Genomic DNA, 227,847 nt, shown 5'->3' with positions numbered 1-227,847 from the left:
ACGAAGCTGCAAGGCCTTGAGCCGGATCACCTCTTCCCTCTCGGGAGGGCAGTCCGGCAGGTCCAGCCGTGTTGCCATCTGGCGCAACACGCCTGCGTCCACCCGGTCGGTCTTGGCCAGACGACCCAGGCTGGTGGCAAAGGCCCGCGCCCGCCGTGGATTGATGCGGATCGCACGGACACCTGCCCGGGCCAGCGCGGCGCGCAACGGCGTTTCATATCCCCCCGAGGCCTCAAATGCCACGCGCCCGCCCTGGGCGGCAACGCGCCGCGCGAAGGCCTCCAGATCCCTGTTGCCAACCCGTTCATGGCCACCAGGCCCCGCAACATCAATCCAGTTCTTTGCCACATCGACACCAAATACATTTTCCATCATGATACCCCTGTTCCAGTCGAACGGAGTCAGCGCCAACTGCTCCAATCAAGTGTGCAGGACAAACCATTGCGGGCGGGGCTCAGACCCGGAGACGATGCCTCTGATCCCTCAGAGAATCTGGATATTTGGGAAGCAGAGAAGCGGGGGCGCGATGGAAGATCGCTGTTCTGTCGTACTTTGGTCAAATTGCGATGGAAGCCTGCCGTGCAATGCAGATTTGTCATGATGAGGATTCGGATGGTCCGGCATGTCGCCGTTTTTGTGGATGGAGAGAATATTTCAGCCAGCCATGCAGCATTCATTCGCAACCACGCGCAAAGCGTAGGCGGGCTGGATGTGTTGCGGGTTTACGGCAATGCATGCAAGTATCCTAAATGGCAGGATCAGCCGGGCTATCGCTTTGTCCATTCCGGTACGGGCAAGAATGCAACCGATCTGCTGCTGGCCATTGAGGCCATGGAACACGCCCTGACCCGCCCCTGCGATTGCGTGGTCATTGCCAGTTCCGACCGTGATTTCACCCATCTGGCCCAGCGCCTGCGCGAACGCGGTCTGACGGTGATCGGGATCGGGGAGGCAAAAGCGCCGGAAGTGTTTCGTGCTGCCTGTACGGCTTTCGAGGAATTGGCGCAGAGCGCAAGGCATACCACAGCACTTGACCATAAAATCCGTGAGGTCATCGAAGCAAACAACAGCAATGGGCAGGGCATACCGATCGGGTATCTTGGCGGGATCATGCATTCCAAACAGGGTATTCGGATAAGCACATATCCCGAGCGCAACTGGCGCAACTATCTGAGCAACCGCACCGAATTATATGATCTGGATGCCCGTGGCCCGGACGCGAAAGTGCGTTTCAAGCCGGAAGGCTTTGCCTGACGCTCAAAGCGCCGGTTTCTTCTGCAGAAGCGGCATCACATCCGCCATTTCAGGGCCCCGTTCCAGACCGGTCACCGCCTTGCGAAGTGGCATGAACAGGGGTTTGCCCTTGCGGCCTGTGGCCTGTTTCACCGCCCCGGTCCAGTCGGCCCATGTGTCTGCCGTATAGGGCAGGTCCGGCAGCATCGCGAAGGCCTCGGCCACGAAGGCGCGGTCTTCATCGGCCACCAGAGGTGTGGCCCCGTCACGAAACAACGCCCACCAGCCCGCCAGATCGGCGCGGGTGGTGATATTGGCGCGTGCGACGGTCCAGAACGGGTCTGCCAGATCATCGGGCACGCCAAGGGCCGCCACATCCGCCGCCACAGCACTCAGCGGCAGCGTATGCAGATAGCGCCCGGTCAGGGGGTACAGGTCTTCCACATCGAATTTCGTCGGGGCCGAACCGAAATGACCCGGATCGAAGCCTTCGGCCAGTTCCTCCAGCGAGCCTGCCAGTTCGACCGGCTGCGACGATCCGATCCGCGCCATATGGGACAGAAGCGCCATCGGCTCCACACCGTTTTCGCGCAGATCGCGCAACGCCAGCGTGCCGAGGCGTTTCGACAGCGCTTCGCCCTGCGGCCCGGTCAGGAGAGAATGATGGGCAAAGGCGGGCAGCCTGCCGCCCAGTGCCGCGATGATCTGAATCTGCGTCGCGGTATTGGTCACATGGTCCGAGCCGCGCACCACATGGGTGATGCCCATTTCGGTGTCATCCACGACCGAGGCCAGCGTATACAGCACCTGCCCGTCGCCCCGGATCAGCACCGGGTCACTGACGCTGGCTGCATCAATGCTGAGATCGCCCAGAATACCATCGGCCCATTCGATCCGACCCCGGTCCAGCAGAAAGCGCCAGACGCCCTGCCCCCGCTCGGCCCGGAGCGCGGCTTTCTCTTCCTCCGACAGGCCCAGCGCGGCGCGGTCATAGACCGGCGGCTGCCCCATATTCAGTTGCTTCTTGCGCTTCAGGTCCAGTTCCACCGGCGTCTCGAACGCCTCGTAAAACCGGCCCTTGGCGCGCAGATCATCTGCCGCTGCCGCATACCGATCCAACCGGTCCGACTGCCGCTCAACCCGGTCCCATGTCAGGCCCAGCCATTCCAGATCTTCCTGAATCGCATCGGCATATTCGGGCTTTGACCGCTCCGGATCCGTATCATCAAGACGCAGAATGAACTGCCCGCTCGCCTTCCGCGCAATCAGGTAGTTGAACAGGGCAGTGCGCAGATTGCCCACATGCAGATAGCCGGTGGGCGAGGGCGCAAAACGGGTGACGGTCATTGAAGCCTCCAGAACTGGGCCGATGCTGTTTCACAGGCTGTGCATTTTGTCCATATGGGCGCCGGGCAGCGGGCAGATCACCCACAGAACGGGATCAGAATTCCAACCCGCCCGCGACAGATATATGCGCCGCCAATCCGTGCAGGCCGGTGACCAGACAGGTCAGGCGCGTTCGGAATATTCCATGGTTTCGGTGTTCACGATGATATCTTCATCCTGACCGACAAAGGGCGGCACCATGATTTTCACCCCATTGTCGAGGATCGCGGGTTTGAAACTGTTGGCGGCGGTCTGGCCTTTCACCACCGGCTCGGTCTCGACAATCCTGCAGGTGACTTTCTGGGGAACGGTCGCGTTCAGCGCCTCTTCCTCGTAAAACTCCACAACAATGGTCATGCCATCCTGCAGGAACGGGCGGCGGTCGCCCAGCAGATCCGCAGGCAGTTCAATCTGCTCGTAGGATTGCGTATCCATGAACACCAGCATGCCATCGGATTCATACAGGAATTGCTGGTCTTTTTGTTCCAGCCGCACCCGTTCAACCTTGTCCGCTGACCGGAAGCGTTCATTCAGCTTGGAGCCATTGCGCAGGTTTTTCAGCTCCACCTGGGCAAATGCACCGCCCTTGCCCGGTTTCACATGATCGACCTTCACAGCCGCCCACAGACCGTCATTATGCTCCAGCACATTACCGGGGCGAATCTCGTTTCCGTTGATCTTTGGCATTGTTCGAAACCTTGTCAAAACCGAGGCAAAAGCTTGAGAATTTCTGGATTCGTCCTATATCTGGCGGGTTAAGGGGTGGCAATACACCGGGTTCAGTACGGCCCTTTATCAAGCCATGCGCCTACCGAATAACACATATGCGCAATTTGCAACACAGAATCGCCCAACAAACGGGCATAAGAGACGTCACGCCGAAAATGCAAGAGCAATAAAGGACGACGAAATGCGAGATTTCGTTGATGGCACTGCCTTCAACTTTGAACAGGGCCAACGGTCGCGAAAGCTGTTTGCCGCTGTTGTGCTGGCCGCGTTGGATGACGCGATTGCCGATGACAAGAAATATGGAAACGGCCCGGAGCAGATTGCCCGTTGGGCCCGCTCACGCGATGGGCGCGAAGTACTGTCCTGTGCGGGCATTGACCCCAATGAACGGGTTGTGTCGGGCCTGATGGCCTTTGTCGGAAACGGTGTGCGGACCTCTGTTGCGCTCAGCCGTGAAGAAAGTGAACGCCGGAACCAGGCGGAAGCCGCCTGAGACCAGACTGACGAAGCTGAGTGAAAAGCGTGTCCTTGGGGGCACGCTTTTCGCGTTTCAGGGGGGCGTTTGTAAAATACGCGCCAAGGGCCGGGCCGGGTTCGGGAGCTGGCGGGGCCAGTGTGATGGCCCGGAATATCTCTCTCAACTCGTCCGGTTGCGCGGCCTCGACAAGCAGGCCCGAACCGACCTGACAAACCGCTATACGGCTGGGATATGGCAGAAAATACCGGAAATCTTCGCCATCCTCTCGTTTTTTTGCCCCATTTGCTGTTTAACTGGGGGCGAACCCGGGGGTGATGTTCAGAAAAAGCGGCCAAAGCCGCGCAATTTGCCCCGGCCCGAGCAGAGATAACCGCCAAGGGGCGATATGGCCAAGCACCGCTATACGATTCTGTCGATGATGAAAAATGAAGGCCACTGCCTTCTGGAATGGGTTGCCTATCATCACCTGATGGGCTTCGACAATATCTGTGTCTATACCAATAACTGCACCGACGGCACCGATAAGATGCTGATCCGATTGCAGGAAATGGGGATCACCCAGCATTTCCCCAATGAGGTGCCGGAGGGCAAGAAACCCCAGCCCAATGCGCTTAATCTGGCGCAATCAAACCCTGAGATTTGCGACAGTGACTGGATCCTGACCATGGATGCAGACGAGTTTGTGAATATCAAAACCGGCGATGGCAGTGTGGATGCGCTGATGGCGGCGATGCCCGATGATATTGACGCGATCAACATCACCTGGCGGTTCTTCGGGTCAAATGATCTGACACCCTGGAACCCGGGGCTGGTCACCGAAAGCCTGACCCGCGCCGCGCCCGATGCGTTCAAGAAAGGCTGGGGCGTGAAGACCATGTTCCGCCCTTATGATGAGATGAAAATGGGCATCCACCGCCCGCATATCAAAAAGGCCAAACTTTACCCTGATCGCCCCCGCGCGATGATGGCACAGAGATGGGTCAACGGGTCGGGCAAGGAAATGGCCAATGATTTCAAGCTGTCCGGCTGGCGCTCTACCAAGCCGACCCTGGGCTATAATCTGGTCGAAATGAACCATTATGCGGTCAAAAGCTATGAGGCCTATCTGTTGCGCCGGATGCGCGGCAATGTGAACAACAAGGAAGACAAATATAACGCCAATTACTTCGCCATTTTCGACCGTAACGAGATTGAGGTCAGAGGCGCCGCCGATCGCGCGCCTGCGGTGCGCGCGAAAATGGATGAATGGCTGAAAGACAAAACACTCGCCAAGCTGCAAAAAGACGCCATGGCCTTCCATGAGGCACAGGTAACCAAACTGCGCAAGACCGGCGAATACGACACATGGCTGGCCTCGTTGAAAGAGGCCGGCAAGCTGACGATCGAAGGTCTGGACGAGGTGCTGTTCACCCTCCACCTGCCGTTGAAATACCAACAGGTCGTGGCGCAGCTGCGCGAACGCGGCGTGCCTGACAAAGCCATCGCCAAGATGATCAATGCCGCCCAGACCGGCCGCAAATCCGCAGCCCGGCGTGAAATGCAGGATGTTGCTGCGGATGGTGAAAACACGGTCGGGGATATGGCGGATGACACGCCTGTCCGCGAAGACCCGGACAAAAGCGGCAAGACCGCCGAGGAAATCACCGACGAGATCATGGCCAAGCTGACGGCGCCGAACCCCCGCCGCGAGGCCCGCATGGCCCAGAAAAAGGCCGATGCCGAGGCCAAAGCAGCCGCCAAGACGGTGAAACCGGGCGCACCCATTATGACGCTGAAAGCCCCTGACCAGCCAGTGGTGACCCGGGCCCAACACGCGCAGGCCGCCGCAGGCAATGCCCTGTCAATCCGCCCCCGCCCCGCCACTGCACCGGGGTTCAAACGCCTTGTCGTCTCGACGATGAAAAACGAAGGGCCTTATATCGTTGAATGGATCGCCCATTACCTCAATCTTGGGTTTGACGGGTTTGTGCTTTACTCCAACGATTGTTCAGACGGCACCAATCTGATCCTGAATCGTCTGGATGCGATAGGGGTCGTCAAACATTTCGACAACCCGCTTGGGCCGCGCATGGACCCGCAACGCCGCGCCTATTCCCGCGCCAACAAGCTGGAGATTGTGCGGCAGGCCGATTGGGTTCTGATTGCTGATGCAGATGAATTTCTGAACATCCATACCGGCGATGGCAGTCTTGATGCGCTGCTGGAGGCCCTGCCCGACAATACCGATGCGGTATCCCTCAACTGGCGGCTTTTTGGCTCAGCCGGGGCCAAACATATGGATCCGGCCCCTGTCACCCAACGGTTCACACGCGCCTGCAATGTGGAAGAGCCCGAAACCGGGCTGGTCTGGGGCTTCAAGACATTGTTCCGACCCGCCAGCTTTGACTATTTTGGTGTCCACCGCCCGAGGTTTCACAAAACCCGCGAGGTCAAACCGGATGAGGTCACATGGGTCACCGCCAGCGGCACGCCGATTGGCGATAAATATCTCAGATCCGGCTGGCGGTCGAATGCGCGTGTGGTCAGCTATGAGTTTGGTCAGGTCAACCATTACGCCGTGAAATCGCGTGAGGAATTCATGCTGAAAAAGCTGCGCGGTACGGCAAATTCCAAAGACAAGGGCCGGATCGACCTGAGCTATTGGGACAAGTTCGACCTGAACACTTTCGAGGATACAAGCATCCGATCAGGTGACTTGCAGGGCCGGATCGACAATCTGCTGTCCGATACAGAATTGCGCGTGCTGCACGAGGCCAGCCTGGATGTATCGCTAAGAAGGATTGACGATCAGATGCAGGAAGAAGAGCAGCGGGCATTTGTTGACGGAAAAATGCACATGACCAAGGACGCCGCAGAGTAGAATCTGCATCACAAAATCCCTGCCAGGAAACTACTTTCTACAGCACCCCGCCTTTACCTTGAGACATGATGTATCGCCAATATCCTCAGAACGCCGAAGGCGTGACAGGGTATGGGTGATGCAGGTTTAAGGCGTCAGCCCAAAATTCCCCAACACATATGCATTGCGCGGAGGGCAGAGCCCGAACCGAGGGGCAGGAAGCGAAGCGCCCGCCCCGTGGGGGCGGTTCGGGCGCTGCCCGGCGGTGCCGCCGGGCGGGAAGGTTGATGCGGGATGGTGCAGAATAAACGATTTCTCTTCAAAAGCACCTAAAACGCGTGGGCCTGTCCATCCCAGGTTTCAAAGACACCTGTGGTTGCAACGCTCAGCGTATCAAATCTTTCAATCAGTCCGCTCGCGGACTGATCCGCGGTGATATCCGCCCCGCCGCCGCCCATATCTGTCTGCACCCAACCGGGGTGATAAATGCCCACGGACATCCCCTCCGGCGCCAGATCATGGGCCAGATTACGGCCAATATTCAGCGCTGCCGCCTTGGAGGCACGATAGGCGTATGTCCCGCCCGTGCTCCGGGTGGAACTGCCCATCTGGGATGAAATGATCGCGATTTTTCCGGCCTCACCGGCCCGCAGATGCGGCAGAAACGCCTGAATTGTCAGGAATACGCCGGTGACATTCACCGCCAGCGTATCGGCCCAGATCTTGGGCGCATAGCCGGTTTCCAGACCCTCGCGCCGGTCATGCAGGACACCGGCATTGCAGACCAGCAAATCCAGAGCCCCTTGAACCCGCCCTGCCAGCGCAATGATCGAAGCCGGGTCAGAGATATCAGCCTGTTCCCACTGCACATTGTCCAGCGGTGTGTCGCTGCGGGTCGTGGCAATCACCTGATCCCCGCGCGCTGCCATCTGCGCGACCAGCGCCAGACCCACACCCCGATTGGCCCCGGTGACCAGCACCCGCATCTCAGTTGCTTTTCGCTTTGGGCACGCCCGGAACCGGGGCGATGGGCACACCATCCTCGATCAATGCGCGGGCGTCTTCGGGCTTGGCTTCCCCGTGGATCATCCGCGCAGGTGCATCACCCAGATGGATCGCACGGGCCTCATCGGCGAATGTGCCGCCGACATAGGTGGAGTGTTTCTCAAGATGGGTACGTATGGATTTCATCGCATGTTCCATCGGTGTCTCGGGCGTGCTGAGCGAGACCGGTGCAGGCGTGGCGGGCAGGTCAGGTTCCGGCGCGACCATCCCGCCGCCCTTTTTTGTCACCCGTGGCGCCATCACCGCCTTTTTCACATCTTCACTGCCACAGATCACACAGGCCACAAGGCCCCGCCCCGCCAAGGCATCAAATGCCTCAGCCGACTGGAACCAGCTGTCAAACGCATGCCCATCGGCACATTTCAGCGAATATCGGATCATGATCGCGTCAACCTATGCAAATTCCATCTGCAATCAAACCCCTGACATCAGCGCAGCAAGGTTGGGTCGAACTCTCGCAAAATTTGCTTGAGTTCCAGCTCTTTCACACGCGCCGCTGCCTTTTTGGGCGAGAACCATTTGCGGTTGCGCAGCCCCGCCTCGGGGTAATCCGAATCTAGGCGTTTCACCTCAACCGGAAACACGGCAACGATGCAGGACAGGTCAGGCTGATCTGCCATATGTTTGGTGTAGGAATAGATGCCGATACAATGGTCATGGACATTGCCTTTGACCCCCCCCTCTTCCCAGGCCTCAAGGGCGGCGGCATCCGCAGGGGTCAGCCCGTCCATCGGCCAGCCTTTGGGGATGATCCAGCGTTTGGTATCGCGCGAAGTCAGCAAAAGAAGCTCGACACCTTTTTTGCGTTTGCGATAGCAAAGCGCCGCGAATTGGGTACGTGTATCGCGTTTGCGAACCCCCACCATCTGCAAGGGGGCCTGTAATGTTCTTTGACTGCCCATATATCGGTTTACCATTCCTTCTGACACACAGCATATGTGATTTTCCTCAAAAGGCCAGTTTATCAAGCTATTGTGACATCCACACTTACGCAGGCTTCCTTTCGAACCATGATCAATGCCCCCGTTGCAGCCGAGCTTGAGAAGAGACCGCCACACTCTGCGCCGTTGTTCCTCGGGTCCGAGATTTATCGCAGTTCCAGCTATGGGCAGTGGCATCCGCTGCGGGTGCCGCGTGTGTCAACTGTCATGGATCTGAGCCGTGCCATGGGGTGGCTGCCGGATGCGCAGTACCGCACCTCCCCCCGTGCCAAACCGAAAGCCCTGCATGTCTGGCACACGCCCGAATACATCGCCGCCCTGGAACAGGCCGAGCGGGACCAGAATGTCACCGAGGTGATGCGCACCCGTCACGGGCTTGGGACGGTCTCGAACCCGGTCTATGCCGAGATGTTTCGCCGCCCCTGCACCGGGGCGGGCGCATCCCTTCTGGCAGGCGAATTGCTGGCCAAGGGTGGTGTGATCTACCACCCGGGCGGCGGCACCCATCACGGGATGCCCGACCGGGCAAACGGGTTTTGTTACCTGAATGATCCGGTTCTGGCGATGCTGTCCGTGCGGCGGGCCGGGGCAAGACGCATCGCCTATGTGGATATCGACGCCCATCACGCCGACGGGGTGGAGGCGGGCTTTGCGGGTGATCCCGACACGTTGCTGATTTCGGTTCACGAGGAACGCAGGTGGCCCTTCACCGGGACGCTGGATCAGGATGGCGGCGGCAATTGCCTGAACCTGCCTGTCCCAAAAGGCTTCAACGATACCGAGATGGCGTTTATCCGCGATGCGCTGATCCTGCCGGCACTGGCCGCGTTCCGCCCCGATGCGCTGGTCCTGCAATGCGGGGCAGATGCGGTGACCGAAGACCCGCTGTCGCGTCTGACCCTGTCAAACAACGCCCATTGGCAAATGCTGTCCGGGCTTATGGCCCTGAATGCCCCGCGCCTTCTGGTGCTTGGTGGTGGCGGCTACAACCCATGGTCGGTGGGGCGGCTTTGGACCGGGGTCTGGGCGACACTGAACGGGGTTGAGATCCCCGAACGGGTGACACCAGAGGCCGAGACGGTGCTGCGCGCGCTGACATGGGACAAGGCAAGAGCCGGGAAAACACCCCCCGCCCACTGGTTCACCACGCTGCGCGACCACTCACGGCCCGGCGCGCTTCGCCCCGAGATCAAAACCCGGGTGGAGCATCTTCTGCATCGACCGGCGGCGCGCGGGCAAATTCCGAGGTAAAAACTCAGGATTGACATGTCCTAGTCTTTTGCTCAGGATTGCGCCATGAGCCAACGGGAGATACCCATGACCTTTCATTCCTCGGTCAATACCGACGAGCCTGCTACGCGCCTCCCCAATCCTGACATGCCTGTGCATGACGCGCGCAAGCTGACCGGCGACGATGGAACCACAGCACTGATCGTGCTGGATGACAAAACCTACACTTTGCGTATCACACGGGCAGGCAAGCTGATCCTGACCAAGTGACCCGCGATTGATACCTGCATACCCAGATCGAAAGTCCAGGCATGTCCAAAACCCCCAGCCCCTGCATTGATGTCTGCAAATTCCGCCGTGGCGGGCATTGCATCGGGTGTTCCATGACCAAAGACCAGAAGGCGATGTATAAATCTCTGGACAAGGACGGCCACCGGACAGCCTTTATAGAGATGTTGATCGCCCAGCAGGAGGTGATGGGAAAGTTTTCTGCCTGGCGCCCTGCCTATATAGGTAAGTGCATGAAAAAGGGCGTGAAACCGCCCCTTGGCCTTGGCAAAGCCGTCAAGAAGGTGGCCTGAACCGGCCTGAACGCAAAACCCCCGAACCATATATGTCCGGGGCTTTTTCGGTGCTGGGCGGGCGAGGCGCTTTTTCGATACAGCGCGCACGCAAACCGGTGTCGGCGGGCGCCCGGCCTGCAATCACTTCAGATGGGCGCGCAGAATCCAGGCAAATTTCTCATGCACCTGCCCGCGTGCAATGCACAGATCTTCGGTCAGCGTATCGCCATGATCAGCGGCCAACTGGCCCGCTTCGGCCAATGTCGCCGCCAAGGTTTCCTGCGCCGCCTGCAACGCGCCGACCATTGCGGCAGCATCTGCATGGCCATCATGTTCATCCACTTTCGAGCGGCCGATCATCGCCGAAAGCTGCCCCAGGGCATGCCCGTCCAGCGCCTTGATTCGCTCGGCCAGATCATCCTGCGCAACGAAATGGTCTTCATAGATTTCCTGAAACAGCGCATGCAGCGGGCCAAACCCCATGCCGGTCACGTTCCAATGAAAATTCTGTGCCAGCATCGTGGTCACCGCTGTCTCAGACAGGCCCTGGGTAAGCGCCTCGACAATGGCCTCTTGTGCGGTGGGGCTCATCTGGGCTGCGGGTTGGGTCATCTTTTCTATCCTCTCATCAGATCAGGGCGGGCTGGCGCATGGCTGGCTGGCGATGCACCCTATTTAGAGCCATTCTAAAAACTGTCGAGAGGAAATGTCAAAAAAACTGCTTTCAGACGCAGTTTTTTTCGCCATCCCCCGTCCCGTCTTCACGGGCTGTTGCCAAACCATGGGCCAAAAACGCCACCTGTCGCCTTGCATATCGGGGAATGCGGCGACCAATCAGAAACGTCAGACTGTCATGGTCCCCCGCGCGCGCCCGGGTCAGAAGCTGCAGCAGCCAGGCTTCATCAAACGAAATCTGCGAATCGCCGGGGGCATAAAGCGTAAGCCCCCTTGGCAGCAGATCCGGCAAGGCGCGAAACAGGGCCTGCGCATAGGCCAAAGCGGCCTGTTCACCGGACAGGCTGAGAACGGCACAGGCCTGGAACAGATCGCTTCGCCGCATCACCCGGCAACGGGCACCGGCAACGCGCAGCCAGGCAAGCTCCGCACGATCCACCTCGGCATTGCGGGTCTTCGGACAGGGGGCCGTCAGGTCGGCGGCAGGGGTCAAATGAGCAAGCATCACGATCTTCCGGACTATATCTGACTATTATTATCAGATAATATATCTCCGGCAAGACGCAAGCCTGTCGCAGTGGCGTCTCACGTTCAAACCATGGTGAACCGGCTTGATGCCCCGCAGCTTTGCCCCGGCAGCGCTGCGCCTCCCGGCTTGGGTCAGAAAAACACCAGCCATTGCCGGATCACAAACCCCTCCAGCCCGAGGATTGCGATAAAGCCAAACCGTGCCCCCCACTGGACATACCGTCGCCACAGCACCGCAGCGCATATCGCCGAGAGCAGACCTTCCAGCGGCGCCACATATCGCGCGCCGTGATGACTGTCCCAATAACTGATCGGGCTTTCAAAAACCCAGGAGGTCAGCGGCCAGAAATGCGACCGCCCATCATCATGATGGAGCGCAAAATCAGTCACCAGATGCAGCAACGCGGCCCCTGCCAGCGCCACAACCCAGGCCCGTTTCAGCCAAAGACCAAGCCCGAAGACGAGGCCCCAGACCAGCATTGAATTGTCGATGGCAAAGACATGCTGCCACGCCTCGGAGTAATACAGCTCCCCGAACACCACCTGTGGCGGGATTTCCAGCAGGATCAGCGAAACCCCGGCCATCAGATACAGCGACAGATCGGGCAACAGCCCCCCGATCAGCGCGGCGGTGGTGGTATGGCGCCGCTCAGGGTCACCAAAGACAGCCGCGCCAAGCAGAAGATGCGCAGGCGTGTTCATCTTCAGGCCCTGTCCGGGTCATCTGCCGGGCGCATGGCCCTAGCCGATTTTCGGCAGCAGACTGTCAAGCGAGGCCTTCGCATCGCCATAGAACATCCGCGTATTCTCCTTGAAGAACAGCGGATTTTCGATCCCGGAATAGCCGGTGCCCTGACCGCGTTTCGACACAAACACCTGTTTTGCCTTCCAGCATTCCAGAACCGGCATGCCCGCGATGGGGCTGTTCGGGTCATCCTGTGCCGCCGGGTTCACAATGTCATTGGACCCGATGACAATCGCCACATCCGTATCCGGGAAATCCTCGTTGATCTCATCCATTTCCATCACGATGTCATAGGGCACCTTGGCCTCGGCCAGCAGCACATTCATATGCCCCGGCAACCGGCCCGCAACCGGATGGATCGCAAAGCGCACGGTCTTGCCCGATGCGCGCAGCTTGCGGGTCAACTCGCTGACCGATTGCTGCGCCTGCGCCACCGCCATGCCATAGCCCGGAATGATGATGATGCTGTCCGCCTCGTTCAGGGCGGTGGCCACACCATCGGCGTCAATGGCAACCTGCTCCCCCTCGATCTCCTGCGCGGGGCCGGTTGTGCCACCAAACCCCCCAAGGATGACCGAGACAAAATTCCGGTTCATCGCCTTGCACATGATATAGCTGAGAATGGCCCCCGATGACCCGACCAGCGCACCGGTGACGATCAGCAGGTCATTGCCAAGCGTAAAGCCGATCGCCGCCGCCGCCCAGCCCGAATAGCTGTTCAGCATCGACACAACCACCGGCATATCCGCGCCCCCGATCCCCATGATCAGATGCCAGCCGATGAACCCCGCAATCGCGGTGACCAGAACCATCGTCCACACGCCGGAACCGCCCAGATACATAAGCCCAAGCACCAGACAAAGCGCCAGCGCGGCGGCATTCAGCATGTGACCACCCGGCAGTTTTGTCGGCTTGCCATCGACACGGCCCGCCAGTTTGCCAAAGGCCACCACCGACCCGGTGAAGGTCACAGCGCCGATAAAGATGCCCAGAAAAACCTCAACCCTCAGAATGGAGATCTCGACAGCATCCTTATACCAAAGCTTGGTTCCGAACCCGGTCAGATCCGCATCGCTCAGACTGACCCCGCTTTCACGCAGCGCGGTCACAGCGCCCAGCATCACATCCGCATTCAGACCGATGAAAACCGCTGCCAGCCCCACAAAACTGTGCAGGGCTGCCACCAGTTGCGGCATCTCGGTCATCTGGACCTTGCCTGCCACGTAATACCCCGCCACGGATCCGCCCGCGACCGCGATCAGGATCAGAAAGATATTCGACACCCCGGGCCCGAAAATCGTGGCGATCACCGCCAGCGCCATGCCGACGATCCCGTACCAGATGGCGCGCTTGGCGCTTTCCTGGTTCGACAACCCGCCAAGCGCCAGAATGAAGAGAACAGATGCCGCGATATAAGCGGCCGAGACGATACCAATGCTCATGACCCCGTCCCCCTCAGGATTTCTGGAACATGGCGAGCATCCGGCGTGTCACCAGAAAGCCCCCCACAATATTGATGGATGCAATCAGCACCGAGACAAAAGACAACAGGCCCACCAGCCAGCTGACCGATCCGATCTGCAACAGCGCGCCCACAATCACGATGCCGGAAATGGCATTGGTGATCGCCATCAGCGGCGTGTGCAGCGCGTGGCTGACATTCCAGATCACCTGGAAACCGATGAAACAGGCCAGGGCGAAAACGATGAAATGCTGCATGAAACTGGCCGGCGCATAGGCCCCGATCACCAGCATCAAAAGCGCACCGCCTGCCAACAGCCCGACCTGAAACCTTGTCTGGGACTGGAAGGCCTCCATCTCGGCGGCGCGTCTTTCCTCGGCCGTCAATTCGCGCGCGGCCTCTGCTTTCGGCTGTGCCGCGATGGCGGCCACTTTCGGCGGCGGCGGCGGGAAGGTGACCTCGCTGTCATACACGACGGTCGCGCCACGGATCACATCATCTTCCATATCATGATGGACCACACCGTCTTTCTCCGGCGTCAGATCGGTCATCATATGACGGATATTGGTGGCATAAAGCGTCGAGGATTGCGCCGCCATCCGGCTTGGGAAATCCGTATAGCCCACAATCGTGACGCCATTATCGCTGGTGATCTTCTCATCGGTCACCGTCAATTCGCAATTGCCGCCACGCTCTGCCGCCAGATCGACAATCACCGATCCGGGTTTCATCATCTCGACCATATCGCGGGTCCAGAGCACGGGCGCATCCCGGCCCGGGATCAGGGCGGTGGTGATCACAATATCCATATCCGGGGCCAGTTCGCGGAACCTGGCCAGTTGCGCCTCACGGAATTCCGGGCTTGACGGCGCGGCATAGCCGCCGGTGGCGGCCCCGTCCTGCTGCTCGTCAAAATCGAGGAACACAAACTCCGCCCCCATTGATTCAATCTGTTCCGCTGTCTCGGGGCGCACATCAAACGCATAGGTGATCGCCCCCAGAGAGGTGGAGGTGCCCACCGCGGCCAGCCCCGCCACGCCCGCGCCAATGACCAGCACCTTGGCCGGCGGCACCTTGCCCGCAGCGGTGATCTGCCCGGTGAAGAAACGACCGAAATGATTGCCCGCCTCGATCACCGCGCGATAGCCCGTGATATTCGCCATCGAGCTCAGCGCATCCATCTTCTGCGCCCGGCTGATCCGCGGCACCATATCCATCGCGATGACATGGGCGCCTTTGGATCTGGTCAGGTCCATCAGCGCGTCATTCTGCCCGGGATAGAAGAACGAGATCAGCAATTTTCCCTTGGTCAGCCGTTTGGCTTCGGTCTCGGTCGGGGGGCGCACCTTGGCAATGATATCAACGGCTTTCCAAAGACCTGCCGGCGTTTTGATGATCTCGACCCCGGCGGCCTTATATGCCGCATCGGAAAAGCCGGCCGCCAGACCGGCACCGCTTTCAATCGCGCACTCATAGCCCAGCTTTTGCAGCTGAACGGCAGAGTCCGGTGTCATCGCAACCCGCGATTCCCCCGCTTCAACCTCTTTCGGAGCGCCTATTTTCACGTCCATCCCCTCTTCTCGCCGCAGATTGCCGAACCCCGGTTTACCAACTTGTCAAATCTTGCACAACGGGCTGCCCACGCGACAGATAATGTCTCAAAACCGCACCCGCCCCGCAGGTCAGGTTTTCCCTTGCGCATAAACAGGGCAAGCCCCCGGAAAAGTCCAGCGCCATGACAGTCATTGCGTCAAAAGGCGAAGGCAATATCAGGGGGTCTTGCACGCCGGACCCGGTCGGGTAGCATCACCAGATGGCCATGAAGGACGGCAACATGACGGAACATCAGGGACGCCACGCGCTGGTCACCGGCGGCGGCACCGGCATCGGGCTGGGCATCGCCCGGGCCCTGGCCGAGGCAGGGGCCGAGGTCACCATCACCGGTCGCAATATTTCCAGATTGGAAGAGGTCGCAGAGGCCCACCCGCGCCTGCATCCGCTGCAGATGGACGTGAGTGATGAACCCTCTGTCCGGCAGGGCATCGCCAGCGCGGCCAGGGCCCATGGCCCGGTCGCCATCTGCGTGGCCAATGCAGGTATTGCCGAGCCCATGCCCTTCGCCCGGATCACACTGGATCACTGGCGGAAAACCATGACAACCAATCTTGACGGGGCCTTCCTGACCCTTCAGGCAGCGCTGGCCACGCTTGGACCCGAAGATTGGGGCCGGATGATCGGCGTCAGCTCAATCGCAGGGGTGCGCGGGCTTGAAAACGCCATCGCCTATACCGCGTCGAAACACGCCCTGATCGGTATCATGCGCGGCCTGTCCGAGGAATACAGACCCTCCAACATCACCTTCAACGCGCTCTGCCCCGGTTATGTGGATACGCCGATTGTCGCCCGGAACGCCCATGACATCGCCACCCGCCTCGGCATGACCGAGGCCGAAGCCCGCGCCTATCTGGCCGGGGGCAACCGCCACAAAACCCTCCTGGACACCGATGAGATCACCGGCGCGGCAATCTGGCTCTGCTCGGACTCCGCGCGCAGCGTCAATGGCCAGACCATCCAGATCGCAGGTGGTCAGGTCGCCTGACCCGCATGGCTTCTTCTTGTCGCAAATACGCCCGCCGGAGGCACCTACCCCCACCACGACCCTGACCGCCGCCCCAAATACCGCACGCCCGCCACGCTCCCATGGCAATGCGGGATGCGGAGGGCTCCCGCAGGGGGCATGACGCGGCCCGCCACCCCTCAAACACATCATTGGCTGCTCTCCACACGCCATAAACGGATGGATCTGCGCATCTGCGTCACCCGGGCGTCACGGTCAGCGTCACCAGATCGGTCAATGGCACATTCAATGCCTGCATCGCCGCCAGCGATATCTGGCTGCCTGCGCCGGGATCTCCCGCAATCGGGATCAGAGTCAGTTGCACCGAAGCCCCGTTTTGCGCGGTCACCAGGCCCTGCTGTTCACTGCTCACCAACGGCGTGCGCAGCCAGAGGCCCGGGTCGCCCGGGTCGCCCAGACTGGCAATCGTCTCACCTGCACGGTCACGGCCCGGGTCTGGCACTGCGGATGTCTCTGCCACAGGGATATCCGGCACAGGGTCTGCACCGGATTCGATTGAAGGCCCCGAAACGCCCCCCTGAAACAGCCCGTCAGCACATGCCGACAGGCCCAAAACAAGCATGGCGGACAGGATGATATGGGCGGCATGGGTCATGAAGTTCAGATTACGACATTGCACCCGCGCTTCAATACCCCGATCACGACTTGCGGCGGTCCTTTGCCGAGCATAGCTTCTGACCCATGGACAAACCCGCCCCCCTGATCGACCCTTTCGCCCGCGCCATTGACTATCTGCGTGTCTCGGTCACCGATCGCTGCGATTTCCGCTGCGTCTATTGCATGTCGGAAAACATGACCTTCCTGCCGAAGAAAGAACTGCTGACGCTTGAGGAACTTGACCGGATCTGCACCAGCTTCATCCATCTTGGCGTAAAGAAACTGCGCATCACCGGGGGGGAGCCGCTGGTCCGCCGGGATATCATGACCTTCTTCCGCGCCATGACCCGGCATCTGGACAGCGGCGCCCTGTCGGAACTGACCCTGACCACCAATGGCAGCCAACTGGCGCGCTTTGCCGGTGACCTCTATGCCGCCGGGATGCGGCGGATCAACGTCTCGCTTGATACGCTGGACGAAACCAAATTCGCCGCGATCACCCGCTGGGGCCGCCTGCAACAGGTTCTGGGCGGCATCGACGCGGCACAAAAAGCCGGCCTGCGGGTAAAGATCAACGCGGTGGCCCTGCAAGGCTTCAACGAGGATGAGTTGTTCACCCTGCAGGACTGGTGCGCCACCCGCGATATGGACCTCACCTTTATCGAGGTGATGCCGATGGGGGATCTGGGCAATGAGGATCGCCTTGGCCAATACTGGTCGCTCAGCGATCTGCGTGCCCGGCTTGCGGAACGCTTCACCCTGATCGACCTGACCGAGCGTACAGGCGGCCCCGCACGCTATGTGCAATTGCAGGAAACCGGGCAGAAAATCGGCTTCATCACACCGCTGACCCATAATTTCTGCGAAAGCTGCAACCGGGTGCGGCTGACCTGCACGGGGGATCTCTATATGTGCCTCGGGCAGGAGGATATGGCCGATCTGCGCAGCCCCTTGCGCGCCTCAAAAGACGACATCCTCCTGCAAACCGCGATCCGCACCGCGATTGCCCGCAAACCCAAAGGTCATGATTTCGACTATTCCCGCCAGAAAGTGGATGGCCAGGTCTCCCGCCATATGAGCCATACGGGCGGGTAACGCGTTTTCTGAAAGATTTTATAGCTGAGCGACAGCGCCCTGCCCTTGTTGTTCTCAGTTGTCTTCTGACGCCCTGCCCAGATCGCGAAGGGGCACCACAAGCGGCAGGTCGGTGCCCGGTCGGTCCAGGACCTGGCAGTCTATGTCGAACACCGCGCGGATCATTGATTCGGTCAACACCTCGGCCACTGTCCCTTCGGCCTTGATCACGCCGTCGCGGAACAGAACGATCCGGTCAGCCACGCTTGCAGCCATGTTGAGATCATGAAGTACGATGACCACCGTCTTGCCCGCCTCTTGCGTCAGGCGCCGGACCAGGGCCAGCACGCTGAGGGCATGGGCGATATCAAGATGGTTCGTCGGCTCATCCAGAAAGATCGCCGGGGCCTCCTGCGCGACCACCATGGCCAGCCAGGCGCGTTGCAACTGACCACCGGAAAGCGACCCGATGGGCCGGTCGGCCAGATCTGTCAGATCGGTCGCATGGATCGCCCCGGCAATGGCGGCCTGATCCGCAGGCGACAGCGGCGAAAAGGCCCTGCGATGGCTGTACCGGCCAAGCGCCACCAGATCAGATACCCGCATCTCCTCAGGGGCCGAGGGGGCCTGACCGAGAATGGCAATCTCCCGCGCCAGCGCCTTTGCATCCCATCCGGGCAGCGGCGCCTGATCCAGCAGAACCTGCCCCCTACTCAGGGGCAGCATCCCGCGCATCGCCTTCAAAACCGTGGATTTGCCACAACCATTCGGGCCGCAAAGCGCCGTCACCCGGCCTTTCGGAATGCTCAGCGACAAATCGCGGAACACCAGCGCATCGCCATAACCGATTGCGGCCCCGGCAACGGTGATCAAAGGCGCGGGTATCGGTTCAGACGGGTCTTCAAACATGGATACGGCCTTGTCGGATCAGGAGAAACAGGAAATAGGGCGCGCCGATCAGTGCGGTCACCGCCCCGGCAGGAACTTCGACAGGCTGAAAGGCCGCACGTACAATCAGATCGGCCGCAATCAGCATGCCCGCCCCGATCAGCGCCGCACCCGCCATCTGCGGCAGGGCATTGGTGCCGAAAAGCAGCCGCGCGGCATGGGGCGCGATCAGGCCCACAAACCCGATACCGCCCACCACACTGACCGCGGCGGCGGTCATCAGAACCGACAGGATCAGGGCCGTGACCCGGGTTCCGGTCACCCGCAGACCGGTTGATTGCGCGCTTTGATCGTCAAGGCGCAACTGATCAAGCGGGCGTATCAGCCAAAGCAGCACGGGCAATACAGCAGCCCAGGCCAGGCTCAGCAGGGTCACATCCCACCAATCGGCCGTATGAACCGACCCGGCAAGCCAGATCAGCGCCTGCGAGGCGCGATACACAGGCCCGGCGATGATCATCAGCACGACGATGGCATTGGCCAATGCGGCCAGCGCGACGCCATAAAGCAGCAATCGCATGGGCGAGACGGCATCCCGATACGCCAATATCCCGACCATCAGCGCAAAAACCGTGGCACCCGTCACGGCCGCCAAAGGTTGCCAATGTACGGATACGACAAGCGCGTTTGCCTCATCCGAGAAGGCAAGAAAGAACACCAGCACACCAACCGCCGCACCATCCACGACCCCCAGAACCGAAGGTGCGGCCAACGGGTTGCGGGTGGCCCGTTGCAAAAGCAGCCCGGCGATTGCGAAGGCCCCCCCCGCCAGGGCCGCCAGCAGAACACGCGGCAAGCGGATATTCCAAAGGATGATCCCGTCTGCCCGGCTGCCCGCGCCAAAAAGCGCGGCAAAAACCCGATCCGGCGGCATGAAGGAACTGCCGATGGCCACGGCCAGAATGGCGATGGCCCCCACGGCCAGCGGCAGCGATATAGATGCGGCGCGGATCATGATACCCGAATACGGTTTCGCCGCAGCAAGACCAGCAAAAGCGGCACCCCGACCAGCGCCGTCACCGCGCTGACCGGGGCCTCGGTCGGGTAGAGGATGAACCGGGCCATCAGATCGGCGGACAGGCCCAGCATCACCCCGAAGATCAGGCTGAGCGGGATGAGATGCCGATGGGTTTCGGCCCCTGCAAGCCGCGCCAGATGTGGCGCCACCAGCCCCACAAAGGCAACCGGCCCGGCCAGAGCCACCGACAGCCCCGACAGAAGCGCGGCAATCGCCAGAACCCCGAACCGCAGCCTGAACACAGGCACGCCAAGGCTTTGCGCGGTGGCATCATCGGTCCGCAACACATCCAGCGCCGCCGAAAGGGCCAGGGCAATCAGGGTGCCCGCAGCAAGCCCGGCCAGCACCACCCAAAGCCCGGTCAGTGGGCGATCCGCAAAAGACCCGGAAAGCCAGAACAGCAATTCCTCCAGCACGGATTCATTCATCAGGATCAACACCTGCATTGCAGAGATCAGCAGCGCCGCCACCGTGACACCCGCCAGAAGCAACTGGATCGGGGACAGCCCGCCACCGGCGGAAAAGGCCAGCCCAAAAACCAGCGCCGCGGCCAGCAGCGCGCCCAGACCGGCACAGAGCGCGATACTGCCAAAACCGGCCCCGGGGGACAGGGTGATCAGCATGACCACCGCAAAGGCGGCACCGGCATTCACACCCAGAAGCCCGGGCTCGGCAATCGGATTGCGTGTGACACTTTGCATAAGAAGCCCGGCCAGTCCAAGGGCCGCGCCCACAATGATCGCCAGCGCCATACGCGGCACCCGCAGGTCGCGGATGATCACATCGGTTGCGCTGTCCCCGCCTGCGGTCAATGCGGTCCAGACCTGCACAGGCGCATAGGCCCGAACGCCCAGATGCAACCCAAGAACGGCAAGACCAAAACAGGTGACAAGAACGGCAGGAAACGCGACACGCATGGGTCCACCTTGCAAATCCGGCGAAATTAGTAAATCTGTTTTCTGACAAAAACTGTCAGATTCTTTCGACTTCCACGACCAATAAGGACAACCGATATGCGTGCGATTTTGACAAGTTTAACCCTGTTGATCGGTCTGGTCCCGATGGCCTGGGCCGACACGGTCACCCATGCGATGGGAGAAACCGAGGTTCCTGACACTCCACAACGGGTTGTGGTACTGACCAATGAGGGAACCGAGGCCGTCCTGGCAATGGGTGTCACGCCGGTGGGCGCCGCCAATTCCTGGCTTGGCGATCCCTGGTATCCGCATATCACCGGGACCATGGACGGCGTGGAACCGCTGGGCCGTGAAAGCGCAATCAATCTTGAGCTTCTGGCTGCGCTTGAGCCGGATCTGATCCTGGGCAACAAGCAGCGCCATGAAGAGATTTACGAACAGCTGACCGCCATTGCCCCTACGGTTCTTTCAGAACGGCTGCGCGGCGACTGGCGGGTCAATCTTGAGATTTATGCCGCTGCGCTTGACCGGCAGGACGAGGGTGCTGCGCTGCTGGCAGAGTATGATGCAGAGGTCGCGGCACTCTCGGATGCGCTTGGCGGGTCCCTTCAGGAGGAAGTGTCGGTCATCCGGTTTCTTGCCGGCAATATCCGCATCTATCAGCTAGACAGTTTCTCAGGCGTGATCCTCAGCGATCTTGGTTTTGCCCGCCCGGCAAATCAGAATGTACCTGAATTCGCCCTGCGCGTGGGCCGCGAAAGCATCCCCGACATGGATGGCGACCGGATTGTCCATTTCACCTATGACAATGGAAACGGCGAAGGCGATGCCGCCGCTGCCGAGGCGCTGTCCGATCCGCTCTGGCAGGGCCTGTCGGCGGTACAGGCAGGCCGGGTTCATGGTGTTGATGATGCGATCTGGAACACCGCCGGCGGGGTTATTGCGGCCCGCCTGATGCTTGAGGATATTGCCGAAATCTACGGCATTGAGTGATTTTCGCGGGCCGTGCCTGCGTCACCTGCGAAAATTGACCACCAGCGCTGCGCGGGACTATCCCGGGCGGCGCTGCTGCGTTTGTGCAAGGGGCCATGAAACGGGCCGCACCATCGCTGCCGCAGGTCAGAACTTTGGATGTTTTCTGTCGCGTTCCTGCGTCTTCGGCAGTTTTCTGACCGTCAAATCACCTGCACCCCTGGCGTCTCATCCCGCATCATCCCGCAATACCCCTTGGCAAGTAGCGCAATCCACCAGCCACCATGACCCTTACCTGAAGGAGGCCCCCTTGCGCATGACCGGGCCCCATGTCACCACCCATCCATGGTGTACGATTTCCTGATTGTCGGCGGCGGCATCGCGGGCATTTCCACCGCCGCAGAGCTTGGCAAACTTGGCTCGGTCCTGTTGCTGGAGGCCGAAGATGCGCTAGCCTATCACGCCTCGGGCCGGTCTGCCGCGCTGTTCGAGGCCCAATATGGCCATCCGGTCACGGTTGCGCTGAACATCGCCTCGCAGGACCATCACATGCATGCCAATGGCGGCGTGCTGTCCCCCCGTGGCCTGATGTTTGTGGCCAGCGCCACCGAGGCGGAGATATTTGCCCGGGATGTGGCCCGGCTGCACCTGACTGAGATCACCCCGGAGGAAGCCCGCCGCCTGATCCCGATCCTCGACCCCTATCATCTGGCCATGGCCGCCCATCACGATGGCGCCTGGGATATCGACACGGATCGTCTGATACAGAATTACCTGCGCGAGCTGCGCGGGAATGGCGGACAGGTCCAGACCGGTGAGAAAGTGACCGGGATCACCCATAATCCGGGCCTCTGGCATGTGTCTACAGGCACCGGAGCATATGAGGCCCGTCTGCTGGTCAATGCCGCCGGGGCCTGGGCTGACCATGTCGCCGTGCTGGCCGGGGTCCATCCCTTGGGGCTGAAACCGCTGCGCCGGTCCATGGCGCGGATGCCGGCCCCGGGCGGGCATGATGTGTCGGCCTGGCCGATGCTGATCGGCGCTGGCGAAACCTGGTATGCCAAACCCGATGCGGGCGGATGGATCGTCTCCCCGGCCGAGGAAGACCCGGCAGAGCCCCATGATGCCTGGGCCGATGACATGGTGCTGGCCGAGGGCATTGCCCGCTACCAGCCTTTCGTGACCGAAGAGGTGACACGCATCACCGCGACCTGGGCAGGGTTGCGCACCTTCGCGCCTGATCGGTGTCTGGCTCTGGGTCCTGCGCCCGACAAGCCCGATTTCTTCTGGGTCGCGGGTCAGGGCGGGTACGGGTTTCAGACCGCGCCCGCGGCCTCCCGTCTGGTGGCCGATCTGGTTGCGGGGCGGGCACCGGAACTGCCCGCAGACACGGTGGCCGGTCTTGTCCCCGCGCGCTTTTCATGACCGATGACGCCCCAGCCCTGCCCGAAGGCGCGATATCGGCCCCCGCCGCCCTGCGCAACCGCGCGGCCATCCTGTCGGTCCTGACCCGGATCGCCCCGGCGCAAGGCCGGGCGCTGGAAATCGCCTCGGGCAGCGGCGAACATGTCATTGCCTTCGCCCCGGCCATGTCCGGGCTGGTCTGGCAACCCACCGACCCGGACCCGGACCGGCGCGCCTCGATCGCGGCCTGGTCGGCTGAGGCCCCTGCACCCAATCTTCTGCCGCCTCTGGCGCTTGATGCCTGCACGCCGGGCTGGTCGAAAACCCATGGCCCGGTGGAGCTGATCGTTCTGGTCAATCTGATCCATCTGATCCCGGACGCGGATACAGGCGTTCTTATGTCAGAAATAGCTGGTGCCCTTGCGCCCGGCGGCATCGCCGCGCTTTACGGCCCGTTTCTGCGCGATGGCGTGGCCACCTCGCAAGGGGATGCGGATTTCCATGACAGCCTGCGCGCCGAAAACCCGGCCATCGGCTATAAGGATGTGATCGACATTGCCGCCAAGCTGACCCGTCACGGGCTGCATCTTTTCGAAACGGTCGAACTGCCCGCCAACAACCTGATGCTCTGCGCCGAACGTCCCGCTTGACCCGGGTCAGGGCGACCGCATCCGATGTCCTGCAAGCTTCGGCCCGAAGCTATCCACAGGAAAGAAGATAGCGCGGATCTGGGCGGATAAATGTGAGGCTTGTATCGGCATATATGTGGAAACCCTGATCCCGGCGGGAAGAAACTGCCGATGTCCTCTGTGTCGCCATGCAGATGGGGGGCAGCCCGTCCAGACCCGTAGAATATCCTGAAAACTTGCCAGGAACCGCCCAGCCCTGCTATCAACGCGGCAACAGGAGCGCCCCGCCAATGATCCAGACAGCCTGATCCCCGCTACCCGGTCCCGACCCGGACAACAGGTTTTCCCGATCAGACGGAGCATAAAGATGCATCCCATTATCTATGACGTGGCGGTCTCCGCCGATGGTTTCATTGCAGGACCGGGGGCCGAGATTTCGGCTTTCCCGCATGAGGGCGATATCGTTGCCGATTACCTTACCCGCCTGCAAAACTACAAAACGGTCCTGATGGGCCGCGCAACCTATGAATTCGGCTATCGCTTTGGCCTCGACCCCGGGGCAAACCCCTATCCATGGGCCCGCAGCATTGTGGTCTCCTCCGGTCTGTCCCTGCCCGGAGACAGGGCAGATGTAGAGCTTTGGCCCGATCTGCCCCTCGACCGGCTGACCGCTCTGCGCCGCGACAGTGCCGGGCCGATCTATCTGTGCGGTGGCGGTATTCTGGCCGGATATCTGCTGGACTTGGGCCAGATCGACATCCTGCGCCTGAAACGCGCACCGATCCTGCTTGGCGGCGGCACCCCCTTGTTTGCCCCTCACAGCTGTGCAGCAAATCTACGCCTGCTGGATCAGCGGGATTACTCCGCTGGCCTGCTATATCAGGAGTTCGCCCTGTCGTAGAATTTGAGACGTTGCATTGGCTCCCTGTGGAGTTCTTGAGAATTCCACAGGGAAAACCCGGGTTTTCCAGCCCCGCTCTCAGCCATCCTTGCGAATAGCCGCATTGGTCGGGTCATAGGGGCTGTCTTCCGCCACCTCCGCCGGCCATAACCGGTTCAGCATTTTCACCTGCAACTTCTGCCCGGGTGTGGCCAGATCGGGCTGCACATAGCCCATGCCGATGGATCTCCCGAAGGCAACGGAATAACCGCCAGAGGTCAGCCGCCCAACCCGCCTGTCCCCGTCATAAAGCGCCTCGCGCCCCCAGGGGTCCGCATCCGCAGGCCCGTCGATCAACAGCGTCACGCAGGTTGAGCGGATGCCAAGCGCTTCCATCTCCGCCTTGCCGTGAAAATTCTTGGACAGGTCCACAAACCGGTCCAGCCCGGCCTCCAGCGGCGTCGCGTCCCGGCCCAGTTCGGTGCCAAAGGCGCGATAGGATTTCTCCTGCCGCAGCCAGTTCTGCGCCCGCGCACCGACCAGTTTCATCCCATGCGGCTCTCCTGCCGCCATCAATTGATCGAACAGGTAATTCTGCATCTCCATCGGATGATGCAGCTCCCAGCCCAGCTCACCGGTATAGGCCACGCGGATCGCCCGCACCGGGCACATGCCCAGCTCGATATTGCGCATCGACAGCCAGGGAAACCGCCTGTTGCCCAGCACGCTCGCCGGGTCCGCATCTTTCACGATCGCCCCCAGAACCTCGCGGGATTTCGGCCCCGCGATGGCAAAGACACCCCATTGCGTCGTCACATCATGAATATCCACATAGCCACCACCCGCGCTCATGAAATCCTCCGCCGATTTCATCAGGAAATCCGCGTCATAGGCGGTCCAGGCCCCGGCGGAGACCAGATAATATGCATCCTCGCCCAGCCGCAGAATGGTATATTCCGTGCGCGTTGTGCCATGACTTGTCAGCGCATAGGTCAGGTTGATCCGGCCGACCTTCGGCAGCCTGTTGCAGGTGAAATGGTCCAGAAACGCCGTCGCGCCGGGGCCGCGCAACAGATGTTTGGTGAAGGCCGTTGCGTCGATCAGGCCGACACCCTGCCGGATCGCCTGTGCCTCGGCCTTCGCATAGTCCCACCAGGCGCCACGGCGGAACGAGCGGCTGTCTTGGTCAAATATGTCCGGCGCATCAAGCGGCCCGTAGTAATTCGGCCGCTCAAACCCGTTCACACAGCCGAATTGCGCCCCCAATGCCTTCTGCCGGTCATAGGCCGGGGCCGTGCGCAGCGGGCGACAGGCCGGGCGTTCCTCATCAGGATGGTGGAGGATATAGACATGGTCATAACATTCCTCGTTCTTCCGCGCGGCATATTCCGTCGTCATCCAGTTGCCGAACCGCTTCGGGTCCAGCGAGGCCATGTCGATCCCGGCTTCGCCCTCAACCATCATCTGGGCAAGGTAATACCCCGCGCCGCCAGCGGCAGTGATGCCAAAGCTGAACCCTTCGGCCAGCCACATATTGCGCAACCCGTAAGCTGGGCCAAGTAATGGGTTGCCATCGGGCGTATAACAGATCGGACCGTTGAAATCGTCTTTCAGACCGCTGTCCTCACAAGACGGAATCCGGTGGATCATCGCCATATACTGATCCTCGATCCGCTCCAGATCGAGGGGGAAAAGATCGGCGCGGAAACTGTCGGGCACGCTATATTCAAACCGCGCGGGGGCGTTTTTTTCATAGACGCCCAGTATCCAGCCGCCCCGTTCCTCACGCACATAGCTTTGCGCATCCGCATCGCGGATCACCGGATGTTCGGGATTGTCCCTGCGCCATTCCATCAACGCCGGGTCCTGGTCCATCACGATGAACTGATGCTCCACCGGGATCGCGGGGATCTTGATGCCCAGCATGCCTGCCGTGCGCTGCGCATGATTGCCCGAGGCGGTCACCACATGCTCTGCCGTGATCACAATCTGCTCGTCCGAGGCAACCAGATTGCCGCCCTGCTCCACCATCTTTGTGGCGGTCACCTCCCAGACCTCCCCGGTCCAGTGGAACCCGTCCGCCTGCCATTTCCGTTCGATCATCACCCCGCGCTGGCGCGCGCCCTTGGCCATCGCCTGGGTCACATCGGCGGGGTTAATATAGCCGTCCGTGCTGTGGTAAAGCGCGCCTTTCAGGTCCGAGGTCTCGATCAGCGGCCAGCGCGCCTTGATCTCATCGGGTGTCAGCCATTCATAAGGGATGCCCACGGTCTCCGCGGTGGCGGCATAAAGCATGTATTCATCCATCCGCGCATCACTCTGCGCCATCCGCAGATTGCCGACCACGGCGAACCCGGCATTCAGCCCGGTTTCCTCCTCCAGCGTCTTGTAGAATTTGACCGAGTAGTCATGGATATGGGTGGTCGCATAGCTCATGTTGAACAGCGGCAGCAGCCCCGCCGCATGCCAGGTCGATCCGCTGGTCAGTTCGTCACGTTCCAGCAGCATCACATCATCCCACCCCGCGCGGGCCAGGTGATAGGCAATCGAGGTGCCAACGGCACCGCCGCCGATCACAAGGGCTTTGACCTGGGTTTTCATCGGCATCGGCTCCACCGGGGAAATATCTTTCTATCCTCCATGCCAGAGCCCCGCCCGGCCCGCTTCGCCCGCCCGACCCTCTGCCGCGAAAAAACGACATTGCGCGCCCGGATCACGGGCCGGGACCGGCAAGCCGTGACTCAAACGGCCTTCTTCTTGTCAAAAATACGCAAAATCCGCCCTCACCACAGGGCATCACGGCAGGGTTTACAGAAAACCGCTGGCCAATTCCGGTCTTTGGATGTTCATTGCGGCCCATGACACAGCGCATCCTTTCCATCGGCGAATGCATGGTCGAACTTGCCGCAACCGGCCCCGGCACCTACAGTCAGGGCTATGCGGGCGATACGTTCAACACCGCCTGGCATATGCGCCGGCAACTCCCCCCTGACTGGAAGGTCGCCTATCTGACCACCCTTGGCACCGACCCGATGTCAGACCGGATGCAACGCTTCATGGCCGAAAGCGGCATTGCCACCGACGCAATCCTGCGCCTGCCGGAGGCAACGCCCGGTCTCTATATGATCGACACCGATGCAGAGGGGGAACGCAGCTTTTCCTACTGGCGCGAAAGCTCTGCCGCGCGGCATCTGGCCGATGATGCAGATCATCTGGCCCGCGCCATGGCCGGGGCTGATCTGATCTATGTCTCCGGCATCACATTCGCGATTCTGCAAAAGACCGCCCGCAAAACCCTGCTGGCAGCTCTGGCGCAGGCGAAAGCGGCGGGGCAGCGCGTCGCCTTTGACAGCAATATCCGCCCCGGGCTTTGGGAAACCCCAGATATCATGCGCGACACATTGATGGAGGCCGCAAAGACCGCCACCATCGCGCTGCCCACCTGGCCGGATGAGGCTGTGCTTTGCGATGATCCCGATCCGCAGGCCGTAACGGATCGCTACCGCGCCGCAGGCGTGTCAGAAGTGGTGGTCAAGACCGGCCCCGGCCCGGCCCTTATCGCCAGTGATGCGGGCCAGTGGCAAGTGGCCCCCGAAGCCCCGGTCAGCCCGGTCGACACCACCGGCGCCGGGGACAGTTTCAATGCCGCCTATCTTGCCGCCCGGCTGACAGGGACCGGTGAAGCAGAGGCCGCCCGCGCCGCCCATGATTTGGCAGGCAAGGTGATCGGCCGACGCGGCGCGCTTTGCGAGGTTTGATCGCCTCGCCTATACCCTGCCACACCTTTGGCAGTCTCGGGATATTGGCGATACTCCATGGCCCAAATGAAACGCGGGGGACTGCAAAGGCGCAAGGGCAGGATTTCTCGAGAAATCCTTGTGGAAAACGCGCGTTTTCCACCCCCTACAACAGAAATCGAATGCGAATTCCAATACAGGCGGTGTCAATGAAACCGCAGACCGCATAGCTTTTCAGTGGCGCAGATGCGCCACCTCGGCCAGAACCGCCTCCCGAAACCAGCTGGCATCTGACAGATCACCGAACACGGCGCGCAGGTCCAGCACCGCCTCCACCCCCTGTGCTGCGGCACCGGACAGAACCTGACCCATCGGGTCTTCCACAGGGCAATCCGCGGCCAGAAGATAGGCCACCCAGCCCGCCACCCCTGTTGCAAGCGCCCCCCAGGGGCGACCGGTCTCATGGGCCTCGGTCAGGGGCGCCAGCAGGCGCTGCGGCAGTTTCTGGCTGCCATCCATGGCGATCTGTGCGGTTTTGTGATGCAGCGCGGGGTTCCGAAACCGGGTTTGCAGAGAGCTTGCATAAAGCTCCAGCTCTGCGCGCGGCAGGGGCAATGTGCCCGCCGCCTCCGCCATAACCGCCGCGACCAGATCGGCCAAAAGCGCATCCTGCATCACATCGGCCACAGTCTCATACCCTTTGATCTGGCCCAGATAGGCCAGCGTCGAATGGGCGCCGTTCAGCATTCTCAGCTTCATATGCTCGTAAGGCGCCACGTCGCCCACAAACTGTACGCCTGCGGCGGCCAGATCCGGGCGGCCTGCGGGAAAGTGATCTTCCACAACCCATTGGCAGAAAGGTTCCGTGACCACGGGCCAGGCATCTTCCAGCCCGCTCAACGCGGCGATCCCGGCGCGGTCCTCTGCGGTTGTGGCGGGCACGATCCGGTCCACCATGGAAGACGGGAAGGCAACCTCCGCCCCGATCCAACCGGCCAGCGCCGGATCGCGCAGCCGGGCGAACTGGCCCACGACCCGGGCCAGTGTCGCCCCATTGGCGGGCAGGTTGTCACAACTCAGAACAGTGAACGGCTGAAGCCCCGCCTCGCGGCGCAGGCGCAGCGCCTCCACCAGCAGGCCGGGCACGGAAACCGGTGCCTCCGGTCGGGCCAGATCGGCGGCGATACCCGGGTGGCTTGTATCCAGATCCCCGGCCCCGTCGCGGCAATAGCCCTTTTCGGTCACCGTCAGACTGACAATCCGCGTCGCCGGGTCGCACAGCGCCGCCAGAACCGGGGCCACGCCCTCGCGCGCCACCAGCACCTCCAGCACAGAGCCGATGATCCGCGCCCGCGTGCCCGCCCCGTCGCGCACCGCCAGCGTGTAAAGCCCGCCCTGGGGCGCCAGCGCATCGCGCATATCCGGGCGCCGCAGCGAAACCCCCCGAATGCCCCAATCGGGCGTCATGGCCAGGCAGTCCTCCACATAGACCGCCTGATGCGCCCGGTGGAAATTGCCAAGCCCCAGATGGACGATGCCCGGCGTGACATCAGCGCGCTCATAGGTCGGGCGCTGCACATTGCGAACCGAAGACAGGGTATCGGGTGACAATCTCATAGCCGATAGGCCTGTTTCGGCAGGTCGATGGTCAGCACCCGGGCCAGATCAAACGCCTCCGCCTCCCGCAACCGCCCATCCCCCACCAGCCGCGCCAGAAAGGCGCAATCGACCCGCCGGGCCATATCATGGCGTGCGGGGATCGAGGGGAAGGCCCTTGTGTCATCATTGAAACCCACCGTGTTGTAGAACCCGGCTGTTTCCGTCGTCATCTCACGGAACCGGCGCATGCCTTCGGGGCTGTCATGGAACCACCAGGCCGGGCCAAGGCGCAGGCAGGGATAGGCCCCGGCAAGCGGTGCCAGTTCGCGGCTATAGGCGGTTTCATCCAGGGTGAAGAGTATCAGCCTGAAACCGGGGGCCATTCCCACCGCATTCAGCAGCGGGCGCAGGGCATGGACATAATCCGTGCGGGTGGGAATATCGAACCCCTTGTCGCGGCCGAACATCTCGAACACCGCGCGATTGTGGTTGCGATAGGACCCGGCATGGATCTGCATCACCATGCCGTCATCCGCGCTCATCCGGGCCATTTCGGTCAGCATCTGCGCCCGGAACAGCGCCGCATCCCCGGGTTCGGCCCGGGCCTTTCGGATACGGTCATAAAGCGCGACCGCCTGATCCCGGGCCAGATCCGCCGTTTCAGCCGTCGGATGGCCGTGATCGGTGGCGGTCGCCCCGTGGTCGCGGAAAACCGCGCGGCGGGCACGATGCGCCTCAAGATATCCCGCCCATGTATCGGTTTCGCCCCCCGTGAGGTCAGCCAGCCGGTCCAACCCGGCGGCAAAACCTTCATGGTCCGGGTCGGTCACCTGATCGGGCCGGTAGGTGGTGATCACCCGCCCCTGCCAGCCGCTTTCGGCAATCGCCCGGTGATGGGTCAGCGGGTCCAGCGCGCCCTCTGTTGTGGCCAGAACCTCGATCTGAAACCGCTCGAACAGGGCGCGGGGGCGAAACGCCTCCTGCGACAGGCAATCCGAGATTCGGTCGTAATAGGCGGTGGCCGTCGCCGGGCAAAGCGGATCATGCAGCCCGAACAGCGTTTCAAACGTATAATCCAGCCAGACCCGTGTCGGCGTACCGGCAAACAGATAATACTGCGCCGCGAACCGGTCCCAGATCACGCGCGGATCGGTCTCGACCTCTGTGCCATCCTGCCGTGCCACGCCCATATCCTCCAGCCGCACCCCCTGGCTGACCAGCATGCGCAACACGTAATGGTCGGGGACGATCAGCAGATTGGCGGGGTCGGAAAAGGGCGCATCACCGGCAAACCATTCCGGGTCGCAATGGCCATGGGGGCTGAGGATCGGGAGGGCCTTGAGTGTATCGTAAAGCGCCCGCGCCAAGCCGTCCTGCCCGATGATCAGATCATCCGCGCTCAATGTGCCCATAAGACCCCCTCCGTTTCGCGCACCCTACCCGGGCGGCGGCGGGTGGCAAGAGGTCAGGGCACCAGATCGTCCAGCGGGACCTGCAACGCATCGGCAAGCTTTCTCAGCGTTTTGACCGAGCCGGTCTTGCCGCGCTGTTCGATATCGCTGATCTGCACCCGGTTCACACCCGAAACCCTGGCCAGCGCCGCCTGGCTGAGCCCGCGCCATTCCCGAAACACCAGAACCGGCGGCACCCCTTCAATCAGCCGGAGCATGAAGGCATGCGGCAGGCTTTCCTCGGGCGCGGCCATGGCGGCATCATAGGCACGGATATCTGTCAAATCCTCCCGTGCGGAAAGCAGCGCATCATATTCGATACGCGGGATTGTTACGGTTTGCGCCATAAGACCTCCTTAGTCATAAACCCCGCCACGCGGGCCAATCTTCAAAACCTCCAGCACCTCACCATCCTGCATGATCACACGCCAGTCACCGACCCTGAGGCGTATCCCGTCCCGCCCGCGCAGCGCGGTCACATTATTGGCCTGGGAACCCGGCGCATGCGCATATTCCTCTATCTTGGCAAGAATGCGCCGCGCGGTATTCCGGGGCATACGCCGGAGTGTTTTCCGCGCCGATGGGCGGTAGGTGATCTGCTTCATGAGGATATGTAGCAGATAACTACATTGCAGTCAACGGCTACAGTCTCACAACATCGACGGCACAACCAGATCCGGCGGTCGGTGTCCGTCATCGAAAGTCTTGATATTGATCAACACTTTCTCTCCCATTTCGATGCGGCCTTCCAGCGTGGCCGATCCCATATGCGGCAGCAGCACCACATTCTCCAGCTCACGCAGGCGCGGGTTCACCTCGTGACCGCGTTCAAACACATCAAGGCCAGCGCCGCCGATCTCCCCTGCGCGCAGCATCCGGGTCAGGGCGTTTTCGTCAATCACCTCCCCGCGTGAGGTGTTCACGATCACCGCCTCGGGCTTCATCAGTTTCAGCCGCCGCGCATTCAGCAGATGAAAGGTGGATGGGGTATGCGGGCAATTGATCGACAACACATCAATCCGGCTCAGCATCTGATCAAGACTTTCCCAATAGGTCACCTCAAGCTCGGTCTCTATGTCCTTATGCAACCTGCGGCGATTGTGATAATGCACCTGCATCCCAAAGGCCGCCGCCCGTCTGGCCACGGCCTGGCCGATCCGCCCCATGCCCAGAATGCCCAGCCGTTTGCCGCCGATCCGGCTGCCCATATAGGCGGTGGGTGCCCAGCCATCCCATTCGCCCGCCTGCATGACCGACAGGCCCTCGGGGATCCGCCGGGTCACCGCGAGCATCAGCGCAAATGTCATATCCGCCGTGTCATCGGTCATCACACCGGGTGTGTTTGACACCAGAATGCCGCGCTGCCGCGCTGTGGAGACATCAATATGGTCCACACCCGCACCGTAATTTGCAATCAGTTTCAGGCGATTACCCGCCTGGGCCAGCATACCCGCGTCAATCTGGTCGGTCACGCAGGGCACCAGAATATCGGCCCGGCCCATGGCCGCAACCAGTTCGGCCTTGTCCATTTTGGTGTCATCCTCGCGCAATTCCGCGTCGAACAACTCCCGCATGCGTGTCTCAACCACCTCGGGCAACCGTCGCGTAACAACAACACTCGGCTTCTGACCTGGCATCCCGGCAATCCCTTCGCTGGCATTTCTGCGCCTGACATGACACTCTCTGATCCAAAGCGGGGGCGCAAGATGTCGCCTGAAAACCGCGACAAAACAGCAGAAAAGGCCGCGGCGACAGCGGTCGGGACAACATGACAGGCACCCAACCGATGCGGATCATCGCCCGTATTGCCCTTTTCGCGCTGGCCTTCGGGCTGGCGGTGCCCGGCAGCGCGCAAGAGATCGCACCCACACCACGCCCCGAGGCGCAGATTACCCCGGTGATCGCCACTGCGACCCTGCGGACCGGCCCGGTGACCGGCTTTCCGATCCCGCGCTTTGTCTCGCTGAAGGCAAGTGAGGCCAATGCCCGCCGTGGGCCCTCCCGCAGCCACCGGATCGACTGGGTGTTCCAGCGCCGCAACATGCCGATGATGGTGGTGGCCGAACATGGCCATTGGCGCCGGGTGGTGGACCGCGACGGCGCCGGCGGCTGGATGCATTATTCGCTGCTGTCGGGCGTGCGCACCACCATTGTCGAACAGGATATGCTGGAAATGCACCAGCGCCCGGACCTTGCATCACCGGTGCGCGCGCAGGCTGAACTGGGCGTTATCGGGCGGCTTGAGGAATGTGACGGCGCATGGTGCAAGATCACCACCGGCGGTCATTGGGGCTGGGTTCCGGTGACAGCACTTTGGGGTGTGGAGCCGGGCGAAGTATTCGAGTGAGGCCCTAGGGTCAGGCCCCCTTAAATCCATACCGTCAGCGCCGATTTCACATCATATCAGTGGTTTGCGGCGCGCCGGCCATAGGTGTTCTACGGTCAAGCGGCGCACGCCGCTGAGATGATGTGAAATCGGCGCCCTTCGGGTTTGGCGGATGTCCCGCGTGAGCATCGTTGCAGGCCTGTGCCTCGTCACGCGAAAAAATCTGCCAAACTGACGGCATGGATTTAAGGGGGCCTGATCCTAGCTTTTCACGAACGGCGAGTTGCCGCCTATTTGTCACGCATATCGACAAATGAATTGCCCGCAGAATCCTACACTGCAATTTAGATCAGACACAGTTTTTTGATTTTGGGCGTCGATTTGAACATCCGCAGCGACTTTTACGACCATCGCAACGGTGCTTGATGTATCTGAAAGACTGGATAATCGCTGCATTTCTGTGCGCAGTCAGCTCGCAAAAGGCAGAGGCAGAAGAGCCATTTGTCGGCTATTACGGCGGCATCGGCATCGAACACGGCTCCCATTCAGAAGGTGGGCTGAACATGTTCTCTGCCAGCGTGGATGGTTTGGGTAATGTTCTTGTCCCCCATGATGACAACGCGCTCTCGATCCTATTTGGCTATACGGCGTCTCGCGGTGATTGGATCGTCGGGATCGAAGCGCAGTATGCCGCCACGGATGTCAATTTCGGCGAAACGGCCTGTACCGCGGCGCTTCCCTACCCCTGTGCCGATGCGTTTCTTCTGGCCAAACGGGAAAACACCCTGCGCATTCGCGGCATCGCGGGCCAGCCTGTCGGGGATAATTTCCTGCTATTTGCAACTTTTGGTGCCTCCGTCTCGCAACTGTCACTGCAGGGGCTTGGCGTCATCGGAACAAATGGCTCCGGCGCGTCCACCGAACGGCAGAGGTTCCTTGCCAACCCGATTTACAGCTACGCATTGGGCGTGTCGCTCGGTGTGGGGGTGGAGCACCGGATTACGGATGCGTTTTCGCTCCGCGGGGAAGTGATGGCGGAACGCATTTACCTTGATACATCCAGCACCGCGCGCCTGCGTGCACTGCAAAGACGATCGACCACAGACTCCGTGATCCAACTGAACGACGACCATATCCATTTCGACAATGTGAGCGTCGCCCTGACCGCAATCTACCGATTCTGAACACGCGTCCGCGACGCAGCGTCAAGCTACCCTTTGGGCACCGATCTTGCCGACCCGGTTGAATATCGGATCGCCAACGCAAATGAACAGGTTTGCTGCCGGTATGCGCCCGCAGCTTCCCGCACCAACTGGGCTTTGCCAAAGCGTCAGGCCACCTTATCCAGCCCACGCCCTTTCAACAGCGCCTCAACCCCGGGCATCCGGCCCCGGAACGCGGTGTAAAGCGCATCCGCTTCCTGGCTGCCACCCGCTGACAGGATATGTTTCTCCAACAACCGGGCGGTGGCTGCATCAAACGCGCCGCCCGCCTCTTCAAACGCCTCGAACGCGTCCGCATCCATCACCTCGGACCACATATAGCTGTAATAGCCGCTCGAATATCCGTCGCCTGCGAAGACATGGGCGAATTGCGGTGTCGCATGGCGCATGCCAATGGCGGCCGGCATGCCGATCCGCGCCAGTGTTTCGGCCTGTGCCACCATCGGGTCCGCCGGGGCGGGGCCATCGTGGAAATCCAGATCGACCAGGGCCGAGGCGATATATTCCACGGTCTGAAACCCCATATCATAGGTCTGCGCCGCCAGCAGCCGATCCAGCAGATCCTGCGGCATCGGTTCCCCGGTTTCCGCATGGCGGGCATGGGTCTGCAACACTTCCGGCACTTCCAGCCAGTGTTCATAAAGCTGGCTGGGCAGTTCCACGAAATCCCGCGCCACCGAGGTGCCCGAGATCGAGCCATAGGTCACATCGCTCAACATCTGGTGCAGCGCGTGGCCGAATTCATGGAACAGCGTCCGCGCATCATCATAGGACAACAGCGCCGGGTCGCCCTTGGCGAAATTGCACACATTCACCACGATCGGCCGCACATCGCCGCCCAGTTTCTTCTGGCTGCGCATGGCCGAACACCAGGCCCCTGAGCGTTTCGAGCTGCGGGCGAAATAATCGCCGATGAACACGGCCATATGCCGCCCGTCGCGCGTCACCTCCCAGGCCCGCGCATCGGGGTGATAAAGCGGGACATCCAGAGAGGAAAACTCCAGCCCGAAAAGCCGCGTCGCACAATCAAACGCGGCGGCAATCATCGCGTCGAGTTGCAGATACGGCTTCAACACCGCCTCATCCAGATCATGTTCAGCCTTGCGCCGTTTTTCCGCGTAGTACCGCCAGTCCCAGGGTTCCAGATCACCGTTCACCCCGTCCGCGCGCATCATCGCGATCAGTTTCCCGGCATCCGCATCGGCCTGCGCCTTTGCCGGGGCCCAGACCTGCATCAGAAGATCGCGCACCGCATCCGGCGTTTTCGCCATCTCGGTTTCCAGTTTGAACGCCGCGAAACTGTCATAGCCCAGCAGCGCGGCGCGGTCTTCCCGCAAACTCAGCGTTTCCGCCGCGATCCCCAGATTATCGGTCTCACCGCCATTGGCCCCGCGCGCGGCCCAGGCTTTATAGGCCATCTCACGCAGATCCCGGCGCGGCGAGAATTGCAGGAACGGCACGATGATCGAACGGGCCAGCGTCAAAACCGGCCCGTCGGCGCCTTGTTCCTCTCCTGCGGCCCGCATCGCGTCCACGGCAAAGGCGGGCAGACCTTCAAGATCCGCCTCTTCCAGCGGCATCGACCAGTCCCGTTCATCCGCCAGCAGATTCTGCATGAACTCCGTGCCCAGAACCGCCAGGCGGCTTTTCACCTCGGTCAGGCGCGCGGCCTCGGCCCCGTCCAGTGCGGCACCCGCGCGGGTGAAACTGCGATGGGTCAGCATCAGAACCCGGGCTTGTTCCGGTGACAGATCCAGCGTCTCGCGGGCGTCCCACAACGTGCTGATCCGCTGCCAGAGCGCCCGGTTATTGGTGATCTCGGAGGCATAGGCCGAAAATTTCGGGGCATATGTCCGCTGCAATGCCTCGCGGGCGGGCGTGGCATCGGACCCGGCGAGATTGAAAAACACACCTGCCACCTGATCCAGCAGCGTGTCGGCCTGTTCCATCGCCTCGATTGTATTGGCAAATGTGGGTGGCTCGGGGTTATCCGCAATCGCCTGATGGGCCGCGCGCCCCGCTTCCAGTGCCGCATCCAGCGCCGGGGCGAAATCCTCATCCGTAATCTCGGCAAATGGTGGCAGGGCAAACGCACCGGTCCAGCTTTGCAGCAGCGGGTTGGTCATGGCGATATCTCCTTTGGCATCAAGTTAGGCATCCTTGGCGGCAGCGCCAGAGGCCAGAGGTCCGAGACATGGATATTTTTGGTTTTTCAGGGGATGAGTGGTGCTCCCGCCATTCAGGCGCGATCCATCTCACGTCCAGATAGGGCACCCCGGGCAAATCATTGCTGCGGAATGAATAGCCCCGTCTTCCGATAAGGAAAGATTGTACCACCGCCGGTTTCCTGACAGGTTCACCGATGATGATGTCCACCATAGAACTGCCCGTCTGGGCGCTGATCCTGATCCTGGCTTTTGCAGCGGTCGCGGCCCTGAACAATGTTCTGGTGCCCTCTGTACGCTGGTTCCTGCGTCGCCGGCTGGAACGTGCGGTGGAACGGTTGAACACGCGGCTCAGCCGCCCGATTCAACCCTTCAAGCTGGCCCGGCGCAATGACACCGTTCTACGGCTGATCTATGACCCCGAGATTGCGGGCGCCATTGTCGAACATGCCAGATCCAGGAACATCCGCGAGGACGTCGCCGCGCAGATCGCCGAACGCTACGCACGCGAGATCGTTCCGGGGTTTTCGGCCATCGCCTATTTCGGCTTTGCCATCCGCCTTGCAAAACTCCTCAGCCAGTCACTCTACCGCGTCCGTCTGGCCCAGACCAATAACGCTGCACTTGAGGCGATCGACCCCGAGGCGACGGTGATCTTCGTGATGAACCATCGGTCCAACATGGATTACGTGCTGGTCACCTGGCTTGCGGCGGAACGTTCGGCGCTTGCCTATGCCGTGGGCGAATGGGCGCGGGTCTGGCCCCTGCGGCCACTGGTGCGCGCCATGGGCGGCTATTTCATCCGGCGGCGCAATAACAACCCGCTCTACCGCAAGGTTCTGGCGCGCTATGTGCAGATGGCGACCGAGGCCGGCGTGACCCAAGCCATCTTTCCCGAAGGCGGCCTGTCGCAAACCGGCGCGTTGATGCCCGCCAAGCTTGGCCTGATCTCCTATATCGTCGACGGGTTTGTGCCCGGCACGTCGCGCGATGTGGTTTTTGTGCCTGTGGCGTTGAATTATGACCGGGTGATGGAGGACCGCACCCTGATCGAGGCCCATGCCAGAGGCGCCCGCCGCTTCCGGTTCAGCCTGCGCCCGATCTGGCGTTATGTCTGGCGGCAGACCTGGCACCGGCTCACCCGGCGGTTCCATCGCTATGGCTATGCCGCTGTCAGCTTTGGCGCACCGCTGAGCCTGACCGGTTTCATGGCCCGGGCCGATAGCGACCCGTCCGCCGCGCTTGGCACAGAACTGATGGACCGGATCGGGGCCGTGATGCCCGTGGTGCCGGTGCCGCTGGTCGCCCATGGCCTGCGGGACGGGGCCCGCAACCGCGCGGAACTCAGGGCCCTGATCGAACACCGGGTTACCCGGGCACAGGGCCGGGGTGCGGCGGTGCATATCCCCCGTGACGATCTGGATTACACGGTTGAGGCAGGCCTGCACGCGCTGGTGGAACGGGGCATGCTGGAGGATGGGCCGGAGGGTTTTATACTCAACCCTGAAGGCACCTCCCTGGTGGCGTTCTATGCGGCCTCTGTTGCCCATCTGCTGGATGAGCCGCCCGACAGCACTGACATGTAACCTCAACCGCGAAATGCCTTCGCGACAGATTATTTCACAAATATACATTTATATGTTTGCATTATTGCGCGGCGGATTCTATGTCTCGCTGCACTGGCACGGAATCATTCCGCGCCGCAGCAATCACCGGCATGAGGAGGCCCAATGGCTTTGGACAATACCCCCGCAATCGCCGCCTATGATGCGCCGAAGAAAGACCTCTATGAAATGGGCGAGATGCCCCCGATGGGGCATGTACCCACGCACATGTATGCCTGGGCGATCCGCCGTGAACGCCACGGCGAGCCGGACAAGGCCTTTCAGGTCGAAGTGATCGACACCCCCGCCATCGACAGCAATGAAGTGCTGGTTCTGGTTATGGCCGCAGGCGTGAATTACAACGGGGTCTGGGCCGGTCTTGGTGTTCCGATCAGCCCGTTTGACGGTCATGGGCAGCCCTATCACATCGCCGGGTCCGATGCCTCGGGCATTGTCTGGGCCGTGGGTGAAAAGGTCACCCGCTGGAAGGTTGGCGACGAGGTTGTGATCCATTGCAATCAGGATGATGGCGATGACGAGGAATGCAATGGCGGCGACCCGATGTATTCCCCAAGCCAGCGGATCTGGGGCTATGAAACCCCCGATGGCAGTTTCAGCCAGTTCACCCGGGTGCAGGCGCAGCAATTGATGCCGCGCCCCAAACATCTGACATGGGAAGAAGCTGCCTGCTATACGCTGACACTGGCCACCGCCTACAGGATGCTGTTCGGCCATGAACCCCATGATCTGAAACCGGGCCAGAATGTGCTGGTCTGGGGCGCATCCGGGGGGCTTGGTTCTTATGCGATCCAGTTGATCAACACTGCGGGCGCCAATGCCATCGGCGTGATCTCGGATGAAGACAAACGCCAGTTCGTGCTCGACCTCGGCGCGAAAGGCGTGATCAACCGCAAGGATTTTGACTGCTGGGGCCAGATGCCGACGGTCAACACCCCGGAATACGGCGCATGGTTCAAAGAGGCGCGGCGCTTTGGCAAGGCGATCTGGGACATTACCGGCAAGGGCGTGAATGTGGATATGGTGTTTGAACACCCGGGCGAGGCAACTTTTCCCGTTTCCACCTTCGTGTGCAAAAAGGGTGGCATGGTGGTGATCTGTGCGGGCACAACAGGGTTCAACCTGACCTTCGATGTGCGTTATATGTGGATGCATCAGAAACGCCTTCAGGGCAGCCATTTCGCCCATCTGAAACAGGCCGCCGCCGCAAACCGTCTGATGCTGGAACGACGGCTTGACCCTTGCATGTCCGAGGTTTTCCCCTGGGCCGAACTGCCCGATGCGCATATGAAAATGCTGCGGAATGAACATAAGCCCGGCAATATGTCGGTGCTGGTCCAGACCCCGCGCACCGGGCTCAGAACGCTGGAAGACGTGCTGGAGGCGGGGCCGACCGGAGGGTAAGCACCTGGCAAGATCTTTGCACAAGATCGGAGGCGGGGCGCGTTAAAGCTTTTCGAGTTTAACCTGAGACATATGTCATCACTTTTCGCGTTCGACCGAAGGGAGAGGCAGCGAATAAGTGATACATGTTCAACTCGAAACGCTATAGCGGATTTCCCGGGAAATCCTTTTGGAAAACTGGAGTTTTCCGACTGAGCATGCGCCGGATTTCTCGAGAAATCCACCGGGAAAACGGGCGTTTTCCCTTGCCTCTGCTTTCACCTCCGGGGCGCGATAGGCTCAGGACGCCGCCGCCCGGATCGCGCGCATATTCTCGCCATAGATTTCAGGTGTATCCACCGAGCCGCCTTTGAACACCGCAGACCCGGCGACCAGAACATTCGCCCCGGCTTTGGCGACCAATGGCGCGGTGGTCGGGTCAATCCCGCCATCGACCTCGATATGAATGGGCCGGTCCCCCACCATGGCGCGGGCCATCGCGACCTTCTCAACCATGGAATGGGTGAATTTCTGCCCCCCGAAACCGGGGTTGATCGTCATCACCAGAATCAGGTCGATGGCATCCAGAATATGGGCGATATGGTCCAGCGGCGTGGTCATGTTCAGCGCCACACCGGCCCTGGCGCCACAATCGCGGATCATCTGCAAGCTTCGGTGCAGATGCGCCCCCGCCTCTGCATGCACAGTGATCATATCCGCGCCCGCCTTGGCGAAAGCCCCGATATACGGGTCCGCCGGCGCGATCATCAGATGCACATCCATGAAGGTTGTCACATGGGGCCGGATCGCGGCCACCACATTGGGCCCGATTGTCAGGTTCGGCACAAAATGCCCGTCCATCGGGTCCACATGAATCCAGTCGGCCCCTTCACGCTCCACCGCGCGGATTTCCGCGCCCAGATTCGCGAAATCGGCAGACAGGATCGACGGGGCGATCTTGATCGAACGGTCGAAAGGCATGGCGGTGTCGTCCTTATCTCTGGCGGCACCTTCCTGTTAGCCTGCACATCTTTGGCTGTCACGCCCCTTGCCGCGCTCGGGCCGACGCGGCAAGTTGCCCGAACCAGTCGCACGTTCCCCGAAAAGGACAGATCATGACCTCAACCACCTGGCTTGCGCTTGGCGCCATCGCAATCGGCGGGGCCGCGATCGCAACCCAAGCCCCGATCAACAGCCGTCTGGGAAACCATATGGGCGACCCGGTCATGGCCGCTGCAATCTCTTTCGGGGTGGGGTTTCTGGTTCTGCTGGTGCTGGCGGTGCTGCGCGGTGCCCTGCCCGCAGCAATCACAGCGGCGGCCGATGTGCCCTGGTGGGCCTGGACCGGCGGTGCACTTGGCGCAGTCTATGTCTGGGCCTCGATCTGGTCGGTGTCCACCCTGGGGGTGGTGACATTGGTTGCGGCGCTGATCTTCGGGCAGTTGACCGCGGCGCTGATCCTTGATGCGGTGGGCGCCTTTGGCATGACCATGCGCGAGATCAGCTGGACCCGGCTTGCAGCCGTCGGCTTTGTGGGTGTCGGGCTGATCCTGTCGCGTCTTTAAGAACCGCCGGAATTTGACCAGATGGTCAAGCTTGCCTTGAAGCTGAGGACATGAGACCCTGTGCCCAGCGTTTTCACCCCTGTCCACGATGAATGGCTACCAGATTTGCCCCACGCCCATGCCCCCGCAAAAACACCCCTGACCCAGGCACAACACTTGCCCCAGGTCCATGAAGCGCGAAACCCCGGGATGCCGCTCGATCTTGACTGGGTGGCCCGGGTGCAGGCCAATACCTCGGCCATTGAACGCCGCGCCAGCAGCCTGCCCGGGCGGCGCAGTGTCAAGAAAACCCATCAGGCCGCCTGGCTGGCCCACGCGATCACATTGATCGACCTCACCACCCTGGCCGGGGACGATACCGAAGCCCGTGTCAGACGCCTGTGCGCCAAGGCCCGGCAACCGGTCCGCGCCGATATCCTCGACGCGCTTGGCCTGCCGCCGCTGACCACCGGGGCGGTCTGCGTCTATCATGACATGATCGCCACCGCCGTTCAGGCGCTGGAAGGCTCGGGCATTCCGGTTGCGGCTGTTTCCACCGGTTTTCCCGCCGGTCTGTCGCCTTTCCACCTGCGGGTGGCCGAGATCGAGGAAAGTGTGAAAGCGGGCGCTGCCGAGATCGACATCGTGATTTCCCGCCGCCATGTGCTGACCGGCAACTGGCAGGCGCTTTATGACGAGATGAAAATGTTCCGCGCCGCCTGTGGCGAGGCCCATGTAAAGGCGATCCTGGCCACGGGGGAGCTTGGAACGCTCCGCAATGTCGCGCGCGCCAGCCTCGTCTGCATGATGGCCGGGGCCGATTTCATCAAAACCTCCACCGGCAAGGAAAGCGTCAACGCCACGCTGCCGGTCTCACTCACCATGATCCGCGCCATTCGCGCCTATGAGGCCGAAACCGGCATCAAGATCGGCTATAAACCGGCGGGCGGGATTTCCAAGGCGAAAGACGCGCTGGTCTATCTCAGCCTCCTCAAAGAGGAATTGGGCAACCGCTGGCTTCAACCCGATCTGTTCCGCTTCGGCGCCTCCTCGCTTCTGGGGGATATCGAGCGGCAGTTGGAACATCACGTCACCGGCGACTATTCCGCCAGCTATCGGCATGCGATGGCATGAGTCCGGTGGAGCTGAGAACCATGAAGATGATCGGGCTTGTGGCAATAGTTGCGTCGCTCATCAACGTCTCTATTCCGTTTCAATCCCGCGCAGAGACCGTGCTGTCAGCACGGGATCTTTTTGACGCATGCACCCGAGCGGATATGGATTGGATCAGTTTCTGCAACGGTTTCATCCAAGCATCTAATGACCATGCTGTGCGTTTAGGCATGGCTTGTACCCCGGCGGGAACGACACGCACACACCTCGTTGAAATCTTTGAATATTCAGCCGCCCGCCTCTTGGTATCTCAGTCTGAGCTGGGAGATGCTGCGGGCTTGGAAGTAGCGAGCGCGATTATCGGCGCAGCATTTCCCTGCAACTAAGGATGGATAAGAAATGACCACCCGCGAAATCTTCGGCACGATGGAATATGGCCCCGCCCCCGAAAGCGATGCCGAGGCCCGCGACTGGATCACCCGGAACGGCCCGGCATTCGGCACCTTTATCGACGGTGCCTTCACCGAACCGGGGGAAACTTTCGCCAGCAACAACCCCGCGACCGGGGAAGAGCTGGCGCAGATCACCCAAAGCACCGCAGGGGATGTGGACAGGGCCGTGGCCGCCGCCCGCCGCGCCTTCCCGAAATGGGCCAAGCTCACCGGACATCAGCGGGCGCGGCATCTCTATGCCCTGGCCCGGCTGTTGCAGAAACACAGCCGCCTTTTCGCGGTGCTGGAAACCCTCGACAATGGCAAACCGATCCGTGAGGCCCGCGATATCGACATCCCGCTGGCACAGCGGCATTTCTATTACCATGCCGGGCTGGCCCAATTGCTGGAAGAGGAACTGCCGGGTCACGCACCGCTTGGCGTCTGCGGTCAGGTGATCCCCTGGAACTTCCCGCTGCTGATGCTGGCCTGGAAAATCGCACCCGCACTGGCTGCCGGGAACACACTTGTCCTGAAACCTGCGGAATACACGTCCCTCACCGCGTTGCTGTTTGCCGATATCTGCCGCGAGGCGGGCCTGCCCAAGGGCGTGGTCAATATCGTCACCGGCGATGGCCGCACGGGTGAGGCGCTGACTACCCACATAGATGTCAACAAGGTCGCCTTCACCGGCTCTACCGAGGTGGGTCGCCATATCCGGCAAGCGACCGCGGGCAGCGGGAAATCCCTGACGCTGGAGCTGGGCGGGAAATCCCCCTATATCGTGTTCGACGATGCCGATATCGATTCAGCCATCGAGGGGCTGGTCGATGCCATCTGGTTCAATCAGGGGCAGGTCTGCTGCGCCGGATCGCGGCTTCTGGTGCAGGAGGGGATTGCCGAAGATTTCCATACCCGCCTGAAGGCCCGGATGGACAAGCTGCGCATCGGCGACCCGCTCGACAAATGCATTGATCTGGGCGCGGTGGTGGACCCGGTCCAGCATGCCACGATCACCCGACTGGTGGGGAACAATACAGAAGGCGACACCTATCGCGCCGCCATCCCCCTGCCGGAGACCGGCTGCTTCTACCCGCCGACCCTGATCACCGGCCTCTCCCCTGCCGCGCCCCTTATGCAGGAGGAGATCTTTGGCCCCGTCCTGGTCTCCACCACCTTCCGCACCCCTGCCGAAGCGGTCGAGATCGCCAACAACACCCGTTACGGGCTGGCCGCCAGCCTCTGGACGGAAAACCTGAACCTTGCCCTTGATATCGGCCCGAAACTTGCCGCCGGTGTGGTCTGGGTCAACGCCACCAACCTGTTTGATGCCGCCGCCCCGTTCGGGGGCCTGCGCGAAAGCGGCTTTGGCCGGGAAGGCGGGTGGGAGGGGTTGCAGGCTTATCTCAAACCCGTCGTCAAAACCAAACCGCTGAAGCCGGTTGCGCCCGTGCCCGCCCCCGACACAGCCGAGGCCCCGGGCCTCGACCGGACCGCGAAAATGTATATCGGCGGCAAACAGGCCCGCCCGGATGGGGGCTATTCAACACCCGTCTGGTCGCCCAAAGGCAGGCTTCTGGGCCATATGGGCCTTGGCAATCGCAAGGACATCCGCAATGCGGTTGAAGCGGCCCGCAATGCCGGGGGCTGGTCCAGAACCACCGGCCATCTCAGGGCGCAGATCCTCTATTATATCGGTGAAAACCTCTCGGCCCGGGCCGGGGAATTCAGCCAGCGCCTTCACGATCTGACCGGCACCAATGCCAAAGCCGCGATGGCCGAGGTGGAGACCGCCATTGACCGGCTGTTCACCTATGCCGCCTGGGCCGATAAATTCGATGGCAGCGCGAAATCCGTCCCGATCCGGGGTGTGGCGCTGGCGATGACCGAACCGATGGGTGTGATCGGTGCGCTGGCCCCGGATGAGGCACCGCTTCTGGGCGCCGTCTCTCTGATTGCGCCCGCCATCGCCATGGGCAACCGGATCGTGCTGGTGCCCAGCTACCCTGCCCCCCTTGCCGCAACCGATCTCTATCAGATACTCGACACCTCGGATGTGCCGGCCGGAGTGGTCAATATCGTCACCGGCAATCCGGCGGAACTGGCCAAACCGCTGGCCGGTCATATGGATGTTGATGCAATCTGGGCCTTCACACCCCGCGCGCCTTCGGAACTGGTGGAAGCCGCCTCGGCCTCCAACCTCAAACGCAGTTGGGTCCATGACGGTCAGGGCATCGACTGGATGAGCAGCGCGGGGGTCGGCAAACATTTCCTGCAGGCCGCCACCGAAGTGAAAACCATCTGGATACCCTATGGGGAATAATCGCGCCTGTCCGCCTGCCTGACAGTCAGGGACGCCTCCGGCGGAAGTATTTATGAGATGAAGAAGCCGACAATTTGATTTAAATTATCCGCGCCTTCTTCTTGTTTCAAATACGCCCGCCGGAGGCGTCCCTGGCTCTCAAAACCCGGCTTAGGGTCAGCACCCTGATTTCAGGGGCTCGGAGTCCATTTCATATCAGTAAGTCGGTAATCCTGACCTGTTGCTGTAAAATGGGGCGGTGCCAGATCATATTGAGAACAGATCACGTTAGCTTGCCACCTGCATAGAGCTTCTGAAACTTCTTCGCCATTTCGCTCCAATCGCGCACATCACAATAGGTCGCCCAACCATTGTATTCATTGAGGAGTCTGTCGCGGATGACTTCATTACCGGACATGAGGTTGTTCAATTCGGGCCTGTCATCGTCCATATTGTACAGTTCCCAATCAGCCCCGAACTGCTTGACGAGTTTCCATTTACCCAGACGAATGGCAGCATTGCCCTGATGTTCCCAGCATATGGGGGTCTCGCGCGATTTCCCGGCACCGCGCAGACAATCCAGAAAACTCTCGCCATCCATGACAGGCGCGCCCATTTCAGCGCGCTCCTTTGGAGCCTTCGCGGCGGCCAGGTCGAGGCAGGTCGGCATGACATCCATAACGTGGCACTCGGAATGTGTGATGGAATTAGGTTGCACGACCCCCGGCCACCGGACAATGAACGGGGTCGAAATGCCCCCTTCATGAACATAGCGTTTGTGCATCCTAAATGGCGCGTTCGAAAGATTGCTCCATCCGCGTTCGTAGCTCATGAAGGTCGTGGCGTCGCCCGGTATCATATCCTTGCGGTTTCCCAGCACGACCTCACGACCGTCAAGGGAGGTGCCGCCGTAGAACCGGGCCCAGCCATCCTCGGCCAGGTATTCGGCGCAGCCTCCATTGTCTGACAGGAACATGACGATGGTGTTGTCCGCAATCTCAAGGCGGTCCAGCTCATCCAGCACGTCGCCCACGCCCTTATCCAACAGTTCAACCTGAGCCGCATAGACAGCCATGCGGCGATCTTCCCAGCTTTTGTCCGATACTATATCCCACGCCTCGACGTGAGGGTCCCGTGGTGAGATGTTCCAACCGTCTTTCAAAATGCCGGTGGCTTTGAGTTCTTCAAACCGTGCGCCCCGGTAGTAATCCCAGCCCCGTTGAAACATCCCTTCATATTTGGAAATGGCCTCTTCGGGCGCGTGGAGTGGCCAATGGGGGCGGTATAGGCGAGGTAGAGGAAGAACGGGTTTTCGCTGCTTTGCTGATCCTGGATCATAGAGATCGCTTTTCGCGAAAACGCATCGGTGATGTAATAATCATCGCAGTCGGGAAAGACCCTCTTTGTGTCTTCCATAAGGTAGTGCGGATTGAAGAAACTCGATGCACCGTCGAGTGTACCATAGAATCTGTCAAATCCGCGCTGAAGTGGCGTGGGGTGTGAGGGATCACCGGGCGACCAGTGGTCCGCGTCGCGGCTGTCATAATCACCGCCCACATGCCATTTGCCAGACATCATCGTATTGTAGCCAGCCTGCTTCAGCGCTTCGGCAATTGTGACGGATTCATCAAGCAATCTGCCGCGATAGGATTTTGGCCCAAGGTCACCGATCATATGTCCGATACCGGCCCGGTGTGGATAGCAACCGGTCAACAGTGACGCACGTGTCGGGCAGCATCGTGCGGCATTATACATGCTGGAAAATCGCATTCCTTCGCGCGCCAGCCGGTCCAGATTGGGTGTCTTGATCTCACCGCCATAGCATCCGATGTCTGAATACCCCATATCATCGACAAGGATCAGAAAGATGTTGGGGTTATCTGTAGATTGCGCTGCATTATCCATCGTGACCGGCTTTCCGTTCATTTTTGATTGATCAAATTTGGTGCCCCTAGTCTTCAAGCGATATCTCTCGGATTGCGTCCGCCAGCAGGTTCAATCCCAGGACAAGGGACATGAGCGCCAGCGCAGGAAACAGCGCGGGCCAGACAAAAAGGCGCAATAATGCACTTCCGTCCTTGATCGAGGTCCCCCAGTCAGGGCTTTCCGGCTCCAGGCCCAGTCCAAAGAACCCCAGCGTGCCGAGAAGGATCGTTGTGAAGCCAATGCGCAGACAAAAGTCGACGATCAGCGGGCCGCGTACGTTCGGCAGTATCTCCCACAACATGATGTACCAGGATGACTCTCCGCGTGTCTGGGCCGCAGCGACATAATCCCTTGAGCACACATCCAGCGTCAAACCACGCACAACCCGGAACAATCCCGGACAGGCGACCAGAACGACGGCAACGAAAATATTCAGGACGCCGGGAGAAATCGATATCAGACCGGTCGGATCCACATCAAAGACAAATCCGACAAACAGCCAGAGACCAATCACAATGGATAAACCCACATAGCCCAATGCAACCAAAGGACGTGTCGAAAATCTGGTGAAAAGCAGTATCACGATAAAAACCAGAGGGAAAAACAGAATAATCCCTCCCAGAGCTCTTGGCAGGTTTGAAGCGCTGACGCCTGGAGAGACCAGAAGATAGAAAATCAGAATGACCGGAAACGCCAAAATCAGATTGGCAAGAAACGACAGCGCTGTGTCGATCTTTCCGCCATGATATCCGGCAGGCAAACCGAGAAGCAAACCGGTGACAAGCGCCAGAGCGCTTGCTGTCGGCGCAATAGAAAGAACAAATTGGCTGCCATAGACAATCCTGCTGAAGACATCCCGCGCCAAACGGTCAGCGCCAAGCAGAAACATCTCACCTGTCTCTGGCTCAATCGCCCCTGGCGGTCGATTTTGCATCACGAGATACTGTTGAAGGGGGTCAAACGCGGCGATTTGGGACGCAAAAACCGCGATCAGCACCCATATAAGGACCAGGACAAGCCCAACCGTGCCTGAACCATGCGTCCAAAGACGGCCATATGCTCCAAGCCGGTCTCGCAGGGTAACGCTGACAACCGCAATGCCCAGCAAAGCAATCAGCGCAGGCCAAAGTCTGGCGGTGATGCCAAAGAGGATTTCAAAGACCAGAGCGGTGTTCATGTGTCTAACTCACCCTGATACGTGGGTTCAGGAACACATACCCAATGTCCGAGATGAGTTGCGTGGTCAGAACCAGGACAACCGAGATCGTTCCACAGGCCAGGAGCAGGTCAATGTCATTATTGGTAGCGCCTTCGACCAAAACATATCCGAAACCTTGATACCGGAAAATGACTTCAACGATGACGACGCCATTCAACAGCCACGGAAATTGTAACATGACGATGGTAAACGGTGTGACCAAGGCATTGCGCAGCGCATGCTTCAGGACAATGGAGGTAAAACTGACGCCCTTCAGTCTTGCTGTGCGAATATATTGCTGGGTCATCACCTCTGCCATCGACGCACGTGTCATACGGGCAATATAACCCATCCCGAAAAACACCATCGTCATCACCGGCAAGGTGAAATTGTGAAACGTTACGCCACTGGATGTCGCTGTGGCAGCCGACCCGTTCAACACCCCAAGCCAGGATGCAAACACAACCGTAAAGACCACGCCGGAAACATATTCGGGTGTGGCAGTGCCGATAATGGAAATAACCGACAAGACCCGATCCAGACGGGAGCCTTCACGCATCCCAGACAGCACCCCCATGGTGAGCGCCAACGGCACCATGACAATCATCACCCAGAACATCAGAATACCGGTGGAAATCAGCGCTGGCCCAAGTCTTTCGCTGACATTCTGGTTGAATTTTGTTGAACAACCCCAGTCGCCCTGCAGCACACCAGAAAACCGTGGCTCGGTAACTTCGTCGCAATACCCGAAGCGGGATATGGGCAGGCCCGCCTCCTCGTCAATTATCGGTTGTTTTGCAACGATCCCCAGCCACATACCGTAGCGGATGAAAGTATTTTCCCGATACCCGTTTTTTTCCAGCCAACTTTCCAGGGCGGCTTCATCTGCGCGCATGTTGGTCTGAGTAATTGCCAGATTGCGCAGGTTTGGCTCCAGATTGGTGATCAGGAAAATAATCAACGACAGGCAAAATGCTGATAGCGCCATTACGCACAGCCGCCTGATGATGAATCGTATCATTTATGCCGCTCTTGCCACTTGAGGCCTGCTTTGATCAATAAACGCAGCTCGTCGGTGATCTGGTTGCTCCCGCAGAGAGACAAAACGAACGCCGCGGAAGCAAATTTCTGGCTCAGGCTGACATCCAGACATCATCCAGATGCACTTCACCGGTCTGGTGTTTGTAGTAGCCGTGCACCCTGGGTGAATAATGACAGAACAGCGAGCGCCAGTAGGGCTGAACAATGGCCCCACTATCTTGCAAGATCGCTTCGGCGCGGCCCATCAATTCTTTACGTCGCTCAATGCCCGGTGTCGCGATAGCCTCATCGATCAGCATATCGAATTCAGCATCAGAAAAGGCGGATTCGTTCCAGTTTACGCCCGTGCGATAGGTCAAAGCATAAACCTGAACACCAAGCGGTCTCATGTTCCAGTTGGTGATCGAGAAGGGGTATTTTGTCCAGTCTGTCCAAAATGTCGACCCGGGGATCACTGTCCGCGTGACGTTGAACCCGGCATCCCGCATCTGCGCGGCGATCGCGTCCGCCGTAAGACGGCGATAGTCATCATCGACCGAGATCAGCTCGTGTTCAAAATCGGTCTGTCCCGCCTCAGCCATCAATTCTGCGGCACGTTCGAGATCCCGCGCAATCGGCGGCAATTCGACATATTCGGGGTGGATCGGGCAGACATGGTGGTTCTCGGCTATGGTGCCCAGCCCGTCGATGCCCAGTTGAAGTGGCGCGTTGTTGTCTACCGACAACTGAATTGCATTGCGCACCCGTTGGTCATCATAGGGCGGATTGTCCGCATTCATACGAGCCACCACTGTGGCAGCGGTGACAACTTCGCTTTTCTCCAGACCCAACGAGTCGAGGATCAGGTTTACCTGCCCGTTGCTTTCATGGTTGGCATCAATTTCACCGGATTCGAACGCGGAAATGAGCGCGTCGGTTCTGGTGCCGTAATCAATGAATTCGACGCCATCCAGATGTGCCGCACCTTTCCACCAGCCTGTTTCACGCCGCCGAAGCACAACGCGGTTCCCAACCTCGTAGGATACGAGTTCAAAGGCTCCGGTCCCAATCGGATTGGCCAGCCAGTCGGACCCCATTTCTTCGAAATCACGGTGCACGATCATTGCCGGGTAATCAGCCATCGCCGGGATGATGGTAATGTCCGGGTCGCGCAAATTCAGGACAACTGTGTAGTCGTCAACCTTAACAATCGCGCCGTCAGCGGCCCTGTTGGTCTCAGGATCAACCAGCGGTTTCATGCGGTTGGCCATTGTATTGCCTTCGACGTCTTTTTCACACCAGCGCGTCAGGTTGAACACCACATCATCGGCATTGAATGTGTCACCGTTGTTCCACAACACACCTCTGCGAACGTTCAGCGTGTATTCGGTTGCAGCATCATTGACCGTCCAGCTTTCAAGCAACTGGCCCTCGAAGGTGAAATCCTTGGTGTAGCGCACGAGGTATTCGTTGACCTGCCGGGCAACCCCGGCCTGTTGGCCCCAGTCATATGTGCGTGGATCTTTCTGTTCACGAACAAGCATGGCCAACTTCAGTGTGCCGCCCTGTTGCGGTTCACCCTGAGCTATGGCCGGTGAAGCAAGCCCGAGCATTCCGTAAGCTGCGGCAGTCGTTGCGCCGAACGCAGTCGCCAGCGCCAAAAATTCGCGGCGGTCAACGTCTGTTCCATTTTTTGCATAATCTGCATTTTCGCGCAGATAATCCGCTAGGTTAGGGTCTGCGGGTTTTTTCATTTTGATCATCTGTCTCTCCCTGTTTTGTCACATTGATCAGGCAATCAAAATCAGACTGCTTGGACGAGGTGGTTATTCAGGCTGCCCGCAAGCATGCTTTTCGCCTGAAAACGCCAGAGGCCCTTACCCTCGCAAGAGGCTCTCTTACCCTCCGAAAATTGTGACCTTCATGATATCGGGGGCTCCATCGCGCACCACCTACAAAAAAATCTGGCAAATGCATGATCTAATGTTATCTATCATGCCCTGGGACAGATCGGACACCGCGCATGGGCCTGGAAGAATTCAGAAGTGTACCAACCAATCCGGCCTGCTGTTCCACCGCCTGAAACTCGCGAGAAGTTTGACAAGCACCGAAAACTCAACGGGGCTTTAAAAGCGCTCTTGGATCAATAAAAGTCATGCAGCAGGCATGAAGGGATTCAACCAATGGCACGGCGTCTCATTGATATCATACCGCTTGACGCATTGCGTGTCTTTGAAGCCTGCGCGCGGCAGATGAGTTTCACGGCGGCGGCAAATGAATTATCCGTCACGCAAGCGGCTGTGAGCCGGCGCATCAAGAACCTGGAAAACCTTCTGGGAATCGAGTTGTTTCAGCGCCACGGAAAGAAACTGAAGCTGACGCCAAGTGGAAACAGGCTGTTCCGTCATGTGCAAGTGGCCTTGGACTACCTGTCCCATGAGATTGAGGAGCTCAGCCATGACGGCAACACTTACGAAAAACCCATTCAGGTCTCCGCAGCTCCGGCGATTTCTGACCTTTGGTTAAGTGAAAAGCTCAAGGATTATTGCTGTTCACACGCGGACGCATCCGTTCGGCTCTTAACATCAAGGAAGGCCAAAGAGCTGTCGAACTCGGAGAATGGAATTTCCATCCTGTTCGCCCCTGATCTGTTGCCTGACTGGAACATGTCTATCTTGTTCACGGAAGAACTGATCCCGGTTGCGGCACCAGGCTATCTGGAAAAAGCTGGTCTGCGCAGCAACTGGGATCAACTCGGCCCGGATGACGTGGTGCAGCTTGATCTCTTTGACTACGAGAGAAGCAACATAAACTCGATTTCGCTCAAGGAGTGGTTTCAGCAGATCGGCAGGAAAGATCTGATTGTCAGACCAAAGTTTGTCTACACAAATTATGCATTGGCCGTCGCCTCTGCGGCTCGGGGCGATGGTGTTGTGCTGGGGTGCAGAAACATGATCTCCGGGTATTTGAAACGCAAGCAACTGGTCGAGCTGGGTTCGACAGTTCTGAACCGGGGATTCAGCTATTATGTGGGATTTCCCAGAAATATTCCAGTGAGTGACAATGTCTGGAATTTGGCAGAGTTCCTGTTGGCACAGGCTAGGCTTAATAACCTCAAGTGAGGGCAATCCCCAATTATTTGTCAGATAGATGACATCTCCGGGCAATGCTACAAGCTTGGGATGCGGCCATATCGGCTTTCGCGTGGCATATGACCCGAAGGAAACGACCCAATGAAAGCCATCGTCGTGATGTTTGATACGCTGAGCCGACACTTCCTGCCGAGCTATGGCAATGACTGGGTCCACGCGCCCAATTTCAAACGCCTGTCCGACAGGGCGGTGACGTTTGACACCTCTTATGTCTGTTCCATGCCCTGTATGCCGGCACGGCGCGACTTGCACACGGGCCGACCGAATTTCCTTCACCGCAGTTGGGGGCCGCTGGAACCTTTCGATGACAGCATGCCAAAGATGCTAAGCGATGCTGGCATCCACACGCATCTGACAACCGATCACAACCACTATTTCGAAGATGGTGGACTGAATTATCATACGCATTACACAACATGGCAGTACTGGCGCGGACAGGAGGGCGACCCGTGGATCGGAGACCTCAACGAGCCGGACATCCCCAAGGGTGCCTTTGGCAAGAACGGAATCTACACTGAAAGCAAAGTCTTTGACGATTACCGAAAGGCCTTCCCAGAAGAAAGCGATGCCTCGATGGAGCGGCTTCGGTATCTGACGCGGCAGGATTGGGTCAACCGCGGCTTTATGAATATCGAGGAAAACCAGCCCCAGGCGCGCACATTCAAGGCCGGTCTTGATTTCATCGAGAAAAATGCGGGTCACGACAACTGGATGCTGCATATCGAGACCTTCGATCCGCATGAACCCTTCTACACGCTGGACCGCTATAAAGAGCTCTACGCAGAACATCATAAAAACTACGATGGCCCGATGTTCGACTGGCCCATGTATGCGCGGACAAATGAGCATCCTGAGGAAAGCAAACACCTGCGCGTCGAATACGCGGCCCTTGTCAGCATGTGTGACGAATACCTTGGCAAGGTCATGGACATGATGGACGACAAGGGGCTTTGGGACGACACAATGCTGATCGTCTGGACGGATCATGGTTTTCTGCTGGGCGAACACGACTGGTGGGGCAAGATGTCGATGCCGATGTATCAGGAAATCGCCAACACGCCCTTTTTCATCTGGGATCCGCGCGTTGGGAACAAGGGCGAACGCCGCAAATCTCTTGTTCAACCGTCGATTGACCTGGCGCCAACCCTGCTGACCTTCTTTGGAGTTACACCAACCAAGGATATGACAGGTCATGACCTGTCGGGGGTGATTGCTGATGACACGCCCGTTCGCGATGCCGCAATCTTTGGTATGCACGGAGCCCATGTGAACATCACGGATGGGCACTATGTCTATATGCGCGCGCCGCAAAACCCGGACAACAAACCGCTCTATCAATATACACTGATGCCCACGCATATGCGCGCCTCATTTGCTGTTGAGGATTTTGCCGATCTTCAGATTGCAGAGCCGTTCTCATTTCAAAAAGGGGCGTGCACGATGAAGATCGAGAACATAACCTGGGTCGCTCGTGATGGGCAATTTGACACAATGCTCTGGGATACGCAGGCCGATCCAAATCAGGAGATTATGCTTGATGACGCGGATATCGAACGCGGGCTAAAACTGAAAATGGTTGAGTTGATGCACGCCGTAGATGCGCCGTTGGAACAATTCGCGCGATTGAACCTCACGCCATGAACGACATGCCATAACCCCACTATAAAGCGGTCCTCGTGACCAAGCCTATGACGATCCGACCACCGCCGGAGCAAACCGGAAAAATTATAAAATAAGCGGCTTGCCCTGTATATGAGGCTGCCTGATCGCAAACCGCTCTCACGCGGAATTCTCCAGAATTCCGCGTGGAAAACTGGAGTTTTCCAAGCCTCCCGGTGCATCTGGCACCACGGCGTTTCGCCTGAAACCCGGAACAGACCACATCGGAAAAGGCTTCAGGTGTTCAGCCCCACCAGTTTGCCTGCCAGACCATCCTCGATCAGCTGCACGGTTTCGGACACGCCATAAAGCGCCACGAACCCGCCAAAGCGCGGGCCCTGGCTGGCCCCCAGCAACACCTCGTAAAGCGCCTTGAACCAGTCGCGCAGCGGTTCGAACCCATGCGCCTTACCGACGGCGAAAACGATGGTCTGCAATGCCTCATCCTCCAGCGGCCCGTCATAGGCGCCAAGCCGGTCGGTCAGATCGCGCATTGCCGCGGCCTCTTTCTCATCGGCCAGACGGAACGCCTTATGCGGCTTCACGAAATCATCGTAATAGCGCAGCGCAAACCCCGCCGCCTGATCCAGATCGGGATGGGTTTCGGGGCTGGCATCGGGCGCATAGCGCCGGATGAACCCCCAAAGCGCCTCTTTATCCTTGGCATGCGCCACAGAGGCCAGATTAAGCAGCATCGAAAAGCTGACCACCATATTCGAGGCCGGCACATTATGCCCATGGATATGGAACACAGGGTTGTTCAGTCGGGCGGCTGTGTCCTGCCCCGCATAGGCGCGCAACTGCTGGTGGTATTCATCCACCGCCCTGGGGATCACATCGAAATGCATCCGTTTCGCGGTTTTGGGTTTTTGATACATGAAATAGCTGAGGCTTTCGGTCGAGGCATAGCTGAGCCATTCATCAATGCTGATCCCGTTGCCCGTGGATTTCGAGATTTTCTGCCCGTTCTCGTCCAGAAACAGCTCATAGGTGAAAACCTGCGGCGGGGTGCCGCCCAGTCTGGAACAGATCGCCGAATAGATCGCCGTATTGGGGGCATGTTCCTTGCCATAGCTTTCCCAATCCACGCCCAGCGCGGCCCAGCGCGCCCCGAAATCCGGCTTCCATTGCAGCTTCACATGCCCGCCGGTGACCGGCAGCGTCCATTCCCGTCCGGTGTCATCATCGAACGTCACCGTGCCCTCCGCCGCATCCACATGTTTGATCGGCACATACAGCACCCGGCCGGTTTCGGGATGGATCGGCAGAAAGATCGAATAGGTCTGCTGCCGTTCCTCACGCAGCGATTTCAGCATCACCGCCATCAGATCGTCATAACGCTCAGCCGCGCGCAGCAGCGTCGCATCAAACTGGCCCGAGCGATAAAACTCACGCGCGGAATAAAACTCGTACTGAAACCCGAACGTGTCCAGAAACCGCCGCAGCATGGCGTTGTTGTGATGGCCAAAACTTTCATATTCATCAAACGGATCGGGGACCGAGGTCAGCGGCATTTGCAGATACTCGGCCAGCATCCCGGGGTTCGGCACATTGTCCGGCACTTTCCGCATTCCGTCCATATCATCGGAAAAGCAGATCAGCTTGGTGGGGATGTCCGACAGGTTTTCAAAGGCGCGGCGCACCATGGTTGTGCGCAGCACTTCACCGAACGTGCCGATATGCGGCAGGCCCGACGGCCCATAGCCGGTTTCAAACAGCACATACCCCTTTTCGGGCGGCGCTTTTTCGTACCGTTTGACCAGGCGCCGCGCCTCTTCAAAGGGCCAGGCCCTGGAATTGAGGGCTGCATCACGCAAATCGGTCATATCGGGGTTTTCCTGTTCACTGCCGCGCCACCTTGCCGCGCGTCGCCTGCACCTATTGCCCCGGGCCGCGCGGGTCAATAAATTCCAGTGATGCATATCGCCGACAGGAGAGACCAAAGATGACCGATGATACCGCCCTTTCCGCCCAGGATGCATTGGTTGCCGTCATGGTTGCGGTCTCTGTGTCCGACGAAAACATCCGCACGGCCGAGCTTGTGACGATCCAGGAACTGGTCAACCATTTGCCGGTATTCGCCAAATATGACGCGGATCGGATGAAACAGGTCTCACAAACCGTGTTTGACCTGTTTGAAGAGGAAGACGGGCTTGATGCCCTGTTCGGCCTGATCAAGAACGCCCTGCCCGAACGTCTTTATGAAACCGCCTATGCGCTGGCCTGTGATGTGGCTGCCGCTGACGGGAAACTGCGCCAGACCGAGTTGGAATTCCTGATGGAGATTCGCTATCAGTTCGATATTGACCGGTTGCATGCAGCCGCCATCGAACGCGGTGCGCGGGCCCGGCACATGGTGCTCTGACAGCTACCGTCTTCCATCGCCTTACCCATAGATCGCCGCCCAGCGTTCAATCAGCTGCTGCTGCAACCGCTTGGCCCGGCGGGTATAGCTGCGCCCGCCATCGGGGCGTTCCACCTCTGCCGGGCCAAGCGCCCCGCGCCGGTCCAGATCGGCGCAGAAAATCGTAAAGGCGAAATCCCGCCCCGTGGGCGCCCGGGCATAACCCGCCAGCGAGCTTACGAAATTCAGCGTGCCGGTCTTGGCCACCACAGCAACCGGATGATCGGGCATCAGATTGCCATCGGCGTCACGCATTGCAATGTGTTTCATCAACCGGCGCAGCATGCCATCGGCCCCGGCGGCCACCAGCGCATGGGTCATGTCCTGCGGGCGGACCCGGCTGGCCTCTCCCAGACCGGAATGGTCCACAAAGGCCGTGTGCCGCGCGCCAAGCCGGGTCTGCATCCAGCCGTTCATCTCTGCCGCCGAGGCGCTCAGCGAGCCCGGCGCTGCCCCGCCTGCGATACTGGCGCTCAACCCGACCGTCTCGGCCGTGATATTGGTGGACCAGCGCATCATGCCGCGCAGGATATCCTCCAGCGGATCGCTGACATTCTCCACCAGAACGCTGGCGCCTGCGGGCAACGCACCCTGCCCCGGTCCCTCCAGCACAATCCCGTTCGACCGCGCCAGAACCTGAAACACCTCGGCGGCATACAGAGGCGGGCGGCGCACCGGCAACCAGCGGCTGCCGCCATTGCCCAGCGCACCCCGCGCCACGGTCCAGTTCTCGCGCCCGTCACGTTCCTCATAGGTGTAAACCGGGATGTTACGATCCGCCACGCGCATCCGCATCCGCGCCACCGGCGGGCGCAGGGTTTCCGACCGGGCATCCAGCTGCACGCTATAACCGTTGCCCGCGCGCGCCCATTCGAAATGCACCCGGTTGAAATTCAGGTTCAGCCCGGAGATTGCCGGGTTGTAGCCCACATGATCCGGCTGTTCCGCGTCGATCTGGCGAATATAGGGCAGCGCATCGGCGGCCAGCATCAGGCGCCCGGTCACCTCGCGCAGACCGGTTTCCCGCAATCTGCGCGCCATTGCGTTCAACTGATCCGTGTCAAGCAAGGGGTCACCGCCGCCCACCAGCCAGAGATCACCGTCAAGCCGCCCGTTTGTCACCGGGCCGGCCGCCATCAGCCGCGTTCGGAACCGATAGCCCGGGCCCAGCCGGTCCAGCCCGTAGGCGCATGTGATCGCCTTGGCAACGCTGGCAGGCGGCATGCCGTAAAGCGGGCTTTCCGTTTCCAGCATCTCGCCGCTTCGGGCATCGGCAACGGCAAACCCCACACGCCCGCCCAGACCGGCCTCGGCAATCAGCGCGGCAGGCGACGGGATCGACCGGCGCCACAGACCTTCAGGCCGGACCCAGGGCCGCAGGGAGACCTCCGGTGGCTGCGCCCATCCCGGTTGCGATAATCCCGCAAAAGCCCCACCCACTAAAAATACACGCCGTGAAAGCATTTTAACAAATGACCTTGTCGTTCCCCGCAACTAAACCGCAGCACGCGGCAAGGCTCAAGCCTTTCGGCCTTCACAAAAACCTCATATGCGGGGGTATGCAATCCGACACGCTGCGCGCGCTGCCCCTGATACTTCTGGCAATGACCCTGATCCCGATCGGCGACAGTGCCGGGAAACTTCTCACTGCCGGTCACGACACCGCGCCGTTTTTTGTGGCGTGGAGCCGCTTTGCCCTTGGCGCGCTGCTGCTGGCGCCTTTCGTGCTGCACCTGACGCCGCGGCGCCTGTTTCTTGACTGGCGCATCTGGCTTCGGGCCCTGTTGATTGCGCTTGGCATCACCTCGATCCTGACCGCGCTGAAGACGGAACCGATTGCCAATGTTTTCGGCGCGTTTTTTATCGGCCCGATCCTTGGGTATCTCTTGTCGGCCTGGCTGCTGCGAGAACCCATTACCCTGGCCCGCACGCTTTTGCTTTTCATCGGCTTTGCAGGTGTTCTTCTGGTGGTGAAACCCGGGCCCGGCATGACACCCGGTATCGGGTTTGCGGTTCTGGCCGGGCTGTTCTATGGCGCTTACATGACAGCCTCGCGCTGGTTATCGGGCGTGGCCCGGCCCCGTGCGCTCCTGTTCTCGCAACTGGTGATCGGGGCGCTGGTTCTGGCCCCGTTCGGCCTGACCAACCTGCCGCCCGTGACCCTCCCTGTCGCAGGGCTGACCGGCCTTTCGGCGCTTGGGTCGATGCTGGGCAACCTGCTTTTGATCCTTGCGCTGCGCATGGCCCCGGCCTCAACTCTTGCGCCCTTTGTCTATACCCAGTTGCTGGCCGCAACGGCGCTTGGCTGGCTGATCTTCGGTGATTTCCCCGATGCGCTGGCACTGACCGGCCTTGCGCTGCTGCTGATCTCGGGCTTCGCCTCGCTGGCATTGCCCATATCCAGACCGCAATGATCCTAGGGTCAGGCCCCCTTTAAATCCATACCGTCAGCGCACCCAATCCCCCCGCGCCCGGATCTCGCTGGAGGAGACATCCACCATCGGCACATTCAGAAAGCACCAGGCAGGCGGCGCGGACAGCGCCAGCCGCGGGGCTGCGGCGGCGGGCAGTTTATAGTGGCGAAACATCTGCGCCGCCTTTGAGGTCCGGGCCGAAATCCGCTGTCCGGGCCGGGCCATCACGCCAACCGGCACATGTCGCATGATCCATTCCCACCGCTGCCAATGGTGGAATTCGGCCAGATTGTCGGCGCCCATCAGCCAGACAAAGCGCACACCGGGATAAAGCGCGAAAAGCCGCGCCAATGTCTCGGCCGTGTACCGGGTGCCAAGCTGCGCCTCGATATCCGTCACCACAACACGGGGGTGGCGCACCAGGGCGCGCGCGGCCTCCATCCGCCGGTCCAGCCGCGCCGGGCCTTCCGGTTTCAGCGGATTGCCGGGGGAGACAAGCCACCAGACCCGATCCAGCCCGAAACGCTTCAACGCTTCGCGGCTGATATGCACATGCCCCGCATGGGGCGGGTCAAAAGACCCGCCAAACAGACCCACGCGCAGGCCGGGCAAAGCTGTCGGAAAGCCAGCGACCATCAGGGGTGACCTTGCAACCGAATGAAACAGGCCGTTCTGGTAGCAGGCCAAACCCTTGAACGCAAAGCAAAACTGCGTGTTCCGGCCCGACATGTGCCGGACCGGACGCAAAGCTTACCGCAGGTTCAGCGGATTGATCCGGGGCGGATCAGCAACCCGCGGGCGCCGGGTCCGCGGCAGCAGGCCCACATCGCTGCGCAAATAATCCGGGATATCGACCGGTGGCGGCAAGCGCCGCCTGCTGGTTTTGGATCGGGTGAACGGTTTGGCCAGCAGTCTCAGCAAACGGCCAAAAGGCAAAATCCGGGTCTTGATCTGTAGGGGTGACATGTCGTGCTCTCCAATCATGATGGAAAGCCGCCGCATGAGGTCGGAACATAAAAAAAGGCCGCGTCATGGGCGGCCTTCGAACAGGAATACTGATCGCGCCGCGTCTACGGTGTCAGGCCGCCAAGGGCCACACGGGGGGCGATGATGAATTCCATGGGTTTTCCTCATTGAGGGGTTTCAGTGCGCGCTGGATACCCGCAGGCCCCGAACCTGCGCAACACAGAATAGCGCCCGCCGCCGGGATCGGCGGAAAACCGTTGCTTTTTCACCATCTGTTAAGCGTCAGATGGTTTTGACCTTCAGGTCATCAACTGAAGCAAAATCGGGAAACGGAGCTCGGGGCGGAGATGCGGCGAATGTCTCAGGAGAGGCCAGACCTACCAACCGATGTTCTTCAGCTTTGCTCTATGCGGTCGACAAAACCTGAAGTTTCGTTCATGTTATTCAAACGATATTTAGAGCCTTTGAAACCCTCATAAATAGCAAGATGAGCATGGTAGGATGAAGCTGACTTCCTGTTCCAGTAATCCCCTGACCACGCCTCTAGTTCTTTGAAGTTACCGATTGATCCGCGCGCCGTCTCCCTCGCGAACAGGTTCCTCCGGCTTTCGGACCAAGGAATGTCAGTCCAGATTAGACACGTAACGCGATCAATGATTGGGCTGACTAACCATCCATAGACACCTTCGATAATCCATTGTTCCTGTTGCGCCTTTTCTGATGTCTTCGCGATAGCGACAGAGACGGATTCTTTGCGGCTGTAATCTCCATCAACCCAACGTATTTGGTCAAGGTCGACAACACTCAATGACAGCTTTTCGCCCAGACGTTTTGAAAGCCAGCTTTTGCCTGATGCGGTGTTGCCAATGATAACGGTTCTATCAAGTTCGTTAGGTTGGAAGTCTGGCATCTCAAATTTCTCAGACATGACAAATACCCCGGACGAACCAATGCTTATGTGGCCCCGAATAGCTACAACCACGTTTCCGTGCAACGATCGCAAAGTCCCCCACAGCGCACCCCGTACCACGCATAACAAAAGTCCGGTCCGGGTCGGAATTGCATGGCGTGGCTCTTTGATCTGACACAGAAAATCGCCCGCATTGTGCCAAACCTGTGCGACATTCCAAATCAGCCGAAATCCCCTGCACCCGATTGCCCATCGCGCGACACCCCAGTAAGACAGCCGGAACCCTGACCCCCGAGTGGAGCATCCCCCATGGCCAGCTATCAATATGTGTATCACATGGACGGCGTCTCGAAGACCTATCCGGGTGGCAAGAAATGTTTTGAAAATGTCCGGTTGAGCTTTCTGCCCGGTGTGAAGATCGGCGTTGTCGGTGTGAATGGCGCGGGGAAATCCACGCTGATGAAAATCATGGCCGGTCTCGACAAGGATTTCTCGGGCGAGGCCTGGGCGGCAGAAGGGGCGCGGGTCGGCTATCTGCCGCAGGAACCGGCCCTGGATGAAACCCTGTCGGTCCGTGACAATGTCATGCTGGGTGTGGCCGAAAAAAAGGCCAAGCTGGACCGGTTCAATGAGCTGGCGATGAATTATTCCGATGAGACCGCCGATGAAATGGCGGAATTGCAGGATGAGATCGACAGCAACAACCTGTGGGATCTCGACAGCCAGATCGACGTCGCGATGGAGGCCCTGCGCTGCCCCCCCGATGAGGCGATGCCCGAACATCTGTCCGGCGGGGAACGTCGCCGCGTGGCGCTGTGCAAGCTGCTGCTGGAAGCGCCTGACATGCTGCTGCTGGATGAGCCCACCAACCATCTGGACGCGGAAACCATTGCCTGGCTGCAACAGCATCTGATCGACTATAAGGGCACGATCCTGATCGTCACCCATGACCGGTATTTCCTGGACGATATCACCGGCTGGATCCTTGAACTGGATCGGGGCCGGGGCATCCCTTATGAGGGCAATTACTCTGCCTGGCTGGAACAGAAGGCCAAACGCCTGGCCCAGGAAGCCCGCGAAGACAAATCGCGCCAGAAAACGCTGGAACGTGAGCTGGACTGGATCAGGCAGGGCGCCAAGGCCCGCCAGGCCAAGCAGAAAGCCCGGATCAACGCCTATGAAGACCTCGCCGGCCAGTCGGAACGCGAGAAGCTTTCGCGGGCGCAGATCATCATCCCGAACGGCCCGCGCCTTGGGGGCAAGGTGATCGAGGTGGAGGGGCTGGCCAAGCATTACGGTGAAAAGCAGCTGATCGAGGGGTTGAGCTTTGCCCTGCCCCCGGGTGGCATTGTCGGCGTGATCGGCCCCAACGGCGCCGGAAAATCGACGCTTTTCCGCATGCTGACCGGGCAGGAAGACCCCGATGCCGGTACGCTGGAATATGGCGATACGGTGGATCTGGCCTATGTGGACCAGTCCCGCGACGCGCTGACAGGTGAATCCACCGTGTGGGAGGAAATCTCGGGCGGGGCCGAGATCATCGAACTGGGCGACGCCCAGATGAACTCCCGCGCCTATTGCTCGGCCTTCAACTTCAAGGGCGGCGACCAGCAGAAAAAGGTCGGCCAGCTGTCGGGCGGGGAACGCAACCGGGTGCATATGGCGAAACTGCTCCGCTCGGGCGGGAATGTCCTGCTGCTGGACGAACCCACCAATGATCTGGATGTGGAAACCCTGCGCGCACTGGAAGACGCCCTGAGTGATTTCGCGGGCTGCGCCGTGGTCATCTCGCATGACCGGTTTTTCCTTGACCGGATCTGCACCCATATCCTGGCCTTTGAGGGCGAAGCCCATGTGGAATGGTTCGAGGGCGATTTCTCGGCTTATGAAGAAGACAAGAAACGGCGGTTGGGGCCGGATGCGCTGGAACCGAAACGCGTGAAGTATAAGAAATTTGTGCGGTGAATATTTTCGCGTTTGAGCCGAAGGCGAAAGGCAGCGAAAGGCGTTTCAACAGTAAGTCGACACGCTATAGAATGCGAATTTCGATGAGTGATGGTGCAGATTAAAACGATTTCGCTCACAGCTAGCCTGCGTATCCCAGCTTGATAAAAGTATCACGCCGAGATACATTCCGCCATGATCCAAAGCACCAAAGGCAAGCTGATCCTGTCCGTTCTTGACGGACGTCCACGAAAGGCTTCCCGGCGGAAATTTTCGAAGCCGCAACGCGGAAAATAACAATGCTTGATGCTGCGGACACCCTGAACGACTTGCGCGTCCCGCCCGCCAACCGGCTTGAAGCGTTAAAAGGCAATCGCGCGGGGCAGCATTCGATCCGCATCAATGACCAGTGGCGGATCTGCTTTATCTGGACCCGGGCCGGTCCTGCTGATGTTGAACTGACAGACTACCATTGATGGTAGAGATTGGGGATTGATCCTTGCATGCGACATTGAAAAATCCGGTGCATCCCGGTGCAATTCTCAAACATGAATTCCTGCTGCCGCTCTGCCTGAGCGAGGGTCAGCTTGCCAAACGCCTCGGCGTACCACGCACCCGTATCGAACGGTTGACGAAGGGCACCACCTCAATGACCCCGGACACCGCCTTTCGGCTGGCGCGTTTCTTCGGAACCACACCGCAATTCTGGATGAATATGCAGATCAATCATGACATCACGCATACGCAGGTGGATGTCAGCCATATCGAGCCGCTGCGCGTCTAAGCCGCCTCTGCCGCACGCAATCAGCCAGACCGCTCAGGCATGCCCGGCCACCGGCGACAGCATCAGCGGGTCCACGCCAAGGCTGGCCAGGGCGGCCTCCCATTTGCCTTGCATCCGATGGCCGAAGACCAGCGTGGGGGAGGCCGCGCAGGTCAGCCAGCCATTGTCGCGGATTTCACGTTCCAGCTGCCCCGGCCCCCATCCGGCATAGCCAAGCGTCAGCAATGCCTGTTCCGGGCCGGTTCCATCGGCCAGATAGCGCAGGATATCCAGCGTGGCGGTCATCGAGAACCGGGTATCGACCCGCAGGGTTCCGTCTTCGGCCGCATCGCGGGTGCGCGGGGCATATTCCGCGGAATGCAGAACAAAGCCACGCCCGGTCTCGACCGGGCCACCAAAGCAGATCGGAAGCATCGGCGCGGACCGGGCGGGAATATCCAGTTGCTCCAGTATCTCGGCAAAGGTCAGTTCGGTGATCGCCTTGTTCACGATCAGCCCCATGGCGCCATCTTCGGAATGGGCGCACAGGAACACCACGCTGCCGTGAAATCGCGGATCGCCCATGCCGGGCATCGCAATCAACAACTGGCCGGTCAGATCACTGGGGACGGTTTCGGGGCTCATGACCCAAGCATGTGACCGATATCGCTGCGGTACAAGGCCGGGTTTCGCTGAGAACAGCGATGTTCCGCCGAAAACGTGATTTTCCTTTTCGCCCACAGGCCTCTAGAGAAATCGCCATGTTGAAATATGTCTCTCTCCCCGCCTGTGCCGCCGCAATTCTGCTGGCTCTGTCGGCCATAGCGCCGGTCTCTGCCCAGTTTGCCGGGCAATCACTGGATGAAGTGGTTCAGGTGCGCCTGCTGGAAGGCTGGCGCAGTGAAGCCAATCATCATATGGCCGCGATACATATAACCATGGCCCCGGGCTGGAAAACCTATTGGCGCGCGCCGGGTCAGGGGGGCATCCCCCCGCGGCTTCGGCTGGACCCGGTCGAGGGGGTCGATGGCATGTCGATCCACTGGCCAAGACCGGAGGTGTTCTTCAACAACGGCATGCGCAGCATCGGATATCACGGAGATGTGATCCTGCCGCTCGAATTCATGGTTTCGGAAAATGGAACCTTCCTGATTGAAGGCCAGATTGATCTGGGCGTGTGTCAGGATGTCTGCATGCCGGTCACCGTCGATCTGGAGGGGGTTTTGTCACCGGGTGGGCGCCGGGATCCTCTGATTGCCGCCGCGCTGTCCGACCGGCCTCTCAGCGGGGCAGAATCCGGGGCAGGTCATGCCACCTGCGCAGTGACACCCATTTCAGACGGGTTGAGGGTTGAAGTCCGGGTGCGCGCGCCATCGGTGGGCGAGAATGAAACCGTGGTTTTCGAATTGCCTGACCCCGGCATCTGGATTTCCGAGACAACCGCAGAGCGCGACGGGGATATCATTACCGCCGCCGCAGATGTTGTGCCTGCGGATGCAGGGCCCTTTGCGATGAACCGGTCCGACCTGAAGATTACGGTTCTGGGCAGTCATATGGCAATCGAACTGCAAGGCTGCCACGGCTGAGGCTCAGGCGTGCCGGTGTCTGCGCTGTGCCAGCCCATGGGCCAGCGCCCCGGTCAGCCATGCAAGACCGCACAAACCCGCCGTTCCGGTCACAAACCCGACCAGCGCGCCGGTGGCAGAGCTTGCCGCAAACGGCATCAGCCCGGCCAGGGGCGCCGCAATCTCTCCGTTCACCAGAACCGCCCCCAGAGTTGCCGCGAACAGCGCCGCAACCGCAAGGCTGAGTCCGGCAATCGCAGCGCCCAGACCCGGCGCCCGGGCCCGGCCCGTGACCGTGATCGTGACCGCCCGGTAAAACGCGCGGATCTGTTTGCCCACATCCTGCTGCATCGCCAGGATCGCCGGCACAACCAGCAGCACCACACCCAGCCCGAAGCCCAGACCATAGACCAGCGTGATCACCGTGGGTTTCAGGAACTGCGCCTGTTGCGACCCTTCGAACAACAGCGGGGCAAGACCCAGAACCGTGGTCAGCGTGGTCAGCAAGACCGGTCTCAACCGATCCGCCGTGCCATCCAGAATTGCCGGGATCAGCCCCCGGTCTTCCGCATATTCATCCACTGTCGTCACCAGCACGATGGAATCATTGATGATGATACCGGTCATCCCGATCAGCCCCACCACCGTGAACATGCTCAACGGCACGTCCCAGACCGCATGGCCGTAAATCGTGCCGATCAGGCCGAAAGGGATGACCGCCATCACCACCACGGGCCGGGTCCAGCTGGCGAAAATCCAGGCCAGAACCAGATAAATCCCGATCAGACACAAGGCGAACCCAACCGCGGCATCATCCAGGAAAGCCCGTTCCTGTTCCGCCAGACCGGCAAGGGTCGAGGAAACCCCGTAATCGGCCTCGACCCCCGGCAGGATGCGTTCGCGCAGGTCTGTCATGATCGCCTCGGCGCGGGTCGGGTCATCTTCAGAGACATCCCCGGTCACCGACACGATGCGCAGGCCGTTTTCCCGGTTGATGGTGGAAAATCCGGTGCGGGCCGACACAGTGACAATATCGGCCAGGGGCACATATTCCCCGCTTTGCGCCCTCAACAATGTCCGGTCGAGGAAATCGGCGGTCAGTTCCCCCCGGGGCAGTTCGACCCGAATGGCACCGGTGCGGATGCCCGAAGGGTAGGTCGCCGCCTCGATCCCGCCAAGCCGATGGCGCAACACCCGGCCCAGATCGCCGATTTCGAACCCAAGCGCCCGGCCCTGCGGGGTCAGCTCAAGGCTCAACTCCTCCCGGTCATAGGCCAGACTGTCTTCCAGCGCGGAAATCTCGGGGAACCCGATCAGCGCGGTTTTGACCGCCTCGGCGGCGGCTTTCAGAACATCGGTTTCCGCGCCGAACAACTGCACATCCAGCGCGTCACCACCGGGCCCGCCGCGCCAGCCACGAAAACTGACCGCCTCGGTCAGGGGCAATTGCCGGACCTCATCCTGCAAATCCGCCACAAACTGGAACGAGGAATAGGGGCGCAGATCGGCGTCGATCAGCTCAATCGCGATGGAGCCCAGAAGATCCGCCTCCTTGTTATCCGCTGCGGTCAGCCCCCGGCCCGTGCTGCCCCCGACCTCGGCCAGCACATAGTGCAGCGGGTTGGTGCCGTATTCCGCCTCGTAGCGGGCCGCGACCGTATCGGTGGCGCGCTGCATCTCGCGCATCATCGCCCGGCTGTCATCGCGTGTGGCCCCGTCCAGCATCGCGAAATTGCCCGAAACGCTGGACAGTTCCGGCGCGTTGAAAAACCGCCAGGTCACATCGCCCCGCACAAACACCGCAATCTGTGTCGCCAGCAGCAGGATCACCGCCGCCAGAACCGGATATCGCGCCCGGATCACAAGCCGCATCAGGGGCCGGAACAGATGTTCGCGCACCCATTCAAACCCTTTATTCACCTGCCGCGAGGGCCAGTCATACCAATGATCCCGGGCCGAATGGGCCAGGGCATGGGCCATGTGATTGGGCAGGATGATGAAACATTCCACCAGACTTGCGGTCAGCACCACGATCACCGTGAACGGGATATCGGCAATCAGTTCTCCGAACCGCCCGCCAACCGCCACCAGCCCGGCGAATGCCAGAATGGTGGTCAGCGTCGCCGAGAAGACCGGGGCCGCCATCCGGTTGGCGGCGGTTTCCGCGGCAACCACCGGGTCCTCCCCCAGGGTGCGCGCCCGGAAATCCGCATGCTCGCCCACGACAATCGCGTCATCCACAACGATCCCAAGCGTGATGATCAACGCGAAAAGCGAGATCATGTTGAAGGTCAGGCCCGCCACATACATCAGCGCAATCGCCGCCAGCATGGCCACGGGAATCCCCGCCGCGACCCAGAAGGCGGTGCGCGCATTCAGAAACAGAAACAGCAGCAGAACCACCAGACCAAGCCCCAGCAACCCGTTATCAAGCAGGATGTTCAGGCGCGCAGAGATCGCTTCCGCCCGGGTGCGGATCAGATCAATCGAAACCCCCCGGGGCAGGGTCAGCTGCATTTCGTCAGCGACCGATTGCACGGTTTCCTGAATGCCGATGGCATCGCCCTGATCGGTCCGGTCCACGCGGATCGAAATCGCCGGGTTATCGCCCACGAAATAGGCCCGCTCACGGTCCACCCCTTCGCTGGTGATCGTGGCGATCTGCCCGATGGTCAGGGTGGAGCCATCCGCATCGTTGCGCAGCACAATCCCCGCGATCTGCTCGGCACTCCGCCGGGCGGTGCCGGTGCGCACACGGGCATTGGCACTGTCCACATCGCCCGCCGGGGCGGTATCGGCCTCTGCGGCAATGGCCTCGGCAATCTCGGACATGGAGATGTCATGGCGGATCAGCGCGGCCGAGGGCACCTCGACAATCGTCTCGGGCGCGGCAACACCCCGGATCGTGGCGCGTGTGACGCCGCTGACAAACAGGCGCGCCACGAATTCATCCGCAAACCGCCCGATCTGATCGACACTGACCGGGCCGCTGATCACCACATCCGTGACCCGGTCGCGCCAGGCCCCGCGCCGCACGCTTGGGTCATCGGCATCTTCCGGCAGGTCGGAAATCGTGTCGACGGTGGCCTGCACATCATCGGCGGCGCGGCCCATATCCCAGCCCGGTTCAAACTCCAGTTCGATCAAGGCGCGGCCCTCGCGCGCTGTCGAGCTTGATTCCGTCACCCCTTCGACCACCAGAAGCCGCGGCTCCATCACCGCGATGATCACCTCATCCACATCTTCGGCCCCGGCGCCCTCCCAGGTGACGGTGACCGAAACCTCATCAACCACCACATCGGGAAAGAACTGCGCCCGCATATTCGGAAATGCCGCAAGGCCCAGAATGATCAGCATGACCAGCAGCAGATTGGCAGCGGTCCGATGCCGGGTGAAATAAGACAGAACACCGCCCGCCCGGAGGGGAAGCCGCCGCATCGCCATCAGCTTCCCATCCGCGCTTCGATCCGGGCAACCATGCGCGCGGGCACTTCATCCTGGTTGAGCTGCCGCAGCATCCGGTCCTTCACATCCGCCGGGATGAAGGCATTGCCCTCGACAAAGGCGATCAGCCGGGCGCGGCGATCCGGGTCCAGCGCGACGGTGTCGGCGGCAATCTCCGGCATGTCCCCGTCAGCGGGCCGCAGCGGATTGATACGGATACCCGCGCCCAGAACCGGGGTGCGGGCCAGCACAACCTCGCGCCCGTAAAGCGGTGGCGCGCGGATGATGATATTATCCCCCTGACGGCGCAGAAGACTCACCCCGGCCTCTTCCAGCCGGTCCTCCGCCCCCAGAACCAGCACCCGGTTATCCGCATCCACCGCCGTGGCAGGCAGAAGCGCGACATCGTCCAGCGGGGTTTCCTCCAGCCGCACGGTCACAAAATCCCCGGTACGAAAGCCCCGCACCCCCTGCAATTGCGCAAAAAGCAGACGGCCCGACTGCCCCTCTTCCACCGCGCCGCTTTCCCGGGTCAGGACCGCCGGGGCGGTCACGTCAAGGCCGAACACATCCAGCACCACGGTCACGGGCAGGCCCGGAAGGGTGCCATCCTCGTCCAGAAGACGGGAATATTGCGTGGTGGATACCCGGAAAGCGACCTCAAGCGCGTCCGGGTCGATCAGCCGGGCAATCTGTTCGTTGCGGTTGACCAGACGGCCCGCAACCACATTGACCTCGGCCAGCACACCCGAGAAACCTGCGGTCAGTTCGGTCTGTCCCAGAACCCGCTCGGCCTCGGCCAGGGCGATCTGCCGGCGGTCAATTGCACTGCCCGCCTGATCCTCCCGCGCTTCGGCCTGGGCCAGGGCCTGACGACGGGACAACACCGCCTGATCCGCCGTGGCGGCGGCCAGTTCGGCGGTTTCCACGGCGGCGGCACTGCCGACCCCGCGATCCGCCAGATCCTGCTGCCGGGTCAGGGACCGGGCCCTGAGATCGGCCTGGGTCCGGGCCGCAAGAACATCCTCGACCGCCAGGGCCAGCGCGCGGCTGGCATCGCGCAACTCGGCTTCGGCCTCGCGCAGATCGGCCGCGGCAGTATCACGGGCCGATTGTGCCTCGGCCGGGTCGATGCGCAGCAAAAGCTGCCCGGCCTCAACCGCGCCGCCATCTTCAAACCCCTCGGACAGTTCGATCACCAGCCCCTCTGCCGGCGCGCGCAGTTCCAGCGTGCGGCGGCTGCGCACCTCGCCAAAGGCGGTCAGAACCGGGCTGACGGTTTCCGGCAAAACTGTGCGGACCTCAGCGGTGAACACCCGCTCGCGCGCCGTGCCCGGCCGCCCCTCATCCGCCCAGCGGGTCTGCAACGCGGAATAGACCGTGTTTCCGGCCAGCGTCAGCAGGCCGATGGTCAGCGAAATCAGGAACAAGCCCACAACGGAGCGGCGAAAAAAACGCATTCAGATGCCTATGATGGTCCTCATCTTCAGAAAGGTAGTGTCCGGGTCAGCACAGTCCAAGTCTATGTTTAATATGGGGTCTGATACGGGTTTCACGAGGCCAGCGGTCATTTCCGTCGCTGATGTTCGTCCAGACGCGGGAAAATCTCGACAAAATTGCAGGGTCGATGGCGATAATCGAGCTGCCAGCGCAGAATCTCATCCCAGGCATCCTTGCAGGCCCCCGGCTGCCGGGCAGGGCAAACAGATAGGTGCCATTGGCCACCCCCCCCGTGGCGCGGGATTGCACGGCTGAGGTGCCGATCTTCTGCATCGAGATCATGGTGAAGACGGTGCCGAACGCCTCGATCTCTTTTTCATAGACATCGCGATGGGCCTCCACGGTCACATCACGGCCGGTCAGGCCCGTGCCGCCCGTGGTCAGGATCACGTCAATATCCGGGTCCGCGCACCAGAGGCGCAGCTGATCCGCGATCTGCCCCCGTTCATCGGGCAGGATATGGCGCGCGGCCAGCCTGTGGCCCGCATCGGTGAGGCGCTGCGCCAGCAGGTCACCGGATGTATCCTCAGACAGGCCCCGCGTATCCGACACCGCCAGAACCGCGATGCGGACGGGGATAAACGCCTTGCTGTCGTCAATCCGGCTCATATGTGCTCCCTCTCACCCAACCGTACCTTGAGGGTCAGCAGATCGGCCCAGCTCTCCCGTTTCATGACCGGGTTGCGCAGCAGATAGGCCGGGTGGAACATCGGCAGAACCGGTTTGTCCAATCCTTCCGTCCATTGCCCGCGCATCCGGGTGATGCCCTTGCGGCCCAGAATGCCCTGGCACGAGATATTGCCCATCAGCACCAGAATATCAGGGGCGGCAAGCGCCACATGGCGGGTCACGAAGGGCAGCATCATCGCCATTTCCTTCGGGTTCGGGTCCCGGTTCTGGGGCGGGCGCCAGGGCAGGATATTGGTGATGTAAAGCGCGGCACCGCCCTCCCGGTCCCGCCCCATCCCGATGGCATCGAACATCCGGTCCAGCAACTGCCCGGCCCGGCCCACGAAAGGCTTGCCCTGAATATCCTCGTCCCGGCCCGGGGCCTCGCCGATGATCATCACCCGCGCGGCCGGGTCGCCATCGGAAAAGACCAGACGGCGCGCACCGCGTTTCAGGTCGCAATGGGGGAATGCCGCCATGGCCTCCTGCAACCCGGCCAGATCTGTCGCGGCCCCGGCCATATGCCGGGCCTCGGCCACCGCATCCACCGCTTCCACCACAGGCGGGGCGGCCACAGGTGCGGGCGCTGCCGCAGCCGCGCGTCTGGCCACCGGTTTCGGCGCGCTTTCCGGCAGATCATAGCGGTTCACGGACACATCCCCGATCGCCTCATCCGCGCCCAGTTCGATCTGCCAGTCCAGAAGCGCCCTGGCGGTGTGAAAATCCAGCTCCATACCCGTCAACCTATAGCGTTTCGACTTTGCATTGAAGTAGTAGAACGGCTTTCGCGTTTGAGCCAAAGGCGAAACGCTTTTGGCGCAGAAGCGTCAGGGGTAAATGCCCCGTTGCCCGCACGGCCCCCGGTTTCTATAACCCCCCAAACGGAACCGGAGCTACCATGACCTTCCGCGCACGCCATCTTCTGGGCATCGAGCATCTGGCCCCCGATGAGATTCACACCCTTCTCGACCTTGCCGACCGCTATGCCGAGATGGAACGTGGCACCCGGAAACATGGCGATGCCCTGCAAGGACTGACCCAGGTCAACATGTTTTTCGAGGCCTCGACCCGCACCCAGGCCAGTTTTGAAATCGCGGGCAAACGCCTTGGCGCGGATGTGATGAATATGGCGATGGCCGCATCCTCCCTGAAAAAGGGCGAGACGCTGATCGACACCGCCCTGACGCTGAATGCGATGCATCCCGACCTTCTGGTTGTGCGCCACCCCCATTCGGGCGCGGTGAACCTGCTGGCCGAAAAGGTGAATTGTGCGGTTCTGAATGCGGGCGACGGGCGGCACGAACACCCGACGCAGGCGCTTCTGGACGCCTTGACAATCCGCCGGGCCAAGGGGCGGCTGCATCGGCTGACCATCGCGATCTGCGGCGATATCGCCCATAGCCGGGTGGCCCGGTCCAATATCCTGCTGCTTGGAAAGCTGGAAAACCGCATCCGCCTGATCGGGCCGCCGACACTGATGCCCTCGGGCCTCGCCGATTGGGGGGTCGAGGTGTATGACGATATGGCCAAGGGGCTGGCAGGCTGCGATGTGGTGATGATGCTGCGCTTGCAGAAAGAGCGGATGGATGGCGCCTTCATCCCCTCGGAACGCGAATATTACCACCGGTTCGGGCTGGATGCCGACAAGCTGGGCGCGGCGAAGGAGGATGCCATCGTCATGCATCCGGGCCCGATGAACCGGGGGGTGGAGATTGACGGAACCCTGGCCGATGACATCAACCGGTCTGTCATTCAGGAACAGGTCGAGATGGGCGTCGCCGTGCGGATGGCCGCAATGGACCTTCTGGCCCGAAATCTGCGCGCCAGCCGGGAACCGCATGGGGTGATAGCATGAGCCGCAGCCGTCACGACACCCCCCCGGGCAGGCCATGCCCCGTATTCCGGCCCCTTGCATGAGCACCCCGATGCAGACCCATACGCCCCTGACCCCCTCATCGCCCCTTGATCCGGGCAAAGAGGTGACGGCCCGGTTCACCCTTGCCACCCCCCTGCACCGGATCACCCTGATCCGCAGCCTGTTCGGCGCGGTGCAGATCGTAAGCAAGACCGGCGACAAGCATCTGCTGAAATACCAGGCCGATCCGGCCGGTGTGATCACCCGCATGGACGCCGCGCGGCAGGAAGAGGCCCGATGACCAACGCGCTTTTGCACAACGCCCGTCTGATTGACCCCGAGGCAGGCACCGAAACCCCCGGCTGGTTGCGGATTGAGGGCGACCATATTGCCGAGATCGGCGCCGGTGCGCGGGCCGGGGGTGTTGACTGCCGGGGGCTCTGTCTGGCGCCGGGGATCATTGATCTGGGCGTGAAAGTGGGGGAACCGGGCGAACGGCATAAGGAAAGCTTTCGCACCGCAGGTGCCGCCGCCGCCGCGGGCGGGGTGACAACCATCGTGACCCGGCCCGACACAACAACACCGATCGACACGCCGGAAGTGCTGGATTTCGTACGCCGCCGGGGGCAGGAGGCCGCCCCGGTGCATTTCCGCCCCATGGCCGCACTGACCAAGGCGCGCGCGGGTCGCGAGATGACCGAGCTTGGGTTTCTGCTGGATGCGGGCGCCGTGGCCTTCACCGATGGCGATCATGTGGTGAACGATACCAAGGTTCTCAGCCGCTGCATGACCTATGCCCGGTCTCTTGGCGCGCTGATCGTGGCGCATCCGCAGGAACCGGTGCTCAGCGCCGGGGCTGCCGTGACCTCGGGGAAATTCGCCGCCCTGCGCGGCCTGCCCGCCGCGCCGCCCATGGCCGAACGCATCGGGCTGGAACGGGATCTGGCGCTGGTGGAGATGACCGGCGCCCGCTATCACGCCGATCAGATCAGCACCGCCGCCGCCCTGCCCGCCCTGATCCGGGCGAAAGAGGCCGGTCTGGATGTGACCGCCGGTGTCTCGATCCACCATCTGACGCTGAACGAACTGGATGTGGCCGATTACCGGACCTTCTTCAAGGTCAAGCCACCGCTCAGGGCGGAGGAGGACCGGATGGCGATGGTCGAGGCGGTGCGCACAGGTGTGATCGACGTGATCTGTTCCATGCACACCCCGCAGGATGAGGAAAGCAAACGCCTGCCGTTTGAGGCCGCCGCCAGCGGTGCGGTGGGGCTTGAAACCCTGCTGCCCGCAGCACTTCGCCTTTATCACGCGGGGCAATTGCAACTGACCGATCTGTTTCGGGCGATGTCGCTGAACCCGGCGCGCCGGCTGGGCCTGCCCGGCGGGCGGCTGACCCCGGGCGCCCCGGCGGATCTGGTGCTGTTCGACCCGGATGCGCCTTTTGTCCTCGACCGGTTCAAACTGCACTCGAAATCAAAGAACACGCCGTTTGACGGGCAGCGGATGCAGGGGCGCGTTGACACCACCATTGTCGGCGGCGTGCCGGTTTATGAAAGGCGGCGGTCATGATCCCGGAATTTGAGACGCCTTTTACGCTTCTGGGGCTGGTCGGGCTTGTGGGGTATCTTCTGGGCTCGATCCCCTTCGGGCTGGTCATGGCGCGGCTGTTCGGGCTGGGCGATATCCGGCAGATCGGCTCGGGCAATATCGGGGCCACGAATGTGCTGCGCACGGGCAGCAAACCGGCGGCGGCACTGACCCTGATCCTGGATGCGGGCAAAGGCGGGTTTGCGGTCTTGCTGGCGCGACTTCTTTTTGCAGAGGATGCCGCCCAGATCGCAGGCCTCGCGGCTTTTCTGGGCCATTGCTTCCCGGTCTTTCTGGGTTTCAGGGGCGGCAAGGGCATGGCCACCTTTCTGGGCACGCTTCTGGTCCTGTTCTGGCCCGCTGGCATTGCCGCCTGCCTGACCTGGCTGGTCACCGCCGCGCTCAGCCGGATCTCATCGCTTTCGGCGCTGGTTGCGGCCCTTCTCAGCCCCGTGTGGATTGCTGTGCTGGGGATGCCGGGGGCCGGGCTGGTGACTGTAGCGCTCGCAGCGCTGATATTCCTGCGGCATCAGACGAATATTCAGCGTATCCTTGATGGCAGCGAGCCCCGGATCGGCAAGTGACCACGGGTTGATCACCGGCACCCGAAACTGTTTGCAATTGCTCTGAAGAGGAACACTTTGGGCTCTCCCCCAATGACAACGGGCTAGCCCGGCATAAAGCCAGAGCGCCGGAATTCTCCAGAATTCCCTGTGGAAAACTGGAGTTTTCCATCCCTCCCGGCGCATTTGCATCCGGCCTATGGCGTTTCGCCAATGCCCCCCGGAACGCCAAAGGCGGGGCAGGGTATTGAGGAGAGCGGTTTTTCGAGACGTGCTTCAGTAACTGTAGTTTTCGTAAATCCGGGTCAGGTCACCCCCCCAATCCCCGTGATACTGGGCCAAAAGCTCATCGGCGGGCACCTGGCCGCTTTCAACGCTTTCTTTCAGCGCATTCAGAAAATGCGTCTCATCAGGGATCAACCCGCCTGCGCCGGGCATGGCGCGGGCCGCCAGACCGGCCTCGGCAATATTCAGCACCTCCCGGGCCAGATCATGCATCTGAATGCCGTTGACCTCGGCCTGCAACCCATCGACCGAGGCCGCGACCCGCATCGCATCCCGGGTCTCCCCATCCCAGTCTTTCGCCAGATCCCAGGCCGCATCCAGCGCGCCCTGATCATAGGTCAGCCCGACCCAGAAGGCCGGCAAGGCGCATAACCGGCGCCAGGGCCCCCCATCGGCCCCGCGCATTTCGATGAATTTCTTCAACCGCGCCTCGGGGAACAATGTGGTCAGATGATCCGCCCAATCCGACAGGGTGGGTTTTTCCCCCGGCAGGGCAGGCAATTCCCCCTTCATGAAGTCGCGGAAGGATTGCCCCAGCGCATCAATATAAACCCCGTCGCGATAGACAAAATACATCGGCACATCGAGCGCATGTTCCGCATAGGCTTCGAACCCGAACCCGTCTTCAAAGACAAATGGCAACGTACCCGTGCGGTCCGCATCCAGATCGCGCCAGACACGGGAGCGCCAGCTTTTATGGCCATTCACCTTGCCCTCGAAAAACGGGGAATTGGCAAAAAGCGCGGTTGCCACCGGTTGCAGGGCCAGCGCCACGCGCAGTTTCTGCACCATATCCGCCTCGGACCCGAAATCGAGATTGACCTGCACCGTGCAGGTCCGGCGCATCATCGTGGTGCCCATGGTGCCGACACGCTGCATATAGCCATCCATCAGCTTGTAGCGGCCCTTGGGCATCAGGGGCATCTGTTCATGGGTCCAGATCGGCGCCGCGCCCAGACCGATGAACCGCACCCCGATCTCGCGGGCGACCTCGCGCACCTCGCGCAGATGGTCATTCACCTCGTCACAGGTCTGGTGGATGGTTTCCAGCGGGACACCGGACAGTTCCAGCGCACCGCCCGGTTCCAGGCTGACATTCGCGCCGTCCTTTTCCAGCCCGATCAGATGGCCGCCTTCCAGAACCGGGGACCAGCCAAACCGGTCGCGCATCCCTTCCAGCATCGCCCGGATCGAACGGTCGCCCTCATAAGGCAGCGGTTTCAGCGTATCGCGGCAATAGCCGAATTTCTCATGCTCGGTGCCGATCCGCCAGGCATCTTTCGGCTTGCAGCCATCGGCAAGATATTCGGCCAGTTGCTCGTGCCGCTCGATCGGGCCGCCGCCGGATTGGGGAATGGACATTTGCGTTCGCTCCGGTCTTGTGGCTGATCGTTGGGGGGTTACGACTGACCCGGTCGCAAGGTCAAGTCAAGGCTGGCCGGGCGTCCCTCGCCAAAGCGTGATCGTGCCCGGCGCAGTGTCGCGCAAACTGTTCAGCAGATGCGCGGTCGACAGACCGTCAAGCCGGGTGAACGCATCGAACAGAACATCGGCGCCATGGGCATCTGTGGGGATCACCAGGATCTGTTCCATCTCGGCCAGAACCCAGTACATCCTGCCATCGGCGGCGCAGCGGCGTGACAGGCTGCGAAGGTCATCCAGTGACACAGCACCGCCGTAATAGGGGCCCAGATAGGTGATCTTCCCCTCGATCAGTTCTACCACCCCCGGCCCGTCTCCGGTGCCCGCAAAGCGCATCCGGCGCAGGGCAAGGGCGGCCATCAGCACCGCGACCCCGATCAGGACCCAGCCAAAGGCGGGCAGAACACGGCCCCGGTCCAGCACGATCCACAGACCCAGAAGGGCCAGCGCGGCGGCCGCCAGCACCTCGCGCCAGCGCCAGAGCATAAGGCGCACCTCAGGGCGCAGAAACTCAGACATCCGCCCGGCCCGGCCAAAAGCAGAGCCCGGCGACTGCACCCCGGTGACCCGCAAGCGGGCAGGCAAAAGCGGTCATTCCCAATCCCCCCGTGTGGCCTGAAACAGTGTCAGGGCGGCGACGGCGGCGGTATCGGCGCGCAGGATACGCGGCCCAAGGCTGATCGGGGTGACGAAGGGCAGGTCGTGAAGCCGCGCGCGCTCAGACGGGTCAAAACCGCCTTCCGGGCCGATCAGGATCGCCCATTCATCCGCCTTCGGTGCGGCCTCCAACGCGGCTTTCGCCCCCACCAGCGCTTCATCGGCAAAGATCAGATGCCGGTCCTCGGGCCAGTCTGACAAGAGCGTGTCCAGCCGCTGCAACCCGGCCACCTCGGGCACGAAAGTGCCGCCGCATTGCTCCGCCGCCTCCACCGCATGGGCCTGCAACCGGTCCTGGCGAATCCGTTCGGCATTGGTAAAGGCGGTCTGTACCGGGCAAATACGCGCCGCGCCCAGTTCAGCAGCCTTCTCAACAATGAAATCCGTCCGCGTCTTTTTGATCGGCGCAAAGAGCAGCCACAGATCCGGGGGCATCTGCAACGGCGCGGTCTGCGCCTCACAGATCAACAGCCCACCGCGTTTGCCAGCCTCGGCAATCCCCGCCTGCCATTCACCGTCGCGCCCGTTGAACAGCAAGACCGCACCGCCAACCACCTGCCGCATGACGCCAAACAGATAATGCGCCTGCTCCCGCGACAGGGGAACCGATTGCCCCGGCCCCAGAGACTGCTCTACATAGAGCCTGATTTTCGCACGCACCGACATGGGGCAATACCTATGGCTGAGATTGACAAAACGCCAGAGGGGCAGGTGGCCGATGCGGTCACCGGCAATTGGGTGGACATGACCGCGCCGGAATGGTCGCGGCCTTATCTGCGGTTGAGCCGGGCAGACCGGCCCATTGGCACCTGGCTGCTGATGCTGCCCTGCTGGTGGGGCGTGCTGCTGGCCGCCGCGGCAGACCCGAACGGCCTGCGCCTTTTCGACCTGTGGATCGTGCTGGGCTGTGGCATCGGCGCCTTTCTGATGCGTGGCGCGGGCTGCACCTGGAACGACATCACCGACCGCAACTTCGATGCCGCCGTGGCGCGCACCAGATCGCGGCCGATCCCGTCCGGCCAGGTCAGCGTGACACAAGCCCTCATCTGGCTGGTGATCCAGTCGCTGCTGGCCTTTGCTATTCTGCTGACCTTCAATCTGAACGCCATCCTGCTGGGTCTTCTGGCCCTTGTCCCTGTGGTGGTCTACCCGTTTGCCAAACGGTTCACCTGGTGGCCGCAGGTGTTTCTGGGCCTCGCCTTCAACTGGGGTGTGCTTCTGGCCTGGACCGCCCATTCCGGGCAACTGGGCTGGCCCCCTGTCATGCTGTACCTTTCGGGCATTGCCTGGACGTTGTTCTACGACACGATCTATGCCCATCAGGACACGGAAGATGACGCGCTGATCGGGGTGAAATCCACCGCGCGTCTGTTTGGTGAAAACAGCAAAATCTGGCTGCGCGGGTTTCTGGTAATCTCGGTTCTGCTGCTGGCGGTGACCATCATCCTGGCGCTGGCGCCGGGGGGCAATCTGCTGGCGATGATCCTGGCGCTTGCGGGCGCATGGGGCTTTGGCTGGCATATGGTCTGGCAACTGACCCGGCTGGACACGGGCGACCCCGATTGCTGCCTGCGCCTGTTCCGCACCAACCGCGACACCGGGCTGATCGTTGCGCTGTTTTTTGCCTTCGCCGCGCTGGTTTGATTGAACGCAAACCGGCAACGCGGTATGGCCAAGCCCACCCATAAGCCATGCTGGACCCTGAGAGATGATCAAAACCTCCACCCTTGTTGCGGCACTGGCCTTTCTGCTTGCCGGGTTTCTCTGCGTTATGATGGCCGTGATCGCGGCTGTCCGGATAGAGGACCGGTCGATCGAAGCCGTGGCCTTCGCCATGCGCGAACAAAGTCTGGACTGGGTTTCGGTCAATGCCGACGGGCTTCAGGTGGAACTGACCGGCACCGCCCCGGATGAGGCCGCGCGGTTCCGCGCACTCAGCCGGGCAGGCGCGGTGGTCGATGCCGACCGGATCATCGACAGGCTTGTCGTGACCGAGGCCGACAGCCAGACCCCGCCGCGCTTTTCCCTGGAAATGCTGCGCAACGGCGATGGCATTTCGCTGATCGGTCTGATCCCCGAAGCAATCGGGCGCGAGGCCGTGGCCGAAGAGATTGCCGATATCCGCCAGGGTGTGGAGGTGGCCAATATGGTCGAAACCGCCCGCTTCCCGGTCCCGGAAAACTGGCAGGCGGCGATGCGTTTCGGGCTGCGGGCGCTCAACCTGCTGCCCCGGTCGCAGATCTCGGTCTCGGACGGGCGGGTTGAGGTCACGGCGGTCAGTGAAAGCATTGAGGAACGCGCCGGGTTTCTGCGCGCCCTGAACCGCGGCCAACCCGATGGCGTTGAGGTGATTTTGGACATCTCGGCCCCGCGCCCGGTGATCACACCGTTCACCCTGCGTTTCGTCCGCACGCTGGACGAAGCCCGGTTCGAGGCCTGCTCGGCCGATACGCTGGCCGCACGGGATCTGATTTTTGAAGCCGCACGCGCGGCAGGTCTGACCGGGCCCGAGACCTGCGAGATCGGCATCGGCGTGCCATCGCCGCAATGGGCGCAGGCGGTGGAAACCGGCATGCAGGCATTGACCACCCTGGGGGCCGGAACACTGACCTTCTCGGATGCCGATGTTACCCTGATCGCCGCCGAAGGCACAGCACAGGGCCTGTTCGACCTGGTGGTGGGAGAACTGAATGCCGATCTGCCCGATGTCTTCTCGCTGCACAGTGTATTGCCCGAAACCAGCACCGGCGGTGCCGATGACGGCCCGCCAAGCTTTATCGCCACCCGCAGCCCCGAAGGATATGTGCAACTGCGCGGGCTGCTGCCGGATGCGCGGGTGGAACATGCGGTCTATGCCTATGCCCGCGCCATGCTGGGCCGGGACGAGACCTATCTGGCCACCCGCACCGATGACACGCTGCCCGATGGCTGGCCGGTCCGGGTTCTGGCCGGGCTGGAGGCCTTGGCGCTTCTGCATAGCGGCAGCGTCGCGGTGGAACCGGGGCTGGTGACAATCCGCGGGAATACCGGCAGCCAGCGGGCGGTTTCCGATATCTCGCGCCTATTGTCGGAGAAACTGGGCGAAGCCGAGAATTTCGAGATCGACATTGCCTATCAGGAAGCGCTGGACCCGACCGCGAATATCCCCACGCCCGAGGAATGCGTGGCACGGATCACAGCGCTTCTGTCAGAGCGCAAGATCACCTTTGATCCCGGATCGGTGGAGATCAACGAGGAGTCGGGGGAGATACTGGACCGGATCGCCGAAATCCTGCCGGACTGCCGCCATGCCCGGATGGAAATCGGCGGGCATACGGACAGCCAGGGCCGTGAGGTGATGAACCTCAATCTCAGCCAGTCACGGGCGGATGCGGTGCTGAACGGGTTGCTGGCGCGCAGTGTTCTGGTTTCAAACCTGACCGCGCAGGGCTATGGCGAGACCCAGCCGATTGCCGATAATGACAGTGAAGAGGGGCGTGAGCGCAATCGCCGCATCGAATTCCGGTTGCTTGCAAGCGGCGTGCCGTCTAGCCAGAGGGAGGTGGCACGGGACCCCGCCGAGGAAACTGAGCCCCCGGCGGAGGAGGACCCGCCCGCCCAAGAGGACACGGATGAACAGAACTGAGTTTATTGTAGCCATTGCCATCATCCTGTTTGTGGCCTTTGTCTTTGGCTGGTTCGCCAATTGGCTGGTCCATCGTTTCAGCCGGGTGACCAGTTCGGATCTCAGCGAGATGGATGCCATGGCCAAGGCGCTGCATGATGCCGAGGACACCCGCGATCAGGCAATCACCTATGTGCAGCAGCGCGAGGCGGAACTGACCAATCAGCTGAACCAGACCGAAGCGGAACTGCGTGCGGCGATGGAAGGCCTGCGCGAGGCCCGGCAGGAGGCCGAGGAGTTGCGGACCTATGTGGAACAGATCCATCAGGGTCAGGGCTGATCTTTCCGGGGCGCTGCCCCCCGGACCCCCCCGGGCAAGTGTGTTTATGAAGTATGCTGATATGGTCTGTTTTCTCGGATCATTGCGTTTAGGATGGTGAGCAGTTTGCGCGTGACGGCGATGATATTTGGGAAGCAGAGAAGGCGCGGCGGCACAGCACGGGCAGGAGTGTGCCCTTACTGTGTCTGATCCCTTGTTTGGTTTCGGCGATACCATTCCAGTGCGCGTTTCTCCGTATGTGCGATGAAAGGGGCCTTGGCATGCCCATATGCCTCCGCTGATGGGCATTCCGAGGCCACCTGCGATTTCAGGTCAGAATATTCTGCGGCTTCCCGGGTGTTGTTCCGAAGATAGTCACGGAAAGCCAGATGCCGTTCGGTATGATGTGATCCCTGCTCGAATACATGCAGATGATGCGTTCTTTGGCCCACCTCATCGGATTTTCGGAAATAGCGCCGGGTTTCGATGCCATACTCCCCCATGACCTCATATCCCAGCCCCTGCATGATCGGATTATGACAGTCCATCTCAACCAGCCTGTCCACAATGCCGAGCATATCAATGATCGGTTTGGCAAGGATGCCGGGAATAGCCGTACTTCCGATGTGGTGCAGTATGATTGCGCCTTCGCCAAGGGCGAGACGAATGGCTTTGGCTTCGCGGTCAAAAGCCGGTTTCCATGCCGGATCATGGGGTAGGAGAAGCGGTGCCATCATCCGAGTATGACGATGCGGCAGGCATGCCGCAACATGTTGCCGCCGAGACGCCGCGGTCGTTGGCAGGTCAGCTGAAATAATCCGTCAGGATGCGGCTGTAGATGCGTTTGAGATCATGGATATCCTGCACCCAGACCCGTTCATCCACCTGGTGCATGCGGTGCCCGACAAGCCCGAATTCCACAACCGGGCAATGTGTTTTCATGAACCGCGCATCCGAGGTGCCGCCGGTGGTTGACAGCACCGGGTTCTGGTTGGTTTCCTTGTGGATCGCCTTTGCCACCAGATCTGACAGACCGCCGGGCGGGGTCAGGAACGGTTCCCCCGAAATGCGGGTTTCCATGGTGATCCTTGTGCCGGTCTCATCCGCGACCGTATCGGCCTGGTCCTGTAGCCAGGCGATCAGGGATGCGCCGGTATGGGTGTCGTTGAAGCGCAGGTTCACGGTCATTTTCGTTTGCGCGGGGATGACATTGGAGGCGGGATTGCCGGTGTCGATGGTTGTGACCGAACAGGTGGTCGGGTCGAAATGATCGGTGCCTGTGTCCAGCACATGGGTGGACAGGCGATGGGCCAGAAGCGCCACGGCGGGCATCGGGTTCAGCGCCTTGTGCAGATAGGCGGAATGGCCCTGTTTGCCTTTGACGGTGAAATGGGCGGTCATCGCCCCCCGGCGGCCGATCTTGATCATGTCGCCGATCGTCTCGGGGCAGGTGGGTTCGCCCACGATGCAGATATCCATCTGTTCGCCCTCTGCCGCCATCCAGTCGAGGATCGCCGTGGTGCCATCGGTCGAGGGGCCTTCCTCATCCCCGGTGATGGCCAGAATAATCGACCCTTCCGGCGGTGTGGTGCGGGTAAAATCAATCGCCGCGGCAACAAAGGCGGCCACGCCTGATTTCATATCGGTGGCGCCCCGGCCATAAAGCCAGCCCTCTTCCAGATCGGCGCCAAAGGGCGGGTGGGTCCAGGCCGCTTCATCGCCCACAGGCACAACATCCGTATGGCCGTTGAACCCAAAGGTCCTGGCATGACCCTTGGTGCCCCAGCGGGCAAAGAGGTTGGGGGTGCCGTTCCGGTCCACCCGGATGCTCAGAAAACCCGCATCGGCCAGCGCGGCCTGCAACAGGTCCAGCGCGCCGCCTTCGGCGGGGGTGACTGTGGGGCAGCGGACCAGATCGGCGGTCAGTTCGGCGGGATCAACGGGCTGGGTCATTGGCGCGGGTGCTCCGGCATTTTCAGGGGGCATTCCAGCGATACCGGGGGGTGCAGGCAGGCACAAGCGGCACGGTCCATATGGGGCAAAATCCGCTGTGCCTAATTTTTGCCTAATTTTTGTCTAAAGCTCTCACGAAGGCCTGAAGCAGGCGAGCGGCAACGACCGCGTTTTGATCACATGGACCACCCCCGCGCATCCATGCGTGGGGTCATCGAGGTGCGTGTTTTCAGGTGTGCCCCAGGCGTCAAACAAGACGTGGATGGGGCAAGATGCCAGCGGCAGCAGACGAACTGAACATTGACACCCGGGCCTCTGACAGAGAGATGGCCGAGGCGATTTTTGGCGACAACATCACCATTATTGACGCCGATTATGACGGAGACCGGAATTCCTCGGGCATCTGGGAAAACGGCGACAGCATCGCGCCGGGTCTGACCCCGTCGGATACCGGGGTGATCCTGTCCACCGGCCGGGTGCGGGATGTCACCCGGGATGGCGGCGGCGACCCCAATACGCGCACCAACACCAGCAGCAACACACGCGGTGACAACAACCGGTCCGATTTCAACGATGTGGCCGGAAACAACACTTATGACGCATCGTTTCTGGACGTGGATTTCATCCCCGACAGCGATTTGTTGTCGATGCAATTCACCTTCGCATCCGAAGAATACCCGGAATATGCCGGGTCGGTTTTCAACGATGTGGTGGCGGTCTGGATCAATGGTGAGCTTGTGGCATCGCCGGTGTTCGAGGTGACGCAGATCAACTCGGTCAACCAGACGGAAAACGAGACGCTGTTCATCGACAATACCGATGATGAGTACAACACCGAGATGGACGGGTTTACGGTGACGCTGCGCCTGCTGATCCCCGTCAATGAAGGGGAGGAGAACAATATCAGGATCGGCATCGCCGATGTGCAGGACAGCAGCTATGATTCCGCACTGCTGATCGCCGGCGACAGTATTCAGGGCGATTTTATCGCCAGTGATGACGCCGAAACCGTGTTTGAAAGCCAGACCGCGATTGTTGATGTGCTGGCCAATGACGGTGATCTGAGCAACGGGGTGATGATCGTCACCCATATCAATGGCCAGCAGGTCGGTGTCGAAGACAGTATCACGCTGGGTTCGGGCCATAAGGTCACCCTGATGCCCGATGGCAACCTGTCGGTGGAGCCCCCCGCCGATCTGGTCGGTCTGACCGGGCCTGAGACGCTGAATTTCAGCTATACCGCTGCGGATGAAGACGGGATCACCGACAGCGCCTTTGTCACCATCACCACCATTCCCTGTTTCGTGCGCGGCACGAAAATACGCACCCCGCGCGGGGATGTTCCGGTCGAGGATCTGCAAACCGGCGATCTTGTGGAAACCCGCGACCACGGGGCACAGCCGATCCGCTGGGTCGGCACGCGCCGGGTCGCCGCCGAGGGCAGATTTGCCCCGGTGGTGATCGAGGCCGGCACTTTCGGCGGCCATGGCACGCTGCGCCTGTCACCCCGGCACCGGGTGATGGTGACCCATTACATGGCCGAATTGATGTTCGGCGAAGATGAGGTTCTGATTGCCGCCGGTGATCTGGTCAATGATTGCAGCGTGCGGATCGAAACCGGGGGGCAGGTTGAATATTATCATCTGCTTTTCGACAGCCATCAGATCATCTGGTCCGAGGGGTTGTTGAGTGAAAGCTTCCTGCCCGGACCGCAAACCCTTGGCGGCTTCGATGACGGGGTCCGCGAGGAACTGTTTGCACTGTTCCCTGAACTCGACCCGGACACCGGTTACGGGTATGGCATGTCGGCTCGTCCGGGTCTGAAAGCCTATGAAGCACGGGCGCTTCTTGCATGAGCCCTGAAATTGCCTCAGTTCCGGTGCAATGGCCCCATAATCATCAGCAAGACTGCGTTTGCGCGAAGTTTTTGCAGGTAGGTGATATGGGCTGGACGGCAATCTGGGATACAAGCGGGCAGGTAAAGGGCCCGCAGACGCACGCGTCTTGTGCTGTATCCATGCCGAAAAGCGACCATGTCACGCTGATCCTTGAAGGGCGGCTGTCACGCGGTGGGCCGCGCCCGGTCCGGCTTTGGGCCGGTATAGGCGACGCGTCGGGTGATTTCACGCTTTACCGGATGCCCGACGGGGCAATGCGCATCAGCCACCGCGATGTGGAAATGACCACGGAACCGGGGACGCTTTCCCCCGGCGAGACCTTTCTTTTGCATTACCGGGCCGATGCCAACGGGCGCGATGCCCTGATTGATATCCAGAATATTGATCGCGGGCTGCGCCTGTTGTTGCGCCCCCGGGTGCCTTCCGCCCCGGCACTGACCGATTTCCTGCCCAAAACCCCACGCTATATGGAGCAGTTGACCCTTGCGGCCCTGGCCACCCATGAGTTGCCGGTTGGCCATGCCCCCTGTTTCGAGACCGGCACGCCGATCAACACACCGTCAGGTCCCGTGCGGGTGGAAGACCTGCGCCCCGGCATGGTGGTGAACACCTTGAATAATGGCCCTCAACCCGTGCGCTGGACAGGCCAGAGAGAACTGCTTTGCCTCGGCTCCATGGCACCGGTTTTGTTGCGCGCGCCCTATTTCGGCCTGACCCAGGATTGCCGGGTCTCCCCCCGGCACCGGATACTGATGGACGGGACGGATGTGGAATACCTGTTTGGCGAGGAACGGGTTTATATCCGCGCCGGTGATCTGGTGAACGGGATCTCCGCCAGACGGGATTATACAAAACCCACACGGGTCTTTCATCATTTCCTGCTGGATGATCATGATTGCGTCACGGTTGGCCGCTGCCGGATGGAAACATTGCTTCTGGGCGATATGCTTGCCGCCGATGGCCGCAATACCGGGCAATTGTCCAAAGCCGATGCGCTGCCCGATTACCCGACACTGGACCGGGCGGCGGCGCAGACATTGCTGTCCCTGATTGCCGAACATCGCCGGGTTGCGGCCTAAAGCCCCCTGCCTTAAACTTGACTCACAAATACCCTGCCACGCTTCGCGTTCTCGGGACATTTGTGATGCGAGATGTCTCAGGTTTAAGGCAGCATGCTGTAGGGGCACTCCTCTACAGGTTTCTGGCCCGGGTCCGCGCCCGCCACAGGGTGAACAACCCGGCAGCAACCACAAGCCCCGCGCCGATCACGACATTTGCCTGCAATGTCTCTCCGAACACGGTCAACCCGATGGCTGAGACAAAAACCAGATGCAGATAGGCAAAAGGCTGCACCGCACTTGCCTCGGCCACCTCATAGACCCTGATCAGAAGCCAGTGACCAAGCGCGCCAACAACACAAAGCGCCCCCATCCAGCCCCAGTCCGGCAGGCTCATCGGTTCCCAGAACCACAGGCCGATCACCGTCATCGTCACCGCGCCCACCGTCCCGGTCCAGAAAAAGCTGGTGGCCGCATCATCCCTGCGCGCGGCATAGCGTGTCAGCAGCCCGTAAAGCGCGAACATGACAGCGGCGGCAAGCGGCACCAGCGCTGCCGCCTCGAACACCCGCAGGCCCGGTTGCAGGATGATCAGCACACCGATGAACCCCACACCGATTGCCACCCATCGGCGCCAGCCCACGTTTTCGCCCAGCACCACGCCTGACAAACCGGCGATCAAAAGCGGGTAACAGGCGAAAACCGCATGGCTTTCCACCAGCCCAAGCAGCACGAAACCGGCAATCATCACGCAGATCTCAAGCGACAGAAGGGCGCCGCGAAATATCTGCAACACCGGTTGCCGCGTTGCCGCCGCCCGGCGCAGGCCACCGGCCTGCCGCGCGGCCATGGTGATGACAAACAGGGCAAAGAACCAATAGCGGATCATGACCACCATCAGCACGTTGTAATCCGCCGCCAGATGCCGGCTGATCCCGTCCTGTATGGAAAACACGAAGGTCGTGGCGATCATCAGCCAGATGCCAAGCCGGGTATTCTGCTCGGTCATCTGCGCCGCCCCAAAGACATATGCCGCTTGCGCCCGAAACCCGGCACGCGGCTGACATCAAACCCCGCCGCGTCCAGCGCCCGGCGCACATCCCCCGCCGCCGTATAGGTCGCAAATGTCCCCCCCGGCACTGTGTGCCGCGCCACGGCATCCATCAATGCGCCACCCCATAATTCCGGGTTCCTTGCCGGTGAAAACCCGTCCAGAAACCAGGCATCGGCGCAGCCCTGCCACTGCGGCAGGGTCTCCCGTGCATCGCCTTTGATCACATGCAACTCAAAATCCGCGCCGGTGATTCGGGTGGGCAGGGCAGATGCATCTCCTGCCATCAGGCATTCGCCCGGCAGATCGGGGAACCGGGCCAACGCGCGGGTCATCGCGGCAACCGGCATCGGATAGGCCTCAAAACTGGTAAACCGCAACACCCCGCCCAGACCCGCATCCCGAAACGCCTGCAAGGCGGTCAGAAAATTCAGCCCGGTGCCAAAGCCAAGTTCGGCAATCTGAAACCCCGGGCGAAACCGACCCGGCAGATCATTGCCCGCCAGAAACACATGCCGGGTTTCGGCCAATCCATTATCCAGCGAATAATACGGGTCATCAAACAGGGTCGAGACCGGAACATCCCCCGGGCGCCAGTCAATACGCTCTGTCTGGCCCTTTGTCATAGCCTGCCTTAATGAGAACGAAATCGCTTTATTCTGCACCATCGATCATCAAAATTCGCGTTCGAGATCAGCAGCTTGCTGACCCGGAGGCAGAGAATTTTGATACAGATTAAACGAGTTCTGCTCTACAGTGAAATCGCGCGCGACTTTGGACAAGCGACAGGGGATTGGCAATGGCCGATGTGACGATACATGGCGCCGGAATTTTCGGCCTGTCCATCGCCTGGGCCTGCGCCCGCCGGGGGGCTTCGGTACAGATCATCGACCCGAACGGGCCGGGGGCCGGGGCCAGCGGCGGGCTGGTCGGGGCATTGGCCCCCCACACGCCGGAAAACTGGAATGACAAGAAACAGATGCAGTTCGACAGTCTGGTCATGGCGGAAACCGTGTGGGCCAGCGTGGCCGACCTGTCCGGCGAAAACCCCGGTTATGCGCGGTTTGGCCGGGTGCAGCCGATTGCCGATGACGCCGCGCTGCGTCTGGCCGAAGCCCGCGCCGCAACCGCGCGGACCCTCTGGCAGGGCCGCTTTGACTGGCAGATCGTGCCGCAGGAGGCCTATGCCCCCTATGCCTGCTCCGCAACCGGGCTGCTGATCCATGACACGCTCTCCGCGCGGCTGCACCCGCGTCGGGCAACCATGGCTCTGGCCAAAGCCCTCGACAGGAACGGCGCCAGAATCACGACAGACGGGATTGCCACTGGTCATCAGGTCTGGGCCACCGGTGCGGCGGGCCTGCTGGAACTGTCGGAAACGCTCAACACTCCCGTGGGCACTGGCGTCAAAGGCCAGGCCGCCCTGCTTGGTTTCGACGGGCGCAGCCTGCCGCAGCTTTTCGCGGATGGGCTGCACATCATCCCCCATGCGGATGGCACCACCGCCATCGGCTCCACGTCTGAGCGGGTCTATGACACCCCCGACGGCACCGATGCCAGGCTGGAAACCCTGATCACCAAGGCCCGCCAGCTTTGCCCGCCGCTGGCCAAGGCCCCCGTCCTCACCCGTTGGGCCGGGTTGCGCCCCCGGGCCCGATCACGTGCACCAATGCTGGGTCCTCACCCGACAAAACCGGGGCAGTTCATCGCCAATGGCGGCTTCAAGATCGGCTTTGGCATGGCCCCGGTGATTGGCGAGCTTATGGCCGATCTGATCCTCGACGCCCACGACCATATCCCCGACAGCTTCCGCCCCGAGGCGAGCCTGCCAAAACCCTGATCCCCGGATATCTGTGTCCCGGTTTCTCTGCTTGGTAAATATCCCCGCCGGAGGCTTCCGACCGCCCCGCAAAAGCCGGGGTTCAGATTTCCGGCAAATCGGCAGCCACACGCAATTCCGCCATCAGTTCTGTCAACGCGCCGAGATTAGCCTCATTGATCAGCCGATCCTCCTGAAACTGCCCGCTGGCATCGGCCACCATCAGTTCCGGCCCGGGTATCAGATTGGGGCGAAAGGCCACCAGACAATGGCGCAGTGCAAACTGCGACCGCGCGCCTCCGGTACGGCCAGCCGCCGCCGACATGATCGCCAGCGGCTTGCCTGCCCAGGGTTTGTTTTTTGTCCGGCTCACCCAATCCAGCGCGTTTTTCAGAACCCCTGAAATGGCGCTGTTATATTCCGGGCCCGAGATCACAACCGCATCCGACGCCGCGATCTGGTCGGCCAGCACCTGAACCTTTGCCGGGATGCCTGTCGCCTCCTCAAGATCGCCATCATAAAGCGGCAGCCGCAGATCGGCCTCGATAAACTGCTCCGGCTCGAACAGACGCGCCGCTTCCCGCAACAGTTTGCGATTGAACGAGGCCGCGCGCAGCGACCCCGAGATACCCAATAATGTCCCCGATGCCATCACAGCCCCTTTTTCGAAGATTCCCCACCCGGGTCAGCTTATTGCATAAGCGCATAATGACAACGCCTGCCCGGCTCCCGGCCGGTATCGGACAGGCGCAGCCCTTGCGAGAGGCCCTATGCAGGTGTATCTGCCCTGTCATGATACGGGTTTTCAACATCGGTGACCGCGCCCGCCTGCCCTGGCGGTTCTTTGGCCAGCTCGGCGCGATACGGGGGCGACGGCGCACCGTCTGATCCCGTTTCCGCCTTTTCAGATACCCCTCAGCCCCGAGGACCGCGCAACATGACCGCCTCCAAAACGCTCTATGACAAAATCTGGGATGCCCATCTGGCCCATGAGGCCGAGGATGGCACCTGCCTGCTGTATATCGACCGCCATCTGGTGCATGAGGTCACCAGCCCACAGGCCTTTGAAGGGCTGCGGATGGCAGGCCGGGATGTGCATGCACCGGACAAGACCATCGCCGTGCCGGACCATAACGTGCCCACGACCGATGGCCGCGACACCCATATCGACAATGAAGACAGCCGCATTCAGGTCGAGGCGCTGGACAGGAACGCGCGCGATTTCGGCATCCATTACTACCCGGTCAGTGATATCCGTCAGGGCATCGTGCATATCGTCGGGCCGGAACAGGGCTGGACCCTGCCGGGTATGACCGTGGTCTGCGGCGACAGCCACACCGCCACCCACGGGGCTTTTGGCGCGCTGGCCCATGGTATCGGCACATCCGAGGTGGAACATGTGCTGGCCACGCAAACGCTGATCCAGCGCAAGGGCAAGAACATGAAGGTGGAGATCACCGGCAAACTGGCCCCCGGCGTCACCGCCAAGGATATCACCCTGTCGGTGATCGGCGAGACCGGCACCGCCGGCGGCACCGGGTATGTGATCGAATATTGCGGTGAGGCGATCCGCGCATTGTCGATGGAAGGCCGGATGACGGTCTGCAACATGGCGATTGAAGGCGGCGCAAGGGCGGGTCTGATCGCGCCGGATGAAACCACATTCGACTATGTCAAAGGTCGGCCCCACGCGCCGAAAGGCGCCCAGTGGGAAGCGGCGCTTGCCTGGTGGAAAACGCTCTATTCCGACGAGGATGCCCATTGGGACAAGATCGTGACAATCCGGGGCGAAGACATCGCGCCGGTGGTGACCTGGGGCACCTCCCCCGAAGACGTGCTGCCAATCACCAGCACCGTGCCCGCGGCAGAGGATTTCAACGGCGGCAAAGTGGACGCCGCGCAGCGCAGCCTTGATTACATGGCTCTGACACCGGGCACCCCCTTGGCCGCGATCAAGGTTGATACGGTTTTCATCGGCTCCTGCACCAATGGCCGGATCGAGGATTTGCGGGCCGCGGCCGCGATCCTGAAAGGCAAGAAGATCAAAGACGGGTTGCGGGCGATGGTTGTCCCGGGCTCCGGCCTTGTGCGTGCCCAGGCCGAGGAAGAGGGTCTGGCGGATATCTTTAAAGAGGCCGGGTTTGAATGGCGGCTTGCGGGCTGTTCCATGTGTCTGGCGATGAACCCCGATCAACTGTCCCCGGGGGAACGCTGCGCCGCGACCTCGAACCGGAATTTCGAGGGGCGGCAGGGCCGGGGCGGGCGCACCCATCTGATGTCACCGGCGATGGCTGCGGCTGCGGCCGTGACCGGGCGGCTGACAGATGTGCGTGAAATGATGTGAGCACCAGCCCGGATTGCACGTGCAATCCGGGCCGGAAAACGCGCGTTTTCCGGCTACAGCGCAGATCGCAGGCGCAGGCTTACAGGCAGCATCACTGCGGCCAGCGCCAGACACCACAGCCCCATCGCCATCCCCTGATCGGGGAACGGGATGCCCCAGTCGATCAGCAGCCCGGTCAGCCCCGGCCCGATCGCGGTGGCAAACACCATCAGCGCGGTCACAATCGCCCGCACCGACCCCAGATGGGCGGTGCCGTAGATCATCGGCAGGAACGCACCCCATAACGTGCCGGTCATGCCCTGGGTCAGCGCCATGATCCCAAGCGCGGAAACCCAGTGCCACGGGCTTTCCGCCGGGCCGATCAGAAACATCGCCACCCCCATGGGGATCAGGGTGACGGGCAGGAACCGGTCGGCGCCGAACCGGTCCATCGCCCACCCGGACACCAGCGATGTCACAACGGTCACGCTTGCAAAGACCGGATAGGCAGGGGCCATCTGTGTCAGGGTCCAGCCTTTGATCCCGGCCACATGAACCTGATGGAAGAACACCACCGTGCCGATGAAACCGGGCGTCAGGATCAGCGGGATCAGCGCCAGAAACAGCCCATGCCGCAACACCTGGCCCCGCGTCCAGTGGCGCCCCTCAAGCCCTGCGGTCTCGTCCGTCGTGACCGTCATGCCCGAAGGCGTGCGATCCTCCGCCAGCAGCAGGATCAGCGCAGGCAACAGCACCAGCACAATCCCCCCGGCGGTCACAGCCCAGGTTTCGCGCCAGCCGATCCCGCCGATCAGCAGAACCACCGCCAGCGGCAACACCATCTCGCCCATGGGATAGCCCAGATTGGTGATCGCAACGGCGCGCCCGCGTGTGGCCACAAACCAGCGCCCCATGGCCGTCGCCGCAATATGGCCGAACATGCCCTGCCCACAGAACCTGAGCAGAAACACGGCGATCCCCAGAACCCAGATCGTATTGCCAAAGGCCATCGCCACAGCCGCCAGTGCGAACATCCCCGCCACCAGAGGCACCAGCCGGGAAAAGGCCATTGTGTCGGCCAGCGATCCCCGGCTGAGCAGCAGCAGGGCCGAACTGAGCGTGGCAAATGTATAAAGCGCGCCCCATTGCCCGTCACTCAACCCGTATTCCGCACGGATCTCACCTGCAAACAGCGAGATGAACCAGGTCTGCCCGAAGGAAGAGCCGAAGGTCAGCAGCAGACCCGTAACCAGCCAGCGGCGGTTTTCACTGAAAAATCGGCCCATGGAGGGGCCTTATCCCTGTCGCGCGGTCAGAGCAATGTGCGTTCCACCACCCAATAGGCGCCGATGGCCGCAATCGCGACAGAGGCAGGAACGGCAATGAAAGGCCGATAGAAATCCTTTTTGCCGAACCACAGCCCGACAATCAGGAACGCGATCGCGATCACCGCCAATTGCCCCAGTTCGACCCCGACATTGAAGCCGAGCAAAGCCACGCCAAACCGGCCCGAGGCAATGCCGAAATCGCCCAGCACGCTGGCAAAGCCCAGCCCGTGCAGCAGGCCGAAGCCAAAGACCAATGCGGTTCTGCCCCCCACATTGCCCCAGCCAAGGGCATTTTCGACCCCGACATAGACAATCGAGGCCGCGATCAGGGGCTCCACCACGCCGGGCGGGATACTGACAATCCCAAGACTGGCCAGGGCCAGGGTGATCGTATGGGCAATTGTGAAGGCCGTGACCTGATAGAGCAACGGACGGATATGCAGGGAAAAGAAGAACAGCCCCAGCACAAACAGAATATGATCAAGGCCAAGCGGGATGATGTGTTCGAACCCGGCCAGGATGTATCGCAGGAAAACCGCGCCTGCATCTTCGGTCAGAATCTCGGCACGCGGCAGGGGCTCTGACATGGCGCCGCCAATCAGAAACCCGGTATAGGCCGCATCGCCGCCACCGACCTGACGCAGCACCAGTTCTCCGTAACTTGCATCCCAGCCGATCTGCACCGGGTCCATTCCCCTGGGCAGATGAGCCTGCAAGACCAGCACCGAATCCCTTGGCAGCTCGACATTCCCCACCTCGTGAATAGTCACGCCAACAATCTCGGGGTGCAGCAGTTCACCGCCGGTTTCAATCACAATCCCGTCAGAAATCCGGTCCCAGTTCTCCCGCAGGGCATCCTCAAGCTCGGCTGGTTCCTCGGCGCGCAACTGGTCGTGAAACGCGGCCTCGGGCGACTCGTTGGTATTCACCAGCCCGTCCAGGTTGATCCCGGCGATCAATGGCTCCAGCGACAACCGGATGCTTATCCTCACATCCTCTGTCGTGACCTCCACATCGGCCACCGCGGCGCGAATCTCATGCGCGGCCCCGCCGCTGATTGAGGTCAGAAGCCATGCCATTGACAGTACCAGACAACGCACCAAGCTATACTCAGACTTTACAATGGCGGATATCATGCGATTTCTCCTTCTCGCCCTCACCTTTACCTTTGTCCTGAATTTTAACGCGGGCAAGGGCCTTGCCCATGAATTCTGGATCGAACCTGCTGCGTTCAGGATGGCGCCCATGGCCTCTTTAACAGCGCAATTGCGCGTCGGGCAGGCGTTTTCGGGTGTCAGCCTGTCCTATCTGCCGCAAAATTTTGAACGGTTTGATGTCATTCAGCGGGAAACCGTGACCGCGGTTGAGGGTCGCCTTGGCGATAATCCTGCCCTGGTCATGGATGGTTTGGGGGATGGGCTGGCCATCATCACCCATGAAACCACCGCCAGCCACCTGACCTATACGGACTGGGACAGGTTTCTGCGTTTCGCCGCGCATAAGGATTTCGGGGATGTGGCCGCACTGCACGACGCCCGCGCCCTGCCGCGGGAAGGGTTCCGCGAGGTCTATATCCGCTATGCCAAAAGTCTTGTGGCAATCGGTGACGGGGCTGGCGCGGACCGGCAGGTTGGTTTGGCGACCGAGATTGTGGCGCTGGCCAATCCCTATATGGAGGATCTTGCCGCCGGGATGCCCGTGCAGGTCTTTCTGAACGGCACGCCGCGCGCCGATGCGCAGGTGGAGCTTTTTGACCGCGCGCCCGATGGCGCGGTGGAGAACACCCTGCATCGCACCGACAATTCGGGCATCGTCACCCTGCCGGTCACCCGGGGCCATACATATCTTGCGGATGCCGTGGTTCTGGAACCGGTTGAGCCATCTGGCCCCGATGATGCAGTGTGGTTGACCCGATGGGCCTCTTTGACATTTCAGGTGCCCTGATCTGGGTGTTGAGCGCCGCTTGCTCCCGCCCGGGCAACGCGCTATCCCGTGGCCCTAGCCGAAGGAGACGCCAGATGGACAAGTTCACCACGCTGACGGGCATCGCCGCCCCCATGCCGATGATCAATATCGACACCGATATGATCATCCCGAAACAGTTCCTGAAAACCATCAAACGCTCTGGTCTTGGCGCAAATCTCTTTGACGAGATGCGGTTTGATGATGACGGCAGGGAAATTCCCGGATTCGTGCTGAACCAGCCCGCCTATCGCACCGCCGAAATTCTGGTGGCCGGCGACAATTTCGGCTGCGGCTCCTCTCGCGAGCATGCGCCCTGGGCGATCAAGGATTTCGGTATCCGCTGCGTCATTTCCCCCGGTTTTGCCGATATCTTTTTCAACAACTGCTTCAAGAACGGCATTCTGCCGATCACCCTTCCGCAGGAGCAGGTGGATCTGTTGATGAAAGATGCCGAGAAAGGTGCCAACGCGCGGATGACCGTTGATCTGGAGGCCCAGACCATCACCTCGTCCGACGGGGAGGTGTTTGCGTTCGAGGTGGATGCCCATAAGAAACATTGTCTGCTGAACGGGCTCGACGATATCGGCCTGACGATGGAAAAGTCAGGGGCAATTGCCAGCTTTGAGGCCAAAGCAGGCGCGGAACGTCCGTGGGTCTGACCCGCGCGGGTACCACATTTAGCGTATACTCTTTTGGCAACACCTAACCCGGCACACAGGTGATGCAATCGGGGGACAGTTTGCAGACCAAAAGCGCCGTTTCGATTCCATGCAGGAAATCATAGCCTTGCCTCGTGATATGAATATCGGCAAGATTATCGGTGTTGAGGCATTCCAACGGGCAGGTTGGGGTGAACATATGGAATAAGGGGCCGGCATGAACCGGGTCCGTCCGGGTTGAGGATGAAAGTCAGTGATCGCACAGCTATCAGGTGCTGTGGTTCGGGCGGTTGTCGTTTTGATCGTCATATCCACGCCATCTTTGCTGATACCGGGCACCAGCCCGGAGACGACACAGATCGTCACACTGATCGGGCTCTTTGCCGGGGCTTTCGTATTCTCTGAATATGCCTCCACCTATCCGGGCCTGATTGAATTTCGTGACGCCCCGCCATTCAACAGGGTCCGCGTGGTCTCTTTGTTCATCGCGCTTTTCGCGCTCAGCGTCGTTGTCGATACGGATAGCCAGGTCTCCACCCTGTCGCTGGTGATCAATGCCACGGGTCTGGTGATCAGTCAGGCGCTGGACTTTCCGTTCAGCCCGCTGAACCTGTTCATCGCTGAGATATCGGCAGATGCCGGTGCGCGACAGATCGTAGATTTGCAGATCATGACCGGGCTGGCCGCCCTGATCGGTCTGGTCACCCTGTCGGCCTTTGCCATTCTGGTGCGGATGCAGCAATGGCCGAACCGGCAATCGGCCTTCAATGTCTGGGTCAACCTGCCCACATTCGACCCGACCACCGGCGGCGATGTGGTGACACGTCTGATCCGGGACTCCCGGATTAACATTTTGTTAGGGTTCTTGCTGACCTACTTCATTCCGGTTCTGCTGCGGATCGGCACGGCGCAGCTGGACGTGTCGATTGTAACCTCGCCGCAAACCATGGTCTGGGTGGTCGCGTTATGGATGTTTCTGCCGCTTACCTTGTTCATGCGCGGCATGGCGATGGCACGCGTCGCCGATATGATCATTGCCCGGCGCAAACGTCTGGTCGCCTATTTCGAGCCCGAAGACCGGTTTATGCCAGCCTGATCCCGCGCCTGTTCCTTGCCCTCGGCCTGGTGCTGTCCCTCCCCGCGCTGGCAGACAGTCTGCGCCTTGCCAATTTCCACACCCGCCTGTCCCGCGACGGCCCCGGTCTGATGTTGTCAGACCTGACCGATCCCGAGCCTGACCCCCGGATCCGGGCCACGCTTGATGTGATCGCGGCAGCCGATGCGGATATTCTGCTGCTTCAGGATGTGGATTACGATGCAAACGGCCATGGGCTGACAGCACTGGCAGAGGCGCTTGGCACGCATGGGCATCCCTATCCTTACCGGCTGATGCTGCGGCCCAATACGGGGCGGCCGACCGGGCTGGATATCGACGGCAATGGCAGGGTGGGAGACGCGCGCGATGCGCAGGGCTATGGCCGGTTCAACGGCCAGGGGGGTATGGCGCTGTTGTCACGCTGGCCAGTTGATACCGGCGCGCTGCGTGATTTCTCAAACTTTCTCTGGGCCGATCTGCCTGACAGTACCTCGGCACAGGTTCTGCAACCCGAGGCGCTGGCGCTGCAACGTCTGGCATCGGTCGCGGCCTGGGATGTGCCCCTGCGCCTGCCCGATGGCGCGGCTTTCCATATTCTCGCACTCCATGCCACGCCCCCGGTCTTCGACGGCCCGGAAGATCGCAACGGTCTGCGCAACGCCGATGAGCTGCGCTTCTGGCAATTATATCTTGACGGATGGTTCCCGGGGGCGCCGGTTTCACCGCCCCCCGCTTCGCCCTGATGGGCACATTGAATATCGACCCGGACAGGGGGGAAGGCCGCCCCGGGCCATTGCGCGCCCTGCTGAACCATGCCGCCCTGCAAGACCCGGTGCCAACCAGTGCAATGGGTGGCACCGCTACCGCCGATTGGGACGAGCCAAGCCCCGGCGATCTGCGGGTGGATTACATCCTGCCCGCCGCAGGTTTGCAGGTCAGCGCAAGCGGGGTGATCTGGCCGGAAGATGACACCGCAACCCCGCCCCTGTCTGTTGTGGCTGCCGCCTCAGACCATCGGCTGGTCTGGGTCGATCTGGAATTCTAGAGCCGCAGGTGGAAAACTCCAGTTTTCCATATGGAATTCTCGAGAATTCCGGTGCCCGGATTTTGCTGTAAATCCAACCTGACGTTATAAGGCACTCCGCAGGGCATCCTCCACCGGGGTGTCCACCAGATCGGGCAACAGGGCGTTCAGCGCGCTGCCATCCACCTGATGCGGCTGATCCCAGAGATAGCGCATTTCAAGCAGGTGTTTCGCCTGGGCCCAGACCGGCCGGGCAAGATGGATCGGAAACCATGACATCCGCGAAACCGCCATGTCGCGTCCGAGGGCTGCGCCACAGGCCCGGGCCAGTTGCCTTGCGCTCAGCGTATAGCCGCCAAAGGCAAGATCGGTGACCCCGCCCAAATCCCCGCGCATCTCGGCCAGCCGTGGCAGGGTGGCGGCCATATCGGGCAGATAGGCCCAGGCATGGGACTGGTCCAGCGCGCCGGGATAGCTGAGCTTTCCGCGATGTGCCTGTTTGGCGATGATCCTGTCGAACCACCCGGCCGAGGCCCGGTCATCCAGAAAATCCCCGCCCCTGAGCAGGATCACCTGAATATCCGCATCGTGATAGCTCTGCTCCATTTCGATCCGCAACCTCCCAAGCGGGTTTGTGGCCCGTTGTGGCATATCGGGGCCGACAATCGCGGGCATCGTCTGACCAAACCCGTAGGTATAGATATTGCCCGCCTGCATCACGGTGGCCCCGCTGGCCCGTGCCGCGGCGATCACCTGTGCGGTCAGCCCGGGCAACAGCGCCGCCCATTTGCTGTAGGGCGGGTTCCAGCCATTCACGATGACATCCATGCCCTGCGCGGCCCCCGTAAGGTCACCGGTCTTGCGGTCATAGGCGGTAACATCCCAGCCTGCGGCCCGAAATGCCGCCATCGCATGGCGCCCGAACCGGCCCGTCGGTCCCAGTATCAACACTGTCTTTGCCATGGTGGCTCTCCCTGATTATCCATGCCTGACCCGGATATATGCATTCATGAATTTTACGATATTCCCAAAAACCGTCTTTCTGATATTCATATATGAATGGATAATCCGATCACCTCGCTCGACTGGTCCCTGATCCGCGCCTTTCTCAGCGTGGCGGACACCGGGTCGCTTTCTGCTGCCGCGCGCCAGCTCGGGCTCAGCCAGCCCACGCTTGGCCGCCAGATCCGCGCGCTGGATCAGGCCCTGGGCAGCGCGGTGTTTGAACGTCACCCGAAAGGCCTGCACCTGACCGCATTCGGTCAGGCCCTGCGCCCCGCCGCCCGCGCCATGGCCGAGGCTGCCGGTCAGATCGGCCTGATCGCCGCTGGCCATGACAGCCAGCTTGCCGGATCGGTGCGGATCACGGCCTCCACCTTTGTGTCCTGCTTTCTGTTGCCGCCGATACTGGCCGATCTGCGCCAAAGACACCCCGAGATCGACATTGACCTCACCGCGTCGGACCAGACGGAAAACCTGCTGTTTCACGAGGCCGATATCGCGCTGCGGATGTATCGCCCGGAACAGCTTGACATGATCACCCGTCATCTGGGCGATCTGCCGCTCGGTCTTTATGCCCATCGCCGCTATTTCGCCAAGCGCCCGATGCCGGAGCGCATCGAAGACCTGTTTGACCATGATGTGCTTGGCTATGATCGGGATGACCGGATCCTGCGCGGTTTCCGCGATGCGGGCCTTGATATCGACCGGTCTTTCTTTGCGCTGCGCTGCGATGACCAGATCACCAACTGGGCGCTGCTGCGCGCGGGTCTTGGCATCGGGCTGGGCCAGGCCGCCGTGGCCGCCACCGACCCGGATCTGGTGCAGGTTCTGCCCGATACGCCCGTTCCGACCCTGCCTGTCTGGCTGACCTGCCATGAAAGCCTGCGCCATACGCCCAGGGTTGCAGCGGCCTGGGATGCGCTGGCCCATGGTCTGGCCCGCGTGGTTTCTTGACCCCCGAAGGCGCAGCTTGTACCGCAGGGGCAACATATTTTCGAAGGATTTCGCAGCAATGACCAACCACTCTCTCCTGATCCTGCCCGGCGACGGCATCGGCCCCGAAGTGATGACCGAGGTGCGCAAAATCATCGACTGGTTCGGCAGTCGCGGTCTGGCCTTCGATGTGTCCGAGGATCTGGTGGGCGGGGCCGCCTATGATGCCCATGGCACCCCGTTGCACGACGATACCATGGCCCGCGCGCAAGAGGTGGATGCGGTTCTGCTGGGCGCCGTTGGCGGGCCGAAATACGATACGCTTGATTTCAGCGTGAAACCGGAACGCGGGCTTCTGCGTCTGCGCAAGGAGATGGACCTTTACGCAAACCTGCGCCCGGCGCAGTGTTTCGACGCGCTGGCGGATTTCAGCAGTCTCAAGAAAGATGTGGTTGCCGGTCTCGACATCATGATCGTGCGCGAACTGACCTCGGGCGTCTATTTCGGCGAACCGCGCGGCATTCACACCGAAGGCAATGAACGGGTCGGGATCAACACCCAGCGTTACACGGAATCCGAGATCGAAAGGGTGGCGCGATCGGCGTTTGAACTGGCCCGGAAGCGGGGCAACAAGCTGTGCTCGATGGAGAAGGCCAATGTGATGGAAAGCGGTATCCTCTGGCGCGAGGTCGTGCAGGAGGTGGGCGACAAGGATTACCCGGATGTGGAGCTGAGCCACATGTATGCCGATGCGGGCGCGATGCAATTGACCCGCTGGCCCAAACAGTTCGACGTGATCGTGACCGATAATCTGTTCGGTGATCTTCTGTCTGATCTGGCCGCGATGCTGACCGGTTCGCTTGGCATGTTGCCCTCGGCCTCGCTGGGCGCGCCGATGGAAAACGGGCGGCCCAAGGCGATGTATGAACCGGTTCACGGCTCTGCCCCCGATATCGCGGGTCAGGGCAAGGCCAATCCGATCGCCTGCATCCTCAGCTTTGCCATGGCCCTGCGCTACAGCTTCGATCAGGGGGGGGAGGCCGACCGGCTGGAAAAAGCCATCGAAGATGTGCTGGCCGATGGGTTGCGCACGGCTGATTTGCTGGGCGAAGAGGGTGTGACCCCGGTCAGCACCAGTGAAATGGGCGATGCGATTGTGACGAAATTGGCATCATCTGTCTGACCCGACGCAGATAGTTGACCCTTTGGCACGCTCGGCCCTTGAGATACGCGTCTGATCGCGTATCCGTACATGCAGGATGACCGAGCAGACCGCCAACACAAATCTTCGCGGCGCGTTATTCGCGCTTGTGGCCTTTGGGGTCTTTGCGACCCATGACGTGGTCATCAAATATCTGGGCGCATCCTATTCGCCGTTTCAGATCGTGTTTTTCAGCGTTCTGTTCGGCTTTCCCATCATCACCTTCCTGCTGATGCGCGATGCATCCGGCGGGCATCTGCGCCCGCGCCACCCCTGGTGGACCGCTGCGCGCACATGCGCCTCTGTTCTGACCGGGGTTGGTGCGTTCTTCGCCTTCTCGGCCCTGCCGCTGGCGCAGGTCTATGCGATCCTCTTTGCCGCACCCCTGCTGATCACGGTCCTTGCGATCCCGATGCTGGGGGAAAAGGTGGGCTGGCGCCGGGGCATTGCGGTTCTGGTCGGGCTGGGCGGTGTGATGGTTGTGCTGCAACCCGGCAGCACTGAATTGCAACTGGGCCATTTCGCGGCCCTCACCGCCGCTGCAACCGGGGCCTTTGCCTCGGTCATCGTGCGAAAGATCGGGCGCGAGGAACGCAGTGTTGTTCTGATCCTCTATCCGATGATGGCGAATTTCGTGCTGATGGGCGCCGCCCTGCCTTTTGTCTATGAACCGATGCCGATTATAGATATCGGCGCCTCGGCCATCATTGCCACAATGGCCCTGGTTGCCAGCACATGCCTGATCCTGGCCTATCGCCATGCCCAGGCCGTGATCGTCGCCCCGATGCAGTATTCACAGATCATCTGGGCAAGCCTTTATGGCATCTTGCTGTTTGACGAAACGCTCAGCCGGTCCACGCTGATCGGCACCGGCATCATCATCGCCTCGGGTCTCTATATCGTGCTGCGCGAAGGTCAGGGCGGCACCTCGCGCACCACCCCGGTTCTGCGCACCCGGTCGCGCAGCGGCACGCCGGTCGCCCCCCGGGTCGGGCAGTTTCTGAGTGAGGAACAACGCGGCCTAAGATCACAGCCACCGGAAGATAACACAACAGGCTAAAGCACCCTGCCTTAAACTTGACTCACAAATACCCTGCCACGCTTCGCGTTCCCGGGACATTTGTGATGCGCGATGTCTCAGGTTTAAGGCAGCATGCTGTAAAGCGTTTCGGGCAAGCCTTGGATCGAAAAAAGCGGCCTCTCGCCTTTGGCCCGAACGCGGTTTTCGAGACCGTCTGTTTCAGGGTAAACCCGAAAAGCTATAGGTCTGGCGACCCTTCTCCACTCTCACCGCCCTCTGCTCGTGCCAGCCCCCTTGCATTGCCCCGCCACCCCGGCTATCCCGCGCCTCACGGTCGGGCTGTGGCGCAGCCTGGTAGCGCACCTGCTTCGGGAGCAGGGGGTCGGAGGTTCGAATCCTCTCAGCCCGACCAGATGATAAGGTGTGAGGCGACATATGGTTTTGCCTTTTGCGCCAAAACCTTTCCTCTTTACCTATCCATTGCGTTATTCTGACTTGTCGGTTTGTTGCGTTTGCCCTGACCATCCAACCGGGAAATCAGGGGCGATTTGAAGGTCAGACGCCGCAGGCGCCAGTTTCTGCAAATCTGCCATGTGGCGAACGCGGGAGGGGGCAATGCAATTCAACAGGGGTGGTGCGACCCGCAGGCGCAGCCGGGGAACTTGCAGGTCTCTTTTGATCGGAGCACAGGAGCGATGTCAGACGAGTCTGATGATCTGGCATTTCAACGAATCTCGACACGCAGTTTGAGACGATCACGCGCGTTTACGCCAATGGGCAAACTTTGCGGGCAAATGGTGGTATGGTCTGACCGTCTATGACCGCTATAGGCCACCAAGGGCGCCACAATGTCCGTACGGTCCGCCATCGGGTTGCGCGCGGCGAAGAGATACGTCGCCCGCCCCTGCGATTTCAGGGCCAGGCCAATCGGTTCAGCGCAGGCATCCAGCGCAGCTTGCAGGCTGTCGTACGCATCCGAGAACCCTTCTGGGTTGCAGGTCGCGCAAAGGTGTAAACCCACCTCCGCCATCACGAAAGCCCCCTTGGTCGGAGGATATACGTATCCATGATCCATCCGTGATCCGCCCGCGCCGCGGCACGTGCCGCGATGATCCGAGGCCCTGCTTCCGCCAGGGGGCCGTGATCGAGGATTTGTTCCTCCATACCCAAATACGCCCCCCACCAGATCACCAGGTCCCGGTGGGCAAGGGTTTGGAAGCTGCATTCGCCATCCAGCATGACGGCCACGGTCTCTGCCCCTTCAGGCCAGCCGTGGTCCCGCAGGCGCCGTCCGGTTGTCACGGTGACTGCTCCTGCCAGCGTGTTGAATGTGATGCCATGGGCCGCCGTCAGCGCCTGGAGCGCGGTGATCCCCGGCAGAATCCGCAATGTCGGCGCGGGGGCAAGCCGCGATGCGATCCGCAAAGTGCTATCGTAAAGCGAGGGATCGCCCCACACCAACAGGGCCACCGGGCCACCGGGCTTTGCTTCGGCGATCGTTGCCTGCCAACGCCGCGCGATTTCATCATGCCAGGCCCGAACCCGGTCCTTATACGGGATGGAAGGGTCGCGCGTGGGATAGTCGAATGCCACAACAGGGGCGGTTGTCCGTGCATCGGCAATGATCCTGTGCCTCAGCTCCGCCAGATCGGATTTATCGGGCCCTTTATGCGGAATAAGGATCAGCGCTGCGTCGCGCAATGCACGCTGCGCCTCCAGTGTCACATGCTCTGGATTGCCGGTCCCGATCCCGATAAGCCACAGATCCATCGCCTAGGCCCCATCCGCCAGCGGACCATACAGAATAAGCGCAGGCGTCGTGCCGATCTCCGCGTTCAGGCGGTCCATCAATTCCGCCAACGTCATCCGGTGCAGTGCTTGCTCCGGCGTGCTGACGGCCTCCGCCAGAAGAGCAGGCGTTGCGGCGGGCAGGCCACGCTCCATCAACGCGGCGGCGAGTTTGGGGAATGTCCGTTTGCCCATGAAAACAACGGTGCTTGCCGTGGGATCCGCCAAAGCGTTCAGGTCGATATCGTCCGGCAATGCGCCCGAGGCATCATGGCCGGTCACGAACTGCACCCGACGTGCGGTCAGGCGGCGCGTCAACGGGATGCCAGCAGCGGCGGCGGCGGCAATCGCGGAGGGCACGCCGGGAATGATTTCATACGAAATTCCTGCCGCGCGCAGCGCAACAAGCTCCTCCTCCAGCCGCCCGAACAAGCCGCAGTCACCGGATTTCAGCCGGACGATGCGCTGGCCTGTCTTCGCATAATCGACCAACAGACGGCTTACATGGTTCTGCTTCGGTGACCGCCGCCCGGCGCGTTTGCCAACGCCCACCAGATCGGCGCCGCTGCGGGCATGGGACAGGATCGGACCTGAAGATAAGTCATCAAACAAGACCGCATCCGCATGTTTCAGGCGGTCGACGGCTTTCAATGTCAACAACTCCGGATCTCCGGGGCCTGAGCCGACGAAAGAGACGAAACCGCTCATCCCAGATCCTCGCAGATCATATGGAAGAAAGTACCGGTGACATTTCCACGCACGGAGCCAGACTGCGCAACCGGGTGTCCGTCGGCATCTGCAACATCTGCGAGGGGCGCATCCGGCTGGTGTAAGATGCTGGAATAGTGAAACTCATGTCCGCGCAAGGCCGTGCCTGCCGCAAATCCAGGCATGGCTTTCGACAGCACAGCACGGCGATACCCAAGGTTGAATTTTCGTTTCTCATACGATGTCTCAAGCCCCAGCAGACCCGCCATCTGGTGTCGGGTTCCGTCCTTGTCGATCAAGCCTGCCCCAGCGCCATGTAGCCGCCGCACTCGCCGTGGACCGGCCGTGTTTCGGCATGGGTATGCAGGGTATTGCGGAACCGTGAGGCCGCCGCTAGGGCACCAGCGTGTAGCTCTGGGTAGCCCCCCGGAAGCCACACGAGATCAGCGTCCGGATCCGGGACCTCATCGGCCAAAGGAGAGAATGGCAGGATCTCCGCCCCTGCCTCGCGCCAGCCTTTCAGCAAATGCGGATAGGTGAACGAAAACGCCGCGTCGCGGGCCAGCGCGATGCGTTGAGCGGGCGGTTTCGGCAATGTGCCACCCGGTCCGGTCACCCCCCCGCCTGCGCCGCCGAACGGAGAGCAGAAAGATCAACATTCTCCCGCAGAAATGCAGCATAGCCTGTAATTGCAGCCTCAAGATCGGGGTGTTCAATCGCTTGGATCAGCCCCAGATGCCGCTCTGGCAACGCCAAATCACCGCGACGTGGCAAAACGCCGAAAACGTTAAGGCCCGCGTGATCCATGCCGCGCCGGATCAACCGCTCGTGCCGGGGCGACGCCACGCGGTTCAAGATCACACCCGCGATGGGCAAATCCGGCATATAGGCCTGGAACCCCAGCGCCGTGGCCGCGGCCGATTGTGCCTGCCCGCCCGCGTCGATCACCAACACAACGGGCCAGCCCATGTGTCGCGCGGTTTCCGCCGATGATCCAAACCCTGTCTGCCCGCGTGTCGCGACCCCGTCGTAAAGCCCCATGGAGCCTTCTGCGATGCAGATATCCGCGCCCGCAGCCTGTCCGCCAATCGCCTGCAAAAGCCCTTCATCCATCGCCCAGGTGTCGATGTTGAACGACATCCGACCAGAGGCCGCGTGATGAAATGCCGGATCAATGTAATCCGGTCCCGATTTATAGGGTTGCACCGCAAGCCCATCGTCACGCAGGGCCCGCAGCAGACCCAGCATTACGGTCGTTTTTCCGGTGCCTGACGATGGCGCTGACACCAACAACCCCGGAGGAAATGCAGTCATTTCAGTCATCCCCATGTTGCCATTCCGACCACGGGCTATCAGCCGATTGTGGTCTGTAACGGCGATCGTAATCAGCGGCGTAAAGGCGGCTTTCGGTGAAGTCACTGGCGCCGATCGCGGGGCCCACAAGGATCAACGCGGTGCGCGCGATGCCGGGATCCATGGCGCTTTCCAACCCGCCAAGTTTGGCGCGGATGATTTTCTCATCCGGCCAAGAGGCGCGGTAGACCACGGCCACCGGGCAATCGGCCCCGTAATGGGGCACCAATTCGGTTACCACCTGTGCCAGATTTCCAATCGACAGATGGAGTGCAAGTGTTGCACCGGTTGCGCCAAAATTTGCAAGGCTTTCACCCTCGGGCATTGAAGACGCGCGGCCCGGTATCCGTGTCAGGATCAAGGATTGCCCGACACCCGGCAAGGTCAGTTCTTGCCCCAAACTTGCGGCGGCGGCGGCGAAGGACGGCACACCGGGGGTGACGGTATACGGGATGCCCAAGGCTTCAAGCCTTCGGATCTGCTCCCCCATTGCGGACCACACGGACAGGTCGCCCGAATGCAGTCGCGCCACGTCTTTGCCCGCGTCATGGGCCACCGCGATGGAGCCGATGATATCCTCCAGCGACAAAGGCGCGGTGTTCACGATCTGCGCGCCTTCAGGACAATGATCCAGAATCGCTTCCGGCACCAAGGACCCCGCGTAAAGGCACACCGGGCAGGCGGCGATCAGGTCCCGTCCGCGCAACGTCAGAAGATCCGGCGCACCGGGGCCTGCGCCGATGAAATGGACTGTCATGTCTGGTCTCCCTGGGCCAATGCGCAGGTTGCCATTCGGTCAGCGGACACCACGCGCGCGGCCAATAATCGTGCGCCCGGACCCGCAGCCGCCAGAGCTGCCGCTTCTGCCACTGAGCCACTGTTGCGATTGTGTTGCGAGGCCTGGGACCGCGTCAGCGTGATCTGGGCCTCCAGCACATCTGCCTGGATTCCTGCAACGGGCACCTCGTGCCTCTCGGCTAACGTCACCATCGCCGGTGCAACAGCCTTGTCGGCCACCGTTGCAAAGAGCTGTGCCCCGACGCCTGCACGGTTCAGAGCGTCTTCCAAACTGGCAAGCGTCGCGGCAGCGCGAAATCCAAAACCGGCCACAATCATAACGTTACACTCCATTGCACAATGGGGTAGGCTGATGTCCAGCCGCGTTTGGACCCAAGCGGCATCGCATGCGCAATCTCGATCCGCATCAGAGTGCCGCCATGCGCCGCCTGTGCGGTTGCCAGCAAAGCCTCAGCCTCCAGCGTGACTGCGTTTGTCACAATCCGCGTGCCAGCAGGCAAGGCAACGACCCGGGCCACCAGGTCAGCGCAGAGCCCGCCGCCAATGAACACGGCGTCTGGCACCGGCAACGCGTCCAGCGCTTCAGGTGCTATGCCCGTCACTACAGAAATACGGTCTAATCCAAACGCGTCGGCATTCGCACGGATCAGCGCCACACGATCGGGCTGCATTTCAATTACACTGGCCGAGCAGGTTGAGTGCGCCAGGGCCCATTCCACCGCGATGGTGCCGGATCCACCGCCGATGTCCCATAAATGCTCTCCGGCGCGCGGTGCCAGAGCCGACAGCGTCAGGGCCCGCACAGGGCGTTTGGTCATCACACCGTCGGTTTCGTACAAGTCATCCGGGCGCCCTGATGTAAGCGGCACCACAATGCCGTTCCCGGCGACCTCAATCGCCACACAAACCGGATGCGAAAACCCGCCCTTGCAGGCCTCGGCGACCGAGACCCTGCTGATCTGTTCGCGTGGCCCGCCCAACGCCTCACAGATTGTCAATGTGCTGCCGCCGAAGCCAGCAGACGCAAGGTATGCCGCCAAGGCCGACACCGCCTTCCCGTCGAGCAACAGCACAATTGCCCGCAATCCCGGTGCCAGATACGGTCGAAGTCGCGCTAACGGGGCGGCATGGAGCCCGAGGCACAGTGTATCCTCCAAGGGCCACCCCAAATGCGATGCAGCCAGTGCGAAGGTGGACGGCGCAGGGAACGACCGCCACTCGCCGCGCTCAAACGCAGTTGAGATTGCGCGTCCGGCACCGAACCAAAACGGGTCCCGGACACGAGGACCACAACATTGCGGCCGCGCAACCCGCGTAACAGTTCAATCCCATCGACAAATGGTACCGGCCATTCGATCCGCTCGACACCCGTATCCGGCAAAAGTCCCAGATGGCGCGGTGGCCCCATGATGATTTCCGCGGCTTCAACTGCTTCTCTGCTTGCGGGCGAAAGGCCCGCCGGTCCATCTTCGCCCAGACCGACAATTGTGATCCACGGAGTTTCAACCATGATCCCGAACCTCCTGATCCTTGGCGGCACAACCGAGGCGACGGCCTTGGCCCGCGCTGTGGCCGAGGCCGGGATCGCGGGTATTGTGTCGTTCGCTGGCCGCGTTGCGCGGCCCGTGCGCCAACCCTTGCCCCAGCGGGTCGGCGGATTTGGCGGTGTATCGGGCCTTGCCGCTTATTTGCAGGATCAAGACATCACACATGTGGTCGACGCGACGCATCCGTTCGCCGCGCAGATGAGCAGAAATGCTATCGCCGCATGTGCTCAGACAGGTGTGCCGCTTGTGGCCCTGACCCGTGCGCCCTGGCTGCCTCGACCAGGCGATGCGTGGACCCATGTGGCCGATATTGCAGGCGCTGTTGCGGCACTTGATCACCCCAGAAAACGCGTCATGCTGGCCGTCGGACGTATGCATCTGGCCGAGTTCGCGCCGAACCCGCAGCACGTCTATCTTCTGCGCCTTGTCGATGCACCGGGCTTTGAGTTGCCTCTGCCGCATACCGAGGTTCTGGTGTCCCGCGGGCCGTTCACGCAAGCCGAGGATGAGGCGTTGATGCAGGCCCATTCCATTGATGTTGTCGTGTCGAAAAACGCGGGCGGCACGGGCGCTTATGCCAAGATCGCCGCAGCGCGCGCGCTTGGGCTTCCGGTCATCATGATCGGCCGGCCTTTCATTCCCGTTCGGCAAGAGGTCACCACACCGGCACAGGTTCTCAACTGGGTGTCTCATTGCGCCACCGACCGTGGCGTATAGACAAACGGCGCACCGTCCCGTGCGATGGCGCGGGTCAAGGAGGAGCCGACCAGAACGATTGTGCGCATATCCGCCATCTCAGGGGTTGCGTCATCCAAGGTGGTCACCCGCAATGTCTGATCGGGGGTGGAGACGGCGCGCGCGAAGATGATCACACGGCCCGGTTCGCAACATTCCCGCAGGATTGCCAATGTCCGGCCAAAGCCATCCGGGCGAGACCTGGAACGCGGGTTGTAGAACGCCATTGCGAAGTCGGCCTCAGCGGCAAGACGCAGACGGGTTTCGATCAAGCTCCAGGGTTTCAGGTTGTCAGACAGATTAATGGCGCAAAAGTCATGGCCCAATGGTGCGCCCGCCGCCGCCGCCGCCGCCAACATCGCGGTGATCCCCGGGATCACGCGGATGTCGAGATTGCACCAATCCGCAGGTCCGGCCTCGACCGCTTCAAACACCGCCGAGGCCATCGCAAAGACGCCGGGATCACCCGAACTGACGACCACAATGCGGCGACCGTCATCTGCCATCTGCAACGCATGGGTCGCGCGCTCCATCTCAACCCGGTTGTCACTTTCGTGCAGTACCAACCCGTCGCGGGGCGTGATGCGACGAACATAGGGAATGTAACCCACGATATCGGTCGCGGCCGCAATGGCGGCCTGCGCGTCGGGTGTAATCAATCCGTCCGCCCCCGGCCCAAGGCCGATTATGACAACCCATCCCGTCATGGGCGGCGGCCTTGCCCGTGCACAACGATGATCGAGAAATAGGGCAATGTCTCACCATCAAACTCTGACAACGGGCGCACGGTCTGCCCCTCCATGCTGGCATATTCCACCAAGATCGCACGGTTCGCTTTGCCGGCCTTCGCCAAGGCCCGCCGTACCTTCGGCAAGTTGCGGCCGATCTTCATGACGACCAGTGCATCAGCGCGGGTCATCGCATCTGTCAGGGCGGTTTCGTGCAGCGTGCCCATCACGGTCGAGAGGATATCATCCCCCCAAGTTATCGGCGCGCCAGAGGCTGTCCAAGCCGCCGACATTCCGGTGATCGCCGGGACAGTTTCCACGTCGCAGGTGGTCTGCAAGCGCGTGAACAAGTGCATAAACGAGCCATAAAAGAACGGGTCACCTTCGCACAGAACCACCACGTCTTCTCCAGATGATGACAGGTCGCACAACCGCTGCGTGCACTCAGAATAGAACTCCGACAGGATCGCGTTGTAACGTGGATCGCTAAGCGGGATTTCTGTTGTGACTGGATATTCCATCGCAAATTCAATGGCATCTGGGCGCAGCATCCCGTCCACAATCGAGCGTGCGCGGCCTTTTCGCCCAAGCTTGCGAAAGAAGGCGATGTGCCTGGAGTTGCGGACCAGACGGTCGGCCCGGACGCTCATCAGGTCCGGGTCACCCGGCCCAAGGCCCACTCCATAGATGATCCCCTTGGCCCGGGCGCTCATTCCGTGCGGCTCGCGATGGCGTTGATGGCAGCAACGGTGATGGCCGAACCACCAAGCCGGCCCTCTACAATCAGCGATGGCACGGGTGCTGCCGCCCACAGCGCCTCCTTGCTTTCGCGCGCACCGACGAAGCCAACCGGGCATCCGATGATCGCCGCAGGGCGCGGGCATGCGGGATCTTCCAGCATCTCCAGCAAATGGAACAGAGCAGTCGGTGCGTTTCCGATGGCCACCACTGCGTCCTGCAGACGATCGCGCCACAGCTCCAATGCCGCGGCCGACCGGGTTGTGCCCAAAGCCGCAGCCATCTCAGGCACGCGTGGGTCACGTAGCGTACAGATCACGTCATTCTGCGCCGGCAACCGTTTGCGCGTGACGCCTTCGCTGACCATATAAGCGTCGCAAAAGATCGCTGCCCCATTTTCCAACGCATCGCGCGCGACGGATACCATGCCCGGAGCAATTTGGACATGGCCCTCCAAACCCACAAGACCAGCGGCGTGGATCATGCGCACGACGACCTGCTCTTCATCCGGTACGAAACCTGTCAGATCGGCTTCGGCCCGAATTGTCGCGAAACTCTCCTGATAAATCGCGACGCCGTTCTTTTCATATTCATAAGGCATGTTCAGTCTTGGAAATCCTTGGGGGTTACCTCGGCGAGGATCAGGTCTGCGGGCAACCCGCGCTTGCTTGGCGCATCCCATGGCGCGCCTTTGCTGACAAGGTCGAACCCATCTTTCGTAGTGACCAGCGTCCGGTCCGCTGCCTGCGGATGTGCACACCCTTTGATACAGCCCGACACGTGGAGTGTTTCGCCAGGTGGCAAGCCCGGGGCCAGCGCGCGCGCAATTGCGCGGGTTGGACCATTGGCCTGGGGGCATCCCGGCGCACCGGTGCAGGCATGAACCTTGAGAAGTGGATCATCCGGGGCGCAGAACCCGCGAGGAATTGCAAGCATCGGGCCCAGGGCCAGCAATTTACGGTTTGGCAGGATACGCAAAGCGGTCACTTCGCCCGCGCGCATAAAGTCTGCCACGACATGCGCGTCGAGTTGCCCGAACGGTGCACCCATCAGCGTCCCGTTGTTGCACGGGATTGCGGCAGGCACCGGCCGCCGCGCAACCTGGGCCCAATCGGGCGGCAATATGGCCGACCGCAAGTGTCGCGCCATGCGGCCTGCATTGCGCCCACCGGTCTCCACGAACCACGCGATCAGGTCTCGCAAAGCCTCCATAGCCGTCTCTGGCGTGACGGGCCGCCCCGCCGCCGCCCCGTCCGCCAAGAGGATCATTTCACCCTCATGACCAAGCTCGAACCGGATATCTGCCGGCGCGCCGGTCAGCCAGGGCATGTGTGCTGTATCAATGCAGTAACCAAATTTCGCAGGCAGATCAGGCAGGTCAGCAAGTGTGTCCATCAACGCCCGCGCCAGCTTGTGAGTCCGATCACCCATCTGCCAATCCGGGGTCATCACCAGATTGCGGCGGCTTTCCTGCGCAGGATCCACGTCCAACAGATCCGCTGCCAAAAGCGCCGCGATCACGGCGTCGTGGTCCCGCTCCGCCACACCTCTGATTTGCACATTCGCGCGGTTTGTCAGCTCCAGCGTGCCGGATCCGAAACGCTCGGCCACGTTACAAAGGGCGAGGGTTTGGGCCGCGCTCAACTGACCCATCCACGGACGTATGCGCACCACTAAACCGTCTCCCGAAACCATCGGGCGGTACGCTCCCGGACACCATCCCTTGACCAGCGGGGCGCTCATTCCGCAGCCTCCATATCCGCAAGGATTGAGTTACGACGTGACTGCCAGAGGCCTGCGGCATGGAGCGCTGCGAAACGATCACGCATCGCGGCCAGCGCATCGGGGTTGGCGTCCTGCAAAAAGGCCGTAACGTCTGCTTGCCCCAGCGTGGCGTCATAATAGAGGTCGAACAGATGCGACGGGACCACACGGGCGAGCTGTGCGAAGGACGCCATGTTTTCAAGCGTTGCGGCAATTTCCGCCGCCCCCCGAAATCCGTGGCGGCGCATTCCGGTGATCCAGTCAGGGTTGGCGGCACGCGCCATAACCACACGGGCGATCTCTTCGGTCAGACCGCGCGCGCGGGGCTGTGCGGGGTCAGTGACATCCAGATGGTAAGCCTTCGCCGACCCGCCCGTGACAGCCTGCGCCGCAAGAAAGCCTGCCTCGTGGGTGGCGTAATCCTCTGCCAGAAGAATGTCCGTTTCCGGCAGATCCTGAAGGTGCACAAACGCATCCGCCTTTGCCACATGGGCGCGCAATCCGTCTGCATCCAACTGCACGTCTTCGCCGTCCAACGCGTAACTGGATGCCGCCAGCCATGCTTCTCCGGCAGCGACTTGTGCGGCTTGGGAATAATCGCCGATCTGTGGCCCCATCCCGACGCCAAAGCTGCCCGGTGCCGGGCCAAAAACGCGGGCCGCATCGGCGCCGACATAGGGGTTCCAATCCGGCGCCTCGTCGCGGGCTGATAATGCCCGTGTCGCCTGGTTGAACAAAGTCGAAAGCGTTGGAAACACGTCGCGAAACAGGCCCGAGACCCGCAGCGTCACGTCGATGCGAGGGCGATCCAATTCGGCTATCGGCACCACTTCGATACCCGAAACCCGCTCCGACCCCTCGTCCCAAACGGGCCGTACACCCAACAAGACCAGCGCCATTGCAAATTCCTCGCCTGCTGTACGCATAGTGGCCGAGCCCCATAGATTCACGATCAGGCCTTTCGGCCAATCGCCGTCCTCCTGGAGATGGTGGCGCATCAACTCATCCGCCATCGCGATGCCCTGTGTATAGGCAGCACGCGACGGCACGGATCGCGGGTCTGTCGTGTAAAGGTTGCGTCCTGTGGGCAACACGTCGCCGCGCCCTCGATACGGCGAGCCCGCCGGTCCCGCAGCGACCCGCTTGCCGTCCAACGCATCAATCAACGCTGCCCGTTCGCTGGCCGCTGACGGCGCGCTGTCAAACACAGTTTGCCCATGCTCGGGGCGGCCCCATACATGCAGGCCATCGCCGAACTGGCTGTCCTTTACGTCACACACAAACCGATCAATCCGGGTGATCGCCTCGGCAGAGCATGATGCGGCCTCCAGCCCAAGGTCGCCCTCAACGCCCAAGGCCTGCGCTTCGGTGCGAATATCCTCCTGCAATCGATCGCGACGCTTTGGATCAAGCCCGTCCGCATTGGAGAATTCGTCCAGCAAGGCTTCCAGGCGCACCAGACGCGTTGGTGTCTTTGATGCCTTCATCGGTGGCGGCACGTGGCCCAAGGTGATCGCGCCAATGCGACGTTTGGCCTGCGCAGCCTCGCCAGGATCGTTGACGATGAAAGGGTAGATCACCGGCAGGGAGCCGACCAGCGCATCAGGCCAGCAAATGTCTGACAAAGCGACGGATTTGCCGGGCAACCATTCCAGCGTGCCGTGGGCCCCGATGTGAACCAGCGCCTGTGCATGGGCCTGCATCCAGAGATAAAATGCAACGTATCCGTGGCAGGGCACGCGGGCGAGATCGTGATATTCTGTGTCGCGCAATGACGGCGTGCCGCGTTCTGGCTGAAGCGCCACCAGCATATTGCCGCGCCGCAGGATCGGTAAACTAAGCCCACCATTATTGGCATTCGCATCATCTGTGGGCGCGCCCCAAGCGTCGGCCAGATCGTTGCGCAACCTGGCAGGCAGGCGTTCCAACGCCGCCTCATACTCGGCTATCGGCCAGACAAGAGAGGCATTTTGCAAATCCGCACCAGTGATGCCACCGGACACGCCATGCCCGGCCTCGGCCAGATCGTCCAGGATCGCGTTTGCCGAAGCAATCGCATCCAGCCCAACAGCATGGGCGATGTTCCAATCCCGCCCCGGATACGTGGACAAGATCAAAGCAAATTCACGGTCCTTCACCTGGGTGGTGGCGAGATGATGCCAGGCCGCAACCCGTGCGGCCACAGCATTCACCCGCTCGACATGGGCCGTATGAATATAGCGCGCGAATTGTAAATCCGCGTCCCGAACCTGTGGCTCTTTGAACGACGCGACCCCGGCAAACAGCCGCCCATCCACCTCTGGCAACACCACATGCATTGCCAGATCAGCGGGGGACAAACCACGCTCTGCCTTGGTCCAGGCGTCCTCACCTGATGTGGCCAAAGCGATCTGAAAAACCGGGACATTCGCCATATCCAACGGCGAGGTTCCGTCCGCATTTTTGCCGGAGAACGAGGTGGCATTCACAATCGCAACGGGAGCCAGAAGCGCAACTTGCCGTGCCATCCATTCCGCCGCATCAGGAGCCTTCAGCGACGGCGCGAAAAGCCCCATTACTTCGAAACCCCGGGCCCTGAGCGCGTCAAAGAGCACGCATAAAGGCGCCAGGTCATCGGACACAAGATAGGACCGATAGAACGTCACCAACACCAATGGGCTGGCTCTGCCCGCCAGCACCGGGCAACACAGCCCGTCCTCCGGCGTCCATCCACCTACATTTGGTAGCCCCTTTGCACCCTCAACGGGCCCTGCGTAAAGCCCGGAGGCCAAGGCCATCTGTGCCAATGCGGCCTGTGCCGCGACCTCGCCCCCTGCGTCGCACAGATGTTGCAGGCGCCGCAGGGTGGAGACCGGTAGGGTTGATTTATCATCCAGCCGCGTATCTTCGCGCCCGTCCGCTGGCAGTACCGCCAAGGCTATGCCCTGCGCGCGCGCCAGAGTTTCGATCTGTTGCAAGCCGTAGGGCCAATACGGCACCCCACCAATCAGCCGGATCAGGATGCCCTTCGCACCCGCCAGCGTCTGCTCGATATAGGTGTCGACCGACAGCGGATGCTTGAGCGCTGCGATATTCGCCAGCCGCAACGATGGCAAGCCACCGCCCGCCCTGTGCCAGCCTGCCGCAAAAGCCCCGAGGTCAGAATCCGAGAGGCTGAGCACGACCAGTTCCGCCGGCGTTTGCGCCAGATCGGTTGGGGTCTCTGTCTCCTCTAACCCGTGGCTTTCGCGAAACACGACGTGCATGGCATGTTACTCGGCGGCAGCCTGCGCGGGCACGAGGACGGCGCGGATGGCCTGGGCTGACACATCGTCATGTTCGGCGATCACCACCAGACGCCCCATGCGCGGCTCATCCGCGCCCCAGGGACGGTCGTATTGGTGTCGCACGCGCGCGCCCACGGCCTGCACCAACAGGCGCATCGGCTTGCCTGCAACGCTGGCGTAGCCTTTGACACGCAGAATGTTCTGAGTGTTGGCGAGATCCTCAATGCGTCTGACCAGTTCAAGCGGATCAGTGATATCGGGGATGTCGATCACGATGCTCTCGAAGTCATCATGCTCGTGGTCGTCATGGCTGTCATGGTGCGACGGGCGGGCGTCCATATCATCTTCTGCAGCCGCCTCCAGCCCGAGGATTACGCGCGGATCGATGGCGCCTTCGGCAACCTCCACGACGGGCAGCGGGCGGGGGGCCTCTGCCGCGATGATTTCTTTCGCCTTCGCCACACCCTCCGGGCCTGCGAGGTCGGGCTTCGTCAGAAGGATGATATCGGCGCAGGATATCTGGTCCTCGAACACCTCGGACAGAGGCGTTTCGTGGTCGATGCTGTCATCGGCAAGACGCTGCGCGTCCACCTTCGCCACGTCAGGCGCGAAGCGGCCAGCGGCGACAGCCTCGGCATCGGCGAGTGCGATAACGCCATCGACGGTGATTTTGGAGCGGATATCAGGCCAGTTGAAGGCCTTCAGGAGCGGTTTGGGCAGGGCCAGGCCGGACGTCTCGATCAAGATATGCTCAGGCCGCGGGTCCAGCGCCATAAGCGCCTCGATCGTCGGGATGAAATCATCGGCGACGGTGCAGCAGATGCATCCGTTGGCGAGTTCCATGATGTTCTCGGCGGGGCAGTCAGGAATCGCGCAGCCCTTGAGGATTTCGCCATCGACGCCGACGTCTCCGAACTCGTTGACCACAACCGCCAGACGTTTGCCGCCGGGATTCTGCATGAGGTGAGAGATCAGCGTCGTCTTGCCCGACCCAAGGAAGCCAGTGACAACGGTGACAGGAAGTTTTGCGAGGTCAGCCATGCTCAGGCCTCCTTGGATGTGACCGGCGGTATCCGCGCGATACAGTTGCGTTTGAAGTGTTCGGGGCGCGCGCGCCACGGGATCAGGCCGTTGTCTGTGCTATGATAAAGGGCAATTCCCTCAGCCAGCATGTCCGGATGCGACGCCTCAAGGAAGTTTCCGTAAACATATGTCCAGCGCGCGTCGCCGCCGCGGATGGCCACGGAACAGCCGCTGTCACAGTTTTGCAGGCACTCCATCGGGCGGATCGTGACGCCCTCTGGCATATCCCGCTGGACCAGCGCGTCATAGAGCTTCTGGCCCGGGCGGTCCCCGTCTTCGGGCACATCCAGACCGCGCAGGCACTTGACGCAGACCAGCACTTCGGTCGGTGCATGTTCCTCAATGGTATCCATCTATCCTCCTCCGGGACACCCCGCCCGGGTTTTGCGTTGCGATCAAGATGGCAGGTCTCCTGGCTCGCGGGTCAAAACGGTCCTTGCGCCTTCCCAAATCCACCCGGATTCAGTGGCATACGCAGGTCCGCTCACCGCTTACAGTTGCGGGGGCAGCCGCGGTATCACACCGCGTTCCCTCTTAGGCCATTGGCTTGCGCCGCAGGCACCATCGGGGAAAACCCTGTTCATGGGCATGCGGGCTTGTCAATCTGTACGATTGCCGCCAAGCCTTCGGACCAGAAGATCAGGAGCCCGACCATGAGTGATGACAACGCCCGCCACGCCGAGAAGATGCGCAGGATTAAAGCCGCACGCGACAAGATGATGGAGACCAAGACCGAGGAGAAGGGTCTGATCATGGTCCATACAGGACCGGGCAAGGGCAAGTCGTCGAGCGGTTTTGGCATGGTCATGCGGTCGATCCAGCATGGTATGGGCTGCGCTGTGGTGCAGTTCATCAAGGGCAATTGGGAGACCGGAGAGAAGAGCTTCCTGCGCGCGCGTTTCGCCGATGAGTGCCGGTTTTTCGTATCCGGCGAGGGCTTTACCTGGGAAACGCAGGACAAGGAGCGGGACATCGCGGCAGCTCAGAATGGCTGGAAGATCGCGCAGGAGCAGATCCTGGACCCCGCGATTGATTTTGTCCTGCTGGACGAGATCAACATCGCCCTGCGCTATGATTATCTGGATATCGACGAGGTGGTGGACTTCCTGCTGAGCCAAAAGCCCGCAATGACCCATGTGTGCCTGACAGGGCGCAATGCCAAGCCCGAGCTGATCGAGGCGGCGGACTTGGTGACTGAGATGACGTTGGTGAAACATCCCTTCCGTGACGGCGTCAAGGCACAGAAGGGCGTGGAGTTCTGAATGCCCAAGATCGACGCGCCACGGATTGAAGAGGGCGGCGACGAAACAGGGCGCTTCCGGGCAGAGTTGCTAAGCGACACCGGCGGGCTGACTCAATTCGGCGCGTTCATCGAGACGCTCTGGCCCGAGGCTGCGTCGTCCAAATCCCACTGGCATCGGTCCGAGGATGAAATGGTATATGTGCTGGACGGCGTCATAACGTTGATCGAAGGCGGTGTGGTGACAGAACTTCACACCGGGGACACGGCCTGTTTCAAGGCGGGCCTGGCGGTCGGGCATCATCTGGAAACCGTTCGAATATACCGGCGCGGTATCTGGTGATCGGCACCCGCTCAGGCGATGATGTCGTGACCTATGCGGTGACGGGCGAGAGCGTGACGATCACAAACGGCGAGAAGATTTACCGCGATGCGGACGGGGTCGAGACGGCGCGCAAGCCGTATCATGGGTCCTGACCCTAGCTGTTCAATCCGGAAAACCAGAAGCTGACCTGATGCGATACACTCTATCAGATAGAGTTGCATATCACGGGACCAGTATTGTGGACCCTGTGGTTTTCCGGGCCTCCAGCGCCCGGTGTGCCTCGGCCACATCGGTCAGCGGAAACTGCTGATCAATGCGGATTTTGACATCTCCGGCGATGACTTTCCCGAACAGTTCCGCCGCCATCTTCTGACAGGTTTCATGTTCGGAGATATGGGTGAAAAGCATCGGGCGGGTGATCTTCAGAGAGCCTTTTGCCCCCAGGGTGGCCAGCGAAAATGGCGGAACCGGGCCAGAGGCGTTTCCGAATGAGATCATCATTCCCAGAGGTTTCAGGCTGTCCAGAGACCCCTCGAATGTATCGGCCCCGACCGCATCCATCACCACATCAACCCCGGCGCCGCCGGTGATCTCCTGCACCCGCGCAACCCAGTCCTCGTTTCGGTAATTGATGCAATGGCTCGCCCCATGTTCCAGCGCCAGGGCACATTTCTCATCCGTTCCGGCGGTTCCGATCAGGGTGATCCCTTCCGATCGCGCCCATTGGCAGGCAATCAGGCCCACGCCGCCCGCTGCGGCGTGAAACAGCACGGTATCGCCTTTGGCAACCGGTGTTGTGCGGCGGAAAAGATAGTGGACCGTCAGACCTTTCAGCATCATCGCCGCGCCCTCTTCAAAAGAGATCGCATCGGGCAGGGGGCAGACCTGCGCGGCAGACATCACCCGCGCTTCGCAATACGCGCCTGACGGGGCTGCCGCATAGGCGGCGCGATCCCCTGTTTTCAGATGGGTCACGCCTTCCCCCACAGCCTCGATCATGCCTGCGGCCTCCATCCCCAATGCGTGCGGAAGATCCATCGGGTAAAGGCCGCTCCGCTGATAGACGTCAATGAAATTGAGGCCACAGGCGTGATGCCGAATGCGTATCTCGCCCGGCCCCGGGTTGCCCACATCACGATCCACCAGTCTGAACATCTCTGGCCCGCCATGTTCTTCAATCACCACCGTTTTTGCCATATCGGCCTCCCGTTCTGTTATCTGACACATTACCCATAGACCGCATCGCGTCGAGGGCGCTTTGATTCCGGTGCTCAAACTGCTACCTGCGCCATGCGTATGATTTAAGGGCTGAAAATGGATCATTTCCTCTATCGCGACGGTATTCTTCATGCAGAAGACGTGCCTTTGCCCGGTATCGCGGCAGAGGTCGGCACGCCGTTCTATGTGTATTCCACGGCGACCCTGACCCGGCATTACACCCTTTTCAAAGAAGCGCTTGAAGGGCTGCCGAACCTTGTCTGCTATGCGATGAAATCCAACAGCAATCAGGCGGTTATCAAGGTCCTGGCCGATCTGGGGGCGGGTATGGATGTTGTGTCAGGGGGCGAATATCTGCGCGCCAGGGCGGCGGGTGTTCCCGGCGCACGTATCGTTTTTTCCGGCATCGGCAAAACGGCAGAGGAAATGCGTTTGACGTTGGAGGGCGGCATCCGGCAGTTCAATGTCGAATCCGAACCGGAACTGGAGGTGCTGAGCCAGGTGGCGGTGTCCCTTGGCAAAACTGCGCCCATCACCATTCGCGTCAACCCGGATGTGGATGCCAGAACCCATGCCAAAATTGCCACCGGCAAATCCGAGAATAAATTCGGCATTCCCATCGCCCGCGCGCGGGAGGTTTATGCGCTTGCCGCCAGGTTGCCGGGGCTTCAGATCGTCGGCATTGATGTGCATATCGGCAGTCAGCTGACCGATCTTGCACCGTTTGAGGCCGCATATCTGAAAACTGTGGAACTGACCCGGATGCTTCGCGCAGATGGTCATGACATCAGGCGGCTGGATCTGGGCGGCGGGCTTGGCATTCCCTATGAACGTTCCAACACCGCGCCGCCTTTGCCGACCGAATATGGTGCATTGATCAAGCGGATCACCGGCGATCTGGATGTGGAGGTCGAGATTGAACCGGGTCGCCTGATCTCGGGCAATGCGGGGCTGATGGTTGCGGGTCTGATCTATGTGAAACATGGGGAGGGCCGCGATTTCCTGATCCTTGATGCGGCGATGAATGATTTGATCCGCCCGGCGATGTATGACGCCCATCATGACATCATTCCCGTGATCGAGCCTGAACCGGGCGTCGAACAGGCCCCCTATGATATCGTCGGCCCGGTCTGCGAAAGCGGGGATACCTTTACAAAACAGCGCCATATGCCGCCGCTTGATGCGGGCGATCTGCTGGCGTTCCGGTCTGCCGGGGCCTATGGCGCGGTGATGTCGAGCGAATATAACACCCGGCCCCTGATCCCCGAGGTCCTGGTGAAGGGTGATCACTTTGCGGTCATCCGCCCAAGGCCGACATTTGACGATATCATTAATCGCGATATCGTTCCTGAATGGCTATGATGCCTGAAACAGCACGCTGAACCCGAAACATCACCCTGAAAGGGATCATGACGGATCATCCCCCTTCCATCGATGCCGCCTTGCGGCGTCTGGTCTGGCCCCTGCGCCTGACCCGGCTGGGCATGGTGGCCGAACGCGCGGTGCGGGCGTTCTGGCCGGTCTGGACGATCCTGTTCATGATTTTTGCCGCCTTGGCCTTCGGGGTCGCGGATGCCCTGCCGGCGCTGGCCCTGTGGGGCATGCTGCTGGGTGCATTGGCCGGGGTGATCTGGGTCACGGTCAAAGGGGCGCGCAGGTTCATCCTGCCAAGCCGGGCCGAGGCGCTGGACAGGCTTGACCGGACATTGCCGGGACGCCCGATCACGGCGCTGATCGACAGGCCGGCGGTGGGCGCCGATGACCCGGCATCGCAATCTGTCTGGGCCGCCCATGTGGCGCAAATGGCCGCGCGCGTGGCCGAGGCCCATGCGCCCGAACCCGATCTGCGGATTTCCGACCGTGACCCCTATGGGTTGCGCTTCGTGGCCGCGACGGCCTTTGTCATGGCGCTTGTGTTCGGTACGGTCTGGCGGGTCGGTGCGCTGGGTGAGGCGGCTGTAGGCCCCGGTGCGGTGGTGATCAATGGGCCAAGCTGGGAAGGCTGGGTGGAGCCGCCGCTTTATACCGGTCTGCCCTCGCTTTACCTCAACGATATCACGCAAGACGCGTTCGAGGCCCCCGCCGGGTCGCGCATCACCCTGCGCTTCTATGGGGAGCTTGGCGCGCTGAGCCTGCGCCAGAGCGTGATGGATGCGCCCCCGACCGAAGAGACAGACACCACCGCCGCGGCGCAGGATCTTGTTTTGCTGCGCTCCGGTGAGGTGGCGATTGACGGGCCAAACGGGCGCAGCTGGCAGATTTCCATGGTGGCGGATCAGCCACCCGCCGTGGCGCTGGAGGGGGAGGTGACCGGTGTGCCACCCGGGCAGATGCAGTTCACCTATATCGCCACGGATGATTACGGGGTGATCTCGGGCGAGGCGGAGCTGGTGCTGAATGCGGAGGCCGCCGACCGGCGGTTCGGTCTGGCCGTGGACCCGGAACCGCGCGCGGCGCTGGTGCTGGACCTGCCGATGCCGTTTGCAGGCTCCCGCGCGGAATTTTCGGAGCTTCTGGTTGAAGACCTGTCGCAGCATCCCTTTGCCAACCTGCCGGTAACCCTGACCTTGAATGTTGTCGATGATGCGGGCCAGATCGGGACGATCCGCGAAAACATTGCCCGCCTGCCCGGACGCCGGTTCTTTGATCCGCTGGCCAATGCGATCATCGAACAGCGGCGCGATATCCTGTGGTCCCGGGAAAATGCCCCGCGTGCGGCGCAGATCCTGCGCGCGATCAGCCATCGCCCGGAAGGTGTGTTCGATGATGAGGGCGCCTATCTGATGGTGCGCACCGCGATCCGGCGTCTGGAAAGCGGGGTGGACAGCCTGTCGGCCGAGACCCGCGATCAGGTGGCGGAAATCCTCTGGAATGCGGCGCTTCAGCTTGAAGAGGGCAATCTGGCCGATGCGCTGGAACGGCTGCGCCGGGCGCAGGATCGTCTGGCCGAGGCGATGCGCCAGGGGGCCAGTGACGAGGAAATCGCCCAACTGATGGATGAGCTGCGTCAGGCGATGGATGATTACATGCAGCAGCTGGCCGAGAATGCCCAGCCCGGCGAAGACCGGCCCGATGACGGGGAGACCATGGAAATGTCCATGGCCGATCTTGATGAAATGCTGCGCCGGATTGAGGAGTTGATGCAGCAGGGCCGGATGGCCGAGGCGCAGGAGATGCTGGATGCCCTGCGCCAGATGATGGAGAATATGCAGATCACCCAAGGCGAGGGCGGCGATGGCCCGCAGACCCCCGGTGAACAGGCGATGCAGGATTTGCAGGATACGCTGCGCGACCAGCAGGATCTGAGCGATGACAGCTTTCAGGAGTTGCAGGACCAGTTCAATCCGGGTCGCCCGAACCCGCAGCAGGACCAGCAGGGGCAGCAGAATCCGCAAGGTCAGCAGAACCAGCCGGGGCAACAGCCCGGGCAGCAGGGACAAGAGGGCCAACAGGGTCAGCAAGGTCGACCGGGACAACCCGGTCAGGGCGGGCAAAGCGGCCCCGGGGAACAAACCGATCAGGGCGAAGCCGGCACGCCCGGGGGTCAGCCCGGCCAACCCGGCGGCCAGCAGGGGCAGGGCCGGGGCGGCGAGAATGACGGGCGCAGCCTGGCCGAACGGCAGGAGGATTTGCGACGCCAGCTGGAAGAGCAGGCCTTCAACCTGCCCGGCGAAGGCACCGAGGGCGGGGAGGCCGCGCGTCAGGCGCTGGAAGATGCAGAGCGTGCGATGGATGAGGCCGCCGAGGCCCTGGGCCGGGGCGATCTGGCAGATGCGCTTGACAGCCAGTCAGAGGCGATGGAAGCGCTGCGTGAAGGCATGGGCGAATTGGGCCGGGCGCTTGCACAGGACAGCGGCCTTGAGGATCCGGGTCAGGGGCAGGCCGACGGCACCGCGCCCGCCGATGATCGCCCGTTGCAGGACCCGCTGGGCCGTCAGGCCGGCAATGCGGGTGCTTTCGGGTCGGAAGAGGGGTTTGATCAGCGCGAAGAGGCGTTCCGCCGTGCCCGTGAGCTGCTGGATGAGATCCGCCGCCGCTCGGCAGAGCAGGACCGGCCCGATATAGAGCTGGACTATCTGCGCAGGCTGCTGGATCAGTTCTGATCCTGGAGCTTGTCGGGGGTTGCAGCCCTGTGGCATCGGCACCTGTTGCCATTCATCTTTCGGCTTGAATGCGCCTTTTGACAGGCGCGGATTCAGGTGCGCCGCACATTCGCTACTCGCCGGCGGCTATGTCACCCTCGCCTTGCAGCACACCATGCGCCACATCATCCAGCCAGAACCGTATTGCATTCACCTGGGCCACATAGCTTTGCAGTGCCGGGCGCAATTGCGGCAGGCGGTCCCCGATCTGGCCTGCATTGGAATAGATGACAACCATCCCGACGGTGATCAGGAAGATCAGCGCAAAACCAAACTGGGCGCCCCGTCTGCGGCGTGGCGCTTCATCCAGCGTTTCCACGTCACTGGTTTCATGCTCATTGGCGCTGCGGTCGCCCGTGGCGCGCAATGTCGAGTTGATTTCCTCGATATCCGGCAGCAGGTCCCGACGGGACTTGGAACTGCCGGTGGCCCGGATCATATCATCCAGAACCTCATCGTCGAAATTCTCATCCACATCGTTCAGAGGGTGGTCTGCCCTTGAGGTCGTTGTCTGCGGGTCGGCCTCGTTCAGGGCCATTTCTTCCTGGGTTTCGACGGTTGCACTGCGACGCAGGCGTTCTTCACGTTCGGCTTCTTCGCGCAGCAATTCGCGTAACGAGGGGTCAAGCTCCCGTCGGGACGGGGCATCGGCCGGTTCTGCGCTCTCCCCGTCGGTTTGGCTGTCTTCCCCGGGCAGAGTGCCGTCTTCTGCCGGGCCGTCCTCCTGCAAAGGGGGCTCTTCACCGTTGGAGGGGTGATAATCCGGGGCAATATCCTCGGCGCTGGCACCGGGTATCGCTTCGGATGCGCTGCGCAACCCGGGCTGAAACCAGGTTGTGGAACAGTTCGAACATTGCACATCCCGCCCCTCGGCCGGGATCATGTCATCATCGACTTCGTATCGTGCGCTGCAATTCGGACATGTCAGCCGCATCGTCACCCCGTTTCCGTTTCGCCTGTGCGTCACTGCTTATTTTTTGTATCCGGGATAACGCTTAACAACCAAGCACATTGTTTCCAAGCATTTGCGTGTCACCCCCGATTGAATCCCCGGCCCCGGTGGGGCATGAGTGACACATTGGGTTGCAGGGGGTCGTGATCGTGATTGAGCTGGAAGAGGCGGCATATGGCTATGGAACAGAGCCGCTTCTGTCCGATATCAGCCTGCGTCTGGCCCCGGGATCATTTCATTTTCTGACCGGGCCGTCGGGGGCAGGCAAAACCACCTTTCTGAAACTCTGTTATGCAGAGCTTCTGCCAACGGGCGGATCGGTCAGGCTGTTCGACCAGGAGGCCAGGGATATGGCCCGCGATGATATCGCCATGGCCCGACAACGGATCGGGGTTGTGCATCAGGACTGTCAGTTTCTGGATCATTTGCCGGTGTCAGAGAATATCTCGCTGCCGCTGACCGTCTCGAACCGGCAAACCGGGAATGAGACTGCCAATCTGGAAGAACTGATCGGCTGGGTCGGGCTGCGCGCCCGCGCCCATGCTTTGCCGCCTGAACTCTCCGGGGGGAACGTCAGCGTGCGGCGCTGGCCCGCGCGGTTATCATGGACCCGGATGTGATTCTGGCGGATGAACCGACCGGCAATATCGACTGGGATATGTCGCTGCGCCTGCTGACCCTGCTGGTGGAATTGAACAAGATGGGAAAAACCGTGCTGATCGCCACCCATGATCTGTCGCTGATCCGCGCGGCCAAGGCGCAGGTTTCGGCCCGGGTGCTGCGCATCAGTGGCGGGCGGTTGCAACTGGCGGGGGCGGATTTATGAGCGTCACAGATCACGTTCTGGGGTTTGTGCGCGGCGACCGGCAGGCAGATCGGGTGGTGCCGCCCACCGGGTATTCGGCCCGTCTGACGGTGTTCACAGCCGCCGCAATGGCGTTTCTGGCGGTGTTCGCCATGGCCCTGTCGCTGGCTGCCGGGAGGCTGGCCGATCGCTGGTCAGACGCATTGGCGCGCAGTTCGACCATTCGCATTTCGGCCCCGGTGGCCGAGCTGGAGGCGCAGACCTGGGCGGTTCTGACCGTGCTGGAACAGACCCCCGGGGTCGATAATGCCCGCGCGCTGACCGATGAAGAACAGCGGGCGCTTCTGGAACCCTGGTTCGGCCCCGACCTGCCGGTGGCCGATCTGCCGATCCCGCGTCTGGTGGAGGTGGTGGAAACCGCCGATGGCTATGACGCCGAAGGCCTGCGGCAACGTCTGGCCGCCGAGGCCCCGGGCGCGGTGCTGGATGATCACACCAGATGGCGCCGCCCGCTGGTGCAGGCCGCGCACCGGTTGCGCCTTCTGGGCTGGGTGGCCATCGGGCTGATTCTGGCCTCGACCGCGGCGATGATCACGCTGGCCGCAGGTTCGGCTCTGGCGGCAAACCAAAGTGTCATCAAGGTGATGCGGCTGGTCGGTGCGCAGGATGATTACATTGCCGGGGCCTTTGTGCGCCGCTTCACGTTGCGGGCGTTGATTGGCGCGGCTGTGGGCACATTGATCGGGATGATCGCGGTGGCGCTTTTGCCCCGCGCCGGCGATGAAGAGGCGTTTCTGACCGGGCTTGGCTTTGCCGGGCTGCATTGGCTCTGGCCGCTGACAGTTCCGCTTCTTGCCGCTGTCACCGCCTTCTGGGCCACGCGCATTGCCGCGTTCCGCACCCTCGGGGGGCTCAGATGATCCAGCGCCTGCGATCCCTTCTGTTCATCGCGCAGATGTATCTGGTGATGCCGCTGTTCGGTCTGGTCTATCTGCCCTGGGTGCTTGTCAGCACCACGGGGGGCCATGCCGCCTGCCACGCCTATTGCCGCTGGGTGCTCTGGACCATGGGCTGGATGGTGGGGCTGCGGGTCGAGATCAGGGGCACACCGCCCACCGATGAGGTGATGGTGGCGGCGAAACATCAGTCCTTCCTTGATATTCTGGTGATCTACAACGCCACCCCGCGCGGAAAATTCATCATGAAGCGGCTGCTGATATATGCGCCCATTCTGGGCCAATACGCCTTGCGCATCGGCTGTGTCCCGGTTGACCGGGGCAAGCGTGGCGCTGCGATAAAGAAGATGCTGGAGGATGTGCGGGGCGGCAAACAGCAGGGTGGTCAGCTGATCATCTACCCCCAGGGCACCCGCGTGGCACCGGGGGTCAGCAAACCCTATAAGGTGGGCACCGGCGCGCTTTATGAGCAGTTGGGCCAGACCTGCGTGCCGGTTGCGACCAATGTGGGGCTCTTCTGGCCGAAACACGGGATCACCCGGCAACCCGGGGTCGCGGTGGTGGAGTTCCTGCCGCCGATCATGCCGGGATTGCCGAAAGAGACGTTTCTGGCGCGGCTGGAGGCGGAGGTGGAAACCGCCTCGGACAAGTTGCTGGATGAGGCCGGGTTTCGGAGGGATTGATGGAGTTCATTGAAGACATGGCCGCATTGGAGGCGCTGTATGACAGTCCGGCGCCCGCCTCGCTGACCAAAGTGGTTGCCCGCATCACCCCGCTTTATCGCCGCTGGATCGAGGCATCGCGTTTCTGCGTGCTGACAAGTGTCGGCTCTGAGGGCACCGATGGCAGCCCGCGTGGCGATGATGGTCCGGTGGTGCGGATTGCCGATGACAAGACCCTGCTTTTGCCCGACTGGCGCGGCAATAACCGGATCGACAGCCTGCGCAATATCGTCCGCGATGGCCGGGTCAGCCTGATGTTCATGGTGCCCGGGTCAATGAATGTGGTGCGCGTGAACGGCACCGCAAAGCTGACGGCCGATCCGGCCATGACGACACAGTTTGAACACCGCGGGAAACACCCGAAAACGGTGATCACAATTGTGGTGGAAGAGATGTATTTTCAATGCGCCAAGGCGATCATGCGCGCCGGTCTGTGGAGCCGTGATGACAGTGAGGGCCTGCCGACCGCAGGCCAGTTTGTGCAGGAAATGAAGGCCGATTTCGACGCAGACAGCTATGACAGCGGCTATGCGGAATATGCGAAAGGGCGGATGTGGTGAACGGGGCCTGGCTGCGCCTGTCGCGGGTTACGCCGCCAAGCCCTTTGACCCCATATCCAGATATTTCTTCCGCCGGGCCTTCACCAGGGCTTTGCCGGTCTGCCCGTCCATATCCGCCAGCAATGCGGTGATCGCCTTGCCCACAGCCGCAATTGTCGCCTCCGGGTCGCGTTGCGCACCGCCCATGGGTTCCTTGATGATATGATCGGCCACGCCAAGGCGGCTCAGATCCTGCGCGGTCAGGCGCAGAGCCTCGGCCGCTTCGCGCATTTTGCCCGCGTCCTTCCACAGGATCGAGGCGCAGCCTTCGGGGGAAATGACCGAATAGGTCGCGTGTTCCAGCATCGCCAGCTTATCGGCCGTTGCAAAGGCCACAGCCCCGCCTGATCCGCCCTCACCAATGATGATCGAGATCAGCGGCACGCGGATTTGCAGGCATTTTTCGGTGCTGCGCGCAATCGCCTCGGACTGGCCGCGTTCCTCGGCGCCCTTGCCGGGATAGGCGCCGGTGGTGTCGACCAGGGTGATGACCGGCAGGCCGAACCGGTCTGCCAGATCCATCAGCCGCACGGCTTTGCGATAGCCTTCGGGCCGGGCCATGCCGAAATTGCGTTCGATCCGGGTTTTGGTGTCATGGCCCTTTTCATGGCCGATCACCATCACGGGTGTGTCATTGAACCGGGCCAGCCCGCCCATCACCGCATGGTCATCGGCAAAGTTCCGGTCACCTGCGAGGGGCGTGTATTCGGTAAACAGCGCCTCGATATAGTCCTTGCAATGGGGCCGGTCCGGGTGGCGCGCGACCTGACATTTGCGCCAGGGCGTCAGATCCTTGTAGAGATCGACCAGCATCTCGGCGGCCTTCTTGTCGAGCGCCTTTGCCTCATCCTCGACATTCATCTCTTCATTCTTGCGGGCCATCGCGCGCAGCTCTTCCGCCTTGCCTTCGATTTCGGCCAGGGGTTTTTCGAAGTCGAGATAGTTCATTCACACGCTCCCACGCGATCCGCTTGGCAGGTTATATGACCTTCGATGCGCGCGGATGCAACTCGGCAAGATTTGTGAATGCGGATGGGCGCATGACAGGGCATGAACGACCCGGAGGGAAAGACCATGGCAAGCTATGAAGACCGGTTGCTGCGTGTGGTGGCCTATATCCATGACAACCCGGCGGGGGATCTGTCGCTGGACCGGCTGGCCGATATCGCCGCGATGAGCCGGTTTCACTGGCACCGTGTGTTTCGCGCAATGACCGGGGAAACCTGTGCCCAGGCCGTGCGCCGGGTGCGATTGCACCGGGCGGCGGTGTGGCTGGTCCAGACGGACAGACCGCTGAAACAGATTGCCGGTGATGTGGGGTATCCCAGCCTGCCCAGTTTCAGCCGGGTCTTTCAGGCGGCCCATGGTCTGAGCCCCGGGGCGTTCAGAACCCGCGGTGAGCTGTCGCCACCGCTTTTGTCAGCCCATAGAGGAGATTACCCTGTGTATCCCATTGAAATAAATGATCAACCCGCCCGCCGTTTGGCCGCGATACCCCATAAGGGCCCCTATATCGAGATCGGAAAGGCCTTTGAAAGCGTCAGTGCCGTCTTTACCTCACGCGGGTTCTGGCCGCAGGCGCGGGGCATGGTCGGTGTCTATTTCGATGATCCCGATGCGGTGGCCGCAGAAGAGTTGCGCAGTCTGGCCGGGATCGTGGTTGAGGGCACGCTGGAGGTTTCGGACCCGCTGGAAGAGGTCAATCTGCCCGGCGGGCGTTATGCGGTGATGCATTACAAAGGCCCCTATTCCGGCCTGTCGGCGGCCTATAAGCACATGTATGGTGTCTGGCTGCCGGAAAGCGGGGAAGAGACCGGGGATCATCCGCCGATCGAGGTCTATCTCAACAACCCGAAGGACACCGCGCAGGATGATCTGCTGACCGATGTCTGTGTGCCGCTGAAATGATTAGGGCCTGTTGACGTTCATATTTGGTCACTGGTTTCAGTCCAAAATTGCTCAGTTCCAGGCAAGATCGCGCAGAACTAGCCCGCTACAGCGTTTTGCGTTTTATATGAGGCAGTCCAATCGAAAACCGCGTTCGAGCCGAAGGCGAGAGGCAGCGGTTTTCGATTCAGATCAAACGCAAACCGCTATAATGCAAGCGATCTTAACGCAGAAATGGGCAATTTTGGCGAACTCCCTTCGGGCCGCGGCCCATTTTGCCTCTGACATCGCCGAATTGCCCTTCCGATGACCCACATCGCTGCGTTCAATTCAACGCGCCAGCGGCAAAATGGGTCTCGCGCCAGTGACCAAAGATGAACGTCAACAGGCCCTAGCCTGCGGCGATCATCTCGGATTGTCTGACAATCACCTCGGCCTGCTTGATCGAGGCGATATCAACCAGGCGGCCCTTATAGACCGTCGCCCCTTCGCCATTCTTCTTGGCCGTCTCCATGGCGGCTAGGATATCGCGGGCTTCCGCCACGGTGTCCCCGGACGGGGTGAATACCTCATTGGCCAGGGCGATCTGTTTCGGGTGGATGGCCCATTTGCCCACCATGCCAAGCGTGGCGGACCTGCGGGCCTGCGCCTTATAGCCCTCATCATCGCTGAAATCGCCAAACGGGCCGTCAACGGGCAGCACCCCATGGGTGCGGCAGGCGGCGACAATGGCGGTCTGCGCCCAGTGCCAGGGGTCGCTGTAATGGCGGGTGTCGCCATGGAGCATATAGTAATTTTCCTGCGTGCCACCGATGCCGGTGGTCTGCATCCCCATGGAGGCAGCGAAATCGGCCGCCCCGAGGGACATGGCCTGCAGGCGCGGGGAACTGGCGGCGATCTCTTCCACATGGGCGATCCCGGCGGCACTTTCGATGATCACCTCAAGGCTGACGGGTCTGGGGCGCCCCTTTGCGGTCTCGATCGCCGTGACCAGCGCATCCACCGCATAGACATCTGCCGCACAGCCCACTTTCGGGATCATGATCTGATCGAGCCGATCACCGGATTGTTCCAGAATATCGACCACATCGCGATACCAATAGGGCGTGTCGAGCCCGTTGATCCGCACGCTGAGCGTTTTGGTGCCCCAATCCACATCCCCAATCGCCCGAATGACATGTGCCCTTGCCTGTGCCTTGTCGGTGGGGGCAACGCTGTCTTCCAGGTCCAGATTGATCACATCCGCCGCACTGGCCGCCATTTTCTCAAACAGTTTGGTGTTGGAACCGGGGCCGAAAAGCTGGCAGCGATTCGGGCGGGCGACGGGCTGGGGTTGCAGGCGGAAGGACATGAGCGGTTCTTTCTGCGCAAGGATGTTTCGTTTCGGTTGGCTGAGGGGGTATGATATTGCGTGCATATACGCAAGTGCTGCGCCGCGGCACAGGACGGTGGCGGCGGCATGGCCTCGCCGGGTCTGCAGACCACCAACAGCCCTCAGTCGGGATTGTAGGGTCTCTCAATCGAAAGCGTGTTGTTAAGCTGCTTCCATGTTGCGGCCTCAAACCGTTCCGGCCAATCTACCCCCCATTGCTTTGCAAGCCTGCGGGCGCGGGGCAGGTAAGCCTTCGCATAGGCCATATGCCCGGCGATCATCTGATCCCGGGTTGCAACGGGTGGGGGCAGGGCGGTCAGAATGTCTTTCTGATCCTCGGTGATCAACCTGTTCAGATGCAGGGCACCACCCCTGTGGCGCACACCGGTCTCGGCGATAAGAAGGTCAACCAGCAGATTGCGCAGGTGGAAAACGCCGAGCACACCGTTGATATATTCTTTCCTGCCCACAGCCAGAGGCAACAGCCCCAGAATACGGATGAACTCTTCAAACTGGTATTTTGCATATGCAGGGGTCGGGATGGGTTTTGCCGTGACCTCTGGCAGAGTGTCGTATATCCGGTCGTGGTCGAAAAGGGGTTTCAGGCTGTCCTGTTTTTGGCCACCCATCTGATCGGGCTTCAGGATCATAAGATCAATGCGCAGCCAGTCCTCTGTGATCGCATTGATCAGGACTGGCCTGACTGTGCGATCCCACCACAAGACGATCTCACCCGTTTTGCTGACCGCCCTGTGCCACAGCCCTGCCACATCGTCACTGGCGCCGTCCGCCGCCACCATGACGAAATCAATATCGCTATACGCGTCCTCAAGCCCGGTGCCGTAGCTGCCGCTCAGAAAAAGCGCCTTTATGCCGGGGGTGTCCCGTAACGCACCGGTTATCGCGTCTATCGCATCGGTGTGTTTCACGCCTCACCCCTGTTGTTGCCAGGCCTTTGAAGACCTGCGCCCATTGCCTCTGCTACTGCAAATCGCCAAACGCTTTTTGCATCCGGCTCACCGCATCCTCGATCACCGCGCGCGGGGCTGCGATGTTGAAGCGCAGGAAATCCGCGCCGCCTTTGCCGAATGTCGGCCCGTGATTGACGGCGATGCCCGCACCTTCGGCGGTGCGACGGGTGAATTCCTCCATCTCCATTCCGGTGCCGGCAAAATCGACCCAGGCCAGATAGGTGCTTTCCAGTGACATCGACCGCAAGCCGGGGATGCCGTTGATGCCTTCGTCAAAGAGCCGGGCGTTTTCGGCCAGATAGGGGATAAGCTGATCCACCCATTCGGCGCCTGCGGGCGTATAGGCCGCCGTGGCCATGAACAGGCCGAAGGAATTGGGCGACAGGCCCAGTGCCATCATCCGGGCCCCGAACCGGGCGCGCAGGTCTGGGTCTTCGATGATCACATTGCCCACATGGGACCCGGCGATATTGAAGGTCTTGGTGGTGGCCGTCATCATGATCAGCCGATCGGTGATGCCTTCGATCTGCGCCATCGGGATATGTTTATGCCCGGGCATCACCAGATCATGGTGGATCTCATCCGAGACGATCAGCAACTCATGACGTTTGGCGAAAGCGGCCAGCGCCTGCAATTCGGCCCGGGTCCAGACCCGGCCACCGGGATTATGCGGGGAACAGAGGATCAGCATCTTCTCAGCGCCGGTCATCTGCGCATCCCAGGCGTCGATGTCGAGCTCATAGCGGCCATCGGCATTGACCATCTCACATTCGACCACATTGCGGTCTGCTGCGCGGATCACCTTGGCAAAGGCGTGGTAGACAGGGGTCATCAGAACGATGCCGTCGCCCGGCTCGGTATAGGTGTCGACGCACATGGCGGTGCCGTTGACCAGCCCATGGGTGGTGAAAATCCAGTCGGGCTCGACGGTCCAGCCATGGCGGTTTTCCATCCACCAGCAGATCGCCGCGCGGTATTTGCTGTCATCCCCGAAATAGCCATAGACGCCATGGTCGACGACCGCCTTAACCGCCTCCTGAATGCAGGCCGGCGGGCGGAAATCCATATCGGCAACCCACATCGCGATGCCGTTTTGCGGATCGACGCCGTAAAGCTGCTCCATCATATCCCATTTCACGCAATGAGAACCGCGGCGATCAATAATCTCGTCAAATGACATCTGATGTCTCCTTTTACCGGCAGATTAGCTTGGGTATTTTCGGGCGCAAGGGGCGTTGCGGGTGCGGGCCGCATCGCTTAGATGAATTTCCATGAAACGCTCGATCCTGATCCATCCCGACCCGCGCCTGAAAAAGCTGGCCAAGGCGGTGCCTGATATCTCTGACGATCTGCGGGCACTGGCCGATGACATGCTGGAGACGATGTATGCCGCACCCGGCATCGGGCTGGCGGCCCCGCAGGTGGGTATTCTGTACCGCCTGGTCGTGCTGGATTGCGAGAAGAAAGAGGGCGCGACGCCCCGGCCCGTTGTGATGTTCAACCCGCATGTGGTGGCCAGTTCGGAGGAACGGAACACCTATGAGGAAGGCTGCCTGTCGCTGCCCGAGATGTATGCGGAGGTGGAGCGGCCCGCCGAGGTGAGTGTGGAATGGATGGACCGGGACGGCAACGTGCAGAGCGATACGTTTGACGGGTTATGGGCGACCTGCGTGCAGCATGAGATCGACCATCTGGATGGCAAATTGTTCATCGACTATCTGCGCCCGCTGAAACGCCAGATGATCACCCGCAAAATGGTCAAGCTGAAGCGCGAGATGGCGCGGGAGAAAGCGTGAAACAGATACCGGCCATGGGCGAATGAAGATCATCTTCATGGGCACACCGGCCTTTTCCGTGCCGGTTCTGGACGCGCTGGTTGCGGCAGGTCACGAGATCGCAGCGGTCTATTGCCAGCCACCGCGCCGGGCGGGGCGGGGCAAGAAGGAACGGCCATCGCCGGTGCAGGCGCGGGCCGAAACCCTGGGGCTGGAGGTGCGGCATCCGCTTTCCCTGAAAGGGGTGGAGGCGCAGGTGGATTTTGCCGCGTTGAAGGCCGATCTGGCGGTGGTTGTCGCCTATGGCATGATCCTGCCGAAGCCGGTTCTGGACGCGCCCGCCCGGGGCTGTCTGAACATCCATGCCAGCCTGCTGCCCCGCTGGCGCGGTGCGGCGCCGATCCACCGGGCGATCATGGCCGGGGACCCCCGGACCGGAATCTGTATCATGCAGATGGAGGCGGGGCTGGATACCGGCCCTGTTCTGCTGCGCAAACCCGTTGAGATCGGGGCGGAGGAGACCACGGGCGATCTGCACGACCGGCTGTCTGCCCTGGGCGCCGAGGCGATTGTGGAGGCGCTGGCGCGGTTGGACGTGTTGGTGCCCGAGGCACAGCACGGGACCGGTGTCACCTATGCCAACAAGATCGACAAGGCGGAGGCGCGGGTCGACTGGACAGCCCCCGCGATTGAGGTTGACCGGCTGATCCGGGGCCTGTCGCCCTTTCCCGGCGCCTGGACGATGCTGGACGACCGGCGGATCAAGCTCTTGCGGAGCCGGGTGGTGCCGGGTGAAGGTGAACCCGGCACATTGCTGGACGGGATACGGGTGGCCTGCGGCACCGGCGCGGTGGAGATCACCGAGCTTCAGGCCGAGGGGCGCGGAAAGCAGGACAGCGCGGCATTTCTGCGGGGCACCCCCGTGGCGCCGGGCACGGTATTGGGAGACGGCTGATGGGATTTTTCGCGTTTTTCGGCTCGCTGATGATCGGCGGCTTCATGGGGTTCTTTTTTGAACGCTGGGGCATCACCCATAACGGGATGATCCCCTCGATCCTGATCGCTTTGGGCGCGGTGATCGTCGTCTTCATGCTGCGGGTGATGTTCCACTTAAGTTTCGGCTCCCCCGGGCTGGATGCAATCATCGGCTCGGCGGCGGCTTTGGTCCTGATCCCCACGGAATGGGCCCATCGGCGGCGGAACCGGCGGAAATAGCTTCCGGCTCCGGGGTGTGGTTTTATTGTCGGGGCGGTCGGGGTTTGTAGCCTGGCAGGCGCCAGCCGAACGCGATTGACCCCGCCCTCAGCGCGAAGGTCGTGGCGATACAGGCCAGAACCGGGGCCAGCGGCTGGGCGGTGACAAAAGGCGCGGCAAGGGCGGCCCCGGCACCGGCCAGCGCGGCGGTTACATAAAGCTCTCCCTGTTTCAGAACCAGGGGCATTTCATTGCAGACCACATCGCGCATCAACCCGCCAAGCGTGCCGGTGGCAACGCCCATGACCAGAACAACCGGGCCGGGCTGACCCATCGTGGTGGCCACGCTGACCCCGGCGCTGACCGCAATCGACAGGGCCGCCGCGTCAAGCCAGAGCAGGGTCTTGTACCGGCTTTCCAGCAGATGGGCGGTGAAGAAGACGATCAGCGCCGCCATGCAGGCAATCGCCAGATGGGTCAGATCGGCCAGCCAGAAGATCGGGTGCCGGTCCAGCAGAAGATCGCGGATCGTGCCGCCGCCAACCGCTGTCAGACAGGCCAGAAAGAAGAACCCGATCAGATCAAGCTGCGCGCGGGAGGCAAGCAGCGCGCCGGTCAGTGCGAAGATCGTGACCGAGGCATAATCAAGCATCGTGATCATTTGGGTTTGTAGGGCGCCATGCCGGCGCGGGCCAACTCGTCGGCACGTTCGTTTTCAGGGTGGCCCGCATGGCCTTTGACCCATTCCCAACGGACTGTGTGGCGGGCATTGGCCATGTCCAGCCGACGCCAGAGATCCTCGTTCTTCACCGGTTTTTTCGTCGATGTGCGCCAGTTATTGCGTTTCCAGCTGTGCAGCCAGGCGGTGATGCCGCCTTTGACATAGGCACTGTCGGTGACAAGGGTGAGGGTCGAGGGACGCTCCAGCGCCTCAAGCGCATGGATCGCGGCAAGCAGCTCCATCCGGTTGTTGGTGGTGTCGGGCGCGCCCCCTTTCAACGCGCGGGTTTTGACCACCCGCTCCCCCTCGCGCGCAATCAGCAGCGCGCCCCAGCCACCGGGGCCGGGATTGCCGGAACAGGCGCCGTCGGTATAGGCGAAAAGCTCAGCCATGGGCGGTGATCAGGATATAGGGGTCAATCGACCCGGCCAGCCCCCGCTCTTCCCCGGTCTGCACATGTGAAACCGTCAAACCGGCCTCCGCCAGACGGGTGCGCAATTCACTCTCGCTGTAATAGTTATAGAAACGCCCGATGTCGTCACGGCCTTCGCCCTGCCCCAGTTTCATGCCCAGAAACAACCGGCCGCCCGGTTGCAGGGCTGTGGCAATGGCCCGCAGATGGCGGGGCAGATCGGCCCTGGGGGCGTGAAGCAGGCTGAAACTGGCCCAGATCCCGGCATAGGCATCGGTTTCGGTCAGATCGTCGAAACTGCCTAGCCTGGCGGCAACACCCCGGGCGCGGGCGGCCTCGACAAAGGCGGGGGTGGCATCAAGGGCGGTGACCTGAAACCCGGCCGCCTGCATCTCTGCCGCATGGTGGCCCGGCCCGCAGCCCAGATCAAGCAGGGCCGCCCCGGGCGGCAGCCCGTCAAGGAAACCGGCAAGGCTTTGGACCTGCATATCGCTGATTTCCAGCGCCTGATATTGGCGGGCCCGGCTGGAATAGGTCTCGATGGTTGTGCGGTCAGTCATGGGTCTTATGTGCCGGGCCGGGGCCGGGGCGGCAAGGGGCAACACCGGGAAAAGCGGTTTTCCGTCTGCGGAATGGGCTCAACCCTGAGAGGGGATCGCCTTGCGCTGGCGGGCGCGTTCCATCCCCAGCTGGCGTTCGCGCCAGATGATCAGGATGCCCGCGCCGCCGATGATGGCGGCCCCGGCAAGCATGGTGGTTGTCGGGATCTCTTCAAAGACCAGATAGCCGACGGCAAGTGCCAGAAGCATCGACGTATATTCAAACGGCGCGATCAGCGATGCATCGGCATTGCGGTAGCTGGTGGTCAACAGGATTTGCCCGAAGCCACCCAACAGACCCGCCAGCACCAACATCGCGATATGCCCCGGGCCGGGCATCACCCAGCCCCAGGGGATCGTCAGCAAAGAGATTATGCTGGCGGTGACCGAGAACCAGAAAACAATGGCCGCCGTGCCTTCCGTATGGACCAGTTTGCGGACAAAGACCTGGGCAAGCGCGGCGCAGACCGCGCCCATCAGCACCACCACGGCGCCCAGGGTTTCGCGGGTGTCAGCGCTGCCAACACCCACCTGAAGCCGCGGCGAAAGCACGATGAGAACACCGATCAGGCCAAGGGCGACAACGCTGAGCCGGAAGGCGCGGACCTGTTCGCCCAGAAACATGGCTGCGAAGATCACCACCAGAAGCGGGGCGGCATAGCCGATCGCGGTCACCTCTGGCAGGGGCAGAAGACCAAGACCGGTAAAGATCAGACCCATCCCCATGGTGCCGACCAGCCCGCGCCAGACATGGCCCATGGGGTTCCGGGTTTGCAACCCGATATGCAGTTCATTGCGCCAGAGCAACCAGATGACAATGACCGGCAGGGCAAAAACGGAGCGGAAAAACACCGCCTGTCCCGGCGGCACCGTGTCCGAGACCGCCTTGATCAGGCTGGCCATGGTCATCATCACACAGACCGAAGCGATTTTGAAAGCAATGCCGCGCAGGGGATTCATAAGGGCAGGGTTCCGTAGCCATCGCCGGATCGCGGGCGGTTTCGAACCTGCTTACCGCCGGGCGGGGGAAGGGGCAAGGCACGCGCGGCGGGTGCTCCGCAAAGCGGGGCTATGAACAGATAACGACCGGAATGCCTGGAGATGGCATTCATGGCTGTCGGGTGCCCCTACCTGATCGGCAGCAGATCGGCCCTTTGCAGCAAACGGATTGCGAAATCCTTGCGGAAATCCCGAAGGGCGCGATAATTCGGTGCCCGGGTGTAAAGCGAGAAGATCACCGGTTCCGCATCCGGGCGCAGAACGAAGCCGGTATACCAGCCTTCAAACCGGCCATTGAAATCCCCTTGTGTGATCGTGCCGGCCCCGGTCTTGCCGTGGAGCATTGCCGCGCCGAACTGCCCGTCCCGGCTGATCTCGATCAGCGCATCGCTGCTCTTGGCCGAAAGGCCAAGCGTGCCTGCGAAAAACCGGTCAAGGAAATTCACCTGTTCGGCGACCGAGATTTGCAGCGTGTCATCAAGCCAGAAATGATCGGACCCGTCAGGAATGTCCGCATTGCCATATCCCCATTCGCCAAGCCGCTGGCGATAGGTGTCAGTACCGGTCTGTTCGGCGATGTCCCGAAACACCCACACGGCCGAGCGGCGGAAGGCACTGCCAAGTGTCTGATCCTGTCGCCAGTCTTCGGGCCAGTAAGCGGCCGGGGGGCGGCGGGCCTGATCCCAGGTATAGGGATGATCCAGACCGCTGGCCGTGCCGGTTTCCAGCGCGATCAGCAGATTGGGGATTTTGAAGGTGGACCAGGGGGCGTGACGGCGTGTCAGATCGCTGCCTTCGAGGATGTAATCGGTGCCGGTTTCCAGATCGCGGGCAAGAAAGGCTACGTCCCGATCCCCGATCTCGGCGGCAAGGGGGGTGCGGGCAATCTCCACCTGCGTGGCGCTGGCCAGTGTCGGGATCACCACAAGAAGGGCGGTAAGACACAGCCGTTTCAAAGACGGGAAGATCATCATATCTCTGAAGGCTCCGGTTTGGGCAGGGTTCAGTCGCGGGCGGGGTCGGCGGGATAGGTGCCGAGGATGCGAAGCTCGGACGTGAAATAGGCCAGTTCCTCCATCGCCAGCTTGACGGCCGCATCATCGGGATGCCCTTCGATATCCGCGTAGAACTGTGTCGCGGTGAAACTGCCGCCGACCATATAGCTTTCCAGTTTGGTCATGTTCACACCATTGGTCGCAAACCCGCCCATGGCCTTGTAAAGTGCGGCGGGGATGTTGCGGACGCGGAACACAAAGCTTGTCATCATGTGATCGGCACGGCGCGTTGTGTCGGCATCGGGGGCCATGATGAGAAACCGGGTGGTGTTGCGGTCATGATCCTCGATATGGCGGGCCAGAACGTCGAGCCCATAGATTTCCCCGGCCAGTTCGGATGCCAGCGCCGCTTTCGACCTGTCGCCCCATTCCGCCACATCGCGGGCGGCGCGCGCATTGTCCGGCGACACCCAGCCCCTGATGCCGTGCTGGCGCAGAAAGCTGGCGCATTGGGGCAGAAGCACAAGGTGGGAATGGGCCTCTGTCACATCTTCCAGCGCGGCACCGGGAACGGCAAGCAGGTTGATATGCACCCGCACAAACGCTTCATCGACGATATGCAGCCCTGAACCCGGCAACAGCCGGTGAATATCGGCGACCCGCCCATAGGTGGTATTTTCCACCGGCAGCATGGCCTGATCGGCACGGCCTTCGACCACCGCCGTGATCGCATCTTCGAAGCTTGGGCAGGGCAGGGCCTCCATCATCGGGCGGGCGTCGTGGCAGGCCTGGTGCGAATAAGCGCCGGGTTCTCCTTGAAAAGCGATGCGCGATGTCATGATATGATTTCTTCCAGATGGGCGTTTCGTCGCGCTCCCTACACCTTGAAAGCGATGTGGGGAAGGCGATAGATACCCCGCAAAGCACATGCGAGAACGGGACACCCATGTTTGACACAATGATCATTACCAAGATCGGCGGCGCGGCCTGCGGTGCGCTTCTTATCTTTCTGCTGGCCGGTTGGGCAGGAAGTGGCCTCTATAGTATCGGTGGCGGCCACCATGGGGAGCATGAGGCCGGGTATGTGATCGAAACCGATGATGCGGTGACCGAGGTTGCAGAAGACGTGCCCGAGGTGCCGTTTGCAGAAGTTTATGCCTCAGCCGATGCAGGTGCGGGCGAACGCCTGTGGCGGCAATGCGGAACCTGCCATTCCGACCAGGATGGTGTGAATGGCGTTGGCCCTTATTTGCATGGTGTTGTCGGGCGTGCGAAACATGCGGCTGTGGGCTTTGCCTATTCTGACGGCCTCTTGGCCACGACCGGAGAGTGGACGCCGGAAAACCTCTCGGACTTCATTGCCAACCCGCGTGAATATGCACCGGGCACGGCGATGTCCTATAACGGCATGCGGGACGTTCAGGACCGGGCCAATCTGATCGCCTATCTCGATACGCTTGACGATTGAGCAGGGTGCCGCCCTGCGCGCGAAAGGCCGCCTCTGGGCGGTCTTTTTACAGGTGAAGGCCGCAAATAGCTGGAAACCGGACCTGATCACGATTTCTCAACTTGATGAAACAGGGGGCTGGCCCGTAACGTGACACAGCCCAGATATATAGCCAACCAGACCAGAAAACAGCAGTGGAGGGCGCCATGCGCAATCATACATCCCAGGTTCAGACCAGACCCGCCCCGGATCGGCGGCATTTGAGCCTGTGGTCTGCTGGTCTGCTGATGGCTTTGATTCTGATGGCGGGGATGGCGCGGGCCGAGGATGATCTGATCGTCACCCATGGCGTTTCGACCTTTGGCGATCTGCGCTATGGCCCCGATTTCGAGCATCTGGATTATGTGAACCCGGACGCCCCCAAGGGCGGAGAGATATCGTTCGGCTGGTCCACAGGCTCGTTCGACTCGATGCATCCCTATACGCGGGAAGGGCGCCCTGCGGTGCTCTCCTCGATCTTTTTCGAAGCCATGCTGGAAAGCACTGCGGATGAGATCGGCTCGGCCTATGGGTTGCTGGCCGAAAGCATCGCCTACCCGGAAGACCGGTCTTATGTGATTTTCACCATCCGGGAAGAAGCGCGGTTTTCCGATGGCACGCCGGTGACCGCGGATGATGCGTTGTTTGGCTACGAGATTTTGCGCGATGATGGCCTGCCCAGCTTCCGCGCGCAGATCGGGCGGACAATTTCCGGGGCGCAGGTGCTGGATGACCGGCGCATCCGGTTCGATTTCAATCCGACATCGCCGCTCCGGGGGCGGATTGTCTCGGCCGGGGGCTTGCCGGTCATTTCGCGGGCCAGCCATGAGGCTTCGGGCCTTGCCTTCAGCGAGTCGCGTCTGGAGCCTTTGATCGGGTCGGCGCCCTATATTCTGGAAGAGGTGGAACCGGGCCAGCGTGTCGTTTATGCCCGCAACCCCGATTATTGGGGCAATGACCTGCCAATCAATCGCGGGCGGAATAATTTCGACCGCATCCGCATTGAATATTATGGCGATGCGGTTGCCGCGTTCGAGGGGTTCACGGCGGGCAATTACCTGTTCCGGCAGGAAAGCAGTTCGTCCAACTGGGCGACCGCATATGATTTCCCGGCGCTGGAGCAGGGTTATGTGGTGCAGGCTGAACTTCCCGATGGCACCATTTCGACCGGTCAGAGTTTCATCATCAATCTGCGGCGCGAGCAGTTTCAGGATGTCCGCGTGCGTGAGGCCATCGCGCTGATGTTCAATTTTGAATGGACCAACCAGACGTTGTTTTACGGGCTGTATGTAAGGAATGATTCTTTCTGGCAGAACACCGATCTGGCGGCCACGGGCCTGCCAGGCGCGGCGGAACTGGCCTTGCTGGACCCTTTGCGGGACCAGTTGCGCCCCGAGGTCTTTACCGAGGACCCGTTCAGCCTGCCCGCCTCGACCCCGGATCGGGCGCTGGACCGGCGACAGGCCCGCCGCGCCATCGGGCTGCTGGAAGAGGCAGGCTGGATCATCGGCGATGACGGGCTGGCCCGCAATGCGGCCGGGCAGACCCTGGATGTGGAGTTTCTGAATTCGGGCCTGATGTTCGACCGGCTCATCAACCCCTATGTGGAAAACCTGCGCGCGGTCGGGATCAATGCCCGACTGACCCGCGTGGACAGTGCGCAGATGACCCAGCGCGAGCGCGACCATGATTTCGATATCATCACCGACCATATTCCCATGGGATATGAACCGGGGGCCGGGCTGCGGCAGTATTTCGGCTCGGAAACCGCGAATGATTCTGTTTTCAACGCCGCCGGTCTGGCCGATCCGGCGGTGGATGTGCTGATCGAACATGTGGTGAATGCGGAGACGCAGGAAGAGTTGAATGTGGCGGTCTCAGCCCTCGACCGGGTTCTGCGCTGGGAACGGTTTCGGGTGCCGCAATGGTTCAATGATGCCCATTGGGTCGCCTATTACGACATATACCGCTATCCCGAGCCGCTGCCGCCCTACGCACTCGGCTTCCTTGATTTCTGGTGGGTGGATGCCGAGGCCGAAGCCGCGCTGCGCGCTGCGGGGGCGTTTTAAACCGCCATGGGCGCCTATATTCTCAGACGGCTTTTGCTGATGATCCCGACGCTGTTCGGGATCATGGTGATCAATTTTACCCTGACGCAGTTTGTGCCCGGCGGCCCGATTGACCAGGTTCTGGCGCAATTGGAGGGTGAAGGCGATGTCTTTGCCACGATCTCGGGCGGTGGTGGCGAGGCCGGCAATATCGAGATAGAAGGCGCGTATCAGGGTGGACGGGGCGTGCCCCCCCGGTTCCTTGAAGAGCTGGAAATTTCCTTCAATTTCTCCCGCATCACCTGTGCCGAGGGGTTCACCGGACCCCCCGATCTGGATGCGGAGGAATGCGTTTCCGAGCGTATTCCGGCAGTGGAACGGTTTTTCCTGATGCTTTGGAATTATGTGCGTTTTGATTTCGGGGACAGCTTCTTTCATTCCGAAAGCGTGATGGAACTGGTGGTGGACAAGCTTCCGGTGTCGATCACGCTGGGCCTGTGGTCGACGCTGATTGCCTATATCGTCTCGATCCCTCTGGGCATTCGCAAAGCCGTCCGCGACGGGTCGCGGTTTGATAACTGGACCAGCGGGGTTATCATCATTGCCTATTCGATCCCGTCATTCCTGTTTGCGATCATGCTTCTGGTGCTGTTTGCGGGCGGGTCTTACTGGCAGATCTTCCCGTTGCGGGGGCTGACCTCATCCTCGGATGTGTGGATCACGCTGACATGGTGGCAGAAGATCGGAGATTATTTCTGGCACATCGCCCTGCCGGTAACCGCCTCGACCATTTCGGCCTTTGCAACCCTGACCCTGCTGACCAAGAACAGCTTTCTGGATGAGATCAAAAAGCAATATGTGATGACCGCCAAGGCCAAGGGGCTGGCGCAGAACCAGGTGCTGTACGGCCATATATTCCGCAATGCGATGTTGATTGTCATTGCGGGTTTTCCGGCGGTCTTTGTCAGTGTCTTCTTCGGCAGTTCGGTGATTATCGAGACAATATTCTCGCTTGACGGGTTGGGCCGGTTGGGGTTCGAGGCCGCGATCAGCCGCAATTATCCGGTGATTTTTGGCACGCTTTTTGTGTTCGGTCTGATCGGGCTGGTGGTAGGGCTGTTTTCAGATCTGATGTATGTCTGGATCGACCCGCGTATCGACTTTGAAACGCGGGAGACCTAGAGATGACGCTCAGGGATGATCACACGGCATCCGGGGCCATGCCGCCTGACCCCCGGGGCGGGATATTCAGGCTGTCGCCGCTGAACAAACGTCGCTGGCGGAATTTCAAATCCAACCGGCGGGCCTATTGGTCTTTGCTGGTCTTCTCGGTCCTGTTCGGCCTGTCGCTGTTTGCCGAACTGCTTGCCAATGACAAGCCGCTGCTGGTCAGCTATCAGGGCGAGCTTTACACTCCGATCTTCAATTTCTACCCCGAAACCCAGTTTGGCGGCGATTTCCCGGCCGAAGCCGTGTATCGGGACCCGGAAGTGAGCTGCCTGATCATTTCCGGCGGGCTGGAGGCCTGCTGGGACGATCCCGCCGGTGTGATCGCGGATGTGCAGCAAGATGGTATCTTCGATGGGCAAGAGGTGCATCAGGGCTGGCTGCTCTGGCCGCCGGTGCCCTATTCCTACAAAACGATCAACGATCTTGGCACCACGGCCCCATCCGCCCCTGATGCCGACCATTGGCTGGGCACCGATGACACAACCCGCGACGTTCTGGCCCGGGTGATCTATGCCTTTCGGCTGAGTGTGATGTTTACGCTGATCGTCACCGGCCTGACCTCGCTTATCGGTATCGCAGCCGGGGCCGTGCAGGGGTATTTCGGTGGCTGGCTGGATCTGGTCTTTCAGCGGATCATCGAGATTTGGAGCGCAACGCCAAGCCTGTTTGTCATTATCATTGTGGCCGCCATTTTCCGGATGAATTTCTGGTTGCTGGCCTTTCTGATGGTGCTGTTCGGATGGACCGCCCTGATCGGTGTGGTCCGTGCCGAGTTTCTGCGGGCCCGGAATTTTGAATATGTCCGCGCCGCGCGCGCGCTTGGCATTTCAAACCGGGTGATCATATTCCGCCATGTCCTTCCCAACGCCATGGTGGCCACGCTGACCATGCTGCCTTTCATCGTCACCGGAACGATAGGCAGCCTGGCCGCATTGGATTTTCTGGGTTTCGGATTGCCGTCCTGGGCGCCGTCCCTGGGCGAGATGACCCTGCAGGCAAAGAACAATCTGCATGCGCCCTGGCTGGCCTTCACCGCCTTTTTCAGCTTCGCAATCATGCTGTCGCTGCTGGTCTTCATCTTTGAAGGGGTGCGCGATGCGTTCGATCCCAGAAAGACATTTCAATGACTGTGCTCAACGTCAGGGATCTGAGTGTAAGCTTCACCCAGGATGGGGCGACGACTGACGCTGTGAAAGGTGTCAGCTTCACCATCGAAAAGGGGGAGACCGTTGCCCTTGTCGGGGAAAGCGGCTCCGGCAAATCGGTGACGGCCCTGTCGACCGTGGCGCTGCTGCCTGAAAGCGCAAGGCTGACCGGGTCTGTCACCTATCGCGGCACCGAGATGATCGGCGCGCGCGAGGCTGATCTGCGGCGGGTGCGCGGCAATGATATCAGTTTCATCTTTCAGGAGCCGATGACCTCGCTGAACCCGCTGCACACGCTGGAAAAACAGCTTGCCGAAAGCCTGGGCCTGCATCAGGGGCTGCGCGGGCAGGCCGCCCGGGCGCGGATCATCGAATTGCTGACCAAGGTCGGCATTCGTGACCCCGAGACCCGGTTGGGCGCCTATCCGCATGAGCTGTCAGGCGGGCAGCGCCAGCGGGTGATGATTGCCATGGCCCTGGCAAACGGCCCCGATCTGCTGATCGCGGATGAACCGACAACGGCGCTGGACGTCACCATTCAGGCGCAGATTCTGGAACTTCTGGCCGATCTGAAACGGGCCGAGGGAATGAGCCTGCTGTTCATCACCCATGATCTGGGCATTGTCCGGCGCTTTGCTGATCGCGTCTGTGTCATGCAGGGGGGCGAGATTGTCGAGACCGGGCGCACAACCGAGATTTTTGACAACCCGCAACATCCCTATACCCGCATATTGCTGGCAGCCGAGGCCACAGGAGAACCTGATCCGGTGCCCGAGGATGCCCCCGAGATTGTCAACACCCATGACCTGCGCGTCTGGTTCCCGATATATCGCGGCCTGCTGAAACGCACGGTCGGGCATGTGAAGGCGGTGAATGCGGCCTCGATCTCGGTGCGGGCGGGGGAAACCCTGGGTGTGGTGGGCGAAAGCGGCTCGGGCAAGACCACCCTGGCCCTGGCGGTGATGCGGCTGATCTCGTCAGAGGGACCGGTGGTGTTCATGGGGCAGGATGTGCAGGGCTGGAAATCGACCGCCCTGCGCCCGCTGCGCCGCGACATGCAGATCGTGTTTCAGGACCCCTATGGTTCCCTGTCTCCGCGCATGACGGTGGAACAGATCGTGGCAGAAGGGCTTAACGTCCATGATATGGGAATTGGCCTGAACAAACGCCAGATGGTGGCCGATATCCTGCATGAGGTCGGCCTCGACCCGGGGATGATGCACCGCTATCCCCATGAGTTTTCGGGCGGTCAGCGCCAGCGCATCGCGATTGCGCGGGCGATGATCCTGAACCCGAAACTGGTGGTGCTGGATGAACCGACATCGGCGCTGGATATGACCGTGCAGGTGCAGATCGTGGAATTGCTGCGCGATCTGCAACGCCGCCACAGGCTGGCCTATATATTTATCTCTCATGACCTGAAAGTGGTGCGCGTGCTGGCCCATAAAGTCATCGTGATGAAACACGGGGATATCGTGGAAACCGGCCTGCGCGAGGAGATTTTCACCGCCCCGAAATCGGCCTATACGCAGGCGCTTCTGACTGCGGCGTTTGATCTCCATGCGGATGGCAGCGCGGCCTGAATCTCCGATGCCTCCGGCGGAAGTATTTTGAAGATAGAGAAGAAGACGGCCCTGCTTTTCTCTATCTCATAAATACTTCGGGGGAGCCGAAGGCGGGGGCAGCGCCCCGTTTATCCACCAAACAGAGTCAGATGGCCGATGAATGCCCGTCGACCTGCATCTCATAGGCATCAAAGCTGCGCGCGATGATCCGGCAAAGCGCCCGGCCCTCCGGCAGAATGCCAAAGCCCTTCGCGTCGACGCGGACCATGCCGGGGAAGGCGCCGACGGCTCTGGTATAGAGTGTTTTGAGCGTATCAGGCGTGACATTGAATGTCTCAAGCAGTTCGGCGCTGTCGATGCGGAAATCACACATCAGCATTTCAATCATCCGCGCGCGCAGAATGTCTTCGCCGCTATGGATATGGCCGCGCCCGGTGGCCAGCACCCCTGCACGGACGGCTTTCTGATAGGCCGCCGTGCCAGAGACGTTCTGCGCAAAACCCTGTGGAAAGCGCGAGATCGACGAGGCGCCGATGCCCAGAAGCACATCGCAGGTATCCGTCGTATAGCCCTGGAAATTCCGCCGCAGATGGCCGGTGCGGGCGGCCCGTTCCAGCCCGTCACCGGGCCGCGCGAAATGGTCGATGCCGATCTCGGCATAGCCATCCCAGACGAAAAGCTTCCGCGCGGTCTCGAACAGGGCCAGCCGTTCCTCGGGCGTTGGCAGCGTGTCGGTCGGGATCATCGCCTGGCGTTTGGCCATCCAGGGCACATGGGCATAGCCATAAAGCGCCACCCGGTCAGGGGCGAGCGACAGCAGCATCTGCACGGTTTCGGAAATCCGCGCCTGGCTTTGGTCGGGCAGGCCGAAAAGGATGTCGGCGTTCAGCGAACGGATGCCACGGGCGCGCAGCATTTCGACCACATCACGGGTGATATCATAGCTCTGGATACGGCCGATGATCTGCTGGATCGCCGGATCAAAATCCTGCACCCCGATCGAGGCCCGGTTCATGCCTGCTGTGGCCAATGCATCCAGCCGGGCTGCATCAATCTCATTGGGGTCGATCTCGACCGAGAATTCGGCGCCTTCTGCCAATGGCAATGTGTCTGTCAGCGTGTTTGCTAGATCGGCCAGCATGTCGGGTGACATCAGCGTTGGTGTGCCGCCACCGAAATGCAGCCGTACCAGTTCAACACCCTCGGGGAGAATCTGCCTGAGAAGCGCGATTTCGCTTTTCACGCTGGCCAGATAGGCCGCGACCGGTTCGTCAGAGCGGACGCCTTGGGTGCGGCAGGCACAGAACCAGCAGAGCCTGCGGCAGAAAGGCACATGCACATATGCGGAAATCCGCGACCCGGGCGGGATGGCGCGAACCCAGTCTGCAAACACATCCCCGGTGACATCATTCGAGAATTTGGTCGCGGGCGGATAGCTCGTATACCGAGGGACTTTTGAGTCAAACAGACCCAGGCGGCGAAGTTGCGTCAGATGCTCCATTGAAGTAGATTTAAAAGTGATAAACCATAGTGTCCTTGATCGAAATCAATACAATTCCTCGCGGTCTTTTTTGCGGTGATAATACATGCCCAGCCGTCAATTTTCCCTTCCACAGCAGGACTGTGTTGACTGCCCGATCCGGCATCGCGCGGTATGTGCCCGATGCGAATCGGATGAGCTGGAACATCTGGAAGCGATAAAATATTACCGTAAATACGAGGCCGGGCAGACCATAATCTGGGCCGGTGACAAGATGAATTTCGTGGCCTCTGTCGTCGAAGGCGTGGCCTCGCTGACCCAGACGATGGAGGATGGACGGCGGCAGATGGTGGGGCTGCTGCTGCCCAGTGATTTTCTGGGCCGCCCGAACCGCGAAGTTGCGTCATATGATGTTGTGGCCACCACCGATGTGATGCTGTGCTGCTTCCGGCGTCTGCCGTTCCAGCAACTGATCTCGGACAACGCGCATATCAGCCAGCGGCTTCTGGAAATGACCCTGGACGAGTTGGATGCGGCGCGCGAATGGATGCTTCTTCTGGGCCGCAAGACCGCGCGGGAGAAGATCGCCAGCCTGCTGTCGATCATCGCCCGGCGCGATGCCAGCCTGAAAGAATTGCCGTCCCGTGGCCATGTGGCGTTTGATCTGCCGCTGACACGAGAGGCGATGGCGGATTATCTGGGCCTGACGCTGGAAACGGTCAGCCGCCAGATGTCAGCGCTGAAACGCGATGACGTGATCCATCTGGGCGGCAAACGCCAGATCACCATCCCGGATTTCGACCTGTTGATGAACGAAACCGGAGATGATGCAGATGGCGGTATGCTATAGCGTTTCAACATAAAGTCGAAACGCTATAAGCTGACGGCATCGGGCTGCCAACGATGCGCCGGATCAATCAAGTATTCTGCACCATCGCCCATCGAAATTCGCGTTCGAGAGCAGCAGCTTGCTGATCCGGAAAACGATTTCTGCTTTGGTTCTGAGCCATGTCAGTCCGTAGGCCCGTAGTCGCCAAAGGCTTCTACCACTTCCGCCATTTCTGCGTTGCTTAGGATTTTTGGTGTTCCGCAGGATTGCGCCAACAAATACACACGCGCCAGGTTTTCTAATTCTTCCATACGCCACAAGGCGCGTGCGAGGCTGTTTCCGGTCGTTATTGCGCCGTGGTTCGCCATGAGACACCCACTGCGTTCTGCCATTGCCTTTGTGACCAGTTCAGCCAATTCCGAGCTGCCAAACAGCGCATAATCGACCAAAGGCACGTCATCTCCACCAAACGCGGCGATCATGTAATGGCAGGCGGGAATGCTGCGCCTCTGAACCGCAATAGCTGTAACATGCGCGGGATGGGCGTGGACGACGACTGACTGGTCGGGCTTTGCATTCAAAAGTGCTTGGTGAAACCGCCATTCGCTGCTGGGTCGATTGCGCGCGACCGGATTCGGATCTGCGTTCAGCGGGACGCAGCAAAGCATGTCTGGGTGCAACTGGTCGTAAGGAATGCCGGAAGGTGTGATAATCATGTGATCGCCGCAGCGCACGGAGATGTTGCCGGATGTTCCCTGATTCAATCCGCTCGTGTTCATCCAAAGGCAGCTATCTATGATGGATTGGCGTAGAGCATCCTCAGAATCTGGGTTCATGGTTCATCCTGCAAGAGCCTTTGCGCCGAGGCAGAGCAGGTCACAAGATGTGTCACATATCCACCCGCCATCGCGGCACGCGCTGCCGGAACACGGTCCACACCGGCAGACACAAGCATACCCAGTTCTTTCTTGCGCATTTGATCCAGCGTGACACCAATCATCTGCCCTTCATTCGGCGCCGGCATGGCGACGCCATTTTGGTCGATGATGCGCCCGCAGATGACGCCGGCGGCCCCTTGTGCGCGCATGTTCAACAGGATGTCTTTGTCCAGCAAACCAGTGAGGGCAATATGACTGTTTTCATCGACTGTGCCGGCCGCGAAAATGACTTTGGTGCAATCCTCGATCATTTGAAGCTGGCGGGCAATCATCGGCTCGGCCTTAAGGCTGTCGCACAGTTCTCGTGTCGACAGCAAAAGCGGCACATGCAGGTTGGCACAATGTGCGCCAAACCGCTGCGCCAGCGTCGCAGCACAGTTTTCGGGGGCAAACCCGATCTCTGACGGTTTTGAGCCAATCAACTGGACGATGGTAAGATCGTGTAGATCAAGTTTCGGTGCGACTTCCGCCAGACGGTATATCGTCTCTCCCCAAGCGACGCCTAAATCATCCCCGGCGACCAAAAACTGAGGCAGCCAGTCAGAGGCTGCCCGAACGACGCGCTCAAACGAACGGATTTTGGATGTTGTATCCGTGGGCACTATCAATGCGTCAGCAATACCGAACCTTTCCTTTAGTTCAGAGGCGAGCTGGTTGTTGCGAAAGACATCACTGTCTAACGTGATCCGCACATAGTCGCGCCGCCGGGCCTCGGCCAAGTAGTTGACGACAGACGCACGACTGATGTTAAGACGCTTTGCGATTTCCCCTTGGTTGAGCTCATCATGAAAATAGAGCCAGGTCGCCTCGATTATATAGCTATCCTGTCGGGAACTCCGTCCAGAAGCGCCCCCGGCAGGCCGGGCGTGCGAAGGGGGCACTGCCGCCATTTATTCCGCTACCATAGCCATGTTGGGGAACAGCCGGGCCAGCCCCTCTGCTGATGCCTCGCAGATGCCTTTCTCTGTAATCAGTCCTGTTACCAGGCGGTTGGGCGTCACATCAAAGGCGGGGTTGCCGCCGGGCGTGCCATCGGGTGTGACTTGAACGACGCCCAGGCTTCCATCTTTGCATGTGCCTTGGATATGCGTTGTTTCGCGCGGATTGCGGTCTTCGATCGGGATCTCCGCGACACCGTTGGTCACGGTCCAATCGATCGTGGGCGAGGGCAGGGCAACATAGAAGGGCACCCCATTATCATGGGCGGCAAGCGCCTTGAGGTAGGTGCCGATCTTGTTGCAAACGTCGCCCCGTCGGGTCGTGCGATCCGTGCCAACGATCACCATATCAACCATGCCATGCTGCATAAGGTGCCCCCCGCGTTGTCCGTTATGTAGGTGTGCGGCACACCGTGGCAGCCCAATTCCCAAGAGGTTAGCGCGCCTTGGTTGCGTGGACGGGTTTCATCAACCCAAACATGCAGCGGGATACCGGCATCATGGGCTTGATACATCGGACTGGTCGCTGTGCCCCAGTCTACGGTCGCGATCCAGCCTGCGTTGCAATGCGTGAGCAAACGCACGGGGTCAGCACTGGATTTCTTGGCCGCAATTTCGCGGATCAGCTCAAGCCCGTGCGCGCCGATACGGCGGTTGATCTCAACGTCTTCATCGGCAATTTCATGGGCCAAAGACAAAGCAGCGGCGGCTCTTTCAGACGGCCGGAGGTGGGATATAGCAGCGCGGCATCTGTTCAGTGCCCAGCGCAGATTGATCGCCGTCGGCCGTGTCGCATTCAGGCTTTCCCATGCAGCGTCCAAATTGCCGTCAGATGGGTCAAGTTTCATTGCAAGGGCCATGCCGTAGGCTGCTGTTGCGCCAATCAGCGGTGCGCCACGCACCCGCATTTCAACAATCGCATCCTGAAAATCCTTCAGCGTTCGGACCTGTTGAATAATGAATTCATAGGGCAGGGACCGCTGGTCGATGATCTCTAGAACGTCGTCGTCCGTGTTCCACCACAAAGAGCGGTAATGCGTACCGTTGACTTTCATAGGACGTCCTTTCCGTTGAATGTCCGCGCAAGCGCACACAGCGCCTGAGAAGTTTTGACTTTATCGGCGCTCAAAATCAACGTGGCACCCATTTCAAGGTTGCGGGCTTCAAGACCCGCCCGCGTTTGCGCATCTTTGATTGTTTCGAAGTCGGCGTTGTGTGCCAAAGACAAACAGCGCCGGTGCATTTCGATGCCGCAGAACTGCACTGCATCCTGCCAGATGGCTTCAAGCATTGCATTGCATGCAGGCTCGGACCCATGGCCCTGATCCTCGAACAAGGATTTGGGGTAAAGCATGCCTGACCGTTCGGTGGCCCACAGGCGCCGAAACTCGGCGTCGAAGGCCTCAAAACTGTCCGTGATCACACTCAGGATCCAGTCTTGATACCTCTCCAGATCGGCGCCGCGGTGGCCGGGTTGGCTGAAATAGGCCATCAAGTAGTTCGCGGTGAGCGTACCAATATCAAAGCCCATCGGCCCATATTGTGCGAACTCCGGGTCGATGATGCGAATATCGGTTTCCGTCGCCATAATAGAGCCGGAATGCAGGTCGCCATGCAGCATCGTTTCGGTATTGCTTGAAAATTTGACCAACATCGATTGGACCGCGCATTTCAGCGCGACATCGCTGCGTAGTTTTGCCACTAACGGATCCAGGCCAGCAGTGTGGGTATTCATCTCGGCATCAAAGTAGGGATCAGTGAACACCAGGCTTTCCGTAATCGCGGGAATTTCGATGTTGCCCGCGAACACTCCGACATCGGTCTTTTTGTCGGCGCTTTTCATCGACAATTCGGAGCCGCGAAACGCCATCCGCGCGCAATGCCGCCCGCAAAACGCACCAAGCCCTGCAACTTTCTCGCCAGCGATCAGCTTGTTGCGCAAGATGACATGAGGCGAAAGGAACTCCATCACGATCAGCGCCTGGTCCTCATCGAAATGGAATACCTCTGGGACAGCGCCGGGATCGCGCTGCGCCTGCCGCATTAACGCGTTGAATTCGTAAAACGCGCGGTACAGCGGCAAAGGCCAGCTGTCTCCAACCAGTCGCACGTAAGGGAGGGCCTGCTTTACAATCAGGCTGCCTTCGGAGCTTTCGACGATGAATACCAGATTTAGGTTGCCATCGCCCACTTCCTTCACGCGCCAGGTGTCATGGGCGCGGCCCAAGCGTTCTGTAACAGCCGGAATACCTGCCAGCCGGGGCGGCAGGCTTTCCTGGGTCAAGGCCAGATACGATGCTTCTTTCATGACCGGGATTCCTCGATGCAGTTAGACGACTATCATCAAAAGGACCGCTATTAGTCAATAGACAATTAATTTGACTTTTGAATATAACGCTCATATCGAAGATAGGGAGTCAATGAATCCCTGATCCGTATCGGAGCCTGTTTCACATATGAAGACCTGCGAAATCAGAGGCTTAGAGAAATCATTCGCTCGGAATCATGTTCTGCGCGGAATTGATTTGGACCTGAACGCAGGAGAGGTCCTTGTGTTGATGGGCGCCAATGGCGCAGGCAAATCGACGCTCGTGAAGATCCTTTGCGGCTTTTACGCATGTGACGCTGGAACGATGTCATTGGGCGGCGAAAATTACCTGCCGGGCGATGCCGCCGCTGCAATCGCATGTGGGGTTGTGACGGTTCATCAATCGATTGACGACGGTGTGATCCCTGACTTGGATGTTGCCACAAACCTGATGCTAAACCGCCTGACAGAACCGAAGGCGCGGTTGATGGTGCGTGACCGCGCCTTGCGTGCGGCCGCCCAAAAGGTTGCCGATAATATGGGGTTGGAAATGGATGTGCGCGCGCGCGTCGCCGACCTGTCTGTTGCGGATCGCCAGATGATCGCCATTGCCCGCGCGATGGCGTATGAGCCGAAAATCCTTATTCTTGATGAGCCAACGTCATCGCTGTCTGCGGTCGAAGCGGAACGCTTGTTCGAGCTTGTGGACCGGCTTCGGGATCAAGGTGTTGCAATCCTGTATATCTCGCATCGTATGTCCGACATTCGCCGTATCGCGGACCGGATTGTCTGCATGCGCGATGGCGAGATTTCCGGTGTCTTTGACCAGACACCGCTGGATCTGGATGGCGCCGTCACGGCCATGCTTGGCCACAACATGACGGATGTGGACATTGATGTAAGATCCGGCGGTACGCCCATTCTTGAAGTCGAAGGCGTCCAGCTGAAAGGCGGCATGGCGCCGATTTCATTTTCTGCGGCAGATGGCGAGATCGTTGCGATCACCGGTCTGTTGGGCAGCGGCAAGAGCCAACTTGCGAATATCGTTTTCGGGTTGGAACGCCCTTGCGCAGGGACAATGCACATCGATGGTCGTCCATATGCGCCGCAATCCCCGGCTCAGGCTGTGAGTGTTGGCGTTTTCATGTCGTCGAAAGACCGCAGCATGAATGCGGTCATCCCGACATTTGATATCGCCAACAACATGACACTACCGTTTCTGAAGAACTTCAGTGCCATGTCATTACTGAATCCCCGTACGCAAAGACACGCTGCCAAGGGCATGATTGACCGGATCGGAGTGGTTTGTCAGTCTGAAGGAGAAAGCATCACGACACTGTCAGGTGGCAACCAGCAAAAGGTCATGATCGGGCGCTGGCTGTTAGAGGACTGCCGCGTCCTGCTGTTGGATGAGCCGTTTCAGGGTGTCGATATCGGCGCACGCAGAGACATAGGTGCTCATATTCGTGCCACTGCCAAAGGCCGTTCCACATTGGTTTTTGTGGCAGAGCTGGATGAAGCGCTGGAAATTGCCGACCGGATCATCGTCTTGAACGAGGGCGTCATCGCAGGCGAACACGCAAACAAGGATGTGGATCTTGGCGCCTTGGTCACCCAGGTCTCAGGCACTGCCGGCACAAGAACACAAGCGAGCTATTGATGACGCAAGAGAAGCTTCTAAACTTTGCAATCCGTTTTGGATTCCTGATCCTGCTGTTCGGGTTGGTAATCTATTTCAGCCTTTCGGCTAACGGATTTGCATCGCCGAGATCCGCAGCTTTCATTCTTCAATCGGTTGCGATCACGGGCATCCTGGCCTTAGGTGTCACCTGCACTCTGGTCGTGGACGGGTTCGATTTGTCGATCGGGTCAGTCGCAACGACAGCCTTAATGTTGTCCGCCTACGCGATGGTCATCCTGGAACTATCGGCAGTGTCTGCGGTTTTGCTGTGCCTTCTCATGGGGGCAGTCGTGGGTTTGATCAACGGGCTATTGATCGTGAAATTCAAAGTCCCTGATCTGCTGGCGACTTTGGGTATGATGTTTTTGCTCATCGGTCTGCAACGTATCCCTACCCAGGGCAATTCCATCGCAACAGGTATGAGCTTAACAGATGGGAGCACTGCCGAGGGCACTTTTTCAGCGGCTTTCCTTTGGCTGGGCCGGCATCGGTTCGATCTTTTTGTCGACCGTTTGGTTCCCGTGCCCGTCGTCATCTTTCTGATCACGGCAGTTGTCATCTGGGTCTTCCTCGAACTCACACGTCACGGGCGCATGATGTATGCAATTGGCTCCAACGAACGGGCCGCTGCCTTGGTCGGGGCGAACGTCAATCGCTACAAGATCGCGGCTTACATGATTTCAGGCGTGACGGCTTCTGTCGGGGGCATATTATTGGCCGCGCGGCTTGGGCGGGGCGATATCGCCAGCGGCAACAACCTGCTGCTCGACAGTGTTGCCGCCGCTTTGATCGGTTTTGCGGTGCTGGGGGCTGCACGTGCCAACGCCTTTGGCACTGCGATTGGAGCCCTTTTTGTCGGCATCCTGCTGCAAGGCCTGACCATGATGAACGCGCCCTATTACACGCAAGATTTTGTCAAAGGCGCGGTACTTGTTCTCGCGCTGGTCTTCACGTTCTACCTCAGCGCGAAACGTCGCACCGGTGGGAAATCTTAAACCAAAACATGGGAGGAAATATCATGTTAAGACGTAAAGTTTTGAAAATACTGGGGGTTGCCGCACTTGGCACCGGGATGGCCACGGCTACTTTTGCTGACATGCCGGCGCCTTTGGACAACGCGGGTGACGTAAAAATCGCTTTGGTGCGTTATCTGTCGACCGGTGATTTTTTCCAGTCGTATCTTGCGGGTGTGGAAAGCCAGGCAGAGGCGCTGGGTGTCGACCTTCGCGTGTTTGACAGCCGTCAGGATGCGGCATTGCAGGCCGATATGGTCGATCAGGCGATTGCTTTGGGTGTGGATGGGATCATTATTCAGCACGGGTTGACGGAGTCGATGAAAGACGCGGCGCAACGTGCGGTGGATGCTGGCATAAGCGTTGTCGCCTTTGACGTCGATGTCGAAAACGACGCCATCCCGCAGGTTGAACAATCCGATTATCTGCTGGGCAGGCTTGCGCTTGATCAGGCGTTGGCGGACAACGGCAATGCGTTTACGGCAGGCTATGTCTATGTGCCCGGAATTGCGCCGCTCGACCGTCGAAACGTAGCCTGGGAAGAAGTGAGAGAGGCCAACCCCGGCATCACGGAAGCGGCAGTCTTTGGAACATTGGACAACCCAATTGCCAACTCGATCGCAAATCAGGCGCGTTCTGTCTTGCAGGCGAACCCAAACATCACTGTCGTTTTTGCCCCATATGACGAATTCGCCAAAGGTGTGAAGATTGCGGTGGATGAAGCTGGCCTGACGGATGACGTGGATATCTATTCTGCGGACGTCTCAACCGCGGATATCTCAGCCATGCGCGAACCCGGCTCTGCTTGGGTCGCGACGGTGGCAACAAACCCGGCCGTTGTAGGAGAGGTCTCGGTACGGGCTTTGGCATTGCTGTTGACTGGCGAGGACCCTGGCAGCAGCATCGTGGTGCCACCCACCTTGATCACGCAGGATTTCCTGAATGAGCAAGACATCAGTAATATGGAAGAACTGGGCGCACGGATGCCGCAGTTCCAGCATGCTGATGTCGCGATGGCCGACTGGATGCCTTTGCCAAGCCGCTAATACAAAACGCTCCGGCTCCTGAACGGGCCGGAGCACCCATCTCCAGACATTTGAAGTTGGCCATGCTGTACGGAATTGACACGGGCGTTACGCCAGAATTGCTTTTCTGCCTTGCCCAAATGGGCCACGGCGATGAGATAGCTGTTGTCGACTCTAACTTTCCGTCAGTTTCAACGGCACGCACCTGCACCATCTCGGGTGTGATCCGCTACCCTGATCAGGATGCCCCCTCGGTGGTGGATATGATCACGAAGTTGATGCCGCTGGATCCTTTCAGCGCCTATGCAGCTTTGCGGATGCAGTCGGATGATACGCCAGATGATCTCACGGATGCGCATCGAGAAGTGTGGGATATCCTGACCCCGTGCCTTCCCGAGGGAGCCGCTTTGTCGGCAATCTCGCGACCAGATTTCTACGCCCAAGCTGCCAGATCTTTTGCCATCGTGCAGTGCGGTGAAACCCGCCCCTTTGGGTGCTTTATTTTGCGCAAGGGCGTCATCTTTTAACGCCTCCGCGCCCTAACAACCGACCTTATGGTCCTGTCATTAACCAAGCCGGTCTGAACACCGGCCAACGTGGGATATTGCCGTGAAGAATGAGAAATCAACCGAGGATGTCGCACTGGGTATTCGCAGGCGTGTGTTCGAACACGCGATCCGCAACAACGGAGGCTATCTGTCTCAAGCCTGTTCAGCAGCGGAACAATTGGCGTGGCTCTACAATGAAGAATTGAATTTGGGTGAGCCGACTTTGCCTATGATCCCGAAGCTGTTTGAGGGTGTGCCCCATGCGGACAATCCGAATTACCACACGGGGGCAGGCTACAATGGTCCGTTCCTTCCAGAGTTTGACCGATTGTTTATCGCACCTGCGCACTACGCTTTGGTTGCCTACGCCACGCTTATCGAAACAGGGCGCATGGCAGCCGAAGGCCTTGAGATGTTCAACAAAGATGGTTCCTCGGTTGAGATGATCGGCGCAGAGCATTCACCTGGGATGGAAGTCCACAACGGCACGTTGGGAATAGGTCTTTCAACTGCGGCGGGCCTTGCCTGGGCGCGCAAAAAGCGAGGGGAGAAAGGCCGCGTCTGGGTTTATATGTCGGACGGCGAGGTTCAAGAAGGCCAAACATGGGAAGCCATTCAATGCTGCGCGCATCACCGGATCGACAACGTCAAAGCGATTATGGATGTCAATAAACAGCAATGTGACGGGGCGATGGACAGTGTCATGGAAGTCGGCGACATCAAAACCAAGATGGAGAATTTTGGGGCCATCGTGGTCGAGGTGGATGCTCATAACCTTAACGATATGCGGGAAGCTGCAAAGACCAAACATGATGGCAAACCGCTGATTATATTGGCACATTCAAACCCATTCCATTCAATGCCAATCCTGGAGGAGCGGTTTCCGCGCCTGCACTATGTGCGCTTCAAATCCGAAGAAGAGCGCGCGCGGATGAACCTCTCAATCGCCGATGCATTGGGTGTTGACCCAATTGATTACGCACACTGATAGGACACAAGAACATGGTAGAAATGGTAAGCCGCCCGTATGAGCGCGCCTTTGAAAAACACGCACTCGCCAATCCGGATGTTTTGTGCATCTCTGCGGATCTGACGTCGTCGTGCGAAATCGACAAATTTCGCGACAATTACCCCGACCAGTTCCTTTCAATGGGAATGGCAGAGCAAAACATGATGAGCTTTTGCGGCGGTCTGGGCCTCGCGGGGTATCGTCCGTTCGTTCATACCTTCGGCGTGTTCACCTATCGCAGACCCTATGACCAACTGATGGCATCCATCGCGTATCCGCGGCGCAAAGTGCGGATTATGGGTTTCTTGCCGGGTATCACCACGCCGGGCGGCATGACCCACCAGGCGATCGAAGACATCTCGGTCATGCGGTCGATGCCAAACATGACCATCCTTGAAACCGGTGACGCGACCGAGGTCGAGAGCATTTGCGAAGCCGCAGACAGTATCGACGGCCCCGTCTATTGTCGGGTCTTGCGAGGATCGATGCCACGGCTTTTCGATACGCCTATCGTCGTTGGACAAATGCGCGAGCTTAGTCTTGGGAGTGATGTGTTGATCGTGACAGCAGGGATCACCACGGAAGAGGCATTGCGCGCGACGAAGGCGCTGGAAACGTCCGGTGTGTCGGTCCGACACCTCCACTTGAATACCATCAAACCGTTCAACGCCGGGGCCATCCTTGATCATATCAATTCTGTCAAAGGTGGTGTGATCACTTTGGAAAACCATGTGACCGAAGGCGGTATAGGCTCGCTTGTTGCCGAAATAATGGCAGATAACGGGGTTGGCAAAAAGCTCAAGCGTTTGGGTCTGAACGACACCTATGCCCATGGCGGTAGCCGGGCTTATTTGATGCGATACTATGGTTTAGATGCACTTGCCCTGACGCAGGGCGTAGAAGGCTTGCTTGGCCAAAAGCTCGACATCACCGAACAGGATTTGGCCGAAGCGCGTGTTGACGCGGTCCATTCCCTTGCCAAAGCCGAGGGGCTGTAATGGATCGGTTTATTGTCACCTACCGTATCCGGGCGGATGATGCTGCCGACGCGGCAGGCCGTGCCGAGGCTATTGCTTTGGAAGACACTGTTGAAATCCCGCGCGACGTTGTTCCAAAGGGATATGTCGAAGATACTATCTTGGGCAAGGTTCTGGATGTCGTCGAAGGTGGTGACGGTGTTTGGATTGCCCGCATCGGGTATCACATCGACGCAGTTGGTCGCGAATTGCCCCAGTTGCTGAATGTGGTGCTGGGCAATGCGTCCATTTTGCGGGGCGTGAAAGCGATCAATTTGACACCGAACGCAGATCTGCGGCAGCGATTTTCCGGCGCACGTTTCGGGGCTGCAGGACTGCGGGGTCTGATAGGGCGTGAAACGGGCGGATTTGTTTGTCCCGTGATTAAACCACAGGGATCATCATCCGAAACGCTGGCACGTCTTTGCTACCTCACGGCTGTGGCGGGCGCGGACATTATCAAAGAAGACCACGGGCTGGCCAATCAAGATGCGGCTCCTTTCAGGGAGCGCGTTAAGCTTTGTGCAGCAGCGGTGTTGCAAGCCAATAGCGAACGCGCACAGACCGGTGAAACATCACGCGCGCTTTATTTCGCCAATATCGGCGGCCACGGTGATCATGTGCGCGATCTGGCGTATTATGCCAAAGATGCAGGTGCCGATGGTGTCTTGCTGATACCGGGTCTTTTTGGTTTTGACGCGATGAACCGGCTGGCACAGGACCCGGAATTCGGGCTCCCGATCATGGCGCATCCCAGCCATCTGGGTCCGTATGTATTGTCTCCGGATAATGGGTACGGGCACGGGATGCTTTTCGGCCAACTCATGCGCTTGGCGGGTGCCGATATTTCGGTTTTTCCCAATTACGGCGGCCGCTTTGGGTTTTCGCGGGAAGAATGCCAAGAGATCGTTGAACACTGCCGCGAAACCGATGGGCTTGGCCCCATCATTCTCCCCAGCCCGGGCGGGGGTATGTCGATCGATCGGTTGGGCGACATGGTGGACAATTACGGCCATGATTGCGTCTACCTTCTCGGAGGTAGCCTGCTTAGATATGGCGATGATATCGGTGAAGCCATACGGGATATGCGGGCTGCCTTGTCAGATTGATCGCAAAACGATGGCTGAGTGATTGTGCTCCTGAACAGTCGGCAGTTGACCTGCTTGAAGCCAATTACCTTCCACCGGAGCCTTCAGCCCATAGCGCCGGTTTGGCACTCCCGGCCGAAACGTGTCTTCATACCGCTTATGGACCAATTCACGATTGGTCCTGGTGCGACGGCGCAGCAGGCGGCTCAAAGCTCTTCGAACAATGCACGGAATGCCGTTCTCGCTTGACCCCTTTGGCGCACGGAGCGAACGGCGTCGAGGTTGGAAAGGTCGTCATCGACCACGATCAAGCCGACCATTCCAACCTCATAATGTGGTGTGCAGACGTAGCCGTAGATGCCGGGCACGGTCATCTCCATCGTGACCTCTTCATTGACCCCGCCGTTCCATGGCTCCGCGCCTTCAGGGATCATGCCCCTGCGAGAGGCGGTGTTGTGGCCTGTGTCGGTGGGCACGAACGTCACCACATCGCCAAGGGCCACGCGCAGGATCGGGGGCTGGAAAACATTGGGCGTTTGAGTGTCGCCACAGGCTGCGTTCAGCATCATGACGGCGTGGTGGCCTGCTTCGGTCACAGGCACAGTGTTGGCAAGGCCCACGCCTGACAACCCCGCGAATGCGCCGATGGTGACGATGAAGGTGCGGCGATCCGGGTCAGTACGCATGGACAAGCAAATCTTCTCTGGGGCCTTCCGTAATCTCAATCTCCACCCCGTAGGTGCGCGCGATGGCGTCCGATCGCAGGACCTGCGCAGGGGGGCCTTCCGCAAGGATGCGCCCCTCGCCCAGCAAAATCAGGTGGTCGGCAAACCGCGCGGCAAGGTTGAGATCATGGAGCGCGAAGATCCCCGTCGCCTGCCGCGCGGCGATGGTGGCGCGGATGCGGCCCAGAACGTCCAACTGGTGGCGCAGATCAAGGGCCGAGGTCGGCTCATCAAACAGATAGACATCTGACTTGCGCACAAGCGCCTGCACGACGGAGACCATCTGGGATTGTCCGCCCGACAACTCACTCACATAGGCCTCGGACAGATGCCCGATCCCGCCGTGGTGCAGCGCCTTTGCAACGGCCTCGATATCCTCGCTGCTGACCTTCCAGCCGTGCAGTTGTTTCTGGGCCATCATCACCACATCAAATACGGTCAGCGCCGCGTTCGCGGTGAAGAATTGAGGCATGAAACACACCTGTTGCAGCCGCTTGCGGGCGGGCAGAGACGCAAGGTTCATATCCCCCAGATGGACGTCCCCCGCCGTATTTTTCAGCAAGCCTGCGATCACTCGGAACAAAGTGGACTTTCCGGATGCATTCGGTCCGATCAGGGCCGTCAGCTTGCCGGGCTGCAACTGCGCAAAGCCGACACCCTTCAAGATGGGGCGGCTGCCGTAGGCGAATTCCAATCCGGTGGCGCGAAGACCCGTCATTGCCAGTGCCTTTTGCGTTGAGTGAGGATGAGAGAGATGAAGAACGGGATGCCGATCAGGGAGGTGATAATCCCGATGGGATAGATGACGCCCGGGGTTATGGATTTGGCTGCGATGGACGTGCCCGACAGGATCAGCGCGCCGCAAAGCGCCGACAACGGCAGGAACCCGCGTTGATCTTCGCCCACGACCATCCGCGCGATATGTGGCCCGACGAGGCCCACGAAGGCGATGGCGCCCACGAAAGACACGGCAACTGCGGACAGGAGCGATACGCCCGCCAAGACGCCAAGCCGCAGCGCGCTGACATTGACACCCAGCGCGGCGGCCTTGTCTTCGCCCATGCGCAGCGCGGTAAGGGCCCAGGATTTGTGGACGAAGTAGGGCAGGACAATCGCCAGCAGCAGAAGGCAGATGCCGACCTTCTCCCAGGTGGCGCGGGCCAGTGACCCCATCTGCCAGAAGATCAGCTGTGCCAGCTGGATCTCGGACGCGCCATATTGCAGGAACATCAGAAGCGCGTTGAATGTGAACAGCATCGCAATTCCGACAAGGATCATCGCCTCCGGCGAGACGCCGCGCAGGCGGGTAAAGGCGAAAAGGCCAAGCGACGTAAGCATGGCGAGGATGAAGGCGTTCACCGTCACGAACAGGCCGCCCACACCGGGGATCAGCGACCAGCCAAGCACGATGGCCAAAGCGGCGCCGAAGCTGGCGGCGGATGACAGGCCAAGGGTAAACGGATCGGCCAGGGGATTGTTGAGGATCGTCTGCATCTCGGCCCCCGCAACACCCAGCATCGCGCCAACGGCAACGGCCATCAGGGCCACGGGAAGGCGCAGATCCCAGATCACGACGCTTTCATTCACGGTGGCGACCGAGGGCTGCAAGATCACCTGGATGACCCGCCATATGCTGGCCTCGAACGGGCCGGAAACCACGTCAAAAAGGATTGTGAGGCACAGGATCGCGATGGCGCCACCGACAATCAAAAGGCGCCTGGCAATGGATTTTCGGTAGCCGCGCGCGATATGTGCGACACTTGGGTCGGGCACAGGTATGTCTGTCATTGAATTGGTCCTGAGAAGAAGGATTGGCGGCGACCCGAAACTGCCAGGGGCCGCCGCTTTGGTCTGCTCGTCAGTTCGACAAGCTGACCCAGAACTGGCCTTCATAATCATACGGCAAGAACCGGTCATGAAGGCGGGTCATGGTGTCTTCCGGGTCAAGCTCCGGGAATTCTTCGGGATACAGCCACTGCGCGATCTGCTGGATCGCGACGAAGTGGAACGGAGAGTTGTAGAACTGGTGGTAGATGGAGTGGAACCGCCCCTCCTCGACCGCGCGCAGGGTTTCAAACCCTGGCCGTGCTGCCAGCGCTTGCAAACGCTCCTGATTAACGGCTTCGGACCCTTCATATCCAAGCAATGTGGCGGTCACTTCGGGCCGCGCCTCAGACCAGTTCGCGCCTGTGCTCATGACGACATCGGGGTCCGCTGCAATGATGCTTTCAAGGTTGATCTCAACGCTATAGGCATTGGCCAGGGTCGAGCCATAGTTCACACCGCCCGCAAGCTCGATGAAGCGTCCATAATTGTAGCTGCCATACGTGTTGCAGCAAAAGTTCGGGTTCCAGCCCGCAGCGTTTTCAATCACAACGAGCGGGCGGTCTTCAGCCGGGATACCGTCGACCACATTGGTCACGCGGCGCATCTCGGCGATGTAGAAGTCGATGAACTCGGCGGTGTTGGCCTCTTCCCCCAACAAACGCCCCAGGATCAGCAGGGATGGCACGGCATTTTCGGTCGCGTTGCGGCGGAAATCAATGAAAACGACGGGCACCCCCGCCTCATCCAACCGCTCGATCAAACCGGTTTCCTCGGCATTGAACAGCCCGCCCAGATCCAGCAGAACCAAATCGGCCTCGTTCTGAAGCACGGTTTCGACGCTGAAATCACCCGAGTAGGGATTGCCGAAGTTGATCAGACGCTCGGTGTCGTCGGGGAACACAGCCTCGAACCGCCGGAAAGCATCGGGGTCATACAGGATCAGGTCGTCTTTCCAGCCAATGATGTTCTCGAACGGGTTGCCGTCCTCGATGGCGGCGATGGAATACATCATCCGTCCCTCGCCCAGGACGATGCGCGTTGGATGATCTGGCAACGTGACTTCGCGGCCTGCGATATCGGTGAGTGTAAAGGCTTCTGCTTGAGCATCAGGCGCGGACGCGACCACAAGTGTCGCGCTGGCTGCTATAGCACCAAGGAAGCCGCTGATACGTGTCTGGAACGACATAAGCGGTCTCCGGTTTTATGGTGTGCGGCCGTGATATGTGCTCCCGGATTTAATGTCGAGTCTTTTAGTCAGAAATTCGATTGGCCGGGATGTCTTGAGGCTGGCCTGCGCTGGTTTCAGAGGTGTATCGGCCCTTTCCTGCAAAGTCCCGCTATGCCAATTTCAAAGTGAACAGGGCCATGAGCCCTGGCCTCAAGATCAATCCATAGCCTGGAGAGTCTGAGTGACCGCCTCAAGGGCGCCGGGCAAGCCCGACAAAAATCTTGCCTTTCGGCAGCCAACCTGTTTGCTTCATTCCTGCAAGGAGATCCCCAGCAACAACTATTCCCCGCTGCAAGGAAACTCCATGCCAGGCCCCGCCCCCAGTGAAACGATCCTTGAGATCAAGAACCTCAGCATCGAACTCCCGCGAGGTGCGGACCGGAAATATGCGGTCGAAAAGGTGTCACTGTCCGTCAAACGGGGGGAGATCCTTTGCGTCGTGGGTGAAAGCGGCTCGGGTAAATCGGTGATGACCAGCGCGATCCTGAATGATGTTGCGCCGCGTCTGACCGTGACTTCGGGCGAGGTGATGTTTGAGGGGCGCAATGTCCTGCGCATGCGCGATGAGGAGCTGAACAAGCTTCGCGGCGCGCGCATTTCAATGATCTATCAAGAGCCTATGGCGGCCCTGAACCCGGCCATGAAAATCGGCAAGCAGGTGGATGAAGTCTTTGCACTGCACCGCACCGACATCCCCAAAGCGGGGCGTAAGGCCGAGACCCTGAAGCTGTTGGCGCAGATGAAGCTGCCCACGCCCCGGCGGATTTACGACAGCTACCCGCATCAGGTCTCGGGTGGGCAATGTCAGCGCGTGGTCATCGCGATGGCCCTTGCCTGCAAACCCGATGTGTTGATCGCCGATGAGCCGACAACCGCACTGGATGTGACCACGCAGAAAGAGATTCTTAACCTGATCAATGACCTCAAGGAGGTCTACAACAACGCGACAATCTTTATCACCCATGATTTCGGCGTGGTGGCCGATGTCGCCGACCGGATTGCCGTGATGTGCTGGGGCAAGGTGATTGAAGACGGTCCGAAGGAAGACATCCTGCTGCGCCCGAAGGAAGACTACACCAAGCTGCTGGTCGACGCGATGCCGCTTCTGGAAACCACCCGCACACCGGATCTGGGGCGCATGGACGCGCCGGTCGTCGAAGTCTCGGAGATGCACAAGGTTTACGGCACCAGGGACAAAGAGGTGCACGCTCTCAACAATGCGAGCTTCGTGTTGCGCAGTGGCGAGACCCTTGGCGTGGTGGGCGAAAGCGGTTCGGGCAAATCAACACTGGCCAAGGCGTTAATCCGTCTGGTGGAGCCGACATCGGGCAGCGCCGTGATCCGCGACACAGATTTTCTAGCGCTTCAGGGGGCCGATCTGGCCGCCGCGCGCAAGCATATCCAGATGATCTTCCAGGACCCCCATGGATCGTTGAACCCCTCGCAGACCGTGGGGTTCATGATCACCCGTGGTTTGCATTTACAGGGTGTCTCCGGTGCCGAAGCCAAGGGAAAAGCCATGGGTCTGCTTGAGCGGGTCGGTCTCAAACGAGAGGCCTTCTACCGCACATCGCGCAACTTTTCGGGCGGGCAAAGGCAGCGCATCGGCATCGCACGTGCCCTGGCGATGCAGCCTGAGGTGGTGATTGCGGATGAGTCCGTCTCGGCTCTTGATCTGTCAATCCAGAAGCAGGTCTTGCGGTTGCTCAACGATCTGCAGAGAGAATTTAAGATGGCGATTGTGTTTATCACCCACGACCTGCGTGTCGCGGCCCAGATCTCGGATTATATCACCGTCATGGAGAAGGGTGTGATGGTTGAATTCGGTCCCGCGGATGAGGTCTTCAACGCGCCCAAACACGATTACACCAAGCGTCTTCTGGATGCCGCGCCGGGGCGGGATTGGCATCCTCCACGCCTGGACCCCGAAGAAGCGGACCGGATCGCGGCCACAATCCAACGCGGCTGATCAGGCAAGCGGGCACATGACGAGACGCAAGGGAAGCCCAGCCATTATGGCAGACAGGGCTTAGGGTCAGGACCCTAGATTCCAGTGTCACCCTTCTCCATGTTGGTGCCCGATATGCGATCCAGGCCCAAGCGATCTTTGGATGGCGATCCCCGGATAGGGCCCTCTGACCTGTGACCAAACACCTACATGGTGAGTTGAAAGCCCCTCCCGCAAATGTGGGAAGGGTTATTCCGGTCGTTTTGTGACCTGCCCGCAGTTCTTTTCATGTGACGGTTCTGGAAATCAGCCGCTATAGTGCCGGGAGCGGCGGGTCAGTTTGAACTCTCCGCGGGCGATTTTTTCGACCAGACCGTCACGCAGCAGCACGCCGAAGGCGCGCAGGCCTTCTTCGCGGTCGATATTCCCTTTGGCGGTTTCCAGGTGGCGCAGAAGATGGGGGCGGTTGAACACCGTGCGGCCTTCTTCATGCATGGAATAAGCAGCGGCCAGTTCCATGATCTGTTCCATTGAACTATGCTCATGCGTGTCCAGGTAGGCAGCAAAGCCTGTGGCCTCTGCCAGGGCGTCCACAACGGGTTCAGATGTGTTCTCGGGGGCGATGTCTGCCTCACCGGTCTCATCGGCGGTGTTAACGGGGCTTTCCAGACTGTACTCCGAAGCTTCAAGCGGCTGGTCGAGGGCATCCTCCAGCGTTTCCCGGTCAAGGGTTTCGGAGAGATCGGCAGATCTGTCCCGATCGGCCTCGGGGCGGGCACCTGCCAGGGCGCTCAACTCTTCGCTGAGAACAGTGGTCTGTTCGCTTTGCGAGGCGACGGCCTGACCGGCATCTTCCTCGGCCTCGGCGGCGTTGCGGCCGCCGATGATCTGGCCTGCGCGGGTGGCCAGTTCGGCCAGACCAATCGCAATTTTGCGCGGCGGCGTACGCGGTGCCGGATCTGCCATTCCGGTGTCTGCCCCGGCACTGGCATTGCGGGCGGATGACAGACCTATATCGGTCTGGTCGTCATCGGCCAGCGCCAAGCTGCCCGAGGTCACACGGCGCGGGCGGATAGGTTTTTGTGGCCGATCATCGGTATCTGCGTCGCGGCGGCTGTCGATCCGCTGCTCGGAGACCAGCATCAAGGGGGCCGGGCGGGTATTCCCGCGAGTGCGGCCGCTGCTGTCAATCCGCACCCGGCGGGGGCGCATGACACGGGCCAGATCATCGCGATATTCGGCGGTGTGATCGGTATCTGCTGCGGCCGCATCGCCGAGTTCTTCCTCGGCCGTGCGTGCGGCAACCGCAGCTTTCAGGTGTTGAATATTGGCGCGGCGGCGGCTGATTTCCTCGGTTTCCAGGCGGCTGTCGGTTGCCTCGAACAGGCGACTGACATCGGCTTCGGATTCACCCCCTTCGCTGGGTTCGGTGAATTGCTGGCGCCGGGCTTCGCGCTCGGCTTGCTGTTGTTCCGTGCGCTCCTCTTCGATCATGGCCAGTTCGGCCTGCAATTCCGCCTCCGCTTCGGGGCTCAATGCGCTGTCGGGCTGGTCTTCGCCGGCTTGGGCTTCCTGCGCGTCAGGGCTATCGGGGCGCGGGCCGCGCAAAACGGTGACTTCCGCCACAACCGGGGCAAGCTCTGCGGTGTCCTCTTCAGTCTCGGTGACGGCCTCGGCACTGGTCTCTTCAGGTGTATCCTGACCGGTTTCGGGCGTCTCTTCACCCTCAATGCTCTCTGCGGTCTCTGCCTCCGCTTCACCTGTGGTGTCTTCAGGCATCTGATCGGCAAAGCCCTCGTCATCCGCGGGCTGATCTTCACTGATATCGGGCAGGGCCGCGGCTAGGATTTCCGAGAGGTTGGGGCTTTCTTCTTCCTCAGAGGCCAAATCATCCGTGGCCATATCTTCGGTCATGATGTTGTCGGCGCGGGCATCTTCCACGGCCTCGGATTCCCCTTCCGCGTCGGCTTCAAAAATATTCACCTCCGCCCTGTCGTCCTGGGTCGGGGTATCGGCAGGCTGGTCGTCGGGGGTTTCTTCAAAGGCGATATCTTCGCTCAGGGTCTCCTCTGCACCCTCTTCATCGGCGACAACCTGACGGATGCGGGCCAGCTTGGCGGCCACGCTGTCGGCATCAAGCGCCGGTTCCGCGACAAAGAAACTATCCTCTTCAGGGGCAGGGTCTTCGGCTGTGTCCGCCTCTGCAAAGAAGGACGCGACATCCGCATCGTCCGATTGCGTTTGAGCGCTTTGGTCTTCGAGCAGCTCTGCCACATCATCAGTGTCACCGGCGATGTCGTCACTGGCAGTCGCAATGCTGGCCAGAATCGCCTCATCGGCGGCGCCTGCGCCCTCGTCCGCGCTGTCACCCTGGGACACAACTTCCAGGGCAATATCCTCAAAAGCAGCATCTTCTGGGGCAGCGTCGTCTGATGTGTCTTCAGAGACGGGTGTGATCTGATCAACGGCCGCCGCGTTGTCCGTATCTGCGTCAGAGGGGGCCTGATCCTCGCCGGTATGCTCTTCTGCAGCGCTCTCTTCCGTTTCTTCTACGACGGATGTCTCTTCAACAGATGCTTCCGTGGCAGGGTCATCTTCGATAGTGTCAGCAACGGCTTCATCCGTCATGTCATCCACAACACCGGTGCTTTCGATCTCTGCCGTGTCGGAAATATCAGTACCTTCAGGTGCGTCCACCTGTTCGATCTGTGGGCGCATGATCAGGCCGGTATCGGAAATCCGCGCCTCAACCCGGCGGTTGATGGCATCCTCGGTGATGCGTTGCAGCATCTCGGCATCCGGTGTGGGCGGTTCTGCGCCGAAGTAACGATCCTCGGCCGCAAGATCACGGAAATACTCGGCGATACCCTTCATCGCCGAGAACGGATCTTCAAACCCCTCCAACGTGCAGGAGAATGTGCCGTAGGATACGGTCAGAATCTTGTTTATATCAGCCATGGGTCAATTTCACTCTGCTCGTCAGCTTACTCTGCAGTTCCGGCTTGGCACCGAAATTTACCATCTTGTGGTTTAATGTAACAAACTGTTTCACGCGAAACGGGACGGTAATTGGGCCATTCAGTGATCTTTAACCGAAATAAAGGCGATAATTTGCAAAACTCCTCGGAGATCGTCCGGGCGGACACATTGGTGACACTTTTGGGCGGGGGGGAGCATGACCCCGCCGATCTTGCCGATGCGCTGGCCCGTGCGCCGGTTCTCGTGGCCGCAGATGGCGGGGCGGATCATGCACTGGCTTTGGGCCATCACCCCGATGCGGTGATCGGCGATATGGATTCGCTCAGCAGGGATGCACGGGCCGTGCTGGGCCCGCAGCGTCTGCACCGGATCGCGGAACAAAGCACGACGGATTTCGACAAGGCGCTGCGAAATATCTCTGCGCCCGGGGTGATCGCAGTGGGGGTCACCGGGCGGCGGATTGACCATGAACTGGCCGTATATCACACGCTGATCACCCGGCCTGAAAAGACCTGTGTGGTTCTGGGCCGTGAAGATATCGTGTTTCATGCGCCGCCCCGGTTGCGGCTGGATTTGCCCGTTGGCATGCGGGTCTCGCTGTTTCCGATGGCGGCTGTGCGGGGGCAGTCAACCGGTCTGCGCTGGCCGATTGAACCGATTGATTTTCGACCCCTGGGGCAGATCGGCACCTCCAACGAGACCGCCGCGCCCCAGGTCGAGATGCGGTTCGACGGGCCCGGCATGCTGGTGATCCTGCCACGGGCCGCGCTGGATGCGGTGTTGTCTGCCCTGATTTAGGGCCATTTCCTCTCGCGCCCGCGCGCGGGCTTCTATAAACAGCTTGTGACACAACCGACGGATACGCCTATGACAGCGGAGCTTTCGCCCATTGATCGTGCCAAATTTGTGGCCGCAAAACGGGCTGTTGAATATGTCGAGGACGGCATGCGTGTCGGTCTTGGGACCGGATCGACCGCCGCCTGGATGGTGCGCTGTCTGGGGGAGATGGTGCGCGAAGACGGGATCATGGTCACCGGCGTGGCCACATCCGCCCGAACCGCCGATCTGGCCCGGCAGGTGGGCGTGCCGATCAAGACGCTGGAAGAGGTCAAATGGCTGGACCTGACCATTGACGGGGCCGATGAATATGACCCGAACCTCAATCTGATCAAGGGCGGCGGCGGCGCGCTGTTGCAGGAAAAGATCGTTGCCACGGCCTCGGACCAGATGATCGTGATTGCCGACCCCTCGAAACAGGTGGATATGCTGGGCACCTTTCCCCTGCCGGTGGAGGTGATCCCCTTCGGCTGGCAGACAACCAAGGCACTGATCGAGGAATTGCTGTCAAATGTCGATGTGCTGGGGCGCAGCACCTCGCTGCGGCTGAATGTGGATGAACCCTTCCGCACCGATGAGGGGAATTATGTGCTTGATCTGCACCTGCGCCGGATCGCCAATGCGCAGCAATTGAGCCTTATTCTGAACCAGATACCCGGCGTTGTGGAAAACGGGCTGTTTCTGGATATCTGCGACATTCTGGTGATCGGCAGCGGTGATGGCACGGTTGAGGTCCGCGATATCAACAATGGCACGGTCGAACATGAACGGATCGAGATTGTCGACACCGACAATCTGTTTGTGGATATCGCAGACTAATGCATTTCAACATCAGGTCGAAACGCTACAGGCAGACAGACAACCGCGCGCCGGAAAGGGACACCGATGGCATTTGACTATGATCTTTTCGTCATTGGCGGCGGATCCGGCGGCGTGCGGGCGGCGCGCGTTGCTGCGGCCGGCGGGGCCAGTGTGGGGCTTGCCGAAAGCAGTCGGATGGGTGGCACCTGCGTGATCCGGGGCTGCGTGCCGAAAAAGCTGATGGTGTTTGCCTCGGGCTATCGTGAGATGTTCGATGATGCGCGCAGCTATGGCTGGGATCTGGAGGATGGCGCTTTCGACTGGCCCAGATTCTCGGGTCATCTGAATACAGAGCTGGACCGGCTGGAAAATGTGTATCGCAGCCTTCTGAACGGCTCGAATGTGGAGATTTTCGATACCCGGGCGAAACTGGTCGATGCGCATATGGTTGAAATGGCTGACGGAACGCGGAAAAGCGCGAAACATATCCTTGTGGCCACAGGCGGGCGCCCGGTGCGGCCCGACATGCCGAATGCACATCTTGGCCTTGTGTCTGATGATCTGTTCCAGCTGCCGGAACTGCCCAAGCGTCTGCTGATCATCGGCGGCGGGTTCATTGCCTGTGAATTTGCCTGCATCATGAACGGGCTTGGGGTTGAGGTGACGCAGTTCTATCGCGGGGCGCAGATCCTGCGTGGCTTTGATGATGAGGCGCGCGGGCTGGTGGCCGAAATGATGCGCGAAAAGGGCGTCAAACTGCATCTGGGCACCAATATCGTCGATATGGCGCGCGCCGGCGATGATCACAGCATGTCCTTCCCCGGTGGCGGAACCGATGCGGCCATGGGCGTGCCCTCGGCCGAGCGGGTGGTCGAGAGCGCCGCTGATGAGGGCGGCCCGGTCTGGGTCAAAGCCTCGAACGGGACAGAGGCGGTCTATGACGCGGTGTTGTTTGCCACAGGGCGCAATCCGAACACGGCGGATATGGGGCTGGAGGATCTGGGCGTTGAGATCGGCCGCCGGGGTGAGATTGTTGTGGATGACTACAGCCAGACTGCGGTGCCTTCGATTTATGCGATTGGCGATGTGACCAATCGGGTGCAACTGACCCCGGTGGCGATCCGCGAGGGGATGGCCTTTGTGGAAACCGTGTTCAACGGCAACCCCACACCGGTCGATCACGCGCTGATCCCGTCGGCGGTGTTCACCCAGCCAGAGCTGGGCACGGTCGGCCTGACCGAGGAACAGGCGCGCGAACAGGAGCCTGTAGAGATTTACTGCACCTCGTTCCGCCCCATGCAATCGGCCTTTGCGGGGCGGCCAGACCGGGTGTTGATGAAGCTGGTTGTCTCAAAGGAAAACCGCACGGTTCTGGGCTGTCATATTGTCGCCCCGGGGGCGGGCGAGATGATCCAGATGGCGGGTATCGCGGTCAGGATGGGCGCGACGAAAGAGGATTTCGACCGGACGGTTGCGGTGCACCCGACCATGTCTGAAGAACTTGTAACGATGAAAACACCCATGCGGGTGGCTTGATTTCAACAGAAAAACACACAAGTTGCCCGTGCATATCGGGAGTAAGACCCCATATAGACAGGCAACAGATGTGATGATGAGGGGAAGAGACATCAATGGCTGGCAATAATGGCGGTCCCTGGGGCGGCGGCAACGGCTCTGGCGGAGGCGGTGGAAACCGTGGCGATGATGACAGACGGGGCGGCGGGCGCAGGCCCGGCAACTCCGATGGTGGCCAGCAGATCCCCGAGATTGATGAGATCGTCCGCAAGGGGCAGGAGCAGTTGCGCGTTCTGATGGGCGGGCGCGGCGGCAAGGGTCGCGGCAATGGCACCGGTGGCGGCGAAGGCCCGCAGATCGGGCGCGGTGTCTGGGTGCTGGGCGTGCTGGCGCTGGCCGGTCTCTGGGTCTTTACCTCCTTCTACACGGTCCGGCCCGAAGAACGCTCGGTCGAGTTGTTTCTGGGGGAGTTTTCCCAGATCGGTGAGCCGGGGCTGAATTTCGCCCCCTGGCCGGTTGTGACGGCCGAAGTGATCGCCGTGACCTCGGAGCGGACCGAAAGCATCGGCACCAACCGATCCGGTGCCTCTGATTCCGGCCTGATGCTGACAACCGATGAAAACATCGTCGATATTGATTTTCAGGTGGTCTGGAACATCAATGATCCGGCGCTTTACCTGTTCAATCTGCGTGATCCTGAAACAACCGTGCGCGCCGTATCTGAATCGGCCATGCGCGAGATCATCGCGGCCTCGCGACTGGCGCCGATCCTGAACCGGGATCGGGAGATCATCGCCGATACCGTGCGCGAGTTGATCCAGGCAACGCTGGATAGTTATGAGAGCGGCATCAACATTGTGCGTCTCAACCTTGACCGGGCCGACCCGCCATCAGAGGTGATTGACGCGTTCCGCGATGTGCAGGCCGCCGAGCAGGAGCGTGATCAGCTGGAACGCCGCGCCGATGCCTATGCCAATCAGGTGCTTGCGGGCGCCCGGGGTGAGGCCGCGCAGCTTCTGGAACAGGCCGAAGGCTATCGTGCCCAGGTGGTGAACGAGGCCGAGGGTGAGGCAAGCCGTTTTCTTGCGGTTCTGGCCGAATATGAACTGGCCCCTGATGTGACGCGCCGTCGTCTCTATCTGGAAACGATGGAACGGGTGCTGGGCGATGTGGATCTTGTGATCCTCGACAGTGAGGGCGAGGGCGGCGCCGGTGGGGTCGTGCCCTATCTGCCGCTCAATGAGCTGCGCCGTGGCGCCGATACTTCCGGGGGGAACAACTGATGAAACGTATCGCTTATGTGATCCCCGTTGCTGTGGTGGTGGCTGTCCTGCTGCTCAGCTCGATTTTCATCGTCGATGAACGCCAGCGCGCGCTGGTGCTGCAATTCGGCCAGATCCGCCAGGTGGTGGAAGAACCGGGGCTGAACTTCAAAATCCCCTTCATTCAGGAAGTTGTCTTTTATGATGACCGGATTCTGTCGCTGGACACCGCCGCGATCGAGGTTACGCCCTCGGATGACCGGCGTCTGGTGGTCGATGCCTTTGCGCGCTACCGCATCAATGATGTGGAACAGTTCCGCCGCGCCGTGGGTGTGGGCGGCATGCGCGCCGCCGAGGACCGGCTGGAGGGTATCCTGAACCCGCAAATCCGCGCGGTTCTGGGCTCTGACGGTGTGACATCGAACACCATCCTGTCGTCTGACCGGGCCGAGCTGATGGACCGGATCACCGCCCAGTCCCGGGCCCGGGCGCTGCCGCTGGGGCTGGAAGTGCTGGATGTGCGTCTGAAACAGACCAACCTGCCGGGGCAGAACCTGGAGGCCACATTCTCGAGGATGCGGGCCGAGCGGGAACGCGAAGCCACCGATGAACGGGCCCGGGGGGAAGAGGCCGCGCTGCGGGTGCGCGCCCAGGCGGACCGTACCGTTGTGGAACTGGTGTCCGAGGCCAGCCGCGAGGCAGAGATCATTCGCGGTGAAGCCGATGCCGAACGGAACGGCATTTTTGCCGAAGCCTTCGGGCAGGACCCGGAATTCTTTGGATTCTATCGCTCGATGACCGCCTATGAACGGGCGTTGCGGCAGCAGAATTCGACCATGGTGATCAGCCCTGACAGCGAATTCTTTGAATATCTGGGCGGTTCTGCCGGGGTGCTTGCGTCACCCGCCGGTCAATAGGCGGGTCCGATGCTGAACACGATCCTGCTTGGGATCGGTATGGTTCTGGTGATCGAGGGGCTGGTCTTTGCACTGGCCCCTTCGCGTCTGGAAGACCTGCTGCGTGTGCTCACGCAAATCCCCGTCGAAACCCGCCGGGTGATCGGGTTCTGTGCAATTGTTCTGGGGGCTGTTCTGTTGTCCTGGGCTGCCAGTCTGGGCGGCTGAAACGGCTGATTTTGCCGATATTTCCCTCTGACCTGACCGCCTTGATCGGTCTTTCCCGGAGACGCCCGGTCTGCGCCCGGGGTTGCGCCACACTCACGTTCATGTGACTGATCGCAGAAGTTTATCTGGTCAATCGGTGCCGGCGCATGGTTGATAATAATGAAAACCGGCCAAATATTGTAGTGGCAGAGGCGGGACACACCCGCAGGTTGCACGACAGGAGGATGATCCGTGAACATTCAACAGGCCCCTCATTGGCAACAGGCGCAGGCCAGGGTCATAGATGACCGCGCCGCGCATGGCCCTCTGGCCTATCGCATGCCGATGATGGTTATGATCCTTTCCATGGCCCTGCTGGCCGTTTTTTACAGCCTCGCCCCGGCGCATGCGCAGGCTGCGCGTCCTGCAACATTTGCTGATCTGGTCGATCAGGTCGGAGATTCGGTGGTCAATATCACCACCTCGTCAGTGGTCCCCGGCCGCACCGGGCCGCAACCGATGGTGCCCGAGGGGTCTCCGCTTGAAGACTTCTTCAATGATTTCATGGATCGCGACAATCAGGGCGAGCGCGCCCCGCGCCGCAGTCAGGCGCTTGGGTCAGGTTTCGTGATCTCGGAAGATGGCTATATCGTCACGAACAACCATGTGATCGAAGGCGCCGATGAAATTCAGATCGAGTTTCGCACCGGGCTTGAACTCCCGGCCGAGGTGATCGGCACAGATCCCAATACCGATATCGCGGTTCTGAAAGTGGGCCCTGAGGAACCCCTGCAATTTGTGCCTTTCGGCGACAGCGACGTAATGCGCGTGGGTGATTGGGTGATGGCCATGGGCAATCCGCTTGGTCAGGGGTTTTCGGTGTCTGTTGGCATTGTGTCGGCCCGCGAACGCGCCCTGTCGGGCAGCTATGATGATTTCATCCAGACCGACGCAGCGATCAACCGGGGCAATTCGGGCGGGCCGCTGTTCAACCTTGATGGGGAGGTGATCGGCGTGAACACCGCCATTCTGTCGCCCAATGGCGGCTCCATCGGGATCGGCTTTGCCATGTCTTCCACTGTGGTGACCCGGGTGGTGAACCAGTTGCAGGAATTCGGCGAAACCCGGCGCGGCTGGCTGGGTGTGCGCATTCAGGATGTGACCGATGATATTGCCGAAGGTCTTGGGCTGGAGGATCCGCATGGCGCCCTGGTCACCGATGTGCCCGAAGGGCCCGCAATGGATGCCGGTGTCGAGGTGGGTGATGTGATCCTGTCCTTTGACGGTATCGAGGTTGAGGATACGCGTGAACTGGTGCGCAATGTGGGCAATGCGCCCGTGGGCGAAACCGTGCGCATGCTGGTTTTCCGCGATGGGGCCACGCAGACCCTGCGGGTGACGCTGGGCCGTCGCGAAACCGCCGAGGGAACCGAGACCCTGACACCGGGCCAGACGCCTGAGCTTCCCTCAAGCGGGGAGGTCATGGGCATGACACTGGTGCCGCTGACCGATGAATTGCGTGAAGAGCTGAATGCCGAAAATGTTCAGGGCGGGCTGGTGATCGAGGCGGTGGACCCCGCAAGTGATGCGGCCATAAAGGGGTTGATACCCGGGGATGTGATCACAGAGGTTGGCCAGCAGCCGGTCAGCGCGGTGGATGATTTTGAAACCCGCGTCTCCGAAGCAGAGGATGCAGGCCAGAAGAGTATTCTTCTGCTGATCCGCCGCGACGGGAACCCGCGATTTGTGGCCTTGGGACTTGGCAACGACTAGGCAGCGGACTCATAAAACTGGCACCATAGCCTGACGGATGCGAGTTTGATCATCGCCAAGAAGTTGGCAGATGTCTTTTCGTATCGGGTGGCTATACGGCGGAAGGAAGCTTTGAGGCGGCCAAAGAACCGCTCGATCTTGTTGCGCTCGCGATAGATATCGACGTCGAACTCGGCGGGCAGTTTGCGGTTGGATTTGGACGGGATGACGTCGATGGCGCCCTGTTCCCAGATCATCTTGCGGATCCAATCCGCGTCATATGCCTTGTCAGCCAGAACGTATTGGCCAGGTTGCAGCCCGTCCAAAAGCTGTTCGCATGGGGGTGCATCGTGGGCTTGGCCCGGCGTCAGTTCATAGCGGATCGGCAACCCGTCCTGATTGGTAAGTGCATGTATTTTCGTGGTTAACCCACCCCGCGACCGGCCCATGCAACGACGCGGGTCGTTTTTTTGAGCGTCGCTGCAGAATGGTGAACCCGAACCGATGTGCCATCCACCATCACGGTGTCGATATTGTGCGCATCGGCGACCGCCTCCATTACCCGATCCCAAATGCCCGCATAAGTCCATCGGTTGAAACGGTTGTAGATCGTTGTGTAGGGGCCGTATTGATCGGGCAAATCGCGCCACGGGATGCCTGTGCGCAAGACATAGAAGATGCCATTGATCACACGCCGATCATCGACACGCTTAACCCCTCGGCTGTTATTTGGGAGCACTGCTTTGATGAACTCCCACTCCAAATCGCTCAAATCTGACCGCGCCATTCCACTGCTCCGCATATTGTCTTGCGGGAAATGAATCATAACAGGCTGGAAACGTGAAGCTCTTTGTAAGTACGCTGCCTAGGGTCCTGACCCTAAGCCCAGGAAATTGCATGAAGGTCAAAACCCCCGGTGCGGAGTATCCGCCCGGGGGTTCTTTTCTGTCCATGATGATGCTCAGGCAAGCAGCAACTGCGCCTCATGGGCTCTGGCGCAGCGTCTTGCGGTTGGGCCATAGATATTCGGATCGGCGCGCAGATGGGGGAAATTGCGGAACAGGTCATCGCGGCTTTTTGCGCTTAACGCGTCCAGCCCCTGATCGCCCAGATGGAAGCTTTCGGTGGCTGCACCTTCGGCATAAACGATCTGATGACGGTCGAACATCATGTGGATATAGGTGACAAAGCCACAGTTCTTCTGCATCACTTTCTGCCCGTCAATCAGATGTCTGGCGGCGACCAGAATCTCCTCTTCGCCGAAGGTCATTTCGGCCTGATAGCCCTCAATCAGCATCCGGTGCTGAGGTGAGACAAGCAGTGGCCGGTTCATACCCGGAACCCCGCCCGGTTTGATGAGGATCGGGGCGAATTTACCGATGCCCGGAACCATCCGGCTGCCGATCCAGCGGATCGGCTGTACCCCGTCATCCCGGGTCACCACCGGATCGCCAATGCTGAGGGTTTCAATCGCACGGTCACCCGCAGGGGTCAGAATGCGGGTGCCCGGGGTGAAGCAGATGATATTCTCGATCTCATCGAAGAAAATCGTTGAGCCGTCCAGCAGGGTTGCATAGCCCTCAAGCCCGCCGGATGCGTCATCTGAATTGGTGATCACCACCGAATTGAGCGTGGCAACCTCGTTCAGATCAAGCGTATCGCCGCCGGTTTCATCCCCCTCGCCCCCGGTGATGGTGATATCCTGTGCGCCGCCTTCGCCCAGATCGGTGAGCACGAACAGATCGTCGCCATCGCCGCCGGTGGCGGTGTCGCCTTCGGCCACGATGATTGTGTCGTCGCCCGCGCCGCCTTGCAGGAGATCATCGTCCCGGTTGCCTTCCAGGCTATCATCGCCTTCGCCGCCCAGAAGGGTATCGTCACCGCGACCACCCAGCATCGTGTCGTCACCGGCGCCGCCATCAATACTGTCACCTTGATTGCCGCCGGAAATCCGGTCATCGCCATCCTCACCAAAAAGGGTGTCGCTCCCACCCCCGCCGATGATCGTGTCATCCCCATCCACGGACGGGATGCTGTCGAAATGGATGTCGCTGACCCAGATCGCCTGATTGTCATCGCCCTGATTGACATAAATGATCTCGATCTGGCTCACCGGGCCAGCGATTTCGATCAGAACCGAGCCTTCCAGATCATCGGCTGAATCCGATGAATTGTCGGCGGTGATCGTGTTGCCCAGAACCGTATCACCACCCCCGGGCGTGAAACTGACCGTGACCGGGTTGCCATCGACGTCGAACGCGTTGACCGTGACCTCGTCCTGATGCTGGCCGGACCCGGAATCGATGTCATTGATGCGGAACTGGACGTTTTCGACCTCGCCGGTATAGCCACGGTCATCGGCCGAAAAATCAATCACCGTGGTCGAGGTTGCCCCGCTGCCATCCCCCGCCAGACGCAGGCTGGAATTTTCGCCAAAGGGCTCACCGCTGGCGGTATAGATGTCGCTGGTGGATTCAATCTCGAATTCCGGGTCGTTATCGCCGTCATCGGCAAAGCTGAGCGTGACGTCGATTTTGCCGGTGGAATAGGTGAACCCGGCAGAGATATCGGCTTCATCGGCGGTGATATCATCCCAGACAAGGGCCTCGGAGGTTGCCGCAGGCACCCCGTCACTGCCGCCATAGATCAGATCAGCGCCGCCACCGCCTCTGAGATTATCAGCACCGCCATCGCCATAAACCGTATCGGGCCTGCCGCGCGCATAGACCGTGTCATCCCCATCGCCGGCCTTGATTGTATCGATCGTGCTTCCCGCCTGGGTTCCATCGGCATCGGTATAAGAGGCATCAATCAGGTCATCGCCATCGCTGCCTTCGACGACCCCGTCATCCTGAACGAAAGCCGGTGCCGAGATTACGCTGGCTTCGGTCAGGGCGCTGATTTCGCCCTCGTCGGGAACGAAATAGACATTGCCATCGGTGGCCTCATAGAAGGTGCCCGATTCCTGTTGGTTGGTATAGGTGTCACCGTCATCGGTGCCGGACCACATCCACTCACCGACGCCGATGTTTGTGGCGGTGGTGAACGAGGTATAGGCGCCGGAAATGCTGTCGAGGGCATCCAGCGAATTATTCGTTCCCAGATTGACCAGATACCCGCTTGGCAATGTTGCTTTTCCTCTTGTCGGGGATGCATCTATGCCCGGGCTTGCTGCGGGCCTTGCGAAATGGGTAACGAGGTCTTGCGGCGGGATTTTGCTGGGTCGGCGGCGTTTCCAAGGCGCGGATGCCTGTGGCCGGGGCAACATTGTGGATCAGGGCGTGACGACAATCTTGCCGGTGGATTTACGGGCCTTGAGCAGGGCCAGCGCCTCTGCCGCCTGATCCAGCTTGTAGGTGGCTCCGATATGCGGCCTGAGCCCGCCTTTGCGATACCAGCCAAACAGAGTTTCAAGGCTGCCGGTCAGGGTTTGGGGGGCAAAGCCCATATAGCCGCCCCAGTAATGGCCGATCACCGAGATATTCTTGACCAGCAGATGATTGGCCGGGATCTGGGGGAGGTCACCACTGGCAAAACCGATCACCAGAATGCGCCCTTCGGGGTTGGTGGCCCGCATCGCGGCGGTGAACTGTGCGCCGCCAACGGCGTCATAGACCACATCGGCCCCGCCAAGCGTCCTGACCTCGGCGCGGATATCGCTGCTGTCGCTGTCGATCACATGGGCCGCCCCTGCGGCTTTCGCCACGGCCAGCTTCGCAGCCCCGCGCGCGCAGGCAATCACCTCTGCCCCCATCCGCGCGCCGATTTCCACCGCAGTCAGGCCAACCCCGCCTGCGGCCCCAAGCACCAGCAACCGTTCCCCCGGTTGCAGCCGGGCCCGATGGGCCAGCGCCAGATGGGAGGTGCCATAGGCAATCAGAAACCCGGCCGCATGGTCAAACGGCATCGCGTCGGGGATCGTGATACAGCGGTCTGCCGGAAAACATCCGTAATCGGCCAGCCCGCCCTGACCGGCAAAGACCGCGACACGGCTGCCAATCGCGGGCCCTGTCACGCCCTCGCCCAGATCCCGTACCGTGCCTGCAACCTCCAGCCCCAGAGTGAAGGGCGGGGGCGGTGTCTCCTGATACTGGCCCTTGATCATCAGAAGATCGGCAAAGTTCAGCCCGCAGGCGGCGATCTCGATCAGAACCTCACCGGGTGCCGCTGTGGGCGCGGCGATTTCGGTCAGACGTGGCGGGCTGTCATGGGCGGTGACGCGATAGGCGCGCATATCTGTGGCTCCGATCCGGGGGGCAGGGGCCAAGGCTAGCGCGTTTGCGGTTCATATTGAACCTGAATTCCCTGTCTGACGCGGGCGTTTAAACGCGTATTCCGCGATGCGACTGTTCTCTCCAAAGGTTGATCCAGATCATTGTGAGACACGTTTAGGCAGAATACGCTGATGCTGGTTTCCCTCCTCTGGCAGAGGTTGATGACATGGCAAAACATGTTCTTTGCCGCATGGGAACGGAACGTGACGCGCCGCGACGGCAAAAGCGCGGTTTGAACAGATCAGGAGGATTATGTGAAACATCCGGTTGATATCCATGTTGGCAAACGTATTCGACACCGCCGCTGGATGGTGGGCATGACGCAACAGCAACTGGCCGAAAAAGTGGGGATCAAGTTCCAGCAGATCCAGAAATATGAGACCGGCATGAACCGGGTCAGCGCCTCGCGCCTATGGGACATCGCCACATCGCTTTGCGTCCCTGTTAGCTATTTCTTCGACAGCCTTGAAGAGGCAGAAGCGGGCATCGCCCCGCTGGATATGCCCGCCGATATTCTGGCAGATAAAGAGGCGCTGGAACTGATCCGTTCCTACTATGCCATCCCGGAAAATCAGCGTCGGCGGCTGTTCGATCTGGCCCGGGTCCTGTCAGAGCCGGGTTGAGCGTGGTTGACCGCCGGGCGCCTGATGTGTCACCCCGGCACCTGTTCAATCCATACATATATCAAGGTGCCCCAGATGCTGCCCGCAGACCCTTCTTTTCCAATTGCTGAATTGCGTGACGTGGCCGCAGAACTGGCCGATGCGGCGCGCGCGGCGATCCTGCCCTATTTCCGCGCAGGCGATCTGGTGACCGAAAACAAGCAGGCAGGCGGGTTTGACCCGGTGACCCGGGCAGACCGCGCGGGTGAGGCCGCGATGCGCGCCATTCTGGCAAAACGCCGCCCCGATGACGGGATCATGGGGAGGAAGAGGCCGACCTGCCTTCGCGGTCCGGCCTGACATGGGCGCTGGACCCGATTGACGGCACGCGGGGGTTCATTGCGGGCACCCCCACATGGGGCGTGCTGATCGGGCTACAGGCGGAAGCGGGGCCGATCTATGGGCTGATCGACCAGCCCTATATCGGTGAGCGTTTCGAAGGCGGGTTTGGTCAGGCCTCGGTCATCGGGCCGCAGGGCCGCGCGCCGCTGCACACCCGCGGCACGGACAGGCTTGAAGATGCCATGCTGTTTTCCACCTTCCCCGAGATCGGCAGCACGGCAGAACGGCGCGGTTTCGAGGCGGTACGCGACCAGGTGCGTCTGACCCGCTATGGCATGGATTGTTACGCCTATGCGCTGCTGGCCGCCGGTCATGTCGATCTGGTGATCGAGGCAGGGCTGCACCCCTATGACATTGCCGCGCCCATGGCGGTGATCGAGGCTGCGGGCGGTGTGGTCACCAATTGGCAGGGTGGTCCCGCGCAGCATGGCGGCCGGATACTGGCCGCGGCAAACCCGGCATTGCACGGTGCCGCATTGGCGTTGTTGCAACAGGCCCCTGCGTGACGCGGTTGCTGCTGCAAAACGCCGAACTTCTGCTGACCATGGATGATGCGGGGACTGAGCTGAGCGCGGTGGATATCCTTGTAGAAGATGGTCAGATCAAAGCCATCGGTCAGGGGCTTGCCAGCGATTGCGAATGTATCGACTGCGGTGGATGTCTGGTGACGCCGGGTCTGGTCAACACCCATCATCACCTGTTCCAGACCCTGACCCGTGCAGTTCCCGGCGCGCAGGATGCGCTGCTGTTCGGCTGGCTGCAAAGGCTTTATCCGATCTGGGCGCGTTTCACGCCGGAACATATGCAGGTCTCGGCCCTGACCGGTCTGGCGGAACTGGCACTGTCGGGCTGCACATTGTCCTCGGATCATCTTTATCTTTACCCGAACGGGGCGCGGCTGGAAGATACGATTGCGGCAGCCAGCGAGATCGGGCTGCGGTTTCATCCGACCCGGGGCGCGATGTCGATCGGGGAAAGCGCAGGTGGTCTGCCCCCCGATGGTCTGGTCGAGACGGAGAGCGCGATTCTGACCGATATGATCCGGGTTGTGGATGCGTTTCATGACCCGGCAGAAGGGTCCATGTGCCGGGTTGGTCTGGCGCCCTGTTCGCCCTTTTCCGTCAGTCGTGAGTTGATGCGCGATACCGCGCTTCTGGCCCGTGACAAAGGGGTGATGCTGCACACACATCTGGCCGAAAATGACGAGGATATCGCCTATTCCCTGGAGAATTTCGGCTGTCGGCCCGGCCAGTATGCCGAAAATCTGGGTTGGACGGGCGAGGATGTCTGGCATGCCCATTGCGTGAAGCTGGATGGGGCTGAGATTGACCTGTTCGCGCGCAGCCGGACCGGTGTGGCGCATTGCCCCTGTTCCAATTGCCGCCTTGGATCAGGCGTCGCGCCTGTCCGGGCGATGCGCGATGCGGGTGTCCCCGTGGGGCTGGGCGTGGACGGGTCTGCCTCTAATGACAGTGGCAATCTGGTGGCCGAGGCACGGATGGCGATGCTGCTGCAACGGGTCGCAAACGGCGCCGATGCGATGAGCGCGCGGGACGCGTTGCGCCTTGCCACACGCGGCGGGGCCGAGGTGCTGGGCCGTGCGGATTGCGGCCAGATCGCGCCGGGGTTTCGCGCCGATATCGCGATCTGGGATATGGGCGGGGTGGAGACCGCCGGAAGCTGGGACCGGGCTGCGCTGTTGTTGGCGGGCCCTGTGCGTGTCCGCGATCTGCTGGTTGAGGGCCGCCGGATTGTCGCGGACGGGCAGATCACCACGCTGGACTTGCCCCGGTTGCTGGACCGTCAGCGCGGCCTTGCCCGGGCGTTGGCGGACTGAGATGCGCAAACTGATCCTGAAAGACCAGATATGCGCCTCTATCGGGCGTCACAGCACATACCCCCGGATATGTGAATATCAGCCGATCCTTGCATGAAAGGGGTGACCGTGAACCTGTGCTTGCGGAACCTGCACAACTGTCGCATCTTCTGGCGCAAAGCTTTGAATAGGACGTCATGAGGCAGGCCGATGATCCGCAGTACCGCCCTTTTGCTGATATTGGCCCTTGCGGCCTGTGCGCTTCCGCCGGGGACTGATCGGGTTCCGTTGTCCTCAACCGGGATGATCGCCCAGGCCAATACGCTGATTTCCGTGCAGCGCGCGGGGACGGGTATCATCCGGCCCCTGGTGCACAGCCCGGCCTTGCAGGCCGCGGCCCAGGCCCATGCGGATGATTTGCAGGTCACCGGCGGGATCGGCCATGTGGGCAGTGACGGCTCCACCCTGTCTGATCGTATCAACCGCAGCAGCTATACCGCCTGTTTCGCCGCCGAGAATGTGGCGCGTGGCCAGCCCGATACGCGCAGCGCCGTTGCCAGTTGGGCCAATTCGCCCGGTCACCGGGCCAATATGGTCAACGCCAATGCCACGCAATTCGGCTTTGCCAATGCCGGGGATGTCTGGGTTCTGGTGCTGGCACGGTCCTGCTAGAGCCCCGGACTGAAATTCTGCACCGCCCTACATCATTCTTGCGCCCGGCGGCACCGCCGGGCAGCGTCTGAGCCGCCCCAACGGGACGGGCGATGCCCTCTGCGCAATCCATATGTGGTGCAGAACTTTGGTCTGGCCCTGCTAACGCGGACCGAACAGGTTGCGCCACTGGCTGAGCAGAATGCCCGCAAGGATGACGCCAAGCGCCCAGAACAGGGTTGGCGGCAATGTCTCCCCCATCAGGGTGATGCCAAAGATCACCGCCCAGACCGGCACCATATAGCTGACCATGCTCATGAACAGCGATCCCGCCGTGGTGATCACCCGGATCCGAATGATCGCCGCAAGCCCGGTGGGCAGCAGCGCCACATAAAGCAGCGACAGGGTGGGGCGCGCCGGGAAATCCGTGGGCACACCGTCGATCAGCAGGGCGATCGGCAGCATCACGGCAGCGGCGACCAGCAAGGTGGCCGTGGCGAAAGAGACCGGCGGCATCGCCGGTGCGCGCCGGGTCAGGACAGAGCCGATGGCATAACAGCCCGCCGCCCCGACACAGGCCAGCCGGCCCAGCCATTCCGCATCGCGCCCGGTGCTGTCAAAGGCGCCATCGCCGACCAGCAGAACCAGCCCTGCAAATCCCAAAGCGACGCCCATGATCCGCCTTGGCCCAATCCCTTCCTCGGGGGAGAACAGGGCGACAAGCGGCAGAACCAGCAAGGGCACCGCCCCCATGGCCACACCCGCAAAGGCCGAAGACACATGGCTTAACCCCCAGCTGAGCAGGGAAAAGGGCATCGCAACGGCAAGAATGCCGATCAGCACGGTAAAGCCCCAGGCACGGGCACCCCTGATCCCGGTCAGCCCCTGACCCATCGCAGCGCCCGTCAGCATCAGCGCAAGGCCCCCTAAAACGGTGCGCCCGGCTGTCACGGTCCAGACGCCATAGCCCTCCAACGCGGTGGAGACGCCCATGAAAGCCGTGCCCCAGATGACGCCAAGGCCCAGGATCAAGGCCCAGTTCAATGCGCCGGGACGGTCGGGGGTGGGGGATGTCATGCGGGTCTTCCGTGGATAGGGCAGGCGTGAAAGGCGCGGCTGTCATCGGGCACGTCACGCCGGTCCATCATCGTGTAGTTGCGGCGAACACCTGCAATGCGCAAGCGGTAATCGGCGAAATGAGTGCTGCGCCCGGCGGTTTGCGCCGCCCGATGATCGGGCAGCGCCCGCCAGGCGGCAATCGCCGTTTCATCCTCAAAAAACGAGAGCGACAAAAGCTTGCCCGGCGTGGTCAGGCTTTCAAACCGTTCGATGGATTGAAAGCCCGGCAGAGTGTCCAGATACGGGCGCAGGGCGGTGGCATGGTCCAGATAGGCCTGGTGGTGCCCGTCTTTCGGCCAAACCTCAAAGATGACGGCAATCATGTCTCGCCCGCCTGATCGACCCGCTTCAGAAAGCACCGGTCCTCGCGCAGCAGGAACCGCTCTGCCTGCGCGAAGGCATAGGTCTGCTGTCCCAGAGGGTCGGCGGCCAGACGGGCGCGATAAGCCTCATATTCTGCAAGATTCTCAATATTATAGATGCCATATGCCAGAGTGCTTGACCCTTCATGCGGCGCAAAATACCCGATCAGATCGGCCCCCGCGCGCGGGATCGCCTGACCCCAGTTGCGGGCATATTCAGTGAATTGGGCCTTTTTCGCCGGGTCGATATGGTAGCGGATGACACATGTGAGCATTTGGGGTCTCCTGTTCGCTTCACACCTGTCCTAACCGCTTTGCTCCTGCTGATGCTTCGACCATGATCGAAGCATTCGCGTTTGTGATCCTGTAGGGTGACGCATATGAAAGAAGGATCAGATTATGAAAGAAGGCCCGGATATCGCCTCTGTCGCGACCCTGATCGGTGATCCCGCGCGCGCCAATATCCTGACCGCGTTGATGGATGGCCGCGCGCTGACAGCCTCGGAACTGGCGGCAGAGGCCGGTGTGACGGCACAAACCGCCTCCACCCATCTGGCAAAGCTGGTCGAGGGTGGGTTGCTTTCCCCGCGCAAACAGGGGCGGCACAAGTATTTCGCACTGGCCCATCAGGATGTGGCCGGGGTGCTGGAAGGGTTGATGGGCCTGTCGGCGGGTCTTGCCCGGCCCCGCACCCGAACCGGCCCGCGCGATGATGCCCTGCGCGAGGCGCGGATTTGCTACAACCATCTGGCGGGTCGGCGCGGCATTCAACTGTTCGAAAGCCTGACTGCGCGGGGCCTGATTGACCTGACGGATGGCCATTTGTCCCTGACCGGGCCAGGGGCGGATTTCATCACCGGTTTCGGAGTGGACCTGGCGCGTCTGCAAACCGGACGAAGCCCGCTGTGCCGGGAATGTCTGGACTGGTCCGAGCGGCGCACACATCTGGCGGGGTCGCTTGGGCGCGCCCTGTGGGCACAGATCGAGGGGCGGGGATGGGCGCGGCGCGACCGGCAAAGCCGGGCGGTGCTGTTCACACCCCCCGGAAAGCGGGCCTTCGACACCGCCTTTCCCCGAGTAAATGGCCCCGGCACATAGGCCGGGGCCATATCGGGTGCGTTAAGGCCGCAGCCTCAGTTCTTGGCCTTGTCGACCATTTTACCGGCCGAGATCCACGGCATCATCCCGCGCAGGGTCTCCCCCACCTGTTCGATCTGATGTTCGTCATTCAGCCGCCGGGTGGCCTTGAACGAGGGTTGCCCGACAGCGTTTTCAACCATGAAATCGCGCACGAATTTACCGGTCTGGATGTCGCTGAGAACCGCCTTCATCCGCGCCTTGGTCTCTTCATAGGGCAAAATCCGCGGGCCAGAGACATATTCGCCGTATTCGGCGGTGTTCGAGATCGAATAATTCATGTTGGCGATGCCGCCCTCATAGATCAGATCGACGATCAGCTTCACCTCGTGCAGGCATTCGAAATAGGCCATTTCAGGCTCATACCCGGCTTCGACCAGCGTCTCGAAACCCATGCGGATCAGTTCCACCAGACCGCCGCAAAGCACTGCCTGCTCACCGAACAGGTCGGTTTCGCATTCCTCGCGGAAATTGGTCTCGATAATGCCGGACCGTCCGCCGCCGATGGCCGAACAATAGCTGAGACCAAGTTCCAGCGCCTTGCCCGAGGCGTCATTGTCAACCGCCACCAAACAGGGCACGCCGCCGCCCTTGGTGTATTCGCCGCGCACCGTGTGGCCCGGCCCCTTGGGCGCCATCATGATGACATCGACACCCGGTTTCGGTTCAATCAGGCCGAAATGCACGTTCAGACCATGGGCAAAGGCAATCGCGGCCCCCTCGCGCAGATTGTCATGGACGTATTTCCTGTAGGTCTCGGCCTGCAATTCATCGGGCATGGTGAACATGATCAGATCGCACCAGGCGGCGGCCTCGGCGATGCCCATGACGGTCAGGCCCTCCCCTTCGGCTTTCGCCGCCGAGGCGGAGCCGTCGCGCAGGGCCACAACCACATTTTTCGCGCCGCTGTCGCGCAGGTTCAGCGCATGGGCATGGCCCTGGCTGCCATAGCCCAGAATCGCCACTTTCTTGTCTTTGATCAGGTTGATATCGCAATCGCGATCATAATAAACGCGCATGGTTTGTCTCCTCGTGTGTCTGTCTCTCTGACGCAGACCCTAGAGGCCGATCTGATGATGAATGTATGAGGCTTGGAATAAATTCCCAGATATGAGAGAAAATCATTCTCGTATTATCAATTATCAGACAAATACATATGATTACCGACAGTGACAGGCGACTCCTGCGCCATCTGCAGGCCGATCCCGGGCAATCCATGACCCGGCTGGCCGAGGCTGCGGGCGTGCCCTTGGCGAGTTGCTACAAGCGTCTTGACCGGCTGCGCGAACAGGGCATTTTGCGCGGCCAGCAGGCTGTGATCAACTGGCCGGCGCTTGGTTTCGCGGTTGAGGTCAGTCTGCGCGTCACGCTGGACAAGACCAACCCGCGCGCCTTTGACGAATTTATCGCTGCCGCCCGCGAGGTTCCCGAAGTGACCGAGATCCAGACCTTTCTGGGCCGTGTGGATGTGCGCCTGACCGTCATCGCCCGCGCCATGCCCCACTATCAGGAGATTTATCGCAGCCGGATTCTGACCCTGCCGCATATCGCCGATATCGAGGCATTGATGCATGTGGCCACGATCAAGGACGGGGAGGCCTTGCCCCTGTGATCGACCTTGATGCCACCGACCGCGCGATCCTGCGCGCCCTGCAAGGCGATGCCACGCTGAAGGCCAGCGCGTTGGGCCGCCGGTTTGGCCTGTCGCAGCCCGCGGCCTGGCGCCGGGTCAGGCGGCTGACCGAGGCAGGGGTTCTGAAAACCCGCCGCCTTGATCTGGATACGGAAAAACTGGGCTTTGGTGTCACGGTGTTTCTGGGGGTGAAACTGGCCACCAAGGGCCGGGTCAGTCTGGAGGATTTCGAGCGCGCGGTGACCGCCATCCCCGAGGTGCAGGCGGTGCAGCATGTGCTGGGCCTCTATGATTACCGCCTGCGCGTCACCGCCCGCGATCTAAGTGATTTTGAACGGGTCCTGCGCCGCCGGATCATGACGTTGCCCGGGGTGGGGAATGTAGAGGCCAATGTGCTGCTCAGCGAAGAACGCCGCCCGGGTCCGTTGGGGTAGCCCCCGGAGGGGGCGTTGCCACCATCCCCCGGCCCCGTTACCCATGGGGCAAAATCAGGGAGCATATCTCATGGCTGCACTTCTCGATCATATCGACCCGGACGGGTTGCTGGAATATTCCGTGGTCTTCACCGACCGGGCGCTCAACCATATGAGCCAGAGCTTTCAGACCGTGATGACCGATATCAGCGGCATGCTGAAAGAGGTCTACGGGGCCGATGCGGTGGCCCTGATCCCCGGGGGCGGCACCTATGCGATGGAGGCCGTGGCCCGGCAGTTTGCGCAGGGCGCCGATGTGCTGGTGCTGCGCAATGGCTGGTTTTCATTTCGCTGGTCGCAGATCCTTGATGCCGGCGGGTTCGCCGGTGCGGTCACCGTGATGAAGGCGCAGGCGGCAGGCAATGCGCCTGTCTCCCCCTATGCGCCCGCGCCGATTGAAGAGGTCACCGCGCGCATCCGGGCAGAAAAGCCGGATATCGTTTTCGCGCCCCATGTGGAAACCTCATCGGGGATCATCCTGCCTGATGCCTATGTCACCGCGCTGGCCGCGGCGGCCCATGAGGTCGGGGCGCTGATGGTGCTGGATTGTATCGCCTCCGGCTGTATCTGGGTCGATATGAAGGCCACTGGTGTCGATGTGCTGATCTCGGCGCCGCAAAAGGGCTGGTCCTCCTCCCCCTCGGCGGGGATGGTGATGCTGTCTGACCGGGCCGTGGCGCGGATGGACGGGGTGGCATCAAACAGCTTTGCGATGGATCTGAAGACATGGCACAAGATCATGCTGGCCTATGAGGGCGGCGGCCATGCCTATCACGCAACCATGCCCACCGATGCGCTGCGCGGGTTCCGCGACACCATGCAGGAAACCAAAACCTATGGGTTTGAGACGCTGAAGGAAAACCAATGGGCCCTTGGCCATGCGGTGCGTGACATGCTGGCGGCCAAAGGCATCCGTTCGGTCGCGGTGGAAGGGGTGGGCGCCCCCGGTGTGGTGGTCAGCTATACCGATGACCCGGATATCCAGAATGGCCGTAAATTCGCAGCCCTTGGCATGCAGATTGCCGCAGGTGTGCCCCTGCAGGTGGGTGAGCCCGAAGGGTTCATGACCTTCCGGCTTGGGTTGTTCGGGCTGGACAAGCTGTATGATGTGGATGGCGCAGTGACCCGGCTGGAAACGGTGCTGGATCAGGTGTTTGCCTGAGACCGCGCTGAGCGGTCAGGAGGCGCTGCCGCTGGCCCCCAGCCCGGCGCGCATCAGCACCCGGCGGATCGGGGTCACGGAATAAAACGCGTTCAGCGCCTGCATCCGCAGATCGCGCAAGCCCTGAGCGCGCGCCATCGAGGCGCGGTTCAGCGCATCAATACCCGTTATCCGCGCGACCACATCCGCATGGCGCCTTCGGTTATATGTTTGCAGCAAACTCCGGTCTCCGGGGTCGTCGGGTCTGGCCTCGATCAGGTCCAGCAACACCCGCAAATCTGTCAGGCTCATGTTCAGCCCCTGCGCCCCGATTGGCGGCATCACATGGGCCGCCTCGGCAATCAGGGCGGTGCGTTCCGCCTCCATCCGGGCGGCCACCTGGCTGATGACCGGCCAGATCGTGCGCCGCGAGACCAGTGTCAGCGGCCCGAACAGATGGCCGGACCGGTCCGTCATTTCGGCCTCGAAACCGGCGGGGTCCAGCGCGGCCAGCCGGGTCACCTCTGGCCCCCGGTCCATCCACACAACGGCCGAGGAGGGCTGGCCGTCATAATCCGGCAGGGGGACCAGTGTGAACGGCCCGCCCGAGCGGTGAATTTCGGTTGAGACATTCTCATGCGGCAGCGGATGGGTGACCGCGAAGGCCAGGGCTTTCTGGCCGTAATGGGTGGTCTTCACCGGAATGCCCGCCGCCTCCCGTACCGGCGATGCGCGGCCATCGGCGCCGATGATCAGCCGGGCGCGCACCCGCGTGCCATCGCTGAGGCGGGCGCGGGCCTCGGCGCTGCGGGTCAGAAGCCCGGCGGTGGCGGTGCCCGGACGAAAATCCACATCAGGCAGATCGCCCAGTGCGGCCACCAGTTCGCGCCGCAAAAACCAGTTGGGCAGGTTCCAGCCAAAGGGCAGGTCCGAGATATCGGCGGCGTCGAAATCATGGGCCACCCGTGGCGTAGGTGTCTCCCCCCCGCATCGACGATCCGCATGATTTGCAGGGGCGTTGCATGGGGGGCCAGACGCGGCCAAAGCCCGACCCTGTCAAGGAACAGACGCGAGGGCTGCAAAAACGCGGTGCTGCGCAGATCGGCTCCGACAGCATCGCGTTCGGTCACCGGCGGGGCCGGATCGACGCAGATCACCGAGAACCCGGCGCGGCCAAAGGCGACCGCAGCGGTCAGCCCCGCGATGCCGCCGCCGGAAATCAGGATATCGGTGTCCGTCAGTTTTGACATGACCCAGAGATAGGATGCCCGGCCTGCCCGGTCGAAGCGTCAAACGCGCACAGGGTCAGGCAGATGCGGTGGAGGGTAGCAATCACCCCATTGAAATGCGGATCAGGGTCAGAAACATCACCGCGACCAGGATCAGCGCCGGGATGATCAGGCCGGGATAGCCGAATATCAGAAAGGCGCTGGCCCAGAGGCTGACCACCATCGCGATGGCATAAAACGGCGTGTCTTCATCGCCGTCCACGATCTCGCGGATCATGCGGCCGATCAGCGGGATGCGATAGGTGATCTTGCGCGTGAAATGGGCGGGCGGGGCCTCGGGCGTTATGGTCATCTGTGTCTCCTGTTCGCATGGGTCTACCTGGGGCATCCGGGCCTGAAAACAAGCAGCGCAAATGTCGCAGATCAGGCTTGGATCAGCCGATAATGCGGGCCAGAAACCCGGTCAGGTCGTCGGTATGGAAATCAATATGGGCGGCAGGTTCCGGCGTGGCGGCCACATGCACGGTGCGCAGACCCATCTGATGGGGGGCGGCCAGATTGCGCGGTTCATCCTCGAACATGGCGGCGCGACCCGGGGTCAGCCCGTCAGCGGCAAAGACCGTTTCATAGGCGCGGGTTTCCGGCTTGGGGCGGAAATTGGCGTGTTCGACGCCATAGACCGCATCAAACAACCCGGCCAGCCCGCGATGCCGCAGCACGTTTTCCGCGTAAGGGGCGGTGCCGTTGGTATAGATAACCCGCCGCCCCGGCAGGGCGCTGATCCGGGCCGCCAGATCGGGATCGGGGCTCAGAACGGTGAAGTCGATCTCATGGACCTGATGCAGATAGGGGCCGGGATCGACGCCGTGAATATCCATCAGCCCGGCCAGTGTGGTGCCGTGATCACGCCAGTATTTCCGGCGCAGATGATCGGCTTCAACCCGGTCAACGCCCAGTGTGGCCATGACATAGGCGGTCATGCGAATATTGATCTGATCGAACAGCGCCATTTCAGGCGGGTACAGCGTGTTGTCCAGATCGAAGACCCAGGTGTCGATATGTGTGAAACTGTCCGCTGGCATGGGGCCGGTTTAAAGCGTTTCGGGTAAGCCTTACATCAAAAAAGCGGCCTCTCGCCTAGGCTCGACCGCGTTTTCGATATCGCCTGTTTCAGGTTAAACCCGAAAAGCTATAGGCGGGCAAAAGCGGTGCGGCAAGGCGTGGCTTGTGTCGGGGCACCGGCTTGCCTAGCCTTTGCGCGTTGAAAAGGATGCACCCATGGCCCCGACCTCGCCTTCGTATAAAGATGCCTATGACCTGATCCTCGAGGCGATTGACATGGGCGTTTACCGGCCCGGATCGCGGCTTGTGGAATCTGAACTGGCTGAGAGGTTCGGGGTCAGCCGGACGCCGATCCGCGAGGCCCTGCAACGGCTGGAGACACAAAGCCTGCTGATGCGCGACGGGCGGTCTTTGTTCGTGGCGGCGCTGAACCATGCGCAGATGACAGAGCTTTATGCGGTCAGGACCGAACTGGAAGGTTTGGCGGCGCGTCTGGCGGCGCAGCATGCTGCCGAGGAGGAAATCCGCGTGCTGCGCGACATGGTTGAGGCTGACCGGGATTTGCTGGACAAGCCCGATGCCCTGTCGCGGGCGAACCGGCGGTTTCACAAACAACTCCACTTGGCCAGCCATAACCGGTTTCTGGTGCAGCAACTGGACCTGCTGCACCGCTCCATGGCGCTGATGGCGACGACCTCGCTGGCGGCCGAGGGGCGGGGGGACAATGCATTGTCGGAACATGCGGCAATCGTACAGGCGATTGCGGATCGCGATGGGGAACGGGCGGCCCGGGCCCTGAAAGATCATTTGTCGACAGCCTTCGAGGTGCGCCTGAAAGAAGAGGCGCGGCGCGTCTGAGGCGATTGGTCCGCTGATGCCGCCAGTTTCATTCGCGGCGGCTCAGGCCCTTGTCACCTCAGGGTCCGGTGCAGGAAGAATCCGGGTCTGGCTGAACTTTCCATGGGCGGTTTTGGCCCAGTGGAACGGGCGCCGCAGCATGTCGGCAAAGGCGACAAAAGCAGCGATTGAAGCCAGCGGGAAATACAGCACCATCAGCGGCAGGGCGATGCGGTGGCGGCGCAGATGTGGCGCGCGGCAGGCGATATACGAGGTGGTCAGGGCCAGGCCAAGGGCCATGACGAAAATAGTTCCGATGATCCCATAGCCAAGCGGTGTCAGCAGCGGGTCCAGCGGGTGCGGCAGGCCAAAGGGCACCAGCGAAAAGCTCCATAGCAGGGGGCGGTCAAAAACCCCATTACCGTGCCGAGGATTTGCAACTGGAAGCCCCAGAAGGCCCGTGGCCCAAGCGCCCGCCAAAGCGTGACAGGGTTGCGCATATGGGTCACCCAGGTCATCCCGTAGCCTTTCAGCCAGCGGGCGCGCTGGCGAATCCAGGGCAGAATGGCCGAATTCGCCTCTTCAAAGGTTGTGGTCCGCACAATCTCGGTCTGATAGCCATGGCGCATAAGCCGCAGACCCAGTTCGGCATCTTCGGTCACGTTATGGGCATCCCAGGCCCCGACCGCTTCAAGCGCTGTACGCCGCAGAAACACAGTGGTGCCGCCAAGGGGGACGAACAGGCCAAGGCGCTGCACCCCGGGCAGCATCAGGCGAAACCAGCTGGCATATTCAATGGTAAAACAGCGGCTGATCCAGTTATGGGTGGCGTTATAGTAATCCAGCCGGCCTTGCAGACAGGCCACCTTTGGCGGAGATTCCGCAAAGCGACGCACAATGGTGCGAATCTGATCAGGCTGCGGCCGGTCTTCGGCATCGTAAATGCCGATCAGGCTGCCGCGGGCAAAGTTCAGCGCATAATTCAGAGCACGCGGCTTGGTGCGCGGATGGCCATGGGGGATGGTGATGGCGCGCATCCATGACGGCAGTTCGGTATCGGCCAGGGCGCGTCTTGTCGTGGTGTCATCCGCCTCCAGTATCAGGATCACGTCCAGAAGTTCGCGGGGATACTCCAGCCGGGACAGCCGCTTCACAAGCTGGCAGGCAATGTCCTTTTCGCGCAACAGCGGCACCAGAAGGCTGACCACAGGCTGGCGGTGCAGGGGCGGGGGTTGGCCGGGCGGCTGCAGGCGCAGCATATTTGATGGCGGCGCGGCAACCGGCTGGCGCAATGTGGCGGCAAGGGCCGCCAGTTTCAGGCCTGTATTGCTGATAAAGAACAGCAGGGCGATGCCATAGAACAGGGCCGCGACCATGACCGGCGCGGCCCATGCCACGCCCCCCAGTATCAGGACAGACAGCAGCAGAACCGGCGCCCGGCGCCTGACATTCCAGTTCCGGCAACTGCTGCTTTGAGGAACCCGGGCCTCTGCCAGACGGGCCAGTTCATCGCCATAAGTGCGGATCAGCGCGGCCTGCATATCGCTTTGACTGGCCAGGGCGATGATCAGGGGCTGGTCCGGGCCGAATGCGGCGCGGATTGCGGCGTCGTGGTCAGGGCGGCTGGTGGCGACGATCAGCGCCTGCCCGGCGCGCCGCCAGGGCAATACGTTCAGGGCAATCGCGGTTTTCGCAGGCAGCAGGCGGGCCAGCGAGGGCATCGCGGGCCGGATCAGAAGGTCAAGCGGTTCCGCGCCATATTGCTGGCAAAGCCCGTCGCGCAACTGCTCTTCGGTGATCTTTCCATGGGCCATCAGAATCTCGCCGATCGGCAGATCCTGATGGCGTTGCAACGCAACCGCTTTCAGCCGCATATCCTGGCTGATAATGCCCTGATCGGCCAGAATTTCGGCGAGGGATTGCGGCGGGCGCCGTGCCGGTGGCGCGACCATCTGCGCCGGTGTTTCCGATACCAGGCGCAGTAGCGGCCCGGACCGGGATAAGCTGATAGCCGGAATATCCAATGATACGTGTCCCCAACCCGCAACAAAGTTATCCACAGACCATGGGATAAAGCTGGTTAACAGACTGTTAAAACGGGTTGCGTTCAATCATTGAGACTGTGGATAAGCCGGGGGTATCAGGCCTCTATTCCGGCGCGGTCCCGCATCGCGGCGACAAAGCGTTCAAACAGGTAATAGCTGTCCTGCGGACCGGGACTTGCCTCCGGGTGGTACTGCACCGAAAAGATCGGGCGATCAGTGACCCGGATGCCGCAATTCGACCCGTCGAAAAGCGAGACATGGGTTTCTTTCACACCTGCGGGCAGGGTTTGGCTGTCCACCGTGAACCCATGGTTCATCGAGGTGATCTCGACCTTGCCGGTTTCCAGATCCTTCACCGGATGGTTCGCGCCGTGATGACCATGGTTCATCTTAACCGTTGTCGCACCAAGCGCCAAGGCCAGCATCTGGTGCCCCAGACAGATGCCGAAAACCGGCAGATCGGCCGCCAGAACGCCTTTGATCATCGGCACCGCATAAACGCCCGTGGCCGCCGGGTCGCCCGGCCCGTTCGACAGGAACACCCCATCGGGTGATTGCGCCAATACATCCTCAGTCGTGGCCGTCGCGGGCATCACCGTCACATCGCAGCCGGCAGAGGCAAGGCAGCGCAGGATATTGCGTTTCGCGCCGTAATCTATGGCCACAACCTTGGAACCGGGGCCATTGCGCCTTGTATAGCCATCGGGCCAGGACCAGCGCATTTCATCCCATTTATAGGATTGCGCGCAGGTGACCTCTTTCGCCAGATCCAGCCCTTCAAGACCTGTAAAACCACGGGCTGTGGCCACCAGCGCCTCCAGATCGAAATGCCCGTCCGGGTCATGGGCCAGGGCCACATGGGGCGCGCCCTGCTGGCGGATCGCGCGGGTCAGCCGCCGGGTATCGACACCGCCGATGCAGATCCGCCCACGCGCGGCCAGCCAGTCGGTCAGCTCCGCCTCGGCGCGCCAGTTCGAAGGCTCGGTCGGGTCCCATTTCACGACCATGCCGGCGGCGACAGGCTCGGCGGTCTCATCATCCTGGGCCGTGACCCCGGTATTGCCGATATGGGGGAAGGTGAAGGTCACGATCTGGCCCGCATAGGACGGGTCGGTCATGATCTCCTGATATCCGGTCATCGCGGTGTTGAAGCACAGTTCGGCCACGGTTTGCCCCGTGGCCCCGAACCCGCGCCCATAGAACACCGTGCCATCTGCAAGCACCAGGCAGGCGGTGGGGCGGTTGGTCATGGCGCGGCTCCATCATGACGGGGGCTGGGAAATTCGCGGCACCCTATGGGTGCGGCCCCCCGGGGTCAAGCGGGCAAGCGGGTGTTGTTGCGGCCCGAAAGATGGCTTATCTACCAGCTTTCAGAGATGGTCACAGGGACACCAGAGACATGCCACTCAGAAACCGGATCACCAGCGGCCTGAAGGATGCGATGCGCGTGAAGGATGCCACGCGCCTGTCCACGCTGCGCCTGATCAATGCGGCGATCAAGGATCAGGACATCAATGCCCGCGCCAAAGGCAACGCGGATGGCGTGGATGACAGCGAGGTGCTCGCGATCCTTGGCAAGATGGTCAAGCAGCGCCAGGAAAGTGCCCGGGCCTATGAAGAGGGCGGACGGCTGGAGCTTGCCGAGAAGGAACTGGCGGAGATCACGGTGATCGAGGAGTATCTGCCCCGCCAGCTGGACGAGGCCGAAACCGCCAAGGCCATTGATGCGGCAATCGCCGAAACCGGCGCTGAAAGCATCCGCGATATGGGCCGTGTCATGGGGGCGCTGAAATCAGCCTATACCGGCCAGATGGATTTCAGCAGCGTCGGCCCCGCCGTTAAGGCGCGCCTGTCCTGAATCTGCCGGTTACACGGAGAGTCTGAGCGTGGTGCCAGGCAGGGGTCTTTCCCGCCTGGCACATATGATGGCGTGTCAGACCGCCAGATCAAAGCGATCTGCGTTCATCACCTTGGTCCAGGCCGACACGAAGTCATGGATGAACTTCTCCGCATTGTCATCCTGTGCATAGACCTCTGCATAAGACCGCAGGATCGAGTTGGACCCGAAAACCAGATCTGCACTGGTTGCGGTCCATTTGACTTCACCGGTCTTGCGGTCGCGGATCTCGTAAAGGCCGTCTTCCCCAACCGGGTGCCAGCTATTGGCCATATCGGTGAGGTTGACAAAGAAATCCGTGGTCAACTGTCCTTCACGATCGGTAAAGACACCATGTTTCGCACCGCCATGGTTCAGGCCCAGAACACGCATGCCGCCCAAAAGCACGGTCATCTCGTTTGCCGTCAGCCCCAGAAGCTGGGCACGGTCAAGCATCATTTCTTCCGGGCTGACCGCATACTCCGTCTTTTGCCAGTTGCGGAACCCGTCAGCCAGCGGTTCAAGCACGCTGAAGGACGCCGCATCGGTCTGTGCGTCCGTTGCGTCGCCACGTCCCGGGGTGAACGGCACATCGACATTGTAACCGCTTTGCGTGATCGCCTGTTCCAGCGCGACCGTGCCCGCAAGCACAATCACATCTGAGACGGACGCGCCGGTTTCAGCGGCGATAGGCTCAAGGATACCAAGGGTTTTCGCCAGACGCTCCGGCTCATTGCCGTCCCAGTCCTTCTGCGGGGCCAGACGGATACGGGCACCATTGGCCCCGCCACGCATGTCGGAACCACGGAAGGTCCGGGCGCTGTCCCAGGCGGTGGCAAGCATATCGCTTGCGGAAAGGCCGCTTTCGGCGATCCTGGCTTTTACGGCAGCCACGTCATAACCGGTGTTGCCGGCAGGGATCGGGTCCTGCCAGATCAGATCTTCCTGCGGCACGTCGGGCCCGAGATAGTTATTCTTCGGCCCCATGTCGCGATGTGTCAGCTTGAACCAGGCGCGACCAAAAGCGTCCGCAAAATAATCGGGGTCAGCCATGAATTTCTGGCAGATCTCGTTATAGATCGGGTCCGCTTTCATCGCCATATCGGCATCGGTCATCATCGGCTTGTGGCGGATTGAGGGGTCTGTCGGATCAACCGGCATATCCTCTTCCCTGATGCCGACAGGCGCCCATTGCGAAGCCCCTGCGGGAGATTTGGTCAGCTCCCATTCATATCCGAAAAGCAGCTTGAAATACCCCATGTCCCATTGGGTGGGATGGGTCGTCCACGCGCCCTCGATCCCCGAGGTGAACGCGTTAGCCGCCTGACCCGCATGGCCCGGATTGGCCCAGCCAAAGCCCTGCGCCTCAAGCCCTGCGGCTTCCGGCTCCACGCCGATATCATCAACGGCACCGCGCCCATGTGCCTTGCCGACGGTATGGCCGCCACAGGTCAGGGCCGCGGTTTCCTCGTCATTCATTGCCATACGCGCAAAGGTTTCGCGCACATGCAGGGCGGTTTTGGCCGGATCGGGCTGACCGTTCACACCTTCGGGGTTCACATAGATCAGGCCCATATGCACGGCGGCAAGGGGGTTTTCCAGAGTAGAGGGGGTTTCCAGATCGTCGTAGCGGTTTTCGCTCGGAGCCAGCCACTCATTTTCCGCGCCCCAGTAGACGTCAGTTTGCGGCCCCCAGATATCTTCCCGGCCAAAGGCAAACCCGAAGGTTTTCAGACCCATGGATTCATAAGCCATATTGCCCGCAAGAATGATAAGATCCGCCCAGCTCAACGCGTTGCCGTATTTCTTCTTGACCGGCCAAAGCAGACGCCGCGCCTTGTCAAGGCTTGCATTGTCAGGCCATGAATTGAGAGGCGCAAACCGGATATTGCCGGAACCCGCACCGCCACGGCCATCGCCCATGCGGTAAGACCCTGCCGAATGCCAGGCCAGACGGATCATCAAACCACCGTAATGGCCCCAATCCGCAGGCCACCAGTCCTGGCTGTCTGTCATCAGCGCTTTCACGTCGGTCTTGACCGCCTCGAAGTCCAGCGCTTTCACCGATTCGCGGTGATTGTAGTCGGGATCCATCGGGCTGGTCCGCGCGCCGTGCTGATGCAGAATGTCCAGGTTCAATGCATCCGGCCACCACTTGGTCACCGGTTTGTTCATGGCCGTATTGCCGCCATGCATGACAGGGCAGCCTCCGGCTGGTTTCACATTGTTTCCGTCCATCAGGATCTCCGTTGCTACATCATCATTTGCTGCTGAAACTGAGATCAGTCTACTGAACCGGCGCCCTGTGTTCCAATTGATTATTCTTACGGTCTTGATAAGTAGAGCCTATGATCGGGGTCACGCTCAAGCAGCTCAGATATTTCGACGCGCTGGCGCGGCACCGGCATTTTGGCCGCGCGGCAGAGGCCAGCGCGATCAGCCAGCCTGCGTTGTCGCAACAGATCAAGGAACTGGAATCCATGGTTGGCGCCCCCTTGGTTGAAAGGGGATCGCGCCATATTCGTCTTACGACCCTCGGGGAAGATTTCGTTGTCAGAACGCAGAAGATATTGCTCAGCATTGATGAGCTTGGGGATCTCGCGCGCGCCTCGAAAGGACCGTTGGCAGGGCGTTTGCGGCTTGGCATTATTCCAACAGTTGCGCCATATCTGTTGCCGCAGATATTTGCAGCCCTCGCCGGTCGGTTTCCGGGTCTGGATGTCGAGATGCGTGAATCCGTCACCCAGTCCCTGATCAGAGATCTGACCGAGGGTGGTCTGGATGTGGCGATTGTCGCGCTCCCGATTTCCGAACCGGCTTTGCGCGAGTTTTCATTGTTCGAAGAAGAATTCGTGTTGGTGCGGCACCGGAAAGATGAAGGCCAGCCGGTGCCCGGCCCCATGAAACTCCAAACGATGCGATTACTTTTACTGGAAGAAGGGCACTGCTTCCGCGACCAGGCCTTATCATTCTGCGCGTTGACCGACACACAGTCCCACCAGTTGCTGGAGGGAAGCTCGCTTTCAACGCTGGTGCAGATGGTCAGTGCAGGTATGGGCGTGACGCTTATCCCCGAAATGGCGCTCCCTCTGGAAACCCGCTCTGCCGATATCTCTGTCGCGCGCTTTCCCAAACCAGGCCCTACACGCACCATCGGCATGGTCTGGCGAAAATCCAACCCCTTGTCCGATCAACTCATGCAGATAGGGGCAATCGTGCGAAATGTCGGTCAATAAATCCGCGATGAAGCCAGCGGTAACTTTATCCATGCGCGCATGGAATACCCGTAAAGAGTTGATCTTTGACCGATTGCACCTGACCTGCCCCCGGGGCGCCCTCATATAAACGCAAACCGCTTTAATGGGCCATCAGCACCGGCACCGTGGCGTTTTCCAGCATGTTGCGGGTTGCCCCGCCCAAAATCGCCTCGCGAAAGCGCGAATGGCCATAGGCGCCCATCACCAGCATATCCGCATCCTGATCCTGCACATGGCGATTGATGACATCAGACACCCTTGGCAGGGTTTGTGCCACGATCGAGATTTCCACCTCGACCCCGTGACGGGTGAGCATTTTGCTTAACCCGGCGCCGGGATCGGCGGTTTCCGCCGCGTGGCGCTGTGGGTCGATGATCAGGATGTTCAACAGTTTTGCGGTTTTCAGAAGCGGCAGCGCGGCACGGATGGCTGATAAGGCCTCGGCGGATTCGTTCCAGGCAATCACCACCCGTTCGGGGGCAGTGCCGGGGGGTTTGCCGTCCCCGCCTGGCAGGACGATGGCAGCGGACTGCCCCTGGAACATCGCGGCCTCGACCACCACCGATGCATCGGATGTGCAGCCGGTGCCATAGGGTTTCGGCAGCATCACCAGATCGGAAAACCGGGCCCGCCGTGCGACGATACCCGCCACGCTGACCGTCTGGGTGACCAGCGCGTCTATGCCCCAGGAAATCTCGGTCTTGTTCAGACGGGCGCGGGCCGCGGCCTCGATACCGGACGCCAGAGATTGCGCCTGAACCATGGTTTCCTCATGCATCAGCGTGGTGGCACCTGCAAAGTAATATCCGGTCTGGGTCCGGTCGATGCCCAGGCATAACACCTCCAGAAAGGCGCCTTCGGCGCGGGCAAAGGGCAGGGCCGCCTCAAGCACCGGGGCGACGTCATCCAGATCGGTCAGAACTGTCAGAATAGTTTTATAGGCCATGTCAAACCTCCTTGGGCTGCTGGCTTTGGGTTTAGACCGGCGCGGGGCGCTGCACATTGACCTGAGTCAAGATTATTGGCCCTTGCATTTGATATGGATCAAGGCCCCGCGATTGCGGTTGCGCGATGTGAGGGCAGGTAACAGGTGCCGCGGCTTTCGAGTCGCGCCGGGGGGACGGTTAGGAAATTCTGATGCTAGATTATGTGAAACTTCTGGTGCTTGGCCTGGTGGTGGTCTGTGCCGCCATCGCGGCCAACTACGCCAGAGATATGGTTTATATGGTCCATATGGTGCTGGTGTCGGTGACGGCTGCTGGCCTGTTCATCTGGCAATTGCGCCGCACGGATGAACCGAAACTGCCGGAGCCGGAACATGAATATATGGACGGGCCGGTGCGTGCCGCCGCGATTGCCACGGCCTTTTGGGGCTGTGTCGGCTTTCTGGTGGGGGTTGTCATTGCCTTCCAGCTGGCTTTCCCGGTGCTCAATTTCGACTGGGTCCAGGGGTATCTGAATTTCGGGCGGCTCAGACCGCTTCACACCTCGGCGGTGATTTTTGCCTTTGGCGGCAACGCATTGCTGGCGGCCAGTTTCTATATCGTGCAGCGGACATCGGCCGCGCGCATGTGGGGCGGCGGGCTGACATGGTTTGTCTTCTGGGGCTATCAGTTCTTCATCGTTCTGGCGGCCACCGGCTATGTTCTGGGCTCGACCCAGAGCATGGAATACGCCGAACCCGAATGGTATGTCGATCTCTGGCTGACCCTTGTCTGGGTGGCCTTCCTCGCGGTTTTCGTCGGCACTTTGCTGAAACGCAAAGAGCCGCATATCTATGTGGCCAACTGGTTCCTGCTCAGCTTCATCATCACCGTGGCGATGCTGCATGTGGTCAACAATCTGGTGGTGCCGGTTTCTCTCTTCGGGTCCCGGTCGGTCCATGTGATGTCGGGTGTGCAAAGCGCCATGACCCAATGGTGGTATGGCCATAACGCGGTTGGCTTCTTCCTGACCGCCGGTTTTCTGGGGATGATGTATTATTTCATTCCGAAACAGGCCGAGCGCCCGGTCTATTCCTACAAATTGTCGATCATCCACTTCTGGGCGCTGATCTTCCTGTATATCTGGGCGGGCCCGCACCATCTGCATTACACTGCGCTGCCTGACTGGGCCTCGACCCTTGGCATGGTGTTCTCGGTTGTGCTGTGGATGCCCTCCTGGGGCGGCATGATCAACGGTCTGATGACGCTTTCCGGCGCATGGGACAAGCTGCGGACCGATCCGATCCTGCGGATGATGGTGACCTCGGTGGCCTTCTACGGCATGTCGACCTTCGAGGGGCCGATGATGTCGATCCGCGCGGTCAACAGTCTCAGCCACTATACGGACTGGACCATCGGGCATGTCCATTCCGGCGCGCTTGGCTGGAACGGCATGATCACCTTCGGGATGCTGTACTATCTGTTCCCGAAACTCTGGAACCGGCAGCGGCTGTACAGCCTGCGCATGGTCAGCTGGCATTACTGGCTCGCGACCATCGGCATCGTTCTTTACGCCTCGTCGATGTGGGTGACCGGGATCATGGAAGGCCTGATGTGGCGCGAGGTCGATCCGCAGGGTTTCCTGGTGAATTCGTTCGCCGACACCGTGGCGGCCAAGTTCCCGATGTATGTGGTGCGTGGTCTTGGGGGTGTCCTGTTCCTCTCTGGCGCGCTGATCATGGTCTATAACCTCTGGATGACTGTGAGAAAGGGCCCTGCGCATGCAGAAGCCCCCGTCGCAGCCCCAGCAGAATAAGGAGGGTCGGACAATGGCATCGCTCGACGGACATAAAAAGATCGAGACCAACGCGACCCTTCTGCTGACGCTCAGCTTTCTGGTTGTGACCATCGGCGGGATCGTGGAAATCGCGCCTCTGTTCTACCTTGAAAACACCATCGAGGATGTGGAGGGCATGCGCCCCTACTCCCCGCTGGAGCTTCAGGGGCGCGAGGTCTATATCCGCGAAGGCTGCTATGTCTGCCACTCGCAGATGATCCGGCCCATGCGGGACGAGGTGGAACGCTATGGCCATTATTCCCTGGCGGCTGAATCGCAATATGATCATCCGTTTCAATGGGGGTCGAAACGCACCGGGCCTGATCTGGCGCGGGTCGGCGGCCGGTATTCGGATGAATGGCATGTGGATCACCTGACCGACCCGCAATCGGTGGTGCCGGAATCGGTGATGCCGGTCTATGCGTTCCTGTCGGATAATGTGCTGCAACCCACCTATGTCGCCGATCTGATGGCAACCCATCGTCTTGTGGGGGTGCCCTATACCGATGAGATGATCGAAAATGCATCGGTGGATTTTATCCAGCAGGGGACGGATTTCGGCGATGGCGGGGTGCTGGATCGTTATCCCGGCGCGCAGCAGCGCGATTTTGACGGGCAGCCGGAAGTCACCGAGATGGATGCGTTGATTGCGTATTTGCAGATGTTGGGCACGCTGGTCGATTTCTCGACCTTCACGCCCGACGAAAGCCGGTAAGGGGGTCTGAAAGATGGAAGATACCTATACCATCATGCGGGTTTTCGCCGGTAGCTGGGGCATGATGTTCATGCTTGTCGCTTTCCTGGGGGTCATTTTGTTCACCCTTCGGCCCGGCAGCCGCAAGCTGCATCGCGACACCGCCAATATCCCGTTTCGTAATGATGACAAGCCGGCGGCGGATGACACGCCCGCCCCCGCCCGTATCAAGGAGGCGCGGCAATGACCGAAGACAAGAACACCCACCCGGATGAGCAGGTTTTGCAAGACGGGGATCCCGAGACCACGGGCCATTCCTGGGATGGCATCAAGGAGTTCAACAACCCGCTGCCGCGCTGGTGGTTATGGACCTTCTATGGATGTATTTTCTGGGGGCTGATCTACACGATCGCCTATCCGGCCTGGCCGCTGATACAAGGTGCGACACCCGGCATTCTGGGCTATTCCACCCGCGCCGAAGTGGCCGAGGATATTCAGAGTTTCGATGCGGCGAATGCATCGGTTCTGGCCCGGATGGAAGAGGTTGAACTGGCCGCGATCACGCCCGGGGACAACCCCGATCTCTATAGTTACGCCATTCAGGGCGGGGCCGCGACCTTTGCCACCTGGTGTTCGCAATGCCATGGCTCAGGCGCGGCCGGTGTTCAGGCCTCGGGCTATCCGAACCTGCTGGATGATGACTGGCTCTGGGGTGGCACGATCGACGATATCCATTTCACCGTTTCCCACGGCATTCGCAACGAGGATGATCCGGATGCGCGCTATTCCGAGATGACCGCATTTGAGGGCATTCTGACCGATGAAGAGATTGCCAGCGTCGTGCAATATGTCCGCAACATCTCGAACCAGGAGGCCGATGCCACATTGGCGGCGGCAGGCGAAACCGTGTTCCTCGACAATTGTGCCGCCTGTCATCTGGATGACGCCACCGGTGACCGGTTCCTGGGTGCGCCCAATCTGACCGATGCGATCTGGCTTTACGGGGGCGATGAAGTCGCGCTGGAAGAAACCGTGCGCCATGCCCGTTTCGGGGTGATGCCGAATTGGAATACGCGCCTGTCAGAGGCCGAGATTCGCTCGGTCGCGGTGTATGTCCACTCTCTGGGTGGTGGCGAGTAACAGCGAAGCTTTTCGATGGAATCACGGCCCGGCTTGATACAGGTCAAAGACGATCCGACCGCCGGTTTCTATCAATACATATGACGGCCTTATGTATTCGAGGCCGGAAAATGCCAAAGACCCCTCCCGGTCTTTGGTTCTGGCGCCGGTCTTGGTCCTGTTCGCGCGTTTCCGACAAGACCGGTGCCACTCGATACCCTTTGAAAATCGGGTTCCATGCTGTTGCCTCGTGTATGCTGACAGCCCCAGACCGGCCTTTTGCAACGCAAACAGTTAAGATGGGTAGTGGGACTAAGGGTGAATTCGGTGCGGCTGCTCCAATGGCAGCTTTCATGACCTCAACAAAAAGGTCGCAGGCGACCGGCAACCGTCTTACACAGTCCAGTGGGACCCACGGTTCTGTTATTGCCAGTCAGGAGCTTGTAATTGAGCCAGAAGCTTTCAGCGGCTTTGTCCGCAGCAGAAAAAATTCGTGACCAGTTTTTTCCGGAGGCAAGCACCTGCATGCTCGCGGGTTCGGTGGTTCGAGGCGACGCAACAGCTTATTCTGACCTTGACTTGGTCGTGGTTTTTGAGCGCGTTGAGAACGCCCAAAGGCAGTCATTTACTTTCGGGGGCTGGCCCGTTGAAGCCTTCATTCACGATCCTCAAACTCTGGAATACTTCTTTCGGGAGGTGGACCGTCCGTCAGGAGTGCCGTCTCTGCCCAACATGGTCAGCGAAGGCATTGAGATACCTCGCGAAACCAAATGCGGCAGTCTTATGAAAGACCTAGCATCTCGAATTTTGGAAGAAGGCCCGGTCCAATGGGGTCAACAAGAACGCGAAAACTCGCGCTATACAATCAGCGATATGGTCGAAGACATCCGCGAGCCTCGCAATATAGCTGAGCTTCGTATCGTCGTCTCAAATCTATACTCGGCCATTGCCGATCACTTCCTCCGGTCGCAAAACCAATGGTCAGCCAAAGGAAAGAGCATTCCCAGAAGGCTCATGAGCGTTGATCCCGAGTTCCACAAGCGCTTCGCAGAGGCTTTTGAGGCCGCATTCACCAGCGATGATACTACAGCCGTCATTCGACTTTGCGAACACGTCTTGGAACCGGATGGAGGCTTTCTATTTCAAGGCTATACCCGCCATGCACCAAAAGAGTGGCGTATGCCTGACGCGTGATGGAGCGTCAGCCGCCATTCGTACTCGATGCAGCATCAAGTAGTTTGGGCTCGAACCGGACATTTTCCGCAGGTGCATCTTGGCGCTTTATGGCACCGTGATAAAAGAATATGTGACGCTGCCCGGGGCACTGGCCGCCGACCCGGACAGTGTGACTGCCATATTCACCGGATCTGTGGCCCATGCTGCCACGCTGAACCCAAAAGCAGACCATGCGGGGTTACAGCAGATGCGCGTATCGCCGCAGGTGGTTTTGCCCTGTCGAATTGATTGGCATGTGAAACGATAGCGGTTTGCGTTTGATCTGTATCGAAAACCGCTGCCTCTCCCCTTCGGGTCGAACGCGGTTTTCGATGGGGCTGTCTCATCTATAGCGAAATCGTTTTATTCTGCACCATCGCTCATCAAAATTCACGTTCGAGATCAGCAGCTTGCTGACCCGGAGGCAGCGAATTTTGATTCAGATTAAATGATTTCTGCTCTAAAATGCAGACCGCTTTAAATGAAAGGCAGAGTTTGATCCACGTCAATGAGCCTGTGGCTCTCAAGCCCTAGAACGGATGTGCGCAGGACAATTCCAACCTAGGAGCATTTGCCGCCATGAGTGCTACGGAAGAGCCACAAAAGCTCTACGCCGCCCGCGAACCTGTGTTTCCCAAACGGGTGTCGGGACGATTTCGCAATCTCAAATGGATCATCATGATCGTGACCCTGGGGATCTATTACGTGACCCCCTGGATTCGGTGGGATCGGGGCCCGGCCCTGCCGGATCAGGCGGCGCTGATCGACATGGCGAACCGGCGGTTTTTCTTCTTCTGGATCGAGATCTGGCCGCATGAGTTCTATTTCGTTGCCGGGCTGCTGATCATGGCCGGTCTGGGCCTGTTCCTGTTCACCTCGGCGCTTGGCCGGGTCTGGTGTGGCTATACCTGCCCGCAGACCGTCTGGACCGATCTGTTTTTCACCGTGGAACGCTGGATTGAGGGGGATCGTAACGCCCGGCTGCGCCTGTGGAAGGCGGATTGGGGTTTCAGGAAAATGCGCCTGAGGATCACAAAATATCTGGTCTGGCTGGCCATTGCCGTCGCCACCGGCGGGGCCTGGGTATTCTATTTCGCCGATGCGCCAACGCTGTTGCGAAATCTGGTTACGCTTCAGGCCCATCCGGTGGCCTACACCACCATTGCGGTGCTGACGGCAACGACATTCGTCTTTGGCGGTTTCATGCGCGAACAGGTTTGCATCTACATGTGCCCCTGGCCGCGCATCCAGGGGGCGATGATGGATGAACATTCGATCACGGTCGCCTATCGCGACTGGCGGGGGGAACCGCGCGGCAAGCACCGCAAGGCTGCGGGGGCCGGGCTTCTGGGTGACTGTATCGACTGCAATGCCTGCGTGAATGTCTGCCCGGTGGGTATCGACATTCGCGACGGTCAGCAGTTGGAATGCATCACCTGCGCGCTTTGCATTGATGCCTGCGACGACATCATGACCAAGATCGGCAAGCCGCGCGGGCTGATTGATTACATGGCCCTGACCGATGAGGAAAATGAGCGGGCGGGCAATCAGAAAGTATCGGTCTGGAGGCATATCTTCCGGCCCCGCACGATCCTTTACACCGCGCTCTGGTCGGGGATCGGGATTGCCCTGGTGGTGCTGTTGTTCATCCGGTCCGAAATCGACATGACGGTGGCGCCCATGCGCAACCCGCAATTCGTGACGCTAAGCGACGGGTCGATCCGCAACACTTATGACATCCGCATTCGCAATATGAGCCATGAGGACAGCCGCTTTCATATTTCGCTTGTATCCGATGACATCCTGCAGGTCGGGCTTGAAAGCACGGATCTGCTGACCGTCGATGTCCCCGCAGACAGCATCCATTTGCAGCGCGTCTATGTCACCGCGCGCCCGGGTTCCGGGCCGGCGACCCGCGAACGGTCCGGTTTGCGGTTCTGGGTGGAGGATCTGCAAAGCAACGCACGCACCTATCGGGACACCATTTTCAACGGGAGAGAAGCCCCATGAACAGTGACGCCCCGGAAAAGCGCAAGGAGCTGACCGGCCGCCATGTGCTGGCGATTTTTCTGGGCGCTTTCGGGCTGATTATCGGGGTCAACCTGTTCATGGCCTGGAATGCGGTATCGACCTTCCCGGGGCTGGAAGTGTCCTCCAGCTATGCCGACAGTCAGGATTATGATCTGCGCCGCAGCGCGCAGGAGGCACTTGGCTGGCATGCCTCCGTCTCGGTCGAGGGCGATCTGCTGACCCTGAGCATGGTTGATGAGGATGGCGCGCCGGTTGCACCTGCGGAATTGCATGCGCTTCTGACCCGGCCCACCAACCAGACCGAAGACCAGACCCTTGTGCTGTCCCGCCGGAACGGGGTGTTCACGGCCCCGGTTTCGGTCAGCACCGGCCGCTGGCGGTTGCGCCTGACGGGCACCGCGCGGGACGGAACGGATTACCGCCATAACATCACCTTCACCCTGCGGGACTGATACGCCCATGTCTGCCACATACGACCATACCAGCGCCGCCGCCTGCCCCGCCTGTGCCGGTGCGCCTGCCGCAGAAGCGCTGGCCGAAGAGCCGCCACAGGACGCGCGGTTGATGCTGTCCCTGCCGGGCATTCATTGCGCGGGCTGTATCTCGGGGGTGGAGCGGGCGTTGATGGCCAGCCCCGGGGTTCATGATGCACGGGTGAACCTGACCCTGAAACGCGCCGTGGTCGAGGCCGAGACAAACGTAACCGCCGCCGATCTGACGCAAGTGCTGGACCGGGTGGGCTATGAGGCCCATGAACTTGACCTGGGCGTTCTGGCCAGCACCGAGGCCGACCGGCGCGGCCTGGATCTGTTGATGCGGCTGGCCGTGGCCTTTTTCGCCATGATGAATGTGATGCTTCTGTCCGTGGCCGTCTGGTCCGGGGCCGAGGGCGTGACCCGCGACATGATGCATTGGATATCGGCCGCCATCGCCATCCCGGCGGTGATTTTCTGCGGGCGGCCCTTTTATACCTCGGCCTGGTCCGCGCTGCGCGTGCGGCGGCTGAACATGGATGTGCCGATCACGCTGGCGATCTTTCTGGCGGTGGGCACGTCACTATACGAGACGATGCAATCGGGGGAACATGCCTATTTCGACGCGGCCATCGCGCTATGCTTCTTCCTGCTGTCGGGGCGTTATCTGGATTATCGCACCCGGTCCTCGGCCCGGTCTGCCGCGCAGGAACTGGCCGCGCTGGAGGTGCCCCGCGCCTTGAAACTGACCGGACAGGGAGAGCAAACCGTGTCGGTCGCGGATCTGGGCGTCGGTGATAGGGTGCGCGTCAAACCCGGCGGGCGTATCCCCGTCGATGGACAGGTGACCGATGGCACATCCGAGATTGACCGGGGCCTGATGACCGGGGAAAGCCTGCCGGCCTATGCGGGGCCCGGCAGCGCGGTCAGCGCGGGCGAGGTGAACCTGACCGGCCCCCTGACCATTCAGGTCACGGCGGCGGGGAAAGACACCGCCCTGCACCGGATCGCTGATCTGGTGGCGGTGGCCGAAGCCGGGCGGAACAATTATACCTCGCTGGCCGATCAGGCGGCGAAACTCTATGCGCCGGGGGTGCATATCCTGTCGCTTCTGGCGGCGATCGGCTGGTGGCTTTACACGCAGGATATGCGGCTGGCGCTGAACATCGCGGCGGCGGTTCTGATCATCACCTGCCCCTGCGCCCTTGGTCTTGCCGTGCCTGCGGTGACCACTGCCGCCTCGGGCCGGTTGTTCCGCAAGGGCATGCTGATCAAGGACGGCACCGCCATGGAACGTCTGGCGGAGGTGGACACGGTTGTGTTCGACAAGACCGGCACCCTGACCCTTGGCGCCCCCCAGCCTGTTGGCCTTGACGCCTGCCCCGATGAGACGCTGCGCATTGCTTTGGCGCTGGCGGAAGCCTCTGCCCATCCGCTTGCCGAAGCCCTGACAGATGCCTTGCGCGAAAAGGGCCTCCACCGGGCGCGGTTGAGCACGGTGACCGAGGTGCCCGGCTATGGCATCGAGGCGATGTGGAAAGACCAGCGCGTGCGCCTGGGCCGCGCGGCCTGGGTTGGCGCCGCGGCACCGGGTGTCACCGCCAGCTTCCTGCAAATCGGCGATGCAGAGCCCGTGGCCCTGACCTTCACCGACAGCCTGCGCCCCGGGGCTGCCGATGCGGTCGCGGCCCTGAAAGCCCAGGGCAAACGCCTGATCCTGATTTCCGGCGATACCAAAGGGGCGGTTGCCCGCTTTGCCGCCGAGATCGGCATTGACGAGGTGATTGCCGAGGCGCTTCCTGCCGAAAAAGCCAATCTGGTTGCCGATCTTGCGCGCGAGGGGGCAAAAACCCTGATGGTGGGGGATGGTCTGAACGATACGGCCGCACTGGCCGCTGCCCATGTGTCGATCTCACCGGCCTCGGCGCTGGATGCGGCGCGCAGCGCATCTGACATGGTGCTTCTGGGGCAGGACCTGTCCCCGATCGCCGATGCCATGATAACCGCCATTCAGGCCCGCAAGCGGATCACTGAAAACTTCACCCTGGCGACCCTCTATAATGTGATCGCCGTACCCTTTGCCATCGCCGGGCTGGCCACGCCGCTGATCGCCGCCCTTGCCATGTCCGCGTCATCTCTTACGGTGTCCCTCAACGCGCTGCGTTTGAAATAGGCCCCAGATGGACGTTCTTGGCATCCTCATTCCGGTTTCGCTCTTTCTGGGCGGTGTCGGACTTGCAGCTTTCTTCTGGATGCTGAAACGCGGGCAGTTCGATGACCCGGATGGAGACGCACACCGTATTCTCCGCGATGATTACGACGACGCGCCAAAAGGCTGAATACCGCGTGTCCGGCAAATGCCGGATGCCTCCGGCGGAAGTATTTGGAAGATAGAGAAACAGGACCGATGTCAGATCGGCGGCTCTCTCTTCTCTATCTCATAAATACTTCCGCCGGAGGCTTCTGAGCCCGGCAAATCTTGCTGATCGTGGAATGGGGCCTGACCTCTGCCACATAATTGCAGCAGGGCTACCGCCCGTCAGGGCCCGTAGGTGGAGCAGGTGACCGCGCGGGCCATAAGCCGGGCGCAGGCGCGGGCGGCCTGTTCTTCTGTCATCCCGTCAAACCGGGCCTCAAACCCGCCTGAACGGTCCACAACATGCCGCAAGGCTTCATCAAACGTGCCCAGTTCCGCCAATGCGGTGGTCAGCAGCAGGCGCTCTGCGGAATGCCGTGTCGGGTACCGGCCAAGGGACACGCCGAACAGGCGACTGCCGGAGGAAGAGGCGCGGGTCACGATCTCGGGTTCGATCGGGGTTGCCCGCGCGACGACTTCGGTCAGTTGTGCAGGCCGGGGCAGGGGGGAAGCGTCCGATGATGTCAGGGAGGCGACCTCAATCGTGACTGGCTGCTCCTGCCCGTCTACTACGGTCTCGGCAATGGCGATCTGGATGTCATCCGGTGTGATCCCGGCAGATGGTTCCGTCGCAGCGATCTCGACCCCTTCGGCGGGGGCGGCAGTGTCGGGTGTGGCCGTTTCAGCCTCTGCCGGCAGGGCATCTTCCAATACGGTTTCAACCGCGTCCTCAATTGCCGCCAGCAGAACGGGGGAGGCTTCGCGCACGGGCCGTCTTGTGGGCACCATGCTGCGTGCCACGGCCAGGGTATGCCTTGGGGCATCGGGGGCATGCGGTTGCCCGTCATAGACCGGCAGGGAGGGGCGCCGGACCGTGGCGCGTGTGGGTGCCCGGGCAAAACCCATATCCAGAAGTTCCATCACCCGCTGGTTGCGCGATGCGGTGGATTGCCCGCCAAAGACAGTTGCGATGATCCGTTCCTGTCCGCGTTCGGCAGAGGCCACCAGATTGAACCCGGCAGCGCGGGTATAGCCGGTCTTGATCCCGTCCGCCCCGCGATAGGCATCAAGGAACCGCCGGTTCGTGTTGCGCACGGTGGCAATGCCCGCATCCGTGGAACGGCGCGAGAAGATATTGTAATATTGCGGATAATCGAAGAACAGCCGCCGACCCATATTGGTCATGTCGCGGGCGGTGGACAAATGCCCCTCGGCCGTCAGGCCATGGGCATTGCGGAAGGTTGTGCGAACCATGCCAAGGGCCTGTGCGGTGCGGTTCATGCGCCGGGCAAAGGCGGCTTCAGAGCCTTCAATGGCCTCGCCAAGGGCGGTTGCCGCATCATTGGCGGAGCGCACGGCCGCCGCACGCACCAGATAGCGCAGGGCAATGCGGGACCCGGCCCGCAAACCCAGCTTTGACGGCGGCTCGGCGGCGGCATTGGCCGAGATCGTCACCTGGGTATCCATGGTGATTTCGCCAAGCCGCACGGCTTCGAACACGATATAGAGGGTCATCATCTTGGTCAGGGAGGCAGGGTGCAGCCGGGTATCGGCATTGCGCGAATGCAGCACCTCGCCGCTGCGCGCATCCATCACCATGGCGGCATAGGGGGCCGCGCGCGCCGGGGCGCCAGCTGTCACCGCCACGCACACAAGCGCAATAAGCCCGAAAAGGGCTGTGGAAATCCGTCTATGTTTCACGAGACCTGCTCTATCTGCCTCTGGTGCCGTCTGATGCGGCGTTTTGTTAACCTTATTGGATTTTCTCAAGAAAATCCACGGGAAAGAGGTCAACCTCTAAGGTAATTTTAAGGCAGCTTCTGCGCCGCAGCAGATATCGGCGCTGGTGACCACCCAACCCCCATATCTGGATCAGAACCCCGTCAATCGGTCGCGTGACCTTGGCCCCTGCTTCCTGTTACGGTCCCGAAAAATCCGCGAAAGACCCAAATGACAGACATATTTGATGATCGCAAAACCCGGGCCTCTGCATGGTTCCGCAGTTTGCGCGATATGATCGTGACCGCTTTCGAAGGGTTGGAGGAGACCCAGGACGGGCAGGGTGAACCGGGCAGGTTCGATGTGACGGAAACCACCCGCGCCTCGGAAGACGACAGCGATGCCGGTGGCGGTTTGATGAGCGTTTTGCGCGGTGGCAGGGTTTTTGAAAAGGTCGGTGTCAATGTCTCCACCGTTTATGGCTCTCTGGGTGCGCGTGCCGTGCAGGCGATGGCGGCGCGCAAGGTTCTGTCCGGGCTGAAACAGGACCCGCGGTTCTGGGCCTCCGGCATCTCTTTGGTGGCGCATATGCAGAACCCGCATGTGCCTGCCGTCCATATGAACACACGGATGTTCTGGACCCCGCATGCCTGGTGGTTCGGTGGCGGCGCAGATCTGAACCCGGCAATTGAATATCCCGAAGATACCGCCCGGTTTTACGCGGTGCTGAAAGCCCATTGCGACCGCCATCAGCCGGAATATTACCCGCGCTTCAGGGACTGGGCGGATGAGTATTTCTTCATCCCCCATCGCGGGCGCGCCCGGGGCGTTGGCGGGATTTTCTATGATGATCTGAACAGTGGCGACTGGGAGGCGGATTTCGCCTTTACCCAGGATGTGGGCCGGGCGTTCCTGCCCGCCTTTCTGGGATGTGTCGAGGCCCGCCGGCACGAGCCGTTCACCGATGCCGATCGCGAGGTGCAACTGGTCCATCGCGGCCTCTATGCCGAGTATAATCTGATCTATGACCGGGGTACGAAATTCGGGCTGGAGACAGGGCATGACCCGGATGCCGTGCTGATGAGCCTGCCGCCGATTGCGAAATGGACGTGAGCGCGCGATACACTCCGGTCTTTCCTGGCATGTCGCAGAATGCCGGTCGGTCGTTTTACCCGGGCGTGGCCAGCAGGTCCCGATAGACCGCGATGATCGCCTGTGCTTCACCGTCGATCTGGAAATGCGTCACGACATGGGTCCGTGCGTTTTGTGACTGGCGGGCCATCTCGGCCGGGTCGTCCAGCAGATGGGCGACGGCGCGGGTCATGGCAGAGATGTCGCCGGGGTCGAGCAGGGCGCCGGTTTCGCCGGGCAGAACCAGTTCCTCGAACGCGCCGACTTTGGTGGCGATGACGGGCACGCCGCAGGCCATGGCCTCCAGCGGTGTCAGGCCAAACCCCTCCCATCTCTGCGGGGCGATAAAGAGATCCAGCGCCTGATACCAGCGCGCCATGTCATGCACCGGAACCTCGGGCAGAAACAGCAGGCGATCCGACAGGCCCGCCGCCTGCACCTGCGCCTTAAGCCTGCGTTCAAACTCCTGATGTTTCCCGGTCGCGCGGCCCATGACGATGGCCACCGCTTCCGGTTGGTCGCGCAGCAGGTTGCACATCGCATCAACAAAGACATCCGTGCCTTTCTGGGCCCGGATCCGCCCGAAACAGCCAATCAGCGGCCCGGGCGGCAGGCCAAGTGCGGTTTTGGCGGCGGCGCGGTCAGCGGGGAGCGTAAAGCTGTCTGTATCAATCCCGTGCCGGATTACGGTGGCCGGGCGTTGCAGATAGCCCGCGCTTTTCTGCGAGGTGGCAATGACCCGGTCCATCCGGGCGATCAGGGCTTTGGAATACCTCGTATGCCAGCGCTGGGAGGCAGAGGTGAACAGCAGTTTCAGCCGTTTGCGGAACAGATGTTTCAGGATCAGCCCGGCCAGCATTTCCGAATTGCGCCGCGCATGCCAGACCCGGGGGCCCGACGGGCCGCTGCGCGACAGGGTCAGCAGGTCGCGGCGGCGGATCTGCGGCACATGATCGGGCAGGGCGGGGGCAATGGCGGCAATCGCGATGTGTTTCGCCTGCAACGGCACCAGACGCACAACCGTTGCGGTCACCCCGGACAGGCGGCGTTTGAAATTCGGGGCCAGTACGTCAAGGCTGGAAGGGTCGCGATAGGGTGTCATTTCCGGTGCCTGTGGCGGTTTCGGCTGGCCATGTTCCCGGTTGAAGGCGGTGCAAACGGGGCGATACAGGCAGGGTCTGCTCTAGCGTCCTGCCGTGGCTCACGCAAGAACGGCATGGAAATCCGTGTCATAGCCTTCGGATGCAAACCCGTCCCCAAGCGCCGTTTTTGCCCCCAGACGCCCCAGTTCATCACAGCATTTGGCCCCGGCCCCGTTGCCACCGGTCAGCAGTGTCAGGTGATCCGACAGACGCGCGACATAAGGATAGCCGGTGTCGGTGAAACTGACGACACAGGCGCCTGTATGGGTGGAGCGGATCGCCAGATCGGGCATCAGATCGCGCAGATGGCCAAGGAGTTTTGCACCCGCTTCGGCATTGCCGTCGCTGTGAAACCATGCCGTCATCTGCGCATCATCGGTCAGGCGCGGGCTGTCAGTCTCGCCACCGATCTTGATGTATAATTTCCCGTCGGGATAGCGGATCGGGGGCAGCAGATAGAGGTCATATGTGCCGTTTTGGGGAAAGAAGATCAGGCTGGGCATATGGGCCAGCCGGGTGGCCTCAGTCTCATCCACCTCGGCAAAGACAATGGTGCGGGCATAGACCCGCATTTTCGGGCGGGCGAGCAGAAGGCCATTGGTGGCCGCATAGCCCCCGGTGGCCATCACCACATGACCCGCCGTGAACGTGGTGCCATCCGCAAGCTGCAATGTCCCGGATTGTAATCCGGTCACGGCCTGGCGGATGATCTGTGCCCCGGCGCGCGCGGCCAGTATGCCTTCGGCATCCCGCAGGGCGCGGGGGTTGATATAGCCGCCATCCGCCTCCCACGCGGCCAGATGGCCGGGGGCGAAACGGAAGAACGGGAAGCGGTCGGGCAGGGCCGCAGCGTCAAGCCGGTCATGGGGGGTGGCAAGGGCCTTGGCCACATCCAGAACATGATGGATCACATCGCTGCCCGGCCCGGTTTCGGGCCCTGATATCATGCCGCCGCAGGGGGTGAAAATATTCAGGCCGCTTTCCGCCTCCAGCGCGCCATACCGGGCGATGGATCGGGAAGACAGGCGGGACCAATCCGCGTCATGAGCCAGATGGCGTGTGATCCGGCCCTGATCATGATGGCTGCCGAAGGGCCCCTGACAGGCGCCGGGATCGGGCGGTTCATCGGGGCCGATCAGGGCGGTTCTGACCCCGGTTTCCGCCAGATGCCGGGCGCAGGCGCTGCCCATCAGGCCACGCCCGATAACGGCGATGTCAAAATGATCTGTCATCTGTCACGCCTTTTGCAGGTCTCGGGTCCGCCTCCGGCGGGCGTATTTGGAACAAGAAGAAGGGGCGGGGGAAGATATATCAGGGGTCTGTTCATCGGGTCCATCAACGGGTTTGGTGTTCTGGCTCAGCCACGGATCGCCTCCAGCATGCGATGCACATTGTCCGGGTCGGCATCGGGGGTGATGCCATGGCCCAGATTGAAGATATGCGGCCCGGTTTTCAGTGCCGCGACGATGGCGCGGGTTTCCTCCACCAGGGCCGGGCCGCCGGTGACCATATGTTTCGGGTCAAGATTGCCCTGAACGCAGCCATCGGGTTGCAGATGCCGGGCGGCCCAGTGGGGATCAACCGCCGCATCTATCGCCAGCCCATCGGCGCCGGTCTCTTTGGCAAAGCCGATATAGGCCTCACCCGCCTGGCGCGGGAAGGCGATGACCGGCAGGCCGGGGTGGCGCGCTTTCAGTTCCGAGATGATGCGTTTGGCAGGCGCGAGGGCGTATTTGGCAAAATCCTCGCCATTCAGCGACCCGGCCCATGAATCGAAGAGCTTGATCACTTCCGCGCCAGCCATGACCTGCATCGAGAGGTATTCGATACTGGCTTCTGTCAGCAGGTCGATCAGGGCCTCGAAAATTGTGCGATCTGCGGTTTTCAGGGCGTGGGCCGGACCCTGATCAGGCGTGCCGCGCCCGGCAATCATATAGGTGGCAACGGTCCAGGGTGCGCCCGCGAAGCCGATCAGCGTGGTGTGCGATGGCAACTCCCGGGTCAGGATGCGCAGCGTGTCATAGATCGGCGCCAGATGATCATGGATATCGTCCTTGCCTTTCAGCCGCGTCAGACCCTCGGCCCCGGTGATCGTGGACAGGCGCGGGCCTTCGCCGGTGACAAACCAGACATCGGCCCCAAGCGCCTGCGGCAGCAGCAGGATATCGGCAAACAGGATCGCGGCATCGAACCCGTAGCGGCGGATCGGTTGCAATGTGACCTCGGCTGCCAGATCGGAATTGTAGCAAAGCGACAGGAAATCCCCTGCCCGGGCCCGTGTTGCGCGGTATTCCGGCAGATAGCGGCCCGCCTGCCGCATCATCCAGACGGGTGGTGTTGGCAGGGTTTCTCCGGCCAGGCTGCGGAGGAGTTTTTTGGTCTGCGCCATGGGCCCGATCCTTTGTGTTGGCGCACCGTCCAACCGGGGGCGCCAAGTGTCAAGCCGGGCCCCGTTGTCAGGGCAGGGTGACGCATGTAGGAAGAGGAAATGACGCCCCGGTTCCCCTCCCCCGCAGCCCCGTTGAAGATCGGCACCCGTGGATCGCCGCTGGCGCTGGCCCAGGCGCGCGAGGCTAGGCAGCGTCTGGCAGAGGCGTTTGATCTGCCGCATGCAGCATTTGAGATCGTGGTGATCAAGACCACGGGCGACAAGGTGCTGGACCGGCCTTTGAAAGAGATCGGCGGCAAGGGGTTGTTCACCAAAGAGATCGAAGAAGATTTGTTGTCAGGCGCGATCGACATCGCGGTTCATTCGATGAAGGATATGCCGGTGGCGCAGCCCGGGGGGCTGCTGCTGGAGACCTATCTGCCGCGCGAGGATGTGCGCGACGCCTTTGTTTCGCTGACCCATGATGCGCTGGCCGATCTGGCACCGGGCGCGCGGGTCGGCACCTCATCGCTCAGGCGCCGGGCGCAACTGATGGCGCGGCGGCCGGATCTGGAGGTTGTGGAATTCCGGGGCAATGTGCAGACGCGGATGACAAAGCTGGGCGACGGGCTGGCGGAGGCGACTTTTCTGGCCATGGCCGGATTGCGGCGTCTGGGGATGGAGGATGTGGCGGTATCCGCGATTGCGGTTGAGGATATGCTGCCCGCAGTGGCGCAGGGCGCCATCGGGATCGAGAGGCGTGCGGATGACAGGCGTGCCGCGATGATGCTTGAGGCCATTCATCACCGGCCGACAGGGCAGCGGCTGGCGGCGGAACGGGCGTTTCTGGCGGGGTTGGACGGGTCCTGCGAAACGCCGATTGCCGGGCTGGCGGAGCTTGACGGCGGAACATTGCGTCTGCGCGGGGAGATTTTGCGCCCCGACGGGTCCGATCTGCGGGCAGAGGATGCGAGCGCGCCTGTGGAAGACGGTGCAAGGCTGGGCGTTGAGATGGCCGCCCGGTTGCGCGCGGCAGCGGGTGAAGGGTTTTTTGACTGGATCACATAAGGCCGGCCCAATGCGATGCTTCCTCATGGCCTTGACCTTCCTGTTACTGGAAGCCTTATCTGGGGCGCAACCTGTCAGGAAACCTTGTTGATGCCCATGGATAAGACAATGATACGCGCCCGGTTTTCGGTCGAAAACCTCTCCTGCGGGAGTTGCGTGCTGCGCGCCGAGGCTGCCTTGCAGGCCATGCCGGGCGTGACAGGCGCGTATGTGAATCTCGCCACCCGTCTGGCAGAGATCACCGCTGATGATCCGCTTGATCTGCCCGCTTTGCAGGCGGGGATGAAGGCTGCGGGTTTCCCTATGATGCCGGTGGCCGAAGCGGTGCCACAGACCCCAGAGGATGAGACCGCCCCGATGTGGCGCCGGTTTGTCATTGCGGCAATGCTGACCCTGCCGGTGTTCATTATCGAGATGGGGAGCCATCTATACCCGCCCTTTCATCACTGGCTGATGCGCAGCTTTGGACTGTTTCCGCTGCATCTGATGCAATTCCTGCTGACCACGGCTGTGCTGGCCGGGCCGGGCCGGGTGTTCTTTCGCCATGGGGTGCCCGCGCTGTTGCGGGGCACGCCTGAGATGAACAGCCTTGTGGTTCTGGGCACCGGCGCGGCCTGGGTGTTTTCCACAATGGTGACCTTTCTGCCGGGGCTGATCCCGGCGACCTCGCGCTTTGTCTATTTCGAGGCGGCGGCGGTGATCGTCACCCTGATCCTTCTGGGCCGGTTTCTGGAGGCCCGTGCCCGTGGGCAGGCGGGCAGTGCCATTCAGGCATTGATCGGGCTGCGCCCCGATATGGCGACGCGGGCCAATGGCACCAGCGTTCCCGTTGCCGCGATCTGCCAGGGCGATGAGCTGCGCCTGTTCCCGGGGGAGCGGGTGGCCGTGGACGGTGTTGTGATCCAAGGCGAAAGCCATGTGGACGAGGCGATGATCAGCGGAGAACCCCTGCCCGTGTCGAAAGCGCCGGGGGATGTGGTGACCGGCGGCACGCTGAACGGAACCGGGGCGCTGGTCTATCGCGCAACCCATGTGGGGGCCGATACGGTTCTGGCGCAGATCGTGCGCATGGTCGAAACCGCGCAGGCGACCCGGCTGCCGATACAAAGCCTGATCAACCGGGTGACGGGCGTGTTTGTGCCTCTGGTGCTGCTGATCGCGGGTGCGGCGGCGGGTGGTTGGCTGATCTTCGGGGCGGACCCGGTGATGGCGCTGGTGATCGGCGTGTCGGTTCTGATCATCGCCTGCCCCTGTGCCATGGGGCTGGCCACACCGGTTTCGATCATGGCGGGCACGGGCCGGGCGGCGGAGCTGGGGGTTCTGTTCCGCAAGGGAGACGCGCTGCAACGCCTGGGGCGTGTCGATCTGGTGGCGTTCGACAAAACCGGCACGCTGACCAAAGGCGCCCCCGCAGTGACGCGGATCGCACCGGTTGAGGGATCGGAAAACGCGCTTCTTGCTTTGGCCGCTGCGGTTGAGGCGCAGTCGGAACATCCACTGGGACAGGCGATTATGGCGGAGGCCGAAGCGCGGGGCCTGACCATTGCACCGGTCACCGGGTTCCGCGCCGAGACCGGTGCCGGTGTCCGGGCCGATCTGGACGGGGCGACAATACGCGTCGGGACAGAGGCGTTTCTGGCAGAGACTGGATGTCGGGTGCCGGAGGTGGCGGGCAGCGGGGCCGAAACCCTTGTGCATGTGGCCCGTGACACGGTCTATCTGGGCGCGGTTGCCCTGTCCGACCCGGTGAAACCGGATGCGGCGAAAACCGTTGCGGCATTGACGGATGCGGGCAAACGCGTGGCCCTGTTATCCGGCGATGCCAGCGGCCCGGTGGCAGATGTTGCGCGCAATCTGGGCATTGCAGAGGCCCTGCCGCGCCTGATGCCGGAGGCGAAGCTGGCGCAGGTCAAGGCCTGGCAGGCCGACGGGCTGCGGGTGGCCTTTGTCGGTGACGGCATCAATGACGCGCCGGTTCTGGCGGCGGCGGATGTGGGTGTGGCGCTTGGCTCGGGCACGGATGTGGCGATCGAGGCGGCGGATGTGGTGCTGATCTCGGGCGCGCCCTCGGCGGTGGTCACGGCGATCGAGGTCAGCCGCCGGACAATGCGGAATATCGCGCAGAATCTGGCCTGGGCCTTTGGCTATAATCTGGCCCTGATCCCGGTGGCCGCCGGTCTGCTGGCCCTGTTCGGCGGGCCGGTTCTGTCGCCGATGCTGGCCGGAGGGGCAATGGCTGCCAGTTCGGTTCTGGTGGTGATGAATGCGCTGCGGCTCAGACGGATGGCTGCGCCATGAATATCGGCGATGTGGCAGAACGCACCGGATTGCCCGCCAAAACGATCCGCTATTATGAAGAGATCGGCCTGATCCGGCCGCAGCGCAGTGCCAACGGGTATCGCCATTTTACCGAAGTGCATGCCCATAAACTGGCCTTTCTGGGCCGCGCCCGGGGTCTGGGCTTTTCGATTGAGGATTGCAGGGTGCTGCTGGCGCTTTATGAGGACCGAAGTCGGGCCAGTGCGGATGTGAAACGCATCGCCGGGGCGCATCTGGCCGGGATCGAAGAAAAGATGGCGGAACTGGCCGCGATGCGCGACACGCTGTCAGATCTGGTGGCGGCCTGCGCGGGCGATGACCGCCCCGACTGCCCTATTCTGCGCGATCTGGCCGAGGAAGATGCGCCGCAGGATTCAGGATAGCGGTTAGAGAGGCTGGAGCCGGACTTATCGCAGCCGCAGGCCGGTCTTTGCATCGAAGAACAGCGGCGCTTCGGCATCAAAGCTGAGCCCCACTGCGCTGCCGGGGGCCGGTGCGATCTGATCATGGGCTTCCACGATAATGCGGGTACCGTCCGTTGCGGTCAGGTAGTGATAGGCCACACCGCCCAGTTGTTCGCTCAGATCCACGCGGTGGCTGTCGCCTTCAACAACGGTCAAATGCTGGGGGCGCAGGCCCACGGTCACGGGTCCGGCGGGAAGCGCCGAAAGCCCCGGCGTCATTTCCGCCCCGCTGAGACCGGGAACCGTGATCACATCACCGGCGGCCTGACTGGGGAAGAAATTCATCGCAGGCGAACCGATGAAACCGGCCACAAACTGATTGTCCGGGTCATTATACAGATCCAGCGGGCGGCCCGCCTGTTCGATGACACCCGCGCGCAGCACCACGATCTTGTCGGCCAGGGTCATCGCCTCGACCTGATCATGGGTCACATAGATCATCGTGGCGCCGATTTCCTGATGCAGACGGGCAATCTCGACGCGCATTTCAACCCGAAGCTCGGCATCGAGATTTGACAACGGTTCGTCAAACAGAAACACCTCCGGCCCGCGCACAATCGCCCGGCCAATCGCCACCCGCTGGCGTTGACCGCCCGACAGCGCCTTGGGCTTGCGGCCCAGATACTCATCCAGTTTCAGAACGCGGGAGGCCTCGGCCACCTTCTTTTTGATCTCTTCCCTGGGGTGGCCGTTCATCTTCAGACCAAAACCCATATTCTCGGCCACGCTCATATGCGGGTAGAGCGCATAGGTCTGAAACACCATCGCCACACCACGTTCAGCCGGGTCCATATGGGTCACATCGCGGGTGCCGATCTCGATCTTGCCGCCGGTGGTTTCCTCCAGCCCCGCGACCATCCTGAGAAGTGTGGATTTCCCGCAGCCGGACGGGCCGACAAAAACGCAGAAATCGCCATGCTCGATTTGCAGATCGACCCCGTGGATCACCTGAACATCGCCGTATTTCTTCACCACATTGCTGAGTGTGACGCCTGACATGGGCTTAACCCCTCCCGATTTCTTGTGTGTTGTCAGCATCGGGAAAACGCCAGCTTTGCGCTTCCTCCGCGATTGATTTTGCAGTGCGCTTGATCACCGGCACATGCCGTTCCAGCGCATCCAGACTTGTACGTTCGGTCGAGGATGTGACCGATAAGGCGCCCATGATCCGGCCGTTTTCCGTCAGGATGGGCACCGCGACGCAAATGATGCCCGGCTCATGCTCTTCCCGGTCAAAAGCATAGCCCCGGGACCGGATGCGCGCCAGTTCGGTACACAGCGCTGCCTCGGAGCCAAGGGTGTTATGGGTGAATTGATGATAGGATTGCTGGGCCAGAATCGGCGCCAGATCAGCCTGGGGCAAAAACGCGATCATCGCCTTGCCGACACCGGTGCAATAGGCGGGGCCGACCTTGCCGGCCTGGGAATACATCGGGATCGGTTCATGCGCGTTGCGTTTGTCGACATAAAGAACCTGTGCCGCGTCAAGCTGTGCCAGATGCACGGTTTCGCCGATTGCCTTGCTCAACCGATCAAGATGGGGCCGGGCGATCGGCGCCAGGGACGAGGTTTGCCAGGCCGCATGGGCCAGGCGCACAAGGCGAATGCCAAGCGCATAGGTCTGGCGTTCCGGTTCATAGGTCAGCATGCGCTGGTTGGTCAGCGTTTGCAGGAAACGGTAAAGCGTGGCCTTGGGATAGGGGCTTTGTGCCAGCATTTCGCCAAACCGGACCGGACGGCCAAACTGTGCCACCTCATCCAGAATGCCAAGCGCCTTGCCCACCGTACCGTCACCGGGTTTGTCGCCGGGTCTTTCCGCGGCTGATCCCAAAACATGTCCTCCCATCAGTTCCTCCATCCTTGAAATACACTCTGCCGGTGCGGAGGAAACTGTTGACAACCCTAAGCCGAGTCGCGTTATGATTTCAATATAAGAAACCAAGTTTCATATAATGGAACAACCTCGGGAGGAAATTATGCGGTCTATCTTTACAACCGGCGCGGCGGCACTGTCTGCGGCGACCCTTCTGTCTGGCGCGGCATTCGCCGATGGCCATGCAGCGCTTTCGGGCGATCTTGTCATATTCTCGGACATGTCCAACCCTGCGCCCCGCGCAGTGATGGAAGGCATGGTTGAGCGGTTTGGCGCCATGCACCCGGATCTGAGCATCGAACTGACGATCATTGATCGGGAAGCCTACAAGACCCAGATCAGAAACTTCCTGCAAGCCAATCCGCCCGACGTGGCGAACTGGTATGCGGGCAACCGGATGCTGCCCTATGTGGAAGCCGGGCTTTTCACCGATATCTCGGATCTCTGGGAAGAAGGTGGTCTGACAGAGGCGCTGGCCTCGACCCAGGCGTCGATGACGATTGGCGATGGTATCTATGGCGTGCCCTACACCTATTACCAGTGGGGCGTTTATTACCGCGAGGACATCTTTGCCGAATTGGGTTTGGAAGCCCCCACGACCTGGGAGGAAGAGATTTCCAACTGCCAGGCGATCATCGACAGCGGCCGCGCCTGCTATACCATCGGGACCAAGTTCCTGTGGACCGCGGGCGGCTGGTTCGACTATGTGAACATGCGCACCAACGGCTATGATTTCCATATGGCGCTGACCAATGGAGAGATCGCATGGACCGATGACCGTGTCCGCGCGACCTTTGCCAACTGGCAGCAGCTGATCGACATGGGCGCCTTCCTTGACAACCACCAGACCTATAGCTGGCAGGAGGCCCTGCCCTTCATGGTCAATGGCGAGGCGGCCGCCTATCTGATGGGCAATTTCGCCGTTGCCCCGCTGCGCGAAGCGGGGCTGAGCGATGATCAGCTTGGGTTCTATCAGTTCCCGCAGATCGACGCCTCGGTTGAGATGGCCGAAGATGCCCCGACCGACACATTCCATATCCCGTCCGGCGCGACGAATGTGGATGCGGCGCGGGCCTTCCTGCTGTTCGTGACCTCGGCGGACAATCAGACCCTGATCAATGGCGGCGACGGGCTGGGCCAATTGCCGGTGAACGCGGCCTCATCGGTGGATGATGACGAGTTCCTGAATGCCGGGTTCGAGATGTTGAGCCAGAACAGCCCGGGCGGTATCGCGCAGTTCTTTGACCGCGATGCCCCGGCGGAAATGGCGCAGGTGGCGATGCAGGGGTTCCAGACCTTCATGGTCGATCCCTCCTCGCTGGATACGGTGCTGGACCGTCTGGAACAGGCCCGTCAGCGGTTCTATTGAGTCAATCAGGGGCACGGGCAGGCCGCAGAACGGCCCGCGCGCGCCTCCCATATCCTCGTCGCCCGCCGGTTTCTGACCGGCGGGCGCACCGCTTGCGGCGCGCCTGACCCTTTGGTCAGGTTCTGCGCCCCCTGACCAAGGGCAATCCGATGACCAGCACCATAACAGAGATACCCGCCCCGCCCCGCCGGTTCCGCCAGCAGGCCATCGCGCCCTGGCTGTTTCTGCTGCCGGGGCTGTTGTTCTTCGCGGTCTATGTGATCGTTCCGATTTTCCAGAGCTTCCAGATATCTTTCTTTGAATGGAACGGGCTGGACCGGCCGGACGGATCAAGCACCGCCCTTTATGTCGGGCTGGAGAATTACCGCGATCTTTACACAGACCCGGATTTCTGGACCTCGCTGAAAAACAACGCGATCTGGCTGGTTCTGTATCTTCTGGCGATCCCCGGCGGCTTGCTGATTGCGCTGTTCCTGAACCAGACGGTCACCGGGATACGGCTTTATAAATCGCTGTTCTTCTTTCCATTCGTGATCAGCCAGGTGGTGGTTGGCCTGGTCTTCACATGGTTTTATGACCCCACTTTCGGGATGATCAACGAGGTGCTGGGCGTGGTAGGCCTTGGCCCGGTCAACATCCTTGGCGACACGCGTTATGCCACCTATGGCATTATCGCCGCGGGCCTCTGGCCGCAGACGGCCTATTGCATGATCCTGTATCTCACCGGGCTGAACGCGGTGGATCCCGAACAGGTGGAGGCCGGGCGGCTGGACGGGGCCAAGGGTGCAAGAATGCTGTGGTATGTGGTGTTGCCGCAATTGCGCCCTGCAACCTTCATTGCCTTTGTGGTCACCATCATCGGCGCGCTGCGGTCTTTCGACCTGATCTCGATCATGACCGATGGCGGGCCGGGTTTTTATTCGACCAGTGTGCTGGCCTTCTACATGTGGGACGTGGCGCTGAGCGAATTCGGGTTCCGCATGGGCTATGGCTCGGCCATCGCGGTGGTGCTGTTCATGATCATGATGGTCTATATCGCCTTCTTCCTGTGGAAGATGTACCGCGATGAGAAAGGCGTGTGATGCTGGCCCGTGTCGCACCGATTGCCGCCGCCCTGCCCGGGGCTGTGTTTGCCGATGGCGCGGACGAACTGCGCTCATGGAAGGTTGGCGGCAAGATGTTTGCCTGTTTCGGGGACAACACGCCCGGCGTGTCGGTCAAAACCCCGGATACAGAGACCGCCGCGATGCTGATTGACGCCGGTGTCGCCACCGTGGCGCGGTATTTCCACAAAAGCTGGGTCCGCCTGCCCGAGGATGTGGCCGAGGGCGAACTGCGCCACCGCATTCAGGTGTCCTATGATCTGGTCCGCAAGGGCCTGCCCGCCAAATTGCGCAACGCGCTGCCCGCCCGGACGGAGGACTGACATGTTTCCCACCCCGATAGAAAAGACCTCCCGCTCCTGGCAGCTGACCTATCAATCGCTGCTGCCGCTGGCGATGTTCATGTGGTTGCTGCCGCTTCTGGCGGTGATGTGGTTCTCGATCAAGCCGGGTGCCGATTTCACCACCGGCAATTACTGGGGCTGGCCATCAAGCTTTGAAGGGATCGCGAATTACCTTCTGGTCTTCACCGGCAGCGACATGCCGCGCTATCTGTGGAATTCGGTGATGATCACCGCACCCACGGTTGTGGGGGCTGTGGCCCTGTCCTGCATGACCGGGTTCGCGCTTGGGGTGTACCGCTTCAAGGGCAATCTTCTGATCTTCTTCATGTTTGTGGCCGGCAATTTCGTGCCGTTCCAGATTTTGATGGTGCCGGTCCGGGATCTGACGCTGGATATGGGGCTTTATGATACCCGCATCGGTCTGGTTCTGTTCCATATCGCGTTCCAGACCGGGTTCTGCACCCTGTTCATGCGCAATTTCATCCGCGCCCTGCCACGGGAGTTGATCGAGGCCGCGCGGGTCGAAGGCGTCAGCGAGTGGCGGATTTTCTGGTATGTGGTTCTGCCCCTGATGCGCCCGGCCATCGCGGCGCTGGCGGTGCTGATCTTCACCTTTATCTGGAATGATTATTTCTGGGCCGTCGTGCTGACCCAAAGCCCTGAAAGCCAGCCGGTCACCGCCGGGATCACCAGTTTCAATGCGCAATACCGGGCGATGTATCACCTGATGAGCGCCGGCAGCATCGTGGCCGCCATTCCGCCGGTGGCGATGTTCTTTGCAATGCAGAAACACTTTATTGCCGGGCTGACCCTGGGTGCAGTGAAGTAACGGGCAAGGTTGGGATGAAGCGATCTGTTACACCTGCGGAAACGCTGTCGGCGTCCTCTGCCATGGGCGCGGGCGTGCCGCACGGGCACCCCGAAACGCGGTGTTGGCGGCTGGATGATGGCGGTCGGCAGACCCTGGTGCTTGCCGCAACCGGGGATCGCCTGCCGCAGGTTGTGTATTGGGGCGCGCCGCTGCCAGGTGATGAAGACCTGACCACGCTGCACGCGGCCCATGGGATCGACGTGACCGGCGGCATGCTGGATGAAAACCCCGATCTGTCGCTTTGCCCCGAAGCGGTGCGCAGCTTCCCGGGCCAGCCCGGTCTGATCCTTCGGGCGGGCGATGGCATGCAACTGCTGCCGAAATTCTGTTTCGAGGCGGAAGAGGGCGATGGCCAACACCTGATCCTGACCTATGGCGATGTGGATAACGGGCTGACCCTGACAATCCGCTTTGCCGCTGATCCCGACACCCGTATCATCACCGCAACCTCGCGGCTGGACTCTGACAGGCCGGTTCATCTGCATTGGCTGGCCGCCCCGGTTCTGCCCGCGCCCCAGCACAGTGGCGAGATGATCGACGTCTCGGGCCGCTGGTGCGGGGAGTTTCAGCTGAACCGCACCGCCTGGTCGCCGGGCCTGCGCTATCGCGAGAACCGCACCGGGCGCACCGGGCATGAACATTTCCCCGGTCTGATCATCCCCTGCACCGGCTGCACCAATACCGGCGGGGAGGCTTATGGTTTTCATTACGGCTGGTCCGGCGGGCATAAGATGATTGCCGAAGAACTGCCCGATGGCCGCCGTCAGGTGCAATTCGGCCATGCCGCGCGGATGGAGATGAAACCCGCCACCCGTTATGAAACCGCGCCGCTTTATATCACCTATTCCGCCACCGGTCTGAACGGCTGTGCGGTGGCATTCCAGCGGCATCTGCGCGACCGGATCGTGAGCTGGCCCCGGCCCGGCAAACCCCGGCCCGTGCATTACAATTGCTGGGAGGCGGTTTATTTCGATCATTCCCTGCCGGTTCTCAAAGACATCGCCACCCGGGCCGCCGCCCTTGGCGCGGAACGGTTTGTGCTGGATGATGGCTGGTTCGGGCAGCGCGATGATGACACCCGCAGCCTGTCGGACTGGAAGGTGGATGCCCGCAAATACCCCGAAGGGCTGGACCCGCTGATCGACTATGTTCACGGGCTGGGGATGAGCTTTGGCATCTGGTTCGAGCCCGAGATGATCAACCCTGACAGCGATATCCACCGGGCCCATCCCGATTGGGCGCTGGGTGGCGAGGACCAGACCCTGGGGCGTCAGCAAAAAGCCCTGAACATGGCGCTGCCCGGGGTGCGTGATTTCATCTATGACCGGATGGCCGCGATCCTGTCGGGCCATGAGATCGACTATATCAAATGGGATCATAACCGGGTTCTGCCGATGCCCGATGCGGATCAGACCCGGGGGTCCTATGCGCTGATCGACCGGCTGCGCCGGGCCTTCCCGCTGGTCGAGATCGAAAGCTGCGCCTCGGGCGGCGGGCGGATTGATTTCGGCATTCTGCACCGGACGCAGCGGGTCTGGCTGAGCGACAGCAATGACGCGCTGGAACGGCTGCGCATTCAGCATGACGCGGCGCTGTTCCTGCCGATGGCGGTGACCGGGTCCCATGTGGGGCCGCGGCGCTGCCATACATCGGGGCGCAGTCTGGATATCTCGTTCCGGGCCTGGGTCGCGGCGCAGCGGCATATGGGGTTCGAGATGGACCCCCGCGAACTGGACCCGCGCGAGGCGCATGTGCTGCAACAGGTCACCGCCTGGTGGAAAGACAACCG

208 protein-coding genes, 1 tRNA gene, 9 pseudogenes and 1 riboswitch (2 of these 219 cut by a window edge) are annotated in these 227,847 nt (G+C 60.9%); of the genes and pseudogenes, 113 read left to right on the top strand and 105 right to left on the bottom strand.

What is annotated here, in order from left to right; all coding sequences use genetic code 11:
* Positions 1-375 carry the beginning of an IS110 family transposase gene (locus E2K80_RS14375; RefSeq protein WP_135375620.1) on the bottom strand. The gene continues 546 nt to the left of window position 1, outside the view, so 375 of the gene's 921 nt are visible here — the first part of the coding sequence; its start codon is at positions 373-375; its stop codon lies beyond the left edge, outside the window.
* Positions 376-612: 237 nt separating this feature from the next.
* Here E2K80_RS14375 and E2K80_RS14370 point away from each other — a divergent pair, with 237 nt between their 5' ends.
* A complete protein-coding gene (locus E2K80_RS14370) occupies positions 613-1,254 on the top strand; it encodes an NYN domain-containing protein (protein WP_135375619.1) in 642 nt (213 codons plus the stop codon).
* Between the two features lie 3 nt (positions 1,255-1,257).
* On the opposite strand, the gene gltX is transcribed toward E2K80_RS14370, so the two are convergent.
* Positions 1,258-2,580, bottom strand: a complete 1,323-nt coding sequence (gene gltX / locus E2K80_RS14365; RefSeq protein ID WP_135375618.1) for a glutamate--tRNA ligase — start codon at positions 2,578-2,580, stop codon at positions 1,258-1,260.
* Between the two features lie 162 nt (positions 2,581-2,742).
* Entirely contained in the window at positions 2,743-3,306 is a 564-nt protein-coding gene (gene efp, locus E2K80_RS14360; RefSeq protein ID WP_135375617.1) for an elongation factor P, read from the bottom strand.
* 223 nt (positions 3,307-3,529) lie between these two features.
* On the opposite strand from efp, the gene E2K80_RS14355 reads away from it, so the two are divergent.
* Positions 3,530-3,841 (top strand): DUF6280 family protein, encoded by a 312-nt coding sequence (locus tag E2K80_RS14355; RefSeq protein WP_121899636.1) that lies wholly within the window; start codon positions 3,530-3,532, stop codon positions 3,839-3,841.
* Positions 3,842-4,211: 370 nt separating this feature from the next.
* Positions 4,212-6,686 carry a glycosyltransferase family 2 protein gene (locus tag E2K80_RS19645; RefSeq protein WP_238475552.1) on the top strand — a complete coding sequence of 825 codons (2,475 nt, stop codon included), beginning with the start codon at positions 4,212-4,214 and terminating at the stop codon, positions 6,684-6,686.
* A gap of 308 nt (positions 6,687-6,994) precedes the next feature.
* Here E2K80_RS19645 and E2K80_RS14340 read toward each other — a convergent pair whose 3' ends face one another.
* From E2K80_RS14340 to E2K80_RS14330, 3 genes are read right to left on the bottom strand one after another with little or no spacing between them, the layout of a single operon-like run.
* Positions 6,995-7,651, bottom strand: coding sequence for an SDR family oxidoreductase (locus tag E2K80_RS14340; protein WP_135375616.1), 657 nt, complete (start codon positions 7,649-7,651; stop codon positions 6,995-6,997).
* Position 7,652: 1 nt separating this feature from the next.
* A complete protein-coding gene (locus E2K80_RS14335) occupies positions 7,653-8,111 on the bottom strand; it encodes a DUF1178 family protein (protein WP_135375615.1) in 459 nt (152 codons plus the stop codon).
* 47 nt (positions 8,112-8,158) lie between these two features.
* Positions 8,159-8,647 carry an NUDIX hydrolase gene (locus E2K80_RS14330; RefSeq protein ID WP_238475551.1) on the bottom strand — a complete coding sequence of 163 codons (489 nt, stop codon included), beginning with the start codon at positions 8,645-8,647 and terminating at the stop codon, positions 8,159-8,161.
* 93 nt (positions 8,648-8,740) lie between these two features.
* Here E2K80_RS14330 and E2K80_RS14325 point away from each other — a divergent pair, with 93 nt between their 5' ends.
* From E2K80_RS14325 to E2K80_RS14315, 3 genes are all read left to right on the top strand, one after another.
* Complete coding sequence (locus tag E2K80_RS14325) at positions 8,741-9,922, top strand: acetoin utilization protein AcuC (RefSeq protein WP_135375614.1); 1,182 nt, start codon at positions 8,741-8,743, stop codon at positions 9,920-9,922.
* 66 nt (positions 9,923-9,988) lie between these two features.
* Positions 9,989-10,171, top strand: a complete 183-nt coding sequence (gene hemP, locus E2K80_RS14320; RefSeq protein ID WP_135375613.1) for a hemin uptake protein HemP — start codon at positions 9,989-9,991, stop codon at positions 10,169-10,171.
* Between the two features lie 41 nt (positions 10,172-10,212).
* Positions 10,213-10,482 carry a DUF1289 domain-containing protein gene (locus E2K80_RS14315; RefSeq protein ID WP_135375612.1) on the top strand — a complete coding sequence of 90 codons (270 nt, stop codon included), beginning with the start codon at positions 10,213-10,215 and terminating at the stop codon, positions 10,480-10,482.
* 123 nt (positions 10,483-10,605) lie between these two features.
* On the opposite strand, the gene E2K80_RS14310 is transcribed toward E2K80_RS14315, so the two are convergent.
* The 5 genes from E2K80_RS14310 to E2K80_RS14290 all read right to left on the bottom strand — a co-directional run bounded on the left by E2K80_RS14310 (position 10,606) and on the right by E2K80_RS14290 (position 15,439).
* Positions 10,606-11,076, bottom strand: coding sequence for a Dps family protein (locus E2K80_RS14310; RefSeq protein ID WP_135375611.1), 471 nt, complete (start codon positions 11,074-11,076; stop codon positions 10,606-10,608).
* A 112-nt stretch (positions 11,077-11,188) separates the two neighbouring features.
* Positions 11,189-11,644, bottom strand: a complete 456-nt coding sequence (locus E2K80_RS14305; RefSeq protein WP_135375610.1) for a hypothetical protein — start codon at positions 11,642-11,644, stop codon at positions 11,189-11,191.
* Positions 11,645-11,799: 155 nt separating this feature from the next.
* Positions 11,800-12,369, bottom strand: a complete 570-nt coding sequence (locus E2K80_RS14300) for a cobalamin biosynthesis protein CobQ (protein ID WP_135375609.1) — start codon at positions 12,367-12,369, stop codon at positions 11,800-11,802.
* Between the two features lie 39 nt (positions 12,370-12,408).
* Positions 12,409-13,854, bottom strand: coding sequence for an NAD(P)(+) transhydrogenase (Re/Si-specific) subunit beta (locus E2K80_RS14295; protein ID WP_135375608.1), 1,446 nt, complete (start codon positions 13,852-13,854; stop codon positions 12,409-12,411).
* Between the two features lie 13 nt (positions 13,855-13,867).
* Positions 13,868-15,439: a Re/Si-specific NAD(P)(+) transhydrogenase subunit alpha gene (locus E2K80_RS14290; RefSeq protein ID WP_135375607.1), complete on the bottom strand. Its 1,572-nt coding sequence runs from the start codon at positions 15,437-15,439 to the stop codon at positions 13,868-13,870.
* A 248-nt stretch (positions 15,440-15,687) separates the two neighbouring features.
* Here E2K80_RS14290 and E2K80_RS14285 point away from each other — a divergent pair, with 248 nt between their 5' ends.
* On the top strand, positions 15,688-16,473 hold the full coding sequence (locus tag E2K80_RS14285) for an SDR family NAD(P)-dependent oxidoreductase (RefSeq protein ID WP_443216533.1): 786 nt from the start codon (positions 15,688-15,690) through the stop codon (positions 16,471-16,473).
* Between the two features lie 217 nt (positions 16,474-16,690).
* Here the strand turns inward: E2K80_RS14285 and E2K80_RS14280 are convergent, their stop codons facing one another.
* Positions 16,691-17,107 carry a hypothetical protein gene (locus E2K80_RS14280; RefSeq protein ID WP_238475550.1) on the bottom strand — a complete coding sequence of 139 codons (417 nt, stop codon included), beginning with the start codon at positions 17,105-17,107 and terminating at the stop codon, positions 16,691-16,693.
* 86 nt (positions 17,108-17,193) lie between these two features.
* Here E2K80_RS14280 and moaA point away from each other — a divergent pair, with 86 nt between their 5' ends.
* Positions 17,194-18,204 carry a GTP 3',8-cyclase MoaA gene (gene moaA / locus E2K80_RS14275; RefSeq protein WP_135375606.1) on the top strand — a complete coding sequence of 337 codons (1,011 nt, stop codon included), beginning with the start codon at positions 17,194-17,196 and terminating at the stop codon, positions 18,202-18,204.
* Positions 18,205-18,258: 54 nt separating this feature from the next.
* Here the strand turns inward: moaA and E2K80_RS14270 are convergent, their stop codons facing one another.
* From E2K80_RS14270 to E2K80_RS14260, 3 genes are read right to left on the bottom strand one after another with little or no spacing between them, the layout of a single operon-like run.
* Positions 18,259-19,092 carry an ABC transporter ATP-binding protein gene (locus E2K80_RS14270; RefSeq protein WP_238475549.1) on the bottom strand — a complete coding sequence of 278 codons (834 nt, stop codon included), beginning with the start codon at positions 19,090-19,092 and terminating at the stop codon, positions 18,259-18,261.
* A complete protein-coding gene (locus tag E2K80_RS14265) occupies positions 19,085-20,086 on the bottom strand; it encodes a FecCD family ABC transporter permease (RefSeq protein WP_168193201.1) in 1,002 nt (333 codons plus the stop codon). The genes E2K80_RS14270 and E2K80_RS14265 overlap by 8 nt, the downstream gene beginning before the upstream one ends.
* Positions 20,083-21,066, bottom strand: a complete 984-nt coding sequence (locus E2K80_RS14260; RefSeq protein ID WP_135375605.1) for a FecCD family ABC transporter permease — start codon at positions 21,064-21,066, stop codon at positions 20,083-20,085. The genes E2K80_RS14265 and E2K80_RS14260 overlap by 4 nt, the downstream gene beginning before the upstream one ends.
* A 96-nt stretch (positions 21,067-21,162) precedes the next feature.
* Here E2K80_RS14260 and E2K80_RS14255 point away from each other — a divergent pair, with 96 nt between their 5' ends.
* From E2K80_RS14255 to E2K80_RS14240, 4 genes are all read left to right on the top strand, one after another.
* Positions 21,163-22,059 (top strand): ABC transporter substrate-binding protein, encoded by an 897-nt coding sequence (locus E2K80_RS14255; RefSeq protein ID WP_135375604.1) that lies wholly within the window; start codon positions 21,163-21,165, stop codon positions 22,057-22,059.
* A gap of 324 nt (positions 22,060-22,383) precedes the next feature.
* On the top strand, positions 22,384-23,463 hold the full coding sequence (locus E2K80_RS14250; protein ID WP_135375603.1) for an NAD(P)/FAD-dependent oxidoreductase: 1,080 nt from the start codon (positions 22,384-22,386) through the stop codon (positions 23,461-23,463).
* Entirely contained in the window at positions 23,460-24,092 is a 633-nt protein-coding gene (locus E2K80_RS14245) for a DUF938 domain-containing protein (protein WP_135375602.1), read from the top strand. The genes E2K80_RS14250 and E2K80_RS14245 overlap by 4 nt, the downstream gene beginning before the upstream one ends.
* Before the next feature lie 346 nt (positions 24,093-24,438).
* The gene (locus tag E2K80_RS14240; protein WP_135375601.1) at positions 24,439-24,972 is read left to right on the top strand and encodes a dihydrofolate reductase family protein; all 534 of its coding nucleotides are present in this window, start codon (positions 24,439-24,441) and stop codon (positions 24,970-24,972) included.
* Between the two features lie 78 nt (positions 24,973-25,050).
* On the opposite strand, the gene E2K80_RS14235 is transcribed toward E2K80_RS14240, so the two are convergent.
* Positions 25,051-27,552 (bottom strand): GcvT family protein, encoded by a 2,502-nt coding sequence (locus tag E2K80_RS14235; RefSeq protein WP_135376637.1) that lies wholly within the window; start codon positions 27,550-27,552, stop codon positions 25,051-25,053.
* A gap of 257 nt (positions 27,553-27,809) precedes the next feature.
* Between E2K80_RS14235 and E2K80_RS14230 the strand changes: the two genes are divergently transcribed.
* Positions 27,810-28,709 carry a sugar kinase gene (locus E2K80_RS14230; protein WP_135375600.1) on the top strand — a complete coding sequence of 300 codons (900 nt, stop codon included), beginning with the start codon at positions 27,810-27,812 and terminating at the stop codon, positions 28,707-28,709.
* Between the two features lie 213 nt (positions 28,710-28,922).
* On the opposite strand, the gene E2K80_RS14225 is transcribed toward E2K80_RS14230, so the two are convergent.
* Genes E2K80_RS14225 through E2K80_RS14205 form a run of 5 tightly spaced genes read right to left on the bottom strand, consistent with a single transcriptional unit; the run spans position 28,923 to position 33,375 of the window.
* A complete protein-coding gene (locus E2K80_RS14225) occupies positions 28,923-30,305 on the bottom strand; it encodes a mannitol dehydrogenase family protein (RefSeq protein ID WP_135375599.1) in 1,383 nt (460 codons plus the stop codon).
* A complete protein-coding gene (gene uxaC / locus E2K80_RS14220) occupies positions 30,302-31,699 on the bottom strand; it encodes a glucuronate isomerase (RefSeq protein ID WP_135375598.1) in 1,398 nt (465 codons plus the stop codon). Before uxaC ends, E2K80_RS14225 begins: the two co-directional genes overlap by 4 nt.
* A gap of 53 nt (positions 31,700-31,752) precedes the next feature.
* Complete coding sequence (locus E2K80_RS14215) at positions 31,753-32,085, bottom strand: helix-turn-helix transcriptional regulator (RefSeq protein ID WP_135375597.1); 333 nt, start codon at positions 32,083-32,085, stop codon at positions 31,753-31,755.
* 9 nt (positions 32,086-32,094) lie between these two features.
* Entirely contained in the window at positions 32,095-32,343 is a 249-nt protein-coding gene (locus E2K80_RS14210; protein ID WP_135375596.1) for a type II toxin-antitoxin system RelE family toxin, read from the bottom strand.
* A gap of 45 nt (positions 32,344-32,388) precedes the next feature.
* On the bottom strand, positions 32,389-33,375 hold the full coding sequence (locus E2K80_RS14205) for a 2-hydroxyacid dehydrogenase (protein WP_135375595.1): 987 nt from the start codon (positions 33,373-33,375) through the stop codon (positions 32,389-32,391).
* A 131-nt stretch (positions 33,376-33,506) separates the two neighbouring features.
* On the opposite strand from E2K80_RS14205, the gene E2K80_RS14200 reads away from it, so the two are divergent.
* Both E2K80_RS14200 and E2K80_RS14195 read left to right on the top strand, forming a co-directional pair.
* Positions 33,507-34,085: an SH3 domain-containing protein gene (locus tag E2K80_RS14200; protein WP_238475547.1), complete on the top strand. Its 579-nt coding sequence runs from the start codon at positions 33,507-33,509 to the stop codon at positions 34,083-34,085.
* Between the two features lie 404 nt (positions 34,086-34,489).
* A complete protein-coding gene (locus E2K80_RS14195; protein WP_135375594.1) occupies positions 34,490-35,248 on the top strand; it encodes an outer membrane protein in 759 nt (252 codons plus the stop codon).
* 146 nt (positions 35,249-35,394) lie between these two features.
* On the opposite strand, the gene E2K80_RS14190 is transcribed toward E2K80_RS14195, so the two are convergent.
* Positions 35,395-37,413, bottom strand: coding sequence for a M3 family metallopeptidase (locus E2K80_RS14190; protein WP_135375593.1), 2,019 nt, complete (start codon positions 37,411-37,413; stop codon positions 35,395-35,397).
* Positions 37,414-37,652: 239 nt separating this feature from the next.
* Here E2K80_RS14190 and E2K80_RS14185 point away from each other — a divergent pair, with 239 nt between their 5' ends.
* Positions 37,653-39,038, top strand: coding sequence for a 1-acyl-sn-glycerol-3-phosphate acyltransferase (locus tag E2K80_RS14185; protein ID WP_135376635.1), 1,386 nt, complete (start codon positions 37,653-37,655; stop codon positions 39,036-39,038).
* Between the two features lie 144 nt (positions 39,039-39,182).
* Positions 39,183-40,478, top strand: a complete 1,296-nt coding sequence (gene ccrA, locus E2K80_RS14180; RefSeq protein WP_135375592.1) for a crotonyl-CoA carboxylase/reductase — start codon at positions 39,183-39,185, stop codon at positions 40,476-40,478.
* A gap of 279 nt (positions 40,479-40,757) precedes the next feature.
* Here the strand turns inward: ccrA and rpe are convergent, their stop codons facing one another.
* Positions 40,758-41,438, bottom strand: coding sequence for a ribulose-phosphate 3-epimerase (gene rpe, locus E2K80_RS14175; protein WP_135375591.1), 681 nt, complete (start codon positions 41,436-41,438; stop codon positions 40,758-40,760).
* 134 nt (positions 41,439-41,572) lie between these two features.
* Here rpe and E2K80_RS14170 point away from each other — a divergent pair, with 134 nt between their 5' ends.
* The 4 genes from E2K80_RS14170 (at position 41,573) to E2K80_RS14155 (ending at position 45,868) form a co-directional block, all read left to right on the top strand.
* Positions 41,573-42,022, top strand: coding sequence for a DMT family transporter (locus E2K80_RS14170; protein WP_135375590.1), 450 nt, complete (start codon positions 41,573-41,575; stop codon positions 42,020-42,022).
* A gap of 189 nt (positions 42,023-42,211) precedes the next feature.
* The gene (gene deoC / locus E2K80_RS14165; RefSeq protein ID WP_135375589.1) at positions 42,212-43,135 is read left to right on the top strand and encodes a deoxyribose-phosphate aldolase; all 924 of its coding nucleotides are present in this window, start codon (positions 42,212-42,214) and stop codon (positions 43,133-43,135) included.
* Between the two features lie 20 nt (positions 43,136-43,155).
* Positions 43,156-43,500 carry a hypothetical protein gene (locus tag E2K80_RS14160; RefSeq protein WP_135375588.1) on the top strand — a complete coding sequence of 115 codons (345 nt, stop codon included), beginning with the start codon at positions 43,156-43,158 and terminating at the stop codon, positions 43,498-43,500.
* Between the two features lie 13 nt (positions 43,501-43,513).
* Entirely contained in the window at positions 43,514-45,868 is a 2,355-nt protein-coding gene (locus E2K80_RS14155) for an aldehyde dehydrogenase family protein (RefSeq protein WP_135375587.1), read from the top strand.
* Between the two features lie 262 nt (positions 45,869-46,130).
* On the opposite strand, the pseudogene E2K80_RS14150 reads toward E2K80_RS14155, so the two are convergent.
* The 4 genes and pseudogenes from E2K80_RS14150 to E2K80_RS14135 all read right to left on the bottom strand — a co-directional run bounded on the left by E2K80_RS14150 (position 46,131) and on the right by E2K80_RS14135 (position 51,754).
* Positions 46,131-47,692: pseudogene (locus E2K80_RS14150) on the bottom strand (arylsulfatase).
* Positions 47,693-47,798: 106 nt separating this feature from the next.
* Positions 47,799-48,950 carry an ABC transporter permease gene (locus E2K80_RS14145; protein ID WP_135375586.1) on the bottom strand — a complete coding sequence of 384 codons (1,152 nt, stop codon included), beginning with the start codon at positions 48,948-48,950 and terminating at the stop codon, positions 47,799-47,801.
* A 4-nt stretch (positions 48,951-48,954) separates the two neighbouring features.
* The gene (locus tag E2K80_RS14140; protein ID WP_135375585.1) at positions 48,955-49,992 is read right to left on the bottom strand and encodes an ABC transporter permease; all 1,038 of its coding nucleotides are present in this window, start codon (positions 49,990-49,992) and stop codon (positions 48,955-48,957) included.
* Positions 49,993-50,104: 112 nt separating this feature from the next.
* The gene (locus E2K80_RS14135) at positions 50,105-51,754 is read right to left on the bottom strand and encodes an ABC transporter substrate-binding protein (RefSeq protein WP_238475546.1); all 1,650 of its coding nucleotides are present in this window, start codon (positions 51,752-51,754) and stop codon (positions 50,105-50,107) included.
* 420 nt (positions 51,755-52,174) lie between these two features.
* Between E2K80_RS14135 and E2K80_RS14130 the strand changes: the two genes are divergently transcribed.
* Both E2K80_RS14130 and E2K80_RS14125 read left to right on the top strand, forming a co-directional pair.
* Entirely contained in the window at positions 52,175-53,113 is a 939-nt protein-coding gene (locus tag E2K80_RS14130; protein ID WP_135375584.1) for a LysR family transcriptional regulator, read from the top strand.
* Between the two features lie 111 nt (positions 53,114-53,224).
* Positions 53,225-54,784 (top strand): sulfatase, encoded by a 1,560-nt coding sequence (locus E2K80_RS14125; RefSeq protein WP_135375583.1) that lies wholly within the window; start codon positions 53,225-53,227, stop codon positions 54,782-54,784.
* Between the two features lie 254 nt (positions 54,785-55,038).
* On the opposite strand, the gene E2K80_RS14120 is transcribed toward E2K80_RS14125, so the two are convergent.
* Positions 55,039-56,628 (bottom strand): lysine--tRNA ligase, encoded by a 1,590-nt coding sequence (locus E2K80_RS14120; RefSeq protein WP_135375582.1) that lies wholly within the window; start codon positions 56,626-56,628, stop codon positions 55,039-55,041.
* Positions 56,629-56,747: 119 nt separating this feature from the next.
* Between E2K80_RS14120 and E2K80_RS14115 the strand changes: the two genes are divergently transcribed.
* Complete coding sequence (locus E2K80_RS14115) at positions 56,748-57,167, top strand: tellurite resistance TerB family protein (RefSeq protein WP_135375581.1); 420 nt, start codon at positions 56,748-56,750, stop codon at positions 57,165-57,167.
* A gap of 21 nt (positions 57,168-57,188) precedes the next feature.
* On the opposite strand, the gene dacB is transcribed toward E2K80_RS14115, so the two are convergent.
* On the bottom strand, positions 57,189-58,646 hold the full coding sequence (gene dacB / locus E2K80_RS14110) for a D-alanyl-D-alanine carboxypeptidase/D-alanyl-D-alanine endopeptidase (RefSeq protein WP_338014549.1): 1,458 nt from the start codon (positions 58,644-58,646) through the stop codon (positions 57,189-57,191).
* A 119-nt stretch (positions 58,647-58,765) separates the two neighbouring features.
* Between dacB and E2K80_RS14105 the strand changes: the two genes are divergently transcribed.
* Positions 58,766-59,620 (top strand): DMT family transporter, encoded by an 855-nt coding sequence (locus E2K80_RS14105; RefSeq protein ID WP_135375579.1) that lies wholly within the window; start codon positions 58,766-58,768, stop codon positions 59,618-59,620.
* Between the two features lie 33 nt (positions 59,621-59,653).
* On the opposite strand, the gene E2K80_RS14100 is transcribed toward E2K80_RS14105, so the two are convergent.
* The 3 genes from E2K80_RS14100 to E2K80_RS14090 form a co-directional block, all read right to left on the bottom strand.
* Positions 59,654-60,256: a nicotinate-nucleotide adenylyltransferase gene (locus E2K80_RS14100; protein ID WP_135375578.1), complete on the bottom strand. Its 603-nt coding sequence runs from the start codon at positions 60,254-60,256 to the stop codon at positions 59,654-59,656.
* Positions 60,257-60,370: 114 nt separating this feature from the next.
* Entirely contained in the window at positions 60,371-60,586 is a 216-nt protein-coding gene (locus E2K80_RS14095; protein ID WP_135375577.1) for a hypothetical protein, read from the bottom strand.
* A gap of 394 nt (positions 60,587-60,980) precedes the next feature.
* Positions 60,981-61,514, bottom strand: a complete 534-nt coding sequence (locus E2K80_RS14090) for an adenylate kinase (RefSeq protein ID WP_135375576.1) — start codon at positions 61,512-61,514, stop codon at positions 60,981-60,983.
* Between the two features lie 291 nt (positions 61,515-61,805).
* Between E2K80_RS14090 and ettA the strand changes: the two genes are divergently transcribed.
* The 3 genes from ettA (at position 61,806) to E2K80_RS14075 (ending at position 64,224) form a co-directional block, all read left to right on the top strand.
* Positions 61,806-63,461, top strand: a complete 1,656-nt coding sequence (gene ettA / locus E2K80_RS14085; RefSeq protein WP_135375575.1) for an energy-dependent translational throttle protein EttA — start codon at positions 61,806-61,808, stop codon at positions 63,459-63,461.
* Positions 63,462-63,739: 278 nt separating this feature from the next.
* Positions 63,740-63,916: a type II toxin-antitoxin system RelE/ParE family toxin gene (locus E2K80_RS14080; RefSeq protein WP_274379225.1), complete on the top strand. Its 177-nt coding sequence runs from the start codon at positions 63,740-63,742 to the stop codon at positions 63,914-63,916.
* 35 nt (positions 63,917-63,951) lie between these two features.
* Positions 63,952-64,224 carry a HigA family addiction module antitoxin gene (locus E2K80_RS14075; RefSeq protein WP_238475545.1) on the top strand — a complete coding sequence of 91 codons (273 nt, stop codon included), beginning with the start codon at positions 63,952-63,954 and terminating at the stop codon, positions 64,222-64,224.
* Between the two features lie 33 nt (positions 64,225-64,257).
* Here E2K80_RS14075 and E2K80_RS14070 read toward each other — a convergent pair whose 3' ends face one another.
* Positions 64,258-64,848: a YqgE/AlgH family protein gene (locus E2K80_RS14070; protein WP_135375573.1), complete on the bottom strand. Its 591-nt coding sequence runs from the start codon at positions 64,846-64,848 to the stop codon at positions 64,258-64,260.
* A gap of 116 nt (positions 64,849-64,964) precedes the next feature.
* Between E2K80_RS14070 and E2K80_RS14065 the strand changes: the two genes are divergently transcribed.
* The gene (locus E2K80_RS14065; protein WP_168193200.1) at positions 64,965-65,789 is read left to right on the top strand and encodes a protein-disulfide reductase DsbD domain-containing protein; all 825 of its coding nucleotides are present in this window, start codon (positions 64,965-64,967) and stop codon (positions 65,787-65,789) included.
* 3 nt (positions 65,790-65,792) lie between these two features.
* Here the strand turns inward: E2K80_RS14065 and E2K80_RS14060 are convergent, their stop codons facing one another.
* The 4 genes and pseudogenes from E2K80_RS14060 to E2K80_RS14045 all read right to left on the bottom strand — a co-directional run bounded on the left by E2K80_RS14060 (position 65,793) and on the right by E2K80_RS14045 (position 72,115).
* The gene (locus E2K80_RS14060) at positions 65,793-69,206 is read right to left on the bottom strand and encodes an efflux RND transporter permease subunit (protein ID WP_135375571.1); all 3,414 of its coding nucleotides are present in this window, start codon (positions 69,204-69,206) and stop codon (positions 65,793-65,795) included.
* Between the two features lie 5 nt (positions 69,207-69,211).
* On the bottom strand, positions 69,212-70,672 hold the full coding sequence (locus tag E2K80_RS14055) for an efflux RND transporter periplasmic adaptor subunit (protein ID WP_135375570.1): 1,461 nt from the start codon (positions 70,670-70,672) through the stop codon (positions 69,212-69,214).
* Between the two features lie 107 nt (positions 70,673-70,779).
* A pseudogene (locus E2K80_RS14050) lies at positions 70,780-71,264 on the bottom strand (molybdenum cofactor synthesis domain-containing protein).
* Between the two features lie 53 nt (positions 71,265-71,317).
* Complete coding sequence (locus E2K80_RS14045) at positions 71,318-72,115, bottom strand: uracil-DNA glycosylase (protein ID WP_135375569.1); 798 nt, start codon at positions 72,113-72,115, stop codon at positions 71,318-71,320.
* Positions 72,116-72,279: 164 nt separating this feature from the next.
* Between E2K80_RS14045 and E2K80_RS14040 the strand changes: the two genes are divergently transcribed.
* Genes E2K80_RS14040 through plsY form a run of 4 tightly spaced genes read left to right on the top strand, consistent with a single transcriptional unit; the run spans position 72,280 to position 75,410 of the window.
* Positions 72,280-73,236, top strand: coding sequence for an aspartate carbamoyltransferase catalytic subunit (locus tag E2K80_RS14040; protein WP_135375568.1), 957 nt, complete (start codon positions 72,280-72,282; stop codon positions 73,234-73,236).
* Between the two features lie 58 nt (positions 73,237-73,294).
* Positions 73,295-73,537: a hypothetical protein gene (locus E2K80_RS14035; RefSeq protein WP_135375567.1), complete on the top strand. Its 243-nt coding sequence runs from the start codon at positions 73,295-73,297 to the stop codon at positions 73,535-73,537.
* Positions 73,534-74,808, top strand: coding sequence for a dihydroorotase (gene pyrC, locus E2K80_RS14030; RefSeq protein WP_135375566.1), 1,275 nt, complete (start codon positions 73,534-73,536; stop codon positions 74,806-74,808). The genes E2K80_RS14035 and pyrC overlap by 4 nt, the downstream gene beginning before the upstream one ends.
* On the top strand, positions 74,808-75,410 hold the full coding sequence (plsY, locus tag E2K80_RS14025; protein WP_443216558.1) for a glycerol-3-phosphate 1-O-acyltransferase PlsY: 603 nt from the start codon (positions 74,808-74,810) through the stop codon (positions 75,408-75,410). The genes pyrC and plsY overlap by 1 nt, the downstream gene beginning before the upstream one ends.
* 255 nt (positions 75,411-75,665) lie before the next feature.
* On the opposite strand, the gene E2K80_RS14020 is transcribed toward plsY, so the two are convergent.
* From E2K80_RS14020 to E2K80_RS14010, 3 genes are all read right to left on the bottom strand, one after another.
* Positions 75,666-77,036 carry a glutamate--cysteine ligase gene (locus E2K80_RS14020; RefSeq protein WP_135375564.1) on the bottom strand — a complete coding sequence of 457 codons (1,371 nt, stop codon included), beginning with the start codon at positions 77,034-77,036 and terminating at the stop codon, positions 75,666-75,668.
* Positions 77,037-77,102: 66 nt separating this feature from the next.
* Positions 77,103-77,615: a hypothetical protein gene (locus E2K80_RS14015; RefSeq protein WP_135375563.1), complete on the bottom strand. Its 513-nt coding sequence runs from the start codon at positions 77,613-77,615 to the stop codon at positions 77,103-77,105.
* A gap of 72 nt (positions 77,616-77,687) precedes the next feature.
* Positions 77,688-78,419, bottom strand: a complete 732-nt coding sequence (locus E2K80_RS14010) for a 16S rRNA (uracil(1498)-N(3))-methyltransferase (protein WP_135375562.1) — start codon at positions 78,417-78,419, stop codon at positions 77,688-77,690.
* Positions 78,420-78,431: 12 nt separating this feature from the next.
* On the opposite strand from E2K80_RS14010, the gene ubiA reads away from it, so the two are divergent.
* The 3 genes from ubiA to E2K80_RS13995 all read left to right on the top strand — a co-directional run bounded on the left by ubiA (position 78,432) and on the right by E2K80_RS13995 (position 81,697).
* The gene (gene ubiA / locus E2K80_RS14005) at positions 78,432-79,397 is read left to right on the top strand and encodes a 4-hydroxybenzoate octaprenyltransferase (protein WP_238475544.1); all 966 of its coding nucleotides are present in this window, start codon (positions 78,432-78,434) and stop codon (positions 79,395-79,397) included.
* A gap of 64 nt (positions 79,398-79,461) precedes the next feature.
* Positions 79,462-81,378, top strand: coding sequence for an OmpA family protein (locus E2K80_RS14000; RefSeq protein WP_135375560.1), 1,917 nt, complete (start codon positions 79,462-79,464; stop codon positions 81,376-81,378).
* The gene (locus tag E2K80_RS13995) at positions 81,365-81,697 is read left to right on the top strand and encodes a hypothetical protein (protein ID WP_135375559.1); all 333 of its coding nucleotides are present in this window, start codon (positions 81,365-81,367) and stop codon (positions 81,695-81,697) included. Before E2K80_RS14000 ends, E2K80_RS13995 begins: the two co-directional genes overlap by 14 nt.
* Before the next feature lie 176 nt (positions 81,698-81,873).
* On the opposite strand, the gene E2K80_RS13990 is transcribed toward E2K80_RS13995, so the two are convergent.
* Positions 81,874-82,413, bottom strand: coding sequence for a GrpB family protein (locus E2K80_RS13990; protein ID WP_238475543.1), 540 nt, complete (start codon positions 82,411-82,413; stop codon positions 81,874-81,876).
* 67 nt (positions 82,414-82,480) lie between these two features.
* A complete protein-coding gene (gene dapE / locus E2K80_RS13985) occupies positions 82,481-83,629 on the bottom strand; it encodes a succinyl-diaminopimelate desuccinylase (protein WP_135375558.1) in 1,149 nt (382 codons plus the stop codon).
* Positions 83,630-83,901: 272 nt separating this feature from the next.
* Between dapE and E2K80_RS13980 the strand changes: the two genes are divergently transcribed.
* Positions 83,902-85,485, top strand: coding sequence for a Hint domain-containing protein (locus tag E2K80_RS13980; protein WP_135375557.1), 1,584 nt, complete (start codon positions 83,902-83,904; stop codon positions 85,483-85,485).
* Positions 85,486-85,646: 161 nt separating this feature from the next.
* Positions 85,647-86,606: a Hint domain-containing protein gene (locus E2K80_RS13975; RefSeq protein ID WP_168193198.1), complete on the top strand. Its 960-nt coding sequence runs from the start codon at positions 85,647-85,649 to the stop codon at positions 86,604-86,606.
* A 112-nt stretch (positions 86,607-86,718) separates the two neighbouring features.
* Here E2K80_RS13975 and E2K80_RS13970 read toward each other — a convergent pair whose 3' ends face one another.
* On the bottom strand, positions 86,719-87,594 hold the full coding sequence (locus tag E2K80_RS13970; protein WP_135375555.1) for a DMT family transporter: 876 nt from the start codon (positions 87,592-87,594) through the stop codon (positions 86,719-86,721).
* Positions 87,591-88,262 carry a tRNA (5-methylaminomethyl-2-thiouridine)(34)-methyltransferase MnmD gene (gene mnmD, locus E2K80_RS13965; protein ID WP_135375554.1) on the bottom strand — a complete coding sequence of 224 codons (672 nt, stop codon included), beginning with the start codon at positions 88,260-88,262 and terminating at the stop codon, positions 87,591-87,593. Before mnmD ends, E2K80_RS13970 begins: the two co-directional genes overlap by 4 nt.
* 173 nt (positions 88,263-88,435) lie before the next feature.
* Between mnmD and E2K80_RS13960 the strand changes: the two genes are divergently transcribed.
* Complete coding sequence (locus tag E2K80_RS13960) at positions 88,436-89,476, top strand: NAD(P)/FAD-dependent oxidoreductase (RefSeq protein WP_135375553.1); 1,041 nt, start codon at positions 88,436-88,438, stop codon at positions 89,474-89,476.
* A gap of 82 nt (positions 89,477-89,558) precedes the next feature.
* Here the strand turns inward: E2K80_RS13960 and E2K80_RS13955 are convergent, their stop codons facing one another.
* Entirely contained in the window at positions 89,559-90,107 is a 549-nt protein-coding gene (locus E2K80_RS13955; protein ID WP_135375552.1) for an NADPH-dependent FMN reductase, read from the bottom strand.
* Positions 90,108-90,392: 285 nt separating this feature from the next.
* Here E2K80_RS13955 and leuC point away from each other — a divergent pair, with 285 nt between their 5' ends.
* Positions 90,393-91,799, top strand: a complete 1,407-nt coding sequence (leuC, locus tag E2K80_RS13950; protein WP_135375551.1) for a 3-isopropylmalate dehydratase large subunit — start codon at positions 90,393-90,395, stop codon at positions 91,797-91,799.
* A gap of 53 nt (positions 91,800-91,852) precedes the next feature.
* Here leuC and E2K80_RS13945 read toward each other — a convergent pair whose 3' ends face one another.
* Both E2K80_RS13945 and E2K80_RS13940 read right to left on the bottom strand, forming a co-directional pair.
* Entirely contained in the window at positions 91,853-93,064 is a 1,212-nt protein-coding gene (locus E2K80_RS13945; protein WP_135375550.1) for an MFS transporter, read from the bottom strand.
* A 26-nt stretch (positions 93,065-93,090) separates the two neighbouring features.
* A complete protein-coding gene (locus E2K80_RS13940; RefSeq protein WP_238475542.1) occupies positions 93,091-94,185 on the bottom strand; it encodes a HupE/UreJ family protein in 1,095 nt (364 codons plus the stop codon).
* Between the two features lie 55 nt (positions 94,186-94,240).
* On the opposite strand from E2K80_RS13940, the gene E2K80_RS13935 reads away from it, so the two are divergent.
* From E2K80_RS13935 to E2K80_RS20095, 4 genes and pseudogenes are all read left to right on the top strand, one after another.
* On the top strand, positions 94,241-95,050 hold the full coding sequence (locus E2K80_RS13935) for a DUF4198 domain-containing protein (protein ID WP_238475541.1): 810 nt from the start codon (positions 94,241-94,243) through the stop codon (positions 95,048-95,050).
* 74 nt (positions 95,051-95,124) lie between these two features.
* On the top strand, positions 95,125-95,730 hold the full coding sequence (gene leuD / locus E2K80_RS13930) for a 3-isopropylmalate dehydratase small subunit (RefSeq protein WP_135375547.1): 606 nt from the start codon (positions 95,125-95,127) through the stop codon (positions 95,728-95,730).
* Between the two features lie 253 nt (positions 95,731-95,983).
* On the top strand, positions 95,984-96,826 hold the full coding sequence (locus tag E2K80_RS13925) for a hypothetical protein (protein ID WP_135375546.1): 843 nt from the start codon (positions 95,984-95,986) through the stop codon (positions 96,824-96,826).
* A gap of 110 nt (positions 96,827-96,936) precedes the next feature.
* Positions 96,937-97,871 (top strand): annotated as a pseudogene (locus E2K80_RS20095) (endonuclease/exonuclease/phosphatase family protein).
* Between the two features lie 84 nt (positions 97,872-97,955).
* Here E2K80_RS20095 and E2K80_RS13915 read toward each other — a convergent pair.
* Complete coding sequence (locus tag E2K80_RS13915) at positions 97,956-98,813, bottom strand: epimerase (RefSeq protein ID WP_135375545.1); 858 nt, start codon at positions 98,811-98,813, stop codon at positions 97,956-97,958.
* 96 nt (positions 98,814-98,909) lie between these two features.
* Here E2K80_RS13915 and E2K80_RS13910 point away from each other — a divergent pair, with 96 nt between their 5' ends.
* The 4 genes from E2K80_RS13910 to E2K80_RS13895 all read left to right on the top strand — a co-directional run bounded on the left by E2K80_RS13910 (position 98,910) and on the right by E2K80_RS13895 (position 102,419).
* Positions 98,910-99,806, top strand: a complete 897-nt coding sequence (locus tag E2K80_RS13910; protein WP_135375544.1) for a LysR family transcriptional regulator — start codon at positions 98,910-98,912, stop codon at positions 99,804-99,806.
* A 58-nt stretch (positions 99,807-99,864) separates the two neighbouring features.
* Positions 99,865-100,968 carry a 3-isopropylmalate dehydrogenase gene (gene leuB, locus E2K80_RS13905; protein WP_135375543.1) on the top strand — a complete coding sequence of 368 codons (1,104 nt, stop codon included), beginning with the start codon at positions 99,865-99,867 and terminating at the stop codon, positions 100,966-100,968.
* Between the two features lie 76 nt (positions 100,969-101,044).
* On the top strand, positions 101,045-102,046 hold the full coding sequence (locus E2K80_RS13900; protein WP_135375542.1) for a DMT family transporter: 1,002 nt from the start codon (positions 101,045-101,047) through the stop codon (positions 102,044-102,046).
* A 296-nt stretch (positions 102,047-102,342) separates the two neighbouring features.
* Positions 102,343-102,419: transfer RNA gene (locus tag E2K80_RS13895), tRNA-Pro, on the top strand.
* Positions 102,420-102,731: 312 nt separating this feature from the next.
* Here E2K80_RS13895 and E2K80_RS13890 read toward each other — a convergent pair.
* The 7 genes and pseudogenes from E2K80_RS13890 to cbiE all read right to left on the bottom strand — a co-directional run bounded on the left by E2K80_RS13890 (position 102,732) and on the right by cbiE (position 108,164).
* Positions 102,732-103,040 carry a hypothetical protein gene (locus tag E2K80_RS13890; RefSeq protein ID WP_135375541.1) on the bottom strand — a complete coding sequence of 103 codons (309 nt, stop codon included), beginning with the start codon at positions 103,038-103,040 and terminating at the stop codon, positions 102,732-102,734.
* Positions 103,037-103,777: a precorrin-6A synthase (deacetylating) gene (cobF, locus tag E2K80_RS13885; protein WP_135375540.1), complete on the bottom strand. Its 741-nt coding sequence runs from the start codon at positions 103,775-103,777 to the stop codon at positions 103,037-103,039. The genes E2K80_RS13890 and cobF overlap by 4 nt, the downstream gene beginning before the upstream one ends.
* 3 nt (positions 103,778-103,780) lie before the next feature.
* A complete protein-coding gene (gene cobA, locus E2K80_RS13880) occupies positions 103,781-104,503 on the bottom strand; it encodes a uroporphyrinogen-III C-methyltransferase (RefSeq protein WP_135375539.1) in 723 nt (240 codons plus the stop codon).
* Positions 104,500-105,817, bottom strand: a pseudogene (locus E2K80_RS13875) (cobyrinate a,c-diamide synthase). Before E2K80_RS13875 ends, cobA begins: the two are co-directional and overlap by 4 nt.
* A 1-nt stretch (position 105,818) precedes the next feature.
* Positions 105,819-106,613 (bottom strand): precorrin-4 C(11)-methyltransferase, encoded by a 795-nt coding sequence (gene cobM / locus E2K80_RS13870; RefSeq protein WP_135375538.1) that lies wholly within the window; start codon positions 106,611-106,613, stop codon positions 105,819-105,821.
* On the bottom strand, positions 106,610-106,972 hold the full coding sequence (locus tag E2K80_RS13865) for a cobalamin biosynthesis protein (RefSeq protein WP_135375537.1): 363 nt from the start codon (positions 106,970-106,972) through the stop codon (positions 106,610-106,612). Before E2K80_RS13865 ends, cobM begins: the two co-directional genes overlap by 4 nt.
* Positions 106,969-108,164, bottom strand: a pseudogene (cbiE, locus tag E2K80_RS13860) (precorrin-6y C5,15-methyltransferase (decarboxylating) subunit CbiE). The gene E2K80_RS13865 and the pseudogene cbiE overlap by 4 nt, the downstream one beginning before the upstream one ends.
* On the opposite strand from cbiE, the gene E2K80_RS13855 reads away from it, so the two are divergent.
* The gene (locus E2K80_RS13855) at positions 108,163-108,918 is read left to right on the top strand and encodes a cobalt-precorrin-6A reductase (RefSeq protein ID WP_135375536.1); all 756 of its coding nucleotides are present in this window, start codon (positions 108,163-108,165) and stop codon (positions 108,916-108,918) included. The pseudogene cbiE and the gene E2K80_RS13855 sit on opposite strands and share 2 nt — an antisense overlap.
* Here E2K80_RS13855 and cobJ read toward each other — a convergent pair.
* Genes cobJ through E2K80_RS13820 form a run of 7 tightly spaced genes read right to left on the bottom strand, consistent with a single transcriptional unit; the run spans position 108,891 to position 116,868 of the window.
* On the bottom strand, positions 108,891-109,643 hold the full coding sequence (cobJ, locus tag E2K80_RS13850) for a precorrin-3B C(17)-methyltransferase (RefSeq protein ID WP_135375535.1): 753 nt from the start codon (positions 109,641-109,643) through the stop codon (positions 108,891-108,893). The two genes, E2K80_RS13855 and cobJ, sit on opposite strands and share 28 nt — an antisense overlap.
* Entirely contained in the window at positions 109,640-110,377 is a 738-nt protein-coding gene (gene cobI, locus E2K80_RS13845; protein WP_135375534.1) for a precorrin-2 C(20)-methyltransferase, read from the bottom strand. The genes cobJ and cobI overlap by 4 nt, the downstream gene beginning before the upstream one ends.
* Positions 110,374-111,003, bottom strand: a complete 630-nt coding sequence (locus tag E2K80_RS13840; RefSeq protein WP_135375533.1) for a precorrin-8X methylmutase — start codon at positions 111,001-111,003, stop codon at positions 110,374-110,376. Before E2K80_RS13840 ends, cobI begins: the two co-directional genes overlap by 4 nt.
* A 2-nt stretch (positions 111,004-111,005) precedes the next feature.
* Entirely contained in the window at positions 111,006-112,097 is a 1,092-nt protein-coding gene (locus tag E2K80_RS13835) for a cobalamin biosynthesis protein CobG (RefSeq protein ID WP_274379224.1), read from the bottom strand.
* Between the two features lie 44 nt (positions 112,098-112,141).
* The gene (cobN, locus tag E2K80_RS13830) at positions 112,142-115,411 is read right to left on the bottom strand and encodes a cobaltochelatase subunit CobN (RefSeq protein ID WP_135375531.1); all 3,270 of its coding nucleotides are present in this window, start codon (positions 115,409-115,411) and stop codon (positions 112,142-112,144) included.
* A 6-nt stretch (positions 115,412-115,417) separates the two neighbouring features.
* A complete protein-coding gene (gene cobW, locus E2K80_RS13825; RefSeq protein ID WP_135375530.1) occupies positions 115,418-116,473 on the bottom strand; it encodes a cobalamin biosynthesis protein CobW in 1,056 nt (351 codons plus the stop codon).
* A 2-nt stretch (positions 116,474-116,475) separates the two neighbouring features.
* The gene (locus E2K80_RS13820) at positions 116,476-116,868 is read right to left on the bottom strand and encodes a DUF1636 family protein (RefSeq protein ID WP_135375529.1); all 393 of its coding nucleotides are present in this window, start codon (positions 116,866-116,868) and stop codon (positions 116,476-116,478) included.
* 32 nt (positions 116,869-116,900) lie between these two features.
* Positions 116,901-117,096: riboswitch (cobalamin riboswitch) on the bottom strand.
* A 72-nt stretch (positions 117,097-117,168) separates the two neighbouring features.
* Between E2K80_RS13820 and cobO the strand changes: the two genes are divergently transcribed.
* The 3 genes from cobO to E2K80_RS19330 are packed head-to-tail and all read left to right on the top strand — an operon-like array spanning position 117,169 to position 118,232.
* Complete coding sequence (cobO, locus tag E2K80_RS13815; protein ID WP_135375528.1) at positions 117,169-117,777, top strand: cob(I)yrinic acid a,c-diamide adenosyltransferase; 609 nt, start codon at positions 117,169-117,171, stop codon at positions 117,775-117,777.
* Positions 117,778-118,098 (top strand): cupin domain-containing protein, encoded by a 321-nt coding sequence (locus E2K80_RS13810; protein WP_210405393.1) that lies wholly within the window; start codon positions 117,778-117,780, stop codon positions 118,096-118,098.
* Positions 118,095-118,232, top strand: coding sequence for a hypothetical protein (locus E2K80_RS19330; protein WP_210405392.1), 138 nt, complete (start codon positions 118,095-118,097; stop codon positions 118,230-118,232). Before E2K80_RS13810 ends, E2K80_RS19330 begins: the two co-directional genes overlap by 4 nt.
* 70 nt (positions 118,233-118,302) lie before the next feature.
* Here the strand turns inward: E2K80_RS19330 and E2K80_RS13805 are convergent, their stop codons facing one another.
* Positions 118,303-119,277, bottom strand: coding sequence for a quinone oxidoreductase family protein (locus tag E2K80_RS13805; RefSeq protein ID WP_135375527.1), 975 nt, complete (start codon positions 119,275-119,277; stop codon positions 118,303-118,305).
* Between the two features lie 117 nt (positions 119,278-119,394).
* Here E2K80_RS13805 and lysA point away from each other — a divergent pair, with 117 nt between their 5' ends.
* Together lysA and E2K80_RS13795 are read left to right on the top strand one after the other, a co-directional pair.
* Complete coding sequence (gene lysA / locus E2K80_RS13800) at positions 119,395-120,660, top strand: diaminopimelate decarboxylase (protein WP_135375526.1); 1,266 nt, start codon at positions 119,395-119,397, stop codon at positions 120,658-120,660.
* A gap of 47 nt (positions 120,661-120,707) precedes the next feature.
* The gene (locus E2K80_RS13795; protein ID WP_238475539.1) at positions 120,708-123,401 is read left to right on the top strand and encodes a DUF4175 domain-containing protein; all 2,694 of its coding nucleotides are present in this window, start codon (positions 120,708-120,710) and stop codon (positions 123,399-123,401) included.
* A 112-nt stretch (positions 123,402-123,513) separates the two neighbouring features.
* On the opposite strand, the gene E2K80_RS13790 is transcribed toward E2K80_RS13795, so the two are convergent.
* A complete protein-coding gene (locus E2K80_RS13790) occupies positions 123,514-124,374 on the bottom strand; it encodes a zinc-ribbon domain-containing protein (protein WP_135375525.1) in 861 nt (286 codons plus the stop codon).
* A gap of 167 nt (positions 124,375-124,541) precedes the next feature.
* On the opposite strand from E2K80_RS13790, the pseudogene E2K80_RS13785 reads away from it, so the two are divergent.
* From E2K80_RS13785 to E2K80_RS13770, 4 genes and pseudogenes are all read left to right on the top strand, one after another.
* Positions 124,542-125,218 (top strand): annotated as a pseudogene (locus E2K80_RS13785) (cell division ATP-binding protein FtsE).
* Positions 125,215-126,117, top strand: a complete 903-nt coding sequence (locus E2K80_RS13780) for a cell division protein FtsX (protein WP_135375524.1) — start codon at positions 125,215-125,217, stop codon at positions 126,115-126,117. The pseudogene E2K80_RS13785 and the gene E2K80_RS13780 overlap by 4 nt, the downstream one beginning before the upstream one ends.
* Positions 126,114-126,836, top strand: a complete 723-nt coding sequence (locus E2K80_RS13775) for a lysophospholipid acyltransferase family protein (protein ID WP_135375523.1) — start codon at positions 126,114-126,116, stop codon at positions 126,834-126,836. The genes E2K80_RS13780 and E2K80_RS13775 overlap by 4 nt, the downstream gene beginning before the upstream one ends.
* Positions 126,836-127,435 carry a pyridoxamine 5'-phosphate oxidase family protein gene (locus E2K80_RS13770; protein WP_135375522.1) on the top strand — a complete coding sequence of 200 codons (600 nt, stop codon included), beginning with the start codon at positions 126,836-126,838 and terminating at the stop codon, positions 127,433-127,435. The genes E2K80_RS13775 and E2K80_RS13770 overlap by 1 nt, the downstream gene beginning before the upstream one ends.
* A gap of 27 nt (positions 127,436-127,462) precedes the next feature.
* On the opposite strand, the gene E2K80_RS13765 is transcribed toward E2K80_RS13770, so the two are convergent.
* Positions 127,463-128,422 (bottom strand): acetyl-CoA carboxylase carboxyltransferase subunit alpha, encoded by a 960-nt coding sequence (locus E2K80_RS13765; RefSeq protein ID WP_135375521.1) that lies wholly within the window; start codon positions 128,420-128,422, stop codon positions 127,463-127,465.
* A gap of 126 nt (positions 128,423-128,548) precedes the next feature.
* Here E2K80_RS13765 and E2K80_RS13760 point away from each other — a divergent pair, with 126 nt between their 5' ends.
* Positions 128,549-129,382 carry an AraC family transcriptional regulator gene (locus tag E2K80_RS13760; protein WP_135376631.1) on the top strand — a complete coding sequence of 278 codons (834 nt, stop codon included), beginning with the start codon at positions 128,549-128,551 and terminating at the stop codon, positions 129,380-129,382.
* A gap of 370 nt (positions 129,383-129,752) precedes the next feature.
* On the opposite strand, the gene E2K80_RS13755 is transcribed toward E2K80_RS13760, so the two are convergent.
* The 3 genes from E2K80_RS13755 to E2K80_RS13745 form a co-directional block, all read right to left on the bottom strand.
* Complete coding sequence (locus E2K80_RS13755; RefSeq protein WP_135375520.1) at positions 129,753-130,712, bottom strand: L-malyl-CoA/beta-methylmalyl-CoA lyase; 960 nt, start codon at positions 130,710-130,712, stop codon at positions 129,753-129,755.
* A gap of 143 nt (positions 130,713-130,855) precedes the next feature.
* On the bottom strand, positions 130,856-131,662 hold the full coding sequence (locus E2K80_RS13750) for a nucleotidyltransferase domain-containing protein (RefSeq protein ID WP_135375519.1): 807 nt from the start codon (positions 131,660-131,662) through the stop codon (positions 130,856-130,858).
* 52 nt (positions 131,663-131,714) lie between these two features.
* Positions 131,715-132,884 (bottom strand): MalY/PatB family protein, encoded by a 1,170-nt coding sequence (locus E2K80_RS13745; protein WP_135375518.1) that lies wholly within the window; start codon positions 132,882-132,884, stop codon positions 131,715-131,717.
* Positions 132,885-132,975: 91 nt separating this feature from the next.
* On the opposite strand from E2K80_RS13745, the gene def reads away from it, so the two are divergent.
* Genes def through E2K80_RS13730 form a run of 3 tightly spaced genes read left to right on the top strand, consistent with a single transcriptional unit; the run spans position 132,976 to position 134,694 of the window.
* A complete protein-coding gene (gene def, locus E2K80_RS13740) occupies positions 132,976-133,500 on the top strand; it encodes a peptide deformylase (protein WP_135375517.1) in 525 nt (174 codons plus the stop codon).
* A 22-nt stretch (positions 133,501-133,522) separates the two neighbouring features.
* A complete protein-coding gene (fmt, locus tag E2K80_RS13735) occupies positions 133,523-134,434 on the top strand; it encodes a methionyl-tRNA formyltransferase (protein ID WP_135375516.1) in 912 nt (303 codons plus the stop codon).
* Positions 134,434-134,694, top strand: a complete 261-nt coding sequence (locus E2K80_RS13730; RefSeq protein ID WP_135375515.1) for a hypothetical protein — start codon at positions 134,434-134,436, stop codon at positions 134,692-134,694. The genes fmt and E2K80_RS13730 overlap by 1 nt, the downstream gene beginning before the upstream one ends.
* Positions 134,695-134,716: 22 nt before the next feature.
* Here the strand turns inward: E2K80_RS13730 and E2K80_RS13725 are convergent, their stop codons facing one another.
* The 6 genes from E2K80_RS13725 to E2K80_RS13700 all read right to left on the bottom strand — a co-directional run bounded on the left by E2K80_RS13725 (position 134,717) and on the right by E2K80_RS13700 (position 139,238).
* On the bottom strand, positions 134,717-135,334 hold the full coding sequence (locus E2K80_RS13725) for a trimeric intracellular cation channel family protein (RefSeq protein WP_135375514.1): 618 nt from the start codon (positions 135,332-135,334) through the stop codon (positions 134,717-134,719).
* On the bottom strand, positions 135,331-135,786 hold the full coding sequence (rnhA, locus tag E2K80_RS13720) for a ribonuclease HI (RefSeq protein ID WP_135375513.1): 456 nt from the start codon (positions 135,784-135,786) through the stop codon (positions 135,331-135,333). The genes E2K80_RS13725 and rnhA overlap by 4 nt, the downstream gene beginning before the upstream one ends.
* Entirely contained in the window at positions 135,779-136,366 is a 588-nt protein-coding gene (locus E2K80_RS13715) for a class I SAM-dependent DNA methyltransferase (RefSeq protein ID WP_135375512.1), read from the bottom strand. The genes rnhA and E2K80_RS13715 overlap by 8 nt, the downstream gene beginning before the upstream one ends.
* Before the next feature lie 78 nt (positions 136,367-136,444).
* On the bottom strand, positions 136,445-137,365 hold the full coding sequence (locus tag E2K80_RS13710; protein ID WP_135375511.1) for a DMT family transporter: 921 nt from the start codon (positions 137,363-137,365) through the stop codon (positions 136,445-136,447).
* 167 nt (positions 137,366-137,532) lie between these two features.
* Complete coding sequence (locus E2K80_RS13705; protein WP_135375510.1) at positions 137,533-138,378, bottom strand: class D beta-lactamase; 846 nt, start codon at positions 138,376-138,378, stop codon at positions 137,533-137,535.
* Between the two features lie 29 nt (positions 138,379-138,407).
* Positions 138,408-139,238, bottom strand: a complete 831-nt coding sequence (locus E2K80_RS13700; protein ID WP_135375509.1) for a prephenate dehydratase — start codon at positions 139,236-139,238, stop codon at positions 138,408-138,410.
* A gap of 119 nt (positions 139,239-139,357) precedes the next feature.
* Between E2K80_RS13700 and E2K80_RS13695 the strand changes: the two genes are divergently transcribed.
* The 6 genes from E2K80_RS13695 to E2K80_RS13675 are packed head-to-tail and all read left to right on the top strand — an operon-like array spanning position 139,358 to position 145,891.
* Complete coding sequence (locus E2K80_RS13695; RefSeq protein ID WP_338014546.1) at positions 139,358-139,867, top strand: c-type cytochrome; 510 nt, start codon at positions 139,358-139,360, stop codon at positions 139,865-139,867.
* A complete protein-coding gene (locus E2K80_RS19170) occupies positions 139,857-140,000 on the top strand; it encodes a hypothetical protein (protein WP_168193197.1) in 144 nt (47 codons plus the stop codon). Before E2K80_RS13695 ends, E2K80_RS19170 begins: the two co-directional genes overlap by 11 nt.
* 52 nt (positions 140,001-140,052) lie before the next feature.
* Positions 140,053-141,954, top strand: a complete 1,902-nt coding sequence (locus E2K80_RS13690; protein WP_135375507.1) for an extracellular solute-binding protein — start codon at positions 140,053-140,055, stop codon at positions 141,952-141,954.
* A 6-nt stretch (positions 141,955-141,960) separates the two neighbouring features.
* Positions 141,961-143,115, top strand: a complete 1,155-nt coding sequence (locus E2K80_RS13685) for a microcin C ABC transporter permease YejB (RefSeq protein WP_135375506.1) — start codon at positions 141,961-141,963, stop codon at positions 143,113-143,115.
* Positions 143,116-143,153: 38 nt separating this feature from the next.
* The gene (locus E2K80_RS13680) at positions 143,154-144,290 is read left to right on the top strand and encodes an ABC transporter permease (protein WP_135376630.1); all 1,137 of its coding nucleotides are present in this window, start codon (positions 143,154-143,156) and stop codon (positions 144,288-144,290) included.
* Positions 144,287-145,891 (top strand): ABC transporter ATP-binding protein, encoded by a 1,605-nt coding sequence (locus E2K80_RS13675; RefSeq protein WP_135375505.1) that lies wholly within the window; start codon positions 144,287-144,289, stop codon positions 145,889-145,891. The genes E2K80_RS13680 and E2K80_RS13675 overlap by 4 nt, the downstream gene beginning before the upstream one ends.
* Before the next feature lie 127 nt (positions 145,892-146,018).
* On the opposite strand, the gene hemN is transcribed toward E2K80_RS13675, so the two are convergent.
* Entirely contained in the window at positions 146,019-147,374 is a 1,356-nt protein-coding gene (gene hemN / locus E2K80_RS13670; RefSeq protein ID WP_135375504.1) for an oxygen-independent coproporphyrinogen III oxidase, read from the bottom strand.
* Between the two features lie 85 nt (positions 147,375-147,459).
* Between hemN and fnrL the strand changes: the two genes are divergently transcribed.
* Entirely contained in the window at positions 147,460-148,203 is a 744-nt protein-coding gene (gene fnrL / locus E2K80_RS13665; RefSeq protein ID WP_135375503.1) for a transcriptional regulator FnrL, read from the top strand.
* 161 nt (positions 148,204-148,364) lie between these two features.
* Here the strand turns inward: fnrL and E2K80_RS13660 are convergent, their stop codons facing one another.
* The 4 genes and pseudogenes from E2K80_RS13660 to mtnK all read right to left on the bottom strand — a co-directional run bounded on the left by E2K80_RS13660 (position 148,365) and on the right by mtnK (position 152,366).
* Positions 148,365-149,018: a class II aldolase/adducin family protein gene (locus E2K80_RS13660; RefSeq protein WP_135375502.1), complete on the bottom strand. Its 654-nt coding sequence runs from the start codon at positions 149,016-149,018 to the stop codon at positions 148,365-148,367.
* Entirely contained in the window at positions 149,015-150,010 is a 996-nt protein-coding gene (locus tag E2K80_RS13655; protein WP_135375501.1) for a sugar-binding transcriptional regulator, read from the bottom strand. The genes E2K80_RS13660 and E2K80_RS13655 overlap by 4 nt, the downstream gene beginning before the upstream one ends.
* A pseudogene (gene mtnA, locus E2K80_RS13650) lies at positions 150,011-151,113 on the bottom strand (S-methyl-5-thioribose-1-phosphate isomerase). It lies immediately after the preceding gene.
* A complete protein-coding gene (mtnK, locus tag E2K80_RS13645) occupies positions 151,110-152,366 on the bottom strand; it encodes an S-methyl-5-thioribose kinase (RefSeq protein WP_135375500.1) in 1,257 nt (418 codons plus the stop codon). Before mtnK ends, mtnA begins: the two are co-directional and overlap by 4 nt.
* A gap of 148 nt (positions 152,367-152,514) precedes the next feature.
* Between mtnK and E2K80_RS13640 the strand changes: the two genes are divergently transcribed.
* From E2K80_RS13640 to E2K80_RS13610, 7 genes are all read left to right on the top strand, one after another.
* Positions 152,515-154,026: a sugar ABC transporter ATP-binding protein gene (locus tag E2K80_RS13640; RefSeq protein WP_135375499.1), complete on the top strand. Its 1,512-nt coding sequence runs from the start codon at positions 152,515-152,517 to the stop codon at positions 154,024-154,026.
* Positions 154,026-155,042 (top strand): ABC transporter permease, encoded by a 1,017-nt coding sequence (locus E2K80_RS13635; RefSeq protein WP_135375498.1) that lies wholly within the window; start codon positions 154,026-154,028, stop codon positions 155,040-155,042. The genes E2K80_RS13640 and E2K80_RS13635 overlap by 1 nt, the downstream gene beginning before the upstream one ends.
* A 23-nt stretch (positions 155,043-155,065) precedes the next feature.
* Positions 155,066-156,106: a substrate-binding domain-containing protein gene (locus E2K80_RS13630; protein ID WP_135375497.1), complete on the top strand. Its 1,041-nt coding sequence runs from the start codon at positions 155,066-155,068 to the stop codon at positions 156,104-156,106.
* A 62-nt stretch (positions 156,107-156,168) separates the two neighbouring features.
* Complete coding sequence (locus tag E2K80_RS13625; protein WP_238475730.1) at positions 156,169-156,612, top strand: RbsD/FucU family protein; 444 nt, start codon at positions 156,169-156,171, stop codon at positions 156,610-156,612.
* A gap of 82 nt (positions 156,613-156,694) precedes the next feature.
* Positions 156,695-157,621, top strand: a complete 927-nt coding sequence (locus tag E2K80_RS13620; protein ID WP_135375495.1) for a transketolase — start codon at positions 156,695-156,697, stop codon at positions 157,619-157,621.
* 14 nt (positions 157,622-157,635) lie between these two features.
* The gene (locus E2K80_RS13615; protein WP_135375494.1) at positions 157,636-158,640 is read left to right on the top strand and encodes a transketolase family protein; all 1,005 of its coding nucleotides are present in this window, start codon (positions 157,636-157,638) and stop codon (positions 158,638-158,640) included.
* Complete coding sequence (locus E2K80_RS13610) at positions 158,640-159,767, top strand: RuBisCO large subunit C-terminal-like domain-containing protein (protein WP_135375493.1); 1,128 nt, start codon at positions 158,640-158,642, stop codon at positions 159,765-159,767. Before E2K80_RS13615 ends, E2K80_RS13610 begins: the two co-directional genes overlap by 1 nt.
* 185 nt (positions 159,768-159,952) lie before the next feature.
* Here E2K80_RS13610 and E2K80_RS13605 read toward each other — a convergent pair whose 3' ends face one another.
* The 4 genes from E2K80_RS13605 to E2K80_RS13590 all read right to left on the bottom strand — a co-directional run bounded on the left by E2K80_RS13605 (position 159,953) and on the right by E2K80_RS13590 (position 163,484).
* A complete protein-coding gene (locus tag E2K80_RS13605) occupies positions 159,953-160,432 on the bottom strand; it encodes a pseudoazurin (protein WP_135375492.1) in 480 nt (159 codons plus the stop codon).
* Positions 160,422-161,189, bottom strand: coding sequence for an ABC transporter ATP-binding protein (locus tag E2K80_RS13600; protein ID WP_135375491.1), 768 nt, complete (start codon positions 161,187-161,189; stop codon positions 160,422-160,424). The genes E2K80_RS13605 and E2K80_RS13600 overlap by 11 nt, the downstream gene beginning before the upstream one ends.
* Entirely contained in the window at positions 161,186-162,259 is a 1,074-nt protein-coding gene (locus E2K80_RS13595) for a FecCD family ABC transporter permease (protein ID WP_135375490.1), read from the bottom strand. The genes E2K80_RS13600 and E2K80_RS13595 overlap by 4 nt, the downstream gene beginning before the upstream one ends.
* 70 nt (positions 162,260-162,329) lie before the next feature.
* Positions 162,330-163,484, bottom strand: coding sequence for an ABC transporter substrate-binding protein (locus E2K80_RS13590; RefSeq protein WP_135375489.1), 1,155 nt, complete (start codon positions 163,482-163,484; stop codon positions 162,330-162,332).
* A gap of 346 nt (positions 163,485-163,830) precedes the next feature.
* Between E2K80_RS13590 and E2K80_RS13585 the strand changes: the two genes are divergently transcribed.
* Complete coding sequence (locus E2K80_RS13585; protein WP_135375488.1) at positions 163,831-165,495, top strand: dipeptide ABC transporter ATP-binding protein; 1,665 nt, start codon at positions 163,831-163,833, stop codon at positions 165,493-165,495.
* A gap of 285 nt (positions 165,496-165,780) precedes the next feature.
* Here the strand turns inward: E2K80_RS13585 and E2K80_RS13580 are convergent, their stop codons facing one another.
* Positions 165,781-168,432 carry a hypothetical protein gene (locus tag E2K80_RS13580; protein ID WP_135375487.1) on the bottom strand — a complete coding sequence of 884 codons (2,652 nt, stop codon included), beginning with the start codon at positions 168,430-168,432 and terminating at the stop codon, positions 165,781-165,783.
* A 189-nt stretch (positions 168,433-168,621) separates the two neighbouring features.
* Here E2K80_RS13580 and E2K80_RS13575 point away from each other — a divergent pair, with 189 nt between their 5' ends.
* The 7 genes from E2K80_RS13575 (at position 168,622) to E2K80_RS13545 (ending at position 175,744) form a co-directional block, all read left to right on the top strand.
* Complete coding sequence (locus tag E2K80_RS13575) at positions 168,622-169,251, top strand: thiamine diphosphokinase (protein WP_238475538.1); 630 nt, start codon at positions 168,622-168,624, stop codon at positions 169,249-169,251.
* A gap of 69 nt (positions 169,252-169,320) precedes the next feature.
* A complete protein-coding gene (gene rpiA, locus E2K80_RS13570) occupies positions 169,321-170,109 on the top strand; it encodes a ribose-5-phosphate isomerase RpiA (RefSeq protein ID WP_135375486.1) in 789 nt (262 codons plus the stop codon).
* Between the two features lie 66 nt (positions 170,110-170,175).
* Positions 170,176-171,627, top strand: coding sequence for an FAD-dependent oxidoreductase (locus E2K80_RS13565; protein ID WP_135375485.1), 1,452 nt, complete (start codon positions 170,176-170,178; stop codon positions 171,625-171,627).
* 95 nt (positions 171,628-171,722) lie between these two features.
* Entirely contained in the window at positions 171,723-172,889 is a 1,167-nt protein-coding gene (gene hflK / locus E2K80_RS13560; RefSeq protein WP_135375484.1) for an FtsH protease activity modulator HflK, read from the top strand.
* Positions 172,889-173,785: a protease modulator HflC gene (gene hflC / locus E2K80_RS13555; RefSeq protein ID WP_135375483.1), complete on the top strand. Its 897-nt coding sequence runs from the start codon at positions 172,889-172,891 to the stop codon at positions 173,783-173,785. Before hflK ends, hflC begins: the two co-directional genes overlap by 1 nt.
* 9 nt (positions 173,786-173,794) lie before the next feature.
* The gene (locus tag E2K80_RS13550) at positions 173,795-173,992 is read left to right on the top strand and encodes a DUF2065 domain-containing protein (RefSeq protein WP_210405391.1); all 198 of its coding nucleotides are present in this window, start codon (positions 173,795-173,797) and stop codon (positions 173,990-173,992) included.
* A 318-nt stretch (positions 173,993-174,310) separates the two neighbouring features.
* Complete coding sequence (locus tag E2K80_RS13545) at positions 174,311-175,744, top strand: Do family serine endopeptidase (protein WP_443216557.1); 1,434 nt, start codon at positions 174,311-174,313, stop codon at positions 175,742-175,744.
* Here the strand turns inward: E2K80_RS13545 and E2K80_RS13540 are convergent.
* The 3 genes from E2K80_RS13540 to E2K80_RS13530 all read right to left on the bottom strand — a co-directional run bounded on the left by E2K80_RS13540 (position 175,741) and on the right by E2K80_RS13530 (position 179,957).
* Positions 175,741-176,510 (bottom strand): IS5 family transposase gene (locus E2K80_RS13540; RefSeq protein WP_168193246.1). Its coding sequence is split into 2 segments (ribosomal slippage): positions 175,741-176,189 and positions 176,189-176,510, totalling 771 coding nucleotides; the frame shifts between segments, so codons are not numbered across the junction. The two genes, E2K80_RS13545 and E2K80_RS13540, sit on opposite strands and share 4 nt — an antisense overlap.
* Positions 176,511-176,684: 174 nt before the next feature.
* The gene (locus E2K80_RS13535) at positions 176,685-178,850 is read right to left on the bottom strand and encodes a Hint domain-containing protein (RefSeq protein ID WP_168193195.1); all 2,166 of its coding nucleotides are present in this window, start codon (positions 178,848-178,850) and stop codon (positions 176,685-176,687) included.
* Between the two features lie 147 nt (positions 178,851-178,997).
* Entirely contained in the window at positions 178,998-179,957 is a 960-nt protein-coding gene (locus E2K80_RS13530; RefSeq protein ID WP_135376626.1) for an NADPH:quinone oxidoreductase family protein, read from the bottom strand.
* Positions 179,958-180,251: 294 nt separating this feature from the next.
* On the opposite strand from E2K80_RS13530, the gene E2K80_RS13525 reads away from it, so the two are divergent.
* From E2K80_RS13525 to E2K80_RS13510, 4 genes and pseudogenes are all read left to right on the top strand, one after another.
* Positions 180,252-180,620 (top strand): helix-turn-helix domain-containing protein, encoded by a 369-nt coding sequence (locus E2K80_RS13525; RefSeq protein WP_135375481.1) that lies wholly within the window; start codon positions 180,252-180,254, stop codon positions 180,618-180,620.
* 75 nt (positions 180,621-180,695) lie between these two features.
* Positions 180,696-181,507 (top strand): annotated as a pseudogene (gene hisN / locus E2K80_RS13520) (histidinol-phosphatase).
* A complete protein-coding gene (locus tag E2K80_RS13515; protein ID WP_135375480.1) occupies positions 181,504-182,838 on the top strand; it encodes an 8-oxoguanine deaminase in 1,335 nt (444 codons plus the stop codon). The pseudogene hisN and the gene E2K80_RS13515 overlap by 4 nt, the downstream one beginning before the upstream one ends.
* Before the next feature lie 189 nt (positions 182,839-183,027).
* The gene (locus tag E2K80_RS13510) at positions 183,028-183,489 is read left to right on the top strand and encodes a CAP domain-containing protein (protein ID WP_135375479.1); all 462 of its coding nucleotides are present in this window, start codon (positions 183,028-183,030) and stop codon (positions 183,487-183,489) included.
* A gap of 141 nt (positions 183,490-183,630) precedes the next feature.
* Here E2K80_RS13510 and E2K80_RS13505 read toward each other — a convergent pair whose 3' ends face one another.
* Genes E2K80_RS13505 through E2K80_RS13495 form a run of 3 tightly spaced genes read right to left on the bottom strand, consistent with a single transcriptional unit; the run spans position 183,631 to position 185,224 of the window.
* On the bottom strand, positions 183,631-184,545 hold the full coding sequence (locus tag E2K80_RS13505) for a DMT family transporter (RefSeq protein WP_135375478.1): 915 nt from the start codon (positions 184,543-184,545) through the stop codon (positions 183,631-183,633).
* Positions 184,542-184,910, bottom strand: coding sequence for an antibiotic biosynthesis monooxygenase family protein (locus E2K80_RS13500; protein WP_135375477.1), 369 nt, complete (start codon positions 184,908-184,910; stop codon positions 184,542-184,544). The genes E2K80_RS13505 and E2K80_RS13500 overlap by 4 nt, the downstream gene beginning before the upstream one ends.
* Complete coding sequence (locus E2K80_RS13495) at positions 184,907-185,224, bottom strand: NIPSNAP family protein (protein WP_135375476.1); 318 nt, start codon at positions 185,222-185,224, stop codon at positions 184,907-184,909. The genes E2K80_RS13500 and E2K80_RS13495 overlap by 4 nt, the downstream gene beginning before the upstream one ends.
* Before the next feature lie 124 nt (positions 185,225-185,348).
* Here E2K80_RS13495 and E2K80_RS13490 point away from each other — a divergent pair, with 124 nt between their 5' ends.
* On the top strand, positions 185,349-186,047 hold the full coding sequence (locus tag E2K80_RS13490) for an ArsR/SmtB family transcription factor (protein ID WP_135375475.1): 699 nt from the start codon (positions 185,349-185,351) through the stop codon (positions 186,045-186,047).
* A gap of 35 nt (positions 186,048-186,082) precedes the next feature.
* On the opposite strand, the gene ilvC is transcribed toward E2K80_RS13490, so the two are convergent.
* The gene (gene ilvC / locus E2K80_RS13485; protein ID WP_274379270.1) at positions 186,083-187,141 is read right to left on the bottom strand and encodes a ketol-acid reductoisomerase; all 1,059 of its coding nucleotides are present in this window, start codon (positions 187,139-187,141) and stop codon (positions 186,083-186,085) included.
* A gap of 101 nt (positions 187,142-187,242) precedes the next feature.
* Here ilvC and E2K80_RS13480 point away from each other — a divergent pair, with 101 nt between their 5' ends.
* The 3 genes from E2K80_RS13480 (at position 187,243) to E2K80_RS13470 (ending at position 189,354) form a co-directional block, all read left to right on the top strand.
* Positions 187,243-187,698 (top strand): Lrp/AsnC family transcriptional regulator, encoded by a 456-nt coding sequence (locus E2K80_RS13480; protein WP_135375473.1) that lies wholly within the window; start codon positions 187,243-187,245, stop codon positions 187,696-187,698.
* Positions 187,695-188,153, top strand: coding sequence for an Lrp/AsnC family transcriptional regulator (locus tag E2K80_RS13475; RefSeq protein ID WP_135375472.1), 459 nt, complete (start codon positions 187,695-187,697; stop codon positions 188,151-188,153). Before E2K80_RS13480 ends, E2K80_RS13475 begins: the two co-directional genes overlap by 4 nt.
* A 70-nt stretch (positions 188,154-188,223) precedes the next feature.
* The gene (locus tag E2K80_RS13470; RefSeq protein ID WP_135375471.1) at positions 188,224-189,354 is read left to right on the top strand and encodes an aminotransferase class V-fold PLP-dependent enzyme; all 1,131 of its coding nucleotides are present in this window, start codon (positions 188,224-188,226) and stop codon (positions 189,352-189,354) included.
* 15 nt (positions 189,355-189,369) lie between these two features.
* On the opposite strand, the pseudogene E2K80_RS13465 reads toward E2K80_RS13470, so the two are convergent.
* The 3 genes and pseudogenes from E2K80_RS13465 to E2K80_RS13455 all read right to left on the bottom strand — a co-directional run bounded on the left by E2K80_RS13465 (position 189,370) and on the right by E2K80_RS13455 (position 191,644).
* Positions 189,370-190,583 (bottom strand): annotated as a pseudogene (locus E2K80_RS13465) (UbiH/UbiF family hydroxylase).
* Between the two features lie 82 nt (positions 190,584-190,665).
* Positions 190,666-190,914 (bottom strand): hypothetical protein, encoded by a 249-nt coding sequence (locus E2K80_RS13460; RefSeq protein WP_135375470.1) that lies wholly within the window; start codon positions 190,912-190,914, stop codon positions 190,666-190,668.
* Positions 190,915-190,996: 82 nt separating this feature from the next.
* On the bottom strand, positions 190,997-191,644 hold the full coding sequence (locus tag E2K80_RS13455; protein WP_135375469.1) for a pyrimidine 5'-nucleotidase: 648 nt from the start codon (positions 191,642-191,644) through the stop codon (positions 190,997-190,999).
* A 196-nt stretch (positions 191,645-191,840) separates the two neighbouring features.
* Between E2K80_RS13455 and E2K80_RS13450 the strand changes: the two genes are divergently transcribed.
* Complete coding sequence (locus E2K80_RS13450) at positions 191,841-192,482, top strand: GntR family transcriptional regulator (protein WP_135375468.1); 642 nt, start codon at positions 191,841-191,843, stop codon at positions 192,480-192,482.
* A gap of 42 nt (positions 192,483-192,524) precedes the next feature.
* Here the strand turns inward: E2K80_RS13450 and E2K80_RS13445 are convergent, their stop codons facing one another.
* From E2K80_RS13445 to carA, 3 genes are all read right to left on the bottom strand, one after another.
* Positions 192,525-192,839, bottom strand: coding sequence for a hypothetical protein (locus E2K80_RS13445; protein WP_135375467.1), 315 nt, complete (start codon positions 192,837-192,839; stop codon positions 192,525-192,527).
* The gene (locus E2K80_RS13440) at positions 192,800-194,413 is read right to left on the bottom strand and encodes a glycosyltransferase family 2 protein (RefSeq protein ID WP_135375466.1); all 1,614 of its coding nucleotides are present in this window, start codon (positions 194,411-194,413) and stop codon (positions 192,800-192,802) included. The genes E2K80_RS13445 and E2K80_RS13440 overlap by 40 nt, the downstream gene beginning before the upstream one ends.
* A 188-nt stretch (positions 194,414-194,601) precedes the next feature.
* Entirely contained in the window at positions 194,602-195,756 is a 1,155-nt protein-coding gene (carA, locus tag E2K80_RS13435; RefSeq protein WP_135375465.1) for a glutamine-hydrolyzing carbamoyl-phosphate synthase small subunit, read from the bottom strand.
* A gap of 149 nt (positions 195,757-195,905) precedes the next feature.
* Between carA and E2K80_RS13430 the strand changes: the two genes are divergently transcribed.
* Positions 195,906-196,364 carry a GatB/YqeY domain-containing protein gene (locus E2K80_RS13430; protein ID WP_135375464.1) on the top strand — a complete coding sequence of 153 codons (459 nt, stop codon included), beginning with the start codon at positions 195,906-195,908 and terminating at the stop codon, positions 196,362-196,364.
* Positions 196,365-196,439: 75 nt separating this feature from the next.
* Here E2K80_RS13430 and katG read toward each other — a convergent pair whose 3' ends face one another.
* Positions 196,440-198,620, bottom strand: coding sequence for a catalase/peroxidase HPI (gene katG, locus E2K80_RS13425; protein ID WP_135375463.1), 2,181 nt, complete (start codon positions 198,618-198,620; stop codon positions 196,440-196,442).
* A 110-nt stretch (positions 198,621-198,730) separates the two neighbouring features.
* On the opposite strand from katG, the gene E2K80_RS13420 reads away from it, so the two are divergent.
* Complete coding sequence (locus E2K80_RS13420; protein WP_135375462.1) at positions 198,731-199,618, top strand: hydrogen peroxide-inducible genes activator; 888 nt, start codon at positions 198,731-198,733, stop codon at positions 199,616-199,618.
* Positions 199,619-199,739: 121 nt separating this feature from the next.
* Here E2K80_RS13420 and E2K80_RS13415 read toward each other — a convergent pair whose 3' ends face one another.
* Positions 199,740-200,585, bottom strand: coding sequence for a universal stress protein (locus E2K80_RS13415; protein WP_135375461.1), 846 nt, complete (start codon positions 200,583-200,585; stop codon positions 199,740-199,742).
* A 191-nt stretch (positions 200,586-200,776) separates the two neighbouring features.
* Here E2K80_RS13415 and ccoN point away from each other — a divergent pair, with 191 nt between their 5' ends.
* From ccoN to ccoS, 9 genes are all read left to right on the top strand, one after another.
* On the top strand, positions 200,777-202,378 hold the full coding sequence (ccoN, locus tag E2K80_RS13410; protein ID WP_135375460.1) for a cytochrome-c oxidase, cbb3-type subunit I: 1,602 nt from the start codon (positions 200,777-200,779) through the stop codon (positions 202,376-202,378).
* 13 nt (positions 202,379-202,391) lie between these two features.
* Positions 202,392-203,114, top strand: a complete 723-nt coding sequence (gene ccoO, locus E2K80_RS13405) for a cytochrome-c oxidase, cbb3-type subunit II (protein ID WP_135375459.1) — start codon at positions 202,392-202,394, stop codon at positions 203,112-203,114.
* Positions 203,115-203,127: 13 nt separating this feature from the next.
* Positions 203,128-203,340 carry a cbb3-type cytochrome c oxidase subunit 3 gene (locus tag E2K80_RS13400; protein ID WP_135375458.1) on the top strand — a complete coding sequence of 71 codons (213 nt, stop codon included), beginning with the start codon at positions 203,128-203,130 and terminating at the stop codon, positions 203,338-203,340.
* Positions 203,337-204,233, top strand: a complete 897-nt coding sequence (gene ccoP, locus E2K80_RS13395) for a cytochrome-c oxidase, cbb3-type subunit III (RefSeq protein ID WP_135375457.1) — start codon at positions 203,337-203,339, stop codon at positions 204,231-204,233. The genes E2K80_RS13400 and ccoP overlap by 4 nt, the downstream gene beginning before the upstream one ends.
* A gap of 426 nt (positions 204,234-204,659) precedes the next feature.
* Positions 204,660-205,406, top strand: a complete 747-nt coding sequence (locus E2K80_RS13390) for a nucleotidyltransferase domain-containing protein (RefSeq protein ID WP_135375456.1) — start codon at positions 204,660-204,662, stop codon at positions 205,404-205,406.
* A 600-nt stretch (positions 205,407-206,006) separates the two neighbouring features.
* On the top strand, positions 206,007-207,437 hold the full coding sequence (gene ccoG / locus E2K80_RS13385) for a cytochrome c oxidase accessory protein CcoG (RefSeq protein ID WP_135375455.1): 1,431 nt from the start codon (positions 206,007-206,009) through the stop codon (positions 207,435-207,437).
* Entirely contained in the window at positions 207,434-207,910 is a 477-nt protein-coding gene (locus E2K80_RS13380; protein WP_135375454.1) for a FixH family protein, read from the top strand. The genes ccoG and E2K80_RS13380 overlap by 4 nt, the downstream gene beginning before the upstream one ends.
* A gap of 7 nt (positions 207,911-207,917) precedes the next feature.
* Positions 207,918-210,104, top strand: a complete 2,187-nt coding sequence (locus E2K80_RS13375; protein ID WP_135375453.1) for a heavy metal translocating P-type ATPase — start codon at positions 207,918-207,920, stop codon at positions 210,102-210,104.
* 7 nt (positions 210,105-210,111) lie between these two features.
* Positions 210,112-210,270, top strand: a complete 159-nt coding sequence (gene ccoS, locus E2K80_RS13370; protein ID WP_135375452.1) for a cbb3-type cytochrome oxidase assembly protein CcoS — start codon at positions 210,112-210,114, stop codon at positions 210,268-210,270.
* A gap of 200 nt (positions 210,271-210,470) precedes the next feature.
* On the opposite strand, the gene E2K80_RS13365 is transcribed toward ccoS, so the two are convergent.
* The gene (locus E2K80_RS13365; RefSeq protein WP_135375451.1) at positions 210,471-211,988 is read right to left on the bottom strand and encodes a D-alanyl-D-alanine carboxypeptidase family protein; all 1,518 of its coding nucleotides are present in this window, start codon (positions 211,986-211,988) and stop codon (positions 210,471-210,473) included.
* 249 nt (positions 211,989-212,237) lie between these two features.
* Between E2K80_RS13365 and hemF the strand changes: the two genes are divergently transcribed.
* Positions 212,238-213,119, top strand: a complete 882-nt coding sequence (gene hemF / locus E2K80_RS13360) for an oxygen-dependent coproporphyrinogen oxidase (RefSeq protein ID WP_135375450.1) — start codon at positions 212,238-212,240, stop codon at positions 213,117-213,119.
* A gap of 55 nt (positions 213,120-213,174) precedes the next feature.
* Here hemF and E2K80_RS13355 read toward each other — a convergent pair whose 3' ends face one another.
* The 3 genes from E2K80_RS13355 to hemE all read right to left on the bottom strand — a co-directional run bounded on the left by E2K80_RS13355 (position 213,175) and on the right by hemE (position 216,668).
* On the bottom strand, positions 213,175-214,239 hold the full coding sequence (locus E2K80_RS13355) for a glycosyltransferase family 4 protein (RefSeq protein ID WP_135375449.1): 1,065 nt from the start codon (positions 214,237-214,239) through the stop codon (positions 213,175-213,177).
* A 99-nt stretch (positions 214,240-214,338) separates the two neighbouring features.
* On the bottom strand, positions 214,339-215,511 hold the full coding sequence (locus E2K80_RS13350) for an NAD(P)/FAD-dependent oxidoreductase (protein ID WP_135375448.1): 1,173 nt from the start codon (positions 215,509-215,511) through the stop codon (positions 214,339-214,341).
* A 125-nt stretch (positions 215,512-215,636) separates the two neighbouring features.
* The gene (gene hemE, locus E2K80_RS13345; RefSeq protein ID WP_135375447.1) at positions 215,637-216,668 is read right to left on the bottom strand and encodes a uroporphyrinogen decarboxylase; all 1,032 of its coding nucleotides are present in this window, start codon (positions 216,666-216,668) and stop codon (positions 215,637-215,639) included.
* 99 nt (positions 216,669-216,767) lie between these two features.
* Here hemE and hemC point away from each other — a divergent pair, with 99 nt between their 5' ends.
* The 3 genes from hemC (at position 216,768) to cueR (ending at position 220,417) form a co-directional block, all read left to right on the top strand.
* The gene (hemC, locus tag E2K80_RS13340) at positions 216,768-217,715 is read left to right on the top strand and encodes a hydroxymethylbilane synthase (RefSeq protein ID WP_135375446.1); all 948 of its coding nucleotides are present in this window, start codon (positions 216,768-216,770) and stop codon (positions 217,713-217,715) included.
* A gap of 90 nt (positions 217,716-217,805) precedes the next feature.
* Positions 217,806-220,013 carry a heavy metal translocating P-type ATPase gene (locus E2K80_RS13335; protein WP_210405390.1) on the top strand — a complete coding sequence of 736 codons (2,208 nt, stop codon included), beginning with the start codon at positions 217,806-217,808 and terminating at the stop codon, positions 220,011-220,013.
* Positions 220,010-220,417 (top strand): Cu(I)-responsive transcriptional regulator, encoded by a 408-nt coding sequence (gene cueR, locus E2K80_RS13330; RefSeq protein WP_135375444.1) that lies wholly within the window; start codon positions 220,010-220,012, stop codon positions 220,415-220,417. Before E2K80_RS13335 ends, cueR begins: the two co-directional genes overlap by 4 nt.
* Positions 220,418-220,441: 24 nt before the next feature.
* On the opposite strand, the gene E2K80_RS13325 is transcribed toward cueR, so the two are convergent.
* Complete coding sequence (locus tag E2K80_RS13325) at positions 220,442-221,497, bottom strand: ABC transporter ATP-binding protein (RefSeq protein ID WP_135375443.1); 1,056 nt, start codon at positions 221,495-221,497, stop codon at positions 220,442-220,444.
* Positions 221,498-221,501: 4 nt separating this feature from the next.
* Positions 221,502-222,344 (bottom strand): IclR family transcriptional regulator, encoded by an 843-nt coding sequence (locus tag E2K80_RS13320; protein ID WP_135375442.1) that lies wholly within the window; start codon positions 222,342-222,344, stop codon positions 221,502-221,504.
* A gap of 130 nt (positions 222,345-222,474) precedes the next feature.
* On the opposite strand from E2K80_RS13320, the gene E2K80_RS13315 reads away from it, so the two are divergent.
* The 5 genes from E2K80_RS13315 to E2K80_RS13295 form a co-directional block, all read left to right on the top strand.
* Entirely contained in the window at positions 222,475-223,740 is a 1,266-nt protein-coding gene (locus tag E2K80_RS13315) for an ABC transporter substrate-binding protein (RefSeq protein WP_135375441.1), read from the top strand.
* Between the two features lie 149 nt (positions 223,741-223,889).
* Positions 223,890-224,822: a carbohydrate ABC transporter permease gene (locus tag E2K80_RS13310; protein WP_135375440.1), complete on the top strand. Its 933-nt coding sequence runs from the start codon at positions 223,890-223,892 to the stop codon at positions 224,820-224,822.
* Entirely contained in the window at positions 224,822-225,166 is a 345-nt protein-coding gene (locus E2K80_RS13305; RefSeq protein ID WP_135375439.1) for an MmcQ/YjbR family DNA-binding protein, read from the top strand. The genes E2K80_RS13310 and E2K80_RS13305 overlap by 1 nt, the downstream gene beginning before the upstream one ends.
* 1 nt (position 225,167) lies before the next feature.
* The gene (locus E2K80_RS13300; RefSeq protein WP_135375438.1) at positions 225,168-226,016 is read left to right on the top strand and encodes a carbohydrate ABC transporter permease; all 849 of its coding nucleotides are present in this window, start codon (positions 225,168-225,170) and stop codon (positions 226,014-226,016) included.
* Positions 226,017-226,078: 62 nt separating this feature from the next.
* Positions 226,079-227,847, top strand: the 5' portion of a protein-coding gene (locus E2K80_RS13295; RefSeq protein ID WP_135376625.1) for an alpha-galactosidase. It continues 349 nt past the right edge of the window; 1,769 of the gene's 2,118 nt are visible here — the first part of the coding sequence; it begins with the start codon at positions 226,079-226,081; the stop codon falls past the right edge of the window.

The sequence above is a fragment of the Rhodophyticola sp. CCM32 genome, from assembly GCF_004751985.1.
Classification (GTDB): Bacteria; Pseudomonadota; Alphaproteobacteria; order Rhodobacterales; family Rhodobacteraceae; genus Rhodophyticola.
Note: the sequence above shows the minus strand (reverse complement) of the source record. Positions and strands in the feature narration are given on the sequence as shown.

What these genes read in the sequence shown, in the direction of transcription:
- E2K80_RS14235 (WP_135376637.1), bottom strand. Translation starts at nt 27,552, where the DNA reads ATGAAAACCCAGGTCAAAGCCCTTGTGATCGGCGGCGGTGCCGTTGGC.
- gltX (WP_135375618.1), bottom strand. Translation starts at nt 2,580, where the DNA reads ATGACCGTCACCCGTTTTGCGCCCTCGCCCACCGGCTATCTGCATGTG.
- E2K80_RS13945 (WP_135375550.1), bottom strand. Translation starts at nt 93,064, where the DNA reads ATGGGCCGATTTTTCAGTGAAAACCGCCGCTGGCTGGTTACGGGTCTG.
- E2K80_RS13480 (WP_135375473.1), top strand. Translation starts at nt 187,243, where the DNA reads ATGATTACCGACAGTGACAGGCGACTCCTGCGCCATCTGCAGGCCGAT.
- E2K80_RS13500 (WP_135375477.1), bottom strand. Translation starts at nt 184,910, where the DNA reads ATGATTGCCGTCATCTTTGAGGTTTGGCCGAAAGACGGGCACCACCAG.
- E2K80_RS14170 (WP_135375590.1), top strand. Translation starts at nt 41,573, where the DNA reads ATGACCTCAACCACCTGGCTTGCGCTTGGCGCCATCGCAATCGGCGGG.
- E2K80_RS13765 (WP_135375521.1), bottom strand. Translation starts at nt 128,422, where the DNA reads ATGAACTATCTCGACTTCGAAAAACCCCTGGCCGAAATCGAAGGCAAG.
- E2K80_RS14250 (WP_135375603.1), top strand. Translation starts at nt 22,384, where the DNA reads ATGGTGTACGATTTCCTGATTGTCGGCGGCGGCATCGCGGGCATTTCC.
- E2K80_RS13660 (WP_135375502.1), bottom strand. Translation starts at nt 149,018, where the DNA reads ATGAACCCAGATTCTGAGGATGCTCTACGCCAATCCATCATAGATAGC.
- hemC (WP_135375446.1), top strand. Translation starts at nt 216,768, where the DNA reads ATGACGCCCCGGTTCCCCTCCCCCGCAGCCCCGTTGAAGATCGGCACC.
- hemP (WP_135375613.1), top strand. Translation starts at nt 9,989, where the DNA reads ATGACCTTTCATTCCTCGGTCAATACCGACGAGCCTGCTACGCGCCTC.
- ccoG (WP_135375455.1), top strand. Translation starts at nt 206,007, where the DNA reads ATGAGTGCTACGGAAGAGCCACAAAAGCTCTACGCCGCCCGCGAACCT.
- E2K80_RS13995 (WP_135375559.1), top strand. Translation starts at nt 81,365, where the DNA reads ATGAACAGAACTGAGTTTATTGTAGCCATTGCCATCATCCTGTTTGTG.
- E2K80_RS14145 (WP_135375586.1), bottom strand. Translation starts at nt 48,950, where the DNA reads ATGAACACCGCTCTGGTCTTTGAAATCCTCTTTGGCATCACCGCCAGA.
- E2K80_RS14280 (WP_238475550.1), bottom strand. Translation starts at nt 17,107, where the DNA reads ATGACCCATGCCGCCCATATCATCCTGTCCGCCATGCTTGTTTTGGGC.
- E2K80_RS13955 (WP_135375552.1), bottom strand. Translation starts at nt 90,107, where the DNA reads ATGGCATCGGGGACATTATTGGGTATCTCGGGGTCGCTGCGCGCGGCC.
- E2K80_RS14200 (WP_238475547.1), top strand. Translation starts at nt 33,507, where the DNA reads ATGACAGGCACCCAACCGATGCGGATCATCGCCCGTATTGCCCTTTTC.
- E2K80_RS14060 (WP_135375571.1), bottom strand. Translation starts at nt 69,206, where the DNA reads ATGCGGCGGCTTCCCCTCCGGGCGGGCGGTGTTCTGTCTTATTTCACC.
- E2K80_RS13610 (WP_135375493.1), top strand. Translation starts at nt 158,640, where the DNA reads ATGGATCGGTTTATTGTCACCTACCGTATCCGGGCGGATGATGCTGCC.
- cueR (WP_135375444.1), top strand. Translation starts at nt 220,010, where the DNA reads ATGAATATCGGCGATGTGGCAGAACGCACCGGATTGCCCGCCAAAACG.
- uxaC (WP_135375598.1), bottom strand. Translation starts at nt 31,699, where the DNA reads ATGGGCACATTGAGCGCGGATGATCTGATCATCGGGCAGGACGGCTTG.
- E2K80_RS13685 (WP_135375506.1), top strand. Translation starts at nt 141,961, where the DNA reads ATGGGCGCCTATATTCTCAGACGGCTTTTGCTGATGATCCCGACGCTG.
- E2K80_RS13745 (WP_135375518.1), bottom strand. Translation starts at nt 132,884, where the DNA reads ATGTCATTTGACGAGATTATTGATCGCCGCGGTTCTCATTGCGTGAAA.
- leuB (WP_135375543.1), top strand. Translation starts at nt 99,865, where the DNA reads ATGACCAACCACTCTCTCCTGATCCTGCCCGGCGACGGCATCGGCCCC.
- E2K80_RS13315 (WP_135375441.1), top strand. Translation starts at nt 222,475, where the DNA reads ATGCGGTCTATCTTTACAACCGGCGCGGCGGCACTGTCTGCGGCGACC.
- E2K80_RS14090 (WP_135375576.1), bottom strand. Translation starts at nt 61,514, where the DNA reads ATGTCTGAGAAATTTGAGATGCCAGACTTCCAACCTAACGAACTTGAT.
- E2K80_RS14340 (WP_135375616.1), bottom strand. Translation starts at nt 7,651, where the DNA reads ATGCGGGTGCTGGTCACCGGGGCCAATCGGGGTGTGGGTCTGGCGCTG.
- rpe (WP_135375591.1), bottom strand. Translation starts at nt 41,438, where the DNA reads ATGCCTTTCGACCGTTCGATCAAGATCGCCCCGTCGATCCTGTCTGCC.
- E2K80_RS13325 (WP_135375443.1), bottom strand. Translation starts at nt 221,497, where the DNA reads ATGTCAGGCGTCACACTCAGCAATGTGGTGAAGAAATACGGCGATGTT.
- E2K80_RS13715 (WP_135375512.1), bottom strand. Translation starts at nt 136,366, where the DNA reads ATGACTGACCGCACAACCATCGAGACCTATTCCAGCCGGGCCCGCCAA.
- E2K80_RS14055 (WP_135375570.1), bottom strand. Translation starts at nt 70,672, where the DNA reads ATGCGTTTTTTTCGCCGCTCCGTTGTGGGCTTGTTCCTGATTTCGCTG.
- E2K80_RS13990 (WP_238475543.1), bottom strand. Translation starts at nt 82,413, where the DNA reads ATGATGGCACCGCTTCTCCTACCCCATGATCCGGCATGGAAACCGGCT.
- E2K80_RS14325 (WP_135375614.1), top strand. Translation starts at nt 8,741, where the DNA reads ATGATCAATGCCCCCGTTGCAGCCGAGCTTGAGAAGAGACCGCCACAC.
- hflK (WP_135375484.1), top strand. Translation starts at nt 171,723, where the DNA reads ATGGCTGGCAATAATGGCGGTCCCTGGGGCGGCGGCAACGGCTCTGGC.
- E2K80_RS13900 (WP_135375542.1), top strand. Translation starts at nt 101,045, where the DNA reads ATGACCGAGCAGACCGCCAACACAAATCTTCGCGGCGCGTTATTCGCG.
- ccrA (WP_135375592.1), top strand. Translation starts at nt 39,183, where the DNA reads ATGGCTTTGGACAATACCCCCGCAATCGCCGCCTATGATGCGCCGAAG.
- ccoS (WP_135375452.1), top strand. Translation starts at nt 210,112, where the DNA reads ATGGACGTTCTTGGCATCCTCATTCCGGTTTCGCTCTTTCTGGGCGGT.
- E2K80_RS13450 (WP_135375468.1), top strand. Translation starts at nt 191,841, where the DNA reads ATGGCCCCGACCTCGCCTTCGTATAAAGATGCCTATGACCTGATCCTC.
- ettA (WP_135375575.1), top strand. Translation starts at nt 61,806, where the DNA reads ATGGCCAGCTATCAATATGTGTATCACATGGACGGCGTCTCGAAGACC.
- E2K80_RS13855 (WP_135375536.1), top strand. Translation starts at nt 108,163, where the DNA reads ATGATCCCGAACCTCCTGATCCTTGGCGGCACAACCGAGGCGACGGCC.
- E2K80_RS13775 (WP_135375523.1), top strand. Translation starts at nt 126,114, where the DNA reads ATGATCCAGCGCCTGCGATCCCTTCTGTTCATCGCGCAGATGTATCTG.
- E2K80_RS14305 (WP_135375610.1), bottom strand. Translation starts at nt 11,644, where the DNA reads ATGCTTGCTCATTTGACCCCTGCCGCCGACCTGACGGCCCCCTGTCCG.
- E2K80_RS14100 (WP_135375578.1), bottom strand. Translation starts at nt 60,256, where the DNA reads ATGGTCGCTGGCTTTCCGACAGCTTTGCCCGGCCTGCGCGTGGGTCTG.
- dapE (WP_135375558.1), bottom strand. Translation starts at nt 83,629, where the DNA reads ATGACCCAGCCCGTTGATCCCGCCGAACTGACCGCCGATCTGGTCCGC.
- E2K80_RS13820 (WP_135375529.1), bottom strand. Translation starts at nt 116,868, where the DNA reads ATGGATACCATTGAGGAACATGCACCGACCGAAGTGCTGGTCTGCGTC.
- E2K80_RS13440 (WP_135375466.1), bottom strand. Translation starts at nt 194,413, where the DNA reads ATGGTCGCGCCACCGGCACGGCGCCCGCCGCAATCCCTCGCCGAAATT.
- cobN (WP_135375531.1), bottom strand. Translation starts at nt 115,411, where the DNA reads ATGCACGTCGTGTTTCGCGAAAGCCACGGGTTAGAGGAGACAGAGACC.
- E2K80_RS13725 (WP_135375514.1), bottom strand. Translation starts at nt 135,334, where the DNA reads ATGATCACGATGCTTGATTATGCCTCGGTCACGATCTTCGCACTGACC.
- E2K80_RS13795 (WP_238475539.1), top strand. Translation starts at nt 120,708, where the DNA reads ATGACGGATCATCCCCCTTCCATCGATGCCGCCTTGCGGCGTCTGGTC.
- E2K80_RS13510 (WP_135375479.1), top strand. Translation starts at nt 183,028, where the DNA reads ATGATCCGCAGTACCGCCCTTTTGCTGATATTGGCCCTTGCGGCCTGT.
- leuD (WP_135375547.1), top strand. Translation starts at nt 95,125, where the DNA reads ATGGACAAGTTCACCACGCTGACGGGCATCGCCGCCCCCATGCCGATG.
- pyrC (WP_135375566.1), top strand. Translation starts at nt 73,534, where the DNA reads ATGACCAACGCGCTTTTGCACAACGCCCGTCTGATTGACCCCGAGGCA.
- rpiA (WP_135375486.1), top strand. Translation starts at nt 169,321, where the DNA reads ATGACAGCGGAGCTTTCGCCCATTGATCGTGCCAAATTTGTGGCCGCA.
- E2K80_RS13505 (WP_135375478.1), bottom strand. Translation starts at nt 184,545, where the DNA reads ATGACATCCCCCACCCCCGACCGTCCCGGCGCATTGAACTGGGCCTTG.
- rnhA (WP_135375513.1), bottom strand. Translation starts at nt 135,786, where the DNA reads ATGGCTGAGCTTTTCGCCTATACCGACGGCGCCTGTTCCGGCAATCCC.
- E2K80_RS13700 (WP_135375509.1), bottom strand. Translation starts at nt 139,238, where the DNA reads ATGACATCGCGCATCGCTTTTCAAGGAGAACCCGGCGCTTATTCGCAC.
- E2K80_RS13530 (WP_135376626.1), bottom strand. Translation starts at nt 179,957, where the DNA reads ATGCGCGCCTATCGCGTCACCGCCCATGACAGCCCGCCACGTCTGACC.
- E2K80_RS13710 (WP_135375511.1), bottom strand. Translation starts at nt 137,365, where the DNA reads ATGAATCCCCTGCGCGGCATTGCTTTCAAAATCGCTTCGGTCTGTGTG.
- E2K80_RS14355 (WP_121899636.1), top strand. Translation starts at nt 3,530, where the DNA reads ATGCGAGATTTCGTTGATGGCACTGCCTTCAACTTTGAACAGGGCCAA.
- E2K80_RS14105 (WP_135375579.1), top strand. Translation starts at nt 58,766, where the DNA reads ATGCAATCCGACACGCTGCGCGCGCTGCCCCTGATACTTCTGGCAATG.
- E2K80_RS13835 (WP_274379224.1), bottom strand. Translation starts at nt 112,097, where the DNA reads ATGGTTTCGGGAGACGGTTTAGTGGTGCGCATACGTCCGTGGATGGGT.
- ubiA (WP_238475544.1), top strand. Translation starts at nt 78,432, where the DNA reads ATGGCTGAGATTGACAAAACGCCAGAGGGGCAGGTGGCCGATGCGGTC.
- fmt (WP_135375516.1), top strand. Translation starts at nt 133,523, where the DNA reads ATGAAGATCATCTTCATGGGCACACCGGCCTTTTCCGTGCCGGTTCTG.
- def (WP_135375517.1), top strand. Translation starts at nt 132,976, where the DNA reads ATGAAACGCTCGATCCTGATCCATCCCGACCCGCGCCTGAAAAAGCTG.
- E2K80_RS13355 (WP_135375449.1), bottom strand. Translation starts at nt 214,239, where the DNA reads ATGACACCCTATCGCGACCCTTCCAGCCTTGACGTACTGGCCCCGAAT.
- E2K80_RS13430 (WP_135375464.1), top strand. Translation starts at nt 195,906, where the DNA reads ATGCCACTCAGAAACCGGATCACCAGCGGCCTGAAGGATGCGATGCGC.
- E2K80_RS13585 (WP_135375488.1), top strand. Translation starts at nt 163,831, where the DNA reads ATGCCAGGCCCCGCCCCCAGTGAAACGATCCTTGAGATCAAGAACCTC.
- E2K80_RS14135 (WP_238475546.1), bottom strand. Translation starts at nt 51,754, where the DNA reads ATGATCAAAATGAAAAAACCCGCAGACCCTAACCTAGCGGATTATCTG.
- hemE (WP_135375447.1), bottom strand. Translation starts at nt 216,668, where the DNA reads ATGGCGCAGACCAAAAAACTCCTCCGCAGCCTGGCCGGAGAAACCCTG.
- E2K80_RS14130 (WP_135375584.1), top strand. Translation starts at nt 52,175, where the DNA reads ATGGCACGGCGTCTCATTGATATCATACCGCTTGACGCATTGCGTGTC.
- E2K80_RS13760 (WP_135376631.1), top strand. Translation starts at nt 128,549, where the DNA reads ATGGCAAGCTATGAAGACCGGTTGCTGCGTGTGGTGGCCTATATCCAT.
- E2K80_RS14065 (WP_168193200.1), top strand. Translation starts at nt 64,965, where the DNA reads ATGTTGAAATATGTCTCTCTCCCCGCCTGTGCCGCCGCAATTCTGCTG.
- E2K80_RS13940 (WP_238475542.1), bottom strand. Translation starts at nt 94,185, where the DNA reads ATGGCATGGCTTCTGACCTCAATCAGCGGCGGGGCCGCGCATGAGATT.
- E2K80_RS14310 (WP_135375611.1), bottom strand. Translation starts at nt 11,076, where the DNA reads ATGACCCAACCCGCAGCCCAGATGAGCCCCACCGCACAAGAGGCCATT.
- E2K80_RS13580 (WP_135375487.1), bottom strand. Translation starts at nt 168,432, where the DNA reads ATGGCTGATATAAACAAGATTCTGACCGTATCCTACGGCACATTCTCC.
- E2K80_RS14230 (WP_135375600.1), top strand. Translation starts at nt 27,810, where the DNA reads ATGACACAGCGCATCCTTTCCATCGGCGAATGCATGGTCGAACTTGCC.
- E2K80_RS13655 (WP_135375501.1), bottom strand. Translation starts at nt 150,010, where the DNA reads ATGGCGGCAGTGCCCCCTTCGCACGCCCGGCCTGCCGGGGGCGCTTCT.
- E2K80_RS13400 (WP_135375458.1), top strand. Translation starts at nt 203,128, where the DNA reads ATGGAAGATACCTATACCATCATGCGGGTTTTCGCCGGTAGCTGGGGC.
- E2K80_RS13805 (WP_135375527.1), bottom strand. Translation starts at nt 119,277, where the DNA reads ATGGCAAAAACGGTGGTGATTGAAGAACATGGCGGGCCAGAGATGTTC.
- E2K80_RS14330 (WP_238475551.1), bottom strand. Translation starts at nt 8,647, where the DNA reads ATGGTAAACCGATATATGGGCAGTCAAAGAACATTACAGGCCCCCTTG.
- E2K80_RS14370 (WP_135375619.1), top strand. Translation starts at nt 613, where the DNA reads ATGGTCCGGCATGTCGCCGTTTTTGTGGATGGAGAGAATATTTCAGCC.
- leuC (WP_135375551.1), top strand. Translation starts at nt 90,393, where the DNA reads ATGACCGCCTCCAAAACGCTCTATGACAAAATCTGGGATGCCCATCTG.
- E2K80_RS13320 (WP_135375442.1), bottom strand. Translation starts at nt 222,344, where the DNA reads ATGGGAGGACATGTTTTGGGATCAGCCGCGGAAAGACCCGGCGACAAA.
- E2K80_RS13305 (WP_135375439.1), top strand. Translation starts at nt 224,822, where the DNA reads ATGCTGGCCCGTGTCGCACCGATTGCCGCCGCCCTGCCCGGGGCTGTG.
- cobA (WP_135375539.1), bottom strand. Translation starts at nt 104,503, where the DNA reads ATGAGCGGTTTCGTCTCTTTCGTCGGCTCAGGCCCCGGAGATCCGGAG.
- E2K80_RS13680 (WP_135376630.1), top strand. Translation starts at nt 143,154, where the DNA reads ATGCCGCCTGACCCCCGGGGCGGGATATTCAGGCTGTCGCCGCTGAAC.
- E2K80_RS13300 (WP_135375438.1), top strand. Translation starts at nt 225,168, where the DNA reads ATGTTTCCCACCCCGATAGAAAAGACCTCCCGCTCCTGGCAGCTGACC.
- E2K80_RS14270 (WP_238475549.1), bottom strand. Translation starts at nt 19,092, where the DNA reads ATGTTTGAAGACCCGTCTGAACCGATACCCGCGCCTTTGATCACCGTT.
- E2K80_RS13350 (WP_135375448.1), bottom strand. Translation starts at nt 215,511, where the DNA reads ATGACAGATCATTTTGACATCGCCGTTATCGGGCGTGGCCTGATGGGC.
- E2K80_RS13460 (WP_135375470.1), bottom strand. Translation starts at nt 190,914, where the DNA reads ATGACCATAACGCCCGAGGCCCCGCCCGCCCATTTCACGCGCAAGATC.
- E2K80_RS14245 (WP_135375602.1), top strand. Translation starts at nt 23,460, where the DNA reads ATGACCGATGACGCCCCAGCCCTGCCCGAAGGCGCGATATCGGCCCCC.
- E2K80_RS13935 (WP_238475541.1), top strand. Translation starts at nt 94,241, where the DNA reads ATGCGATTTCTCCTTCTCGCCCTCACCTTTACCTTTGTCCTGAATTTT.
- E2K80_RS13470 (WP_135375471.1), top strand. Translation starts at nt 188,224, where the DNA reads ATGGCTGCACTTCTCGATCATATCGACCCGGACGGGTTGCTGGAATAT.
- E2K80_RS13455 (WP_135375469.1), bottom strand. Translation starts at nt 191,644, where the DNA reads ATGCCAGCGGACAGTTTCACACATATCGACACCTGGGTCTTCGATCTG.
- E2K80_RS14185 (WP_135376635.1), top strand. Translation starts at nt 37,653, where the DNA reads ATGATGTCCACCATAGAACTGCCCGTCTGGGCGCTGATCCTGATCCTG.
- E2K80_RS13310 (WP_135375440.1), top strand. Translation starts at nt 223,890, where the DNA reads ATGACCAGCACCATAACAGAGATACCCGCCCCGCCCCGCCGGTTCCGC.
- E2K80_RS13375 (WP_135375453.1), top strand. Translation starts at nt 207,918, where the DNA reads ATGTCTGCCACATACGACCATACCAGCGCCGCCGCCTGCCCCGCCTGT.
- E2K80_RS14125 (WP_135375583.1), top strand. Translation starts at nt 53,225, where the DNA reads ATGAAAGCCATCGTCGTGATGTTTGATACGCTGAGCCGACACTTCCTG.
- E2K80_RS13640 (WP_135375499.1), top strand. Translation starts at nt 152,515, where the DNA reads ATGAAGACCTGCGAAATCAGAGGCTTAGAGAAATCATTCGCTCGGAAT.
- E2K80_RS13420 (WP_135375462.1), top strand. Translation starts at nt 198,731, where the DNA reads ATGATCGGGGTCACGCTCAAGCAGCTCAGATATTTCGACGCGCTGGCG.
- mtnK (WP_135375500.1), bottom strand. Translation starts at nt 152,366, where the DNA reads ATGAAAGAAGCATCGTATCTGGCCTTGACCCAGGAAAGCCTGCCGCCC.
- E2K80_RS13565 (WP_135375485.1), top strand. Translation starts at nt 170,176, where the DNA reads ATGGCATTTGACTATGATCTTTTCGTCATTGGCGGCGGATCCGGCGGC.
- E2K80_RS14205 (WP_135375595.1), bottom strand. Translation starts at nt 33,375, where the DNA reads ATGCCAGGTCAGAAGCCGAGTGTTGTTGTTACGCGACGGTTGCCCGAG.
- E2K80_RS13770 (WP_135375522.1), top strand. Translation starts at nt 126,836, where the DNA reads ATGGAGTTCATTGAAGACATGGCCGCATTGGAGGCGCTGTATGACAGT.
- E2K80_RS13910 (WP_135375544.1), top strand. Translation starts at nt 98,910, where the DNA reads ATGGATAATCCGATCACCTCGCTCGACTGGTCCCTGATCCGCGCCTTT.
- E2K80_RS13915 (WP_135375545.1), bottom strand. Translation starts at nt 98,813, where the DNA reads ATGGCAAAGACAGTGTTGATACTGGGACCGACGGGCCGGTTCGGGCGC.
- E2K80_RS13605 (WP_135375492.1), bottom strand. Translation starts at nt 160,432, where the DNA reads ATGCGTACTGACCCGGATCGCCGCACCTTCATCGTCACCATCGGCGCA.
- E2K80_RS14335 (WP_135375615.1), bottom strand. Translation starts at nt 8,111, where the DNA reads ATGATCCGATATTCGCTGAAATGTGCCGATGGGCATGCGTTTGACAGC.
- mnmD (WP_135375554.1), bottom strand. Translation starts at nt 88,262, where the DNA reads ATGACAAAGGGCCAGACAGAGCGTATTGACTGGCGCCCGGGGGATGTT.
- E2K80_RS14190 (WP_135375593.1), bottom strand. Translation starts at nt 37,413, where the DNA reads ATGACCAACCCGCTGCTGCAAAGCTGGACCGGTGCGTTTGCCCTGCCA.
- E2K80_RS14225 (WP_135375599.1), bottom strand. Translation starts at nt 30,305, where the DNA reads ATGAGATTGTCACCCGATACCCTGTCTTCGGTTCGCAATGTGCAGCGC.
- E2K80_RS14195 (WP_135375594.1), top strand. Translation starts at nt 34,490, where the DNA reads ATGTATCTGAAAGACTGGATAATCGCTGCATTTCTGTGCGCAGTCAGC.
- E2K80_RS14120 (WP_135375582.1), bottom strand. Translation starts at nt 56,628, where the DNA reads ATGACCGATTTGCGTGATGCAGCCCTCAATTCCAGGGCCTGGCCCTTT.
- E2K80_RS14260 (WP_135375605.1), bottom strand. Translation starts at nt 21,066, where the DNA reads ATGCGTGTCGCGTTTCCTGCCGTTCTTGTCACCTGTTTTGGTCTTGCC.
- E2K80_RS14265 (WP_168193201.1), bottom strand. Translation starts at nt 20,086, where the DNA reads ATGATCCGCGCCGCATCTATATCGCTGCCGCTGGCCGTGGGGGCCATC.
- E2K80_RS13380 (WP_135375454.1), top strand. Translation starts at nt 207,434, where the DNA reads ATGAACAGTGACGCCCCGGAAAAGCGCAAGGAGCTGACCGGCCGCCAT.
- cobJ (WP_135375535.1), bottom strand. Translation starts at nt 109,643, where the DNA reads ATGACGGGATGGGTTGTCATAATCGGCCTTGGGCCGGGGGCGGACGGA.
- E2K80_RS14010 (WP_135375562.1), bottom strand. Translation starts at nt 78,419, where the DNA reads ATGTCGGTGCGTGCGAAAATCAGGCTCTATGTAGAGCAGTCTCTGGGG.
- carA (WP_135375465.1), bottom strand. Translation starts at nt 195,756, where the DNA reads ATGACCAACCGCCCCACCGCCTGCCTGGTGCTTGCAGATGGCACGGTG.
- efp (WP_135375617.1), bottom strand. Translation starts at nt 3,306, where the DNA reads ATGCCAAAGATCAACGGAAACGAGATTCGCCCCGGTAATGTGCTGGAG.
- E2K80_RS13960 (WP_135375553.1), top strand. Translation starts at nt 88,436, where the DNA reads ATGGCCGATGTGACGATACATGGCGCCGGAATTTTCGGCCTGTCCATC.
- E2K80_RS14240 (WP_135375601.1), top strand. Translation starts at nt 24,439, where the DNA reads ATGCATCCCATTATCTATGACGTGGCGGTCTCCGCCGATGGTTTCATT.
- E2K80_RS14140 (WP_135375585.1), bottom strand. Translation starts at nt 49,992, where the DNA reads ATGATACGATTCATCATCAGGCGGCTGTGCGTAATGGCGCTATCAGCA.
- E2K80_RS14045 (WP_135375569.1), bottom strand. Translation starts at nt 72,115, where the DNA reads ATGGAGCTGGATTTTCACACCGCCAGGGCGCTTCTGGACTGGCAGATC.
- E2K80_RS14295 (WP_135375608.1), bottom strand. Translation starts at nt 13,854, where the DNA reads ATGAGCATTGGTATCGTCTCGGCCGCTTATATCGCGGCATCTGTTCTC.
- E2K80_RS13635 (WP_135375498.1), top strand. Translation starts at nt 154,026, where the DNA reads ATGACGCAAGAGAAGCTTCTAAACTTTGCAATCCGTTTTGGATTCCTG.
- E2K80_RS14155 (WP_135375587.1), top strand. Translation starts at nt 43,514, where the DNA reads ATGACCACCCGCGAAATCTTCGGCACGATGGAATATGGCCCCGCCCCC.
- E2K80_RS14255 (WP_135375604.1), top strand. Translation starts at nt 21,163, where the DNA reads ATGCGTGCGATTTTGACAAGTTTAACCCTGTTGATCGGTCTGGTCCCG.
- E2K80_RS13980 (WP_135375557.1), top strand. Translation starts at nt 83,902, where the DNA reads ATGCCAGCGGCAGCAGACGAACTGAACATTGACACCCGGGCCTCTGAC.
- hemN (WP_135375504.1), bottom strand. Translation starts at nt 147,374, where the DNA reads ATGGAGCATCTGACGCAACTTCGCCGCCTGGGTCTGTTTGACTCAAAA.
- E2K80_RS13690 (WP_135375507.1), top strand. Translation starts at nt 140,053, where the DNA reads ATGCGCAATCATACATCCCAGGTTCAGACCAGACCCGCCCCGGATCGG.
- cobI (WP_135375534.1), bottom strand. Translation starts at nt 110,377, where the DNA reads ATGAGCGCCCGGGCCAAGGGGATCATCTATGGAGTGGGCCTTGGGCCG.
- E2K80_RS14035 (WP_135375567.1), top strand. Translation starts at nt 73,295, where the DNA reads ATGAGCACCCCGATGCAGACCCATACGCCCCTGACCCCCTCATCGCCC.
- ccoN (WP_135375460.1), top strand. Translation starts at nt 200,777, where the DNA reads ATGCTAGATTATGTGAAACTTCTGGTGCTTGGCCTGGTGGTGGTCTGT.
- lysA (WP_135375526.1), top strand. Translation starts at nt 119,395, where the DNA reads ATGGATCATTTCCTCTATCGCGACGGTATTCTTCATGCAGAAGACGTG.
- E2K80_RS13730 (WP_135375515.1), top strand. Translation starts at nt 134,434, where the DNA reads ATGGGATTTTTCGCGTTTTTCGGCTCGCTGATGATCGGCGGCTTCATG.
- E2K80_RS14015 (WP_135375563.1), bottom strand. Translation starts at nt 77,615, where the DNA reads ATGTCTGAGTTTCTGCGCCCTGAGGTGCGCCTTATGCTCTGGCGCTGG.
- E2K80_RS13595 (WP_135375490.1), bottom strand. Translation starts at nt 162,259, where the DNA reads ATGACAGACATACCTGTGCCCGACCCAAGTGTCGCACATATCGCGCGC.
- E2K80_RS13840 (WP_135375533.1), bottom strand. Translation starts at nt 111,003, where the DNA reads ATGCCTTATGAATATGAAAAGAACGGCGTCGCGATTTATCAGGAGAGT.
- E2K80_RS14000 (WP_135375560.1), top strand. Translation starts at nt 79,462, where the DNA reads ATGATCAAAACCTCCACCCTTGTTGCGGCACTGGCCTTTCTGCTTGCC.
- E2K80_RS14160 (WP_135375588.1), top strand. Translation starts at nt 43,156, where the DNA reads ATGAAGATGATCGGGCTTGTGGCAATAGTTGCGTCGCTCATCAACGTC.
- E2K80_RS13810 (WP_210405393.1), top strand. Translation starts at nt 117,778, where the DNA reads ATGCCCAAGATCGACGCGCCACGGATTGAAGAGGGCGGCGACGAAACA.
- E2K80_RS13545 (WP_443216557.1), top strand. Translation starts at nt 174,311, where the DNA reads ATGCCGATGATGGTTATGATCCTTTCCATGGCCCTGCTGGCCGTTTTT.
- E2K80_RS14040 (WP_135375568.1), top strand. Translation starts at nt 72,280, where the DNA reads ATGACCTTCCGCGCACGCCATCTTCTGGGCATCGAGCATCTGGCCCCC.
- E2K80_RS13335 (WP_210405390.1), top strand. Translation starts at nt 217,806, where the DNA reads ATGCCCATGGATAAGACAATGATACGCGCCCGGTTTTCGGTCGAAAAC.
- E2K80_RS13490 (WP_135375475.1), top strand. Translation starts at nt 185,349, where the DNA reads ATGAAAGAAGGCCCGGATATCGCCTCTGTCGCGACCCTGATCGGTGAT.
- E2K80_RS13600 (WP_135375491.1), bottom strand. Translation starts at nt 161,189, where the DNA reads ATGACGGGTCTTCGCGCCACCGGATTGGAATTCGCCTACGGCAGCCGC.
- E2K80_RS13625 (WP_238475730.1), top strand. Translation starts at nt 156,169, where the DNA reads ATGCTGTACGGAATTGACACGGGCGTTACGCCAGAATTGCTTTTCTGC.
- E2K80_RS13705 (WP_135375510.1), bottom strand. Translation starts at nt 138,378, where the DNA reads ATGATGATCTTCCCGTCTTTGAAACGGCTGTGTCTTACCGCCCTTCTT.
- E2K80_RS14210 (WP_135375596.1), bottom strand. Translation starts at nt 32,343, where the DNA reads ATGAAGCAGATCACCTACCGCCCATCGGCGCGGAAAACACTCCGGCGT.
- cobO (WP_135375528.1), top strand. Translation starts at nt 117,169, where the DNA reads ATGAGTGATGACAACGCCCGCCACGCCGAGAAGATGCGCAGGATTAAA.
- E2K80_RS13630 (WP_135375497.1), top strand. Translation starts at nt 155,066, where the DNA reads ATGTTAAGACGTAAAGTTTTGAAAATACTGGGGGTTGCCGCACTTGGC.
- E2K80_RS13695 (WP_338014546.1), top strand. Translation starts at nt 139,358, where the DNA reads ATGATCATTACCAAGATCGGCGGCGCGGCCTGCGGTGCGCTTCTTATC.
- cobW (WP_135375530.1), bottom strand. Translation starts at nt 116,473, where the DNA reads ATGGCTGACCTCGCAAAACTTCCTGTCACCGTTGTCACTGGCTTCCTT.
- E2K80_RS13865 (WP_135375537.1), bottom strand. Translation starts at nt 106,972, where the DNA reads ATGATTGTGGCCGGTTTTGGATTTCGCGCTGCCGCGACGCTTGCCAGT.
- fnrL (WP_135375503.1), top strand. Translation starts at nt 147,460, where the DNA reads ATGCCCAGCCGTCAATTTTCCCTTCCACAGCAGGACTGTGTTGACTGC.
- E2K80_RS14300 (WP_135375609.1), bottom strand. Translation starts at nt 12,369, where the DNA reads ATGAACACGCCTGCGCATCTTCTGCTTGGCGCGGCTGTCTTTGGTGAC.
- E2K80_RS13975 (WP_168193198.1), top strand. Translation starts at nt 85,647, where the DNA reads ATGCCGAAAAGCGACCATGTCACGCTGATCCTTGAAGGGCGGCTGTCA.
- E2K80_RS13495 (WP_135375476.1), bottom strand. Translation starts at nt 185,224, where the DNA reads ATGCTCACATGTGTCATCCGCTACCATATCGACCCGGCGAAAAAGGCC.
- E2K80_RS13790 (WP_135375525.1), bottom strand. Translation starts at nt 124,374, where the DNA reads ATGCGGCTGACATGTCCGAATTGCAGCGCACGATACGAAGTCGATGAT.
- cobF (WP_135375540.1), bottom strand. Translation starts at nt 103,777, where the DNA reads ATGGATCTGTGGCTTATCGGGATCGGGACCGGCAATCCAGAGCATGTG.
- ccoP (WP_135375457.1), top strand. Translation starts at nt 203,337, where the DNA reads ATGACCGAAGACAAGAACACCCACCCGGATGAGCAGGTTTTGCAAGAC.
- E2K80_RS14285 (WP_443216533.1), top strand. Translation starts at nt 15,688, where the DNA reads ATGGCCATGAAGGACGGCAACATGACGGAACATCAGGGACGCCACGCG.
- cobM (WP_135375538.1), bottom strand. Translation starts at nt 106,613, where the DNA reads ATGACAGTCCATTTCATCGGCGCAGGCCCCGGTGCGCCGGATCTTCTG.
- E2K80_RS13780 (WP_135375524.1), top strand. Translation starts at nt 125,215, where the DNA reads ATGAGCGTCACAGATCACGTTCTGGGGTTTGTGCGCGGCGACCGGCAG.
- E2K80_RS14095 (WP_135375577.1), bottom strand. Translation starts at nt 60,586, where the DNA reads ATGTCACCCCTACAGATCAAGACCCGGATTTTGCCTTTTGGCCGTTTG.
- moaA (WP_135375606.1), top strand. Translation starts at nt 17,194, where the DNA reads ATGGACAAACCCGCCCCCCTGATCGACCCTTTCGCCCGCGCCATTGAC.
- hemF (WP_135375450.1), top strand. Translation starts at nt 212,238, where the DNA reads ATGACAGACATATTTGATGATCGCAAAACCCGGGCCTCTGCATGGTTC.
- E2K80_RS14115 (WP_135375581.1), top strand. Translation starts at nt 56,748, where the DNA reads ATGACCGATGATACCGCCCTTTCCGCCCAGGATGCATTGGTTGCCGTC.
- E2K80_RS14315 (WP_135375612.1), top strand. Translation starts at nt 10,213, where the DNA reads ATGTCCAAAACCCCCAGCCCCTGCATTGATGTCTGCAAATTCCGCCGT.
- katG (WP_135375463.1), bottom strand. Translation starts at nt 198,620, where the DNA reads ATGGACGGAAACAATGTGAAACCAGCCGGAGGCTGCCCTGTCATGCAT.
- E2K80_RS13615 (WP_135375494.1), top strand. Translation starts at nt 157,636, where the DNA reads ATGGTAGAAATGGTAAGCCGCCCGTATGAGCGCGCCTTTGAAAAACAC.
- deoC (WP_135375589.1), top strand. Translation starts at nt 42,212, where the DNA reads ATGCCGCTCGATCTTGACTGGGTGGCCCGGGTGCAGGCCAATACCTCG.
- E2K80_RS14080 (WP_274379225.1), top strand. Translation starts at nt 63,740, where the DNA reads ATGCTTGATGCTGCGGACACCCTGAACGACTTGCGCGTCCCGCCCGCC.
- E2K80_RS13755 (WP_135375520.1), bottom strand. Translation starts at nt 130,712, where the DNA reads ATGTCCTTCCGCCTGCAACCCCAGCCCGTCGCCCGCCCGAATCGCTGC.
- E2K80_RS14215 (WP_135375597.1), bottom strand. Translation starts at nt 32,085, where the DNA reads ATGGCGCAAACCGTAACAATCCCGCGTATCGAATATGATGCGCTGCTT.
- E2K80_RS13550 (WP_210405391.1), top strand. Translation starts at nt 173,795, where the DNA reads ATGCTGAACACGATCCTGCTTGGGATCGGTATGGTTCTGGTGATCGAG.
- ccoO (WP_135375459.1), top strand. Translation starts at nt 202,392, where the DNA reads ATGGCATCGCTCGACGGACATAAAAAGATCGAGACCAACGCGACCCTT.
- E2K80_RS14070 (WP_135375573.1), bottom strand. Translation starts at nt 64,848, where the DNA reads ATGAGCCCCGAAACCGTCCCCAGTGATCTGACCGGCCAGTTGTTGATT.
- E2K80_RS13590 (WP_135375489.1), bottom strand. Translation starts at nt 163,484, where the DNA reads ATGTCGTTCCAGACACGTATCAGCGGCTTCCTTGGTGCTATAGCAGCC.
- E2K80_RS19645 (WP_238475552.1), top strand. Translation starts at nt 4,212, where the DNA reads ATGGCCAAGCACCGCTATACGATTCTGTCGATGATGAAAAATGAAGGC.
- E2K80_RS13415 (WP_135375461.1), bottom strand. Translation starts at nt 200,585, where the DNA reads ATGGCCTATAAAACTATTCTGACAGTTCTGACCGATCTGGATGACGTC.
- E2K80_RS13970 (WP_135375555.1), bottom strand. Translation starts at nt 87,594, where the DNA reads ATGACCGAGCAGAATACCCGGCTTGGCATCTGGCTGATGATCGCCACG.
- E2K80_RS13675 (WP_135375505.1), top strand. Translation starts at nt 144,287, where the DNA reads ATGACTGTGCTCAACGTCAGGGATCTGAGTGTAAGCTTCACCCAGGAT.
- E2K80_RS14020 (WP_135375564.1), bottom strand. Translation starts at nt 77,036, where the DNA reads ATGTCCATTCCCCAATCCGGCGGCGGCCCGATCGAGCGGCACGAGCAA.
- hflC (WP_135375483.1), top strand. Translation starts at nt 172,889, where the DNA reads ATGAAACGTATCGCTTATGTGATCCCCGTTGCTGTGGTGGTGGCTGTC.